Consider the following 230,686-nt stretch of genomic DNA (forward strand, 5'->3'; position numbering starts at 1 on the left):
ACTGATATCGCCCAAGCCAACGAGAATGCACCCGTTAACCCGTTAGGTGACATTTCGACTTTAATCGCTTTTGTCGCCAATCAGTATTTCGGGAATTTCGCCCTCATTTTCGGGATGATTTATGCTGTAATCATCGGGAACAAGCTAGTAGCCAGCCAGGTGGATAAAGGCAGCATGGCTTATCACCTTTCCACCCCGATCACGAGAACTCAATACACCTTTACGAGCTTTCTCTATATAGCCTCTTCCCTAACGGCAATGTTTGCACTGGTATTTCTCGTTGGGGTTGGAGTGGCAGAGCTCGTCCAGCCAGGTGAATTACCTGTTGGGACCTTTTTCGTCCTTAGCTTGGGATCGTTATTATTGAATCTCGCGATCAGCGGCATCACTTTCTTCGCCTCCTGTTTATTCAACCGCTCCAGCCAGTCCTTGGCCCTGGGCGGCGGGCTAACGATATTTTTCTTTGCAGCCAATATGCTCGCTGGGATGAACGATAGCTTAGAAATTCTCGAAAACGCAACCATCGTCACGCTCATCGACTCCGCTGCAATTATTTCAGGAGAAGGGTACGCTATTCAATTATTCATCCTGGCCGGACTCGCCCTGGTTATGTCTCTTCTTGGCATAACGGCTTTCAATAAAAAAGACCTGCCCCTATAAGATGGGCAGGTCAGGCTTACGGAGTGCCTATGACTGGATAGTTTGTAAGGACACCTTCCAATTCTTTCAGTAATGGCGGCACAAAGCTTTGATCCGAATCGAATTCGAAAGTGAGTACCGCTCCGGTTCCGACCGGATACTGCGTTTCCACTTTCCACACAATCCGGCCAAGCAGATTTATACGGCCTTGTACGTCAATGACGCCTTCCATTGAAGTTAATTCGACTTTCCTTTTTAACCGCTTGTTCATTTCCTTCAATTGTTTATGAAAATCCCTGAATTCATCTGCCCTCAATTGCGCATCAAAGTGAGCAGAATATCCAGGGATTTTTATTATTATCATTGTATCCAGCCAGTTAGCATCCCAAAAATCCACTGATTTTGGATAACTTCTTTTTAACACTTCTATTTGCGTCTCAGCTTGTTCCCCCAGTATGTGGACTTTCACTTCAAACAGCCTCTTTTCTATATAGCACGTTCAACTTCTCAAAAATCCACCTTCCGAATGAATCACTTGCCCAGTAATCCAGCCGCCTTCCTCGCTGGCAAGAAACGCGATCAAGTTTGCGGCATCTTCGGGTTTCCCGATGCGCCCCAAGCCGAATTTCGGCCGCAGGTACTCCCGGATGTCATCGTCCATCCAATTGGTGTCGGTCGGTCCTGGATTGACGGCGTTCACTGTGATGCCCAGTTCCGTGAGTTCTGCGGACAAAGATGAGGTGAATGCCGAAATCGCGCCTTTTGTTGCCGCATACGCCAAATTCCCTGGCATCGGCCCCTGCTCCTGCCCGGAGGTCAAATTGATAATGCGCCCATCATTTCGCCCCATTTGCTGAAATCCTTTCGCGAATTCTGTGGACAATAAAAGCGTCGCTCTCATATTCACCATATAATGATCGTCTAAGATCGTGCCGGTCAGATCCATATAGTTGGAATCAATTGAATGCGCCGCGTTATTGATGAGGATATTCGGGAATCCGATGGCACTTTTCACATGCGTCAGGATAGCTGCTTCGGCATCCCGTTGCGCTAAATCAACCTCCACAAACTCACAGCGTACACCCAGATCCTTGATTTCTGAACGGAAGCGCTCTGGAAAATCCGGCGTTGCTTGCCAGTGGGTAAAGAAAATATCTGTTTCTTGTTGAGCGAGTTTTCGGCACACAGCCGCGCCGATGCCGGTGTGGTTGCTGACGCCGGTGACCAATGCAATACTTTTGGGTTTTGCCATGCTGATAGCCTCCTTTTAATGTAGTTCATTAAAGCAGCTTTGCCATATAATATTCATCCACATAGCCATCATTGATGAACAGCGAATCCCGCTTCACACCTTCAATTTCGAATCCCATCTTCTGATATAAAGTAACTGCTGATGCGTTTTCTGCTATCACTGTCAGTTCCAAACGATGCAGATCGACGGACTTTGCCCAAGCGATGACATGGGAAAATAATGCCTTTCCAACGCCTTTGCCGCGGCTATTGCTATGGACACCCATAACAATATAAGCACGATGTGAAATTCGCTGGGGGTTCTCATTTTGCACAATCAAGTATCCTAGAGCTTGATGTTCTTCGCTCGCGATAAAAACGCCTGACTTTTCGTTGGCATTCAATACATCGATGAATTTTGCGAACGATTCGGCTGAAATTTGCCGCTCGCCCGGATTGAACATCATATATCCTGAATCCTCAGCGTTTTTGATGACTTGCACGATTTGTTCTGCGTCGCGACTTTCAGCTTTTCGAAATTTAATCACTACAAATACCCCCTGCAAATTCTTCAAGCCAAGATTGTATTCATATTGCAATTTTATTTCCCAGGAAATATTCTGTACGTAAAATTATTTACTCTCGGTGGAATTAACCTTTTTATGGTCTCTCTAAGGAAACTTCCTCTTTGGCATCATGTAAGGCGACACTCTATTAATTCTCTATAATAATTTCGAAACTCTCTTCTAGCACCTTTTCTCCCTCTGTATTTCCTTCGAAAGCATTTACAGTCGCTTGGTTATCACTTGTCCAGTTCACTTCAAAGTCTTCTGAAATGAACGATCCTCTAGGGTCATACTGTACGAAATCTTCCAAGATTCCGCCGTTTTCTCCATAATATATTCTAACTACGACATCGTGCTGTTCATCATCTAAACTATCTACACTCGGATCGAAATCTTCATCAGCTAAGACCACTTCTCTTAATTCGATCATATGAGCCTTTTCAGGAGATTCTCTCGAGGCAAAGATAAAGCTTCCAACTTCTTTGGTATTTTGATCAGAGGGTTCTTCACTTTCATCTTCCTGTTCATTCTCAATCTTCCCCAAATCCTGGATTTGCTTATGCAAAATCGTTGTGGTTATTGGGCGACTTGGACTGGAATTCGTTTCGGGCGGCGCCGTTAACTCGGAAAGCACGAGAGATTCCGCAAAAATCAATCCTATCACTAAAGCTCCCGTGCCCAAAAACAGCAGTGCAAGCGGACCTGTTGCAGAAGAGGCGGAAAGTTTATTCGACGAAGTCGGAATGTGGGAAGAAACAATTTCTTCGAACCTTTTCTCATCTTCCTTTGAAGAAAAATAGTTTTCATGGATAATTACTGCCTTATTTTTAGAGACATACAAGCGATAAATTTTCTTGTTCTTATGTGCAGAACGAATACTCTTCCATTCAAAAAGGACATTTGTATTTTTAGTGGTTTGTGAGATTCCATCTTCGGTTAGCTGGTATTGGATTTCTTGCTGAATAAGGCTGTCACTTATAAATTCTCGTTTTGAACGAAAACGAACCAGGAGAATCAGCAACCCCATCGCTAGAACAGACATAAATAGTGAGAGTAACACGTTTAAGAGCCACGTAGCGGGATCAAATAAGGTCATGCCAAACGAAGCTATAAATACCATAAACCAAAAGTAGAGAAGAAAAAATTTTCTTGTGTGATAGAACTGGTATTTCTGAAAATCTTTCAAATTTAACGTGCCACGAAAGAGAAGCTCGCTATTGGATTGCATGGATATCCCCCTTTAATTATCATCCAGTTATATTATCACACTTTACGACGAGCCCTCCATTTATATCCATTTTTGGTTACGATCGTTTACTAAATTTGATATAGTGCTCGAGAAGGCGTTCATTCTTGTCATAAACAAATTGAAATTCAGCTTGTTTATGGAGTTTCATAGAAAATGAGTGAAAAGCTTCGCCTAACCATATTTTTCTTTGCAAAGAAGGTGACAATGATGCAGCTCGATAAGTTGATGTATCTGACAGTGCATGTCATGACGCCCGGGATTTTATTGGCAGTCGGTTTGTTATGGGGACATTTTATCCGTGCCAAACCAGTCTCCACAAACTTGATGGATAACCTTTCAGTCATTGCCATTTACTATCTGATCTCCAGTGTCATTTGGCTATTCAATATGAAAACCATCCGCAATATTACGGAAAACGGAAAATAACGATAATTGCCTTAAAAACCTCAAGCCACATCAAGTTTATGCTTCCTTAATCGAAAACAAAAAGTCGGCCACTCTCTAAAAATTAGAGTGGCCGACTGTTTTGCTTAATGGGTACTAATGATTTTTTGTTAACAAACATTTTCTTATAGAGCCGCTTCTACAGTCTTTCTGTAATAACCAACTGCCAGTACGGCAAATACTAGATAAATCAATGCATAGACGCCCATCGCCACCGACGCCGGGAACAGGATATCGGTCCGGAACAGGAACGATGCTGCTTGAATCGCAAAGATGGAATGCGCCAAGCCGATCGCCAGCGGCAGCCCGAAAACAAAGGCTTGCTTGCGGACGATGCCGCGCATGATGTCTTTGACGGTAAAACCGAGTTGACGCAATGTCGCGTAGCTTTGTTTTTCCTGTTCGGCTTCGGTCATTTGCTTGAAGTATAGGATGCTGCCGGTCGAAATGAGGAACACCAGCCCTAAAAATCCGGCGATGAATATGAGCAAGCCGTTCGATTGGACAGATCCTTCATAAGACGAGTAATAGTCGACATGCGGTTCCGAAACTTTGTACTTGTCCTGCTGGTAAATGGCGGATGCTGCGGCCATGTCCTCTTCCGCGACATGGAATCCGTCCATTCGCTGAAGGGCCGTCTCGCCTGTCTCACCAACCAGCTGCTCTTTCATCGATTGGTAGGTTTCTTCGTTCACCACAATTTGGCTTGTGAAGAATGACCAATTGAGCACATTGTATTGGGCGATTTCCGTAACGGACAAAGTGGTTGGCACTTCGTCTTGGAAGGTGAGGTCGAACGGCAAATCCACCGAATTGAAAAGCGTCGAGACCGATACGTCATGGAAGCTCGCTTCGCCGTTTTCCGGCGCGCTGACATCGACCCCAGCCTGCTGCAACTGCTCGCTGCTGAGCAAAGCGATGTCTGTTGCCTGTTCCAAAAACGGGGCTGGCTTTTCTTCGAATTCAGCCGGTACGACAAAAGTTTCCACCGCCTCGCGTTGATAGGAAATTCCGTTGTCGTCCAATTCCTGGCTGATGTCATCCGCCAGCCCGGCTTCATTTTCAAACATGAAATCAAATGGCATGATGGCCTGTGTTTCCCGCTCTGTCGAATAATACATGGAATAGGCTGAGGCGATCATCGTCAAAGTCATCGCCGACAGCACGGTGATGATGGTCAGTGAATTGGCATTGCTTTTCATGCGGTGCATGAGCGGCGCCAACGACAAGCTGTTTTCCAGTCCGAGGTGGCCGTTTTTACTGCGGCGGATGCGGTACAGCAGCCAACTGATCGTCACTCGGAATATTAAATAAGTACCGAGGATGACAGTAGCCAATACCGCCAGCATATTAAAGAAAATCATCGCATTTAACATGCGTCCCGACAGCCAATAACCAAATCCGATGAGCCCTATGCCAAGCAATGCCAATACAGCGGAAACGGCGGTCTTCGGCTTTCGGGGGTGCTGACCTTGCTTTTCGGAATTGAATAAAGACAGCAAAGAATTGCGGTACACCGTAAACACCATCTGAATGGTCGTCAACACGAAAATAGCGAGGAAGACAAAGAAGGTTTGTGTGACCGCGGCTGTAGAAAACGACACTTCAATAAACGCTTCGTAGCCGATCAGCTTCATGAGCAGCAGTAAAAAGACTCGGGACACGAGCATGCCGACTGCAATCCCGACAATCAGCGCCATGATGCCAAGCAGCATATTCTCGAGGATCAATAGCCTGGCGACGGCACGCTTGGTCAGCCCGATCAATTGATACAAGCCGATTTCCCGGCTTCTTCTTTTCAGGAAAATGGCATTGGCATAGACGATGAAAATGCCGGCGATCACGATCAGCAAAATTCCCGCTACCTGGAATGCGGTGCCCATCGTTCCTGTGCCTTGTTCAGCAACTGCCGCATCATACTGCAAAGTCGCGAACACGAAATACAGCACGACACTGAGGATCAACGCGAAAAAGTACAGGTAATAATGCTTGATGTTTTTACGCATGCTGCGTTTGACGAGATCAAAGAGCGTCAACGCTGTCACCCCCGAGCACAGCCTGCACATTCAGGATTTCCTGGAAAAAGGCTTGTCTCGTTTTGTCTCCCTTGTACAGCTCCGAATAGACATCGCCGTCTTTGAGAAAAACGACGCGGCTGCAATAACTCGACGCGAGGGGGTCATGTGTCACCATCATGATGGTCACGCCTTGCTGCTTGTTGACGTCCGCCATCGTCCCGAGGAGTGACGAGGCGGATTTCGAATCGAGCGCGCCTGTCGGTTCGTCGGCAAATACGAGAGATGGCTGGTTGATGAGCGCGCGGGCTGCCGAGGTGCGCTGCTTTTGCCCGCCTGAAATTTCATGCGGGTATTTATCTGCGAGTGTTTCAATATCGAGGATTTTCGCAATCGACTGGAACTGTTCCTCTGCCGCTTGTTTTTTCATCTTTCCGAGCGATACCGGAAGCAAAATGTTTTCTTTTACCGTCAATGTATCGAGCAAATTATAATCCTGGAAAATGAAGCCCAGCTGGTTTCTGCGAAAAGCGGATAGTTCGGCATCTTTCATCTTAGAAATATCGGCGCCGTCGATCAAGATGGTGCCTTCAGTGGCCCGGTCGATGGTGGCGAGAACGTTGAGCAAGGTCGTCTTGCCTGCTCCCGAGGCGCCCATGATGCCGACGAATTCCCCTTCCGCCACGCGCAGATCGATCCCTTTCAGCACTTGCTGGACATTGCCGCGCGCACCGAAGGATTTCCGGACATTATGAGCTTGCAAAACGGTTTGCTTGCTTGTTTTTGGTGTGATTGTTTTATTTTCTGTCGTCATGTTATGGCCTCCCTGTAAACTTCTCCCCTTATCTTACTGCGCGACAATGGCCGGGTCGTTTGATTTGTGTGACAAACCGGGAGGCTAATGTGACGATGATGTCACTTACGGATATGGTCGAAATCGTTTTCCAGAGGGAAGGCTATTTCCATCGTGGTCCCGTGCCCCGTCCGAGAATCTGCTGAGAGCGTGATGCCGATTTTATCCGACACCGTTTTCGCCAAATACAACCCGAGCCCTGTCGCTGCATTATGAAGACGGCCTGTCCCGCCCGTAAAGCCTTTGTCGAAAATACGCGGCAAGTCGTGTTCCGGTATCCCCGCCCCCTCGTCTTGAACCGATAGGATATTATGGCCCGTGCTGTCTGTGCGCGCAGAAATATGGAGCGTGCCGCCTTCTGGGCTATACTTCACGGCGTTCGATAAAATTTGGCGCAGGATGAAGCGGCCCCATTTCTTATCGCTCATGACGGTGATGTCCAACCCGTCCAATTCAATTTCCAAATCTTTTTCCCTGCACCAAGCCATCAATTCACGGACCTCAGGAACTACTATGTCCTTGAGTGCCACATAATCCACTGCGTAATCGGCCTCTAGAGAAGACAGCCGCGATATGTATAATTGTTGGTCGACCAGCAAGAACAGCCGCAGCCACTCCGCTTCGATTCGCTGCATGCCGGGAGCTGAGCGGTTCGAGTCGATCAACAGGCGGATCGCCGTCAGCGGCGCTTTTGCTTCGTGGACCCACGCCGCTGTGTAATCTCCTTGAATGAGGTTCTGCTGGCGCAATTCATTTAATTGGGCGGCCATCGATGCGGCAGCTGCCTGCAGCACTTCGTTCATCTGTTCATCGCGTTTGAACTTCGCTTCCGGCAACAGTTCATGCCAATCGGCTGCCGCTTCGCCTTCCAGACGCACCAGTTGCCGGCTATAAGCCGTTTCTCCTCTGTAGCGCCAGATGATAAACACCGCCAGTGCAATGAGCAACAACGCATTCATATACAGCAGCGATGAAAGTTCCACGTCAAGGCCTGCATCGAGCCAAAGCAGTGCATCCGCTGCCCCCAAAGCCGCCAGAAAGAAGAAGATCCAGCTTTTCATATCGTTCACATAAGCCCAAAACATCGAATCCCTCTTTTCTATAAAGTGACCGCGACGTAGCCCAAGCCTTTTTTCGTCAAAATGGCATCGCCAAGCCCCAAATCCGCTAGTTTTTGGCGCAGCCGCGTGACGTTGACGGTCAAGGTGTTGTCGTTGACGAACCGCTCATCGTCCCATAGTTTACGGATGATCTCGTCGCGGGAGACGATTTCATCTTTCGCTTCGACGAGCACCGTCAAAATGAAAAACTCATTTTTCGTCAGCTCAGCTTCCTTGCCATCGAGCCGGATAATGCCGCGCTTCAGATCGATCATGGCCCCGTTCCATTCCAATACGTCTGAAGTTTCTTCGCCGTACGAATACACCCGTCTCAAGGTCGCTTGGATTTTTGCCAATAACACATCGGAGTGAAACGGCTTTTGGACATAATCATCTGCGCCCATCTGCATCGCCATGACCATGTCCATCGGGTGGTCGCGTGAAGACAAGAAAATGATCGGCACTTTCGAAATCGCCCGGATTTCACGGCACCAATGAAAGCCGTCATACACCGGCAGTTGGATGTCCATGATGACCAATTGCGGCTTCTCCGTCATAAAATTGCCCAGGACATCGTCGAAAGAATCAGGGCCGACCACCTGCATCCCCCATTTGCCTAAGCTTTCCTTCAAGGATTGAAAAATCGCCTGATCGTCTTCCACGATGAAAATCTTCATGTCCATTTCGCGCACTTCCTTTCGTTCCGACTGTTTCCTCCATTCTAATGGAAATTCGAATGGACAGGAAATGAGAACCCAAATACGGTCTGCTTACTATGGCGAAAAGGAGCATTATCTTATTTTCTGCTAAACCTCTTATTCTATTCATAAAAAAAGACCGGAAATGAACTTCATTCCCTGTCTTTTCTATGTGGCTCTATTGGAGAACTACTGGTCAAGAAGCTCTTACCCCAACACTCACCATACGTTATTTTTTAAATTCTGTATTCATGCATAAGCGAATCCGCTAGGCTATTTCACCGCCAGCCAAATTTGGTTGGATGAATCGTCTTTATACGAATCGGGATCTGTGTAAGCTTCAATAGCTGGGATATCAGCTACTTCATAGCCGTTGGAGGGGATCCATTCTGTGTATATTTGGTTCCACGCTTCGGGCATTGCGATCGGGGCGGACCCTCGCACTTCAAAAATAGCCCATTTGGATTTCGGCACCGTGAATTCACGGAAATCAGCCGGCACTTTACCGGCATGCTCTACTGCAATCCAATAATCGACCGTATTCTTCTCTTCGTTATAGTTATCGGTGATTCCGAGCAAACCTTTGATTTCACCGTTCATTAGCTCCGCCAATTCGCTAGATGTTCCATTAGCATTGACCTCCATCCAAAATTCGGCAACTCCGTTCACTTCACCGGTTTCGCCACACGGACATTCCCGTTTGATTCCAACGACTTGAAACGCATCTCTTTCAACGATTTGATAGTTCATTGGCTTGGCTCCTTTCAAATTCACTTGAATCATTAAACGGTTATGCGATTGCAATGCTCCCCTCCCTTTTCGCGCCTCACTCGGACTGAGCCCGTGCTGTTTACGGAATGCTTTTGTGAATGCTTCGGGTGATTCATAACCGTAGCGATATGCGATATCGATGATTTTATGATCGGTGTTGAGCAATTGTTGAGCGGCTAATGTCAGACGGCGGCGACGCAGATATTCCCCGACGGAGATATCGGTCATGATCAAGAACATGCGTTGAAAATGGAACGGAGAGACATTTGCCTGTTTTGCGATTGCTTCGATGGATAGCTCATTCAGCAAATTCGCCTCCATATAGTCGATCGCTTTTTGCAAAGACTGCGCCAAAGCCATGCTTTCAACTCCTTACTTGAATAATAACCGGGCTACGGTTCGGTTTCCTGTCATTTTGTGCGCTGTTTGGACAGCTTTTGTCTTCTAGCCTCCAATTACTTGATGCAAGGCTTTAAAAATTATTCAATCAGTCCCCTGCCTGTTTACTTTGTAATAAACCTCCATTTGCTCATCCGTCTCAATCGTCCGGATTTTTTCCAAGTGAATCTCCAGATCTTCCAGGTGTTCGAACATGCGGGTTCCTGTCCCGAGCAGCAGCGGGGCGATGGCAATTTGCAATTCGTCCACCAGCTCTGCACGCAATGCTTGCTGGCCGATATCGGCACCGAGTATGACGACATCCCGCTCCCCTGCGGCTGCTTTTGCTTTCTGGACTGCAGACTCGATGCCATCGGTCACGAACGTAATGGTCAAGTTGTCATTTTCTTTCGGGTGCTTGGCCGGTGGATGGTGCGTCAGGACAAAAATAGGCACTTGGAATTCATAATCGTCGGCATAGGCGTCCGGGTCGTCCGTCATGTCGTAAGTTCGCCGGCCCATCACGACCGCTCCTGTATTCGCCATCACTTCGTTGATTTCATCATTGGGCTTGAAACTTTTGTAAAGCTTGTCGAGTTTTCCATTCCGCTCGCTGATGAACCCATCGAGTGAAGTGATCATTCCAAAACAGACTTTTGCCATATTGCTTCCTCCTATTCTTTTAGGAATTCTTTGGCTATCGTTGTTACTAATTCCTCCTATCGCTGCATTCTCCTTCTTCACGAAAAAAAGAGAAAAACTTCAATTGAAGTCTTTCTCTTTCGAAATTGATATCATCCGATAATGACGCGTTCTTTTGGATAATGAAAAGCTTCCCGGATTACTTTGCCTCTGATGAGGAATAAAAAGGAGAAAATACCGATACGGCCGACGAACATCAAAAAGATAATGATGCCTTTACCCGCCGTGCTGAGATCGGCAGTGATCCCCATCGACAGCCCTGTCGTCCCAAATGCTGAGGATACTTCAAAAACAATGGGCAGAATGGGAAACGGTTCGATATAAGTCAACGCAATCACGGCAGCTGTACAAAGCATTGCTGCTGTAGTGATAACGATAAAGGAGCGAATGATATCATCGTTATCCAGTTCTCTGCCGAATACCTTCACTCCACTACGGCCTTTGGCAAAATTATAAATTGCCAATAGCATGATCGCAAAAGTAGTGGTCCGGATTCCCCCGCCCACACTGCTTGGTGAAGCCCCGATAAACATCAATGCGCAGAACAAGATTAATGTCGGGTCGGAAAGCTCGCTGACATCCATTGTTGCCAACCCGCCATTTCGAGTAGTTACCGATTGGAAAAGACTATAGAAGATTTGCTCATGCCAGGATTTATCTGCCAGGAAATTGCTTTGTTCCAACAACAGCATCGCTATAGCCCCTACTGCAATCAATGCAAAAAAGGTTGTTACAGTCAGCTTTGTAAAAAGCGAGAAGCTATTGCTGCGCTTGCCCCTTGTATGATCGCCTTTCAAAAAATCCTGTAATTCAATCAACACTGGAAACCCGATGGCACCTAGGATCAATAAAGACATATTTACGGTCTGGACAAAATAATCATTGGAAAACTGAACAAGCGAAGTGCCCGTGATGTCAAATCCTGCATTGGTCGTTGCACTAATTGCACCAAAATAGCCCTGCAACAACGCTTCTTGCCATGTATCAAAATAATTCAGGAAATAAATGCTCAGGATGATGGTCCCGATTAACTCAATAAAGAGGATAGTTCTAAGAATCTTAAGTAATAATTTCACCAGTCCCGACATGGACAATTGATTTTGATCGATTTGAATCAATTGCCGCTCACGCAAGCCAATGCGCTTTCGAAAAATGACCCAGATAAATGTTCCCAAGGTCATGATTCCAATTCCGCCGAATTGCAGGACAAATGTTAAAGCTATGATGCCTGCTGTATTGAACGTATCCGGAGTTGATACCACGCCTAGTCCTGTTACACTAATGGCACTGACTGTTGTGAACAATAAATCGATAAAGGTCAATTCCACTCCTTCATCATGAAAAAAAGGAAAACTCAATAACACTAATGAAAAGGCAACCGCTAGAGCATAATACAATACGATTAATTGAATAGCAGACAAATGTGTCCACTTTGAAAATAAATTTAAAAACTTCACTGTTGGTACTCCATTCTTCGATCATTCTGTACAGTGACCAAAAGCTCTGAACGGCTAAATTCCTTTTTCTTCAAATCGCTTCAGGTCTTCTCGATGTCCCATTACCACAAGAATGTCATTCAATTTTATTAAGTCATCCGGCATCGGCGCGACGTTCACTTCGTCCCCTCGCTTGATCGCGAGGATCGTGCATTGGTATCGCGCCCGGATATCCAGCTCCAGCAAACTTTGGTCCATCAGTTTCTCCGAAGCTACCAATTCCACGATGCTATAGTCTTCCGATAAATCGATATAATCCACAACTTTTTCCGAATCCATGTGATGGGCGATGCGGATGCCCATCTCTTTTTCCGGCTGGATGACGCGGTCCGCCCCCACCTTTTCAAGGATCATCTGGTGCTGCAGGTCTTTCGCTTTGACCCATACGAGCGGAACACCGATTTCCTTAAGCATCAAGGTGCACAACACGCTCGTCTGCATGTTCTCGCCGATTGCCACGACCGCATGTTCAAAGTTCCGCACCCCAAGTTCCCTCAAGCTTGCTTCATCTGTCGCATTTGCTACGGCCGCATGGGAAGAAAAATTTCTCATCAAGTCTACGCGTTCCGGCGATGAATCGATTGCCATGACATCATGGCCCAGCTTAAACAGCTCTTTGCAGATGCTGCTGCCAAACCTCCCAAGGCCGATTACAATAAATTGCTTTTTCAAGTTATGTCCTCATTTCTATAATCCATAAAAATTATGTTCAAGCTTGTTGTGCTGCTGATGATGCTGCTCACTATCGATTTCAGCTCTTTAAAGCCTCTTAATCGTTATGGTCAATTGACTAAAATCTACATCTGTTGAGTAGTATTGTCAATATTAACAATAGGAAGTTATCTCGTTCAGATCCACAATTAACCCGCAAGAAAAAGACACCATTTTCCCTACTCAAAATAATGGGAATGGTGTCTTCTATCGATGGTTAATATATTATCTACGCAAAAGTGTCAGGCAAACTAATCATGGTGCCTTTTTATGTAAATTCGATTTCAATCGCTATTCAGCTGCATGTCTTTTCGCTCTGCAACCGACATGGTTTCTTACACATTATTTTACTGTTTGTACATTCAATCAAATAAAACATCAATCGCTTATTTCCACTAAACTGCTGCGGACATTTCCACAACTGATGGAAAACTTCTGTTAGGACGCGCTCGCATTCCGCTTGGTCGTTGAATTTACGGTAACAGACTTTCCAAAGTAACAAATAGTATTCATCATATATCAATTCCAAGGCGGCTTTGTCTCTAAACTTCAGTCTTTCCAACAATTGTCCATCCGTAGTCATTTAGCACCTCTCTCTTCTTATTCAAAATACCCATAAAAAGAGAAATAAAACCCTATATTCATTATAATATTAGGATAATTAATTGCGCTTCCATAACAAAAAGGATCGGCACCATTCATCAGTGCCGATCCTTTGCTCTCCATTATTCGTTTATGGCTGGACAGGATTCTCCAAACCTTTGTGAATCGTGACTTGATGCGGAAACGGAATTTCGATATTGTGAGCATCCAGTGCTTCCTTGATGGATTTGCGCAACTCGCGTTCCACGCCCCATTGCTCTCCGCTTTTCGCCTTGGCAATGATGCGCAGGGTGACATCTGATGCGCCAAACGCCTGAACGCCGATGACATCCGGTCCTTCAACGATGGCAGCATTGTCTTTTCCAACTTCTTCGCATACTGTCTTCAGCACAGCCATTGCTTCGTCGATGTTTTCGTCATACGATACACCAATATCCACGAGGGCACGCATATTCCCGCGCGAATGATTGCTGACGGTTGTAATATCACGGTTTGGAATAAAATTCAAAGTCCCGTCAAAGCTGCGGATCTGGGTCGTCCGCAACCCGACTGATTCAACTACGCCATCAATGGCGCCAACCGTTACATAATCGTTAACGTCAATCTGCTTCTCCAACAATAGGAAGAAACCGGTGACCACGTCGCTGACAAGCCCCTGTGCGCCGAAACCGATTGCAAGGCCGACAATCCCCGCGCCGGCGATGAGGCTGGCGACAGAAAGCCCAAACAAGCCGAACAAAGTCGCGACCAAAATAAAAATCAAAACATACGAGAAGACATTTTCAGACAACGCGCGAAGCGTCAATGCGCGTCCATTGGTCACGTCGCCTTTTTTCGTCAAGCGGTCAAATGAACGGTTGATCAACTTTTTACCAATAGCCCGAACAATCAAAAATGCGATTAAAATCCCGATGACTTGAGCGGCAATAACCCCCGCTTTAACTAATAAATTTCCCCAGTCAATATCAATAAAATCAAACAAACAATCATTCCTTTCACGTTCTTCTTGCGCTGCATTGAATAAACTCCAAACGACGCAGCTTCTATGTTTTTACCTGTCTCTTTATAACATATATCAGGGTCTCATTTCATTTCTGGGCTATATTATTGTAGCTCAGAACCATCACCTCACGCCTTTTTCAAAAGTTTTTCACTAAAAAGCTTGCAGGTTACCTTGCGTCACCATCTATGTTTGAAATAGCTAATCAAACAGGAGTGATAAAAATGACGACAGCTTTCTTTGGAAGCAAGGGAATGTGGAGTTGGAAAGAACTAATATACTTATTGGCCATAGTATTGATAGCTGTTCCAATTTTTGTTGAATACAGCTTATACCATTACCTCGTGAACTTTTTCGGCAATGAATTGCATGCGGGTACACTGACCGGTTTGGTTATGTCCATTATTTTTATGGCCTCTCTTTATTTCATCGTACTCAAGCCAAATGGACAGTCTTGGAAAACGGTTGGTGTCCACACTTTCTCACCCGGGCACTGGAAGCCGATCATGATATGGTCAATTGTATTAATCGTTGTGAGCATCGTTTTGGTAATTATCATGGCAGAGTTTGGCGTTGGAACCGACAACAGCAAAACCGACAGCCTGCAATCACAATTGACACGCTTGAATTTCTTCATCGGACTTATCTCCGCCGCTGTCATTTCGCCCATTTACGAGGAAATTTTCTACCGCGGCTTTCTGTACCGCTTTTTCAGCAGCCGTTATGGCATAGGAGTAGGCATGCTGCTAAGTGCTTCCATATTTACTTTAGTGCATATTCCAACATTCAATACTCTTCCCGTGAACTTTGTTTCTGGCCTTATTTTTGCATGGATCTACCAAAAAACAGGTTCTGTCCTTCCATGTATCTTGATGCACGGACTTTTCAATGGCATTGCTGTAATCCTCACCGCTACCGCTTAGCCTTGGCCGCCCATTCGAGGAATTCAATTATGGCTGGATTAATGGCGTACAGCCCGAGATCTTCGGAAACTTGCGCCGATTTCCTGGCTTCCCAAAAAGCTTCTGCCAATTGGGGATCATTGCCGAAAGTTTCTGCCGATAAAATATCAACGTCAGCTAAAATCAATTGCCCCTCTTTTGAAGAGGGAGAAGTTCCTTTATCTAAGCATATTTCAATTCTTTTGATGATATTGATCCACTTTTTGGTCGCCAAGTCGCCGCTTTCAAGTTTGGGCAAACCCTTGTTCAAAACTTCTTGTTGTTGTGATGAAAAATAATGGCTCCATATTTTTTCATTCTGCGGCTTAGCAACCAGGGAAATAAGGTCTTCCCAATGAATTGTCTCTTCCAATTCCAACAGGTTGAGTAAAGACTGCGTGTGCTTTAAGGAATGTTGAAGCTGGTCGATTTCATTCATCAATAAAGATTTATGGACAGCTAAAATCGAATCGATCGATTGCTCTGCCAAAATACTGCGGCTGTCTTCCAGCGATAAATTCAGCGACTTGAGCAGCAGAATCTTTTGCAGCTTCAAAATATCTTCTACTGAATAGCAGCGCTTTCCACCCGCCTCTTTTCTCGAAGGCTCAACCAATCCAATTTGATCGTAATAGCGTATGGTCCGGACAGATACATTCAATCGCTTAGATAATTCTCCAGTCGTTAAGTATTCTTTCTCCATACGATATGCCAAATCGCCACTCCCTTTAATTTAGTTCCATGTTTCATCCAATTTATCCGCATAGAATCCAATTGCCTTCTTATAAGCTGAAATGTTTTTGTCAGCAGAAGTTTCCGCTAAACACTTGAGCAATATATCCATTGCTTGCTGATGTTCTGCTAAATTATACAAAGTCATTGCCAAAAAGACTTTCAATGCCTGATTGGATGGAAAAAGTTCTATTCCTTTTGCAAAAGTGCTTCTCGATTTTTCGTATTCGCCTAAGGTCCGGTAAGTGCTGCCTAGCCCCAGTAATGCGCCTTCTAAATCCTCTTTTTCAAGCCCGAGTTGGATAGCTTTTTCGTAATAGGGAACCGCCTTTTCTTCTTCTCCAAGCAAATCAAAGCTCCAAGCGCACTGGTAATTGATTTGTGGGTGTTCGGGGAATTGCTGTGCCAGTACAGTCAGCAATTGATTTGATTCCTCTTGTTTACCAGCCGCTCTTAGCTCGATAGCTTCCTTCAAGACTGTCTTCATGTTTCCATCCTCCTTAGATCCTCATATGTCCAGTTTACCATTTGGAAATAAGTTGAAAGTAACTTTTCGCCGCATGCTGGCATCAATCCGTTTTCAAAAACTTTTTGATGGAACGCTTACATTTTCCATAAAGGTTTCACTCTTGTTTCAGGTGGTAGATAAAGGGAGAAACCAACTATTACCAACCTGAGGAGAGATTGAAATGGCGAATATCCAAAATCCTAGAACACAATATACGACGGAAGATTTTCCGAAGCAATACCAGGAAGCACCTGGCGTACAAAACCAAATGACTCCTGTGCCGGACTGCGGCGAGAAGACGTATAAAGGCTCTGGCAAGCTCGAGGGCCGCAAAGCTTTAGTTACCGGCGGTGATTCCGGAATCGGGCGTGCTGCAGCTATCGCTTACGCAAGAGAAGGCGCAGACGTAGCGATCAACTACTTACCTGCGGAGCAATCAGATGCGGATGAAGTGAAACAATTGATCGAAGCAGAAGGCCGCAAAGCCGTCTTGATTCCCGGCGACTTGAGCAACGAAGCGTTCAACAAAGAAATGGTTGAAAAAGCGAACACTGAACTTGGCGGATTGGATATTTTGGCACTCGTCGCCGGCAAACAGCAAGCCGTCAAAGACATTGCCGACCTTCCGACAGAGCAGCTTGAAAAAACATTCCAAGTCAATGTCTATTCCATGTACTGGACAGTGAAAGCGGCGCTTCCATACCTTCCGGAAGGCGCGTCGATCATCACGACGAGCTCAGTTGAAGGCTTTGACCCAAGCCCGATGCTGCTGGATTATTCAGCAACGAAATTCGCGATCATCGGCTTCACGAAATCCTTATCCAAACAATTGGCGGACAAAGGCATTCGCGTCAACTCAGTCGCGCCAGGCCCAATCTGGACAGCGCTTCAAATTTCCGGTGGACAGCCGCAGGAAAACATTCCGGAATTCGGCAAAGGTACACCGGAAACGCCAATCGGCCGCGCAGGCCAACCGGCAGAACTCGCCTCTGTCTATGTCTTCCTGGCTTCCATCGAATCCAGCTATGTTACAGGACAGATCTACAGCATCACTGGCGGCATGACGACCGCATAAGTTGATATTCAAAAAGCGTGGGGCACCGATTGAATCGGTGCCCCACGCTTTTTTCATTAAATATTTTTCAACCATGTCATCAGGCGCAAAATCTCGAAGGGTTCTGCCCATGTGATGACAAAAAGGATGACGAAGAAAACTGAGAGCGACCAAACCTTCAATTGGCCCGGCTCTCTTTTCAATACAGCAATGAACACGGCGCCTGCCGCTGCAAACAGCAACAGAAAACCGATAAGTGCAAGCGGCTCGGAATACCCGGATATCAACCGATTAAGCATAAACAGCATGCTCCCCAATACGATAAGCCCAATTGAATATTTACTGAACATCTCGTCTCCTCCTTTTTCAAGAAAGCCCGCGGCCTGCCATCAAGGTGCAAATCCGTAGTAGAACAGGATATGTGCATAGAAACCGAAGAATGCGACTACCAAAGTCATCAGGACAAATAACACTAGCATGATGATTTTGGAAACTTTGCCGATGTCTAGCCGCCATACGCCTTTATAGACCTGCACCCATAGCGCAAAAACGAATGGAACGACCATCAACAGATAGAAAATGGCGAGGCCGTTCCCAAAGACGTCGAAATAATCCCGGTTTACACTGTCGCTGGTCCTGAAATAACGGCTCATTCCCAAAAAGAACGCAAGAAATGATAGTTGCACCAAAAGCCCGTAGATAAACAAAGGAATTCTGAATTTCCCTAAGTTTCGCAGCATCCACAAGACAAAGCAGTAAATGATGGCGACTATAATGGCTATGTAAAAACTGAATGGATAGAAAATATGAACACTTCCTTTTTCGGGTTTACTCTACCAAAGCGGCTCTTCTTCATCAGTCAATTCGACTAAAACTGGATAACTAGCAATAATCACAAAGAAACTGGCGGCCAATAGAATTAATATAGTAGCCAACGAAAGATCAAATAAAACCCCGAAGAGCATAACCAGTGGCGTTAGAAAATTTAAAAGGCCGGCTCTTTTTTTCGACGGCGTAGTAAGAAATTGCTTTTTTCCGCAGTACGGGCAAATCATTCCCGTATCCAATGTAAACATCTTTTTGACCGTCTGCTTCCAGCCCCATTGTTGATGGCAGTTTTGACAAATCGGCATGGACTCCCCCCCAATGAGTTTTTTATTTAATTCACACTCTTTAAGACCTTGTCCTTATTAGACTAACAGAGATAACCAAAAATTCCCACGACATAAATACCAATTAACTGGATTTCGCTCTTTAAGTTAAGAGCTCTCCCGAATCTATCTTCACTAAAAAAAGAGCAAGAACTGGATGCCAGTTCTTGCTCTCAGAGTGTTGAAGAAGTCTATTAATTCGTTACGAATTAGAATGGAATCATTTTTTCTACATTCAACAATCAACGATTTCTTTAAGTATTTGGAGAAGTGTTCGCTCGTAACCCCGTCTGCTCAATAATGCTGCGCATTACTTTCGCAAAGATAAGTTCTTCCGTAGGTCGACCTTATCTTTCCTGTGGAATAGCGAGACGACCGAGACCCCGCAAGGCGCAAAGCGGCTGAGGAGGCTTGGGCGCGAGCCCACGGAAAGCGAGCGATAAGCTTCGGAAAATACGATTTCTTACCTTTCTCGACAGCCTGAAAGCAAGAACTGGATGCCAGTTCTTACTCTCGAAGCTCTTAATTCATATAGCGATGCTTTCTCAAACTGTTCAAATTAGCGATTTCCTGCAGGAGATCTTCCCCAATATTCGTCTCCCGCACCTTTTTGCGCTCGAGTTCTTCGTCGACCAATCGTTTGATCGACAAGACGTCGGTCCCGTTTTGCAATACCTCTTCCTTGGAATTAAAGCGTTGGTGGGCGACAAGCTGCATGCCGTAGGAATTGTACAGCAGCGTATAACCGGCGATTCCGGTTGTCGATTGATAGGCTTTCGAAAACCCGCCATCGATGACGATCATTTTACCGTTCGCTTTGATCGGGTCTTCCCCGTCCCGTTCCTTGACCGGTGTATGCCCATTGATGATGCGGCCGTGGTCGGGATTCAAATCGAATTCCGCGAGCATTTTGCGGCACATGTCTTCGTCTTCACGCAAATGATAATACGGGTTTTTCCGTTCTTTATGCGTTTCTTTGTCTTTGATGAAATAGCGTTCGAACGTCGTCATTTCACGCTTTCCAAACAGCGAGGAATTCTCGCCTGTCCATTGGTACCACACCATGTCAGTCGCGAAATCATCGGTCTCTTCCGGATGCGCGAATGCGTAGCGGGTATATTCTTCGAACACATCGAGCAGTTCCCGTCCGGCGTAGCTTTCGCCTTCAATTTTCATTTGCTTCATATCGCCGTTCTCCTCGAGCGGGATGCAGCCATGGATCAGCAAATTGCCGTTGTATTGGAGATACAGCCGGCCTTTTTTCATGAGGAAATTCATGTGCCGCGATAGTTTTTCGGAATGCTGGATGGAGAACAGCAATTTGTCGATCACTTGCTGCTCTTCGTCGAGCAAGCGGTCGGGTTGTTCCGGGTCGATTGTGGCAAAGCATGTGTTCTCAAGCGGATAAGTTTTGCCGTGGATCGTCGCTTCGTTTTTATCGTAATCGACTTTCTCTAAGAGCAGGCGATCTTCCATGGCGAAGCAGGAACGCCGTTTGATGATTGGGCTTTCGAGCTTGAACTGGATGATCGAAATCGCCTGGTGGATTTTGGTGATCTGCAGCTGTTCCTGCTCTGTTAATTGTTCACCTGAGATGCGCTTCGGATGGAAGGCCGGATTGTCCTCATAATATTTCTCCGCCAAATTCAACAGGGGGCGTAAATTGATACCATACACATCCTCGATGATGTCCAGGTTGTTATAGCGTGCACAGATGCGGATAATATTCGCGAGGCAGACTTTGGAGCCGGAGTAGGCGCCGATCCACAGGACATCGTGGTTGCCCCATTGGATATCGACGGAATGGTAATCAATAAGCGTGTCCATAATCTTATGCGGATCCGGGCCCCGGTCGTAAATATCGCCGACAACGTGCAGATGGTCGACAGTCAGCCGCTGCATCGTATAGGCGAGACTGACAATCAGCTTATCCACTTGTCCGAGTGAAATAATCTGCTCGAGCATTTTCGCGTAATATTCTTTCTTGTTGGTGAACTCGTCCGTTTTGTATAGAAGCTCTTCAATAATGTAGACGAACTGCTTCGGCAAGGCTTTGCGTAATTTGGAGCGTGTGTATTTGGATGAAGCGTAAGCTACCAACTTGAGCAGCCGCTCAATCGTTTCGATATACCATTCCTTCAGCTCTTGCTTGCTGCTGAACTGGCTTTTGATCAGGCTCAATTTCTCTTCCGGGTAATAGACGAGCGTCGCGAATTCATTGAGCTCTTCTTCTCCCATCTCCCCCTCGAACAAATCCCTGATTTTCACTTTGACGTTGCCGGAGCCGTTGCGCAACACGTGCTGGAATGCCTGGTATTCGCCGTGGAGGTCGCTGACGAAATGCTCCGTCCCTTTCGGCAAATTCAAGATGGCTTCCAGGTTGATGATCTCTGTCGCCACTTTTTCTTCGCTATCGTATTTTTCTGCTAGTAGATCCAAGTATTTTGAACTGATCATACGGCACCCTCCTTCAAGTAATATGTCTTAATCGAATTCAATTGAAAGCAAATTCCTGAAAAGCGTAGTCATCAAACAGGCTTGCGGAAGGAATTTCTCTATATTTCCAGTCTATAGCAGTTTCCGCGAAGGCTCTAGTATTAATTGAAAGGTGAAAGAAAATGTAAAGGCCATTGATGTTCGATCCTCAAATTTTTGAACCATAAATTTTTCATTCCTGAGAGTCTAGCGTGATTGAGCCATTTACGGGTAAGGAGGAATAACAGGAATCAACATTTAATGGAAAGGACTTGTTATGACACAATCTCTTATCAGCTTGCTCATTCTCGGTTTTATCGTGATAACTCATATTCTAGTTTGGAAATGGGCCGCCTATATTCAAGAAAAATATGCCGACGATGCCAGGAAGAGGCGGATTGCTGGGGGCATCCTTTTTATGTCCCTTGCGGCATTGTTCGGTTTGTCCGCGCTCTTTCTCATACAATCTTCTTTTTAAAGATCGCGAAATCAAGAAAGGATAGGATAGGACGTGACACAGCTTTTTATTTCAGTGGGACTTTTAGGATTTATCATTATGACTCACCTGCTGGTCAGCAAATGGGCTCAATATTTTCACGAGCAACACGGCAACGATCCGCAGCAAACACGAAAAGGCATTTTGATGATTACGCTTCCCTTGCTAGCTGTTTTGGCGATTGCGGCTTTGTTTTTGTTTCAAACTTCTCAATAAGTGTTACGTAAAAGCTTTAATAGGTATATAGTTACTATTTTAATGCAACATACTGGAATTATAATAAGAAAAAAACTGAAAAAGGCAAACTTACCTGAAAAGGAAGGACGCAAAGCCATGAGCCTACCCACTGCTTACGCAGTGCACGGTCGTCAGGTTGCCAGGCACCCGTTTTGTGGGCCTCGGCTAACAGAATGGAGGAAAAGAATATGTTGAAGAAAGCGGCGATGTTGATGTTCGCAATGTCTCTCATGCTGACAGCGTTCAGCCATGCAGAAAATGTACAGGCAAGCGGCGATGCGCCTGATACCCGTGCCACTTGGCTATGGAACCCATGGATGTTCGTAGAAGATGAAGGGGCAGTACTCACTTTTCTCGAAAACAAAAACGTCAATAAAGTCTATGTTCAAATCGACCGTGACATTCCTAAAGATACGTACCGCAGCTTTGTCGCGCAAGCGCACGCACGCGGCATAGCTGTATTCGCACTCGACGGGGCGCCTTCTTGGGTTGCGCCAAAAGGTTATACAAACCAGAACATGTTGATGAACTGGCTGGGTAATTACCAAAGCGGGTCGACGGAGCAAGCGAGTTTTGATGGTATCCACTTGGATGTGGAGCCTTATTTGTACAGCGGCTGGAATTCGAATCGCGCTGCTACAGTGAAGTCCTATCAATCGCTTCTGCAAAGAGCCATTGTCAGCTCAGCTCACCTGAACTTGCCGCTTGAAGCCGACATGCCTTTTTGGTTCGACGAGATTCCTTACAAAAATACCTTCGGCAGCGGATTATTGGCTGAGTGGGTCATTGCAAATACGGACGGAGTCACACTGATGGCTTACCGGGATTCAGCCCCGATGATCATCGAAATCGTCAAAAATGAAATCGCCATGGCCGAAAAGTATGGCAAGAATGTAGTAGTGGGAGTGGAAACAGGGGTTACCGATGAAGGCAGCATCATCACCTTCGCCGAAGAAGGCGAAGCGTTCATGAATGTTCAGCTTGCTGAAGTGGCGGCTCATTACTCCGGACACTCTTCCTATGAAGGAAACGCCATCCACCATGTTGGCAGCTGGATGACGCTCAAGCCTTGAAAAGAACGGACACTTCTCCTGATCTTTGGAAGTGTCTTTTTATTTTTCATCGGCCTGCTGCAGAAACAGCGTGACTGAACAATGTCCTTGGATAGCCATGTTTCTGAGAGTAAATTACTTACCTGGAAGCTGATTGATGTTATTCTATAAGTGGAAAATATTATCTATTTAACTATTCTATTGGCATATTACGGAATATCATTTGCCAGTCTAAAACCTACATATCGTCCCACATCAATTTCGGGACATTCTTCGAAGGATGGTGAAAGAACTTGGCCCAAACAGATTATAAAGCTTTACTTGCCAGTCGAATGGAAAGGGATTTTTCGAAATGGGCTGCTCAAGGTGAAATCCAAGAGCGTGAAGTCTACCGATTTTTGCATACCATGAAAGGCACCGCTGGGACGATCGGCATGATGGAGCTGTCCGATTTTTGCGCAACCGAGCTGGATGCTTTCTCAGAACACAGCACCGAGTTGCTGACGGTCGATTCGCTGACGGGATTCATGTCTTCGTTCCGACATTATTTTTCAGCTGAAGAGGCCACAAGCCCAGAAGAGCCGGAGTTGGAGATGCCTGAAAGCAAAGCTTCGAATGAAGAAGCCCTCGTATTGGTCATCGATCCTGATGCTGACTTTGCCGCGAAGCTCAAGGAGACCCTAGAACCTAAAGGCATTCCTGTTGTCATCGCACTGGATGGCCAAAAAGGCACCGAATTATTTTACACATTGCATCCGCAGATGGTGTTATTGGATGCGAAGTTGCCGGACGCCGACGGGTTCAGCCTGGCCGAAAGAATCGCCGAAGCCGGCAGAAGCCGCCACCTGCCCGTCGCCCTCATGAGTGAAGATGACCAGATCGATAACCAAATCCGTGCAATGGAAATTGGCGCCACTGATTTTTTAGCCAAGCCCTTGAACATGGCGTATTTTCTTCCCTATTTAGCCAATCGCCTGCGCGGCCAGGAAATCGTCTTGCAAGGCACGCGAATTGATGAATTGACCGGAGCCGGCAATCGCCAAGCTTTTGATGAGGTTTTGCTGCAAATGACTAATCTCGCTGAAAGAACCGGCAAGCCATTTACACTTGCCTTGCTTGATTTGGATCATTTCAAAAAAATCAATGACGACTACGGACATTCAACCGGAGACGAAGTTTTGCGTTCATTCAGCCAATTTGTGCTGAACTTAAAGCGAGAGCCCGACTCGTTCTTCCGCTATGGCGGAGAGCAATTTGCTTTGATCTTACCGGAAACTAAGCCGGAGGAAGCTGCTGTATGGATTGACCGCCTACATGAGGCGCTGGCCACAACGGAATTTGCTGCCCATTCCAATACGCCAATTCGCTTGACCTTCTCAGCCGGAGTCAGCGAATACCGGCTCAAGCAGGAAACCATCGTCAATCAAGCTGACCAAGCGCTGTATCAAGCTAAACGAAACGGCCGCAACCAGACGATGGTGTATGAAGCCGAAGAACATGACTTGAGGCGCAAACTGAATATCGTCATTGTCGACGATGACTCACTCGTGCGAAAACTGGTCGCTAAGCAATTTTCCAATTGGAAGGCTGAGGATTTCGATATCCAAATCGAAGAATATCCAGACGGCCTTGCCCTCGTCGATTCCGATTGGTATCGTCCGGATGAAAATTACATGATCTTGCTGGACGGCGTCATGCCAAAAATGGACGGGCTGGAAGTGCTGAGCCATGTGCGCTCGCAATATCCTCATGACAATATCGTCGTGTCCATGCTCACTTCCCGGAACAACGAATCCGATATCGTCTTGGCCTTAAAGAGCGGAGCCGATGATTACATCGTCAAACCGTTTTACGCACAGGAAGTCGTGGCCCGCGTCCAGCGGCTGACGAAGAGGATGTTCCAGTGAACTTATCGCATTTCTGGATCCTCATCGCCTCCCTGTTCCTCGGCCAGTTGCTTCTCTTGTTGATCTTAGCTTGGCGCAAGCAGCAATCGAATAAACGGGAAGCTGCAATCAACAGCCAATACAATGCCTTAACTGATTCATTCAGCTCTCATATGATGGATCCCTCAGACGAACGGTTCATTGCGGAACTGAAAGCCTCCCCTTATCACTTGGTCGTGCTTGAACGCCTATTAAACCATTATGTATCCGTCACTAAAGCAGGAGCTGATTCGCCCGCTGTTTTACGCTTGTCGGAAGAATTCCTTTCCACGCGTTATATGAAGCTGCTCAAGCGAGGAAACTGGGCAATGCGAATGAACACTTTGTATTTCATCGAAGATTTCCGCATGGAATCGCTCGTTCCACAGCTAAAGGAAAAATTAGCGAAAAGTTCCCGGCTCGACCAAGAGACACAGCAATTGATCCGCACGCTCGCTTCTTTAAACGAGACGATGGCTATCGAGGCGCTGGCGAAATACCCTGACGCTCCGGCCCGTCTGTATATCGATGTTTTCAAACGATTGGATGAACTGACAAAACTGGATGCGCTGGATGCCGCGTTGAAAAACGAAACTGGCAACCAGACGCTTAAGCATTCCGCCGTTTCCTATATCGGCATGGCCGGCATGACGCTGTTTCTTCCCCGCGTTGAAGAAGAATTGCAGCACCCTGAAATGGAAATGCGCATTCAGGCATTGAAAGCGATCCTTCATCTGCAATACATGAATTCCCCAAGCGCCCTGGCGCCGTTTTTCGAGTCAACCGCTTGGCCTGAGCGTATGTTTGCCGCCCAGATTGCCGGAAAGCTGCAATTGTCGCGCTATAAAGAAGCGCTAGGCGAGTTGCTTGGGGATTCGGTGTGGTGGGTCCGCTACTCATCAGCCGAAGCCTTGACGCAGTTTTCGGAAGGGGATATCGTGCTGACCCATTTCGCAGAAAGCCATCCCGACCGCTATGCGCGTGACATGGCCAATCAATGGAAAACCTCCCTTTTAGGAAGTGAACAATAATGCAGGAAGTAGCGCTGATTTTATCTTATATCGTCATTGCCTATATGCTTTTTTCAAGCCTGAGCTATCTCGGGCTCTTTGCACTTGCATACGGGAAAGTCAAAAAAGAAAACAAGCTCGATAAGCGAGAGTCTACAGAAGATTTTTTAAGAAACCAATCGACTTATCCGGTGTCGATCCTCGTGCCTGCGTACAATGAAGAAGTCGGCGTTGTCAGCACGGTGCGCTCGCTGTTGGCGCTGGAATATCCTGAAAAAGAAATTATCGTCATCGATGACGGATCGAAAGACAGCACATCGCTGCGCATGATTGAAGAATTCAAGATGAAGAAAATCCCTTTCGCCGTCCGCACACACATCGAGACCGCGGAAATCGAGGCCATTTACCAATCCTCGATCTTCCCTTATATCCGCCTCATCAAAAAAGCGAACGGCGGCAAGGCAGATGCGCTAAATGCCGGGGTCAATCTCTCTTCTTTCCCGTACTTCTGTGCGATTGATGGAGATTCCATCTTAGAAAACGACGGCTTGTTAAAATGCATGAAACCGATTATCGAATCCGACGGCCAAATCATCGTCACCGGCGGATCTGTCCGAATCGCCAACGGCTCGACCATCTCCAGAAGCAAAGTAGAACTTGTCGGCTTGCCGAGAAACCCGATCGTCCTCATGCAGATCGTCGAGTATTTCCGCGCCTTCTTGATCGGCCGCCTGGCGTTGAGCCATTTGAATATTTTGCTGATCGTTTCCGGGGCATTTGGCGTCTTCAATAAAGAGCGCGTCATCCAAGCCGGGGGCTACAATAAGAACACCGTCGGCGAGGATATGGAATTGGTCGTGCGGCTGCACCGTTTGCTGCGAGAAGAAAAATCCAAGCAGCGCATCGAATACATCCCAGACCCCGTCTGCTGGACGGAAGCCCCTGAATCACTGGAAGTGCTCAGGTCTCAGCGGATCCGCTGGCAGCGCGGGCTGCTTGAAACTTTGTGGAATCACAGAAAAATGATGCTCAATCCGAAATATGGCTCGATCGGTTTGTTTTCCATGCCTTATTTCTTGTTTGTCGAATTGCTCGGTGCTGTATTTGAGTTTATCGGCTACTTCATCATTTTCGGCGGCTTTTTCTTCTCGCTGGTCGATCCGCAAGTCGCCGGTGTCATGTTCTTGGTGACGGTGTTCTACGGGTCGCTCATTTCGGCACTCGCCGTGTTGCTGGAAGAATTGACGCTCCACAAATATCCGAAAGTTTCCCATTTGATGCGCCTGTATTTTTGGGCATTGACTGAGGCCTTTTGGTACCGCCCGCTTATGGTATTGTGGCGGGTCAAAGGAATTTTCGCCACTTTCCAAAAGAAAGCACATTGGGGCGATATGAAACGCAAAGGAATTTCGACTTAATTGCAAGGAGGATACTTATGAAGAAAATATTAGTCGCAGATGATGAAGATATTTTGCGCATCCTGATCGCAGACACATTGGAAGATGACTTCCTGATTGAAGAAGCCGAAGACGGCAAAGAAGCCCTGGAAAAGATCCGGTCCAATGACTACGATTTGGTCGTACTGGATTATATGATGCCGTATTTGACCGGCATGGAAGTGCTCGAGGAAGTCAGAAAAGACCAAAACGACACGAAAGTGTTGATGCTGACAGCGAAAGCGCAAGACGCTGACCGCGAGAAAGCCATCTTGAACGGGGCGGATTATTTTATGTCCAAGCCGTTCAGCCCGATGGAATTATTGGCGCTTGTGGAAGATATTTTGGTGTCCTGATAAGCTGTGTTCTCCGAAGCTTGGATAGCCCACTGCTTCATTGAGATGAGAAGAGCTTTCGCATCCTATGTCTACGTAAAATTTCAAAATAGTTAACACTATAAAAAACGACCAGCCCCTATCTTAGGAGCTGGTCGTTTTTTCATTTCGTTTAACTATTTCTCAACTCTCCGGCTCGTCGTCTAATCCGTATGTGGCGTAGAAAATGACACCGTTTTGCTCTTGGCCGTTTTGCAGGTTCTTCATCACTTTCGACAAATTCACCGGCGCATACGGTTTGGTCAGGTAATGATTGATCTTGCTGATTTTACTGGCATCAGCCGATGGGTCAAGTGCGGAGGAAATGACGATCGGCGTGTTCCGTGTAACAGGGTCCTCTTTCATCATATCGACCAGGTCCCAACCGCTCAATTCCTCGCCGAGCATGATGTCTACGACAGCGCCGACCAAAGGCGTACGCTTCGCTTCTTTGAAAGCTTCCCTTGGCGAGGTGTGGTAAATCACCTTAAAGCCATTGAGCTTCAATTCTTCAGACAACAGCAGCGCAAGGCTCATATCGTCTTCTACGATCATCACAGGCGGATTTTCTTCTGCGCCTTCCTGCGCAGTATATTCCTGGATTCCGGATACGAGCGGCAATTCAAAGTGGATGGTCGTGCCTTGCCCTTCCTGTGATTCGATCCAAATTTTGCCGTCATGCTTGACGATGATTTCCTGGCAAATCGCGAGACCCAGTCCCGTCCCCCCAATTTTGCGGCGCGAACTATTATCGATGCGCTGGAATTTGGAGAACAGCTTAGGAATATCTTCAGCTGGAATTCCGATCCCTTCATCTTGGATAGAGACGCGGAGATTATTAAAATTATTCTTCATGCAGATGGTCACATTGCCGCCTTCAGGGGAAAACTTGATAGCATTACCGATTAAATTCATCAATACTTGCGCCAGGCGCTCACGGTCGCCTTCCACTTTAACGTCTGAAGCATCGTCGATTAATACAATGGAATGGGTCGACTGCGTCCTGAATTTCTCTGCTGCTTCGATGACCAGCTCATTCATCGACAGTTTATCCATCCGGTACACCTGGTCCCCAGACTCCATACGCTGCAAATCCAAGAAATCGTTGATCAAATTGGTCAAACGCATCGCTTCTTTATAGATGGTCTTCAAATAACGCACTTGCTTGTCCGGTTTCAATTCCTTATTGAGCAGCAATTCCGTAAAGCCAAGTACGCTCGACAGCGGGGTCCGCAGCTCGTGGCTGACGGTGCTGACCAATTCGGATTTCATCTTGTCGACCTCATGCTCTCTCGTAATGTCGCGATGCACAAAGATCGTGCCTGTGCGCTCCTCGTCGACGATGACCGGGGTGCTGTAGACATCAATGACCCGTTCATAAGGCGCTTTGACGGTATATTGGAAGGTCTTTGCTTCGCTCTCTTTATTGCGGATGCACATGTTGAGGAATTCAACCATCGCTTCTGGAGTGGTCGTTTGTTCGGCCATCTTATGGATCCATGCCTCTTGTGGAATAACCGCATCCAGCGGCGCATTGCCGCAACTGAGCATCGTGCACATCGTTTCATTGCGCTGCACCATGCTGCCATTTTTTCCAATGAACTGAATGCCTTCATTGATATTATTGACGATGCGTTCATTCAATGTCCGTTCATGGATTGCCGCATCGTATAATTGGATTCGGTCGATTGCCAAATGGATTCGTTTCAGCAATCCGTCGATATCGGCTTCTTCTTCTGTTGAAAAGGCTCTTCCGACACGCGACAAGCCGATTAGCGCGATGCCTTCGTTTTGTTCATTTTTCACAGAAGCATACAAGTCATGGGCATAGACGGGACCGTCCACAAAGCCTTTTTGCTCCAGCGCTTCCCTTCTGACTGTAAAGGATTCATCTTCTTTCAAGCGAGCCGTTAAATAAGGAATTTGTTGTTCTTGGAATTGCTCGAACATACCCTCCGTGAACCCTTTCAGCGCATATTCGCCAGACCCCGGCAACCATAAAACACCTGTGTCGATGTCATAAGTGTCAGTGAAGTACTTGAGCGTGGCATTGATCAATTTCTGTTTATCCAAAGTGAATGACAGGATATGGTTCAAGTCGTTGAAGCGGATTAACCGGTCCTTCGTTTGGCCGGTTTCTTCCAAGGCCACTTGCAGTTCTTCCTGCTTTTCCTGCAACTGATTCTTGTTCACAAGTAAGGCCTGGTTTTGGGAAGTCAGGTCTTCCTGGTTTTTACGGATGGTATTCATCATCCGGTAAAAAGTCATCGACAATAAGCCGATTTCATCTTTCCGTTCGATAGGAGTGTAAGACATTTGCTCGCCATTGCCGAACCCTTCGATGGATTCGCGCATTCCTTCCAAAGGCTTGACGATATCGTTCATGGCTCTATAAATAATCAAAGCTGTAATGATAAATAGCAGGATAAACAACAAAATCAATACGAACGAAAAGTTTTCGGACTGCCTGATCATGTCTTCGTTCAATTGCTCCAATTCTGCTTCGGATGTGGTTTTGTATTCATCGGCGAAAGCGACAAATTCGTTTACCGCAGCATTGGTGCCGGCATTCGAAAGATCCCTCAACGCTTGGTAATCGTTATTTTCCACTGCTTCAATGGCGTTTGGAAGTACTTGGCCTTCGAATGTCGCGATAAATGTGGTCAAATCTGAAATTTCTTTTTGTTCTTCATTATTAATCGATAAACTTTCCAATCTTTCCATTGCACTCTTCAAAATTTCTAGCTCTACATATGCCAGCCTCAGCTCTTCTTGGTTTTGAAAAGCATAGTACCCTCTCGTGCGGAAAAAAAGCTGGTTTAAGGCTTCCGAGAGCCCTTGCAGCGTTTCCTGCTTCTCGGCCAGCTGATCGTATTCTTCCAGTTTATCCTCTTGCAGCTTATTCATATAAAAATAAATGCCGGCAATCAATAAGGAACAAATCAGCAAAGAAGATAATGTTAAACGAAGATACTTATGTCTGATGCCTTTTTCCGATGATTTAAACATGATGCCCCGCCCCCAGCCCTTCGTTGTTTTATGCAGTAAAAAAATTTCAAAATTTAACCTTCATTGTAAAAATTCTTCTCTTGTCATAGTATACGATTTCTCTCATTTATAGAATCTTTTTTTATGCTTTTCTTCTTATATAATTGAGTCCTATACAATTGAAAAAGCTTGAGGCAATGGAAGCCTCAAGCTTTTGTGTCTTTTTGGGAAAATGACCACCGACTTTACAAGATCGGCGATACCAGTTTTGCAATATCCTGTTTGGCTTTTTCAATCCAGTGCTGCTCCTTAAAATCGGCTTCTACTAATTCGACAGAGAGCTTGCGGTCCTGTCGGAAGATATCCGCCATTTCCATTGCCGATTCAACGTCGTAGACGAAAGCATTCAATTCGAAATTCAAGGCAAAGCTGCGGACGTCCATGTTAGCCGAACCAACCGAATAAGCCTGCTCATCGATTACAAGTGTTTTGGCATGCAAGAAGCCGTTCTGATAGCTAAAGACTTTGACGCCGTCTTCGAGCAGCTCACGGGCAAAAGATAATGTCGCCGAATGGACGAAAAGGTGATCCGCCAAATGCGGAATCATTAGCTGTACGTCCACCCCGCCAAGCGCCGCAGCCCTAAGTGCATCCATAATGGATTTATCAGGAATGAAGTACGGCGTCTGCAAATAAATAGAGTCCCGTGCATGGTAAATCATCTTGAGATACCCGTTTTTAATATCCTCATGCGTCTCTAGCGGGCCACTCGCCACCATTTGCATCGGGGCGCCTGATGGATGATCCATTTTCGGAAAATAGGTTTCTGCATACTTCATCGGATATTTTTCAGCGGCCTGATTCCAGTCGATGAAGAACCGGTTCTGCAGGGAATGCACCGCTTCCCCTTCAATGCGCAGATGCGTATCTCGCCAATAGCCGAACTCTTTTTTCTGGCCGATGTATTCATCACCGACATTAAATCCCCCGGTATAGCCGACCTGCCCGTCGATGACGACCAATTTCCGGTGGTTTCGGTGATTGAGCCGCGGATTAATGCTCGTCAGCATGGCCGGCAAAAATGCAGCCGATTTGCCTCCTGCTTGATGAAAGGCATCGAAGAAATGCTTCGGCAGACTGCTCGATCCCAAATCATCATAAAGGAACAATACCTTGACGCCTTGCTGCGCTTTTTCAGTCAGCAGCGACAACAGGCTGCGTCCGAGATCGTCATTATTGAGGATGAAATACTGAAGGTGGATATGCTTCGATGCAGCGCGGATATCATCGAATAAGGCATCGAACTTCCGTTTGCCATCATTGAAGATTTGAATATCAGCGGCTGTCGATAAGGGCGCGTCGGTCCGCGCAGCGTTCATTTGGACAATGTCCATCCATTTCTCTTCAAGTGCAGCTGGCGGCTGGAAGCTTCTTGATTTCATTTCCGCAAGCTGGCGGTCTTGCAAATCTGTGAAGTCACGGTTCTCATAGGCAACTGGCCGATTCAGCCGATTGCGCCTCAAGGGTTTTCCGAACAGTAAATACAGCACAAAGCCGAGAATTGGGATAAAGAACAGGATTAAGATCCATGCCCATGCTGAAGAAGCCGTTTTACGTTCGAAAAATAAAATGAAAAACGCCAGCACAATATTTACAACTATAAAAAGGTTACTGATAGCACTGAACCATTCGAATGAAATCTTAATCCCTCCTTAAGCTACGGCTTTATTGCACAGTTAAGATTTAAATAACCACTAGTATTAATCCTCGCCTGGGAAACAGCTGATGATAAAGGCATCCTCAAACAGGCGAATTTATAAAAAGGCAAAAAGCCAATACGCTATGCGTTTGGCTTATTTCGTGCCCTTACTCTTCATCTTCTTCATCGGCTATCGGTTCTTCGGGAACCAGTTCTTCTTCGCCCTCTTCCGGTGTCACATCAATGTCTTCATCTACAGGCTGCTCGTCTTCAGCATCTCCGCAAGCCGCCAGCATGCCGATTGACAGAAAGGCTGCTGTCCCCAGTTTTACCCATTTGGATTGAACCATTCGAAAAACCTCCCTTCACTTATAAGCTTTGAACTCATTTTTCTTGTGCTAACACTTTACCCGTTATGCCATTGGTCAACACATCGAATTGGTTTTCAATTACCGGTTGATGGGTATCGTTTCTTTCTTTGGGCACTCGGATAAACCTACAAAAAGCCCCAGCTGAGGATGCTTAGAAGCACCTCCACGCCAGGGCCAGGATTCCCGTTAATTTATTTCCAACGGGAGTCAGCGAATTCATTTTTCTTCGTTAGTTCGAAACCAAGCTGTTCGATGGCGATTTTCAACGTCGCTTCCATTCTTTCGCCTTTTAAGGAGTGGGCAAAATGCGGGACTTTCATTGCCATCGTCGGCAGAATACCGGTGATGATCGGGATGATTCCCATGATTTTCAGTGCTTTGATCAAATCCAGCAAAGGCTCTTCGATGCGCGGGTCGATTTGCGTAATGCCCGAGAAATCCATGATCAGAAAATCGATGCCTTCACTTGCTTTCATCACCACGTCATCAATCAATTGATAAGCACGTTCAAGCGTAATGTGGCCGATGATCGGCAGGATTGAAATCTCATCCGACAAAGGCACGAGCGGCGACGACAAGGTCTGGATTTCCTTTTGGGCTTTGTCGAGCTCCAGGATATAGCTCAACAAAGAAGACATCATCTCGAACATCTCTTGCTGCTCTTCCGTAAACGAAACCGGGTGCTTATCCAAGCCGCAAATAGTGCCGTAGACTTCCCCGCTTTCGAAGTAAATCGGGATGCCGATGAATGCGCCGTTGCCGAACTGGGAGGCAATGGGCAAGGTGCCGGCGTTTTCATCTTTTGATATGTCTTCGATCAATAGCGGTTCTTTTCCATAATTGATCGCTAAGCTGCAGAAAGTCTGATCAAGCGGCGATCGGCTGTCTTCGATTACCAGCTCTTCATGTCTATTGAACGCTTTTTTGATGGTATTGGTTTTTCCGTCGTTTTCAGCAATGAAAAGCGTGTTGATATCCATTTGCTTGCTCAGCATATGTAAGATCTGATTGGCTGCATCATTGAAATTCTGAAATTTTCTGGAAGGGCTAATTGTCTCATGTTGCATATAATCCCTCCTCTTTGGGGAGTGTCCAAGGCAAAAAATTGGCGCACTTTTTCTAACGATACTATAAGCGGTTCTTCGATTGCAATATGCAGGCTTTCTAGCACCGATGAATTCAACGGAACCCGCGCTGGAAAGAGTTTTAGTATAAATGAAAAACCAGGCTTAGGCCTGCTTCGACATCGATTGATACTGCGGTGAAGCAATCAATTCGTCTTCCATCAAGACATATGGATGGGTTTTCATCAAGCTTTCCCTTAAATGAACAGGCATTTTCTTTTTTTCGTAAGCGCAAACCAGCGGGAAATCAAATTCGTTCACTGCGCGATCCGCAATCTTTTCGAAATCTTCTATAAGGAATAATGGTTCTTTCACACTTTCCCATTCCACATGCGCCCATGACCGGAAGCTCAATTTGTTTTCAATATAAGGCGCCACGGTTTTGGTGAAATACTCATGGATGGCGGGTGGATGGTAACTTCCACTCGACCAATAGAAATGAAGGCTATTGACGAAATGCACCATTTTCAGTTGTTTTTCAGTATATTGTTTTTCCATATGCCGCTTAAGTTCACGGGTCATCCGCTCATTTTCAACAATCAAAATATGATCACCGGCGTGAATTCCTTCGTCTATGTAGTTCAATAGCTGCTTCACATAATTTTCAGTTCCATCGAAAGCATATAGCACGTGAACACTGCACTGGCTTTCAAGCAATTGATCCATCTTACTTCTCAAGCGATCTACCTTCTTTCTCTACGCAATTTCAACCAAAAAAGAAGTTCAACACTCGACAAACTGGAGAATCGAGAAAAACAGCTTTCTTTCTATTAAATTATACCATTACCCTGTACTTTTCTGCTGTTATTCTTTTCTACCCCCATCCAGCTGGCTGATAAGCACTACTCATGCCGTTTCGAAGCTTATACAGAAAAGACAGAACAAGGATCCGGTCATAAAAAAAAGGAAAGGCCTGGGCCCTTCCTTTTCAATCTTTAATTACTGCTTTCTAGTTTGACGATACGTCAGTGTTCCAGCTGCCATGAAGATCAATGTGCTAAGTGCTACCCACAAGATCATTGTATTGGATTGGCCAGACATGCCGCCGAATCCAGTTGAAGGCATTTTGTCAGGAGCTGTGTTCTCGAAGTTCTCTGGGAATTGGTCGACGATGGCGCCGCTCAATCCTTTCCCGATATCGAACATGATCGCATAACCTGTGCGGTATGTGTCATATGACGCGGCATAGTCGCCGTTCACGTATTGTTGGAAAGTATCCACAACGGATTGTTCATGCGCTTCCACGCCTGCAATCGTTTCATCCAACGGCATACGGTCTTCAGTTGCTTTATTCAAAAACGTGCCAAGATCTGTTGCGAATGTGCTAGTCAAAGTGGAGACGGCTTGCTCTTTTGCTTGCTCATCTTCTGAAGCTGTCGCATTTGCCAAGTCACCTTGGACAGCGATGTGTTCGTTATTCCATAGTTCTACAAACTGGTTGCTCGCTTCTTCACCGTAGACTGAAGCTAGCGCTGAACGGAACTCTTCTGTGTTTTGGTCTTGTGCCCAGTTGACGAAATCGAAGTCAGCCGAACCATTGTAGCCTTTTGCCATGCTCAATTGCGCAAGGGCAAAATGTTCTGCTGCAATGCGGTTGACTGTCGAACGGAAGTCGCCGGCTGGTGTGTTCGGATCAGAGAACTGATCTGGGAATTGAGCCGAAATCGCTCCGCTGATTGCGCTGCCTGCACCGAAGATTTGCGTGAAGCCTTCGAGGTACATCGTGTAAGCAGCTTCGTAATCGCCTTCTACATAAAGATCAAACGTATTTTGTACGTAATCTTCGTGTTCACGAAGTGCGGCTGTCGCACCGTCTTCCGGAAGATTGCCTTCCGTTGCCGTGCCGAGGAATTCGCCCATTTCATCGACGAACGACTGGATTTGAGCCAATGCTTCTTCTTGCATCGCGGCGTCATCCGCTTTCACGGCCGCTGCGTATTCATCTGTTCCCATATTGTGCTTATCGAAGATTTCAACGAAAGCCGCTCCGCCATCTTCCCCGTAAACGGAAGCAATGACCGGTTCCATATCGGCTGCGTTTTCATCGAGTGCCGCCATAGCTTCTTCTGCCGCTTCGTCGCCATCATAAATTTTCATCATGGAATCCACTGCGAGCGCATAATGCTCGGACAATAGCGAATCCAACGTTGCGCGAAGTTCGACGCCTGTTGTTTCCGTCGGCGGTGCTTCTTCAGCTGCCAACACCGTAGAACCGATTCCCGGAACTAATAGTGATGCCCCGACTACTGGTAGTAAAAGCTTTTTCATTTTCATCTAACCACTCCTCTTTTTTGTTTTCTTATAAGCTCAACGGGGCGGGTTTCATTTTAGATCACAATTTCTAAAAAAAATTTTGATTTCCGCATCACCGATACTTTTGCACGGCACTGAATGAATTCTTGATTGCATCCTTTTTAAGCTCATTTTGAGTCCGATTAGGTATTTAAACCCAATAATTAATACTTTATTTTTTCAAATTAAAATATTTGACAATAAAATAAGCCTTTAAGTATAGTTGCGAAGTTGTATTTTCATTTTTGCTAGGAGGGAAACCTATGAATATTTTTCAATTATTTTCTGGCCCTTACGGCTGGGTGATGGCGTTTGTTTTTTGGTATCCGTTCGTCATGGCTCTTTTCTGGATGGCGGGTTCGCTTCTCTTTCTTAGAACCAAAGAATCCAAAGCCGATTCTTTAGTGCTGGAGGATTTCGACTGGCCGATGATCAGCATATTGGTTCCTTGTTACAACGAAGAGGAGACGCTCGAAGAAACAGTACGAAATCTTGCTGGACTTTCTTATCCCAAAAAAGAAATTATTTTGATCAACGACGGTTCTACGGATGGCACGGCACAGTTGGTTAAGACCTTGTCTGAAAAATACGAGCTTGTCCGAGCTATCCAATTGAATGAAAATCGGGGCAAGGCGAATGCCCTTCAGGTAGGCTTGTTCGCGTCCAGGTCAGAGTATCTCATCTGTGTGGATTCCGACGCATTACTTTCCGATACCGCTCCTTACTACTTGATACGCCATTTCTTTAATGGCGGGGAAAGACTTGGAGCTGTGACCGGCAATCCCGCAATCCGCAACCGCAATAATTTGCTCAGCCGCATGCAGTTGGTCGAATATGCATCCATCATCGGCGCAATCAAGAGAACCCAAAGACTGCTCGGAAAAGTCATGACTGTTTCGGGCGTCGTTGTCGCTTTTCGGAAAAAAGCGCTGGTCGATGTCGGGTTATGGGATCGTGACATGATTACCGAAGACATTGCAGTCAGCTGGAAACTTCAAAAACGTTTTTGGGATGTCCGCTACGAACCGCGGGCAATTTGCTGGATGCTCGTCCCTGAAACCTTAGCAGGCATTTGGAAACAGCGTGTCCGGTGGGCACAAGGCGGCCAGGAGGTCATTTTGCGGCATTGGAGAATTTTGTTCAGCTGGAAGCAACGCAGAATTTGGCTGATTTATCTTGAACAATGGACCAGTATCTTGTGGGCATTTTGTTGGCTCTTTGTCACTGTGCTGCTGTTGTTTACTGCTGATACCTTTCAGGAAATGCTCATTTGGTTTACCATCACTTCGTTTGCATTGGTATTTATCAGCTTGATTCAATTGCTTTTTGCCCTGCTGATTGCCTCCCGCTACAACGAAGTAATGAAGTATTATTTGTGGGCAGCTTGGTATCCCGCTATTTATTGGATGCTCAATACTGCGGTGGTGATGGCAGCCGTGCCTCGGTCCATTTCTTCACGCTTGAAAGGAGGTTACGCTATATGGCACAGTCCAGACCGCGGCATGAAGAAGAAATCTTCTTGATAGCCGGCAATCGCTCCTGGCTTCATGCTTGCATCGATTTTATTTTCACCTTGTTCTTCTGGTTATACAGTTCTTTAGTGGTTTTATATTTCTTGTCTGCCACATTCGGCTTCAATAATAGTTTGACAAAAACCTTGAATGCTTCGTTCAATACGATCAATCAGGACATACGTAATCTAGTCCTCACGGCGCTCGTGATTTTCTTCGTTTTCTATGCTTTGCTTTTCGTGAACCGCTTTTACAATATAAAGAGATTCGGTTCGTTGAAAAGACGCAGTTACCCTTTACCAGCCAACATCGATGAACTCGAAGCATTAAAATTGATGAAGCTTGAGCACATCGAAAAACTGCAAAGTGAAGACTATTGCGTCTTTGATACTAATCCAATCGCTCCGTTGGGAAATGAAAAGCTATGATGAAAAAGGTCTTTATTTGGCTTGCCGTCATCGTCTTGTTTAGCCTATTCTTTATATCCCGTAAAGAGTTGTTCGCAAATGCGCTAATAGTGGACACACCGGCTATGTCTTTTCCAGAGGAGTTATCGGAAGATGGATGTTTAGGGTTGAATTATCATCGTGTCAAAAATGATAGCTGGCTCACCAAATCTGCCCGCAGTTTGCTCCAGCCAAGAGAGCTTGTTCAATATAGCGTGCTGAAAAGTGAATTTAAAAATCAAATCGAGACATTGATCGAAGCCGACGCAGTTTTTTTAAGCCAAGAGCAGTTGCTAGAGGCAAAAGCTCGAGATGCCTTCCCCGAAAAATGTGTATGGATCTCATTTGATGACATTGACAGATCGGTTTACCGAAATGCTTTTCCCATTTTAAAAGAAGCGAAAATTCCATTCACCTTGTTTATTATTGCAGGACATGTTGGAGATAAAGACTTCAGCAACCTCGAAATGGCCACTTGGGGCCAACTTAGAGAAATGCAGAAAAGCGGCTTGGCTGACTTTGGTTCGCACACCTATGATATGCATCGATTTGAAAATGAAATTCCCGTTTTCCTATTGCCGGGAAAGTCGAGGGAATTTGAGCAGGACCTAGAAAAAAGTGTAAAAAAGATCGAGTTGGAACTGGGCGTTGCTGTCAAAAGTTTCGCTTACCCTTATGGAAACACCACTGAAGCTGTTGCTCAATCATTGAAAAAGAAAGGGTTTGAAGTCGGGTATATTTTGGCGCCACAAACGATACGCCCTGCTGACGACAATTTCCTAATCAATCGAATCATCGTCAATCAAACAACATTCGATGATGTGCTGCTTCCTTATTTAGAAACGTCTGGTACTCAAGATAAAAACAACCTCAAAAAATAACCTTTACTCCATACATTGAGAGAAGTCGCGCTAAATGCCGCTTCTCTTTTTTTCATGCAGCGATTCGCACGTCCTTCCCTTCTATTTCCTGGAAATTAAGTATTCGAAGCTAAGGTTCGTTTTGCCTTTACTGATAACTTCCTCCCCAGGGCTTTCTAATAGAAACTAAAAACCTTCCGTTGTTAAGCGGTTACATTGATAAAGCCGGTTTAGCGCCCATTTGAGGTGGTAGTTAAGATAAAGTAGCGTCAATTAAATACGAAGAACCCGGCACAAGATATGGCCGGTTAGATAATGGGATTTTCAAGAACTTACTATATAGAGGAGGAACAGAACATGGGTAAATTACAAGATAAAGTAACCGTCATTACAGGTGCAGCAACAGGCATCGGGAAAGCGACAGCAGAAGTATTTGCACAAGAAGGCGCCATCGTCCTGCTTGCGGATATTAAAGAAGAGGCATTGCAGGAAACGGTCGACAAAATCAATGAAAACGGCGGCACGGCAAAAAGCTTCCAGGTGAATATCGCCAAGGAAGAGGACGTCACTTCTTTCGCTAATCAAGTAAAAGAACAATACGGCACCGTCTATGCCTTGTTCAATAACGCCGGCATCGACCAAGAAGGCGGCAAAGTGCATGAGTACCCGGTCGATTTGTTCGACGACATCACCGCTACTGACTTGCGCGGCACTTTCTTGATGAGCAAATATTTCATCCCGCTCATGATGGACAATGGCGGGGCGATCGTCAACAACGCTTCCATGTCCGGCAGCTTTGCCGATTTGGACCGCTCGGGCTATAACGCAGCGAAAGGCGGCATCATTAACTTCACGAAATCCATCGCCATCGAATACGGAAGATCCGGCATTCGCGCCAACTCCGTATCCCCTGGCACAATCGAAACACCACTGATTGATGAACTTGCTGGCTCTAAAGAGGAAGAAGCAGGACGTGAGTTCAGAGAAAGCAATAGATGGCTCGCTCCTTTAGGGCGCCTTGGCTTACCGAAGGAAATCGCTACGACGGTGTTGTTCCTCGTCTCAAGCGACAGCTCTTACCTGACAGGCCAGGATATTGTTGTGGACGGCGGTCTCACCGCTTACACATGGCCGGGCAAAATGGTCATGGACGACAACTGGAAAAAAACAACGACAAAAGAACAATAAGACTACAAAAAGAACCCCGAACGGCAGCTGTTTTCAACAGTAGCCCGTTTGGGGTTCTTTTTTATTTATGTTTAGTTTTTTGTTTCGGTGTAGACTTTGCTTGGTTTGCCTTCACGTCCAATTGCTCAGGACGCTCAAGTTTCACTACCGCATATGCGAGCCTCATCAACACCATAACCATCACGCCGACACCAACAGCCAAATAAATCATCGTGAAAGCTTTGCTCAAATTACCTGTCGGCGCAAGACCGGTCTCAATACCGGTCGGAATCAAGCTGACGAAGGCGAAATAAAAAGCATCAAAAAAGGCCCAGCCTTCTATTTGATAATAGAACAAAGTCCCCGACAGCACGATGAACGCCAAAGTCAGCAGCAAGGTCCTGAACAACGGCTCTTTGCCAATGCGGTAAATGGCGGACAGCAAGCGTTTCAAGGTCAGTATAAGGGAAATCATGGGGTCATCACGCTCTTTTCTTTACGCATACTTGGTCAATAAAGCTGTTGGGATATGGCAATAATCATCCGGGCATCTATCCAAACGGTCCTGATGCTCAGCTGCGCTGGCTATATAATTCTCAAGCGGCAAAACTTCGACTGCAATGCGTGCCGCATCTGTTCGTTCATTCATGAAGGCTTTTGCTGTGGTTAAATGTTCCGGCTTTTTGCTGTAAACGCCGGTTCTGTATTTCTCTCCGACATCCTCGCCTTGTTTATTGACGCTATACGGATCGATGATTTCAAAGAAATACTCCATCAGTTGTTGGACCGACACGCGCGAAGGATCGAACGTAGTTTTGACGCATTCCGCGTAGCCGTCGTAATCGCCTTCTAGCGATTGCGTCTCGCCGTTTGCCCGTCCCGCTTCGGTCGACTCGACACCCGGCAAAGTTTTGATGAACGCCTGCACGCCCCATAAGCACCCACCTGCAAGATATATAGTTTCCATACCGACACTCCTCTTGTGCTACATTGGCTCTTGCCATGCGAGCCGAGCTGTTTCATTCAGTATAGCATCTCAAGGAATCCAGCATAATCCTGCGTTATTTCCTCGATGTCAGCTTTTGGCTAAGCCCGAATCCATTGTTTCAATAAACCGCTTTTTAAGAATTGTTGACCTCTAGGATCGTCAGCGCCTTTTTTACATAGAGAAATGGCTCCACTGTTGAATCCGATATACCTATTAAATATACAAAACAAATTTTTAGCGTTTTGCCAGAGGTGCAATCATCACTTTTGGGTGCTCATGAAAACACATACTCTACACTATATATTCAGAATAATTAAATAGTTATGATGTTTTTACCGAGTTGCAATACCGGTAAGACGAGAAGGAGTGACTTTTGATGAGCAAAAAGAAATTACTGACTTTAAGTTTGGCAGCTTCACTCGCATTATCCGCGACAGCGGTTTCCGCCGATACCCTATCTAAGCAGGAAACAGAAAAAGTCCATGTCAATAAAGATACCCAGACGCCCGATTTCATTTCCGGGACATTGACTGAACCATCCGATCAAGATGCAAAAGAAATTGTCTTTACATATTTGGAAGAAAACGAAGACACATATAAAATCGATAAAAAAGACCTTTCCAGCTTCAAAGTCATCAGCCAGGAAACAGACGATCTCGGCTTCACTAAAGTGAAGCTCCAGCAGAAATTTAAAGGCGTGCCTGTGTTCGGTTCCGTGATCAACGCTCACGTTGACCAAGACGGTGTGCTTACTTCCATCTCAGGGAATTTGGCGCCGGAATTATACGATAAGAAATCCTTGAAAAAAGGCGCAACCTTGAAAGCGGGGGCTGCAGTCGAAAAAGCAGCGGCTGACTTGAAAGAAAAGATCGGCAGTTCCCCGGAGCTTGAAGTTGAAGTGACACCGGAATTGGTCATCTATTCCAAAGACGGGCAAGCGCATTTTGCCTACAGCGCTGAATTCGAATTCCTTTATCCGGAACCGGGGAATTATCAATACTTTGTGGATGCGAAGACCGGCGATATCCTCGATTCCTATAACCAGATCCATGAAGCTAAGCCATCAGGCGGCGGCGCCAGCTTGGCAGGCAATGATTCGACAGCGACCGGCAAAGGTGTATTGGGAGATACGAAAACATTCAATACTTTGGTCAACAGCAATGGTTCTTACCTGGTCGACCGCACGCGCGGCAACGGAATTTTCACGTACGATGCCAAAAACCGCACACGTACGCCGGGCACGCTTTGGCTCGACAGCGATAATGTCTACAACGCCGCTTATGACGGCGCTGCAGTAGATGCCCATACTTACGCTGGCCAGACCTACGATTACTTCCAGGATATCCATAGCCGCAATAGTTACGACGGCAACGGAGCTGAGTTGGTTTCCACTGTCCATTATGGCCGCAGCTATAACAACGCGTTTTGGAGCGGTTCGCAAATGGTCTACGGTGACGGTGACGGCACTACCTTCGTGCCATTATCCGGTGCACTGGATGTCATCGCGCATGAATTGACGCACGCCGTGACGGATACTTCCGCTGACTTGATCTACCAGAACGAATCCGGCGCAATCAACGAATCGATGTCCGATATTTTCGGCACGCTTGTTGAATACCATTTCAATAACAAGCCCGACTGGCAAGTGGGCGAAGACATCTATACGCCAAACGTCTCGGGCGATGCACTACGCTCGATGGAAGACCCGACTTTGAGCGGAGACCCGGATCATTACTCAAAACGCTATACGGGCACGGGTGATTACGGCGGCGTCCATATCAACTCCGGCATCAGCAACAAAGCGGCGTTCCTGCTCGCCAATGGCGGCACGCATTACGGCGTGACAGTCGCTGGCATCGGCAACGATAAAGCGGGCGATATCTACTACCGCACACTCACGCAATACTTGACGCCGAACTCCAACTACAGCCACTTCCGCGTTTCCACCATCCAAGCGGCAACGGATCTGTACGGTGCATCGAGTGCTGAAGTCGCAAGTGTTAAAGCAGCGTTCTCGGCTGTCGGCGTCAACTGATCGATCGGCCAAAGCAACATAACGCAGCTATAAGCGCAGCTTTCATTTGCGTATCACTGCCTTATCAATAAATAAAGCACAGCTGATTCCATTCAGCTGTGCTTTATTGCGTTCATATTATTATCGGATTATGGAATAATCACCAACGAAACAGCGCGTTCGCTCCCTTGTTCCGGCTCTTGAGCATGATAGTATTTTTCCATTAATGAACTGAGCTCCGACTGAAAATTGGCAAAAGAATCGTCTGTTAAATTCAGCTTCACTAAAGAAAATGTCGATTGATCCTGGGACTGCTCTTCCACGCTGCGCTCATGGTAATTTTTATAGTTTTGCAGAATGTACATAAAATAGTACGTGATGAACCGGATTCTCTCGCTATAAGTAGCTGACTGCCAGTCTTCCTGGCTCACTTTATAAGCTTGCGTGTTCAGTGCATAGAGTTTTTCTTCCACTTTCCCGCTGCGGTTTATGCCCACCACTTTCAGCAAGTCATCCTCCACCATGGAATTCACGTGTCTGTACAAAGTCGCTTGCGACACTTCTTTCAATAGTTTATTCAGCTGCAGGATCGATAAGCCCTCATCAACATCGATCAATTCCAAAGCTATTTTAAACCTGACTTGGTTTTTAAATAAATCAAATTCCATGTGCAATGTCCCCTTTTTGAGTGCGCTTAATTAGCTATTATATATTCTTTCTGTTGATTTACCAACTCCACCTAAATGGCCGGCTGGCAGCGCGTAACCTGCTGAAAATAACGGGCATGCATAAAGTAGTTGACGTTTCTATTATCATTATTGATAATGATAATGGAAAGGGTGATAATTATGAATACTGATATTACTGCTTTACTGGAAATCGATTGGGCACAAATCCTGCCGTTCGCCTTGCCCATTATCTTCTTCAACTTATTGCTCATTGGCGTCGCACTGTACGACTGGTTTAAGCGGAAAGATCGGATTGCGGCACCGTATGCTTGGCTCGCCGCCATCTTATTATTCCAATCATTAGGGCCGATCTTGTATCTGGTCATCGGAAGGAAGGTCATTCGCCATGATTACAGTCGAGAAGCTTCATAAGACGATCAAAAAACGAAAAATCTTGAGCGATGTCTCTTTTACGGTTGCACAGGGTGAATGCATTGGTTTATTGGGGCCAAACGGTGCCGGCAAAACGACGCTTATTAAATGCATGACTGGCGTTTTGCACTACGAACAAGGGAACATCGCCTTCCATTCCAAGCCTATTGCCCAGCACAAGCAAGATATCGGCTATTTGTCCCAGCATACAGACTTCAAGCCGTGGATGAGCTGCGGGGAATCGCTTCGTTTCTTCGGAAAACTATCAGGCCTGGATGCGGCAGTTTTACAGAAGGCTATCCCCGCGGTGCTGGCGGAAGTTGGGCTGAAGGATAAAGAAAGCTATAAAGTGGAGCAATTATCCGGCGGCATGAAGCAGCGGCTCGGAATCGCACAAGCCATTTTGCACGAGCCGCAATTGTTGATTTTGGATGAACCGGTCTCAGCTCTCGATCCGATCGGCCGGAACGAAGTGAAAAAATTGATCGCACGCTTGAAGAAACGGACGACCATCATCATTTCCACACATATCCTGGATGATGCCAGTGAGTTTTGCGACCGCTACATCGTGATCAAAGATGGCGCGATTGCCGGAACCATCGACAGCCAACTTCAGCATGCAGACCGCACACAAGTTTTGGTGAAGACAGCGAAGATTCCCCCAGTAAGCGGCATTTGGGCCGGTGATGGCGTGGCGCATATTGAAAGCCTGTCACCTACCGCTTTCCTTTTGACAGGGACTGAACAACTTGATTTGAAAAAAGTCGTTCATGACTTGGATGTACAAGAGCTGGATGTCACGTCCATCGAGTTTTATGAAAAAGGAATCGAGGAAATTTTCCTGGAGATGGTGTCGGACACATGACCAACTTTTATACGCTAACCCAAACCGAGCTGGCGGAAGCCGCAAAAGAATACAAATTTATTTGGCTGACATTGTTTTTCGTCATTTTGGGCGTCACCCAGCCTTTGGTCAATAACTATATGGACGTGATCCTCGAAAACGTGGGTGGCGCAGACGGCATCACCATTGACCCGAACCGGCCGATGCCGAGTTCCGGAGAAGTTCTTCTATCGACTATTTCCGGCCAGTTCAACCAAATTGGACTTATCATTTTGATCATCAGCTTCATGGGGCTCATTGCGTCCGACCGCAATAGCGGCATGCAGGACTTTATCTTGACCCGTCCGGTTGCCATTCCGTCTTATTTATTGTCAAAGCTTGCAGGCCACTGGCTCATCAGCATGTTCGCCATTGCCATCGGAGCCGCCGTTTCCTACGGCTACACGGTTTTTTTATTCGGTTCGTTCTCTTTTTCCGATTTCTTGTTATTTCTTTTGATGTATAGTTTGTGGATTCTCTACGTCATCAGCCTAGCGATTCTAATCAGCACATTCATCAAGGGGCTCATTCTCATCGCAGTCACGACGATCGCCGTCTCCATTTTCTTGATCCTGATCAAAAGCTTCAACCATCTTGTGTTTCAGCTGTCCCCAGGCGGCGTCTTGAACGTCGCAGAAAACCAATTGCTGCCGGGTGGTGAGGTCAATCATTTCAGCATCCTGTCGTGTGGAGTGTTCATTGTGTTTAACATTTGGCTGGCCAAAATCAATCTGAACAAACAGTAAGCGGGTTCCCTTTGCGCACTACAGAAACTCAGTCCATCCATAACGGACTGGGCTTCTTTTTCGATCACCTAAAATCACCATCCTCCGGGATACTCATCAAAAAAACCACTTTCAAAATAGCGCAAAAATATTTTGCGCAAAAATTTTAGATATTTAAATTTTTGAAAAAATCATTTGCACCTCTTCCAAGCTCATGGCAAAATAGTTGAAAAGGCTCTCATTATCTTGCATTGAGGAGATGGATCATGAAAAATCAACAGAAAATAGAAATTCCTTTTGTTATGGCGTTAATTCCATTCATCGTCATGATCAGCATCATGGCAATTACCATCATCAAATTTGGCGGTAGCCCGCACATCCCGTTATTGATCGGTGCGGCTATTGCTGCCCTGATCGGCTGGCGCTACGGGTATAAATGGGAAATCATCGAAGAAGGCGCTTATAAAGGCATCCGCATGGCGCTTCCGGCGATTGTCATCATCCTTCTCGTCGGTTTGATCATCGGAGCTTGGATTGGCGGAGGGATTGTGGCAACAATGATCTATTACGGATTGAAAATCATCACCCCTTCCCTATTCCTCGTGACCATCTGCATCATTTGCGCGATTGTCACTTTGGCCATCGGCAGTTCGTGGTCGACGATGGGAACGATCGGCGTCGCAGGAATGGGCATCGGCGTGAGCATGGGGATCCCTGCTGCCATGGTAGCAGGCGCGGTCATTTCCGGCGCTTATTTCGGCGACAAAATGTCCCCGCTGTCTGACACGACCAATTTGGCAGCTGGAATTACCGAAACCCCTTTGTTCACGCATATCAAGCATATGGTGTATACGACGATTCCTGGCCTCATCATTGCATTAGTCGTTTACTTTATCCTTGGCAGGCAGTTTGCCGGCACTGCGGTGGATATCGGCAATATCAACAGCATCCTTTCCGCATTGGAAAGCAATTTCGTCATCTCTCCTTGGCTTCTGCTCGTACCGCTCGCGGTCATCGTCTTGGTAGCGAAAAAAGTTCCTGCACTCCCGGCTTTGACGATCGGCGTGTTATTGGGCTGGCTGTGCTATGTATTTATCCAAGGCGGCAGCGTGGCCGATGCCGTCAATACGCTTCACGACGGCTTCGTGATTTCGAGCGGCAATGAAATGGTCGATAATTTGTTCAACCGCGGCGGCATCGAGTCGATGATGTACACGGTGTCCTTGACGATTGTCGCGATGATCTTCGGCGGCATTATGGAACAAGTGGGGATGCTCCAAGCCATCGTCAACCAAATTCTCAAGGTCGCGAAATCAGCGGGCAGCCTCATTGCCGCGACAATCGTTTCGGCCTTTTTCACGAATGCGACCGCTTCTGAACAATACATATCGATTCTTCTCCCAGGTAGAATGTACGCCAAAGCGTATCGGGACAAAAAACTGCATTCGAAAAACTTATCACGGGCCTTGGAAGACGGCGGCACCGTCACTTCGCCTTTGATTCCTTGGAATACATGCGGCGTGTTTATCGTGGCGACTCTCGGCGTCAGCACTTTCGCCTATGCGCCTTACGCGATTCTGAACTATACCGTGCCGATTATCTCCATCTTCATGGCATTCTTTGGGCTAAAAGTTGAATTCTTGACCGAGCAGGAATTAAAAGCACTGGAGGAAAAAGAAGCACGGCAATCGTCAAAACCCGGCGACAGCGATGCTTCAGATTCTGTCCTGACCTAACTCAGGAAACATCAAGCTAATCAAAGCTTGATGTTTTTTGATTGTTGAAGAAGTCTATAATCCGCTATTAATTAAAACTGAGCTTCCCTTTTCTATATTCAAAATCAATGCTCTAGCTAAGTATTTGGAGAAGCGTTCGCTCGACTCCAGTGGTAAAGCGAGACGACCGAGACCCCGCAAGGCGCAAAGCGACTGAGGAGGCTTGGGCGCGAGCCCACGGAAAGCGAGCGATAAGCTTCGGAAAATACGACTTCTTCACTTTCTCGACAACCTGAAAAACCTCAAGCTAATCAAAGCTTGAGGTTTTTTTAGATCGCCGGGAATCCAGTCGCGATTCAAAAGAAAATTTTTTCAGATAAACATTTATTAACAAATAAAAGGATTGTAACTGTATGGATATAGTAATATTGTAGACAGATAAACAAAGTGATTCGAAAAGAAATTTTAAAGGTATTTGCAGATGGACACCAACGATCAGTTGACGAGAATGGAGATATGATATGGTGAATGATCAATCGCGGTATTCGAGGCTTGCGAACATCACACGCATTGTCAATACGAAGCTGGATTTGCATGAAGTGCTGCAGCAGGTCACGACGGCAATTTCCGAGGAAATTGTCCGATGCGACTCTGTCGGAATCTTTTTGCCAGAAGGCGATGGCACATACCGCGGGTTTGCGGGAAAGCCGGAAATGATGAGCGGCGTGACATTGCAATCGCAAATTATCGATCCGAAAACAGACAACCTGGCAGCGGAATTAATAGCGACACGGAAAACCATTTACATAGCGGATACCTCCACAGATAACCGGCCGGACTTGAAGCCAGTGGGAGCTTTTCAAATCAGCTCCCTATTGGCGCTGCCGATTTCCTACGAAACGGATTTTATGGGGATGGTGTTCCTGTTCGATTACGGCACGCCGATGAATTTGACGCAATCAGAAATTGAAAGCGTCGAAGCGTACGTAAATATGGCGGCAGTGGCGATACAAAACGCGAAGACCCTCAACCAAAAAGAGAAGTTGTTGACGGAAAAGCAATTGCTGCTCGACCTTAGCCGTGAACTGTCTTTCTGTTCGACGATCCAAGAAAGCCTGAATGTTTGCTTTGCCTATTTGAAACGGGCGTTTGGTGATGGGAATTTTGCGGCACACATCATAAAGCCGCCGAGTGGTAAAGGCGGCGCGCCGGTCCAATTTCACGCAGCTGATGGAAGGGCCGAACAGGACTGGCAAGAATCTCTCGCCACCATGGGGTTACCCACAAATTACCCGGAATTTGTGACACATGCTGTCTCACAAAAAGAGCCTATCCGGACGGACATGGGCGCTCATCACGAATTGCTGCTGCTTCCAATGATTGCTATGGGAAAAGTTGACGGCGTTGTCTCAGCCGTATGCAGCTGCGAAGCGTCAGAAAATGCCATTGATCTTCAGATTCCTTTCGCCCAAGCGATTATTGAGGCCACCGCGCCGGTTTTTTCGAATTTATTGTACATGGATCAATTGGAAGGAATGGTCGAAGAGCGGACAAGTGAACTGTATGCTGCGAACAAGCGGGTCACGAGTGTCATTGAAAGTATCACGGACGGATTTTTCGTGCTAAATAAAAACTGGGAATACACCTATATCAACCAGCATCATTTTTTGCCGAAAGGGAAAAAAGTGGATGAAGTGCTCGGCAAGAAGGTTTGGGATGTGTTTCCTGAAACTGTCAACACCCTCACTTACACCGAGTTCCATCGAGCCATGAACGACCGGGTGACGGTTCGCTTTGAGACACAATCGGATGTGGAAGATTTTTGGTTTGAAGTTACCGCCTATCCATTCGATGACGGCATCTGCTGCATGTTGAAAAACATCAAAGAAAAGAAAAAATACGAGAAAGAGCTGAAAAGGCTCGCCAATTTGGATTTGATCGGCCAGATGGCGGCAGGGATCAGCCACGAGATCCGCAATCCAATGACGACAGTGCGCGGTTTCCTGCAATTGATGTTGATGAACGAGCAATTGGAGCCGCATGCTGCGCATTTCAACCTGATGATCGCTGAATTGGACCGCGCAAATGCCATCATCACTGAATTTCTGTCCGTTGGCAATACGCGGACTTCGGATATGAAAATGATGAGCTTAAACGCCATCATCGAGGATATCTCACCGTTGATCAAAATCGATACAGCCAACCAGAACAAACAAATCCATATTTATACCCAGGAAGTGCCGGAACTACTACTGAACCATAATGAAATCCGGCAATTGATCATCAATCTATACCGCAATGGGCTGGAAGCAATGGAAGAAGGGCAGACACTGACCATCGGGACCTATCCGGAAAACGAAAATTGCGTGGTGCTGGCCGTACAGGATCAGGGCAGCGGCATCGATCCCGCCATCATCGATAAAATCGGCACGCCTTTCTATACGACAAAAGATGAAGGCACGGGCCTCGGCCTGGGTATCTGTTACGCCGTGGCGGCTCGCCATAATGCCACAATTACCATCGAAACAGGACCCGAAGGCACCATCTTCTTCACGAAGTTTCCAGTTGAGCCAAAACCAGACGAAGAGCAATGATAAATAAGCGTTCAGTTTCTCGGTAAACTGCAAAAAACCATCAAGCTAATCAAAGCTTGGTGGTTTTTGTTCTATTTACAGAGTTTTATCGGGAGAGCAGCTTATTATTAAAAATTCACTCTCTCTTCTTTCGTGCCTGACTTATTGCATGTCTTGAATCTCCACAAGTGTGCCTTGAATGATGTAACGTTCGGGGGCATAGCCAATATAATCAAATGGATAACAAGTGGTCAATGTTAAGGTCGCTTCATCTTTATCCACAATCACCGTTCGATCCTCGGCATCCGTTATCCAGATTTTCTCGACTGCGTACTCATAACGCTGCCCTTCGTACTCTAAAAATACAGAATCGCCTTTTTCCATCTCATCGAGTCCCGTGAAAACGGTATCGCGGTGGCCGCTCAAAACCGTATGCCGCTGTTGATCGGGCGTTGTGGTCCATTCGCTCACATACATGCCAACTCCTTGGTCGAGCGTTGCTTCATCCGCTCCCCAATAAGTGGAATAGCCCGTTTCAATAGCAGGAATCACTAACCGGCCGACTTCTTCGCCTTGCTCATAGTCATTCACGTCGTTGCTCATTATAGGCGGTGGTTCTTGAACTGTAGTAAGAGAACTTTCAGGGGCCGGCTCATTAGACGGCTCCATGCTGCTTGACGCTATATGATTCCATCCTTCGATTTCTTGCAGCGACACCGTTTCAGCGGCCTGCGAACTCTGCCACCACTGGAAGCCAAAATACCCTGACATCAATAGACCTGCGGCAATCATGATTGTATATACTTTGTTCATGGAGCCGGCTTGCACCTCCCTCTTTATTGAAATGAATTATTACAGGACAAAAAACCGTATACAGAGATACGGTTTTTTGTTTTTTTATTGAGTCGTTGTGCGTCTTCTGAACAACAGCAGTCCAGCACCTAGAGCTGCCAAGCCCATTCCTGTGAACGCATATAACGGGTTGTTGCTGGCAGTGTCCGGCAATTCGCCGCCTTCCATTGGAACCGCATTATCCAGAACATCTTGTGGAACTGTAATCGGCTCTACGCCGTTGAAGTTACTGATCGTCATGTCCGTGCTTTGAACTATGTTCAAGCTCTCACCGGCAGCTGAAATATCCATATCTACATGCATAGACATTTCCGTCAAATAGAACGTATCTTTTTCAATGGTCATTTCATAGCTGAGGTCATTGAAATTGATCTCTTCCATCATACCTTCCATGGACATCGCTGAATCTTCTTCACCCATCATGGATTCAAAAGCAGCCATAACTGCTTCCATCATTTCTTCTCCGTCGCCTTCATAGGTCAACTGGTAAGCGTCTCCTGTGTCTTCTACCGACATGTCTTCCCCTAGCGCTTCAGCCTGGGCCACTTGATCGCCGGCAGTCGACATCGCCATCAATTCATCCAAGCCTTCAGAAAGTTCGCTCGGCAATTTCACCCAACCTTGCATCGGGTCTTCCTGGTAAAAGCCCTCTTCTGTCCAGTAGGACTCCAAGGTCTCTTCTTGTCCATCAGGGCCGGAAGTCGTGACGGTCTGATGCATTGCAAACGGATTGAACGTCACATCTTCTTTCGTATGAATCGGAATCGTCGTCGTTTCTCCAGTGGTAATGTCAGGCATCGTGATTTCCATAGTGGTCTCGCTGGAGTAACTATCGAGCGATGACATCGCTTCGTTGGACTTTTGCAGTACGTCGACTGCACTCATTTCCTCAGCTAAAGCCGGTGTGGCACTCCCTACTGCAAGCACCGTCACAAAGGAGGCAGGTATCACTTTTTTCAACATGTAAACACGTCCTATTCCATAGTATTAAGAAGCCGGGATGAACTCTCATATATGTATGTACTTACCAATTAAGCCTCTTATAGTTCCTACTTCCCTATATCTTTTGGTTAAAACATTATGATAGTCACCTATTTGTGAAATTCAGTTTTGCTGAGTTTCGATTCTCTTTAATTCGTTAATCAAAAATGCGTTGAATGGTATAGTGAATGCCTGTTGCGTTTCATCTTGGTTTAAGATATTTTCCAATAATCCTGAATATAATACTTAGTGGCTAAACGATTACTAAAACAATCGGTATCCGTTGCCTTCCAATTTATAGCCACAACTTTTTTGGACTTGTTTTTTGAATCCATCATGTGTAGTATTACATTTGTTGATAAAACGTAATGATTACACTTTGTAGGGTTGTTAATGAAGAATACTGTATTTATTTTGATGCTGATGCTGCTATTGGCTGCTTGTAGTCAGCCCGATAGCTCTACTGAAGATACTTCGGCTGCCGATTCATCCGAATCAGCTGAACTCGATATATTTGCTACTGCCTATCCGCTTGCTTACTTTGCCGAAAGAATCGGCGCGGAGCGAGTCAAAGTCCAATCAATTTACCCGGCTGGTTCAAATTTACATACTTTTGAACCGACACAACAGGACATGGTGGAATTGGCTGAAGCTGACCTTCTTTTTTACATCGGCCTTGGACTGGAAGGGTTTATTGATAGTGCAGAAAACACCTTAAGTAACGAAGACGTGAAATTAATCGCTGTTTCAAATGCTATTTCTGATGAAGAATTGGAAAATGGCCAATTACATGAGCAGGAGGCCGACACTGCAGAAGCAAGTAAGGATCCTCATGCGGAAGATGGACATACTGATGAAGAAAGCCATAATCATGAGAACGGCTCAGAAGATAACCATGATGGACACGACCACGGTTCTACGGATCCACATTTGTGGATTTCACCGGTATTGAGCCAGAAGCTTGCCGAATCAATCAAAGATTCTCTTATAGAAGCGGATTCAGAGGGCGCTGAAATCTATGAACAAAATTACGCTGAACTTATTTCTGAGTTGCAACAGCTAGATGAATCATACAAAACATTAGCCAATACTACAGAAGAGAAAACTTTCTTCGTTTCCCATGCTGCTTTTGGCTATATTGCAAATACCTATGGTTTTGAACAGGTACCGGTTGCTGGACTAAATAGCGAGGATGAACCTACCCAACAAGAGCTGACCAACGTTGTTGATCTGGCTAAAGAAAAAAATATCGAATACATTGCTTTCGAACAGAATGTATCCTCCAAACTGACCGAAGTGATTCAGAGTGAAGTAGGGGCAGAGGCTGTCGAGTTGCATAATTTAAGTGTCCTCACTCCCGAAAACGAAGATAACAATGAAACCTATTTCACCTTAATGGAAAAGAATCTAGAAACTTTGAGAATAATGTTGAAATAATAAAAGCACCGCAATTTACCATTGCGGTGCTTTACATTTCTTATTCTTTTACATATCCACGCTTGGACTCACGGGCCAATTCATATCTGATCATCGGCCAGCCTGAAGCCGCCAAACTGCCAACGTTTATCCGGCGGAAAGAAATTGCGGTAAGTCGAACGAATATGGCTAGCGGGAGTGGCACAAGATCCGCCTCTTAAAATCATTTGATTGCTCATAAATTTCGCATTGTACTCTCCAAGCGCCCCTTCTAGCGGCTTGCTTCCGGGATAAGAAGCATAGGCACTCGATGTCCATTCCCATACGTCCCCAAACATTTTCGCTAGTGTTGCTTCGTTCATTTCGCCGCGGGCAGCTGACGGATGGTAAAGTTCCTGTTCCATCGTATTGCCTTCAATGGCGATTCCTTGAGATGCATGCTCCCATTCAGCCTCAGTCGGCAGTCTTTTGCCTTTCCATCTGCTAAAAGCGTCTGCTTCATAAAAACTCACATGGCTGACGGGTTCATGGGGATTCAAGTTCTTTACTCCGCCAAGCGTGAAGATGCTCCACGCACCTTGCTCGTTTTTCAACCAATACAACGGCGCTTTCCAATTGTTCTTCTTCACAACTCCCCAGCCATCCGAGAGCCAGTGTTCCGGCTGTTCATAGCCGCCTGCTTCGATAAACTCCAGATATTCTCCATTGGTTACAGGCTCTGTTGCCAATTGGAACGGTTCAAGCCAAACCTTATGGCGGGGGCTTTCGTTATCAAACGCAAATCCTTCCCCTTGGTGGCCAATCTCGACCAATCCGCCTTCAAACTCCACAAATGCCGCTGGTTTTCGTTCACTCGCCTGCGGTTCCGCTGATTTTAAATAGGTCGGAAACAACGGATTCACAAAAAAGTTGTACTTCACGTCCATCAGTATTAACTCTTGGTGCTGCTGTTCATGTTGCAGCCCCATATGAATCAATTGAGCCAGCTTTTTCTGAACATCTGAAGACTCGGTTTCGGAAAGCAATTCATGAATTTGCCCGTCTACATAATGGCGATAGGCGATGATTTCCCCAACAGTGGGCCTTGAGAGCACACCGCGTTCATGGCGAGGCTGGTATGGCCCGATGGTGTTGTAATACGAATTGAACAAAAAATCGAACTCGGCATTAAACTCTTCATACGCGGGTTTGAATTCCTTTAAAATCATGCGCTCAAAAAACCAAGTTGTATGGGCAATATGCCATTTGGGCGGACTGACATCCGCATTGGATTGAATAATGAAGTCTTCTGGTTCCAGTGGCTCGATGAGTTCCATGGTGACTTTCCTAATTTCGGTGTAGCGGTCCAGTAAAGTCGCTTTATCCAACGTTTCCATTAAAAAACTCCCTCGCACTTTTTAGTTGTTTTTCAAGCCCTTCTTGGTTACGCTTTCTGTCTCCTCATTCTTCGATCAATCCTTGTTCAACCAGGAACTCTACAGCTACATCTCTCGGTTGGGCATCGTCAGAATCCACACGGGCATTCATGGCCAGCATTTCTTCTTCGCTGATCTCCCCGGCGAGCCCGTTCAGCACTTCTTCCAACTCCGGATATTCTTCCAGCGTTTCCAATCTCACGACCGGTGCAGCGTCATATTTGGGAAAGAAGTTCATATCGTCTTCAGTCGTCGCCAAATCGAACAGCCCGATTCTGCTGTCTGTGGTAAATGCCGGGATAACGTCAATATCCCCGTTTCGTACAGCTTCATACATAATGGCTGGATCAAAGCTCTCTGTCGCAGAGAATTCAAATCCGTATGTTTCCTTCAAGTCTTCGTATCCGTCGCCTTCTCTCTCATAAATCGAATGAGGCCCGCCGAACGTGACATCTTGCGAACGGGAGATCTCTGCCAGTTTGGAATACGTTTCTGCGTCAAAACCGCTGTCTTTTGAATAGGCTAAGGTATAGCCGTTTTCAAACCCAAGCGGCTCCAGCCATGTTGCGCCCAATTCTTCTTCGTAGCCTTCGCGCACTTGCTGAAGAACCTCTTCAGAAGATTGGCCGGCTTCCGATTCACGTTTGAGGACATCTTTTAACCCTGTGCCCGTGTACTCGACGTACATATCGATATCTCCCTGTTCCAAGGCAGGCGTCAATATGGCTACTTCCCCTAAGCCGTCCTGATATTCAACGGTATATTCTGAATGTGCCTCTATGTACTCTCCCAGAATATAAGGCAAGATATACTGTTCCGTCCATGGTTTGCCTCCAATAATAATTGGGTCTGTTTCTTCTGCACCTGAACTGCAGCCATACAAAGCTGCCGATGCCAATATTGAAATACCGATCAATTTTTTGTTCATGGCGATCCCTCCTAATTTTCTTATAGCCTCATTTATGGAATAAAACATGACTCCCCTCTATATTATCAGAATTTTCTAGGATAAATGTGAGATAGATAACATTTTCTACTAGCTCTCACGGACAAAAAAGAAGAAAATCGACTGCTCGATTTTCTTCACCCTCTACTTTTTATCCCATTTGCAAGACTTATTGGCAATTGACGGAAATGGATTGCGCCATGCAGCTAAACGAGTCCATTATTGTACATCGACTTCGTTGTAATGGTTTTTTAAAATTCACCGTTCATCATCTCTGCATAAGTGTAGTAAACGTTCCGATTTTTCAAAAGTGGAAAACCTTGTCTTTTTTTCTCACTAGGTACATTCTGTAGTAAATTGCGATGTTCGAAAACATTATAGATTTGGTACGGGATGCCCATTTCATTCAACTTACTTTTCGCTTCTTCGCATTTGGTACATCCTGGGACGACAAACAAATTAAACTTATTTGACCTTCCGTAGAACGGAAAAGAAGGGATATGAATCATGGATAAACTGACACTCCTTTCGCACATCAATCTTTTCGACGAGCTGCCCATGGAAGACATGAAGTTAATCGACAAAAACAGCATCATGACGCCCGTGAAAAAAGGAACACAAATACTCATCCCCGAACAGCCCTTAGATGTTTTGTTTTTCCTAAAGAAGGGACAGGTCCGCTTATACCGGATGACGTCCCAAGGGAAGCAGTTCACGACTGATATCCTTGTGGACGGCAATGTCTTTGGCGAAACAGAATCATTCATGCTGACAGACAAACAAACTTACGCAGAAGCTATGACTGATTGCTATCTATGCACCATGGATAAAGGAAAATTCGAATCTTTCGTTCGATCTACCCCCGATGTCTCATTCAAACTCATCCAAATTTTGTCGAATCGCCTGAAAGAAACTTATGACTTGAGTGAAAAGATCGCACTCGGGGATGTCCGCTACCGAACGCTTTTCCTGTTGCTGAAAATGAGCGAAAAAAGTGGAACACGAGACAAAGAATGGCAATCCATCAACATGAAAATCACCCACGAGGATATCGCGACAATGGTCGGCTCCTCACGAGAAACAATTTCTCTTCTCATGAGCAAATTAAAAAAAGAGGGATTACTGAAGAAAACATTGTTTGGCTACTCTATCAAAGCCGATGAAATCAAGAGCATCCTTATAGAATAATGGTTGTTTTCATCTTCTCAAAAAAGATCCTGTGAAAAAGTAAGGAGACTTACTTTTCGGGAATTGATAATCTCTTATAAAAAAACCTTTCGCATTCTACCAAGGCCATCGACTGGCCGATAGTGTGCAAAAGGTTTTTTTCCATTCTTCTAGGCATGCTTATGCATAAGACGGCTGAACACGGCGGCCAAAATCAGTGAAAAGGCCAAGTGAGTAAGCAAACTCATTAGCTGCGCACTCGCGAACATTTCTCCAATCATTGGCCCCATTCCCATCATAACAGGCATTACCAGCAATGGTCCGATGAACCAAATAATCACGCCGTGAAGAACGCCCAGCACATAATAACGTGAAGACAACAAGGTCATCGCTCCATAGCCAAGCCCGAAAATCCAGCTGATCATCATATGCATCGTCCAACCAAGCACAACGCTTTCACTGCCAAGCATCGAAGCCAATACCGGCATCATCCCCATCACTTGCATATAAATCCCGAACGCTACGCCTGCGACTGTACTCCCAATCAATGAAGCTTTCACCAGCTTTGAGTAATTCGAAACAGTGGATGTTTGTCTCGAGACTACCATTGTTCTCACTCCTTTTTTCTTTAGTATAGAACTGGCTCGTAAAGAAAAAAGTAAGTTATCTAACAATTTCGATATTTTTTGTTGAATAGTGAATTAAAAAAAGAGGTCAGGTATTCTGTATTTTTTTTAAGATTGATTACACACCTAAAGTCTTCTCCTACCCAAAGCCACTAAGTTTAATCTGCCGATAGTTGGAAACAGTAAAACCCCAAATGGGAATCACTTTTTTAAAAGCGTCTCCCATTCGGGGTTTAGTTCAAAACTTTTTTCGCCCGTTTTATCTCAGGGTTTTATAAGAGAATCAACCCTTTTCTGCTTTTAAACACTATCACGGGCATTTAACAAGCTATTCAGCTTGCTCTATATCTTCCGCTGGGCCAACTGTAGTTTCAAGGTCTGCAAAATCGTCAAAATCAGCGACGCTCATTCCGTGTTCATCTTGCACATAAGAATCAAATTCTGCGAACGTCCAATCAAGTGGCGTGAGATAATTCATTTCCAGCTCTGCTAGTTCAATATTGCCTAAGTCCATCTCTTCAATTACTTCTTCAGCAGCTTCGTCTGTTTCTTCCTCAATTTCATCTGCCTGCTCTTCATCAACATCAGTCTCTTCTTCTAATTCATCTGCTTGCTCTTCGTCAACATCTGTTTCTTCTTCTAATTCATCCGCTTGTTCTTCTGCTTCAAGAACTTCTTCCGGTTCAGCATTTTCTAAAGTTTCGTCTTCACCACAGGCGGTCAAAATACTTATCGATAGCACCCCTAGAGCGCCTGTCTTGATCCATTTATTTTGAATCATAAGTCTCCACCTCTCTAAAAATTTGACTTACTATAAATAATACCCATTTGATTAAAATGATAAAATTTTGATTTTTCGGTAATCTTTTTGATGATTTTCAACTTCTTTTTCGTCAATCATCGGCGATAAAAAATGCACTTAATTATTTTCTATTGAAAAACAATCAATTTCCAGAGGCCTCATACTCTTTTTCGTTACCATTTGGATAGGTTACTTCAAGCTCAAGTGATTCGTAATCCTGATTTACGGAAAACACTTCTATAACTTGGCTGATGACTTCCTCATTTGCCATATCGACGTCTAATTGAAGTTCCATCAGCAAAGGCTTCATTTTGTCAAAAGCATCATTACCGGACAAGGATTCATTGGCCACTTTATTTTCATATCCTGCTTCCACCCGGTCACGATCTTCTAAATAGACGACTTGTAAAGCATTATCTTGATCGCTATAGTCAACTTCCAGTTCAAATTCCGTAAATCCGAAAACTTTCCCGCCGATATTCTCATCTTCGAGGCCTCCACCAGGGTTGGCATCCACTGGCCCTTGATAATCGACGGCTTCTCTTGTAACTGGCTGCGTAACTTCTTCCTCGATTCCACAGGCGCCTAGCAAAAGGGCAGAGGAAAATACAAATCCGATGGCAATGGGTTTTTTTATGATCATCATATCTTCCCGCCTTTCAATTTTGTCGTTTTTATTTAAATTCCCTATTTTTACGTTATTAATCATATAAAAACATCATTAAAAAATTATATTTATCACTAATTTATCATTTCAATCAAATAAACAACTTAATGCGTTTTTCTTCCACTTAGTCGGGTAACCATATAGAAAGTATAAAACATCATTTTATAGAAGGAGAGAGTTTATGATGAAAAAATTGAAGTGGCCACTAAAATTAGGATTGAGCTTAACTTTATCTGTTGCTTTTCTTGGAGCTTGTGGTTTGGAAGAAGAACTAAAAGAAGAAGAACTTGAACATGATATAGAAGAGGATGTAGTTGAACCCGTTGGAGAATTAGAAGAAGAAATTGAAGAAGAAGGCGTGGAAGATGCAGTAGAAGACGAAGTGGAAGAAAATGAAGAATAATTCGTGTTGTTTACGTGTAAGAACCTTAGACGAAGAATGGTTAGCGCCCCTTTAAAGTGAGAGTTCAATTGTGTAACTAACTTTGAGGGGCTCTATTTTTGCCTTCTATCAATCTATGTCGTCTCACTCTGAACTTCCGCAAATCTTGAATACATTTAACTCAAATAATCATTCTTTTACTTATCGCTTTTTCGGTTTCAACAAAAAGATGCTGAAACGGTGGGCCTGGATCTGCTGGCTACTTGATTAATAAATGTCCATTCGTTTTATTATTTTCTCAAATCTAGTATCGGTTGGTCTAATGTTGCTTGCTTGGGTTAGAATTTGTTTCATTTCACAAAGTACGCTTTTCTATACAAACAAAAAAGAAGCTCTTATTTGAGCCTCTTTTCTAATGTTAAAAATTATATTAATTTTGGCTGGCAACCCATGGAGCTTAATAAATTCCCGTCCTAACTACTCTTATTTTTCAGGCTCTTGAAACAGTGGCAATCGGCGTTACGTAGTAAAGTTCTTTCGGGCAAACTTGAGATGCTCTATACAATTCCAGAAAGACGTCTTTCGACACTTCATACCGGTAAATACAATTGGGCAACTCCTTCATTTTTTTCGTTGCATGCTCCATCTTCACTTCCTCTATATCTACCCACACCGATTCTACTTTTTCGGTATTTTTATGCCCGTTATCTGCCGTAAACTCGATGGTTAAACGAGTAAATAAAGTGATGAACAGTGTACCGTTTTCTTCGTGCACGTCCTTTGAGCGCGTAAAAAAATATGTAATGGATGCTAAACTTACAGATTGATTCTGTGCCGTTTTAATCTACCTCCTCTTCCCTTACCGTCCAATAAAGTGCCAATTCACCGCAGTCCATGCAGCTCCTTATCTCCCTTAAAAGAATCTGTTAGTTGTTTTACTTCTATTCACGCCCCAGCATTTTGGCCATATAAATTTCGTTGTGGAAATTATTTTGAATGAGGATGGATTCTTTCCGAACCCCTTCCGATACATACTTATTCTTCTCGAAAAACTCGCGAGTCTGGACATCCGCTTCTAACACAATCACTTCAAAACGTTTGATACCTTTTTCGCCGGCCCATTCCTCTGCCTTTTGAAGTAGAGCGGATTCGATTTCTTTGCCTTGTGCAACTGCTTGGATAGCCAGCTGGACTTTAGCACGGTGAGTCGCTCGCTTTGAATCATTTCCTTCGATCATCATATATCCGACCTGTTGCCCGTTCAAAATGGCCAACAAAATGACCGAATGACCGCTTTGGTTCCACTCAATGAGTTGCTTTCTCCATTGTTTGGTTGACGTTTTCTGTTCCTCTTGCCCAACCATTGAAAAATTCGATTCTTGTTTTAGCTTTTGCTGTAATTCTGCTAGAAACCGCGCGTCCCCATGCAAAGCTGGGCGTATGAGTAAAATATCTTCGTCGCTTTCAATTGCTTGCCTTTCCTGTAAAGAATCCCTTCTTTCAAAAACAACATACCGGTTCGGTTCAACATGCTGCACAAAATAGCCTGCATCCGCCCAAGCTTGGAAATGCTTTGCCGGCGCCTTCGTTTTTTTCCACCAGCTATAATTCAAATAAGCGGTATTCGGGAGACTGCGCCCTATTATCTTTTCAATTTCAGTAAACTCCAAAGTGATCGTCTGATTTTTCGATTCTGAAAAATAAGCCGCTAAGGGGATATATTTCTTTTCCAGTGTCATATTCATTAATTTATTTACTTCCTTTCAGTTACCGTTTATTTCAGTGCATTTCGGGGGAAATCCCCTCTTTATTAATCGCTTTCTATCGCTATTAAATTGCCCGTATTTACGCTGTCTTTCAGCAAGCGAGCTCATCGGCCACTGGGATAGAACACAAAAATCCTCGTTTCTCTTCGAAAAAGCAGTTAACTTGAGTTGTGGGACTGAATCACATAAAAAAAGCCGCAGAGATTCCGTTGGGGTTCTTTGCGGCTTTGCTAATAGCGCTATTGTCTAAAGCATTTAACCAGTTCATATTATGAAATTAAAGAAACGAATTCATAAATTACTATGAATAATAAATAATGACACAGATAATTAATACGAATATTTATAAACTATATTTTCAATCAACTAAAATATTTATCCGCATAAGTTTTATTGTGTATTTTGATCTAAAAATACCCTAATTACTTATTTTTAATCCTGATAAAACCAAAAAATAAAAAAATAAGATAAAATGACATGACTTTAGTAATGAATAAACTCATGCTATATGTCCCGATTCTCTGAACCTGAATTCAAGATAGCTGGAGTCAATCTTCAAGAATCAATTTCGCTATTGATTAGGTTGAAACTTGCTTATACCCAAAAAAAGTGTGCAGCATCGAATAAATTCGATGCTGCACACTTTTTTGTTTTTGCGACTATGCTATTTAATATCTTCCTGAAACTCCAATAAAGATATGACTTATATTATTTAAAGAGCGTACACAATTAGGAGACGGGAAAGAGAAGAGTCCCCCTTTAGCCAAGGGGATTGAGAAAAAAACAGTACCCAAAGCAGGTTTAGTTTCAACTTATCAGTGCGGGCAAGCAGCCTGAGAACGGCCTCAATGCGACCTTACACCATCTAGTTTCTATAGGGCACCTTCTAATAAGCTGTGATACATAAGCGTCTGTATTTTTTTAATTCATCTATGAAAAAACATTATATTTTCAATTTCATTCCTTCATGAGAGGCTACAAAGCCCAGACGTTCATAAAACCGCAAGGCATCTCCCCGTTTTTTATCTGTCGTCAATTGAACCAAATGACAGCCTCGTTCTTTCGAGCGATCAATCGCCCATTGAATAAGTTTTGTTCCTATTCCTTTACCGCGTACCGAAGGAGATGTTCTAACGCCTTCGATTGTAGCTCTCCATCCACCTTGGTAAGTCAGGTAGGGCGTGAATGTAATCTGCTGGATTCCAATAACTTCATTGCCGATGCAAGCTACTACTAATTCATTATTGGGATCTGAAGTAATAGCGTTAAAAGCTTCAAGATAACTATTCGGAAGCGGTTGTTCGTACACTTCTCTTTGGCTGCCCAAGGGATCATCAGCTAACATTTTTACTATGCTATCCAAATCATGAATTGTTGCCATTCTAAAATCAATTTTAGTCTCCACATGAATTCCTCCCTGCCGTTCTATTAAACTTACTGAAGCCGACATTACTATCTTTCCATTTCTTCTTATTCAAGCATATAACCTGGCATATCATTAGTAAAATTAATTAATTTAATGCTTAACCATAAGCTCTACTTATGTTCTACTGCATGAATTGCTATTCGAGATAAGGTCATAATATCTTGAAATTTCATTTGAAAAATCGTTCGTAAAAATATAATTTCACAAACGGCAAAAGAGAAGGACCTTCAAATGAAGTTCCTTCTGCCAATAGCAATATGTAAACTACAGAAAACTGTCGCAATGCATTTACTCATACCATGCAAGCTTAAACATAAGTTACATTCAAAACACGAATTTCCACCTCAGTATAACTGGTTTTAAAAGTATGATAAGGTAAAAATATGGAAATCAATCATTAAGAAGGGAGTCAAGATCTTGCTAAAGAACCTATATAGAACTTCTATGATTTCAATGATTATACTGTTTTTAGTTGTCATAGCAGCCTGCAGCTCCCAAACAGAAGAGACACAACAAGAAGATGTGGAGTCTAATAAAAAAGACGCTCAAGAAGAGTATCTAGGACGAAATCTTGAAATAGGGGTATTAGGCACACCGCCAGAAATAGACTCAGAGAAAATCACCTTCAGTACTGTGGAAATCGAAGAGTTGAGCATCGAAACAGTCGAACAATACGATAGTTTTTTCGTAATGGAAGAGTATTTAGAAAGGGCCGCTGATGGTCCCTACACTGAAGTATTTGCAAATTCAGATGTCCTCTTTTTCTTCATCAAAACAGAGGCCTATTACTTTCCCTTCGTGAATGATGAGATAAGTTACACAGATTATTCCAAGAGAGTCCATGATGAGGAAATCTTTTCTTTAGGTTATTACCCGGCAGCCGAAGAAGGTGCTTCAAGTTGGCAATTTAACATTTTAGCTAAAGATCTTGCTGAGGAAGAATATGAAGAAGTTGTAAGAGGGCTTTATTACGAAATGTTCAATGTCATTAGAGATTTAAATTAAGTTACACTCTATCTAAATGAACAATCCATGTGAGAAAGATTATATTTCTCCAAAATATTTGATCTTCTACGCTGGTGTGCAAGTGCATCCATATTAAGGAGTTAGGTAAAGATGAAAGATAAAATACTGTATTTACTAGATATAGGAATAATCGTTATCTCCGGTCTATCGCTACTGATTATTGCTATAAACACTTTTTACTTTGGAAAGGAATTCCCTCAATTTCCTGCTATGATTTTCGGGATATTAGCATTAGGAACAGTTATAAGAGTCATAACCAAATCAAAAAACGTTAGATATAACTAATAAGAGAAGAATCCACAAGATTTCACTTTCATATTTTCGGTCTTTTATTTAAGGTTTTTGAATGCAACTTACTTAGGATTACAAAGGAGGGATATATTATTAAACACTTTAAGAATAAGCGCTATTGGATACTATTGCCCCCTTTTTCAATAGTTTTTATATCACTATTTTTCATTCCTGATGAGTACTACAAATCTTATTTCCCTCCTACAGTAGTCCTTTTACTTTGGGGTACATACCATACTTGGAATTTTCTAGCTGATAAAAAGAATCACAAAAAAGATATGGATAATCACTCTTAAACTAGAGAAGTGCGCTAGTTCAAGAAGCTAGAAATTAATCATATAAAGGACACCAATATTATTGAGAATCTTTCCGGTATATTTAATGCCATCTTGCGAAGATGGTTAGGTATCCAGAAACCAAAAGTATTCTCTTATAACCATGTAAATGATCAACATAAGAAAGTCGACTGGAGCATCAGAATCTTTTTTATTGCATTGATGGTATTAGGGTATTTCATTAATATGGCAAGGCTTCCTCAAGAACGCTATTTGCTCTTCGAAACGTGGTTTTTATTATTTGGGCTTATGTTCACGATGGAGATCGCGAGGGTGATCATGGAACGGAAATATGCTAAGAATCCCAACGCCTATATTTATACACTTGGCCAGTTGGTTTTTATACTTATAATTATTGTTACACTCTTCTCGACTGACTTTTTCGGTATTTTCTAACCTGATTGTTCAAGAGTAACCGAATGAAACTTCATTTAGATCTAGTTCCATCTCCTTAAGAAATTCCTCTATTTCTTTCTTGGATTTTAACGAGTCTAATGAGCCAGTATAAAGCAATCCACGGCAGAATAAATTTAGTGGTCCAGGCAATTGCATTCGGGAAAAAAACGATCGAATTAATGCCGATTGCTGATGCTAGTACCCACAAAAAAGCCATTATTATTACTACTAGTATAAAGTACTTCAATTAGTTCACCCTCTCTAAGCAAGGTCTAGTATTTGAATGTAACTGAAGTCATATTATCTTACATTCACTTTCTCAAATTACCTTGTTATTTTCCTCTTCCAGATAAGCCCGGCTTAGTTCTATGCTCTCTTAAATTATATTTTTCTACTATATAATTTTGTATTAAAGTTGCTAAAATCGCAATTAAAAAAACGATGAAACTGTTTATTAAGAGATAGTAACCTACTTGTATGCCATAAAATATTGCAAAAGCATCACGAATAAGAAATAGCGCTAGTACACCGCCGACTGTCCCAAATAAAATCGCTAATAATAGTATTGTAAAAGCTACAGAATATAGATTTTTCTTTTTTTTTGTAGGCTATAAACCCAATAATATTTGCGACAATTATAAAAAAAAACCATAAGTATTAAGAAAAAGTAAGTCATTTAACCCTGCCTTACATAATTTTAGTTTCTTGAATTTCAAAGTCATTGCCATAAAGACTTTCTTTTAATCTTTCGTAGTTGAATGTAACTTAAGTACGGTTAGTTACATTCCACTTTTCAAACAACAACTCCCTTTAGACTAACACCATCTCCCATAATATGTATATGAAATAATTACCTTTACTTTCTTGAATAAAATCGTTCGTAAGAGTACAGATTCACAAAAAGGAGAGAAGATGTGCTTTGCACACCTTCTCTCCTTTGAAATACACATAACTTCCGGTAATCCGACATTATGTAAACGTATGGATATTAAAAATTTTTTTAACTTCCTATTTTTGGTGAAACGGATATTTTCAATCATTTTGTTTTATTATGGTTAGTAACAATATTAAACAAGACTATTCAATAGAATCTAAGGAGGTTACTTGATGCACATATGGGCTAAGGAAGTCGAGGATGATTATAAGTTACCAATAACTTCAGAAGTAGAGATTGAAAAAATAGAAAGACAACTAGATATGGAATTGCCAGCTTCTTATAAAGAGATTCTTTTAGAACAAAATGGCGGTGCTATACAGTACAATTCAGTGAAGAAGAAAAGTCATCTTGAAACCAATGCGTACATTGAGATTAATCACATTTATGGTTGTGGTCAAAGTGGTATTTTAGATTCAGATTATCTCATTGATGAATGGGATCTTCCGAAAAATATTCTTATTTTCAGCGGAGATGGGAATAGCTTTTTTGCTCTTGATTACAGAAAGGATTCAGTAAACCCTTCGGTGATTTATTTGGAACCAGAAACTGAAGAAATTATTGAAGTAGCCCATACATTTGATGATTTCTTAGATAACCTTTCGAAAGAAGAAGTGTTTTTCGAAAATAACGAAGACGACGAAGATTGGGGCACTTCTGAAGAAGCAGCTGAAACTATCTTTTCGGGGAATGATATTCTATTAATCGAAGAGACCTTATTAAATCTTCAATATCCAGAAAACCACAAATGGTATTTCGAACAACTCTTGAAATGCACTACTCATTCAGAGGTACTAATTAGGGAAACTATTACTAATATCTTAAATAACAATCTTGAAATTTACATTATTGAGTCGGATAAAAAGTTGCATTTTCTACTTAAAGAAATAATCGAGAAATTAAGCATAGACAAGCACCAAAGCATAAGCTCAGGAGCCCGAGAAATGAGAAAAAGAATAAAAGTATAAACACTTTTAAGGAAAAGGTATCTTATTTCCAATGTATGCTTCTTCTTTCAAGGATTCTCAGTGCTTGTAGGAGAATGTTCGGTAAATTTGCCAAATACCAGGAGATTGAATGAATATTACACTTAAAAGAGACTTCTTCTAAACAGAGGAAGTCTTTTTTAAGTATTCTTCAACACCGAAGACGGACAATCTCTAGTTTAGCTTTACCACTTCCGATAAGGGGTCATATGTAAACTAACTATAATATTTACTCATTAGTTCTGTGGCTATGTATCTGTTTCTAGATATTTGCCACTTCTCAATTTTGGTTCGTTGTATGAAAACTAGCTTCTCTGTGAATCGGCCAAGCTGTTTTAAGACAGGCAGTTTAGTAGCTGTTTCTAGCTCAGAAGTGTTGAAAGGTATTTTTAGAGAGCTTTTCAAATTGTCTATAAATATATTTTTTCGTGGAATAGATTTGAAAATCACGTCAGGCTTCTATTTTGCGTTTACGTCTAAAAAGTAGCAAGCCTATCAAAAATAAAAATGTGAAGAGAATAAAGTAACTTATTAATCCCGTTATCGTAGCTAGAGTAGAGTTATTATAGTATGATGTTTGGTCGACAAAATACATACATAAACGATATGCAAAAGCACCGGGAATAAAATAGCCTTGTGATGCTCCGATAAAGAAAACAGATACAAAACCATAAATCACACCAACCACGCTTGTTATAATAATGTTTCTTGACAGATTGATAACGATTGCTGCAACTGCAATTGTAATTGGCACCAGTAGTAAAACTTCAAGGAAAAATCCTATGGTAATATCCATAAAACTTGTAGAGCTCGTTGTAATTTTCCCCATCCCTATAAGAATGGGAAAGAAGGCTGCAAGAAACAGGTACATAATCCCGGCAAATGCAAAAGCAATGATTATACCAACAATAATTTTCGAAAAATATAGCTTTGTTTTTGAATAACCATAAGTGATCCAGGTGATATAAGTTTGGTTCTTATACTCTTGATAGAACAACGAACCTATCAATATAAATACCACCATAGGAAAGAACATTGAAAACTGATTATTGATGAAAAAAAATAATTCATCTAGAGGTTTCTCGCTACCATTTAGGAATAACCCTAAGCTTCCAGTCAATACCGGAATAAGTGTTAGCAGCAGTAACATAAGCAAAAACCATTCTCTTTTGAGTTTGCGAAATTCATTTGCAATCAAAATTTTCATGAAACACCCTCCTTTTGATGGGAGGTCATCATTTCTTCATACAGCTTTTCTAAATCCTGTTCATTTTCAAAAGTATTCGGTATGGTTTTGATGATTTTACCGTTTCTAATAAAAATAAATTCATCTGCAATCGCTGCTATTTCAGTAAGATTGTGACTTGATATCAAAATACAATGTTGCGGGGATTTCAGCTTATCTCTGAGCAAAACCCGTATCTCTTTAATCCCAATAGGATCAAGACCGTTTGTCGGTTCGTCAAGAAGCAGATATTTAGGCGTACCCAGAAAAGCGCGAGCAATTCCTAAGCGTTGCTTCATGCCTAGTGAGAGCTGAGAAAACTTCTTTTTTCTCACTTCCCATAAATCTACTTGTTCCAAGGCACTTTGAATATCTGGTTGTGTTAGTTTCAGATATTGTGAGTGGAGCGCTAAGTTCTCCCCAATAGTCAAGTTAGCATAAAAGGCTGGGTATTCAATCAGACTACCAAAATCACGGCTTGCTAATAGGCGATTATCCGAGCTGATTTTTCCTGAGTAAGCGGTCAAACCAAGTATAGACTTGAATAAAGTGGTTTTCCCTGACCCATTCGGACCCAGAAGTCCATATATTTTTCCATCCTTCAACTGTAAACTGATGCTATCCAATAATGTATTAGCGCCTATCGTCAAACTCACATTTTCAATGTTCAGCATAAAGCGACACCTCTTTTTCTCATTGTGTTATCAGAAAAATGACGTAGGCGACAATATAAAACATAAAGGAAATCCCTGCCCATTTCGCATTTTTTTCAATCCCTTTAACCCATCTTTTAACAGACCGCTAATAGCAGCCAACAGCATAGAACCTAAAGCTAGCATGGCAATTACCAAAAAAATATTACTCAACATATTTTTATCTCCTTTCCTCTTGTTTTTATCCTACCTAATAAGGTTAGGGATTCTTTAGGGAAAGTCTAAGGAAAGTGTAAGGTTCAAAAAAAAAGAGCTGACTTTTTCAGCTCTTAACAAAAATAATATTCGTGTCTTTACCATATAGAAGGGTCCTTTTCAAAAACGATTGTTATTGAAAAATTTTTGTTCTCTAATGAAGCAGTTATGTCGCCACCGGTCTTTTCAATCAGTCGTTTTGCAATTGCTAATCCTAATCCAGTTGTTTTTTTACTTCTGGATTTATCGGTCGTATAAAAACGGTCAAAAATATGGGTTATATCTTCCTCCAGTACGGTACTGGAATGATTGGAAAATGAAATGGTATATCTCCGATTTCCCTGTGTAGAATGAATGACATAATTTCCTTCGCCGTATAGGAGAGCATTGTATACGACATTAGAAAACACTCGTTTAATTGCTTCCTTGTCCCCAAAAATAATAAAAGGTTCATTAGGGATAGAAATGGTTGGAACAAATCCTTTCTTTTCAAAATCTATGTAATAAGTGGCAAGCGTATCACGTAGAACATTGTTTAAGTCGATTGGCTCATTGTTCAACTCCAACTCATCGGCTTCAACTCGTGCAAATTCGAAAAGCTGATCTAACAATTTTTTTACTGCAGTGATACGTTCTTCAATTATCAGAACATGTTCTAATTGTTCTCCAGACAAATCCTCTTCTGATAATAATTGAATATATCCATTGGCCGTAGTGAGTGGAGTGCGCAAATCGTGTGATAAACTGGTGATGGTTTCACGAAAGGCATTATTTTTACTTTCTATTTTGTGCCCCGTATTTCGATATTTACCCAACAATGTGTTAAGGCTTTCAATGAAAGCTATCATTTCTTTATTCGAAGTACCTAAAGTAATTTCCTTTTGAGTATCTCGTTGTTCCAAATAAATCAGTTTTTTTCTTACCTCTTTAATCTGCCTCTGATTTAACAACAGTGCAGAAAGGAAATAAATACTAGCAATAGTTGCAATAAATGAGTAGGTTATCAGGATCATAACTTGCCCTTTTCCAAATGTTTAATATCGAAATGGCTAAAAGTAATTCTGGTCACAACAATAGAAATTATAAAATATGAAGCAATTGTAATCACGATACGGTCAATATACTGTGGGATTTGTTCTATTTGAAGACCATGTGACAGCCCTACAATCCAATATTGATATAAAGGATATGACATATCTAAAGCAGTTCCAATCTTTGTCAAATGTAACCACAGTACTCCAAGCAGAAAGACATTCACAAAAAAACTTACTGTTCGATTTCGCAACAAATAGCAGATCATCAATACGAAAGTAGTATAGGCACCGAGCGATAAAAATTGTATGAACAGATAAGTTCCTATTTCAAAAATGGGAACTCCAATCTTGGAAATATTGGCCCATGTAGTAATAATCAGCGTATAGGCAAAGACAAGGCAAACTCCAAGATAAAGCACCATTGCACATAAACAAGATAAGAGTTTCCCCCATAATATATCCGTTCTTTTGACGCCCTTTGACAGCAATACAGGATATAACCCTTGCTTAAAATCACTTGTTATATGAATGATCAAAAATAATAATAAAGGAGATAATATACTGTAGTCTGAAAATAAGTACTCAGTAAATCCTGCAATGGAGGGTGTTCCAGAGATTTCTCCTTTTTCATGTGCTCGAACTTGTTCAAAATTATAAGATAGTACTAATGCTAAGACAAAGAGTAATGCGAGGGATAAACAAACAATGAATATTTTGCTTTTACGAACACGATATAACTCGCTTTGAAATACAGCAATCATCCCTTTTTCACTCCCATCAAATTTGTTATGTATATTTCCTCGTTCTCCCCAGTAATGGAGATTTCATCAACCGTTATCCCAGCAGATACCAAACTAGTATTTATAAAACCGGATTTCTCCAACACCTCAAAAACACGAATAGTATCATCTGAAAGAATTTCGTACTCAGGACAAATTTTTTCCAAAATAGAAGTTGCTTCTGTCGTCTGTTTAGTGCGGATTTTTATACATCGATTGCAGCGTTCTGAAAGTGTTGCCGCCGTGAATTCATCAACAATTCTTCCATTATTGATAATGCCATAACGAGTAGCTATTTTGGAAACTTCTTCATATCTTTGTCCCGTCAAAAATATTGTCAAGTTTTCTCTTTTGGACAGGCGAAGCAAGAAATTCGAAATAAACCTTTTTTCGATTGCATCAAGGCCATTGAACGGTTCATCCATCAGCAACAAATCTGGTTTTCCTAATAGGGCAACCGCAAGACTTAATTTGCGTTGGATCCCAAAGGGAAGCTTTCTCACTTTTTTCTTTTCAGTTATGTCTATATCTACTGATCTTGCCAGTGAAGTTAAAGAGGAGATAGATGCAATTCCAAACACTTTTGCATAGTACTCCAAATTCTCTGCAATAGTGAAACTCATATTTAGGGACGGCATTTTCGCAACATAACCTATTCGGGCGTACTCGCTTTGGACATCTGTACTCTCAAAGAATGTAAAGTTGCCAGAAGTCGCAGCGATGGAACCTGTCAGTATATTTAATAAAGTGGATTTCCCTGAACCACCGCGCCCCAACAAGGCGTATATCTCCCTAGCCTCTACTTTTACTGATACATCTCTAATGCCCTCAGAAGACGCGAAAATCTTCGATAAGGAATTTGTTCGTAATATTATAGTAGACATCGTTTCACCCCTTTCAATCTACTGCATCTTGAAACCCAATCCCCATACCGTTTGAATATAGGTTTCATTAGGAATGACTTTACTTATTTTTTTTCTTAAATTGCTGATATGGACATTGATGGCATTTTCTTCGCCATCGAAATTCTCATTCCATACGTTTTCATAAATAATATTTTTTGTGTATACTCTGCTAGGGTTTGTCATAAGCAGCCTTAGAATTAAAAATTCATAACGCGTGAGAAAAATTTGTTCATTTTTAATTTTCACTTCCAAGGTTGTACTGTTCAACGTTAAATCTTTAAAATACAAAACTTCTTCAGAGGCTGGTTTTCCTTTTTGGTATCTCCGCAGCACAGCTTCAATTCTTACAAGCATCTCTTTATTGTTAAAGGGTTTTGTTATATAGTCATCTGCCCCATGACGAATAAAATCGACTTTACTTTCAGTATCGACTTTTGCAGAAACACCAATAACCGGTGTATCCGCAGATTTTTTTATTTTTTCTAAAACAAGTTCTCCAGATAAGCCGGGAAGCATTAAGTCGAGCAAAATCAGATCAAAGCCCTGTTGCTTTAATAAGAGAACGGCTTCAGTTCCTGAATATGCAGTTGTGGTGCTGTAGCCATTTTGAATAAGTAACTTCCGTATCATATCGTTAATGAGCATATCGTCTTCTACAATTAAAATGTGTGTCATTCTTTCAACACCTATCTTTGCTATTTGTTTACGATTCGTTTTGGTCCATAAATAAAGAATATTCCCATTATACTTCAAAATAACTATACCATTATTTCCCTTAAAGGCTCGGTTAGTTATTGCTCTCGTATACTAAAAAGAACTGTTAGTAGAAGTACATTTTCATAAAAAAGAGAAGATGTGCTGTCCATAGCCTGAACCGCACCCCAAATGGTAGACACTTTAAAAAAAGTGACCCATTTGGGGATTTTTCTATTTTCTGACCCCGGTATACTAAATTTAGCTAACTTGGACGGGAGAAGATCAGATGAGTAAAATTACTTTCAATGAACACCAACAACGGGTCCTGGAGGCAAATCCGAATGTCGCTTCCGTATCCGATCGAGCGATTCAATATACGCCAGAATTCAAAATCCACGCGGTGAAAGAATACCAGACAGGCAAAGGCCCGGCCCAGATATTTAGTGAAAATGGATTTGATTTAACCGTTATTGGATCCAAAAAAGCGAGCTCATCCTTGAACCGGTGGCGGACGACGTTCAGGCTTTATGGAGAAGACGCTTTTTTCGAAGAGCGTCGTGGGAAGAACAGTACGGGCCGCCCTTCTGAGAAAGATCTTTCAGCTGAGAAAAAGCTGGAGAAAGCAGAAGCACGCATCAAATACTTAGAAGCCGAAAATGAGTTGCTAAAAAAGCTCGAGCAACTCGAGAGGCAGGCGAAGAAACGCAGCTGACCCCAGCGGAAAAATTTGAAGCCATCAATGCGGTGGTTCGGAAATTCCAACTGAAGAGGTTGGTAGAAACCCTTTGCCGTACAGCGGGAGTGAGCCGGAGTGGCTATTACGCTTGGCTAGAGAAAGTGGAACATCACGCTATTCGCGAAGAACAGGATTACCAGGATTACCTGTTGCTCAAAAGCATCTACGATGCGCATCGTGGGAAAATCGGGTATCGCACCTTTTACATGGTCCTCTCTGAACTCTTGGAAACGCCGATGAATCATAAGAAAATCTTACGCCTCATGCGCAAATTCAATCTCTTTGCCAAAATCCGGCGAGCGAATCCCTATAAGCAGATCGCCAAAGCCACACAGGAACACACCGTCTGCCCTAATCTGTTGGACCGTAAGTTTGAACAAGATGAACCCGGCAAGGTATTCGTCACCGATATCACGTATCTACCCAACCGTTCAGGGCAAATGGCGTATCTGTCCGCCGTAAAAGATGTCGCCACCCGTGAAATCGTCGCCTATGAAGTGACAACGACGCTTACGATGGAAATTGTGTATCGGACGTTACGAAAACTGAAGGAAGCATTGGATGGCAATGTTCATCCGGAAGCGATGATTCATTCCGATCAAGGCTTCCACTATACCCACCCTGAATACCAACAACGTGTGAAAGAGATGAAATTGACCCAATCAATGTCCCGCCGGGGCAACTGCCTCGACAACGTCCCCATCGAATCTTTTTTTGGCCACTTTAAAGATGATGTCGATGTGAAACAAGCAACCAGTCTGGATGAATTGAAAGAGCTGGTGGATGTATACATGGCGTATTACAACGGAACACGCAAGCAATGGAATCTAAAAAAGATGACTCCGGCACAATACCGGAGTCATCTAATCGCAGCCTAGCTGCAGGGTACCTTTCTTATAAACTGTCCACTAAATGGGACGCGGATCAGCCTCTCCTCCCCCTTTCTATTTATGCAGCTTCCGATAACATCGTGATATGTAAACTAAATGGCGAAAATACTAATCAAGAAAATTTATATACAATATCTGGGCTGTATCTTCTTCAAAATCAAGTTAGGTTAATTTTTTAAAAATCCTTACGAAGACCCCTCCTTTAAATTTATCTATCGTACACTTTCATCCAAATTTATATGAGTTACACAATCGTTTAATGTTTTCGCAACTACTCAAAACTTAGGGCTACTATTTCCTTATTTTTTCCTTTCTTTTTTCATCTGAATCTTTCGACCCCAAATTTAGCGAAGAATATAATTCCAAAAGGGACCCAAAAATAATTTCAATAAGTAGAAACATCAGTTACTACTGAAATCTAAATTGGTAGGCTGTGCCGGAAGATGTTCCTCTGAAAGCATGTTCGTTGTAGGGACTTTTTCCGTCACGACTTCAAAACGGAAGCCATCCGCCCATACTTTCCCCTTCCCGATCAGTAAAACACCGAAATGGATAGAACCACTATCTTCTGGTACATCTAAAACCAGTGAGTAATGGTTCCAGTCTGTCGTCCCTTGAATGGATCGATTATCCATATTATCGAACTGGACTGTGTCACCATTACCATTATCAATCCGAAGCCAAGCTCCGCATTTACTCGCATCTTCTGTTTTTAGGAAGCATGACAGCTTCAGTCGCTCCCCTTTATACTCATGAGCTCGGAATCCTTGCATCATTGTAGCGAATTGCTGTTCATTTGCATCTCCCTTTGCATATAGCAATCCTGAATGTGTTCCTGTGTGGCAGACAGTTGAATCTGTCGTCAGTCCATACATTTCTGGGTTAGATCCACTCAAACTCCACCCTTTAACCTGTTCACTAGTATTCATCTTTTTCTCCTCCTCCATCATTCTTACAATTTTCATCAGTTTTCGGTATTTTCCCGGCGGCACGGCGTACACTTCCTTAAAAGCTCTGGTAAATGCCTCCTGTGATTGAAAATGAAATAGAAAAGCAATCGTTAAGATCGTTTCATCGCTATGTAATAGAAGTATTGCAGCCATCGCCACTCGACGTAGACGGATGTATTCGCCAATCGACTTTCCCGTTTCTTCCTTAAAAATACGAAGTAAATGGAACTTTGAATAACCAATTACAGCCGGGAACACATCAAGTTGGATTTCTTCCGTCAAGTTTCCTTCGATATAAGAAATGGTTTTCTGTGTAACTTCACTGTACTGCATCCTGTTCACCTCAAAATCATCATATCGGAAATAATAGGTGGATTTTTGATTATTCTTGCTAAACTTATAGTCCGTCGGTTTAATTACATGTCTTTAATTTAATTTCAAACGACTTATTAATGTTCTGGAGGGTTTCTTCCTTATTTAACTAAGCATATCATTCAATGCCACGAAGCTGATTTTTTAATTCCAGTAAAACGTTACGATACACCCAAAAAAATAACCCTTCGTAAAAGTACACTTCATCAAATAAAAAAAGAAGAAGCTTGAGCTTCTTCAGACAAATTTATGATATGCGAGTGGATATAGCCCTTTCTATCTTGACTATTACTTAAAGAATTGACCAATTAGGCGAGGAATGAACAATAGTACATCCGACAAAGAAAACGCGATTTCAGCTTTCTCGACGTTATCAAGTGAAGGCTTGTTTGTATCGTTTTCCAACGGTCCTTGAGTAACCGTATCACCTTGAATTGGCTGGCTCCCATCTGTAAAACGGATACATAGCGATTTGCAGTTATGTAGATCCGGAGAATTCATCACCTGAAAGTGAATATGCGGCTCTGATGAATTACCGGAATTGCCGCATAATCCAATAATCTCTCCTTGTTGAACCGTTTCTCCTTCTTTGACCCGAATTGAATTTTGCTTAAAGTGCGCCACTAAACTGTATTCATTAACAGAATGTTTAATTACGATAAAGTTTCCCGCTGGCTCGGATTCATTCATATCGCCGGGCATGTTGTCCTTAATGCCGTCGACTACTTTAACGACTTGGCCATTAGCCGGCGCTGCAACCTCTTTGTTGAATGCATAATAGTTTTCGTTGCGCTTCCCATTTTCTCGAAATGTCCTTTCCTCCTTCATAACTACCAAATCATAAGCATACCGTTGGGATTCATATACATAGTGATAATTTAGAAACTCATTCTTGCCGCCCCAGAAAACGAACCACTCATCTGTAATCGGCATGATAAAACTGGTTTGTGTATAATTTCCATCACTTCGGGGATAGACCGTGTAAGGCTTCAAATAAATGCTGTGGATGATGTGGTCCTCGTCAAAAGAAACAAAAACTGTCTTTTTACCGCTGTTATCCAGCCAAATGCAATGCTTGAATTCAGCGATAGATGTTTTAGTAGTCATATGGTAATTATCTACACCTTGATTATAGGATTCCGCTAATTCACGGAAGTCTTCGAAGCTGATTAACTCCCTGAAATCACTTGAACATTGGTTGTAAATGATTTCAAAATCGCCGTGTAAAAATCGGTTACCAAATTCATTAGGCTCTATCACTTCATCTATTTGCAGCCTCATTAAAGTTTCCTCCTTATTCCAACTATTAGTATCAACATGATAGTTCAGGATATATAAGTATACGAGCAACGTTCGGCTAAAGTTTCTGTTTTGTCGTTTCTACTAAGTTTAGAATCCTGACTTTTAAAAATACTGACATTTAACAGTTGATCAGAGCTATCGAAATAACTCCTCTAATTTTCATTTGAATCTGTTCGTAAAAGTACACTACTACAATAAAAAAAGAGGAGAAATTTCAATTGAAGCTCCTTCTCTTGAGGTCTTGATATGTAAAATATACACTTCACAATTCAGTCTCTAAAACCTCATAGAATAATCTTTTGAATGTATCATTTGTTCTAGCAAGTTCAATTTCGCTCGGTCTTCTGATTAAGTCAATGAAATGAAGAATCTGAATGTAACTTACTTACACTTATGTTACATTCAAAAACCGTTTAGCATATTCGATATTTTATTACTTATATGTTATACTTGATGTATGGAAAAGTCGAAATGGACAGTCAATGCATATAAAAAAGACAATGGCGAAAAACCTGCTGCCGAGTTTCTAGATTCGCTTCCTGCAAAGGAAAAGGCAAAGGTGTTACGCACCATTCAATTACTGGGAGAGTTTGGTCCGATGCTGCGAATGCCACATCGAAGGCCAATCGATCAGGACATCTATGAACTTCGGACGATTTTAGGCAACAATATCTTTCGCGTGTTCCATTTCCATTACGAAAATGGCGAATTCATCTTGTTAAATGGTTTCCGAAAGAAAACTCAAAAAACACCGCAGAGTGAAATCGATCGTGCCAAACGCTATCGAGATGATTATTTACGACAAAAAGGGAGGGATTCGATATGAGTTTTTTGGAAAGCTACGTAGCAGAAAACTTAAAAGATCCGGAATTCGCCAAGGAGTGGGCGGACAGTGAACTGGAATACACACTCGCTCGTAACATCATTCGCCAACGAAATCGGCTAGGACTTACGCAAAGCGAAGTCGCTTTGCGTATGCACACCAAGCAAAACGTAGTATCTCGCATTGAAAATGGAAGTCAGAATGTGACCCTGAAAAGTTTGAAATCGCTAGCTGCAGCCCTTCAGACGGATGTTCCTTCCCTGATGCAAGAATATGACGAGAAGCAAGACGAGAAAAAAACCAGTTCTGATCTCGTGAAAAGTTAACAATAGTGCATGGAATAACCCCCGATTGGCCAGACGGCTGATCGGGGGTTATCTTTGATTTTGAATGTAACTTATTTGCTAATAAGTTACATTCATTTTAAGAATTAATTAATATTTAACAAAGGTAGTTACACCATGCTCGGTAATGAAATTTCGATGGCTCAGTTCCTCTACCCACTTCTTCGGGTTCAACTGATAAAATCCAGATGAATCCCGGTATGTATAAGTTCCTGTATTCACCTCGATTGGTTCCGGATTTGATTGCATCTTTTCCTTGTATCTGAGGAATGCATGCTGATTTGGCACATGATAAACCTCCAGTACATCTCCGATCTCCATATACTCTTCAATGTACTTTAGAAATAGCCGATTCCCTATCCCCTCCGCTTCGTAAATATATGGCAGAGAAAAAACGCCCTGAATTTCCTGCAGCCAACTGTCAACTGCTTCATGTACAGTAAAAAACATAAAATCTTCTTCTGTCGCAAATACTGTGCGCTGATTATATTCTTGAATCTCTGTTGGAATTTTGAATGGTTTTGAGGATGCTAGGAACGTAATTTCCGTCATTTTTCAACTCCCTTTGCTTAGAAGTTTTATAAGGTATTCAGTATTTTGAATGTAACTTAATTCATATTAAGTTACATTCGGTTTATCAGAATCGAGTGAAGTATGAATACTTGATATTGAACTTCCTCAACAAAATATCTTCTAGTTTAGTTAAATACTGGTCTACTGCTTTTAACAACACCTCAGAAACTATCGTGCTTTCGTGTTCAAATTCTTGCCAAATTGAAAAGAGCTGCCATTCATTTTCTCTTTTTCTAACAAAAGATAAAATAGGGCCTTCCCTTTCATCATGTTCCATCGTGAAGTAATAAAAATCATTTTCTCCTTCGGAATCTTTCACTCTCCACTCTTTTAAAGCAACACCCAGTTCAAGCAACGCTAAGGACGGTTCATGAAAGAAACACGAACGACCGATATGAATGGTTAATTCCCCTTGCACATCAATCAATAATTTTCCGTTTTTCTGTCGAATTAGCTTTTTATCCAAGTTCAATAACGGATCCAATTCAAAATCAATAGCCAGATTCTCCATGCAATCACTCCTTCAGTACGTTTCTACTGGAATTTTTCAGTGTGAATGTAACTTAACTGCACTTAAGTTACATTCACATCCTCAACTTTATTGTCTATTTTTCAACTAACTCCGCTGCCCATTCTTTGAACCAATCGGGTGGTAATTCCAATTTGGTGAGGTCCATTTTCATAAGCTGTTCATGTGAATAAAACTCGTACCAATATAAATCCCATTGTGCTTCAATATCCCGGGCAATACCAAAAGCTAATTGATCCTGGTCGTCTAAATCTTCTTCATCCCAAGCCATCGTTAAATTATCGCACCACATACAAAAATCAACTTGAGGAAATTTGTTTTCTTTCTTGCAAATCGTATCTAAAAGAGTCTTAAGATTTTCATATGAATAGGGAAGATTGATGCTGGTCTTATTCAAATTCCACTCCACAACAAAGTCCTCCTCTTTTAATACGGTTCATCAGCAGAAAATTTAATGATTTTCATTTTTTACTAATAATACCATGTTGGAAAGTTGAAAATTATAATCGAAGAAAATTTATCAGAAAATAACCGTTCGTAAAAGTACACTTTTACGAACACATAAGAAAATTAAAAGCTTTAATTAGACGCATGTGTAACGTTTTTTGAAATTAATTTTATAAATATGTTACAATGTAAGAAAGAGGTGAGCAACCATGGAACTCTACCAATATCTATTAGACGAATACGGATACGATGAACCCATTCTTACCGAGCAACTAAAAGAGGATCTCCAGCTGAATCCCAGTACACTCAGGCAGTATATCAAGCGCCTTTCTGACAAGGGGCTGCTTGCGAAAGTCCAGAATGGCATCTATTTCATTCCCAAAAAGAAACCGATGTTTGGCTCGGCTATGCTAGATACAGACCAGATTGTTCGAAAGAAATTCTTGGAGAACCGGGATCGTATCATCGGTTACAAGTCAGGCACCAATTTCGCCAATGCCTTGGGCCTGACTTCCCAAACAGCTGCGGTTGCGACTATCGTGACAAATAATGCTTCTGCTGCCAAGCGAGAAGTGAACATCTACAAAAAACGGTTTATCATTCGAAAACCGAGAGTGAACGTGAATAGATCCAACTATAAGCTTCTCCAAGTGCTCGATCTATTGAACAATTACGAGCAGTACAGCGAAAAACCGCTCGAAGCGGCGAAAGAGAAAGTCCTGACATATCTAGCGGACGTCTCAATGAATGAACGGGAAGTGAAGGGATATCTCAATGCATACCCGATAAAAACAAAACTGAGAGTATACGAATTGGGGTTATTTGATGCGATTGCACGAAGAGAACGAGCTGTTCAATGATTTGGTCCGGTCAGCAGCTGCAGCGTATGGACTGCAGAATTTCCAGATTGAAAAAGATTATTACGTATCCCTGCTTCTGAAGCAACTGGTCTACATCTTCCCTGGCGTTGTATTTAAGGGCGGAACGTCACTCTCGAAGTGCTACGATGTCATCAAGCGTTTTTCGGAGGACTTGGATCTGAGCGTTCCGCTTGGAGAGAGCAATAAGCTACCAAGAAGCGATAAAAGGAAATTGAAAATCGCGATTGAATCTGTAATTGAGGACCTCGGATTTATACTGTTAAATCCTGACGAAATCCGATCAGGTCGGGAATTCAATGAGTACGAAATTGCCTATCGTAAAGCATTTAAAGGCGACGACGAGATGTCCCCTCACATTCTTGTGGAAACGAATGTCGCCTATAAACCCTTTCCATTCGAACAGCTTGGGGTAAGCAATTACATCACGAAGTTCGTTATGGCTGCAGAAGGCGACGCAACGGAAAAAGAACGGTTTTTGGATGAATATGAGATGAGACCATTTGCGGTGAATGTGCAGACAATTGACCGGACGTTTCTTGATAAAATTTTTGCCATCTGCGATTATTACGAAAAAAAAGAAAGCACTCGCTATTCAAGGCACTTATACGATCTTCATATGATTTGGAGAAGTGGATTCGTCGATGCAGCAGGATTGAAACTGCTGATTTCTGAGGTGATCGAGATTCGAAGAGATGGTCGGGACACGGCTTCCTGTCAGCCTGGTTATGAATTAAAAAACACATTGAACGAAATCATTCGTACCGCTTTCTATAAGCAGGACTATAACCGCAATACGAAAACGTTCCTGGCAGAAGATGTGTCTTATGATGAAACCATCAATAGCCTGAAAAAAATTATCGATAGCGACTTTTTACCAACTGTCATCAAAATCTAAACGGGGCTGTCCCATAAGCCCCTAAAATAAAGCAGACGGAGAAAAAGAATTTCTTTTTCTCCGTCTGTTTTTCATTTATTGGTGAGGTCACTGAAAGTAGCCGGCGCATGCCGGCTACTTTCAGGAGGTTGTGGGCCAATGCCACAATCCCGAACTCTGTATGCACTTTCTCTAAGCCCCGGAGGAGAAATCGGCGGAACGACCGATTGCCCTTGATATGACCGAACACACTTTCTACGTCAATTTTGCGTTGGGCGTAGATTTGTGTCTTCGTTTCATCTTCAAGAGCTGCTTTGGCCTTCGCTTTCATTTCTTCATAAATGGGATTCCATTGGACTTGTCGGTTGCCTTTTGCTTTCGTGCAGAGGGCTTTTAACGGACAATCCGAACAGTCTTCGCATTCATAGATTTTTAAGTTTTGTTCGTAACCGGAGGCATTCTTTTTATTCAGGTATTTTTTAAATGCGACACGCCGACCATTCGGACAGATGAAACAATCTTCCTCCTCTAGGTATGTCCAATTTTTCGCGTGTTTGATATTCTTCTTGTAACTCGCTGATTTTTCCTTCAGATACATTCCATATGGAATGAGAAAGTCGAAATGCGGCTCTTTTTCATCGCCCAACGCATACAGGTAATTCTCTTCACTGCCATAGCCTGCATCGGCAATGACCGTCTTCGGCATGGGCAGGCTGGAAGCCGCTAGTTTCTCCAGATGCGGAAGAAAACAGCGCGTGTCCGTTGGTCGCTGATGTATCGAATAATAAAGAATGAACTGATTTTCTGTGGCCATTTGTACATTATAAGCTGCTTTCAATTGACCATTTTTCATGTGATCATCTTTCATTCGCATAAAGGTCGCATCCGGGTCTGTTTTCGAAAAGCTGTTTCGATCACCGAAGATCTCGTGGTACTGACTATATTTCTCCAGACGCGGAAGGAAATCTTCGCGAATCGCTTTGACCGGCTTTTTCCACTCACTGCGCTTGGACCGGAGTTGCTTTCGTTTTTCGGTATCGTCTTCCAGATCAAGGGCTTCCGTGAATGCGTCAATCTGTTCTTCCATGGCTTCCGCCATTTCTTCCAGCTGTTCAGGCGTTGCTTCTTCTACCTGTTCGTTGAGTGGAATCGCTTCAGCTGCGGCCAGTTCATGGATATGCTGAATCGTTTCGGCAATCTTTACCTTCAACTTGCCTTCGAAATTCTGTGTCGCTTTTTTCCAGACGAATGAATACTTATTGGCATCAGCTTCAATTTTGGTGCCATCCAAAAAATAATGCTCCATAGTGATGTAGTTCTGTTCGATCAGCTGGTGAATCATCTGTTCAAAAAGGGAGTCCATCATCGCTTTTAAGTGGTCCGAACGGAACCGGTTAATCGTTCGGTGATCTGGTTGTTGGCCAGCTGCGAGCCACATGGACGGAATGTGTTCAGTAAGTGTTTCTTCAATACCTCGAGAAGAATAGATTTTCTTCGAATAAGCGTAAAGGATAACTTTGGTCATCATCTTTGGATGGAAAGAGCTTCTTCCGCCGCCTTTATAGTGCGCGAAAAACAGCTCATCATCAATCAATTCCACCATTTCGTCGATGACCCGGGCGACATGGTTGGCTGGCACAAGATCTTGTATATCAAAGATGGCAAAGCCTTGTTGGTTGTTATAGGGAATGAACGTAGGACTCGCTTTTTTGGATAGCGGAACGCCAGTTCCTTCTCCCAGAGCGAGTGGAAATGCGGCTTGTTCAGTGTTATAATTTGAGGAAGTAATCTTCGGATTGCACATAAAAATCGTCCTTTCTCTAATGGTGGTGTGGTAACTCCCATTTTACAGAAATGGACGATTTTTTTGTATCCTTTTTTCTTTTTAAACCGGCTGATGGGAATGGAGACGGCGACTCCAGCGGGAACAGCGCGAGCCGAAGACCCTGGACTGAGCGAAGCGAGGGAAGAGGCTAAGGCCGTGCCCGCGGAAAGCGTCCGTCGAAATGGACATCAGCCTTTTCTTTAGAAGACGAAAATGGACTGCCCCTAAAAGTCACTTTTCATGACCTTTTGGGACAGCCCCGTTTATTGTCGAAAACCATGAAAGCTAAAATCTTTAAACAACTATCGAAAAGAGCGTAGTTCCTCCTCCTTCTTCTTGAGCTTCAGTGAGTCATCCGATTTCATTAGTAAGCGATTCTGCTTCCTATAAGCGATCTTATGTTACATTAGAACTCTTGAAATGCCTCTTCTCTCTTTATGTTCATGGAGCTTCAGTATTGTAATCTCTTAATTTTTCGCAGCTTTTTATTTTATGATTCTTCTTCAAGTAAATTTTCAAATATTAAATCTAAATCTGGTAACTCTTCTATTAGCTCCCTTTCCAACATCCAATCTGCAACGTTCTTCCAGTCTTCCTTACTTTGGCTGCCAAACCCTTCATCCGCTTTCATTCTTGGTAGCAAGATCGCCATACTTTCGTCTTCAACCTCTTTTGCTAAAGGGAAGTTAGCCTCATCTTGATTCTTCAGCAATAATTCCACTGCTTCCGTCGGATGTTCAGCCATCCATTCATACCCTTTCGATGCCGCTTTCCAAAAAGCGCGGATCTCTTCTTCTTTCCCTTCCCAGTTTTCATCGTTCGTCACGAGCACTAACTCATAATAAGGAGGAACACCATACTTCTCTGGATTCAATGTTTTTGTTTCAACTCCTTTACTGGCAAGTAAAGGTACCTCATGGTTTATATATGCACCTACAACTGCATCCACTTTTTCGCTCACCAAGGAAGATCCAAGCTCGAAACCAACATCAATCATTTCCACTTTTTCCGGATTCCCTCCATCCTCGCTTACCATTGTTTTAATCAACGCTTCATTAAGAGGGATTCCAGGGTAGCCTACCTTCATCCCTTCTAAATCTGCAGGGCTCTCCATTTCACTATTCTCCAACATCACCACGTGATTTAAAGGCGATCGAACGATGGCTGCTACTGATTTAATGTTTATGCCTTGATTTGCTCTCGCTGTGATTACGTCGGGCTGATAGGTGATTCCCAATGTCATCTGCCCAGATGCCACCATGTTAATCGGATCTGTTGGATTAGTTGGGAAATGAAGATTTACATCCAATCCCTGCTCTTCAAAGAAGCCTTTTTCCTCGGCTACATATAGGTAACTATGGACTGCGTTTGGATACCAGTCGAGCATCAGATCTATTTGTGCATTTTCTTCCTTTGCTTCCCCGCTTTCACTCCCGCATCCGCTCAGAATTATGCTAATTCCGAAAAGCGCACCTATAAATATACTGTTCAATCGTTTGTTCCTGTATATCATGTTGAGACCGTCAATAATTATGTGTAAATAAGTAAATCCTTTTCTTGTATGTATATCGATTAGGTTTGCTTGAACATCTCAGTCAGCTCTGCACGAGCTTGATCGAATCCGATATGGCAACGGGTGGAGAAGTTCTGGTTATAGATTTCGAACTGGGAAACCAGGAAGCGATCCAAGGAATCTTCGTTCGGAAATTGCTCCTTGCGCTTGCTGTATTTCTTTACGTTCTTGTTGAACGATTCGATCAGGTTCGTTGAATAGATGCTTCGCCAAATGGATTTTGGGAAGCTGTAGAAAGTGAAAATATAGGGATTCGCTTCCAACGATTTCGCCACTTTGGGATAGGCCGTTTTCCATTTGTCGACAAAGGCTTTCAACGCTTTTTCACCCAGTTCTTGGTTCTCTGCCCGGTAGACCGATTTGAAATCATCCAGAATCTCCTTGCGATCGGTAACGCGAACTTTGTGGCGGATCCCACGCGACAAGTGGACGCAGCACGCCTGATATTGAGCATCGGGAAAGACCGCGAAGATGCGATCAGTGATGCCTTTTAAGCCGTCGGAGATAAACAAAAGCACCTCTTCGACACCGCGCTCTTTCAAGTCCAACAGGACTTCTTCCCAAACAAATGCGGATTCCGTAGGTGCCACTGTATAGGCCAAGACTTCTTTTGAGCCGTCCTCTCGGATGCCAATCGTAATATAGACGGCTTCCTTCGAGACCGTGTCGCGCTTGAGGGCAATGTAAGTTGCATCCAGATAGACACACGCGTAACGCTGTTCTAACGGACGAGATTTAAACGCCTCGACCTGTTCGCTCATGACTTTCGTCATATTGGAAATGGTTTGTGGCGTGTAATGATGGCCGTACATTTTCTCGATCAGGTCCGAAATCTCGGACATGGTCACGCCTTTTTGAAACATGTGAATAACGAAGGCTTCCAGCGTATCGTTTGAGCGCTTGTACGGAGCGACCGTCTGTTGGTTGAATTCGCCGTTCCGGTCCCGTGGCATCGAAAGCTCTAAATCCCCATACTCCGTATGGAGTGTCCGCGTGTAGACACCATTGCGTGAGTTGCCGGAATTAAACCCGATGCGGTCGTATTTTTCGTAATCCAGGAACGCTGTTAGTTCCGTTTGAAGAAGTGTATTCACCGCCGTCTCCAAATGTTTGCGAAAAACTTCGGAGATGTCTTCTTTTTTTACTAGAGCTTGCATAATATCTGTTGTAAACTGAGTCATAGGGAAGGCCTCTTTTCTGTGAATTGGTTGTGGTGACTTAATTCTACAAGAAAAGGTCTTCCTTTTTCTATTTATTCATTTACACAAGATATTTTACGCTCTCATCATGTTTCATTCCCCCATTTTAATAGCCATTTTTCTAATACAACAACTAATACAAATAACAATATCCCTGTTAACGAGAGCAATACAATCGGGGCGAATACACCTGCGCCGTCAAACTGCGTCATCATTCTTCGACTGAAATAACCGAGCCCTTGCTGGGCGCCAAGCCACTCTCCTATTGCGGCTCCAATGACGCTAAGGGTTACTGCCACTCTTAACCCCGAAAAAAAAGAAGGCAGCGCAGATGGTATCGACAGCTTTAGAAAAATCTCTTTTTTCGTTGCGCCCATAGTCAACATTAATTCCCGAAGTTCTTTGCTTGCAGAGTTTAAACCATCAAATGTATTGACGGTGATGGGGAAAAAAGTTATTAATACCGTAACTGCCACTTTACTCCACATCGTATAGCCAAACCATAAAACAAAAATAGGGGCTAGAGCGATGATTGGAATTGTCTGAGATGCGATTAGCAAGGGATAAAAAGCGCGTTCAGCCGTTTTATTCCAAAACATCCAAGAAGCCAGTCCTACACCGAGCAATACTGAAAGAATAAGCCCCACTACAATAATTGAAACTGTCGCCGGCATATGCACGAGAAGCAGTGTTTCCCTTAGCTCCCAAAGCCGCACACCCACTTGTATAGGCGAAGGAAGAACAAAGGCGCGGTCTATGGTTTTTGCAATAAATTCCCAAGTCAATAGAAATAATAGAAAGACGCCCATAGACAGTAAGTAATATTGTTCAATGAACCGTTTCATAACATTTTAGCCCGCTCACTTGATTCTTTTATCAAAAATTTCACCTTCCTTGCGAAATTGCTGAATCAACTCCCTTTTGGCTGAAAGAAGAGATGAATCGTTCATGACATCCTCCATCGTTCTAGGTCTGCTAAGGGAGATCTGCACTTCTTTCAATTTTGTCATCGGCGGAAGGGTAGTAACAAAAATACGGTCTGACATAAGCAATGCTTCATCCAGATCGTGCGTAATCAAAATGATAGTCTTCTTCAATAATTTCCATTGTTCCAATAACCATTCTTGCATGGCTAATCTGGAAATCGCATCAAGTGCACTGAAGGGTTCATCAAGCAGCAAAATATCTGCTCCAGTTAAGTAGGCCCGCATAAAGGAGACCCTTTGCTTCATTCCGCCCGAAAGCATACTCGGAAATAACGTTTCTGTTCCGTCTAATCCAAATGAAACAAAAAGAGGTGCAGCTTTTTTATAAGCCTCTTTCTTATGAATCCCCTTTAGTTCTAGCGGCAGAATGACATTATCAATAATGGTGCGCCAAGGTATTAGAAGGTCTTTTTGCGGCACATAACCTATGTTTCCATCGCGTAATTTAATGGCCTGACCCCTGAGGAGCAAATCCCCCTTAGTTGGTTCTTCCAACCCCAACAGCAATCTGAATAATGTCGTTTTCCCTGACCCACTTGGACCGACCACACTTATAAACTCTTGGTTTTGAATCGAAAAAGACAAATCTTTAAAAATTTCTTCTTTCCCATAATGAAAATTTAAGTTATTGACTTCCAACAACGCCTTACTCACTTACAGGCCACATCGTTTTGTGATAAGCCATATCCCAAAATAAATATTCAAACCTCGTAGTAGTCAAAAAGATTTCTTCAAGCTTTACTAGTTCATTTTCTGGTTTGCCGGCCGTCAATTCGTCCAGCAAATCGATGCACCACTGCGCTGTTTGGCCAAACTCCTCTGAACTATACATTCGGATCCACTCACCATATAGTGGGTGATCGGCTGCACCTGGAATGGCCGCAAGCTCTCTGCCGATTTCACGGTAACTCCATGTACATGGAAGCAATGCTGCTACCAATTCACTTACACTGCCGCTCTGTCCCACGTGAAGCATATAATGGGTATAAGCAAGTGTCACAGGGGAGGGGGATGCTTCCTCCAGTTCCTTTGCGCTAATCCCAAAACGTTCCGCATACTGGCGGTGCAATGCCATCTCTTCGTTCATAGTGGCATCCAGTAACTTGGCAAATTGTCCCATTGTTTTAACATCCTGTGACTTGGTGGCACCAATCGCAAACAACTTTGCATACTCGATTAAGTAAAGATAATCTTGAACCATGAAGAACCGAAACTTTTCTTTATCAAGAGACCCCTTCCCCATTTCGACTACAAAAGGGTGATTATGGTTGTTTCTCCAAATGGGTTGAAGGGTTGTATGTAATTTTTCGCTAAATTTCACGTTGATCGCTCCTCACTCTGCCTGCTTTTTCGTATGGCACCAAGTAAAAATAAAATACGCCATAACTTTAGAGAAATTCACCAATTCTTGTATCTCAATGGACTCGTGAACGCTATGGGCTTCTATCAACTGCCCCGGTCCATATACGACTGTCGGGATGCCTGCTTCCGCAAGCCACCCGCCATCGGTAACAGTCGCGGACACACCAATAACAGCCTTTTCTGAAAATAAATGTTGGTGTGAAGCTGCTAAAGTCTTTACGCCTGTATGTTCCGGATTCACTTCAAAAGCTGGAAAGACCTCGCCTCTATCTTCTATCATTGAATGCCCACCCCATATAAAAGTGGGTGGATGTTCTTTTAGCCAAGAATCCGCTTTTGCAGCATTTAAAAGATGTTCTTCAATTTCTTTGCTTACAGTTTCATAGGACTCATTCGGATAAAAATGTACGGTGATCCAGAGCCGGCACTCGTCCGCGATAAAAGCGGCATGCCTTCCTCCTTCAATCACAGCCGGATTAATCGTATTTGTTCCTGGAGGATAACCCGGATAGCTTTTTGAAACCGCCCAATGACGCTCTAACTTCTGCAGACTTTCAATGATAATCATCATTTTTTCAATAGCGCTTGCTCCTTGCGAAAGACCGCCACCTGCGTGAATCATCTGCCTGCGCATGGCATCATGATAAACTTTCGGATCTTTAATGACCACCCAACCGGTGATCACCCCGCCCTGCCCTTGGATCTGCAGATCACTTGTATCAACTACAACCGCAAAATCCGCCTGGTAGCCCCTTTCGCAACACTGCAGGGTGCCAGCTTCACCAACCTCTTCTCCTATAACTGATTGAAAAATAAGGTCGCCCGGCAATTCGATGCCTTGTTCATGAAAAAGTTTAAGGACAAATAACGCAGCAGCCATCCCTCCCTTCATATCGGCAACACCTCGGCCTATAATTCGATCGTTTACAACTTCCGCCGTGAAGGGATCCGTTTTCCATACTTCTTCCGGCCTCACTTCGGCCACATCAATATGTCCATTGATGATCAAGCTTTGAAAAGACTTTCTTTCAGTCCCTTTTTTCACACCAACGATGTTTGGATCTCCCGGATACACATCCCATCGATCTGTTGCAAATGCTTGGCTTACTAAATACTGTTCAATCCACCCTTGTGCTTCAGCTGTGTTGCGAGCAGGCGGTGCCGGAGTTTGAAAAGAGATAAGTTGTTTAGTAAGATCAATCAATTCATCTTTTTTTAACTCGATTTCTTTGATTACTTGAAGCAACTGATTGTTTTGCAAGAAGTTTAATTCTCCTTTCGATATGATTTCCTCCACAAAAAAACACTTCTTTCCCATAGGAAAGAAGTGTAAATGACTATAAAAGGTTAAGCCTCATGTGGAGACAAAATTCTTCTGCCATCTCTTCCCTCCGCTAGTATTAACTAGATCAGGTGAATAAGGGTCAAGACGAATGTCTTTCTCAGCTTTAAACAGCTCCCCTAGAGCAATTGTGCAATGAAGTTTTATTGTTACTTTAGTTCTATCATAAGGATTAAATAATTACAACCGGTCACTTCACTCTACTGTCATTATTTATATGAGACAAGAAACTGTAACAATAAATCGAACCGAATCCGCTGCGCTTTCATTTTATAAAAGCTATCACTTTAAACTCGATGTATTGTAGTTTGTTTTTTCTTTTGCACATTTTGTATTTTATAATTGACTTATATACACAAAAGCACTTTCTAATTTAAAGTTCCATTTCGAACTTTCATTATTATTTCTCCTTAAATATATTGGCTAAAAGTGAAGATTGCTGACTAATTTTAAAAATAAAGGCGCTCGTAAAAGGAGATGGAAGCGTTTGAGCTTCGGTACCCCTCAAAAAGAGTAGCATCTGCTACTCTTTCTTTGTTGTATTCAACTACTTTGGAACGGATCAATTACAAATTTGATCTGTCGCAGCTGTACAGCCGACACTGCCTATCAAAGCACAGACAGCCGCTAAGCCTAAACCGCCAATCCCGGTAGTGATTCCCAGAGCACCCGCTGCAGCATAACACAACACGCCTCCACCGGTACCGCACAGAGCCCCAACTGCATATTCACAAAAAGAAGCATAAGCTCCAAATTCGTCTGCGTTCTTTCCAGCCTGCTGAATCTTATGTTCTGCAGAAGCGACAAAATCATCGTGGCTAAGCATCAAACCCTTTTCGTCAAAAATCGTCCCTGCTGTATCGACGGTAATGTCGTAAATTTCGGTTTGATTCCCGTCCAAGTTATAGAAGGCATTGATGCGTATTTTTCCTTGGTCTATATTTTCTGCATAGACCGCTTGATTCGTCAGTATATCCCCATTTTTTACATCATATGTGAATTGAACGTATGCGAGGTTATCACTTGTTTTCGCAAGTCCTCCAAACACGAATTCAATATATGCAATATCGCCTTTGGAACCATCTACTGTGTTGATAATTATGTCACCTTTTGAAATTGAGTTAATTTTGGTGTTCTCTTTGTATGCCTGATACTCTTCTGTATTTTTTAACGCATTTCTGATTTGATTAAACTCATTTTGCTCGACATTCGATGTTCCTTTTTCAAACATTGAAGTTTCAGCATTGACAGCACCTACGGAACTAAATGCAGAAGAGACAATGAGAATAGCTGCTATTGCTAGCATCAGAACTTTTTCAAAAGGTTTGATTGACATAATGAATATTCCTCTTAGTTTTTTCTTTTTTTTGAAATGAGCATGAAAGAAACAACCAAGGCATAAATAAACAGAAACAGTACAACCCCTAATTCAATCCCTGAATCAAACATCGTCCTCCCTCCTTTTTCTTCCGTCATTCCTTTGATTTCCAATTAGAGATTATATAAACAATTAAAATCAATAAATACCCAAATTTAATAGATAATTTACATAAAATTTACTTTTTCATTATTATTTCAATTTCTTAAGTTTGAGCTCTAGTTCTTTTAAAGTATTCATCTCTTTATAAAAAGAACCTGTCTAAATGGATTATTAATATCCTGGCTTCAAAAAGTTAGAGTAGTTCAGTCCAATCAGACGAAAATATTTTTAAAAAAACATTAGCTTAAATATCGGTGATATAAACTTTTAGCTTTGTCGATGCTCTTTGTGCCGTGGATTAAAACACGGCCGTCATTAAAAACAACTAGACGACAGTCGCTCGTTGTAAAAGAGAGCAAATAGGGATTACGAAAGACTTCCCTTCCAAGCTTCGATAAAACTGTGCTCAGCTTTCCTAAATCTCTATCCACTGGATGAGGAGGCCGGATTTGAACGGTGTCTCTTCCGCATAAAACAGCAGTTTTTAACTGGGACGAGTAAGAAAGATAAGGGTATGTCCGATTTTTTCCACAAGAAGGACAATCCTTGTCCCATAACTTCCCCACATCAATAGATGAGTAATGGTTTTTCCAGAGGTCGAATGAGATAAGCTTTTTCCTTAACTGAGTTGAATCTTCCACTAAAATTTTCAGTGCCTCTGCTATCTGGATTGAAAGAACCATTTGAACAGCGGGACTGATGATGCCAACAGTATCACAGGTCAATCCTTCCATGGGCACAGCCTCAAGCAGACAATTTAAACATGGTGTGCTATCTGGAACAATTGTATAAGAGAGTCCATAACTGCCTACACAGGCACTATAAATCCAAGGAATTCGTTCTTTTTGAGAGATGTCATTTATGATCATTCTGATATCGAAATTATCACTCGCATCTAAAATCAAATCGACCCCATTTACCAGCGTTGTCATTTCTTTCACTGAAACATCCATGGTATGACTAATAATCTCTACATCAGAATTGACCAGCATTAAACGGCTCTTAGCTGCTACCGCTTTTGGAATTCGTTGTTCTGCATCCTTTTCCGTATATAGCTGTTGTCGCTGAAGATTGCTCCATTCCACATAATCCCGGTCAACGATGGTGAGTTTTCCTATCCCTGCTCTAACCAGCATTTCTGCACTGCCGGCACCTAATGCTCCTGCACCGACAATTAAAACATGCTTCTTCTTTAATTTCTTTTGTCCCGCTATCCCAATCGGTTCGAAAAGTTCCTGTCGTGAGTATCTTTCGTTCACTTGTGGCTCATCTCTTCCACCGGACTACTCGGCGTAGCATATCGCCTTATCGGTATACGTCCAGCCTCATACCCGAGTCTTCCTGCTTGGATTGAAAGCTTCATTGCAAGAGCCATTTTTATGGGATCTTTCGCCCCGGATACTGCCGTGTTCAATAAGACTCCTGCTGCCCCCAATTCCATTGCAATGGCCGCATCAGAAGGTGTTCCAATCCCTGCATCGACAATGACAGGAACAGTTGTCTGTTCAATAATATATGATAAGTTTAAACGGTTGATGATTCCCTGACCCGAGCCAATGGGAGAGGCGCCAGGCATAATAGCATGACAACCTAATTCTTCAAGCCGTCTTGCGAGCAACACATCATCCGATGTATATGGTAAAACGGTAAATCCTTCTTTTAACAGTTCTTCAGATGCTTTCAGTGTTTCAATAGGATCGGGCAGCAAAGTTTTTTCACAGCCGATAACTTCCACTTTTATCATGTCACAAAGACCCGATGCTCGAGCTAATTTCGCAATTCGGACTGCTTCCTCAGCACTCTTTGCTCCCGCTGTGTTGGGCAGTAACGAGTATTTTGCCAAATCCAACTTTTCAAGGAGGTTGGGTTGGCTGGCTTCAAAAATATTCATTCTCCGAACGGAAAAAGTTAAAATCTCAGTACCCGAAACATCAATCGCTGCTTTTTGGGTATCAAAGTCAGGATACTTTCCCGTTCCCAGCAATAATCGGGAAGAATACTCAAAATTATTTATTCTCAACATGTTATCCGCCTCCTACAAAATGAACTAATTCGATTTTATCTCCTTGAGAAAGAAGAGTTTCATTATGTTTTGCTTTCTCCAGTATTTCATTGTTTCTTTCAACAATTATAACTTTCTGATTCAATTCAAAATACTGCAACAGATCCACTATAGTTGTTGTTCCATTTGGTACGTCCACTTGGGTTCCATTTACTGTTAACTTCATTTACTCCACCTCTTGACGTTTCTATTTAAGATTTTTCGATTTACATGAAATGGGGTTATATCAATGGAAGGGCGGGTTCCCACAATTAGCTCGGCCATCACCTTCCCAGTAATTGGAGATAGTAAAATCCCATTCCTGAAATGCCCAGTCGCGATGTACAGTCCTTGATAAGCTGGGTGTTCACCTAAATAAGGCAGCCCATCAGCAGTCTGTGGCCGAATCCCAGCCCACGCCCTTTCCCATTCGGCTGTAACTATAGAAGGGACGAGACTTTCAGCCTTCTTAACCAATGAGGAAAGCCCTTCTAAAGTGACTTGTTGGTTAAAGGTATAAGGTATGACTGTTGCTCCTACGACAATTCGTCCACCTTCTTTCGGGACAAGATAACAGCCTTCTGAAAAAACAGGTCCGGCCAATAGGGGTGTTTCCGACTTTACAGAAAAGCATTCTCCCTTTACCGGATAAGCTTCCAGGGACAACCCTGTAGCCTTCAATAATTTTTCGCTCCAAGCTCCTCCAGTCACCACCACTTTGTTGCTGAAAAAATCCCCCTCACTAGTGGCTACACCTGTCACTTTTCCTTCAGAGAAATAAAAAGAAGAAACTTCTACATGTTCTTTCAATACCGAGCCGAGTTCAGATGCAGATTTGATAAATCCCCATGTTAATCGAGATGCTGCTACTTGCCCGTCTCGTTCAAGATACATACCTCCCATGATTTCCTTTGTTAATGAAGGCTCTCTATTCCTTGTTTCCTCGACTGTGAGCAGTTGCGCGCCCTCCCCGTTCTTCTCATAGATTCGGGCATCCCTTACTTGGTTGGTTTGTTGCGTTTCAGTTAAAGCAACTTTTAAAATGCCCTGATTTTTTAATTCAATATCAATTCCACTGAGCATCTTCAATTCTTCAGCAATTCCACTAAACATCGCCCTGCTCTTCTTTGCCAACTGAAAAAGCGGACCTACACCATCAAATTCCACTTGTGCACCCAACATCCCAGCCGCAGCTCCAGACGCTTTACTCGCAAAACGATCTTTTTCCAAAAGCAAAACCTTTAATCCTTCTTTTGCCAAGTTATATGCGATGGCGCCACCATTCACTCCGCCACCCACTACAATGGCATCATATGTTTTGTTCACTAACCTTCCTCCAAACTGTTACGAATATCCTCATTCCTTTGTCAAAGACGTCCGATACGACTGTACGGTCTTTAAAGGATCTGCGTCTTCCAACACCCCCGACATCACAGCAATCCCCTTCGCTCCAGCTTTAACTACTTCGGGCGTAAGGTCCGGAGTAATTCCACCAATGGCAATCACTGGTATATCGACTGACTCAACTATGATTCTCAGGTGTTCAATTCCTCTAGGGGATAGACCTGGCTTCGATTGTGTCGGATAGATATGGCCAAAAAATAAGAAATCAGCTCCATTTTTTTCTGCTAGTCGTGCTTCCTCAGCGGAGTGGATAGAACACCCCGCTTTTACATGCGGAAACGTTTTTTTTACAAGTTCGACTGGCAATGAGTTTGAAGCCAGTTGAATGGAATTGATATTTGCAGCCATTGCCACATCGATACGGTCATTCATAACTATTTTTGAACGTGGTACTTTTTTATCGATCAATAGTTGGATCAATTGGTATATATCTTTAGCACTTCTCGCTTTTTCCCGCAGATGGATAAAATCTATATAAGGATGAATTTGACTAAGAATGTCTGCTAGTTCCTCGGCCCTTTGATTGCCCGTAGAGATTAGATGCAGTTCCCCTGTTTTCATCTTTGCCTCCTTTATAGGTGCCTTGAAATTCAACGCCTGATAACAACGCTACTAAATAAAAAGAACCACCCCGACGTCGGAGTGGTTTTATAGTATCCCTAATAGAAACAGCATACAGTAACCACTTCCCTACGCTAGTCTCAACTAGATCAGGTTCAAAGGGTCCGGATTGTATCCGTCTCAGTCTAATGGACTCCCCTAGTGCTTTAATTATTCAGTTTTTTAGTATATCTACAAACAGCCTAACACCTCTAGAAATATTTATCTAGTCATTATAAGAACTATGATACCATATAAGTTAACATTTATTGAAATAAGGTTAACACAATTGAGGGAGGATAAAATGACAGAATCTAATTTCAAATTGAGAATGATGATTATTACAGCTTTATTTGCAGCAATCATCGGAATACTGGCACAGGTGACAATCCCACTGCCTTTAGTCCCGATCACAGGACAAACACTTGCAATCGGTTTGGCTGCAACAATTTTAGGGGCCAAATGCGGAACTTTATCTGTTGTAGTTTATTTGGGGTTGGGTGCAATTGGCATCCCTGTTTTTGCTCAAATGTCAGGTGGGCTCGGTAGCTTATTCGGACCGACCGGCGGATATCTAGTCGGTTTTATTCCGACCGCTTTCAGTATTGGTTATTATCTCGAAAAAACGAGCTTTACGTTTATCAATGCCATAATTGCCAATGTCATCGGTATGTTTATGGTATTGACTGTGGGAACTGCCTGGTTGAAGATTTTCGCCAATCTTTCGTGGACCGGAGCATTAATGGGTGGATTTGTCCCTTTCATTTTAGTCGGTCTTATTAAAGCTGGGCTTGCCGCTTGGATTGCAATCTCAGTAAGAAATCGTTTGAAATCCGCTGGTCTTTTATATTTAGAAGACAAAAAAGCACTTTAGGTTAGCTATTGTAATCCTTAATAAGAATACAACATACATAAAAAGAGAAAGAAGAAGGGTTTTGTTCCGACTCTTCTTTCCCTTTCTGTTTATGCTACTACTGATAAGTGATGAAATGTAAATCAAAAATATTTATAAATAGAAGACTGGCTATTTTTTGAAAGCAACTTAATTTGTCATTAGGTTACTTCGAATCAAAAGAAAACAACAACTTGCTAAAATGAAGTATCATCAAGGAATTGCGAGAATTTGCTAACGAATGAATGCCAATTCTCTCTCAGCGAGGGCATCCTTTAACCATTGAGGGTGCATTCTCAGTAAGTCTTTCGGTAAGTTTTGTGGTTCAAAAAACTTTATTTCTAGTGACTCGGAAGAATTACAACGCAGGTCGCCGCCAGTGATTTCAGCAAGAAAACAAGTTGTGATAAAATGTACTACTCGGCCATTTGGATAAGCAAATACCTGCGAGTCAGGATCAGAGTACACCCCAATTAGCTTTATAATTTTTACATCTAAATTAGTTTCCTCCTTCACCTCTCTGATAGCTGCTTCAGAAACTGTTTCGCCTATTTCTATATGTCCTGAAGGAATACCCCATAACTTTACATCTGACCTTTTCTGCAACAAAACCTGTTTTTCCTCGTTTAAGATAATAACTGCAACGCCAGCTGTTAAATCATCAATTCTTCTCATCCTTTCAACCTCCTTAAAATAATAAAAAGGCCCGAAGAGAAAGAATTCAACGCATACCAAATACGTTGAACCTTTCCCCTCGGACCTTTTATGTCAATAGGTGCCTTTTACATATAGCAAAAGATGCAGCCCTCGGTCACTGACCTATCTACTTTAGATAGCGGAACCCTAGCTGCAATTTTCCAGTTCAGTTTTAGTATACAGCTTAGACTTTGAAGATAAAAGATATTATTTTCCTAAATATTCTTAATTTTAAGGGTTTCACTTCCCAAGTTCAGTGGGAGTGATCGAAATCGATCTTCGAGAGAAGCACTCCTTTTGATTCGTGGCCACCATCAACGTGACTTCATCTAAAATATACCTTGTATTAAGAACATGCTAACCGTTCGTAAAAGTACACTTCTACGAATAAAAAGAGGAGGAACTTTAAATGAAGTTCCTCCTTTCAATATATTTTGAAATACTATGCCCTTAATATGTCGGCTCTAAAGCCTTATCTTATAAGCTTTTGAATGTATCATTTTTTCTAGCAAGTTCAACTTTTCTTCTTCTTCATATTAAGTCAATGGAATCAGGGATTTGAATGTAACTTACTTAGACTTATGTTACATTCAGATTCACTAATTTTTCCTAGGGTTCTGAAATTCCATTAGCAACCATTAACAAGAATATGAAGCCCGACAATACTAAGAAGAAAACGCCGTTTGCAAGTACACTAAAGAGAATAATCGGTATCTTTTTTGTTCTGATCCCCAAAAACATAGCGACCAAAAAACCAATGTCGATTAATAAATACAACACAATACTGATCCATAAATTCGTATTGGGAAACTGTCTGAAAATCAGCAGAATCGCTAATGCAACAACAGGCAAAATCATGGTTAGAATAATTGGTTTTGCTTCGTTCTGACCTTCTTGAACTTGAGTTCTCATGCTTTCACCTCCGGTTCCTTTCCTTTTGTAGAAACCACTTTGAATGTAACTTAATTGCTAATAAGTTACATTCAGATTGCTATAACTTAATAAAATCTGAGTACTGGATATCGAACCTCTTGATTAGTGTTTCTTCTAACTCAGTCAAATATCGATCCACTGCTTTCAGTAAAATATCGGTGGTTATCGTCTCTTCATGTTTAAATTCTTGCCAAATCGAAAAGAGATGCCACTTATTTTCGCTTTCTTTAATAAATGCTAAGATTGGTCCTTCTCTTTCATCATGCTCCATTGTGAAGTAATAAAAGTTGGCGATTGCATTTGAATCTTTCACCCGCCATTCTTTCAAATGGACTCCTAATTCAAGTAGCGCAAGAGCAGGATCTCTAAAGAAGCAAGAATGATCAATTGAAATATTCAATTCTCCCTCTACATTGGGCGCACTTACACACCAATAAAATACGATCGTATTTTATTGGTGTCGTGCTCCACTTTTACAAGTGGTTTAAAATTCGCTGCACTCATGTATTAGTTAAGGTCAAAATCTATTAAAAGAGAGAAGTAGGAAGGAAGAAAAGAGCATAAGGAAAACATGATATCACTTGTCGTGATATATCAGGCAGAGCCTGATGTTTTAGTGATATCGTGTTTAATTAGTAATTGCACAGTTTATGCATATCTTTCAATTTGAAATTGTATAGTTTGTGCATACTGGGTCCAGTTATAAAAATGGTTACCTGATAATGTTTTTATTCTTAGCATACGCTATAAGTGTTTTGGTGGCGGTACCCGTATCAAAAAAAGCGCTCCTTGAATAAGAAGCGCTTTTCTAACTGATCAGTTTTTTGTAGACTTTGAAAAGTTTATTCTTGATCCAATCGCGATAACAATAATTGCTACTAATCCTATGATGTTAATAGTTGTTCTAGTGGTTTCACTATCAACAAATAGATTAATAAAAAATGAACCTGCTACTATCAATACAAGAAGAAAAAATAGACTTTTTTTCATAATGTCCTCCTATTAAATCCAAAATATGTTAACGTTATTTGTGAGGAAAATAGTTACATACAAGTACAGTGTAAAGGAGTACTCTAATGAAGAAAAGTCTAAAACAATTGGTTATTGCAATGTGTTTATCTTTAATTTTTACTACAGTCTTTGCTATACCAGTAGCTAGAGCAGAAAAAAACGCTGATGTTTCTGATGAACAAATTAATTCAGAAGTTGAACAAATGAAGGAAACATTAGATCCTTTATTAAAGTTAATTGACCAAATGCCGGAAGAAGTTGCTGAACAAGGCATTGACTCTGGTGTGAAATGGTTAAATCAAAATAAAGGTGATGAATTTAAAGAATATAAATTTGTGGCCGATGGCGAAAATTTAAAAACTATTGAAATAAAAGAACCTGGTCAAATATCTACAATGAGCGTTTGGTCATGTATTTCTAGTGCTGGTAAAGCTCTAGTGATCAATGCGTTACCATGGGCGAAAATTTTAAAAGTGAAGAAAGCTGCCAAATTAATGGGTGGTTTAAACTCTATGACAAAAACTATTATCACGGCATACAAACACCAAAGAAACTTAGGTCTTTCTAAAACAAGTTCAATTAAAAAAGCTGTAACTTTATCAACAAAAGCATTACCAAGTGAAACACAAAAAGCTGTTTTAGAGTTTTTTAGTTTAGGTGATGTAGTAGATAATTGTTTTTAAAGACAAACATCAACCGATTGCGATTGAACTGAACCCCAAATGGCAGACACTTTAAAAAGTGCCCCCCATTTGGGGTTCAGTTCAGTACCCTTTTGCGAGCGTTTTTTTATTACGGTATCGCGAAAGTGGTAGGTATATATTTGATGAATTTCAGGAAAGCATCCTTTTTTACATCACGTTTTGAATGTAACTTAATTCACAATAAGTTACATTCATCGCCGTTATTCTATGCCCTGATTTATTTTAGTAACTTTCAGATAAAGTTTAAATTGCTTATAAATCTGTTCAATATTTTCATTAGATCTGAGTTCAGCATCACGTTCAATGCCATGAACTAGGGCTTTTAGTAAATCGTTAAGCTGGCACTTATTTATAAAAATTCTTTCAGTTTTTAAATCATCACCTTTTACATAAATGGTTAGGGTCACATTTCTTTCATCGATTAATTCAAATTCCCATCTGTATTCAATCGGTTCATCCAACATAATAAAGTCGATTTTCTTCCTCGGAAATGGAGCCAGATTCGGGACTATCTGATAAACAGCATTCAGTAATTCTTCTAAAGGATTATTGAGGAGGTAGGAACAGAGAAACTCAAAATTGTGACTGCCAATACAAATGTGTCCTGATGCCCAGCCATTATCGAGGTGTTTATACTGGAACTTAACGTTATGTGACATTAACTTTTCCTCCTCCTTTGCTTTAAATTCTCTTAATTTAATAAAGCGAATGTAACTTAACTGCACATAAGTTACATTCAGTTCCTAGCGTTTCCTTGAAACCTTGCTCTTAGATGCCACAGTGACTTATGTACTTCAGTTAATCCCAGTGATTAAAGATGATTTGTCCTATCGTTTCAGGTTTCCAATAAGCGATTTGTTCCAATTCGGCACTGTTTAATTCCATCTTCAATAACGAACTTTGGTCAACTGAAGCGTTGAGTACCGCTGTACCGGTTACCTGATAGAAAGAATCAAAAAGGGCATGAAGGGCTGGCACATCGATGAACTTAATATCCCCAAGTTCAACGGAAGATGCAAAAGTCAGGTAAGGGTAATGCTCATTCAACAGGATATAAATTAACTCCTTGGATATCTCGACTTGAGCACAGTAAAAATTGGCGGGATATTGAGGTGGACTTATGCTTATAACTCTTCCTCTAATGCGAGATACAAAATCGAAGCACAATTGCTTGAATTGCTTCCCGTTTAGACTTCGTGGTTCACTATCCTCAGCCCGATAAAAACCTGTGACACCACTGGGGAGATTCATACTGTGTTCACCACCCATTTCGCATAAATTAGTGTATGGCAAATTAGCTTTACCGTTCGCCATTTCAAATCTTCTTATTGAACTGAAATACAAAAATTTAGGGCATCAGTCAAAGCTTTCTACTTACAAAAATTTCTAGCTTATATATTCTTAATATACATAGACACTATGGGAAAGGCTAGTTCAATTTGCAATTAAAGCGTTCGTAAAAGTACACTTTTACGAACAGTTTAATAATGGCTAAAAACAATCAAAAGAGCGTTCGTAAATGTACCAAACGACTTTGCGAACGTTCGCGAAGTTGCATAAACTTTTCCGAACGCTTTTCAGGTATAATAGGAGGAAAGAATCATTTATAGAGGTAAATTATGGAACATCGTATAATTGGTCCTGTGGCGCTTGTATTTACTGCTGCTGTAACTGCCGTAGTAGCCGCAGTTCAGGCATATGGTTCGAACGATATGACATTAAAAATAACTTGGATCTTATCGCCCACTGCTAATCCGAACATAACTTGTCAAATCGTAAGTAAATGCAGGATGTAGACGAATTAATACCTTTGAGGTGTATTACAATGGAAATGAACAAGAAACTTAATTTGAGTATTATAATAATGATAATTTGTGTTGGAGTAGCAAGTGCTATTAATATTTATTTTATTGACAACTTATTAATCGAAATTTTGGTTTGGATTATCATAGGTACGTGTCTACCAATGGCTATAGGTCTCAAACTACTTCGGAAGAAATAGTAGAGGGAGAAATACTTAACTTATCAAATGAAAAAGACTGTCGGATTTAACTAATCTGATAGTCTTTCCTTCATTCACTCCCTGTATCCTTAACGATTTCGATTATGCCTTCTTTACTGTTCCAGTCTTCTTCAATAAGGATCGCTTCGCTCGTTATCGTTCCGGTCAAACACAAGCATAACGCTGTTTATACTTAAGCTCTATGAAGTGTTTATTTAATATAATTGAAATTAACGTTTTCCAAAAACCAGAAAGGAAAATTATTTAAAATATCAATCAGTAGATTGTCTCTATCTTTCTACTTGATTTGATTAGGAATAATTCGGTAATGAGGATGAAAAAAATTCTAAACAAAAAAAACCTATTCATCTTGCTTTTCACACTGGCTTTACTCGTCATTCTGAGCTTCGCCATCTCTTTTATATGGTCTCAAAATACATTTGAAGCGGTAGATGCTGATCAAATCGAAATGGAGGAAGTTATCGAACCTGAGGACGGATGGTATATCTATAGAGCAGAAAATGCCGAAAAAGGTTTGATTCTCTATCCTGGTGCAAAAGTCGAGCCTGAAGCATATGCATATTTAGCACAAGAATTATCCAAACAAAATATCACAGTTGCTATTCCTTCAGTCAGATTAAATTTATCAATTTTAGATGTGTCAAAAGCGGATGAAATAATAGAAAGTGACGACAGCATCGAGTGGTATGTTTCGGGCCATTCCATGGGAGGCGCAGCGGCAGCTATGTATGCCGATCAGCATTTAGATCGCGTAAACGGACTCATATTACTTGGGGCATACGCAGCAAGCAATGACTATTTAAGTGAATCCAACTTACCCGTTTTATCCATAAGCGGTTCAGAGGATGGCTTAAGTACGCCTGAAAAAATTAAGGAAAACAGCTCGAACTTACCGCAAACAACAGATTTCATTGAAATTCCAGGCGGAAATCACGCTTATTTTGGCGTATATGGGAGTCAATCCGGCGACAATGAGGCGCAGATCACCGTTAGTGAACAACAAGAAATCATTGTCGATTTAATTGTTGATTGGTTAGAAAATGATCATTCTTTAAGCCAAAGTGGGTCATGAAAATTTATTAGTTCTATTCAATAGGGAATTGTATTTGATATAGGCAATCTTCTATTTTCGTAACTAAGGTCATATTATCTATATGGCTTTTTTTGATTTCTCTTGATTTTTTAAACCAAATCAAATAATATTACGTTATACGATATAACGTAAAACGTAATAAAAATTGAAAGGAGGAGAAAATATGGTTAAAAGTAAATTCTCAGAGCCTTCCCTGTTGATTTTGATCAGTCTGGCTGAACAAGATCGGCATGGCTACGCGATTATGGAAGATATTGAAAAGAACTACAATATCAAGTTAGGACCAGGCACATTGTATGGAGCGATTTCGCGTTTAGAAAAAGCCGGTCATATCAGTGCTGTTGAATCTCAGGAGCGCAAAAAACCTTATCGATTAACAGAGGAAGGGCACGCCTATTTAACCGAGCAAATTAGGGAAATTCAGAAGGTGACCAATATAGGAATGAAGAGACTAGGAATAACATGAGATGGCTTATTTATCTATATCCCAAGACTTGGCGGAAACGTTATGGTGACGAGTTAACCGACATATTAAAGCAAACAGATGCGTCGTTCAAAACCATCATGGATCTCTTCACAGGCATTATGGATGCCTGGCATATAGAGATAAATGAAAAGTACAATTATGGCTACCGCATCGTTCAATTGTTAGTGGCAGCCACCATAGTCAATGCTTTTCTTGTTTTGAATTTAAAACCATTAGGGGAGGCTACCGAAGTGAATATCTTTGCAACGATTGTCGTATTAATTGCTATGTTGTCCTTATTTTTGTCTGTTGTTACCCTTGGAGTGAGTATATATAAGTATGGTCGAGAAGGTTTTACCCTCAAACCCAAATTATCAAAAACAGCGGTTGGTTTAATGGGTGTTTATGGCGTGTTTATCACGACATTTCTAGTTCTCATTAATTAGAATGGTTACTTAATACGGCTAATATTGATAATTATGCGATATTTGGACTTTGTTTAATCGCTATTTACTTTTGGGTTTCCAATACGAACTCAAAGTTTTACTTGATTACGTTTCTTCCAATTATTTTTGATTGCCAAAAGACATCAAAAGATATATTGAATGGAAACAGAAAAAATCAGATTCTGCCTCCCAGCATTAAGTTGCTTGGGAGTTTTTTTAATGGCAAATACGTTTTCACTCATATAGTAATAGTTTACGACAATAAAATTTATAGGCAACTCACGATATATCAATTATAATTGGAAATAATATGTAACATTATGGAATTACGGGGGTATCTGATGGGTACATATAAAGAGTATGAAAACCTACTTAAGATGTCTTATAACGAAACCGTTGAATTTTTGCTCAAGAAGTACGGCCCGTCTAAATATGATTATTTCAGCGAAAAGTCGTATCGACGATTTATGAATGGCGAGATTAAAAACATCACATCGGGGAAATACAAACGAACTAGTGAGGGACTATATTGCCATCACATCGACGAGATCAAAGAATTAAAGATATCGGATCAGTGGTTCATTAAAGAAAACAAAATTCCATTCGAATACCAACGGAAAGAGAGGTTGGTTTATTGCGATTTGATTGAACACGCCATCCTGCACGTCTTAATAATTAAAGAGGCACCGCCTGAACTTGGAGCAATGGGATACGATGCTTATTTAAAACCAATGATTGAAGAATGGTATGTAGACAAATATATCCCCAAACCTGAGTGGATGAAGGCCTGTCGCCAAAGAGCCTTTCTAAGCGACGACGAAGCCATCCTTATTGTGAAAATGATGGAAAAATCATTAGGCAGAACTTATCACGATACACCGTTCGATTTTTACGAGGCGAGACGTAGAAGGAACGAGGAATTCAAAGAAGAGATGGCAGAACGTCGCAGAAAAGCAGATAAAGAGTGGGAAGAAATATCGAAGGTCTATAGAGAACGAGAAGAACAGGCTCAAAAGAAAAAAGTGGAAGAGTTTTATTACACTTATCCAAAATTTAAGGATATGGGCATACACCTTGAAACTCCACGAACGAAAGTGATTGGCTTACTATATGACTACAAATATAAGGATACTTATAAAACGAAAAAAGAACTTAGCTTAGCAATGAACCCTTTTATCAAAGACAAGCTTTTCGAAGAGTTATATTTGGCGCTTGAGAATAACTAAAAAAAGAAGCGTCTTGAGGCTTCCAGCGCGAACTGAATCCCAAATGCAGGGCACTTTTTAAAGTGTCTACCATTTGGGGTTCAGTTCATTAGCTGCCGGGTGTTTTTATTAAATTGTCCACTAAATGGGGCTCAGTTCAAATGCTGATCACGGTGGGTTTTTTATTAGTCCTGATTTAGCATAGTTTAGTTGATAACCCCTATTGAATAGGGTATATTTAAGAGAGTATATGTCACCCGTTAAGAGGTATGTATGAAAAGAACCTTTGTCTATGTAGAAAACTTTGATCAAAATTGGAAAAAGCAAGGACTAGGGGCTGCTGAACAGCGCGAACTCGAACTTCAACTGCTGACCGATCCTGGACAAGGGGACGTCATCACGGGGACCGGTGGCCTTCGGAAAATGCGTTTTTCACCGGAACGTGAACATCAAGGAAAAAGTGGTGCGTATCGTATCATTTACTTGGATATCCAGACGTCCTCCCATACGATTTTGCTGCTGATTTACGCGAAGAACCAACAAGGCAATTTGAAACCAGACCAAAAGAAAGCGCTCAAGCAATTGGTAGACCAATTAAAGAGCTTTTATAGTTCTGAAAGGATGGATGACCAATGAATGAAGACCAATTGTTTCACGAACTAAAAACGAGTCTAGGGCAAGCGATTGAATACGCAGAAGGCAATTCGACCAAAGCCCGCAAGAAAACGGTCGCGATCAAAGAACTCGCCACTTTTTCTGCGCAAGAAATCAAGGACTTGCGTCTACAGATGAACTTAACACAGAAGTCATTTGCGGCCTTGATGGGCGTTTCCACTAAAACAGTAGAAGCATGGGAACGAGGAACAAACCATCCGAGTGGTACGGCTCGCCGTTTGTTGGAAATTCTGAAAAACGAACCTCATGTTGCGGAAGACCAACAAATCGTCTCTGTCTAATCCAGTCCAACCAAAAAAGCGTACCCGGCTGTTCAATCATGGCCGGGTACGCTTCTATTCGTCACTCATGTATTTCACAATTTGCTTTAGGCCCTCTTTGCTGATCCAGGCTTCGCCAATCCGAATGGCTTCTTCCGTAACTTTCCCCGTCACGGCACAGACATAGCGTTGTCGATGAGGCTCGACGATAATTTGTCGATCGTTATGTGTGATATCGACCAAATCGCCTTCGTGCAGCTGAAATATCTCTAAAATCTCTTTTGGGATCACAATACGTCCTAAATTGTTAAGCCTTTTTGTATGCACACTCTTCCCCCTTACTCTTGCTTCGTAATGGCTTCTATCTCCTGATCGATTTCCTTCAATTTGATTGCTTTTTTCACAATGTCTATATTTTTCAAGTTGTTAGCTCCTTTCATTTGTTAGAGACTCTAACAAGTGAAAAAGTTTCAATGATACTTTTTATATTTATTTTTAAAACTTCCTAATTTCCGATATGATTTTCGAGCTCTTCAGAAATTTCATTTCTTCCCTACTTTCTTTTCAAAAGAAACATATAAGGCTATTTAAAGTTTGATAGGAGGAATAGTAACATTCCAAGCCAGTCAACATTGCTAGGATTTATCTTTTTTCTCAAGTGTACAACATGAAAATAGAATTTTTTGTAAAAAATAAATTTGAAGCGTTAGTAAATGCATGAACCGACTTTACACACGCTCTTCAATTAACCCCATCCCCCTGTTTCCGCAGCGAAGGATCCTCAAAAATTTTTAACCAAAGAAAAACTGCCGGGAAGCTTCCCGGCAGTTTTAGCTATCTTTAGATGGAGTTTTCTCCAGTATTCGTGCGTATCGCTTTATCTTTATCTTTTTCATTCAATTCGTGGAGCAATTTTTCGCCTTCAATGTCTAAATCCGGAAGAATCTTGTCGAGCCATTTCGGCAGCCACCAGATTTTGTCGCCGAACATCGACATGACGGCCGGCACGAAGATCATGCGGATGAGGAAGGCATCGACGAGGATGCCGAATGCTAAGGCAAATCCGATTTGCTTGATCATGATGTCATCCGTGAAGATAAAGCCGGAAAATACCGAGACCATGATCAATGCGGCGGCGACCACGACTTTACTCGCTGTCTTGTAGCCGCTGACGATGGCCCCATCGCCTTTTTCACCGTGAATATAGGCTTCGCGCATCGACGACACAAGGAATACTTGGTAATCCATGGCGAGCCCGTACAGGATGCCGGTGACCATGATCGGGATAAAGCTCAACAACGTTCCGCCGGTATCGATTCCGAAGAGCGATCCGAGCCAGCCCCATTGGAAGACTGCGGTTGTGGCGCCGAATGTTGCCATGATGCTCAACAGGAAACCGACCGTTGCCTTGATCGGGATCAAGATCGAACGGAAGACGACTAACAGGATAAGCAGTGACAGCACGACGATAATGGCGATATAGATCGGGAACACTTCAGCCAACTTCTCCGAAATGTCGATATTGACCGCCGTCAAACCAGTCACGCCGATTTCTGCATTGGTGTTTTCAGTAGCTGCGGCATCTGTCCGTAAACTTTCCACCAATTGTTTTGTCGCTTCATCTGTTGGTCCGTTTTCAGGAATGATGCTGATGATGGCGATTGTTCCATCTTCATTGAAGCCGCCTGGAGATACTTCCGCTACGCCGTCAAGCTGTGAGATATTGCTGAGCAGTTGGAAATATTCCTGCGGATCTACTGCAGCTGCATCCTGGTCTTTGGCCACGACAAGAAGCGGGCCGTTAAAGCCTTCGCCAAAGCTGTCGGAAATGACGTCATAGCTCTGCCTTACAGCGGTGTCTTGATTGGCGCTTTCGCCCGACGGCATACCGAGGTTCATCTGTGCGACTGGCACTGCGAGTGTACCGAGAACGATAATGACCAGTAAGACCGCGACCCATTTCGTTTTCAATAAGCCGGTGATCCATCCTTGAGCAAAGCTTGGTTTCGAGCTGTTGTTCGTTTGAGCTTTATTTCTCGTTTTGGCTGAGACGATCCGCTCCCCGATCAAGCCAAGCAACGCCGGAAGCAGTGTGAGCGCGACCAGCACATCAATCAGCACCGTCAGTGCGGCGACGATTGCCATGCTGCTGAGGAACGAGATGCCGATGACCAGCAAACCGCTGAGCGCGATGATGACGGTCAAGCCGGCAAAGAAGACCGCGCTGCCCGCTGTACCGACTGCACGGGCAGCCGCTTCTTTAGCGGGCAATTGTTGTTCGTTGATCAGTTTGCGCTGTCTGTTAACAATGAACAAGGCATAATCTATGCCGACAGCAAGGCCGATCATCAAAGCGAGAACCGGTGTCAGGCTGTTGATCTCGAACATGCTCGACAAGGCGAATGTTCCGCCAACGCCCACACCGACGCCGATCAATGCCACGACTAGCGGCAAGCCTGCGGCGATTAATGAGCCGAGCGTGACGACCAGGATGACTGCTGCGATAGCGAGCCCGATGATTTCATGCGTGCCGCCGATCGGGATATCGACGCCTTGCAGCGCGCCCGTCGGAATGACCGTGATGGAAGAATTGTCTTGAGCGATATTTGCGGCATCTGCAAGTTCTTCGCGTTCCGCTTCGCTCAAATCTTCCGCTGTTTTGGTCAGTTGGAACTGGAATAATGCAACCGTGCCGTCTTCTGAAATTTGGATTCCCGGGACCGGCATTTCTTGAACGATGAACGGCCGGTGGTTGACTTCAGACGCCGGGAGCTGGCTCATCATGTCTTGCAGTCCCTGCAGCTGGGCCATTGCTTCTTCGTCTTGCAGCATGTCCATTGGATTGACGACATGATCTAGTCCATAAATTTCATTTGCTGCCATGGCTAAAGCTTGGGCATTGGCCGGATCGTCAATGGCTTCCCCTTCCGGCACTTCGAACAGGTAACTTCCCTGCCCGCCGGATGCGGCTGGGTATTCTTCCGCCAATTCGTCCAGTACGTCCTGTGCGGCGGTGCCGTCAATTCTTGTTTCGCTGCTTGTATTCACGCCATTCGTTACGATGGCTGTGATGATGACGCCTAAAATGAGCAGCCAGCTGGCAATGAAAATCCAAGGCTTGCTATAGGCTGTTTTTCCGATGCTGTAAAAAAATCTCGACACATGTGCAACTCCGTTCTCTACTTTTGTTAGTTAAAGCCTTTTCGTAAATGGCCAAAAACGATATCGATGTATTGGTTAAACTCGTTATCGGTCTCGTCCTGCTCCCCGTCTTCCGGTAATTTGACGGCGATGCTTTCATCCAGCACCGGCAAAATCGCACCAAATACGGCGCCGATCAGAATAGGGTAATACTCTTCCGGATAATCGCTGCCGAACTCTTCACTGATGCCGCGTTTCGCAAAATTTTGCACTTCCATCAATGCGCCGGTTACATACAGCTTGAGCGAAGGATAGTTGCGCGACAGTGAAATGAGCTGGTTGAGCCGCCTCAATTTATTGATCGTGAAACTTCCCCGGATGTACAACTCGATGGTATCCAAAGGCGTATACTTTTCTGTGGAGAATGAGATTTGGCTGTCGCGCTCTAAATAATCATTCATCGTCAAGGAGTTGGCGATCGCTTCTTCTTTGCATGAAAAATAATTGGCAAATGTCCGGCGTGAATAGCCTGCCGTATTGACGATATCTTCCACTACAAAACCGTCCACGCCATGCTCCACTGCCAAGTTAAATGCAGCTTCGGCCAAGGCCTGGCGAGTCGCGATTTTTTTCTTATCCCGCAAACCGCTGTCAGTCATTCCATCACCTCATTTTTCAATTCTTACATGTTATACCACAAAAATTGCTCAATGTGCAATTTTTCCCTTTGGGCAATTATACAAAAAACGGATCGATTGGTTGTATAATGGCTATTATCACCTGTACGAAGGAGGCTCTTATGAAAACTCATTATTATTTAGGTTGGTTTAGTGAGTGTTTTCCGGAAAACCTAAGCAAAGCCTTAAGGGAAGACCTTCCAGAACGTAAATCGCTCGTGATGATCAGCTCAGATCCATCAGACGCTGAAGTCGACGGCGTTGTGGAACGTGCCTGGCTCCATCAGGCAGGTATTTCATTCGATGAATATCATCTAATCGATTCGCGTGTAGAGCAGGAAGTGGCCCATGCCTTAATCAGAAATGCCTCGGCCATTTTTCTATTGGGCGGAGATACGCTTAAGCAAAACCGGTTTTTGACGGAGTATGATTTGGCGGAGCCTATCAAAACGAGCGCCGCCTTGGTCATGGGGGCCAGCGCCGGGGCGATCAATATGTCCGCTAAATGGAAGTGCTCGGAACGCTTTGGATATGCTGTCGACATGGACACCGTTTGCGACGGCCTCGCGCTAGACCCTTTTTCCGTGCTGTCCCATTTCGACCTCGAAAACAATATGGCACTCCTACAAGAAGAGCTGTCTGCCCTGTCAGATGAAATGAACGTGTACGCGTCAAATAAAGACTGTGCCTTGCGCTCAAAAGGCGGCAGCATCGATATTTTGGGCGATGTCTATGTTATGTCGCGCTCAGACATCCGGAAACTGGAGGAGACTTTTTAGCTTCGTTAACTGTATCGATGGGCAAAATAAAAAACGTTCAGCAAGCACAGTTTCATGCTTGCCGAACGTTTTTTTGGTGGATTTAAGCATCTTGGCAATTAACGATGGTTCTCCCTAAATGCTTGCCGTTTTTGATCGCCTCGATTGTTTCAGGGACTTTTTCGAGCGAGACTTCATCCGTCAAAGTTGTTTGGGTGATGTTCCAGTCGGCCGCCATCTTGTCCCAAATCGCGCCGCGTTTTTCGATCGGCACGTTGACCGAATCGATGCCAAGCAAATTGACGCCTCTTAAGATGAACGGCAGCACCGTCGCCGTCAGTTGAAGGCCGGCTGCGTTGCCGCACATGCTCATGCTGCCGCCGTAGGAAATTTGCGGGATGATGACCGACGCCACATCGCCGCCGACCGTATCCAGGACATAGTCGAATTTCGGCTTGTTCAATGGTTTTTTCAGTTCGCCCAGATCATCCGGGAAAATGACTTCGCTTGCTCCCAGTGATTTCGCTACGTCCACTTGATGGTCTTTACGCACCAAGGCCGTGATATTGGTGTAGCCGATTTTGGAGAGAATCTGCAGCGCGACACTGCCGACGCCGCCAGTCGATCCTGTAACCAGTAGCTCCGGATTATTTTTCGGGTCCATGCCGTTTTGTTCAAGCGCTTGAATAGATAAGGCCGCCGTGAATCCAGCCGTCCCGAACACCATGGCGTCTTTCAAGCTCAAGCCGTTCGGCAAAGGCACGATCCACTGGGCCGGCACGCGGGCATATTCGGCGAAGCCGCCGGTATGGCTCATGCCCATCTCAAATCCTGTAACGACCACTTCCTGGCCTTCCTGGAATCGCCCGTCTGCTGTATGTACAATCGTTCCGCTGAAGTCGATTCCGGGAATCATCGGGTAATCGCGGATGACTCCGCCTTTTTTCTGTACCGCGAGCATGTCTTTGTAATTGATTGACGAATACGCCACTTTCACCAAAACGTCTCCTTGCGATAATTGTTCTTCGCCGATTTGTTCCACGCCGTAGGTCACTTCATCTTCTTGTTGTTTAATGACAATCGCTTTAAATGGATCCATGAAAATCCCTCCTTGCTCTTCTCTTCCCGAATCAGCGTTGTGGCATGCATTATCTGGAGAGATCCTCTTGCACTATTTTACTGCTGTGAGCAAACCCATTCTTTGACATTGATTTATCCAGCAATTATATTAGACTGGTCGGTTTAATTATTTAAAGAGGTGAATTATGTCTAAACCCAATACGAAAGTGGCGTTGATCGAGGCTGCTTCCAGATTGTTCCGCCTGCACGGCTACGAAGGGATCAGTCTTAATGATATTTTAAAAGAGATCAATATTCCTAAAGGTTCCCTGTACCATTATTTCCCTAATGGCAAAGAAGAGCTGGCTGTCGAAGCCATTCATCATACCAAAGATATTGTTTTGGCATGGATTGAAGAGTCGTTCGAACAAATTGGCGATCCTGTCAAAGCGGTGCAAGACCATATTCATCAGTTGGCCGCTCTATTGAAAGATGAGACAGAACCGGTCGGGTTTCCGATTGGGACGATTGCGGCTGAAAAATATTCGACCAATGAACCGATCAGGTCCGCGTGCCAAACAGCATTCGAAGAGTGGAGCGAACTATACTCCACTAAGTTTTTTGAAGCAGGATACAGTGAAAAGCTGGCTAAAGATTACGGGGTGTTCATTCTGGCCGCGATCGAGGGAGGCATTCTTCTTTCACTTACTACCAAAAGCGAGGAATCGCTTTTAATCATCGCCGATCAAATTCCTTTCATCTTGTCAAAAAGAGAGAATTAGAATCAGGCATTTCAGAGAGGAATGGATAAAATATGACAACTATAGCAGGACAGCAACAAGAAACCATCAAAACGACTCCTATTTTAATTTCATTCTTAATTGCAGGCTTCATTGGATTGTTCAGTGAGACTGCGCTCAATATGGCATTGGGTGATTTAATCCAACAATTCGGTGTGGGATCGTCCACCATCCAATGGCTCACGACCGGATACTTGCTGACACTCGGCATACTGGTCCCTGTCTCGGGCTTATTACTGCAATGGTTCAGCACAAGACAGCTATTCATTGCCGCTCTGGCCTTTTCAGTGACCGGCACCTTGATCGCTGCACTGGCGCCGAGTTTCAGCATTCTCATGGTGGCCCGGGTCATCCAAGCAATCGGTACCGGCTTGCTTTTGCCGCTCATGTTCAACACCATTCTATTGATCTTCCCCATTCATCGCAGAGGCGCGATTATGGGATTGATGGGCTTGGTCATCATGTTCGCTCCGGCGATCGGGCCGACGATTTCCGGATTTTTAATTGAAAACTTAAGCTGGCATTGGATTTTCTGGGTGTCTCTTCCGTTTCTCGTGTTTGCATTGATTTTCGGCATCATGTTCATGCAGAACGTTAGCGTGATCACAAAACCTAAGATCGACATTACTTCCATCGTGCTGTCTTCCCTCGGGTTTGGCGGCATTGTTTATGGATTCAGCACCGCTGGGGAAAGCGGCTGGGGCAGTTTCATCGTAATCGCATCCCTTGCGATTGGATTTGTCTCGCTGTTCTTGTTCTCCATCCGCCAATTCAAAATGGACCAGCCGATGATTAACCTCCGCGTCTTTAAATACCCGATGTTCACACTTGGGCTTGCGGCCGTTTTTATCGCGTTCATGGTCATCCTGTCATCAGCCATTCTGCTGCCGCTTTATTTGCAGACAGGACTTGGCTTGGCAGCTGTCACAGCCGGGCTCATCCTCCTGCCGGGCGGTGTGTTGAACGGATTGATGTCCCCGATTACCGGGCGGATTTACGATAAATACGGGCCGAGAGGATTGGTCATTCCCGGGTTTTCCATCATCATCATTACCTTGTGGAATTTGTCTGGCGTCACGACCGCCACTACAGCAGTCGCGATAGTCGTCTTGAATACTCTTTTGATGATCGGGGTTTCATTGGTGATGATGCCTGCCCAAACCAATGCATTGAACCAATTGCCAAAAGACTTGTATCCGGACGGCACCGCTTTGATGAACACACTTCAGCAAGTATCCGGCGCCATCGGGACAGCGGTCGCTATCACCATCATGTCTTCGACGCAATCGACCTATATGCAAAATGTATCCGATCCAAACAGCGCTTCCGCTATTCCCGAAGCACTGACGGCCGGCGTGCAAAATGCCTTTACATTCGGTTTGGTACTCGCTGTGGTCGGCTTGGTGATTTCTTTCTTCATCAAATCCGTCCATCTGGCGCCAGAAAAAGCGCCGCAAGGAGAAGTTGTCGAAAACACTTAAAAATGAATGAACGATCGATTGAGCCAGGTTCCATTCATTTCATGATTGACTTCTTTTTTAATCCAGTTATAATGAGAAACAATATCTGCATAACGAAGATTTGCCCGAGCATTTCGGAGTATAAGAACAAAAGCGATGATAAGAACGAGTACCTGTGACTGAAGCAGACAGAAAGTGGCCGGTTGATGAGAGGCGCATGCGGTGTCCGGGGAAATACCTCTTTGAGCTGTGTACCGAACCTTCAGTAGGCTACACCGGAGTTGCATCCGTAATCCATGCAGGAGTATCGCTTCGGCCGTACTTTCCAAGGGAAGCTGTGCGAGCAGTTTCCAAACTAAGGTGGTAACACGCATATCCGCGTCCTTTAGGGTTTTTCCCTAGAGGGCGCTTTTTTGTATTCTTATCGATTTTGCGATATGACTATTCCAAGACAAGGAGATGTTAGCATGCGACTCACACCCGTTGAACAAATGAAAATCATCGAAAAAGGAGCAGCCGAAATCATCGAGGAAGGCGAATTGCTCGAAAAGCTCGAGCGCTCATACAACGAACAGCGCCCGCTCACCATCAAACTCGGCCTCGACCCGTCCGCACCTGATATCCACCTTGGCCACGCAGTAGTTTTGCGCAAAATTAAGCAATTGCAGGACCTCGGCCACCAGGCGGTCATTTTGATCGGCGACTTCACCGGGCGCATCGGCGACCCTTCCGGCAAGGCGAAAGGACGGACCGCGCTCAGTGACGAAGAGGTCCGGCAGAATGCGGAGACTTACTATGAACAGATCTTCAAAGTGCTCGACAAAACGAAGACAACGGTGCGCTTCAATAGCGAATGGCTGTCGAAACTTAATTTCGAGGAGGTCTTGAAGCTTGCCGCCAGCACGTCGGTCGCGCGCATGCTCGAACGCGACGATTTCCAGAACCGCTACCAAAACCAGTCGCCCATCGGCATTCACGAGTTTTTCTACCCGCTCATGCAAGCCTACGATTCCGTTGAACTGAAAGCGGATATCGAAATCGGCGGCACGGACCAAACCTTCAATATTTTAATGGGCCGCACGCTGCAAAAGCATATGGGCCAGGAAAAACAAGTCGCCATCTTTATGCCGCTGATCGAAGGGCTCGACGGCGTGGAAAAGATGAGCAAAAGCCTGGGCAATTACATCGGCGTCAGCGAAGCGCCTGAAATCATGTTCAAGAAAGTAATGGAGATACCGGATCCTTTGGTCTTCAAATACTTTGAACTGACGACAGATGAGCATCCCTTGGCTATCGAATCCTTACTCGACCGGCTTGAAGACGGTGAAAACCCGCGCAATATCAAATTGGAACTGGCGGAAATCATCACGGCGCTCTACCACGGCGAAGACGCGATGAAAGAAGCGAAACGCTACTTCGAAACCGCCTTCCAAAAGCGTGAAATCCCGGAAAATGTCCCTTCGCTGCTGGTGGAAATCGGTAAAGAACGCATCGAAGAAATCATTCCGCAGTTGGTAGAGTCTGGATTTGTCCGCAGCAAAAGCGAATTTGTGCGGCTCATCGAACAAAACGGCGTATCGTTCAACGGCGACAAGCTGACACGCGAAGAACTCGACACCGTCGTCCATAACGGCGACGTCCTGCAGATCGGCAAAAAGCGCTTTGTGCGTTTTGAAAAATAGTCATAGGAAAAGGCGCAGAAACGGATATCCGTTTCTGCGCCTTTATTTAATTTATTTTTTATACTGCATATAAACAACTTGGGTCGCAAGGAAGTCTTCCATGCCGTGCTTGCCGTCCGCACCGCCGAGGCCGGATTGGCGCATGCCGGCGTGATAGCCTTGCACTGCTTCGAAGTTTTCGCGGTTGACGTAAGTCTCGCCGAATTTCATTTCATTGACGACGCGCATTGCTTCGTTCAGGTCGTCTGTATAGACAGAAGAAGACAAGCCGAAGACCGTGTCGTTGGCCATTTCAATTGCTTCTTCAATAGTGCTGAACGTCGTCATCGGAAGCACCGGTCCGAAAATCTCTTCACGCATGATATCGGAATCGTGCGTCACGTTCGTTAAAATAGTTGGCTTGTAGAAGAACCCGGCCAAATCCGCGCGTTCCCCGCCTGTCGCAACGGTCGCCCCTTGCGACACAGCGTCTTTAACCATGCCTTCGACAGTCTCCAAACGGTCTTGGCTGATCAGTGGCCCCATTGTGACGTCTTTGCTTTCTCTCGGGTCACCAAGTTTCGTCGCTTCGAATGCTTGGATAAGTTTTTGGCTGAGCTCTTCCGCTACGCTTTCATGAACATAAAGGCGCTCAGCATTCGTGCACGCTTGTCCACCGTTTGCGAGTCTTGACGTGGTGATGGCTTTTGCGGCTAGGTCCAGGTCGGCATTCTGCGTGACGATGGCCGGCGCCTTGCCACCAAGTTCGAGATTGACTTTGGTGATGTTTTGCGCTGCCGCTTCCATTACTTTCGTGCCGGCCGGCAAGCTGCCTGTCATGGTGATCATTTGGACTTTTTTATGCGAAGCCATCGCGTTGCCAATCTCAGAACCGGTGCCGGTTACGACATTGTAAACGCCTGCTGGGATTTCTTCCATCTCGTCGACAAGTTTCGTGAATTCCATTGCCGTATTCGGTGTCTGCTGGCTCGGCTTGATGACGATTGTGCAGCCTGTAACAAGTGCTGTCGCGACTTTTCTCGCTAAAATGAATATTGGGAAGTTCCATGGGATAATTCCAGCCACAACGCCGATCGGTTTTTTGTAGACCAGAATGTTCTCATTTGGCCGGTCGCTCGGCACGATTTCCCCTTCAATCCGTCTCGCCCATTCGGACATATAACGGAAATAATCGATCGCCAAATCTACCTCGCCGCTTGCCAGTTCATAGTCTTTCCCTTGTTCTTCCTGCAATAGGTCGATGAACTTGTCGCGGTTTTCCGCAATTTTATCGCCCAGCTTGCGGACGATTTTCCCGCGTTCGATATTCGGTGTCAGTTCCCATGCCTGTTGTGCCTGGTGCGCCGCTTCTACGGCTTTATCGACATCTTCTTCAGTGCCTTTCGGAATCTTGGAAATCACTTCTTCCGTCGCTGGGTTGATGATGTCGATCCATTCGTCTCCAGTGGACTTTATATATTCGCCGTTCACATACATTTGGTGAGTTTGCAAAAGATCTCCTCCTAATTTTTCTATTAGTAGGTTTTTCCCTTTCCAGTTACCGGTAAACTTGGCCTTCTGCACTAACCTGCTTAGACAGAACTTAACTGTTACCCAATGGCAGGCTTCCCCAAAAACCGTGTTTCCAGTTCATGTTCATATTCCAGACCTACACGGTAAGCCTTGGCCTCAGGACGTGAACTGACAACGCTGTGCAAGTCCTGCCCGATAAAATGAAGCGCCACGCCGTCATCTGCGGCGAGTCCCGGCTTGATCTGCCCTTGTTTGAACAATCGCTGATACGTCGGACGCCGGTGCGCTTCCCCGTCGTAATGGGGGCAGTTACTGCCGGGCAAAAAACCTAAGCAGTTCAGCGGATGCAGTTCTTCGCCGAAAGAATCGGTGACGCCTTGTTCAAACCAGCAAATCGACCCCGCACTGATGCCTGCCAAGACGATTCCTTGGCTCCAGGCTTTTTCGATAATAAGGTCCAAGCCCCATTCCTTCCATAGCGCAAGCAAATTTTTCGTATTGCCCCCGCCGACATACAAAATGTCCTGCGACAACACGAACTGTTCGAGCGCTTGCGCTGGCGGCTTGAATAACGACAGATGTGTAGGCTCGCAGTTTTGCTGTTCGAAGAAATCGTAGAACCGGGTGATATAGCTGTCGGCGTCCCCGCTCGCTGTTGGGATAAAGCAGATCTTCGGCGTTTCTTTCGCCGATTGTTCCAATATGTATAGATCGAGCAATGGATTTTCAGGCTCCATCGAGAAGCCGCCTCCACCCAGTGCGATAATCTGTTTCATAACCTTCTTCCTTCCGGTTTGGATTTATACTTGGCCGCTGCACTCGCTTTAAAGCGCCATCCCCTTCTCTTGCACTTTTATTGTTCTCTCTTTAAGGCGGAGATTCCTTCGCAACCGCAAATAAGCTATTTGCTTTAATGCCGTTTTCTTCTATATAATGTGACTGTTTCCGGAAATCGAACACCGGACGCCTTAAACCGCTTAAATGTCTACCATCTTTCAGCTAAGCTGGATGCTTGGCTTCTTTTTATTGCTATTATCTGCTATATTCAAAAAAATGAAACTTTCGCATACATCGTCCGTATGTTAAGAGAGGTGAAAAAATGGGATTTTTAAATCGTTTATTTGGCGGGACAAACAAAGAAACACCGAAAGCAGAAAAGCGGACTTTGCTGAACCTGCGCGTCGGGGATTTTGTGTCATACGATCTTGCGGATTATGAAGTCGCCGGAAAAATCCATTATAACGATAGCGGTTATACTTGGTCTGCCTATCAGTTGGTTTCTGCCGGCAAAACTTTGTGGCTCAGCGTGGAAATGGATGATGAATTGGAAGTTGGGATATATGAAACGGCCCACCTCCCAGGACTCGAACCCGGCGCCAAGCAAGTTTCATATGACGGCCGTTCTTATCACCTGGAAGAACGCGGCAAGGCTTTCGTGAAAGCGGAAGGCAGAAGCCAGAACGTTGACGGCAAAAGCATGGACTACTATGATTACTCAGACGAATCAGGAGAGTCATTTTTATCCGTCGAGGTATGGGGCGGCGATGTCGAAGCCAGCCACGGCTATGAAATCGAAGAATACGAAATCACTATTTTAGCAGGAAGCTAAAAGACTGGAGGAAACAATATGTTTCAATTTTTCAAGAGAGTAAAAACTTACGTAGGGTCGGAGTTAAACGCGGCGCTCGATAAAGCGGAAGATCCGGTGAAAATGCTTGAACAGTTTATGCGGGAAATGTCGATGGATATCCGCGATGCTGAAACAGCAGTGGCCAAACAGTTGGCAAATGAAAAAATGCTGAAGAAGAAATACGACGACGCCAATAGCATGGTGGAAAAACGCCAGCAGCAAGCAGTACAAGCGCTTGAAGCAGAAAATGAAGAATTGGCCCGCCGTGCACTTGAAGACAAGCAAAATCACGCAAAGCAAGCGGATTCCCTGAAACAGGCCCATGAGCAAGCGGCAGCTGATGCCACGGCTCTTCGTGGACAGTTAGCTGAAATGAAGCGCGAGTATGAAGAAATGGAACTCAAGCAGGATTCCTTAAAAGCACGTGCCGAATCTGCCAAAACACGGACCAAGATTAACCGCACAATGTCTTCTGTAGGGGGCGACGAGTCACGGCGCGGTTTTGACCGCATGGAAGAAAAAGTCATGCAGTTCGAAGCGGAAGCCGAAACTTCTGAAGATTTGCGCGCAGGCGGACGCAGCCTGGACGATGAATTTGCATCGCTCAATAAAGGCGATGCCGTGGATGATGAGCTGGCGGCCCTTAAGAAACAGTTCGGAAAAGAATAACGAACCGCGGCCCGCTTTTGCGGTGGGCCGTTTTTGTTCATTTGGAGTGTTTTAATTATGAGAAAAAAAGGATGGTTAACCGGCTTGATCGCTTTAGCCGTTTTTCTGGCAGCCTGTGGAATGGCATCGGCAGAAGACTATATCGATCAAAATTATACCTTTATAAATGCTGTACAGAACAACCAGAACACCAATGACCGTGCAATGCTCTACCGATCTGATAAAAGCATACCGGACACCGCAGCAGAATTAAGCGGGATCCAGGAACCTGAGAGAATCGGCGAAGAAGTGGATGGCCGACAGGTGCTGGTCTATGATGACGAATTGATCATTTTAACAGAAGATCCGGAAAATGCAGGAGCTACGCTCGTTGAAGTGGCAGAAGACGAGTTTGTCCGCTCGCATTACAATCCAGGCTTTTTCTCTGGCATGTTTGTCGGTTCTTTTTTAAGCAATCGATACGGGTCTGGCTGGACGCAGGCCAATAGATGTGCCGGAGGCGGCTGCTATTCAGGCGGCGGTTCTTATAACACCTTCCCTTCCGGTTCATTCGGGCGGGGATCAGAATTTCGCGGCGGAGGCCCGGGAGTCGGAAAATAAACTTTAGTAAAGGGGCTTAAAGCAGTGAATCCATTCTTATTGACATTTTTATATTTCCTCGCAGCTATTGCTGTTGTAATCGTAGGCTTAGTCGTATTTGAGCTTATGACCAGAAAATACAAAGATTGGGACGAAATGAAAAACGGAAATTCGGCAGTCGCTTTGTCGATAGCAGGAAAAATCATCGGCACGTGCGTCATCATTACCTTTTCCATTTTCCATAATGACACAATTACAGAAACGGCAATTTGGGGTCTGTACGGCTTAGGGCTTCAGTTGGTCGCTTATTTACTTTTTGAACTTCTCACCCGCTTTTCAGTGGAGGACGAGCTGAAAGCTAACAATACAGCGATTGGGATCATTTCATTTGCCGTTTCAGTCGGATTGGCGTTCGTGATTGGCGCTTCCATTACATAAGGCGGTGTTTGAATGATAGAAACAGAATCCGTCCGGCAAAGCCGGGCGATTTATTATGCATCGGGCATTGTGTCCATTTGCGGCATTATTTTCGAAGTGCTGTTCGGGGCGCTCGGTTCATACATTTTAGGAGATGGAGTGAAGCAGTATACACTTATCATCTCTCTTTTTTTAACCGGAATGGGAATCGGGGCTTACATTAGTGAAAAAGTGACCAAGCATTTGGTCGCTTCATTTATTTGGATTGAATACGGCATTGGGATTACGGGCGGATTCGCGGCCATGTTGCTGTTTGGTGTTACCGCTTATTTGCCGGACGGCACCGATTCGCTGTTTTTGTACAGCGTCACGCTGCTTGTCGGGACTTTAACCGGAGTCGAATTGCCGGTTTTGATCCGAAAAGCGAATGAGATCGGGGTTTCACTCCAGAAAAGCGCTGCGAAAGTGCTGTTTTTCGATTATGCTGGCGGCCTGATAGGCGGTCTGCTTTTCCTATTTCTGTTGCGCCCTTATTTCGGCCTCGTCAAAACCTCCTTTCTTGTCGGCATCATTAACGTAGCTGTTGCCTTGTGGATCGTTTTTCGCTTTAAAGGTGAATTAAAACGGTTCCGCATGCACGCTTCATTCGGCTTTTTATTTCTAGCCATTCTAATTGCCGGCGCATTGTTTGGAGAAGAAGCCGCTTTTCATTTTGAACAACGGCTGTACAAAGACCCCGTCGTATTTTCAGAGCAGACCTCCTATCAGCAAATCATTTTGACGAAAGAACAGGGAGACACGCGGCTCTATTTGGATGGCCAGCTTCAATTCAGTTCCTTCGATGAACACCGTTACCATGAGATCCTTGTCCATACGCCGATGGCAGCGGCTGCCCGCCATGACCGGGCGCTGGTCCTAGGGGGCGGCGATGGGCTGGCGGTCCGTGAATTGCTGAAATACGACGAGTTGAGAAAGATCGATTTGGTTGATCTTGACCCTAAAATGACAGCTCTCGCACAGCAAAATCATTTGCTGACCGAACTGAACGAAAATTCGCTGGATCATGAGAAAGTGAATGTTTTGAACGGCGATGCGTTTCGCTTTTTAGAGCAAGCGGAGGGGTTTTATGACGTCATCATTATTGACTTGCCGGATCCAAACAATGAATCCCTCAATAAGTTGTACACACAGGAATTTTATTCACTTGCCCGCAACCATTTGTCTCCAGATGGTGCCATGATGGTTCAGGCGACCAGCCCGGTATTTGCCCCGGAAGTCTACTGGACAATCGATAAAACTATTGATGCTACCGGTTTGCAGACCGAAAACCTGCACGCTGACATTCCAAGTTTCGGCGGCTGGGGCTATGTGCTTGCTTCCCGAAACGGCATCAATATCGAGGAACTTGAAATACTCGAAGATACCCAATACTTAACCGAAGATTTACTGCCGGCGTTGACTGTATTCGGCAAAGATGAAGATGCCGCTATCGAAGACAGCAATGGCCAGAACATCACACTCGAACCCAATACATTGATCCGGCCTGAGTTGATCGAGATCTACGAAAAGGCATGGAACAATTACGATTAGATCACCTTTAAGAAGGAGGGGAAAATAAGTGATTATTCTTCGCCGTCTTTACCTCCAGGCGACGAGCTTGTCCTGGCTTATACTCACGGTCAGCACCATCATCCTGATTGTTTTCAGCACATTCACATTGCCTGTGATCGAGCCGTCGACGTTCACCAGCTACGCTGATTCTTTATGGTTCACGATGACGACCATATTGACTGTCGGTTACGGTGATCTGTATCCTACAACTACCGATGGAAGAATATTTACAGTGGTCTTTCTTTACATCATCGGGATCGGGTTGTTTGCATCCTTTATTGGAAAAGCGATTGAAAGCTTGACCTTGCACAGAAAACGGAAAGAAAGAGGCGAGTTGATGTATAAAGGGCGGAATCACATTGTCATTATTGATTGGTCATATAAAGCTGAAAATGCTATTGCAGAAATCCTGAAACAAGATGAGCAAACTGAAGTGGTCGTCATTGATCGGATGGAGAAAGCAAAAGAGATCAATACACGAGTTCATTACGTCAGAGGAAACGCCACGCATGAAAACATACTGAGACAAGCAAATGTAGAACAAGCGAAAGCGGTCCTCATTTTTGCCGATGACCGCATCGAAGACCAAATGCTGACAGATGGCAAATCCCTTCTAGTAGCTACAGCTGTAGAAAGAATGTCACCCGGCGTCTATACGACTGTTGAAGTGGAACGGGAAGAACATCTCCCGAATTTCTCGCATATTAAGGTCGATAAATTCATCATGTCGAACGGCACAATCGCTAAAATGGCGATTAACTCCATTTTTTCTGAAGCCCAATAAGATGAAAGAAACCGGAAAGCAGGGACTCCCTGCTTTCCGGTTTTTTTGATTGTATATCCTGCCCCGCATGCAGTGCTCGCAATTTCCCTTTAGAAAGCTTCTTTTATTTTCACAGCCACTTCGCTCGGCTTTACATCAATCCTGTCTATTACATCCAGCCCGATCCACACCGCAAGATAGGTGCCACGGCCGCGGCTTGAATCGGTGTATTCATCGCCAAGGCCGGTGCCGAAAATTCCCCCGGTTCTCTTTGCCATAAAAAAATACTGATCGCCTTCATAGTCTGTTTTTGTAAAAAGCCCTTCGATTTCCACTTGCACGCCGAGTTCCTCGAATGCTTCCCTTTTCGCTGCCGCTTCCGGCGTTTCATGTTGCTGAATGTCGCCGCCCGGAAACACATAATACACAGAGCCGTCGCGTGTTCGTTCGATCAGTGCTACGCGACCTTCTTCAATGAGTACAACTGATCCTCTATTCGCCATACAGCTCTTTGTCTTTTCGGTTGCTTAGACGGATATAATACGGAAACAGTACGATGAGCAACAGGCCGATCGTTCCGCTCACATACCCGAGCCCCATCAAAAATCCGCCATTATTGAACGATACGTACTGCCTCGCGCCGCAAGATGGACAGTTCTTGCCGTCTTTTGCCATGCCCAGTTTCCAGATATCTTTCGCTTTCCATTTAACTCCGCAATTTGTGCAATGTGCCACGCTTATCACCCTTTTCCATCTTATTTTCTTCTATGTATACAAAATGTCAGCGTTTCTTCAATTGCGTTTCCTCATTTTCACTGCTTAGCTTCATAAACAGATGGTCTTTTATATCCCATACCAACTCCCACCAAGTTGCCCAAAACAACATGTCCCGAAATGTGTGATTTTCTACTTTCATGTACTGGATGATACCGCAGTTCGGGCATGGGCAACCATCCCCCAATTCATACAGCCAATGCTTTTCTTTAGACTTCCAGCGGTATTTGCAGCTCGCGCAACGCGTCATCGTTCTCGACTCCTTTTGTTATTTTACGCCTATTTCTCGCAAAGGTTTCATGTACAGCTGAAAACTTTCTTGCGCTATCCATACGCCTCCTTCAAGCTTTCACTCTTTACAACACTTAATGCATTCCTTTACACTTTTATCTATTCAAGTGATTAATTGAATAGATAAGGAGTGATCCGGATGGAAGCACGGGAATTCAAAAATTTCGCCTATGGGCATTTCACGAAAATCAGCAAAGCTTTATCGAGCCCAAGACGTTTCGAGCTGCTCGATTATTTGGCGCAGGGACCGAAGACGGTGGAACGCCTAGCGAAAGAGACACATATGTCGGTGGCGAATACGTCACAGCATCTACAGGCATTGCGCGAAGCGCGTTTGGTCGCTTCTTCGAAAGTGAAAAACCATCATTGTTATAAACTTGCCGACGCTGAAGTCGCCGAATTATTGCAGTTGACGAAACGGCTCGCTGAACGGCAATTTCCCGATATGGGCGAGGTCCGGACGATGGAAACGACAGCGGGTGGTGCGGTTCCGGTCATGTCCTCGGCTGTGGCATTGGAAGAAGTGGCTAGCGGACGCGCGGTGTTGATCGACGTTCGGGCTGAAGATGAGTACGCCAGCCGCCACTTGACGGATGCCGTGTCGATTCCGCTAGCGCAGCTCGAAGAGAAACTGGCACAGTTGCCGGTTGGCAAGAAAGTCATTGCATATTGCCGGGGCGCTTATTGCCTGTATGCGAGTGATGCTGTACGTTTTCTGCTTGAACGCGGGTTTGAAGCGTACCGCTTGGATGAAGGGCCAGCAGATTCGTCCATTTCCCAGGAAATCGATGCGGACGGTAGGGAGATTCGATGAGAAACATCCAATTCGGCATTAAAGAAAATATCGCCCAGTTTCTCCTGCTCGTGCTGACGAACTTTTTTGTCGGTTCGATGGTCGGGCTTGAACGGACTGTCCTGCCGATTATCGGCGAAGAAGAATTTGGGCTCGCTTCAGCGAGTGCGGCGCTATCGTTCATCATCAGCTTCGGTTTCTCGAAAGCGATCGTCAATTATTTTGCCGGCGCCATCGCCGACCGGCTGGGCCGCAAAAAAGTGCTGATCGTCGGCTGGAGTGCGGGGCTTTTTGTGCCGCTGCTCGTCATTTTCGCCGATGCCTGGTGGATGATCGTCGTCGCCAATATTTTTCTCGGCATTAACCAAGGCCTCGCCTGGTCGATGACGGTCAATATGAAGATCGACCTTGCGAAGCCGACAGAACGCGGTCTTGCGGTCGGGCTCAACGAATTTGCGGGCTATACCGGCGTTGCCGTCATGGCGGCTTTGTCCGGTTACGTCGCTGCGACTTTCTCGAACCGTCCCGAACCGTTCTATATTGGATTGGCAGTCGTAGCGATCGGCCTTATGCTATCGTTTCTCGTCCGGGATACCGGCGAACACTTGAAGCGTCAGGCCAAATCGTCGTCACAAGAGGCGGCCCTTTCCGCAGGGGAAGTGTTCAAGCGCACAGCGTTCAAAAATCCGACACTGTCGACCGCCACCTTCGCCGGGCTTTCCACGAATTTGAAAGATGGCATGGCGTGGGGCTTGTTTCCGCTATTTTTCGCCGGTGTCGGGCTAAGCGTTCCGGAAATCGGCTTGCTTGTCGCTTTGTATCCGGCCGCCTGGGGCTTTTTCCAATTGTTCACCGGATTCTTGAGTGACCGCTGGGGCCGGAAATGGCTGATCGCCGGCGGCATGTGGCTGCAGGCTGCTTCGCTATGGCTGTTGCTGATGGTCGATCAATACAGCTTATGGATTTTGGCATCCGTCCTGCTCGGCCTTGGGACCGCAATGGTCTATCCGACCTTGCAAGCGGCGATCAGCGACGTGGCCGCACCTTCTTGGCGTGCTTCTTCAATGGGCGTCTATCGTTCATTCCGCGACAGCGGCTATGCCTTCGGCGCACTGTTCGCCGGCATCTTGACCGACGTCATCAATGTCGAATGGGCGATTGGCCTGGTTGCCCTTCTGCCGATGATGGCCGGTGTGATGGCTGCGCTGCGCATGAAAGAAACGCTTCCGGAGAAAGCAAGCTAGTTAAAGAAATCGCTACACCGAATATCGCAACAATAAAAAAGCCGCCAGAGAAAACTCTCTGGCGGCTTTAGCGTATTCAGATGAAGTTCATTCACTGATGAACAGAAAAACCTGCTTGTCTTCCTGCCCTGCTTCACCGGCGAAACGGTCCGTGTAGTCGAGCCATTTGGCGCGTTCTTGGCGGGCTTCGATTTTATCGCCGAGTTCTGCTTCGATTTGTTGCATCATGGCGGAGATCTCCTTGAACGAGCGGTTGAAACGGTAAGCTGCCTGCTCGAACGGCGAATGAAGCACCAGCAAGTGGCGAAATTCCTCCACGGTATCCGCTTGTTCAGCCAGCGCATCTTCCAGCTCTATGATGAAGCGGTATAGTTGCCGCTGCTCCTCGCCCAGTTTCGCCACTTCGCTTTTCAGCAAATAGGCAATCATGCCATCGTTCATTGCCCACGCCTCCTTTATTGTCTTACCAGCTTGATTTTTTGACGCCGGGGATCTGCCCTTTATGTGCAAGGTCGCGGAATGCGATGCGGGACATGCCGAATTTGCGCATGAAGCCGCGCGGGCGTCCCGTCACTTCGCAACGGTTCTTCAAACGGGTCGGCGACGAGTCTTTTGGCAGTTTCGCCAATGCTTCGTGATCGCCTTGCGCTTTCAGTTCTTTGCGGAGTTCCGCATAGCGCGCCACCATTTCACGTTGTTTTTTATCGCGTGCTACTTTTGATTTCTTGGCCATCGATAGGCTCCTCTCTATTATGCAATAATTTTCGCTAGATTACTTTGTTTCGCGGTGCAAAGTCACTTTTTTCAAACGTGGGCAGTATTTTCTCAATTCGATGCGCTCCGGGTTGTTGCGCTTGTTTTTGGTCGTCGAGTAATTGCGGTCGCCCGTTTCTGTGCAGGCCAGTGTAATATTCACTCTCATATTCGTTCCTCCTTTTTAATGGGTCATGGCTGTTTGCGGCAGCGGATCATTGAACCCGCTCCAGTCTTCCGCCAGTTCTTGTTGTGTCAGCAAGCAGCTATCCAACGATTGGATGATCTCTTGTTGGTCCATCTTGATGCCGATCAGCACCAATTCGGTCATTTTCACGCCGTACGTTTCGTCCCACGCTCCGGCTGTCTCCAGGCTCGCAGCAGGCCCTGCCTGCGATAATAACGTGGCCGTCTCGTCACGTATGGCGATGCGCAAAAATCCTTTGGCACGGACCACTTCCACCGGCCAGTCCATGATCCAGTGGAACAAGCGCTCCGGATGAAATGGTGTTTGGCTACGGTAAACGAAGGAAGCGATGCCATATTCTTCGGTTTCCGGCACGTGTTCTTCGTTGAGTTCTTTGATCCAACCGGCGCCTTGGCTCGCTTTGTCCAAATCAAAACGTCCAGTGTTGAGCACTTCACCGAGTGGCACTTGCGAGCGTTCGGTGCGGAGAATATTCGCAGACGGATTTAAGGCCCGCAGAACGCCGTGCAGCTCGTCTGCTTTATCATTTGTGAGCTGGTCGGTTTTGTTCAACAGGATCACATCCGCAAACTCGATCTGATCGATGAGCAAATCGGAAATTTCCCGTTCATCGGATTCCGTCGCGCCTTCTTTTCGGTCGAGCAAAGTTTCGCCGGAAGCGAAATCACGCCAGAAACCGTGACCGTCGACGACCGTCACCATCGTATCGAGACGGCACATGGCGGATAGATCCACGCCGAGCGCGTCGTCCATATAACTGAAGGTCTGTGCGACTGGAACCGGCTCACTGATGCCGGACGATTCGATGACAATATAATCGATATCGCCCTCACTCGCCAACTTCTCGACTTCCACGATCAAGTCTTCGCGCAATGTGCAGCAAATACAGCCATTTTGCATTTCGACCAGTTTTTCTTCTGTGCGGGAAAAGCCGCCGTTTTGGACAAGTGCACTGTCGATATTCACTTCGCTCATGTCGTTGACGATGACTGCGACTTTTAAGCCTTCGCGGTTCGTTAAAATATGATTCAATAGCGTCGTCTTGCCCGCGCCCAGGTATCCGCTCAATACAGTAATGGGGATGCGCTCGTCCATATGATCTAACTCCTTTATTGTTTCAATCAATAAATCGTAACGGTTACGCTTTATATATTAAAGCGCTTTGATCATTTGTGCAAGTATTTTTTCAGCAGAATAAAAAGCCCTGCCGTATTGGCAAGGCTTGCTTTATATCAAACACTTCATTTTTTATGCCCGCCGATCAGCTTCGTGCGGTCAATCGCCGTGCCGGCGTCTGTACCGGAAACGCCACGGTAAATCGCGGTCGGCCCGTGCTTGCGCTTGATCGCATCCATCGCCGCGCCGAGGCGCCGCCTTTGCCATTTATCCGCTTCGAACAAGCTTAGCTGCATTGAAGTTTCGTCCTCCAGATTGGTGATGGACAGCGAAATTTGCCGGACGGGCTGGCCTGTGTAAAATTCCCGGAACAGTTCTTTGCACACGGCGTAGATTTTCAAGGTGTCGTTGGTCGCTTCGTCGATCGAACGTGAGCGGGAGAACCCACCGCCGAATGAAGTTTTGCTATAGCTCATGCCGAGATGGATCGTGCGCCCGGCCATGCGCGCTTCCCGCGTACGCATCGCCACGTCTTCGCACATTTCCAGCACAATCGTCAGGATATCTTCACGCGTTTCATAATCGCGGTAAAGAATTTGGCCTTTCCCGAAGCTTTTCTGCCCTTCGATAAGCAACGACCCGAGCTCCGAATAATCGATGCCGCGCGCGTGCTGGTGCAGCTGGTGGCCCATGATCCCGAAGCGGTCCTCTAGCCGTTTGACGTCCGCCCTCGCCAAGTCACCGACTGTGAATATCCCCATATTATTGAGGTTGCGCTCCATCCGGCTGCCGATGCCCCACATTTTGCTGAGCGGGGAAACTGGCCATAATTTTCTCGGCACGTCTTTCATCGTCCAATGCGCGAGCCCTTTTTTCTTGCCTTCGAGGTCGAGTGCAAGCTTGGCCAGCAGCATATTCGGCCCGATGCCGACTGCAGACGGCAAGCCGAACTGGCGCATGATCGAATCCTGCATATCGATCGCTGCTTTTTCAGGAGTTCCGTACAAATGGATGATGCCCGTCAAATCGATGAAACTCTCATCAACGCTGTAGACATGAATGTCTTCTTTCGGGACATACTGGGCGAATAGGTCCGTAATGGCCATCGAAATCTCTAAGTAAAACTGCATCCTCGGCTCAATGAGCAGGATATCCGGATGATCCGGAATTTCAAATAGCCGTGTGCCGGTTTTGACGCCGAAGCGTTTTTTCATTTCCGGCGAGGCTGCGAGCACGACGCTGCCTTTTCGCTCCTGGTTGCCGACGATGGCGATGCACGCTTCCATCGGATCAAGTCCGCGCTCGACCGCTGAACAGCTGGCGTAGAAACTGCGCATGTCGATACAGGCAATATAACGGGGCTTTCCTGTTTGTTTTCCCATGCTGCCACTCCTATATAGAACGTTTGTTCTTATTTTAATGGAAAAGCTGGAAAGCGGCAAGAGGCAAAAGAAAGGTATATCCGAAAAAGACAGAATGTTTTGAACTAATTCCAGATAATCGGTAATCTAAGAGAGAAAGCTCGGAAGATCAATTCAAAGGGGGCAAAACAGAATGGCAAGATTGCAAGGGAAAGTGGCCGTCATTACTGGAGGCGCTGGCGTTATCGGGAAAGTGACGGCGAAACGTTTTTTAGAAGAAGGGGCAAAAGTTGTGCTCGTCGATATTTCCGAACAGGCACTCCAAGAAACGAAGCAAGAACTCGGTGGCGAAGTGGAGATTGTCCAAGCGGATGTTTCCAAAGAAGCAGACGTCAAAAACTATGTCGATAAAGCGGTCGAAGCGTTCGGCAAGATCGACGTGTTCTTCAATAATGCAGGGATCGAAGGGAAAGTTGCTCCGCTCACCGAGCAAACGGTGGAAGATTTCGACCAAGTCATCGCGATCAATGTGCGCGGCGTCTTTCTCGGCACGAAGCATGTATTGCCGGTCATGTACAAGCAAGGCTCCGGGAGCGTCATCAATATGTCATCGGTGTCAGGCCATAGCGGTTCACCGAATGTCAGCCCCTATATCACATCAAAGCACGCAGTCGTCGGCTTGACGAAAGCCGCGGCTTACGAAAGTGCGCGACATCAAGTCCGCGTCAATTCGGTCCATCCATCGCCGGTCAATTCACGCATGATGCGCTCGCTCGAGGAAGGGCTCGGTACAACCGAAAAAACCTTGTCGAAAACCATTCCGCTCGGCCGCTACGCCGAATCCGAAGAAATCTCCAATCTGGTGCTGTTCCTCGCTTCCGATGAAAGCACGTTCATCTCAGGCGCCCAGTACCGCGTAGATGGCGGCATGGCCGCATTATAGAAAAAGACGGACACCTTCGATTCGGGGATGTCCGTCTTTTATTTATTCACGGCCCGTCAATTTCAAATCTTCAACCGCATTGTACAAAGTCTTAAATCCATCGATGCGGCATTCGACCACATCGCCGTCACGGATGACGACTGCACCCGGCGTTCCGGTTGAGATGATGTCTCCAGGCAATAGCGTCATTACTTCCGAATGAAACGCTATGAGCTCCCGCGGCCGGAACGTCATATTCGAGACGCTGTTTTTCCGGTGGACTTCCCCGTTCTTGACGGTCGCCACCGTCAGGTCAAGCACAGCCTCCACTTCGTCAGGCGTCACGAGTTCTGGGCCGAAACTGAAGAAGGTGTCAAAGCTCTTCGCGCGCGTCAAATAGCGCGGATTTTTCTCGAGAATGTCTTCAGCGGTCATATCGATAATCGTCGTGAAACCCGCCACCACATCGAATGCATCTTCTCTTGAGACGTCTTTGCATTCCGTTCCGATAATGATGCCGAGCTCCGCTTCCGCCGTCACCCGGTTTGACTGACTGGGCAGCTCGATTACATCGCCCGGCCCGATAATCGCCGTATCGGGTTTCATGAAACTCGCCGGTTCGGTGTCGGGCGATACTTGTTTCAAATCGGCCGCATGCTCGGCGTAATTTAGCCCGATGCCCCAGATTTTTCGCGGATGGCGATATAAAGGCGCGTAATCCGCTTCGGAAAACGGCATAAGTGATGCCTCGAGCGCCCCTTCAGGCATGCGTTCGAATTCTTCTCTCAGCCACCTCTTCAAGAGCTCGAGTTCTCCTGTTTCGATCAGCGTAAACAAATCGGTCGGCCAGTTTTCCGCCGTATGTTCGTTGAGCTTGCGCAATGGCAAAAAGCCATCCTTCATGACCAGTGCCGCTTCTTCCGTGCCGTTCCACTGGATTGTCGCGAGGCGCATCACACCTCCCCCTTTCCTTTCCCTTTATTTCGGTTTCTTCCGGCCAAAACCCTGCCGAAACACAGAAAAACAGGCTTTCCTTCTAGAGGAAAGCCTGCTGGTTTCAATCATTCTCTTTTAGTCCATCAATATATTGTTTCGCTTCTAGGAGCGAATAGCCGAAAGCGACACGTGCCGCTTTCACGGCCCGGACTTCCTGCCCTTCAGCGATCAAGCGCCGCAGCTCGCCATTGATCGCCGGTTCTTCCAAGGTTACTTCCGCTTCCAATTGCTCAATGCGTTTTGACATATGCTTCATGCGCACCTCCAATGCCTGGATTTGCTGGTTCAGCAATACATACACCGCACCAACAGCCCCTAATGACAAACCGATTAGCCACACCCAATCCATGCCCTGTGCCATTTAGCGTTCCAGCCGATCTAAAAATTTTTCGAGGCGGTCAACGGTCGTCAGTCGGGCGTTGCACGCCGCTCCATCTGCACAGATGTACTGGCCGTGCTTGACGTAGCTGTCGAGATTCGCCCCTTTGGTCTTGGCCATGAATAAGCCAACCGAACTGTGTTTATGGCAAATCATGCAGACACCTTGCTTGCGGCTCGCGCCGAATTGGCCGCTCACGGTTTGCAGGCGGCCGTTCCGTTCGGCCACCAAAAAGCGGTTGGTGTTTTCCTGCCAGGACAAATACGATAAGGCATGAAAATCCATTGCCGGGAGATTCGGCCCTTTCAGCCTTTTCGCTTTTGGAAACAAGCGCTTCAAATCGTCGAGCTTGACGCTTGGAAAAGGAATCAAGTAAGGGCGCAGCCCCGACAGAAACTCTTCCGCAGCGTTAGTGTCTTTCACCGCCGTCAGCGGGCGCAATACATTCTTCTGCTCTTCCGTTAACACCGGGAACATAGCGAATACTTTTTCATGGCTTAAATGGCGCAGCACGCTCAACACTTCTGCATCATTCGCCGTCGCATGTGCCGTCACGAGCGTTAAGGCCTGCTCTTTAATGAAATTATATTGATGGTTGCGGATAAACGCTTCGGGCTGCCCTGAAACATTCGTCCGGTCCGTCGATTCTTTGATGATAGCCATCGCTAGCCTCCTTGAAAGGTATGACTTTCCTGTGATTTTACCATATTTTGTCCGTCATCGCAGAAAAGGCACCCTGAAGTCAGGATGCCTTCCCTTAAGCTATGAAAATTCCCGTGACAGCGCCGTAAAGCAGCGCTAAACCGATGACCAAGGCGGGATGCAGTTTCCATTTCTCGAGCATCAGGTAGCTGGCCACCATCAGGATCGCGGTCTGGATACCGCCGAGTGACGCTTCTGAGGTCAGGATGAAGTCGAGTGTCATGACGCCGATCAACACGGCGATGACCGGCTTGACGACTTTCGAGATGTTTTTCACTTCGCGTGAATCTTTGTATTTAAAAAGAATCGCCATCAGCGCAATCATCAAAATCAACGAAGGGGCGACGGCGCCGAACAGGCCAACCACTGCCCCGAGCACGCCTCCTTCGGCATAGCCGACATAGCCCGCCATTTTTGTCGCGATCGGGCCGGGCAAAGAGTTGCCGAGCGCCAGCACTTCACTGAACTCCTGGGTATCCATCCAGCCATAGCGGTCCACGACCTCCTTCTCGACGAGCGGGATCGATGCCGGCCCGCCCCCGTAACCAAGGATGCCAGGAATGAAAAACGCCAGGAATATCTGCCAGTAGATCATGTTCTCTTCACCGTCCTTTTAATGAATGGCACGAGGACCAGAAGAATCAAGCCGGCGATAAGAAAGGCCGGGTGGATGCCGAGCACTTCGAGCAAAATGACGGAGACCACAATCAATAGAATGGCCTTGCTCCAGCCGAGCGCCTTCTCGGATTGCTGGATGAAATTCCAGGTCAGGACACCGAGCATGACGGCAACGACCGGAACGACCGCATTCGACATATTCGCAACCCACGGCACGTCTTTATAGTTTTGCAGGATGCCGAGCAGGAGAATCATCAAGACGACGGTCGGGATGATGGAGGCAGCGAGTGCGATCAAGCAGCCGCGAAGCCCCGCTACCCGGTAGCCGATATAGCCTGCGAGCTTGGTCGCGATCGGCCCCGGCATCGTGTTCGATAAGGCGATTGTGTCGCCGTATTCTTCGTCTGTCATCCAACCGTAGCGCTCCACGACATCACGCTGCATGATCGGGATGACTGCCGGGCCGCCGCCGAAGCCAAGCATGCCTGCCCGGAAGAAGGCCATGGTGAGATCAATCGATTTGACGCCTTGTTTTTTTACCAAACAGCAATCGCCCCGTCCGTACGGGATTCCGTGCCGCCTGCAAGCACGCCTGTTTCCGGATTGCGCCAGATGATCTGGCCGCGCCCGAAGCTTCCCGGATCTGCCATCACTTCCACTTGATGCCCTTTGCGCTGCAATTCCTGCGCCAAATAGTTCGGGAACTCCGCTTCCACGGTGACTTTCTTGCCGCCCATCCATTGCCAGCGCGGCATATCGAGTGCCGCTTGCGGATTAAGCAGATAATCAAGCGTATTCACGACCACTTGGAAATGGCCCTGTGGCTGCATATAGCCGCCCATGACGCCGAACGGCCCGACCGCTTCACCCGCTTTCGTCAAAAATCCGGGAATGATCGTATGGAAAGTGCGTTTGCCGGGTTTCAAAGCATTCGGGTGGCTTTCATCAAGCGAGAAATCCGCGCCGCGGTTCTGCAAGCCGATGCCTGTTCCCGGAATGACGATCCCTGAACCGAAGCCCATATAATTGCTTTGGATATATGAAATCATATTGCCTTCTTCATCGGCCGCTGCGAGATAGACCGTTCCGCCTTTTGGCAGTTCGTACGCGACCGGGTCGATCGCTTCCGTGCCGATTTCTTTTGCACGGCTCGCTGCATAATCGTCTGACAATAAATGTTCAGCCGTCACCGGCATGTCCGTTTGTTCAGTAATGAATGCCTGGCCGTCTGTATAAGCCAGTTTCATCGATTCAATTTGCTGATGCAGCGTATTGGCTTGTTGCCACACGGGTGCGTCCAGCTGCTTGAAGATATTGAGCGCCATTTGCGCGACCATGCCCTGGCCATTCGGCGGAATTTCCCATACTTCATGTCCTTTATAGCTGGTCGAGATCGGCTTGACCCATTCCGCTTTATACGCCGCCAAGTCTTGTTTTTTCAAAAAACCGCCGTGTTCAGCCATGAAGCTATCGATTTTCTCTGCCAGCTCGCCTTCATAAAAGGCTTTCGCATCGGTGTCGCCGATTTTGCGGAGCGTGTCGGCATGTCCTGGTGATTTCCACATTTCGCCGATTTCCGGCGCGCGGCCGTCCGGTGCGAAAGTTTCAAACCATGCTTCAAATTCCTTTGTGGTGAAATTCTTTTTGAAGGTCTCATACGCTTTTTTCCAGTACTTGCCGAGAATCGGCGTCAATGGATAGCCTTCTTCCGCGTAGCGGATCGCCGGCTCCAATGTTTCCGCAAGCGATAATTTGCCGAAACGCTTCGACAGCTCTGCCCAAGCAGAAGGGACGCCTGGCACCGTAATCGGCACCAACCCGTGTGTTGGCATCTTGTCATGCCCTTTCGCTTTCACCGCATCAATCGTAAGTTCTTGAGGGGAAGGCCCGGAAGCATTCAGCCCGTGCAGCTCGCCTTTGACCCATACTAGCGCGAACGCATCGCCACCGATACCATTTGAGGTCGGTTCAACGACGGTCAAGGTCGCAGCGGTCGCAATCGCGGCATCAATGGCGTTTCCGCCTTTTTTCAAGATTTCAAGACCCGTCTGTGCGGCAAGTGGCTGCGATGTCGCGACCATGCCTTTTTTGCCAAAGACCGTATGGCGTTTCCCAGGGAAAGGGTGATTCGTGTAATCCATTGTGATTCCTCCTATTATGTATTACTCAAGCTATAGAATGTTCTTGAGCGAAATGAACTTTTCATATTATTCAAATTTTACGGGAGTGATTCAAATAAGTAAAATTAAATATATTTAATAGTATAATGAAAAAAACTCATCGAGGTGGATGTATTGGATCACAAATTGGAGATTTTTGTCACAACCGCTGAACAAAAAAGCTTTACGCGCGCAGCCGAACTATTGCACATGACACCTTCCGCCATTTCCTTAAGCATCAAAGCCCTGGAAAATAAATTAGGCGTCCGGCTGTTCGAGCGCAGCAATAAATATGTCCAACTAACGGAAGCCGGGCAAGTGATGTATGCCCAGTCCAAAGAAATTCTCTTAAAGTATGATCAATTAAAGCTGGCACTCACGGAACTCGAACCATCCACAGCCATGCCCTTGTCGATCGGCGCTGCCTATACATTCGGTGAATACTTTTTGCCGGGCATCATCTACGCCTTCAGCAAGCGCCACCCGAACATCACGCCAAACATCACCATCCATAATTCGAAAACCATTATCGAGCAGATCCATAAGCAGGAACTGGATATCGGTTTTATTGTCGAAGGGGAAGCGAGCGGCAGTGATGCCGACACCAAATTGTTCACAGAAGAGGAAATGGTCATCATCGCACGTCCCAACCATCCGCTCATCCGCCATTCACAGGTCGACCGCCGTTTGCTTGAAGCGGAAACCTGGATTATCCGCGAACCCGGCTCCGGTACGCGCGACGTGACCGACAAGCTGTTCGCTCAGCTCGGCATTGCGCCGAAAAAAGTGATGAGCTTCGGCAGCTCACAAACGATCAAGGAATCGGTCGCGCTCGGCCTTGGCATTTCCTATCTATCGGAATCCACCGTCAAAAGCGAAACAAAAACCGGGTCAATCGGCGCCATTACACTGGCTGATTTCCCGAACAAGAGCCGTTTCCATTACATCACCCACCGCGCGAGCTTCCATACACAGGCCGCCCAGCTGTTCCTAGACTTTCTCGACTCTTATGTTCTCGATGAAAAAGTATCGGTGCATACGAAGAAGCGGTTAGCGGATCTGTGAGGAGCATTTTCGATTTATTTTCATTTAGCTGTACAGTAGCTCCTGGATTGCCGTTACATTTCAGAACCGGAAACCCCTCAAAAGCCAAGGGTTTCCGGTTTTCTTATATCCCAATAATTATATTGCCTGAAATAGCATTTTTCCTTCTGAAAGAGAGAAATTGATAACTGAAGCAGAATATTTTAGAATAATTTAAATTCTTTTTCTGACGAGCTTCAAAACCGCATGAACACTGGCTTTCAGACCCTCCCCCATCTTTCCTACGCATAGAATCTCTCCTCTAAACCAGAAAATTTCTCCCTCAGCGAAAAATGAGTATATACTCCCAATTCAATTTATGATTTTTTGAAAACGCTTACTTTAAATCACCCGTTTTGTTTCTTTTTCATTAAAAAAGAGCGTTTTTTGTCTCTTTGAACACACAAGTCGATGCTCTCCTTTAACAGTAATGTCATTTTCTTGTTAGATTAGTTTTTCTATTCTGAAAATTAGTTTGTCGAAATAGTGAAAAGCATGTATTCTCGAAACAACAGTTGCACTCACAAAGGAGGAATTTCACAATGAAGACTAATAAAAACAGATGGCTGATTGCTTTATCCGCCATCGCGATCCAATTGTCGATCGGAGCGGCTTATGCCTACAGCGTCTATACGAAACCCATCAGCGAAACGATGGGCTGGTCTCCAACGGAAATCACCTACGCCTTCACGATCATGATGGCGCTCGGCGGGATTTCCGCTGCGTTCTTCGGCGGCTTCGTCGAAAAGAACGGGCCGCGGAAATCCGCCATGGTAGCCGCTTTCTTATTCGGTCTCGGGCAAGCGGGCGCTGGGTTTGCCACGCAAATCGATTCACTCATGCTGTTCTTGCTTACATACGGATTCATGAGCGGGATGGGGCTCGGGGTCGGGTATATCGCACCGATTTCGACACTCGTCAAATGGTTTCCTGACCGCCGCGGCCTCGCGACTGGCATGGCCGTCATGGGCTTTGGCGCCGGTGCACTCATCACCGCTCCGGTTGCAGCGAGCTTGATTGCTTCTGTCGGCGTGACGACTACTTTCTATATTCTCGGCATCAGTTATTTCATCTTAATCTCACTCGGTGCTTCCTATATCGCACCGCCGCCTGAAGGGTTCATGCCTAAAGGAATGGAAGCGGATCTTGCTTCAGGCAAAAAGGTCATGAAGAAAGACTTGGCACAACTGACAGCCAGGCAGGCCGTGAAAACACGCCGCTTCTGGATGTTGTGGACGATGATGCTCATCAACGTCAGCGCCGGCATCATGATTATTTCGGTGGCGTCTCCTATGGCACAGGAATTGGTCGGCTTGACGGCAGCGGGTGCCGCGACACTTGTCGGTATCATGGGGATCTTCAACGGCGGCGGACGCCTCGGCTGGGCCGCGATTTCCGATTACATCGGGCGGCCGACCGTGTTCATGATGTTCTTCATCATTCAGATCGTCGCTTTCGTCATGCTTCCGGGCATCACCAACGTCATCATTTTCCAAGTGTTCATCTTGCTGATTGTTTCTTGCTATGGCGGCGGCTTCTCGAACTTGCCGGCCTTTATCGGCGACATGTTCGGCACGAGACAGCTTGGCGCCATCCACGGCTATTTGCTGACGACTTGGTCTCTCGGCGGCATCATCGGGCCGGCGATCGTGTCACAAGTCTATTCCGCAACCAACAGCTATGTACCGGTTTTCTATATCTTCATCGGATTGATCTCCGTTGCACTTGTCTTGTCCATCTTGATCCGTATGGATATCCGCCGTGTGGAACGCAATTACGAAAAAGACGACAAGGTCCAAGCGACTCAACAAGCCGTTTCTTCTTAAAACGCACGAAAGCCCAGGAAAAGGCATTCCTTTTCCTGGGCTTTTTCTATCTTCTTCTATCTAACATGATCCAAGTTAATTCATTGAAAGAACGGGTTTCCGCGCTGGCCGATCCACAAGTCACTTTGTTCGATCTGTCTCGCGAGCTGCAGCAAGCGATGCTCTTCGCCTTTTTGCGCCATCACTTGGACGCCGATCGGCAAGTTCGCCTCGGTCACGTGAAGCGGCAAGGACATCGCCGGCTGGCCGGTCAAGTTCGCCAGTTGCGTGAATGGCGTATAGCTGAGGCTCGGCAAGAACATTGCATAGATTAATTCTTGCTGATCCGTTGCATCACGAGCCATGTCGAGTGCTTGCAATAAGCGTGTACGCGATTCTTTAGAATGGCTCAATTCACCGATTTCCGGGGCAGGGTGTGCTGTCGCGGGAGTAATGTAGAAATCAAAACGCGCGTGCAATTCCGCCATTTTTGCAGCCGCTGCATCCCATGCGGCAAGGCTCGCCGAATAATCAGCGGCCGAAACCCGTTTGCCGGCCGTTGCCAAAAGCCAGGACTCAATTTCCATATCGTCTTCCGACAAGCGCCGGCCGAATGTTTTCTCCAGATTTTTCTGAAGCAATGCCATTTCCCCGCTGTTCATCAAATAATACTCGCGCATCAATTGGACGCCGTCGATGTCAGGGGCTTGTTCTTCGACTCGATGCCCCTGCTCTTCAAGCCAGCGCACCGTCTTCAGCACGGCTTGTTTCGCATCTTCTGACACCAGCGTCCCAACAGGCGATTCCAGCGAAAACGCGATTGTCAGCGGCCCGTTAAACTCCCGGTCCAGTTGTTGCGTATAGTTGCCCGGAAACAGCGGCGTTTGAAACGCGGCTTCTGGCTGAATGATCTGCAATGCATCGAGCAGTGCAGCGCTGTCCCGCACCGTCCGGCTAAGCGCAAAATCGATCGATGCCCCTTGCCATTGTCGTCCGGCTCCCGGCCCGACAGGCGTTCTGCCGCGTGTCGGCTTGAGGCCGAACAAACCCGTGAATGATGCAGGGATGCGGATCGATCCGCCCCCGTCGCTGGCACCGGCGACCGGCACGATGCCCGAGGCGACAGCGGCCGCTGCCCCGCCGCTTGAGCCGCCTGGGGAGTGATCCGTATTCCACGGATTATGCGTCGGGCCAAATAACTCCGGTTCTGAAATATTCTTCAAGCCGAATTCCGGCGTATTTGTGTGGCCGACCGGGATGAGACCGGCTGCTTTTAAGCGCGCGACGAAATGAGAATCGCGTTCCGGGCGGAAGTCTGCCAGTAATTTCGATCCTGCACTCAAGCGCTGGCCGGCGAGTGCTTGCGAGATGTTCTTCAAGGCAACCGGCACGCCGCCAAGAATGCCGCCTCTCGCATTCTCCGCCTCCAGCAATGCCTGTTCGTGGCGCTCCGCTGTGAAAGCATGAAGTTTCGGCTCCACTTCATCCAGACGCTGAAAGCTCAGTTCCACCAATTCCCTTGGGCTAACTTCCCCTTTTTTCACCAGTTCCGCAAGCGCTGTCGCATCGAGCGACAAGTATGTTTTCATATCCATTCCGTATGCCCCCGTTTCCCTTAGATCAGTCCAGTTGTTTCTCATTCTCAAGTGTAGCATTTCCTGAGACTGGCAAATAGCCAGGGGTTCGATGAGGTTTTGAGAAGCTTTCGAACTAAGTGCTTCCATTTGTTATCTAAAATATAACGAAAATGGACACATTTGAAACAACTTTTCCGCTAAAACCGTTGACTTTAGTGAATGGCTAGCTATACTAGTAAATGAGAATCGTTTTCATTTGAATAAGATTCATCAACCATTTCAAAGGAGAGACATCCATGAAGAAATTGTTTTCATTCTTATTAGTGCTTGGCACGCTTTTGATCCTTGCTGCATGCGGCAGCTCGAACAATTCAGAAGAACAACCGGCGGAAACGTCCGGCGACGAAACTGAAACAGCCAGCAACGAAGTGAATCTATATACAGCCCGCCACTATGATGTGGACGATGAGCTTTACAAAAAGTTTGAAGAAGAAACTGGCATCAAAGTCAACTTGATTAAAGGCGAAGCTGACGAGTTGCTTGAGCGTATCAAGCGTGAAGGCGACGCAACACAAGCCGATTTGTTTTTGACGGCTGATGCAGGCCGCCTGCACCGCGCGAAAGAAGACGGCATTTTGCAGTCAGTTTCAAGCGATGTGCTGGATGAGCAGATCCCTGCCAACTTCCAGGACGAAGACCAAATGTGGTATGGCCTGACAAAACGCGCACGCGTCATTATGTACGATAAAGAAAAAGTCGATCCGTCTGAACTATCCACGTACGAAGCATTAACGGAAGACGAATGGGTGGGACGCGTCTTGATCCGCAGCTCTGAGAACATCTACAACCAATCCTTGCTCGCTTCTTTCATTGAATTGAACGGTGAAGAAGAAGCAAAAGAATGGGCAGCCGGCATGGTTGACAACTTTGCGCGCGACCCTGAAGGCGGCGACCGCGACCAAGCCAAAGCAATCGCAGCGGGCGTCGGCGATGTAGCCATCATGAACACGTATTACTTCGGCCAAATGCTGAATTCTGAAGACCCTGAAGAAGTCAAAGTGGCTGAAGGCCTCGATGTATTCTTCCCGAACCAGGATACGACAGGCACGCACGTGAACGTCAGCGGCGCGGGTGTGGTAAAATCAGCTAAGAACCAAGAAAATGCGATTAAATTGCTGGAGTTTCTCTCCGCACCGGAAGCACAGGAAACATTCGCTTCCGTCAATTATGAATACCCAGTAAACGAAGCAGTGGAACCATCCGAATTGCTGCAATCATGGGGTGACTTCAAAGAGCAGGACATCTCGATGTCTGCACTCGGCGAAAACAATGCCCAAGCGATTCTATTGTTCAACGAAGTCGGCTGGAAATAAGCTGAGTGATTTCCCCTTGCCGCTGGTTTAGTGCGGCAAGGGATTTCTTGCGAGTTGGAAAGAGGTGCCTGGATTTTGCAACGCAGATTGGCCAATTTCAATATCTGGACTGTAGGGGCAGTCGTCATCATTCTGATGCTGTTCCTGCCGAACTTGACCATTGTCACCGGGCTGTTCACGCCGTCGAATGACAATTGGGAACATATGAAAGAATTCGTATTGCGTCAGTTTGTCATCAACTCATTGATCCTGACGCTCGCGACAGCGTTCTTCACGATTCTGATCGGGCTGAGCCTGGCCTGGCTGATCGCCCAATACGATTTTCCATTCCGGCGCTTTTTGAAGTGGGCGTTGATCCTCCCTCTTTCCATCCCGCCGTTTATCGGTGCTTATACGTACCACGGCATCTTGAATTTCACCGGCGCCATCCAGACGACGCTGCGCGAGGGATTCGGAATGGAGCTGAACCCGGCGTATTTCGATATCATGAACTTGCCTGGTGCGATTTTCATTTACACGATGTTTTTGTACCCTTATGTTTACACGATCACGCAAGTGTATTTGTCTGAACAATCGGCGTCATTGATCGAAAGCACACGGTTGCTCGGCAAAGGCCCTTGGCGCACGTTTTTCCAAGTGGTGCTGCCGATTTCACGGATTTCCATCATCGCCGGCGCGAGCCTCGTCGTGTTGGAAGTGCTGAATGATTACGGCGTCGTGAAATATTACGGCATCCAAACCTTTACGACCGCCATCTTCCAAAGCTGGTTCGGCCTTGGGGATTTGGATACGTCGATCAAACTGGCCGCGTCTCTCATGGGCTTTGTCATTATCATTCTACTCATCGAGAAGCTGCTCCGCGGCAGGCGGCAATACAGCTATTTCTCGACGAAAGTGCGCCCGCTCCAGCTCATCCCGCTTAGCGGCTGGAAAGGCTTTGCGGCGGCAGGCTATGGCATGGTGATCTTGAGCCTCGGCTTCTTCATCCCTGTCATTCAGCTGATTGACTGGACGATTTTGACCTTCGGGACGATTCCGATGGAAGAATTCATGCGCTATGTGCAAAACTCGGTGTTTGTTGCCGGGCTCAGCGCCACCTTGATCGTCATCCTTGCGCTCATCGTCGGGAATTTCGCCCGCATGGTGCAAGGCAAATATACGAAGCTCTTGCCGAAACTGACAGTGCTCGGCTATTCGATTCCTGGGGCGGTCATCGCCGTCGCCGTCGTCACAGCCTTTGTCGCACTCGATGGCTACCTCGCTCCCGTTTATGTGGCGATCGGCCTCGAGACGACGCTGGTGCTCAGCGTCAGCATTGTTCTGCTGCTTGCCGCTTACATCATCCGCTTCTTCGCCATCGGCTATAACTCGATTGAGACAGGCTATGACAAGATCGGCACGAACTTCCGGGATGCTTCAAGACTGCTCGGCGCCGGCCCGACGAAGACCTTTTTCAAAGTCGACGTACCGATGATGAAAGGCGCGATTATCAGCGGATTTATCCTGGTCTTCATCGATGTGCTCAAGGAGATTCCCTTGACATTGATCCTCAGACCGTTTAATTTTGATACATTGTCAACAAAAGCTTTCCAGTACGCAAGTGATGAAAAAATCATGGAGGCTTCCCAAGCTTCCCTTTTGATTGTCGGCATCAGCGCCTTGGCCATTGTGATTTTCTATAAGATACTCGAGAAGGAGATGGATTGATATGTTTGTCGCCATTGAAGATGTGAGTTTTTCCTATCCGAATACACAGGCCCCTGCACTTGATCGATTCACGCTGGACATTAAAAAAGGTGAGGTCATTTCGATCCTCGGCCGCAGCGGCAGCGGAAAAAGCACGATTTTGCGCTTGCTCGCTGGGCTTGAACGGCCGAAAAATGGACGCCTGGTCATCCAGGACGAAACCTTGTTCGACGACAAGACATTTTTGCAGCCTGAAAAACGCGGCATCGGCATGGTCTTCCAGGACTACGCTTTGTTCCCGCATATGACGGTTGCTGCGAATATCATGTTCGGCTTGTCAGGCATGAAAAAAGCCGATAAGAAGAGACGCATGCATGAAATGCTCGAGTTGGTCGAATTGCAGGAGTACGAAAAACGTTATCCGCATCAATTGAGCGGCGGCCAGCAGCAGCGTGTGGCAATTGCCCGCGCGATTGCGCCGAACCCTCATTTGATTCTGCTGGATGAACCGTTCAGTAATTTGGATGCCGAGCTGCAAGGAAAAATTCGCAAAGATCTTCGGGAGATTTTGAAAAAGGCGAACATCACCTCCATCTTCGTAACACACGATGAAAAAGACGCGCATATCCTTGCCGACCGCATTGTGAAATTGAAAGACGGCAAAATGGATTTTGTCGGGCGCCCGTGCGATATGCTCGATACGTTCCGCCAAGAAGCCATTGCCGAATCCGAAGAAGTATTGAAATCCCAACCCGTCGTCAATGTATAAGTAACTATGAAAAGCCGGCCTTTCCGTCATGGAAGGCCGGCTTTTTTTGATGATCCGCTAAACAAGGAGCTGCCTTAGCATTTTTGAAAAATCTTCCTTTTTGGCGTACATTAAATAATAAGAATAGACGGGGGGGGGATTGTATGGATGTATTGATGTATTTATTTCTTGCGGCATTGTTGGTCCCGGTAAATATATTTCTCATAAAATGGCACAGAAGCGGAAGATTTCCGCTCTGGGCTACGGGCATATTATTGGCCGTTTTCGGCATTGGACTTGGCTATGCCGCCCGTTTCCTGCTGGTTGATATCTGGGCTACCGGTCAAGGAGGCGCTATAATGGCTGCGTTCATAGGTCTCGTTGTACTGGCCAATGGCGTGATCCATTTCGTGATCGGGCTGATATTGGCTATCGTAAAACTAGTTGCCAACAAGCGTGCGCGAGCATAAGAAACCCCAAACTACGCAGATTCTGAGCGTGGCTTGGGGTTTTTGATTTAGATATCTCGCTGAATAAGCATGTCGCTTTAACGCTTCCCAATAGTTTAATGAATGTCTTCAAGTTCCACTTTCATCCATCCCCGGACGCTATTGATGAACCAGATGGCGTCGAATGTGTCGAGCTCGTCTTTCTTCAGCACTTTTGGTTCAATTCGCCCTTCTTCAATGAGCTGTTCGCGGTAGGTGCCGCCAAGCAGGCCGCTTGAGACGGGCGGCGTGTAGAAACGGCCGTCTTTTTCTGCGACCAGGTTGCCGATGGTGAACTCGGTCAATTCCTCACGGTCATTCCATAACAACACGGAAAAAGCGTCAGGTGCTTGCTGTTGGTGCTGTTCATAGATGCCGCGGTTGGTCGTTTTGTGATAGAGAAATGCATTTCGGTTGTCGACTGGCGATTTGGCGAGCGTACAGCGGATCGGCTGCTCGATTCGGGCTGCCGGCTGTGCAGTCAGCTCCATCTTGCCGCTGCGCTCAAGCGTCAGGCGGACTTTGAAAAGGCCTGTCGCATGCTGTGAAGCAAGCGATTCCAATTGTTTCGCCACAACTTCTTCATCCAATGCAAAACGGAAATATGCCGCGCTTTTTTTCAGCCGTGTGAGGTGAAGCGCGACCAGCGGATAGTTCCCGTCTTCTAGCTTAAGCGATTCGAGCAAGGCGAATTCCGGACGCTGGTCGGTCAGCACGCGGGCTTTCGTCAAAAGCTCCTCGTACTCGCCTTCGGATGTTGAATCCCAGGTGATGCCGCCGCCTACACCGTAGCGCGCAGCAGATTTATCCTGATCGATGACGACGGTGCGGATCGGCACATTGAAGATGGCGTTCTTTTCAGGCGTGATATAGCCGATTGCGCCGCAATAGACTTCCCGCGGCGTCTGTTCAAGTTCGGCGATATAGCGCATCGTGCTGACTTTCGGCGCGCCGGTGATCGAACCGCACGGAAACAATGCCTGGAACCAGTCGAATACGCTGAGTCCTTCCGGCAATTCAGCTTCCACCGTTGAGGTGAGCTGATGGACGGTCGGGTATTTCTCCGCTTCAAACAGCTTCGGCACTTGGACCGTCCCCCGCTTGGCAAGGCGGCTCATATCGTTTCGCAATAGATCGACAATCATCAAGTTCTCGGCGCGTTCTTTTTCCGAATCGAGCAGTACATCCAAAATAGCCTCATCTTCCCAGTTCGTCCTGCCGCGCGGAGCAGTGCCTTTCATCGGTTTCGTACGGATGTGTGAACCGTCGATGCGAAAGAACAGTTCCGGCGATGCCGATAAAATCTGATGGCGACCGATGTCTAAGTAAGCACTGTAATCCGCTTGCTGGTTGCGTGCAAGCTGCCGGTAAAATGCTTTTGCATCGCCTTTGAATCCTGCAGTGAGGCGTTCCGTGTAATTCACTTGATAGGTATCGCCTTCTTCGATGGCCTGGCGGATTTTCCGGATGCCGTTCTTGTACTCAGCAACGGAGCCTTCAAGGGTCCAGTCCGATACTTCATAATTCCCTTCGCTTGAAGGTTTTGGCGCTTGTGTTTTGCTATAGATGCCGAACCATACAAGCGGCATTTCAACACCGTCGCGAACGGCCATTTCCGGATGAAAAGCAGGCGCTGCTTCGTAGGATACATAACCCGCCGCGTAATAGCCCCGTGATGTGTAATGGTCGACTTGTTCAAAAACGCCTGCCACATCCTTCAGCGACTTCGCTTCAAGCACCGCGTGCGGCTCGGAAAAAGCGATCGTTTCCGGTGTTCCGTCGTCTTTCGCAAAATCAAACTGCAGATAAGGGGCCATCGTGTGCGCCTCCTTTCTTTTCACGATTCCATAATTGGGCGTTCTGATAAGCGGTCGCGAGCATCTGAAACCCATCCTTCGTCAAAATTGATTCAGGATGGAACTGGATGCCTTCAACCGGTAATTCCTTATGGCGCACGCCCATAATGCTGCCATCTTCTGCTGTTGCCGTCACTTCGAAAATTCCTGGCAGCGTATCGATTTCCGCTACGAGCGAATGATAACGTACGACCGGCGTCGGTGAAATCAATCCCGCAAAAACGCCCTGTCCGGAGTGCGCCACTTCCGATACCTTGCCGTGTACAGGCTGTGCGCCTTTACGGACTTTCCCGCCGTAAAACTCGACGATACTTTGGTGGCCCAAGCACACGCCGAGTATCGGCACGTTCCCGCTGAGCTGTTCGAGCACTTTGGTTCCGACGCCCGGCTGTAAAGGCTTGCCCGGCCCTGGCGACAGCACAATCAGTTCCGGCGATAAGGCTTCGATGTCCCGGAGCGCGGCCTGGTCATTCTGGAAAACTTCCACACGCGCACCGAGCCGCTCGAAATAATGGACCAGATTATATGTAAATGAATCATAATGATCGATGATGGCAATCACAGGAAAAACTCCTCTTCAAATGGAATGTTGCGTAAATTCATTATAAAGGGAGGATAGGGATTAAGCATCGTTTATCTAATGGCGAGGTTTGATCCTAAGGCAAAGTTGTTATATCTACAGCACCGATTAGAAAATATTTCCTTATATGTATTTTCAAGCTTTGTCTAAGTTATACTACGATTAGCTTGTAATGAAGGGAGATATCGTGATGGAAAAGAATTTACTCGTTTATATAGCAGTTGGAGCCCTTCTTGGACTGTTCTACGGCAGCATTTGGCAAGGAGTCGCCGCCATGTCATTGGTTTATATTGCATTGCGCCTCGACCATTTGATAAAGCTATTGGAATTTAAAAAGTAAGACGAGAAATTTACACCATCGCCAACCAGGAGATTATTCTTGTTTGGCCTCTTTCCGTTCTTGCGCTTCTTTTCTTTTCACCCTTTTCTCAAACCAAAATCCGCCGCGTATAAATAGCGTGATGAACAAAGCTTTAAGGATATTTTCTTGTAAATGCCATGTGCCTTGCTCTGTGTAATCCATCCAACTATTTAAAGCTGCAAGCACCAAAAATCCTATAAAATATACTATAAATTCACGCATGTCCAAGCCTCCATTTGCATGCCTTGTCTCAACATGCCCACCATAACATGCGGACTTTCATATTCCAAATAAAGGATGAACATTAAAACCCAGATCGCTAAGCGTCCGGGTTTTGTCTATTTAATCGATCTGGCGCAATGCAGCAGCGAGCCGTGCGGCGAAATTCTCCGGCGGTTCCTCTGCAATTAGGCGCAGGCACACAATATTCGGATTCGAGTCGATGCTTTGCTCAAATTCTGTCGGCAAGGCTATCGGGTATTGCTGCAAGGCTTGCGTAAATAACGGCACTTCTTCAGGGAGCAGGTAAATGTCTGCTTTGTTCTCGGCAGAGCCATCGGATTTCAGGTTTCGAAACGATATATCGTGTTCCAGTGTGCAATCAAAATTTTTATCATGCAATTGAATGGTTACGATCCGGTTTTTCTTGATCAGGCATTCCATGTCCGTGGTCTCGGTTTCAGCCTCAAGCAAGTTACCGACCTGTTGTGCCAGGTCCATGATAGTGTGTTCGATTTTCATATCGTTCCCCTTTCTTAAAGCCAAGTTACGCAAAAGAAAAAAACGCCGAAAAAAACCCAAGCAAGGGCTTTTTTCGGCGTTGGTTCCAGCGCTATAGTCTGTTCCATTTTACCAAAGTGGAATTATTTATTTTGAAGCAGTGATTATTGATTCTTGACCGGAAATACTATGGCTTCCCGTTCTTGAATAGTATAAGACAAATCATCCAAAAAGAGAAACTATAGGCCTACACCTACTTATACAAAATCAATCCTCTTCTTCTTCTTCTTCGTCATCTTCATTGTCATCAGAGTCGCCTTGTTCTTCACCTGGCATGACATCTGTTTCCTGTTCCATCTCCGGCTCGTCTTCCCCGCCGCCGCAACCAGCAAGCATTCCCGTAGACAGCATTGCCGCTGCGCCGACTTTCAGCCATTTCTGTTGTGCCATTGGCCTTCCTCCTCTGTTTTAGTTCCTTATTAGCTCTATACCCGCTTGCCAGAAGGAGAAACTAAAAGAGATTTCAAGAGTTAGCCGCCGACAGAAGGCCTGGGTGGTGACTGTATTTCATCAGCACGCTTTTCGCGAATGCGTCACAGCGCGGGCGGTCATCCGCTGATGGCATCTGTTCGACTTTGAGCGTTGCGGCTAAGATCGTTTTCGCATGAAGCATGTCCCGAAACAGATCCACCGCGCCGCAATACGTCGCAAAGCAGCGGTCGCCTGTGCCGAATACGCCTGTGATGGGCGTCTTGTCCTGCTGTTCCATCGCTTCGAACAAGCCGTGCAGCTGCTTCGGGATTTCCCCGTTCATCCACGTATACGTCCCGACCAAAACTATATCGTAACGAGATAGTTCAGCAAGATTGAATTCTTTCACTCGAAAAACATCCGGCTGCAGCCCCTGCCGCACGAATGCATCCAGTACCATACGGGCGAGGCATTCGGTATGCCCCGTCGCAGAAGCATAGACAATTGCGACGTTCGGTTTATAATTCGTCAAAGCCGTTCGACTCCGATACTTTCGTATAGGCGCGCGATTTCTGTTCGAAGAAATCCGACTTCGTGCTGTTCATCATATCATCGCCGAAGACACGGATCCATGGCATCGGGTTGTCGCGCGTTTCATAGAGGTTGCCGAGCCCGATTTGACGCAGCCGCTTGTTGGCCAAATACTCGACGTATTCGTTGAACTCATCGAGATCCAGGCCGTCGATTTCCCCGAGGATATGCTGGGCCCATTCTTTTTCGAGTTCCACTGCATGCGCCACTTCATCGCGGATCCAGTCGTTCATGTCATCTGTCGCGAGTTCCGGGTTTTCTGCAATCAGGATGCGGATAAACTGGGAAACGAAATAGGCGTGCTGCATTTCGTCGCGCTGGATATAACTGATCATCGTGCTGGTCTTGAGCATTTTCTGCTGGCGCGCAAGGTGGTAAAAAAACGCAAAACCCGCATAGAAATAAATGCCTTCCAAGTTGATCGAATTGACCGCAAGCTTCAATAAGTTTTTCAAATCAGGCTCGTTGCGGAACGCTTCGTACGCAGACAAGATCCGTGCGTTGCGCTTTCTGACGAGCGGGTCGTTCTTCGCTTCATCAAAGCGCCGGTTTTGTTCATCGAGCGGCACGAGTGAGCTGAGCACGTAAGAATATGATTCGGTATGGACTGCTTCCTGCTGGGCGATGACGGCAAAAATCGACTTGAAGCTTGAATCGCTGACATAGTCCATTACTTGGGTCATCGTCGGCGTCTGCAGGCTGTCAAGAGACGCGAGCTGCGTGTTGATGCGCAAAAAGACGCCTTTCTCGGTATCCGATAGTGAGTCCCAGTTTTTGATGTCATCCTGCATATTGATTTCCTGCGCTTTCCAGAAGTTCGCGAGTAGCGCTTGGTACAAGTCATACATATGCGGATGGGCGATGTCGTTCCAATTGAGCAAGCCGGAGCTCGCCCCGCCGACAATGGCGGTCGAGCGGTTCGGTGCATCCGGATCCATCAATGGTTGTTTCGTTAAAGTTTGCATACTCCTCATCCTTTCTTAGCTTTCACATGCCTCGCATGCTTCGATTTCTTCCTGCGACGTGCTGCGCACATAATAGCTCGTCTTCAATCCGCAATTCCACGCTTCGAGGTGCAACTCCAGCAATTCCTTGGCGCGGATCGTGTGCGGCACATACAAATTAAAACTGATTGACTGATCGATATGGCGCTGTCTCGCGGCGTTTTGGCGGATGCTCCATTTCTGGTCCAGCACGTGGCGCGCACGGCGGTAATAGTCATACGTCCGGTGGTTCAAATCCGGTGCTGTTACATTAAAACGGAAATTCTTTTTCTCTTCTGCGTATTCGACGGCATACAAAGGATCGATGCCGTCTGTCGAACCGCCGATTTTAGCGGTAGACGAGTTCGGCGCGACCGCCATCATCCAGCCATTGCGGACACCGGATGCTGCAACTTTACGGCGCAATGCGTCCCAGCGTTCGCTGTTGTAGCCGCGGCGTTCGAAAAAGCTGCCCGTATGCCATTCAGAATCCTTGAATTCGCTGAAGGCTCCTTTTTCTTCTGCCAATCCCGCAGATGCGCGGATTGTGTGCCAGGCGATTTCTTCGTACAAAGTATCGGCATACTCGACCGCTTCTTCTGTTTCCCAATGGATGCTGCGAAGCGCCAGCAAGTGGTGCCAACCGAATGTACCTAATCCAACGGCGCGATATTTTTGGTTCGTCACTTCTGCCTGGCCGACGGAAATGGTATTCAAATCGATGACATTATCAAGCATGCGCAATTGAATCGGAATGAGGCGGGACAAAACGTCCGCTTGCACCGCTCTTGGCAAATTGATGGATGATAAATTGCAGACGACGAAATCGCCCGGTTTTTTCACAGTGACCAAATTGCCTTCTTCGTCTTTGTATTCTTTGATGATTTCAGTCGGCGACATGTTCTGTGCGATTTCACTGCACAGATTGCTGCAGTAGATAGACGTTTTGCCGATGCCGCGCAAGTGCTTGTTCGGGTTTTGGCGGTTCACTTCGTCGCGGTAGAACATATACGGCGTGCCGGTCTCGAGTTGCGACACCATGATGCGCGCCATAACATCCATTGCACGGAACGATCTTCTTGCCAATAAAGGATGGTTGACCGCTTCCTCGTATTTTTCAGTAAAGTATTTATGATCCATTTCGTCATAGAAATCTTCCAAACCAAGCAGATTGCCCTGATCGTCTTTCCAGCCCATCACTTGCTTAACTTCGTGCGGGCAGAACGTATGCCATTCGCCGACGCTGCGGCCGTTTTCATCCGTTTCCTGCAATTTTTGCATAAACAAATCCGGAATCGAGACGCCAGTGAAAATATCGTGTGCTTTGCGGCGCTCATCGCCATTATTCGTTTTCAAATCCAAGAAGCCGTTCATGATGTCTTTATGGAATACATCCAAATAGACTGCCACTGCGCCTTGGCGCTGGCCAAGCTGGTCGACGCTGACGGCAGTGTCGTTGAGCAGGCGGATCCACGGGATAACGCCGGATGAGTTGCCTTTGAATTTGCGGATGTCTGAGCCGAGTGCGCGCACTTTTCCGTAATAAACGCCGAGGCCGCCGCCGTCTTTGCTCAGGCGCGCGACATCCCAGTTGTTCTGGTAGATGCCATCAAGCGAATCCGCTACGGTGTCGATAAAGCATGAGGACATTTGCCCGAAACTTTTCCCGGCATTCGATAAAGTCGGCGTTGCTACCGTCATATACAAATTGCTCATCGCCCAATACGCTTCCTTGACGAGTTCCAAGCGGCGCACTTTCGGTTCTTTTTGCATCAAGGTCATCGCGATCACAAGAAACCGCTCCTGCGGCAATTCCCACACACGCCCGTCATAGTCTTTTGCCAAATAACGATCCGCCAATAAAAACAGGCCTATGTAATTGAATAATTCATCGCGTTCTGGCGCAATTTCTTGGCCTAATACACGGATTTCGTCCTCGGAATAGGCTTCCAGCAAATCTTTCGAATAAATGCCGAGTCGGCTCAGCCCCTCGATCAACCCGTAAAAATCATCGTATTTGTTCGCTGCGCTATAGCCGCGCGTTTGTGCGGCTTGTTCGTATAATTTCTCCAAATACAATCCTGCCGCCTCAAATGTCCAATGCGGCTCGTCCATCGACACCCGGTCAAGTGCATCTTGAATTTTTCTATCGCGTTCTACTGCTCCTAAAGTCATTTCAACACAGCTCCTTTGCGTATTCATTTGCGATCATTCGGCGTTCTTTTCGCTCCTGTGCGTTCTCAAACAAACGTTTTTCGTTTTCCGTTTCCGGCACTACGCCTGCGACCAGCGTCGGCCTGCCTTCTGCATCCACGGCCACCATTGTTAAAATCGAAGTGGTCGTCAAACTGCGCGTGCCGCTTTCGATGTGCTGGCATTCTGCTTTGACGTACACTTCCATCGAGGTCCGGCCTGTTGAAATGACGACGCCTTCCAAAATCAAGATGTCGCCGACTTTCGCCGAGGACAGGAAATTGACGTTGTCGATCGATGCGGTCACGACTGCGCGCTGGCTATGCTTCATTGCCGCGATAGCCGCAATTTCATCAATATACGCGAGGACTGTGCCTCCGAAAATGGTGCCCATATGGTTGGTATCCGGCGGCAAGACGAGCCGGGACTGGATGGTCCTGGACACGCCGGCCGGAAGTTGTTGTCTATGCATGATGAATTCCTCCTTATAAAAACAAAAAAGCCCCCACTCTCCGGAGAGAATGGGGGACATGAAGGCAAGTCAATCATATGGGCATACTTGGGCCCCACAAACCAAACCTTTATCATCCTTCCCAATTCCCGGAGAAGTGCAAAACGACAACAAAGGCAGGTCTCCTGGCTCGCGCGTCACTCTCGCCATGCCCTTCCCGTCCATTGGACAGTGGGATTTCATGGTTCGTCTGCGCTTACAGTTGCGGGAACAGCTCCGGGGTTTCACCGGATTCCCTATTCAGCCCATATGGGGCACCTTTGTTGCGGTATCACTATATATGGTGTTGAATTTTTGCATCATCACCAAATCTTGTAGTTTCACTATAGACCAGTTCGAAATTTGCCGCAAGGATTTTCTTGGAGTTCCTGAAGAAAGCGAAAAAGGGTCTAGTCGCTGGCGTGTTTTTCGTAGAAACCTTTCCATTTGTAGTTATTTTTTGATACGAAGTTCCTCAATTTTTTTTGTTTAAATGAAGATAGCGTGCGCTTGCTTGTGGAACTGTTTCGGTCGTTGGTATGTGCTTCATCTTGGTAGTCGCCAGCCTGCTTTGGGTTGGCCTTTGGCAACAAGCCAATGAATTGGCGAGAAGGAGTTGAGCCGATTCATTTGCGACGCATCTGCGTAGCAGATGTGGGAGCAAGGTGTTTGACCTGATGCTTGAATAAATATTTATCTAAGGCGTCGGCTCACCCTTGTCGCTGGCTGGCTAAGATATTTCATAAATTCTTGTAGGTCTAATTAAATCTGCTCCTTTAGATAGTTGCCGGCTTGTGGGGGAATCGCTTCCCGGGATGGGCATGTCATTAGGTAGTGAGAGCTTGATTGAAAAATTGTATCGGTGTTCTTTTTGTGCTTCATTTTATTAATCGCCGCCCGGCTTTGGGTTGGCCTCTCGCAATAAGCCAATTCATTTGCGACGCATCTGCGTGGCAGATGTGGGAGCAAGGTGTTTGACCTGATGCTTGAATAAAACATTTATCTAAGGCTTCGGCTCACCCCTTTGCGCTTGGCGGCTAGGAGATTTCATTGTTCTGTGTGTGTTTAATTAGATCTGCTTCTTTAGTTAGTTGCCGGCTTGTGGGGGGAATCGCTTCCCGGGATGGGCATGTCATTAGGTAGTGAGAGCTTGATTGAAAAATTGTATCGGTGTTCTTTTTGTGCTTCATTTTATTAATCGCCGCCCGGCTTTGGGTTGGCCTCTCGCAATAAGCCAATTCATTTGCGACGCATCTGCGTGGCAGATGTGGGAGCAAGGTGTTTGACCTGATGCTTGAATAAAACATTTATCTAAGGCTTCGGCTCACCCCTTTGCGCTTGGCGGCTGGGAGATTTCGTTGTTCAATGTGCGTTTAATCGGATCTGCTTCTTTAGTTAGTTGCCGGCTGGTTGGGGAATCGCTTCCCGGGATGGGCATGTCATTAGGTAGTGAGAGCTTGATTGAAAAATTGTTTCGGCGTTCTTTTTGTGCTTCATTTTATTAATCGCCGCCTGGCTTTGGGTTGGCCTTTCGCAATAAGCCAGGAAGGAGGCTTGTCTTATTGCTTCGGCTCACCCTTGTCGCTGGCCGGCTAAGATATTTCATTGGTCTGTGCGTGTTTAATTAGTTGCCGGCTGGTTGGGGAATCCCTTCCTAAGGCTTGCATTGGTAAGATAGATGGTGTTTATTTCGGGAGCTCATTTGTGCTTCACCTTGGTTTTCAATACCTTGCTTTGACACTTCCTGCAACAAAATCCTCGCCGCTTCCCGCAACGTAATCTATTTCCCGGGAAATAAAAAGGCCGCGCAATTGTCTGCGCGGCTTTTGTTATCCATCGACCCATTCAGATTCAGCTTCTGGCTGTTTCCCTTTTTGGTTCGTGGCTTCTTTATTGTCTTTGCTTGTATACGGCTTAAAACTTTTGGCTTTGTTTTTGCCTTTTTCCCAACGGTTCCAGCCTTTTTTGCCGGTTCCTTGGCCTACGCCGCTTTTTGATTTTGCTTTCGCTTTGCCCATTTCTTTCACTCCCGTTCACTCATCGTGACGTTCAGCTTACCACATCCCGCCGCTTTCGTGAACAGTTCGTGTTTAGGCCTCGAGCACTTTCTGGATGTCTTTGTGCATCGAATCGGGCGTATCTTTCGGCGCGAACCTCGCCACGACTTTACCGTTTGAGTCGACAAGAAATTTCGTGAAATTCCATTTGATGCCGCTCGACAGGAAGCCTTTCGTGTTCGACGTCAAGTGATCGAACAGCGGATGGGCTTCTTTTCCGTTCACTTTGATGATGTCGTGCATCGGAAACGTGATGCCGTAAGTCATGCGGCACGACTTTTCGGCTTCTGCCGCTTCCCCGACTTCCTGGCCGAATTGATCGGACGGAAAGCCAAGCACGACAAGGCCTTCATCTTTGTAGCGCTGGTAAATTTTTTCGAGGCCGTCAAACTGGCCGCGCAGGCCGCATTTAGTCGCCGTGTTGACGATGACCATCGGCTGGCCTTTGTAGCGTTCGAGCTTATACTCTTCCCCGCTGGCATCGGTGACCTTAATATCGTAGATTCCCATCACTTATCACTCCTGTTTCCATGAATTTTCATAGATCCATCTCGCCGAAAAATGCATTCAAGGCTTTCAAGTTGTTCATCAGTTCGATGGCATTGACATCAAGATAATTGCAGCTGGTAATCTTGTCGTGAATGGCCTGCTCAATCGGTTTTTCATCTGCACGCGATTGCTCCGTCAAAGAAATACGGAAAGCGCGGCGGTCTTCAGCCGATTGTTCTTTCACGATGCGGCCATTTTGAATCATGCGGTTGATGATCGGATTGAGCGTGCCGGTGCCGAGCCCGAGTTGTCCGCCGATCTCTTTCATCGTCAAGCCGTCTTCTTCCCACAACACGAGCAAGACCAAATACTGCGTAAAGGTCAGGCCGAACGGTTCTAAGGTCTTGGCATAAAGTTTCGAGAAATTGCTCGATGCTTTATACACTTCAAAGCATAATTGCTGTTCCAGTTTGGTTGGTTTGTCCATGTCATCACCTGTTTTTCTGCTTATCGAACGACAATCTCCACGTCCACTGAATCTTTGATCGCTTTGGAATATGGGCAATACGCATGGGCTTTGTCGACATACTCCTGTTTCTTGCCCTCTTCCAAGCCGTCGATATCCACTTCAAGGCGTACTGCGAGTTTCACGCCGCCGTCTGCTTTATCGCCAAGCAAGGAAACCGTCGCTGTGACTTCGCTGTTCGTTACTTTCACTTTATCACGTTCCAACACGAAGTCCAATGCACTGTTGAAGCAAGAGCTATAGCCTGCCGCAAACAATTGCTCAGGGTTGGTTGCCGTATTCGGCTGGCCGCCAAGCGCGACTGGTTTTGCCACATCGAGGTTGAAAATATTATCCGGTGAATAAACTGTGCCTTCGCGTCCGCCGCTGTTGATCATTGTCGTTTCAAATATTGGTTTCATTTTTATATCCCTCCAAGAATTATATCTTACACGATCTATATTAATTTAAATCGCATACGATGTAAAATGAAATGCTTTGGTTTTTGTCCAAAAGAAAAATCCCGGATGCAAGATCCGGGATTTCCCAGTGTGTTGAAGAAGGCCATTAATCCATTACGAAGTAGAATGGATTTTTTTCTACATTCAAAAATCAATGATCTTTCTAAGTATTTGGAGAAGCGTTCGCTCGACTCCAGTGGATCAGCGAGACGACCGAGACCCCGCAAGGCGCGTAGCGACTGAGGAGGCTTGGGCGCGAGCCCACGGAAAGCGAGCGATAAGCTTCGGAAAATACGATTTCTTACCTTTCTCCACAAACTGAAAAATCCCGGATGCAAGATCCGGGATGTCCACTTCTTTATTCGCGATAGCTGAGCTTCAATAAATATAAGGAATCAAGCGCGCGCGGTGCCTCATCCATTCCTTGTATTCAGGGCCAAACTTTTCAACGAGCAAGGCTTCTTCGTGCTGCATGCGTTTATTGAGTGCAAAAGCGAGCAGCAAGCCGCCGGCAATCGCCGCAATAGGGCTCGTAAAGAATAGCGCCATGCCGATGCCGATCAAAAACAAGCCGGTATAAAGCGGGTGGCGCAGCTTACGGTAAGGGCCGCTGCTGACGATTGTATCACCTTCCCTAACCGTCACGTGGCGTGTAAATTGTGATTTCAAGTGAATGATCCCCCAAAATCGCAAAAAGACGCCGACAATAAGCAGCACGAGCCCAATCGGCCTGAGCACCGATGCCAGTTCAGTTTCTGCCAGTTCCTGGAGCCAAAAACCAACCGCGATGGTGGCAATCAGCGACAACAGAATCCCAAAGAACGTCCTTTTTTCGACCGGGTCGCCTTGCCCGGTCTCGCGATTTTTAAAAACGATGAATTCGACCAGCCAAATAACGCTCACGGCGGTGAAAACCCAGTCCATCCAGCCCATCACATCCACCTCTTTCTTCTCTTTAAAATACTATAGAAGTTGCCGCTCAAATACAATTTCCAACTTGTGGTGCATAGAAAAAAGCTGCCCCGGCGCATTGCCGGAACAGCTCTTCATTAGTCTTCGTCCGTCACCGACAACTCAACGAGCATCGCGGTAAAAACGATGAAAATGACCATTAATGCGATTACCATCGTGAACATTGTCCTCAACTCCTACCATGTAATAAATCCTTTCGAGCCAGGTGGTGCATGTTGGATCATGTGGGTCAGTGGAATAGCGTAAGCAATGATGATCAACGCGGCGGCAATGCCGATCCAAATCCACCAGTTCTCCAGCCATTTTGGCGTATTGGACATATCGCTTTCCGCCAGCGGAAATTCCACCATCTGTTCAGGCGTTTCCGCTTTTGGCGAAACGAACATGGTCATGATGACGATATACATCAAAATCATGGCGGACAGGAACAAAATCGTGCCGCCGATCGCCATCGTCACATGGTTCGAGATGATGCCGTCAAACCATTCCATCGCTGACGGATGGCCGTTATAGCCGCTGTAAGCTGTGCGGCGCGGTGCCCCCATCAGCCCCAATACATGCTGAGCAGTCGACATGAGCAGCATGCCGATCGACCAAGTGATAATCTGGACAAAGCCGAGGCGCTGCATGCGCTTCGTGAAACGGCGACCCGTCAAATACGGGATGAGCCAGAAGGTCAATCCCATAAACGTCATCGCAACAGGCGTCCCGACGGTAATATGGAAATGCCCGACAATCCATAAGGTATTGTGGACGACTTCATTCAATTGAAAACTGGCATTGATGATCCCGCCAGCACCCCCAGGAATGAAGAACGCCATGGCAATGAAAATCGACGTGAAACGGACATCTCGCCATGGCAGTTTCTTAAACCAGCCGAACAAACCAGTGCCCCCTTTTTTGCGTCCTGAAATTTCAAAGGTCGCAAACATCGAGAACGCCGTCATGAGTGACGGCACGATGACCATAAACGTTAAGACCACCTGCAGGAACTTCCAGAAGTTTGAGATGCCCGGCTCGGTCAATTGGTGGTGGAACCCGACCGGAATCGAGAACAGGATAAACAAGACAAACGCAAGACGCGCCAAGGAATCACTGAACACTTTCACGCCAAGCAGTTTCGGCACGATCGTGTACCAAGCGATGTACGCGGGAAGCAGCCAGAAATACACAAGCGGATGGCCGAAATACCAGAACAGCGAACGGCTCAATTCCACATTGATCGTATCCGTCCAACCGAATGCCCACGGAATGTATTGGAACAACACAGTCGCAACAACACCAAGACAGGCGATGATCCATAACACGATGGTCGTTACCGTCATGAAGGCAAACAAGGGACTCAATTGCCCTTTATTGTTGCGGCGCCAGACCATGTAATGGCCGACCAAGGCAAAACTCGAGATCCATGTGCCGACAATGACCAAAGCCAGGCCGACGTAATAAAAGCCGTTCGCTTTCAGCGGTGCATAAAAGGTATAAAGCACCGAAGCTTCCCCAGCGATGATCAGCACTGTTGCCATGACCGTTCCGAGAAGCGTCACCCACAGGCCGATCCATGAAAACAAGCGGACTTTCGGGCCGAAGCTTCCAAGGCTTTTGCTCATGCCGGTGATAAAGAAGGCAAAAATGAAAAAGGTCGTATAAATAAGTGCGAGTAAGACGCCGTGCGCAGTAAGGATTTGGTAATAATCTAACCAAGTCGGGAGCTGGAGGGCGTCGTTGCGGATAAAGACCTGCAAGACGCCCATGAGCGTGCCGATCAAAAATGCAGTATAAGCGACACCTAAGTGCCATAAAGCGATTTTACGTTCTGGTTGGGCAATCATGTCAGTACACCTCAATTTCCGTAGACATCATGTGATGCCCGGTGCCGCAGTATTCATTGCACAGAATCAAATACTTGCCCGGTTCTTCAAATGTGTAGGATTTGGTCGTGATCCGTCCGGGAACGACCATCATATTGACTTTCGTGTTGTCGATCGTAAAGCTGTGCACCACGTCTGTGCTGGTGACTTTGAAAATGATTTCTTTGCCGGCCGGCACCCGCAAGTCCGGTGCGTTGTAGCCAAAAGCCAGTGCGACGATCGCCACTTGGTACGTATCTTCGTCCAATTGCGTGACGCCTGGGTTATCGAATGGGGCGGTTTCGTTCACCATCTCCGGGTCAATGGTGTCCATCCCCCCGGACGGCGTGTGGTTTTGTGAAAACGCACTGACCCCGACGACGCTCAAAAAGACAATGAGCGAAACGATGCCGAAACTGAGCCAAATCTTCTCGTATTTATGGAAATGCATGATGAATCTCTCCTTTTTTTATCTCGCTACGTACATCAAATACACGGCAACCCACATGGCAACGATGAAGATGCCGACGAAGAATACACTGACGAGTGTGCCCTTCAAATTCACATCATGATCCGATTGCTTTTTATCCACTTTCTCCACCTCTTCGCTCTTTTGCTATTTCCTTTAGCATAGGACCTAAGTTTCGGTTTAGCTGTGACATAAATCACACCTGGCCGTATTTATTTTCAGCTGTCCATATTTTCGCCAAAAAAAGAAAGCCTGCGGATGGATAGGCTTTTGGAAGATACTATTTGTTGGAATGAATGGTGGAGATAGCCGGGGATAGCGTGTGGCGTTGTTCTCCTTTTCTATTTTTCTTCTTGGTAATATTCGCTGCCTTGCTTTGGGTTGGCCTTTGGCAATAAGCCAGGAAAATCACCTGTCTTACTGCGTCGGCTCACCCTAGGCGCCGGCAGCTGAGAGATTTTATTGTCTATAGATTGTTCAATCGTATCTACTTCTGTATTAGGTTGCCGGCTAGTGGGGGAATCGCTTCCCGGATCAGGGTGATTGAAGATAGTTAGGGTCTGCGAGTGGTGTTGTGGTCGTGTTCTATTGGTGCCTCGTGTTAGTATTCGCCGCCGGGCTTTGGGTTGGCCTCTTGCCATAAGCCAGGAAGAGCGCCTGTCTTACGGCATCGGCTCACCCCTTTACGCTCGGCGGCTTGGAGATCTCGTTGATTCGGGTGCGTTTAATCAGATCTACTTCAATATGCAGTTGCCGGCTAATGTGGGAATCGCTTCCTGAGATGGCGCATCTGAAAAGCCGCTGATTGAGCAAGTTAAGGTTATAGGTTTGTTTGGTGGATAGAGACATGTGGCCCTCCATTCTTCTACCTGTTTGAAGCAAGCTATAGAATAATATGAATTTCTACGTTCCATTTTAAAGGAACTGAAGAACCGATCTTCCACTCTAAAGCTAGAGACGGAGTGGAAGGGGCCGACGCCTGAGGGACCGCGCGGGCTGGCGAGACAAATGAGCTGCGATCTTTGCAGCTCATTGGCTCAACACCCGCCCCTCGGCAAGCGTGCCCCTGCAACGTAGTCGAAAAGCGGAAGCTTTTCTTTTCAAAGTTCTTTTGTTTCAGTTTCATAACTCATCTTCAACCCATCTCTACAACACACTCTTAAGAAGTGAAAAATGAAATTACTAGAACACACAAAAAGCCTACCGTAACGGCAGGCTTTAAGATTAGTCGATTTTGCAGAGGTAGATTGGGCATTCTTCGCAATTGATGTCGAATTTCAGTTTGGGGATATTGTATAGGACGATTTTGCCGTCTTTCATGCCGACGGTTCCTTGTTTGCGCAAGTCGCTGAGCATCCGGTTGACCATTTCACGGCTCATGCCGCAGAAATTCGCCAACTCTTGGTTCGTCAGCAAAATATCGATTAGTAAGCCGCCTTCAGCTTCTACGCCGTAGCTATTGCCAAGGCGAATCAACGTCGAATATAAAGCCCCTTTTTTCCCGTGGAGCATCAAGTCGCGGAAACGGGTTTGCGTTTTCTGCTGGTCGATGCCCATCCATTTCATAAACGCCATCGCAAGCGAAGGGTCTTTTTCAAGCGATTGTTCCAGCTCTTCGACGGGAATTTTCAAACATACGGTCTTGGTCAGCGCACGGGCATCCAGCAAATACGTGGCGCCTTGTGCGAACACGGTAATTTCGCCGACCATCTGTCCAGTGCCGCAAATTTTCAATGCCAGCTCACGGCCGTCCGGTGTTACTTTTCCGATCTGCACTTTTCCGGAACGGAGAATGTAAAGGCCTTTCACCGCCTCCCCTTCACGGAAAAGATAATCGCCTTTTTGATATTCTTTGACTTGGTGGCTGATTGTCAATAGCTTCTCAAGCTCGGGCGTCAAGGTGCCGATTTCTGATTCCAAAGGGTTCTCGCTCCTTTCTGGTGCTCCTGCTTTTTTTCAAGCGTATCATATCTACCGTAAAATTTGGATGCGTTTTCACAATTACGTGGAAGCTTCGGGGAAATTTTCTGAAAAAAGAAGGAAGTCCTCGATGATGTATCGAAAGGTAGCAGTATAGAAGGAGGAATGAACAATGACTTTGAAATATTCTCGAATTATGGTGGCAGTGGATGGTTCGAAAGAAGCGGAATGGGCATTTAAGAAAGCCGCCGCCGCAGCTTCCCGAAATCACGCTGACCTCTATCTCGTGCATGTCATCGATAATCGCTCATTCGGCTCCATTGAAGCATACGACCGTACGATTGCAGACCGCACACTGAAAAGCGGGGAAGAATTGCTTGCCCGCTACAAGGAAGAAGCAACTTCACACGGTGCCACAAATGTCCATACGATGATTGAATACGGTTCACCGAAAACAGTCATTCCGAAGAAACTGGCGGATGAACTGAAAGTGGACGTCATCGTTTGTGGTGCTACTGGTTTGAATGCTGCAGAACGCTTAATCATGGGAAGCGTCTCCGAACGCATCGTCCGCACAGCCAAATGTGATGTGCTCGTAGTCCGCCGAAACCAGGAAGACATCGACGCAGACGAATAACAGGAACTCAAATAAGAAAAGCCTTTCCCGGTTAAAGCGGGAAAGGCTTTTCTTCGTCTTATTCCGTTTCGCGGGTTTGTTGGAATGCCAGCGTATCCCAGAACGACGTGTCTTGTGTATCAATCGAACCGTCCGCAATGGCACGCACAGTCGATTCCAATGTCGTGATCGTTTGTTTGATCAAATAGCCGTTGCTCTTCTGGCCAAGGACATACGGCTCGTATTCGTGGTCGGACATACCGCGCATCTCAAAGAGCAATGTCGAAATGCCGTATTCAACTGCGATTCCATTGCGGCTGATTGTTTCAGCGTCGCCGCCGCGATATTTCCCGAGATGGCCCCATCCAGTGGAATCGACAGCATCAAACACGACAGCGCCGAGCTTTTTCGACCCTTCTACGACATCCGGGTCCGCATTTGGTGTAGTTGGATAAAGGATTGAGCCCGAAACCAATTCGCCGTCGCGTTCGCTATTGACCCCTTGATGGTGCAAGTCGATCATATAATCAATGTCATATTTGCGCATGACATTATCATGCAACGCTTTTGTTTCAGGCTGTATTTTATCGACATGATCTCGGTTCAAATCCACCCCGACTGCGTTGTAGCGCGTTAAGTTGCGGTCACCTGACGCTACGTAATCGTCCAATGAGAAATCAACGTCTCCCATGGCACCGTCTGCATTGAGCATGGGCACGACCAGGATATTGACGTTATCCGTAACGCCTTTCATTTTGCCGGTGCCCAGATGCTTGATGAATTCAAGCGCTCCTTCTGTCGTCAGCTGTTCGTTGCCGTGCTGTTGCGTCAAGAATAGAATGGTCGGGTTTTCCGGGTTGCTCATGTATTTTGCCACGTACAAATCGCGCCCTTTAACGCTTTGCCCGATGACTTCAAGTTCCATCTGTGGTTGTTTGGCATCCTGCTTTTTCAAAAAGTCAGCCATTTCCGAGTAGGTGGTCAAAATGGACGTGTTGATTGTTTCATTGCCGCCATATCCAGGCCCGTTGCCGACTGCTTGCACTACGGTAGAATTCATCGGTACGGCACTCAAAGCAAGAGCCCCCGCCAACGATAAAGTTAATACCCCTTTTTTCAACGATTTCATCGATCCATCACTCCTTTTTGTATGTTGCCATCCGACCCTTTCCTTTTTTCCGCCTTCTTCTCCTGCCGGAATTGTGAAAACGATTCCTTCGTAATGCGAAACAAACGCCTTCCGCTGCCCCCAGCCCTATCAGAAATAATAGAAAACATGAATTATTCTGCAAAAACATTACTTTCTCCTTATAAAAATTACATTTGTTCTGCTTATGTGTCGCTTATGACAGTATAGACCTAGATTTGATAAGAAACTGTAATAATAAATAGGTTTATGCGGTGTTACAATGGGTCTGCCGGAATTTTTGACGGCTTTTTTTCATGGCCTCAGCTATGCTTTATTACATCAAAAAAGAATTCTTAAATAGAAAAACAATAAATTAATTAAGGGAACGCGAAAGGAGCACAACACATTGAACACATGGTCCAAATGGTTCGTAGCAGCATTATCCGCTGTTCTGGCGCTATCCATTTTCTTGCCGACAGCGAGTGCTGATAAATTGTCCGACCTCGAAAAAGAAAAACAACAGGTCGAGCAAGAAAAGAACAACTTGAATTCCGAAATCCAGTCAAAGAACAACGCGATCGTCGAGAACCAGACAAAGCTTGAAAAAATCATGAACAAAATACAGGAATTGAACGGCGAAATTGAAGAAACGCAAGGCAAGATCGATGCCGTTCAAGCACAGATTGACCAAACGAAAGTCGAAATCGATGAGTTGAAAGAATCGATTGAAGAACTGGAACGCAAAATCGCAGAACGCGAAGAACTTTTGAAAGAACGGGCACGCGCTATCCAATTGAGCGGCGGTTCCGTTGACTATATCGATGTGTTGCTTGGAGCTAACAGCTTCGTCGACTTTATCGACCGCGCATCTGCCGTCAACACCTTGATCGAAGCAGACCGCGAAATCATGCGCGAACAAGCAGCAGATAAAGAGCTTTTAGCTGAACAAAAAGCGGAAGTTGAAGAAAAGCTCGCGAAACAAGAGAGCCAAAAGGCAGAACTTGTGGACTTGAAAGATTCATTGGACGCACAAAAGAAAAAGCAAGACGATTTGCAGGATGATTTGAAAGCAGAACAGAAACGCCTAGCAAAAGAAAAAGCAAAACTTGAAGAAGACCATGCAAAAGCCATGAACATCAGTTCTTCACTAGAAAAGAAAATCGGCAAAGAACAAAAACGTTTAGCGGAAATCGCGCGTAAAGCAGAAGAAGAACGCAAAGCGAAAGAAGCCGCAGCCCGCAAAGCTGCAGCTAAAAAAGCAGCACAATCCAGTGCTCCTGCAGCCACTGTCACACAAGCGGCAGCACCTAAATCAAGCGCTGGGTTCATCCGCCCGGCAGCAGGACGCCATACTTCTGGATTTGGCGGACGTGATATCGGGGCAGGGCATGAATCGCATCTAGGCTTTGACATCGCCAATAGCCCAGGAACGCCAATCCATGCAGCAGCAAGCGGTTATGTATCGCACGCTGGCGCTATGGGCGGTTACGGCAACGTCATCATCATTACCCATGTCATCAATGGACAAAGTTATGCAACGGCGTATGCACATTTGAATTCCATCAATGTTTCTGTCGGCCAAGCTGTCTCTCAAGGGCAGAATATTGGCGGCATGGGCAACACTGGACGTTCAACTGGCCCGCACTTGCACTTTGAAATCCACATCGGCAGCTGGAACGGCGCTCGCTCGAACGCAGTCAACCCAGCAGCATATATCGGTGGGTGACGATCCGCAATAGATAAAAGGCAGTATCCGAGAATCTCGGGTACTGCCTTTTTGTATCCATTGAATTTTGTCGAAGAGTTAAATTCTTCCTTTTATATGTTAGACTGAAAGAAATAAACAGATTTCTTTCTATATATTACTCATTCCATAAGATCCACTATCACTTAAGGAGGCGGTTCAGTATGTTGGGGAAAATCAATATGGGAATGGCGATTGCAGCATTGCTTTTACTAGCCCTTTTATTGACCGGGAATGAATTTAAGCCTTTCCCGAATTTCATCTTCGCTTTTTTAGCATTGATGTTCTTATCGCAAAGCATCGAAAGCTTTCGGGAGAAAAAAAGATGGGAAGGCGCGCTCCAAGGATTTGTTTCGGTGGTTTCTCTTTTGGTCGTTGCCACCAGCTTTTAAGCAATCGAACACACCCCCGTACGGAAAGGAGATAGCCACATGAAGACACTTCTCGAACTGATTCGTGTGTTTGCCATTTTAGGGATCCTGGGAATGGGCGGCGGATTGATTTTGACAGGTTTTTATTCAGGCAGCCCTAACACCGAACCGTATCGATGGCTCGGCGGCGTCGCGGTGCTATTGCTGATTTTTGTGCTGTATCGCAATAAGCTGCAATTTTCGGGCTGGTATCAAGGAACGAAGCGCGACAAACTGCGTCGGCCTATTACGATTTTATTGGTATCCGCTTCTGTTTTGCTGATGATTTCACCGTTTGTTTTAGGGGCCCTTTCGGCTTAAGCAGCTGATTTAAACAAATTTCAATAAAGAGGTGTATCGATGGATTCCGATTCCGGAAGGAAAGAAAAGAACATAAATAATCCCTACTTATCTTTAAGCATTGGTGCTATAGGGATGTTGCTTTTGACTTTTGGCATCTTTGAATTGGTTCTCAACAATATTGGCATGAATCCCGCTGAGTTTCTTCTGCCATGTGCTGGATTGATCATCTTGGTGCACTATATATATTACTTAGAAAGGAAAGCAGGCATCAGCAATAAGTTGATCTGGATCCGAGCATTGGCGCTTATGACAGTCCTGGCGGTGGGGGCATATATTGCTTATTGAGCTGTTTATCCTGATAAATAAGAGGTGCTATCTTGGAGACGAGGACGCAAGAAACTTTTACTGAAGCAAAACCGATTGTGCTGACTTTATCGCTGGTGCTCACAGCTATCATCGTGCTAGTGACTGGTTGGGCACTTCCCAATATAAATTTCTGGGTTTATTTCTTTGTTTATGGCTTCATCGACTTTGGATTCATACTGGCCATGATTTTAGGGATACGCACCAAAAATAAGCCGGTTATGATTTTCAGCGTCATTGCAAATGGTATCTTTATTGCAGTACTTTCCAGCTTTCTCTTCCTGTTGTTGCTGGGCCATGGCATATCCGAACCGTAAATTAGGAGGGCTTCAATGAAACAGCAATTGCTGTCCATCTTGTCGTTTCTGTTATTTCTCGCACTGCTTATCCCTTTCGCTTATTCTGGCAGTCGTTTGGGGACGCTGCTATTCGAGGGTCTATTTGCGCTCGGTTTCTATTCACCGCTCGTGCTGGCCGTTGTCGGATTCGCTGCAGCTTGGTTTGGGGTCCGGACTGTTTACCGAATGCTGCTCACCAGCGGACATGCTTTTCTTTTTGTGCTGTATGCAGTCTTACTTTTTGTTGCGGTATTCGGTTTTCAGGAACCGTAGTCGGAAGCTCCCTTCCCTCTTTTATCCAACTAAAGCCATTCAAGTAATTAAACAGAAGTGAGGATTATGCTCATGTTTATTCAAGAAGAAATCCTTTTTAAAAGCGAGAAACAGATTCTCGATGCGGACTGCAAGAGAAATTCCATTATCGTATTGTTGAAAGGTAAAGGTGAATCCATTGTTCAATTGGATGGAAAAACCATTCTATTGGCATCTCCCCACCAGTATAATATCCGGTTTACCGCTAGCCATTTTTGTCTGTTGAATCGTTTAGAAGCAAAATTGTCATTTTATACACTCACAGGAGATTTTGTTTCGGAACATGGTACCGGACATGACGTATATGAATTATTTCCCTATAAAGACGGGGTTCTGTGCAGTTATGGCGATGAGGGGGCGTTTGGGGAAGACTTGGGAAAGAATATGCTGAATTATTTTGCTCCCTTGCGAGAACCTGAATCCTTTATTGAAAGGGCAATCGAAAACAACTTGCTATACGATCCATTAATTGTTCGCCACAAACCATTCGCTTGCATCAGTTGGCAAAACAATGAATTGATTTTCTTGAACGGCGAGCTGGAACAGCAGAGGGCAATGGAACTTCCGATTTTACCGATGCATCTAATCGCTTTTGCTTTAACGTTTGAATACGCGGTTTTTATCGAAAACAATAAAATATGGCTGTGGAAATTTGAGGAGTCTACAGGTATAACTGAATATCCTGCTGAGTATTCCTATAAGACGAGGGCCATTTATCATCGGCACGAGTACTTATTCTTAACGGTTTCTCACCATGAAGTGCGGGCTTTCAAGCCGGTCATGAGCGAAATCAAATAACTGCAGCCATCAAAAAACAGAGAATCCCATAAGCAATGGATTCTCTGTTTTTGCGTGTATTTAATTATTTCGACCCGTATAGCTGCTCGAGTTCTTCTTCTTTCATCGTGAAGCGATGCTGTTCTTTCGGGAACGCGCCGCTCTTCACTTCTTCGACGTACTGGGCGAGCCCTTGTTGCATGGTCTCGCCTGCTTCTGCGTAGGACTGGACGAATTTCGGCAAATGGTGCGAGCCGTATTTTACGGTGTCGTGGTAGACAAGCACTTGCCCGTCGGTTTCGCTGCCGGCGCCGATGCCAATGACCGGAATGTTGAGTTCTTTTGTGACTTGGGCAGCCAATTGATGCGGGATGCATTCGAGTACGAGCATGCAGGCTCCTGCCGCTTCGCACGCTTTGGCGTCTTCGATCAATTGCTTGGCGGCGCTGGCGGTTTTGCCTTGCACTTTATAGCCGCCGAGCACAGCCGCTGACTGCGGCAATAAACCAAGATGGGCGACAATGGGAATGCCTGCCCCGACGAGTTTTCGCGTCACTTCGAGTACTTCTCCTGCACCTTCAAGTTTCAAAGCTTGCGCGCTCGTGTCCTGGAAGATGCGCATGGCGTTTTCCAGTGTGTGGTCCCAACTGCCGTGGAACGAGCCGAACGGCATATCAATGACAAGGAACGTATCCTGCGCCCCTCTTCGTGCCGCTTTTCCGTGATGGACCATATCCTCGACGGTCACCTTGACGGTCGAATCATAGCCGAGTACGACCATGCCAAGCGAATCGCCGACAAGCAGCACATCCATCCCCGCCGCTTCCGCGATTTTGGCGGAGGGGTAATCGTAGGCCGTCAGCATCGCGATTTTGTTTCCCTGTTGTTTCATCTTCATCAATGAAGCTGTATTTTCCATTGTTTTCTCCTTCCGGGAAGGAAACCTTTGAAAAAAGCCCGCCGCAAAAGAGCGGACGGACAGAATTTGATTGCGTCGGTTTCTCCGTCCCTGTCATTTTTCAGATCAAGGCAGATCTATTGAGTTGTTAAGCTTTTTACAGGTGCAGTTCCTCACAGATACCGCCCTGTTTTTACTATAGCAGATGCTTACGCTAGCTGAAAGTCACTCATCCTTCAGCATTACTTGAAACGCAGCGTAGTCGTTGTTGAACTCACCGGCCTTCACGAATCCAGCCCTTTCATACAAACGGATCGCGCGTGCATTGAACTGGGCGACCGTTAGGCGCAGTGCTTGTTCGGGATAGCGCTTGTTGATTTCACTGAGCAGAAAATCCACAAACGCAGCTCCTCGCCCCGCTCCGGTTTTTTCCGGTTTCATGCCGAGCCCGATATCGACGGGGCCGTCTGCATAAGCGTTTGATTCATGGCCCGCTGGCACTTGCGCTCCCTTGCCCGTGCAATAAAAACCGAACAACTCCCCGCGCTCTGTCACCACACGGTAGTTGCCGTCCATCAGCTCCTGCAAACTTTCAGCCGTCGCTTCCCCGTTATAGAAATCGTAAGGATACGGATAGCGCCAGGAAAGGATGGCCCTTGCGCGTTCTTCTGTCATTGCCTGTTCTTGAAATTTCACCGTTCATCCCTGCCTTGGCCAGGACGCCGGTTTTCAGGTTTTTTCAGCCAATGGCGCAAGCCTTTTCCGGCATACGGTTCGTCATTGAAACGCGGGATGACATGGAGATGGCTATGGCCGATCGATTGATTCGATGCTTCTCCGACATTCCAGCCGAGCGTATAGCCGTCCGGCGCTATCTTCTCGAGAAAAGGCTTCACGAGTCCGAGCAGCTCCTGTGTCTCCTGCCATTCTTGCGGCGTCAGTTCGAACGGCGACGAGCGATGCTGTTTCGGGACAATAACACCCGACCCTTCGAGCACGCCTTGCGCTTTCTCGTGCTGCAAGAACCAGCAATTAGCGGTTTCAAAAACGATCCGCTGCTCCAGGTCATAAACCGGATGGCAAAACGGGCATTCGGGATGCAATTGGATAACGGCGCCGCAATGGGAATGCGCTTTGAATTCGCATGTTGCGATATTGGACAAGGCCGCTTCGAGTTCATCAAAAACGGTATAAGCTTCGTCAGCGTCCCAGACATTTTCGTATTCATTCCGGCAAGCTTGACGGTCTTCCGTGGTCCGAAAAGCGATATCGCCGATCAATAACGTGCCTCCCGGCGCCAGCCTTTTCAGCAATTGCTTGAGGAAACTCCATTTATCCGCGTCTTCCAAGTGATGAAGTGCGTATGTACTGACGATGCAATCAAAAAACTGCCCGTCAAAAGCAGGCGGCAAACCATTCGCCATGTCCCATTCCACCAGCTGCGCTTCCGGCATCTTTTCTTGTGCACGTTCAATCATTTCAGAAGAAAAATCAATTCCGAAAATACGATGCCCTTTATCGTATAAAGCAGACGCCAATGCACCGGTCCCAAAGCCGACATCCAAAACCGACGCTTTCGGCTTCTCGTCAATTGCTTTGAAAATTTCTGTCAGCACCTCGCTATAGCCAGCAAACGGATACGTTCCTTGGCGCTCGCTTTCGCGCACCGTGTCGTCGTATTCCGCTGCCCATTCGTTGAATCCTTGTTTCCCTAACATTTTGCCGCTTCCCTTCTACTTATCAATTCTCTCACGCTGTAATTTCCATTCAGGAGCCAATAGCGAAAAAACCAGTGCGTCGTGTGACTCCCCGCGCTGAAACAAATAGCCGCGGAGCTGGCCTTCTTCCGTAAAGCCCATTTTCTTCAACAGCCGGTTCGATCCGGTATTGGCGGGATAAGTTGTAGCGCCTACACGGTAAAGCCCAAGCTCGTCGAACGCATAGTCCAGTACAGCCGAAAGCGCTTCTTCCATCAGTCCTTTGCGCCAATAATCCGGATGCAATTCATAGCCGACTTCCGTCTTTTTCGAGCGCAGCTGAAGCTGGTTGAACCCAATTGTCCCGATCAATTCTTGTTCCCCACGCAAGCGAATGCCCCAACGCATGCCGCGCATGAATTCGAACACGACGCGAAAAGCCCGGATCATCTCGAGCGCTTCTTCCTTCTCTAATAGGCGGTCCATGCCGTAATAATAAGTTACGTCTTCACGCTGCAAGAGCGCGAAAAAGCGATCTGTGTCTTGCTCCGTAATTTCCGTCAGCAATAACCGTTCCGTCTCAAGTGTGGGAAATTGCATGCCATCGCTCCTTTTGCACCCGGTAAACGAGTACGTATTGTCCGTTGCGCAAAACGGGTTCTCCGCATTCCATGCCAAGTGCTTCGGCTACTTTCTGCGAAGCTTGATTTTTTGGTTGAATGAGTGAAATAAGTGCGCTTTGCCCATGCTTTGTGAAGCCTCTTTGGCACAACAGCCCTGCAGCTTCACGGGCATAGCCAAAGCCCCAGAATTCTGGCGCGAGCCAATAACCAACTTCCAATTCCGTCTGCCCATCTACGGATTGCGGCACCAGCCCAGCATGGCCAATCCGCTTGCCATCTTCTTTTCGCACCAGTAAAAACAAACCGTGCTCCGGATGTTCCCTGTACATGCGGTAAATCCAGTACAGAAATTCCAAAGCTTGCTGGCGGCTCTTCACTTTGCCGTCTCCGATATGCTGCATGACTTCCGGCTGTTTCAACAAGGAATACAAGAATTCAAAGTCCTCATCGCGGTAACGGCGCAGCAGCAAGCGCCCACTTTCCAATTGCATCTACACTTGCCCCTTTCGCTGTTTCACGTGAAACATTTTTCAGAAATCTTCCACTAAGGAAGCCTCTTATTGCCAAGCTTTTCGAGGGTTTGATAATCTTTCGACTTTCGAAGCTCCACATCATTGCGTTTGGCAAATTGTGATAAATCTTCAAATAACCCGTCGCCGAATAAAGCGAAGCGCAAATCGATGCCCTTTCTCACACGGACCACCGCCACTTTCGAAGCCCAATTGCTGCGCTTGAACTCCATGCGACGGATTTCTCCCGTGTATACCGTTTTGTAATAAAGCGGCAAACTTCCCAATTCGATACGGTAAATGATATTACTGCCACGCACTTTGACAAGCACTTTGATGAACAAAGCCAGCACGAGCAATGCCGAAACGAATATTTGAAAATACAGGGCAAACCCAGCCGGCATTGAACTCAGGAGCAGCGGCGGCAAATTGACAGCCAATAACATGATGACCAGCAGCCAGCGCTGCACTTTTCCTTGATGGACCATACCGCTCTCCTCCTTGTCTTAAGCATCCCTCAATCAACTCCATAAAAAAACACGTCACCAAAATCCGGCAAAAAAATATAGGCACATATAAAAATGATGGTGAGTGCAATCGGCAATTGCATTAATGTGAATTTAAAATCATTCCGATTATCAGAATGGGTTTTCTCCATATAAGCGGTATATCCTTCTTGAAAAATTCCGATAACAACCAACACCGCAAACGGAATGAACGGGCCCTGTCCATACGTGAAAAAAAACACAAGAAGAAAGATCGCTGCACCGCCCCAGCGGAAATAGGCATCCACTTTTTGATGTTGACTGTTAACATAATTCGACGAAGGAGAAAAAAACCTCTTGCGTTTAACCCCTAAAGTCCTTCTCAAAAACCAATTAACTAGAAAAACTGCAATGCTGCCGACAACCAAAAAGCCAAAAACTTCCCACATGACATCCGTTTGCATTCCAGAATAGTCTGGGCCGTACATTCGGTTCACTCCGTCCATGTCTAACCCTCCAATCTGCTCAATTCAATTTGAAAATAGAAATGATAATTCATCCATAAATAGACTGAACATTTCAGGCGTGAATGCCACAGCGCAAGTAAAGAAAATGATCATGGAAACGGGATATTCCAGTAAAGTGAATTTATAGTCATTCGGGTTTTCAGCGTACTTTTTTTCCATAAAAGCTCTAAACAATTCTTGGGGCACACTCAGCAAAAATGTGAGCGCAACAAAATAAATAGAGCCTTTTTCAAAGCCGAAAAACAGTAAGAACAATATGTATAGCGCCGTATTTCCATATCGGAAATAGCGCTCTACTTTTTCGTGGAACTCATTGACAAAATACTCCGAAGAAGAAAACCATTTTTTCCGCTCCACGCCTAAGATCTTACGTAAGATCCAATTGATGCTGAAGATAGCAAGTCCAGAAACAACAAAAAATGCCGGCAGTCCCCATAACCAGTCGAACGACAACGTCTCAGAATAACCTGTACCTTCCATGTCATATCCTCCTACCTTTTGGCTCTTTTAAAAGTCAACTCAGTTCTTTTAGGAAGGCATCTACTATTTCGGGAAGAAAAGCCAGTGCACAAGTAGTAACAATGACCATGGAAGCCGGATAATGCAGCAGCGTATATTTATAATCATTTGGATTTTCGGCATACCTTTTTTCCATGTAGGCATTAAATAACTCCTGTACTCCGCCAATCAATATTGACAGTACAATAAAGTACAACGCTCCTTTTTGAAAACCAAAGATGATGAGCGTCATTATATAAATGGCGAGATTCCCCCACCTAAAATAATTGTTTATTTTTTCATGAGATTCGTTGACGAAATTTGAGGAAGGTGAAAACCATTTTTTGCGTTCGACTCCCAGGATTTTTCTCAGTAGCCAACCAAATCCCCCTATTGCCAAAGCCACTGCTCCAATAAAACCAGCAATTTCCCACATCCAGCTATAATCTGTTTCGTAGTACCGCATTTCATTCATTTCCCTTACCTCCGAGACTTCCACGCTGCTTATATTTCAGTTTCTTCTATAATCTATATCTATCGTATCACGAGCTTTTGGGAAATTATAGAATATTTTTAAGTTTTCTGATAACCGTCGATTCGTTCATCATTTTTTCGCCTTTTGCGCCTCGTTCTCCTGCCGAGTTCGCTTCTTTGACAAAACAAAGGGCATAGGCTATCGTAATTAAGTCAAATCCGACTAAGTTTATATGGTTTTAAAAAATAAAAGAAAAATAAAGGAGGCGCTTATGAAAGCTCTTTGGAAATCTTATGCAAATGTATCGCTTATCTTAAAAATCACTGTGGCGCTCATCCTCGGCGTCATCGTCGGCTTGATCTTCGGGCCAGATACGGCTGTCTTGGCACCATTTGGGGATCTGCTCTTGCGGCTCTTGACCTTCCTGATTGTGCCGCTCATCTTTTTCACCTTAATTGTCGGAATCAACCAATCGAAAATCGGCGACCTTGGTCGAATGGGCGGGAAAGTCTTCCTGTTCTATACACTCAGTTCGGCATTCGCTATCATTGTCGGCTTAACGGTTGCAAGCATCTTCCAACCGGGTTCGAGCATGCAGCTCGACGGGTCGGAAACCTTTGATGTTCCAGACAACCCTGGCTTTGCGAGTGTTCTGTTGAACATTGTGCCGTCCAATATCATCGCGGCATTCAGTGAGATGAACTTGCTCGGCATCATCTTCACGGCGTTCGCGTTCGGCATCGCCATTTCATATATGAGAAGCTCTTCGGAATTCGGCGAACTCGGCAATCACTTGATGAAAACGATCAACGCATTGAACGAAGCGACTCTGCTGGTCTTAAAAGCCATCCTTCAATACGTGCCGATCGGCATTTTCGCCATCATGGCGCAGACAGTCGGCTCGCAAGGACTGGAAACGCTGAGAGAGTTGCTCGGCATGGTCGGTGTCTTGTACATTGCCATCGCGGTCCAAATTGCGATTTACACCGCAGCGATGCTGTTGTTCAAAGTCAATCCGCTCCATTTCTTCAAACACGCCCGGACACCGATGTTGACGGCGTTTGTTACGCAAAGCAGCTCCGGCACCTTGCCATTAACGCTTGATGCAGCGCGCGGCCTTGGCATTCCGAAAAGCTTGTACGGCTTCAGCCTGCCGCTCGGCGCGACGATCAATATGGATGGTGCGGCTATCCGCATCGCCGTTTCGGCCATATTCGCCGCCAATATTATCGGCGATCCATTAAGCATGTCTGAAATGTTCATGGTCGTCTTGATCGGGACGCTTGCTACTATCGGAACCGCCGGCATTCCAGGCGCTGGCATCGTCATGATCGCTACCGTCTTCGTCCAGCTAGGTTTACCGATGGAAGCCGTCGCGCTCCTCACTGCCATCGATGCACTTGTCGGCATGGGCGCTACGATGCTCAATGTGACAGGCGATTTGGCTGGCTCGAAATTGATCGATAAAAGCGAGAAAAGACGTGGAACCGCCAAGGCTTAACACGACTCGCTGCGGACAAATCATGGGGCTCTGTGATACAGTGGGAGTATCTCGTATCCCATTGAAAAAGGAGACATGCAGTTATGTATATCGTGACCAACCGCATCAAAATGAAACCGGGATTTGCTGAAAAAATGGCACCCAACTTCACACGCCCAGGCGCATTGCAGGAAATGGAAGGCTTCCATAAAGTCGAAGTGACCGTTACCCAGGACCTGGAAGATTACGATGAACTGAACGTCAATATGTACTGGGAAACACTCGACAATTACGAAGCATGGAAATCCAGCGATGTTTTCAAGCAAGCCCATAAACGCCCTGAACCGGCGGAAGGCGAAGAGAAAAAAGAATCGCCAATGCTTGGGAGCCAACTCGTCATCACGAAAATTGCTTCGGTTATCGAAGCAGCTAAATAATGGAAACAGGCAGCTTTTGCTGCCTGTTTCTTTTTGCTTCCTTCCCTTTTTATGCAGGACTTTTGATATACTTAAGGTGTTCGTGAAAATTGCCTATTTTGGAAGGAATCCATATGAAATCATTATCACTGAGAAATTACTGGGGATTGATCTTCGCCGCTTTCATCCTGTTGTTTGCTGCCGTGCTCAGCATGCTGGTCTCTGAAGTAAGCACGAAGCGGCTGGAAGAGCAGCGTGGCAATGCCCTATCTAGCGCAGCATTTCAGATGAAAGACCGATTGGATCAATATATGTGGGGACGCTATAGCGAAATCAAGACTTTCGGGGAGATCGAAGAACTTGAACTGACTACCTCCATCGAAGAAAAGCGCGCTACCCTTGAAATGCTGCAAGATCAAGTGCCGGCTTTTTCCTGGATCGGCATGACCGATTCGGCTGGCATCGTGACTGCTTCCACCAACGAATTGCTAGAAGGCATGGATTTGTCCGAGCGCCCGGTTTATTCCGAAGCACGGCAGACGGATTATATTGGTGATGTCCACGAAGCGCTACTTTTGGCGGATCTTTTACCGAATCCAAGCGGTCATGAGCTCGAGTTTGTCGACATCAGTGTCCCAGTCTTCTACTCGGATGGCTCGTTCGGCGGCGTGCTGGCTGCCCATTTAAGCTGGGACTGGGCGCAAGAAGTGATGCGATTCGTGTTGCGCCCGCTCAACGGCAACGAAAATGGATTAGAGGTTTTCGTTTTAAGCCCAGGGGACAACCGTGTCATTCTCGGCCCTGAACAATTTCTAGGCAAGCCGCTTCCAATTGATTCCTATATCCTGTCGCAAGGAAAACGGGCAGGCTGGGTACTGGAACAATGGCCGGACGGCAACTCGTATTTAACCGGATTTACCAGAGGCCGCACCAACTGGGACTACCCAGGAATCGAATGGACCGTGCTTGTCCGCCAACCGGAAGAAATCGCCTTTGCCGCTGCGCGCGACTTGAGCCGCATCATCATGTTGAGCGGCCTGGCAAGCGCTGTTCTTTTTGCTTTTGCCGGCTGGCTCGTAGCGGGGCGCATCAGCCGCCCACTCAACGAAATCTCCAACAAAGCGAAAGCCTTCCGTAAAGGAGAACAATTGGCTTTGCCGAAAAATACCGGGGTCCGTGAAATTGAAGACTTATCCAATTCGCTTGAAAGCCTAGTCATGACACTGGGCACGACCGAATCCGATTTGGTGCGTATGCAGGATTTGGCGCAGCGCGACCCGCTGACCGGCCTGCCGAACCGCATCGCACTTGAAGAAGCCGCCGATCGTATGATGAAACGCGCGCGCACCGATGGAGAACAATTGGCCTTTTTCTATTTGGACCTGGACGGCTTTAAAAAAGCCAACGATACTTTAGGGCATTTAGCGGGCGACCAAGTGCTTCAGAAAGTGGCCGAACGGCTGATGGCGGAACTGCCTGATGATGCGTTCATTTCCCGCATTGGCGGAGATGAGTTTGTCTTATTGTTTCCTTGTGAAGGCATGGGCGAAATGCCCACAAGGCAGTTGGCGCAGCGGCTAATCGATCGGCTAAGCAAGCCGATCACCGTAGAGGCCGGCCGTGTTAAGCTCGGGTGCAGTATTGGTATCGCCATTTACCCGGACAATGCCGAGAATCTCTATACTTTATTATCGTATGCCGATGCGGCGCTGTATGTGTCAAAGGAAAACGGCAAAAGCCAGACGACGTTCTACCGGGATATCGCCTCGGAATGAACAAACCGAAATGCCTGTTTGCTTCATCCTTACCCGTAAAAATCTAAAAGCGCTGCCTCTCGAGGCGGTGCTTTTTCACAGTGTTGAAGAAGTCTATAATTTGCTATAGATCAAAAAGGAAATCACATTTTCTACAATTAAAAATCAATGTTCTCTCTAAGTATTTGGAGAAGCGTTCGCTCGACTCCGGTGGATCAGCGAGACGACCGAGACCCCGCAAGACGCGCAGCGGATGAGGAGGCTTGGGCGCGAGCCCACGGAAAGCGAGCGATAAGCTTCGGAAAATACGGCTTCATACTTTCTCAACAAGCTGTAAAAGCGCTGCCTCTTGAGGCAGTGCTTTTTCAAGTGCCGTATATTGGACGGCACGCCCGGGGTCTGCTACGGTTGATAGTGGCAAAAGCCGAAGATGTATTATATATAGCGCTGCTACTGTGCTTTCGAAGGAGTCTTTCATTTGAGTAACAACAAACCTAAATTATGGACACGGGACTTTATCGGCGTTTCCGTTGTCCATTTCCTGCTACTGCTCGTTTTTTATTTATTGATTGTCACGATCGCTTTATACGCCGTCGAAGAATACGGTGCTTCGACCAGTGAAGCCGGCCTCGTCACTGGGATTTTCATCTTGGGGGCATTAGCGGGGCGCTTAGTTATTGGCCGCACACTCGATATGATCGGCCGAAAACGCGCCTTGGTGCTCGGTTCTGCCTTGTTTGTCGGCATGACTGCGCTGTATTTCCTGCCGCTCGGTTTGCCCTTCCTGATGCTGAACCGCTTCTTGCATGGCGTGACGCTCGGAGTTGCGAGCACCGCTGCCGGCACGATCGCCGCACAAGTCATTCCCCACACGCGTAAAGGCGAAGGCATCGGCTATTTCAGCATGAGTGCTACGCTTGGGGCAGCTTTCGGGCCGTTTATCGGCTTGATGATGAGCCAATGGACTGGCTATAATGTGATTTTTGCTGCCTGTGTGGCGATTGCCTTGTCTGCCTTGGCGCTCAGCACTTTTGTGAAAGTGCCGCCGCTGGAGAAACCGCCTGCAGAAGAAGCGAAATCCGGCTTCCAGCTTTCTAATTATTTAGAAGCGAATGCTGTGCCGATCGCCATTGTCATGTTCCTGATAGCGCTCAGCTATTCGAGCGTTCTGTCGTTCATTAATTTTTACGCCAACGATAAAGGGCTAGTGGAAGCGGCGAGTTTCTTCTTCCTGGTATACGCTGTCGTAATCTTGCTGACACGCCCTTTCACCGGACGTATCATGGATTTGTATGGCGCCAATTACATTATGTATCCAGCGCTCGTGTCGCTCGCGACCGGCCTGTTGCTGCTGAGTGTCGCTGATTCGAGCCTGGGGCTGTTGTTTGCGGGCGCTTTGATCGGTCTTGGGTTCGGCAATATGCAATCGACGACGCAAGCGGTCGCCATCAAACTGACGCCTCCCCACCGCATGGGGCTTGCCACGTCGACGTTCTTTGTCGCGATGGACGGCGGGCTCGGCATGGGGCCGTATATCCTCGGCTTCATCATCCCGTTCACCGGCTACAGCGCGCTTTACGGCTTATTGGGAATCGCCGTATTCGCGTTGATCGTGCCGTACTATTTCTTACACGGAAAAAAAGAACGCAAGCTCGCTTCAGCGCATTGAACGGATTTAATAGAAAAGAACGGCCGACAAGTCATGTCGGCCGTTCTTTATTTTCACTTATTCTTCCTCTTCTGCTGCGTCCGCTTCCGCTTTTGTTTCATGCACAGTGCTGTGCGGATGTTCTGGCGGTGCGTAGATGGAATAGATTTTCAGCGGCTTATCGCCTGTATTGGTGACGTTGTGCCATTTGCCTGCGGGGATGAGGATGGCGTAATCGTCTTCCGCTTTTTCTTCAAAGCTTAAGTTGTCTTCGCTGTCGCCCATCTGTACAAGGCCTTCTCCTTCTTCAATGCGAAGGAATTGGTCGCCGTGTTCGTGGACTTCTAGCCCGATGTCATCGCCTGCTGCGATGCTCATCAATGTGACTTGCAAGTTTTTCCCGGTCCAAAGAGCGGTCCGGAACGTATCGTTTTGTTTTGTCGCATCTTCGATATTGACGACAAATGATTCAGCACCATAATCTTTTAATTCCATGTGTGGTTCCTCCTCCGGTTTATTGTTCTGTCCTGCTCTTCTCTACCCTGGGAAAAGCGGACATAAACAAACCACTCAGCGCAAGGCTTGTTTTTTCAGCGCCTGGTTGCGGGAGTTGAACACATCATTATGGGAAGACACCATGGCAATATTGGCAGCGTCCGGCTCGATGAACTTTTTCGCTTTATTAACGGCATTGGCGGCGTCAGTGAACGTGCCGGCGATCAAATTGAGCTTGCCGTCGTGCTGGAGAATGTCGCCTGCCGCAAACACTCCCGGTACGGAAGTTTCACTTGCCGGCGTGCCTTGCAAATAGAACTCGTCTTTTGTTTCCAGATCGAGTGGGCTGTTTTCAAGTAAGCTCGCATCGCGCTCATAGCCGTGGTTGATGACGAGCTGGTCGACCGGCAGCATGCACCGTTCGCCCGTCACTTGGTTCATCACTTCCACCAACTCGACACGGTCGCCTGCATCCGATGCCACGAGCCGCGTAATAGCGGAATCCAGTAAGCATTCGGCGCGGCTTTCAAGCAATTGGCGCACTTGCGCTTCGTGCCCGGCCATTTCGGATTTGCGGTGGACGACATAGACTTTTTCGGCAATCGGCTCGAGCTCGTTTGCCCAGTCGACTGCCGAATTGCCGCCTCCTGAAATGAGCACCGTACTGCCGCGGAAACGTTCAAGTGTTTTCACGGTATAATTGAGATTCGCTACTTCAAAGCGTTCGGCCCCTTCGATTTGCAGCTTCTGCGGCTTCAAGATGCCTCCGCCGACTGCGACGATGACCGATTTCGAGTAATGGATTTCACCCGACGCGCCTGCCAATACAAACAAGCCGTCTTCGTTCTTATTCATGCTTTCCACTTTCTCATCCAAGCATACTGTCGGATCGAAAGTGAGCCCTTGTTCGACCAATTGAGTGATCAGCTGTTCGCAGCGGATCGGCGTCTGTCCCCCGACGTCCCAGATCATTTTTTCCGGATAGACATGAAGCTTGCCGCCAAGGCGCGGCTGGAACTCGATAATTTTTGTTTTCATGCCCCGAAGCCCGCTGTAGAAAGCTGAATACAAGCCGGCGGGACCTCCCCCGATGATGGTTACGTCAAAGATGTCGTGATTGGCCATTTTTTCCATCCCCGTTCTATAGTAAATTCCGATTGACAACGATTCTCAATAACTTTATAGTATACATTGTAATGAAAGTGAGAATCATTATCAACATATATCCTATTTTTATTTTTTGGCATCAAAATTTCGATTTAAGGAAAAGGAGGGCTGTCGATGGGACGCCTTTTTACAGAAAACCTGGAAGTCAGCTATGGCGAAAGGAAAATCGTCAAAGGCTTGTCCCTGTCGATTCCAGATAAACAGATCACGGCGATCATCGGGCCGAACGGCTGCGGGAAATCGACTTTTTTGAAAGCGATGACACGCGTCATTCCGCACGAATCGGGCTCTGTCATTCTCGACGGCCAGCAAATCGCCGAAGAAAAAACAAAGCAATTGGCGAAAAAGCTCGCCATCTTGCCGCAGTCGCCGGAAAATGCCGCCGGTTTGACCGTCGGCGAGATTGTCTCTTACGGCCGTTTCCCCTATCAAAAGGGATTCGGCAAGCTCAGCAAACGGGATTATGAAATGATCGACTGGGCGCTCAATGTGACCGGTACGCAATTTTTCAAATACCATCCCGTTGATGCCTTATCGGGCGGCCAGCGCCAACGTGTCTGGATTGCCATGGCACTGGCGCAGGAGACGGAAATGATTTTCCTTGATGAACCGACCACATACCTCGATATGGCCCATCAATTGGAGATCCTGGAACTGCTCCGCGAACTCAACGCCGAGGAAGAACGCACCATCGTTATGGTGCTGCACGATTTGAACCACGCTGCCCGCTTCGCCGACCATATCGTCGCGATGAAAGACGGCCAGATCATCAAGGCCGGATCGCCTGAAGAAGTCATTGTTCCGGATGTCCTTCGCGAAGTTTTCCGCATCGATGCGGAAATTGGCCTTGACCCACGAACACAAAAACCGATTTGCCTAACATATAATTTAATTAAAGGAGCTTAACCAGATCATGAAAAAATTACTTATCTTATCCATCGCTTTACTCTTTATGCTGGCGCTTGCCGCTTGCGGTTCTACAGAAGAAACGACAGAGGAAACGAGTGGTTCGGAAGGCGAAGCAAGCGGATCCGATACCATCCAATACGAATCTGAAAATGGTACAGTGGAAGTTCCGGCTGACCCACAGCGCGTGGTAGCCTTGGCTTACGGCGGAAACGTCATGGCACTTGATGTACCGCTTGCCGGCATCGACGCTTGGGCGATCGACAATCCGAACTACGAACCATACTTGGACGGCGTAGAAGAAGTGTCGGAAGAGAACTTGGAGAAAATCATCGAATTGGATCCGGATTTGATTATCGGTTACTCGACTCTTCAAAACGTCGATAAACTGGAACAAATTGCACCAACTGTGACTTACACTTACGGCAAAGTCGACTATTTGACACAACACCTGGAAATTGGGAAACTATTGAATAAAGAAGACGAAGCACAAGCATTCGTTGACGACTTTAAAGAACGCGCACAAGCTGCGGGCGAAGAGATCAAAGCGGAGATTGGCGAAGATGCAACGGTATCCGTCATCGAGAACTTTGATAAGCAATTGTACGTATACGGCGACAACTGGGGCCGCGGCACCGAGATCCTCTATCAGGAGATGGGCTTGAACATGCCGGAAAAAGTTGAAGAAATGGCTCTTACTGATGGGTACTATGCCTTGTCACAAGAAGTCCTCCCTGAATATATGGGCGATTACGTAATCTTCAGCAAAGACTCCGAACAGGATAATTCATTCCAGGAAACGGACCTTTACCAAAACACGCCAGCTGTAAAGAACGACCAAGTATTTGAAGCGGATGCGAAGAAATTGTACTTCAACGATCCGATTTCACTCGATTACCAGCTTGAGTTGTTCCAGGAAAAATTCCTTGGCCAATAAACACAAAAGGGATTCTGCGCAGCGGAATCCCTTTATCCTTTCTATAGAAAAGATGATGATGCATGCGTTATAACGCCCGTTTTTCATACATATTTGGAATCAGCCTGCTGGCACTTGTGCTGGCTTTTGTTTTGTCGATGGTCTTTGGGGCTGCTGATGTCAGCCTGAAAAACCTATGGCTGGCGCTGTTTTCCGACAACACCGGACAACAGATTTCGGTCATCCAGGAAATTCGCCTGCCGCGTGAAGTCGCTGCGATTTTCGTCGGCGCGGCACTCGCCGTCTCAGGAGCGATCATGCAAGGCATGACCCGCAACCCGCTGGCAGACCCTGGTTTGCTCGGTTTGACTGCCGGAGCCAATGCGGCACTGGCCGCGACATTGGCATTTATTCCCGGAGCTAATTATTTCGGCATCATGATTGCCTGCTTTATCGGGGCGGCCATCGGGGCCGGGCTCGTCTTCGGCATCGGGGCTTCGCGTCGCGGCGGTTTTTCGCCATTTCGCATCGTCCTTGCCGGAGCGGCGGTATCGGCATTTTTGACCGCCATTGCAGAAGCGATCGGCTTGCTGTTTAAGATTTCCAAAGACGTCTCCATGTGGACCGCCGGCGGCTTGATCGGCACGTCTTGGGGACAGCTGCAGATTATCATTCCGTTTATCACCATCGCTTTGTTTGTCGCTTTATTGCTATCCCGCCAACTGGCAGTGTTGAGCTTAAGTGAAGAAGCGGCGATCGGGCTTGGCCAAAAGACCGGCCAGATCAAAGCAATGCTGTTTGTCGTCGTCACCTTGCTTGCCGGCGCTGCAGTAGCGTTAGCCGGCAACTTGGCGTTCATCGGCTTGATGATCCCACATATCGTCCGTGTGATCGTCGGCAGCGATTACCGCTTCATCATTCCGATGTCCGCCGTCACGGGCGCCATCTTCATGCTGCTCGCCGATTTGTTCGGACGCACGGTCAACGCACCATTTGAAACGCCGGTCGCAGCGGTGGTCGCCATGCTCGGCTTGCCATTCTTCCTGCTCATCGTCCGTAAAGGTGGAGGTGCGTTCACATGATCCAACAACATTTAATCCGTAAACAGCGCATCACTTTGCTCGTGCTCACCATCATCCTGTTGGTCACCGCCGTCTTGAGTTTAGGGCTCGGCTATTCGACGCTCGGTTTCGGCAGAATTGTGCCCGTTTTGATGGGGCAAGGCGATTTCAAAGAAGAGTTCGTACTGTATTCCATCCGGATGCCAAGACTGCTCATTACGTTTCTAGCGGGGATGGCACTCGCTTTATCGGGCGCAGTGCTACAGAGCATTACGCGCAATGATTTGGCCGACCCGGGCATCATCGGCATCAATTCCGGTGCCGGTGTCGCCATTGCCATTTTCTTTTTGTTCATCCCTGTAGAGCCGGGCTCTTTTGCTTTCTTGATGCCGTTCGTCGCGTTTCTCGGCGCGTTTATCACGGCGATCCTGATTTACTTGTTCTCCCGCGATCCGCGTACAGGCCTTCAACCGGTCCGCCTCGTACTCGTCGGCATTGGTTTTTCAATGGCTTTATCCGGCGTCATGATTGTGCTGATTTCATCGGCTGAACGGGAAAAAGTGGACTTCATTGCCCAGTGGCTCGCAGGTTCCATTTGGGGCACCGACTGGCCGTTCATCCTGGCACTGTTGCCTTGGCTTGTCGTGTTGATTCCATATGTTCTGTATAAAGCGAACCGGCTGAACATCCTCGGGCTTGGCGAATCCGCCGCAATCGGTCTCGGGCTTAATATCGGCAAAGAACGCGCCGTCCTTTTGCTTGCGGCCGTCGCGCTCGCTGCCGCTGCGGTTTCTGTCACCGGGAGCATCGCTTTTATCGGCTTGATGGCCCCGCACCTCGCGAAAGCGCTTGTCGGGCCGCGCCATCAATTGTTCCTGCCCGTCGCCATCCTGCTCGGCGGCTGGCTGCTGCTTGCAGCTGACACAATCGGCCGCAACCTGCTTGAACCGTCGGGCATTCCGGCTGGTGTCATGGCAGCATTGATCGGCGCACCGTATTTTGTTTATTTATTAATGAAGAAATAAAAAACGGCTCATGTCCCCGAAAAAGGGAGATGAGCCGTTTTGCTGTTGTTAAACCGGTTCTTCCTGCGCGTCCATTTCCATGCGCGCTTCGCGGTCTTTGAGCTTCTGCATTTCCTCATCGGTCATGAATTCGACTTTCCAACCGAGGAACGCCATAAGGATGGCGATGATCGGCACCGAGTAATTCAACACCGCGTATGGCGCATAGGCGAATGGATGGACCGCAAGCGTCGCCAGGATGAACACGCCGCATGTGTTCCACGGAACGAACGGCGACGTGATTGTCCCGCCGTCTTCCAGTGCACGCGACAAGTTTTTCGAATGCAAGCCCTGGTCCTGGTAAGCCCGCGCATACATCCTGCCCGGCAACAGAATCGAAATATACTGTTCAGAAGCCGTGACATTCGTCAAGAACGCGGACGCCACAGTCGCAGCAATCAAGCTGCCGGCTGTTTTTGCCAGCATCAAGATCTTGGTGACGATCGATTTCAACATGCCTGTATGTTCCAACACGCCGCCAAACGTCATGGCGAAAATCGTCAACGAAATCACGAACATCATCGAATCGATGCCGCCTCGATTGAACAAGGAATCGACGACTTCGTTGCCGGACGTGATGACATAGCCATCATGCAGCGCATTGACCGCTTCTGCCACCGATCCGCCCTGCACCAAGATGTGGCACAGCCAGCCGAGCACGATGCCGATGCCGAGAGCCGGCAATGCCGGCACTTTTTTCATCACCAAGACGATGACCGCCAAAGGCACGAGCAAGAGCCATGGCGAAATGACAAAATTCTCTTCAAGCGACGCCAGGATGGTATTGATATTGCCGCTGTCGACCGAGTTTCCGGCAAACTGGCGTCCCAAGAAAAAGTAAGCGCCGAGGGCAATGATCATGCCCGGGATGGTCGTGTAGATCATGTGGCGGATGTGGACGAACAAATTGGTGTTGGTAACCCCTGCTGCCAAGTTCGTCGTGTCCGACAGCGGTGACATCTTATCCCCGAAATAAGAACCCGAGATGACCGCTCCGGCGACCATTGCCGCCGGAATTCCCATACTTGCGCCAATGCCCATGCCGGCGATGCCCACGGTGCCCATCGTCGACCATGAACTGCCGATTGCACCGGCAACCAGTGCGCAGATCAAACAAATGGTGACGAGGAATAAAGACGGTGTAATGATTTTCAAGCCATAATAAATCATCGTCGCGACGATGCCTCCGCCGATCCATGAAGCGATGATCATGCCGACCATGATAATGATGACTAAAGCCGGAAGCGCGAGACGGATTCCTTTATAGGCCCCTTCTTCGATCATATGCCAGCGGTACCCCAACCGCCAGGCGATAATGACCGCGACGGTCGTGCCAAGAAGCAAGGGAATATGCGGGCTGCCTTCAAAAATGATGATTGTCACAGCCATGGCCGCCACCATAAAAATCAGCGGCAGCAAAGCCAGCCAAAAGGGCACTTCAATCTCCTGTTGCTTTGAATGTTTTTTCTCCTCTTTCATGTCCTCAAACCCCTTTGTGAAAATGGAATGAATGCTTGTATTTATTTTGCCACTATACTGATTTCAATGCCATATAAACTTTCAGATTAAACCGATTTTTCGGAATTCGGAATAGTTCAAAGCAGGATTCTCCTCAGCCCGCCCCGAAGTGTAACCTTATTGCCTAAGCTTCCGGCATCTTGTTGTGGAAAGGGGAAGATGAACGTGGGAAAACTGACTGTTTCGATGTATATCACACTCGATGGCGTCATGGAAGAACCGTCATGGACAGCAGCCTATTGGGATGATGAACTCGCCCAGTTTCAACTGGGCCAGCTTTACAATAACGATGCCTTGCTGCTCGGGCGCGTCACGTATGACGGGTTCGCTGCCACTTGGCCGACCGCTGAAGATGAACATGGCTTTGCGGACCGGATGAACGAAATCCCGAAATATGTCGTGTCGCACACGCTCAAGCGGACCGAGTGGAATGCGCGCCTGATCAATCACGATTTCGTCGATGAAATCAAACGGCTGAAGAAAACCGGCCAACGCTTGCTTGTCTACGGCAGCGCCGAGCTCATCGACACCTTGATCGAACATGATTTGGTCGACGAATTGCATTTGATGACCTTTCCGCTGCTATTGGGCGAAGGAAAAAAACTGTTTCGCGACGGCGTATCGCCCAAAGCATTCAAATTGCTGAAAAACTTTTCGACCGACCAAGGCGTTTTGATCGCCAATTACGCGCCTGAACGGTAATGAAGATGTTTTAAAAACAAATGAGCGTGACCGTCTCCCTTTTGGGGAAAGAAGAAATGAGGCCGCCTCGCACTTATGGCCATCCCGGAAGGAGCTGCCGTCTTGCGATGACAGAAAATGAAATTACTTTAGCGTTGATCCAATCATTGAAAGACGGTCGGACGCAAGACTTCCAGCACATACTCGATGAGCTGCAGCCTTATGATATCGCCGTCCAATACCGCCATTTGCCCGAAAAGCACCGTGAACGCTTCCTGCTTCATCTGACGGTCCGCCAACTGACCGAACTCATGCAGGAGCTTCACCGGAACGACCAGGTCCGTTTGCTTGAGCGAATGTCCGTCGACCAATCGACCAAAGTGCTCGACTTGATGGACAATGACGATCTCGTCTCCCTCTTGTCCGATCTGGAACCGACGATGATCGAAGAGCTCCTGTCGCGCATGAATCGCGAAGAATCTTCCTATATCCAAAAGACCATGAATTATCCGCCTGAAACAGCGGGACGCATCATGAACAATCGTTACGTCTGGATTCCGCGCCATTACACAATCCGTGAAGCGATCGATAAAATCCGCGATTTTGCGGAAATTGCCGAGTACTTGAACTACTTATATGTCGTCGACGAAAACAAGAAACTGCTTGGGGTCGTTTCCTATAAAGATTTGATTCTCGGCGAACTCGATGAACAAATTGACGATGTCATGTATACACGCGTCGTCAAAGTCGATGCCTTGACCGACCAGGAAATCGCCGCAGACATAATCGGCCGCTACGATTTCATTACTTTGCCGGTCGTCGATACAGAAAACCGGCTGCTCGGCATCATCACGGTTGATGATGTCATTGATGTCGTGTTGCAGGAAGCGAATGAAGACATCGAAAAGCTTTCCGCATCCGGTAAATCCATCGACTTCCAGACTCCCCCTTTTGTCGCGGCTTACCGCCGTTTGCCTTGGCTGATTTTGCTCTTATTTATCGGGCTCATTTCCGGCGGCATTATCAGCCGCTTTGAAGACACCTTGCAGACGGTTGTCGCCTTGGCGTTCTTCATGCCCATGATTGCCGGCATGACCGGTAATACAGGCACCCAGTCGCTCGCGGTCGTCGTACGCGGCCTGGTCGCCCAGCAGCCCGACAAAAAAGGCACATTCAAGCTCATCTTGCGTGAATTATGGGTCGGCATCATCATCGGCGTCACCTGTGCCGTGTTGATTTTGCTCATCGCCTATATCTGGCAAGGCAGCCTGGTGCTCGGGCTCGTTGTCGGAAGTTCATTGCTGTTGACCTTGATCATCGGGACGCTCGCCGGCACCATCATTCCGCTCATCTTGTACCGTTTGAAAATAGACCCTGCGGTCGCATCAGGGCCGCTGATCACGACCATCAATGATATATTCTCTTTGCTCATTTATTTCGGGCTTGCTTCGCTGTTCATCTCTCGTTTGATGTGAACAGTGTTTTTTTGAGCTGTTTTCTTTATTCCGAGTAATCAACTATGTATAATAAGGAGAAACTTTATGCAAGTATATTCTCCTGCCTAAACGGCTTGTTTCAGAGCCGCTCGGCCATAAAAAACTCGGAGGGATTCACTATGACCATTCCTAAACCGCTCGTCCAGCTCAATCAAGCCTTTCTTGTCGCCACGGTATTAGCAGGTCTCATCGTTCATCCGCTGATCCTGCTCGTGCCTTTCGCCATTGGAACCGTCACCTTGATCACCAAGAAAAACCCGCTGATCGCATTCGGCCGCCGCTTTTTGCCGAATCCCCCTAACAGTTATCTGCAGGAAGACCGCGACCAGCAATTGTTCAACCAATGGATCGCCACTGTCTGTCTCGGGCTTGCCCTCTTGTTTTTCGCAACAGGCCTGCCGATTGTTGCCACCGTCTTTGGCGCTATGGTCATTGTCGCAGCCGGCGTTGCGCTCATGGGCTATTGCATCGGCTGCACCGTCCGCTATCAGCTGATGATGTGGAAACACCGCCGGACAAAAACGGATTATTGATCGCTTTTTATAGAGTTTTGAAGAAGTCTAGTGACCACTAAAAATTAAAATGGAAATTACTTTTTCTACATTTAAAAATCAATGTTCTCTCTAAGTATTTGGAGAAGCGTTCGCTCGACTCCTGTGGGACTAGCGGGTTTGAGAGACCCCGCAGGGAGCATAGCGAACGAGGAGGCTCGATTCCCGCCCCACGGAAAGCGAGCGATAAGCTTCGGAAAATACGATTTTCTACTTTTCTCGACAAACTGTAAAAAAGCGGAGACCGCAGTCTCCGCTTTTTTTATTTTGTTTGGCCGTTGCCTTTAATGATGTATTTCGTTGAAGTCAGTGCCGGCAAGCCCATCGGCCCACGCGCGTGGAGCTTTTGCGTGCTGATGCCGATTTCGGCGCCGAAGCCGAATTCAAAGCCGTCCGTGAAGCGCGTCGATGCGTTATGATAAACCGCTGCTGCATCCACTTCCGTGAAGAATTGCTGGACGCTTTCCGCATGTTCCGAAATGATCGCCTCGGAATGCTTCGTGCCATACTGGTTGATATGCTTGACCACTTCATCCACGCTTCCTACCGTTTTCAGTGCGAGTTCATAAGCCAAGTATTCAGTGCCCCAATCGGCTTCTTCCGCCGGGATGATGCCGCTGCCTGATTGCTGCGCCTTTTCATCGCCGTGGATTTTCACCTCTTTTGCCTGAAGCGCTGAAATCAGTTCCGGCAGATGCTGCTCAGCCCATTTCTCGTGGACGAGGATGGTTTCGCAGGAGTTGCAGACCGATGGACGCTGTGTTTTCGCGTTCAACGCGATATCGATGGCCATGTCCTTGTCCGCCGTCTCGTCGATATAGACGTGGCAATTGCCTGCGCCGGTTTCAAGTACCGGCACTGTAGAATTCTGGACGACCGTCTTGATTAAGTTGGCGCCGCCACGCGGAATCAACACATCCAAATAATCGTTCAGCTTGAACATGGCAGATGCCGCTTCCCGGCTCGTATCTTCAAGTAATTGCACGGAATCCACCGGCAAATCGCTTTGTTCAAGTGCGCGGTGAATGACCGAAACGATGGCGGTGTTCGAGTAGATCGCTGTCGAACTGCCACGCAGGACAACGGCATTGCCGGTTTTCAAGCAAAGGCTCGACGCATCTACCGTGACGTTCGGGCGGGCTTCGTAAATCATGCCCACCACGCCAAGCGGTACGCGTACTTTCGTCATATCGAGGCCGTTCGGCTGCTGCCAATGCTCGAGCACTTCACCGACCGGATCGGTGAGTTTGGTCAATTGGATCAGCGCATCCGCCATATCCGCCAAGCGCCCTTCATCAAGCTTGAGACGGTCGACGAGCGATTCGCTCATGCCGTTTGCGCGCCCCGCTTCAATATCTTTCAGGTTTTCTTTTAGAATGAAAGCTTTTTCAGCCATTAGCTGCTGAGAGATGAGTTCTAATGCTTTATTTTTCAGGGTGGTGTCGGCTTTTGCGAGTTCTCCCGCTGCCGCTTTCGCTTTTTTCGCTTTCTGTACCAGTTCTGTCTCCAAAGTTGCTTCCTTTTGAAGAACTTCTGTCATCCAATCTTCTCCTTTCGAATTTCCGTACCTTACGCTAATTCTTTAACGGGTTTTGCAATATATGTCCCATCGCCGTTTCCGTTCATGATCTCAACCAATTTTCCACTGCCTTCTCCTGTGCCGATAAATACATCGACGCCGAAGTTATGGGCTGTTTTCGCGGCTTCCACTTTCGTCTTCATGCCGCCTGTCCCAACATCCGATCCAGCACCGGATGCGGCTTCCATCAACTCATCAGGAATATCCTTCAGATGGGTATATCGTTCAGCCGATGGATTGGTCTTCGGATTATCTGCGTAAATGCCGTTGATGTCCGTCAAAATGATCAATTGATCAGCACGGACAAGCCCGCTGACAAGGGCCGATAGCATATCGTTGTCGCCGAAAGTCAATTCCTCAACCGCTACCGAATCGTTTTCGTTGATGACCGGCATCATGCCGCGCTCCAATAATTTCGAAATGGTGTCGTCCGCTTTTTGGTACAAGTCTTTCGTTAACAATAATTGGGCGGAGACGATATCGAAGTTTTTGAATTCTGTCGCGTACGCTTGTGCGAGCAGGCTTTGCCCGACGGCTGCCGCCGATTGTTTGTCGACTACTGTATCCGGGCGCGATAAATACCCCATGCTTGTGCATCCGGCTGCAACTGCGCCAGATGAGATCAAGATGACGTCATGGCCTTCTTCTTTCAAACGGGCCAACGCCCCGACGTGTTCGCGCAACTTGGTGATGGACAATTTACCGTGGCTGTCCGTCAATGAGCTGCTTCCTATTTTCACTACTATTCTTTTCTTTTCCATTGTTACAGTCACCACCCGATTTTGATTATTTAATGAGCTCTCCCATTACGATCAAAAGCGGAAGAACCCGGTCTCCGTAAAACGCTTTACAATGGCTGACTTAGTGTCGTCTGATAATAAGAATTATTATGCAATTAAATGCATTTTAAGTCAACTATTAATTTCATAAATACTTATATAACGGTTATCGAAACAATAAAACTTGCATATTTATGAATATTTATTCAAAATGCATGTTTCATTATAAATCATTTCCAGTTCCGGAGATGGCGGATGCGTATTCTTCGCCGGCCGTGAATTCCAACCGGCAGCTGATCGCCTGCAACACGCCAGTCACAAGTGGCAAGTGTAACATAACCAGAGGGTATTTCAAGTTCAGGGAGGGGATTTCGCCTTATGTAAGGGCTTTCATTTTGTATATAAAGTAGGTATAAAGTATTATTTAGGAATCAACAAAAGCCCATACCACAAGGGATACGGGCAAAACGCGCACAAGTGTTGCTATTTCATTCTAAAGTACCACATTCAATGCGGCGGCGTTTCCACTGGCTGGCGCCGCTTGCCCGCTCGCCGATACCCTTGAATAACATCACTTAAAGTCCCGAAGATCATCATTACCAAGATAGCGCTAAAAATCCAGGTCAGGGCATTGGTTCCGCCGAATGTCTCGGTGAGGAATTGGCGAAATTCCGGATTGAGCAATTGAGAATTGGTGAAGATTAAGATGAATACGAGCACGGAAACCGTTTGCACCGCAGCGTTGAATGTGGCCAGTCGATAATTCCAATAGCCTGCGCGCCATTGCCAGATGGCAAGCGACAATTCCAGCACGATGACGAGTGCAATGAATGGCCAATAGGACACCAGCACATCTTGGTTGAATACCGCCATTTGAAAGCGCAAGCCTTCCCCATCGTCAGTGTAAATGCCGAGCACTTTATCGGCATTGAAATAGACCGTTGTCCAGATGACCATCCAAATCAAGCTGCCGAAGACCTGGCTTTTCGCCACTTTCGCTTCGACCGGCTCGAGCAGCGCCTCCTGCCCTCCCCATTCTTTCAAGTCATCAGGCGTCCATTCTTCCATTGTTAGCCCAAGCGGCGTCTCTACGCCCGATTTATCCGCCCAGTCCATCACGGCAACGACGAGTGTGACCCAGAACAAAGTCTGCATAATGGTATTGAAAATCGCGCCGATGATATTGCCAATCAATGAAACGAGCACCGAGACGAGTGTCTCGTCCTGACCGACTCCCGAAATAATTCCGACGATGGTCACGACGATGAGCGTAATCAGGACAGCCAGCGGAATAACCAGCCGCAGCAAGCGGACGTACAAGTCGAAATAGCGCGGGCCAATCAAGTAACGCCTCACTTTGCCGTAATGCTCCGCCATCAGTGCTGGATGGCCGAATTCCTGAAGGACGGCCCGTTCTTCGCTTTCGCTACTGTCTGCCGTGAGCCGTTCAGACAATTTGCTTCTCAGGTCCTTTTCCGCTTCCTGCCGTTTGTCTTGCGGCAGCCGTTCGAGCACTTGCCGGATGTACCGTTCACTTAGCTTCATGACCACATCTCCTTTTGGGTCAGCCTGTTATTAGCTCTATCATGAAGGATTTTTCTGGAAAACACAATATAATAATCTAATTATTCAGATAACTAGTTATTTTCGATTGTTGTGCCTATGGCAAAATCCGGCTGTCGAATCATCAACAGCCGGATCTCCATTTCTTCTATAGAAAACACTTTTCATCAATTGAGCTTGATGGTGATGGTTTGTGCGGGTGCAAGCAGCTCTCCGTCCGCAGCAAATAGCTTGCTGGTGGTCAATTTAATCTCCTGCGCCCCACCTTTCACAATAAAGCCGACATTCCCTGATTTTACTTCTCCAGGTTTCAGCCCTTCATTCAACGACTCCAAATACACATCGTCTTCCCAAGTCTTCACTTCGCCGCTTTCTGTCTCAATCAATGCGACCGGCGCAAAATTCACTTTTTCACTCGCGCCATTGTTGATTTCAACAAAGAACTTTGCCAGCTCGAACTCCTGGTCATGCGTGTAGGAATGGTAAAAATCGATTAGGCTATAATCCGGCGTGTAATGCAGCAGCTTCGTTTCGTGGATGGTCAGCTCGATATCGCCAATCTGCATCGTCTGAGGCTCCATATTGGCCGCCAATAGCTCCAATCCGCCTTTCACATCACGTACTTGCTGGCCAGGCTCCTGCAACCGGCGGTCATCGCTCACTTGCGGGCTGAGGACATATTGTTCCGTGTACGCGGGCGCTTCCGCTAAAGACGCCGCAGTTGCCGTGCCTTGCGCTGTCTCGTTCTGGCAGCCCCATAATAATGCCAAAGGGACGAGCAGCCACGCTAATCTCGCTTTCATCCAATCCGCTCCCTGCTATCGTTTATTGTTTATCATCGATCGTTACGTCCGCGCCCATCAAGTCGAAGATGATGCCGGCATGATCTGTATTGTCCAGTTGACCCGCAAATTTCTGGCTAGCTGGCCCATAAGCATAGACCGGCACGTCTTCTCCGGTATGGCCGCCAGTTGTCCAGCCGGTGTGCGAACGCTTATCGAAAATGCGCTCGATGGCGTTATCGATGTCCAAGTATTCGCCTTCGTCCGCTGCTTTTTTGACAGAAGCGATTTCTTCTTCAGTCAAGTCCAAGTCAATATAGCGTTCCAAGGTTTCCTCTACGCCAGCACCTTCCGTAATCTCAGAAGCCATGAAATCCGGTGTCCGCTGTGCAGCGAGAATTGGCTCGGCGAACCAATTATAGACGCCGTCTGCACCGATTGAGAAGCCGCCTGTCGAGTGGTCGGCTGTCGCCACGACCAATGTGTTTTCATCTTGCTTGGCGAATTCGATCGCTGCCTGGAATGCACGGTCGTAATCCTCCATTTCACTCATCGCTGCGACGATATCGTTGTCATGTCCTGCCCAGTCGACTTGGCTGCCTTCAACCATCAAGAAGAACCCGTCCTCGTCCTGCTTCAAGCGGTCGATCGCAGAGCGTGTCATGTCTTCAAGAGACGGCACGCTGTCCTCGCGGTCGATCATTTTCGGCAATCCGCCTTGTGCGAACAGGCCGAGCACTTGCCCGTTGTCATTTGCGAGCAGCTCTTCTTTCGATGTCACATAGCCGTAGCCTGACTCCTGGAATTCTTCCGTCAAATCGCGGTCCGTGCGGTCGAACAGTTTGGTGCCCCCGCCGAGCAAGACGTCGATTTTATGTTCGCCATCGATGCGCTCGTCGAAATAATCATCGGCGATGGCGTTCATATTGCGGCGGCTGATATCGTGCGCGCCGAATGATGCCGGTGTCGCGTGGGTGATTTCGGAACTCGCCACAAGCCCGGTCGCTTTGCCTTGTTCTTTCGCCGCTTCAAGTACGGTTTTCACTTCCGATTCGTCGTTGTCGACCGCGATGGCATTGTTATAGGTTTTGATGCCTGCTGCCATGGCAGTGGCGGCCGAGGCTGAATCGGTGACATTTTGATGCGCATCTTCCGGATAGGTCATTTGCTGTCCGACCAAATAAGAATCGAAAGACATTTCATCCGCGAAGCGCGCAGAAGAATCATCCTGCAAATAACGGTAAGCGGATGTATAGGATGTGCCTACGCCGTCGCCGATCAGGAAAATGATGTTTTTCGGGGCGTCTTTCTCTTTATCCTTATCTTTATCTTTGCCTTTTCCTTTTCCAGGGTTTTTGTGTTCTTTATGTACTTCGGCTTTGCCATTCCCGTGCGCTTCAGCTGGCGCGGACTGGGTAAAACTCGTCACAGCAACCGCTGCCACTACGGCGGCTGGAACAAGTTTCTTCATTGATTTTCGGATCATCTGGCATTCCTCCTCGTGTTTGTTAACCATCGCCAGTGTAGCGGAGGAATATTAAGGAATTGTTGAGTGCGTGTATGGAATTTGTTAAAGGAATCCTATTTCCCGGGAAATAGTTTCGGGGATATTTCCAAATTAAAAACCGGCCTCATTTAGGAGACCGGTTTTCAGGACGTTGAAGAAGTCTATTAATACACTATAAATAATAAAGAAATCATCTTTTTATAAAAAATCAATGACCTATCTAAGTATTTGTAGAAGCGTTTGCTCGACTCCAGTGGATCAGCGAGACGACCGAGACCCCGCAAGGCGCAAGGCGACTGAGGAGGCTTGGGCGCGAGCCCACGGAAAGCGAGACGACCGAGACCCCGCAAGGCGCAAGGCGACTGAGGAGGCTTGGGCGCGAGCCCACGGAAAGCGAGCAATAAGCTTCGGAAAATACGACTACTTTAATTTCTCTCCAATCTAAAAACCGGCCCCCATTAAGGAAGCCGGTTGTGTGCCGATCAATCTTCGCGATCGACGAGTGATTTATTTTTCTGGAATTTGCGCAATACTTCATAGACGACCGGCACAACAATAAGTGTCAGCAAGGTCGAGGACAACAAGCCGCCAATGACGGTGATCGCCAAGTCTTGGGAGACGAGGCCCCCGCCACCGCTTGAGAGTGCCATTGGAATCATGGCGCCGATTGTGGCAATGGCCGTCATGAGGATTGGGCGCAGACGCGTCGCTCCTGCTTCAAGCAAGGCGTCGCGCACCGTCATGCCTTCGCGTTCCATATGAATGACGCGGTCGACCAGGACGATGGCGTTCGTTACCACAATCCCGATGAGCATGAGCATCCCCATCATGACCGATACGGAAATCGTCTGGCCGGTTACGAATAGGCCAACAAATGCACCGATAACCGCAAACGGCAGCGAGAATAGGATGGCAAATGGCGCAAGCCCGCCGCCGAACGTTACCACTAGGATAAAGTAAACGATAGCGATTGCCGCGGCCATCGCAATGCCGAGCTGGGTGAAGGTTTCATTGATGTCTGCTGTCACGCCGCCTGTTTCTATCGTCACGCCTGAAGGCAGGTCCAGTTCGTCCACGTTTTCCTGAACAGCTGCGCTTGGCGCGGACACATCATTGCCGGTCACCGTGCCGGAAACAGTCGCATAATAAGCGCCTTCCGAACGGCTCAAGGTATTCAATGTGGTGCCTTCTTCGACTTCGACCAATTCCCCGACGGTCATCATGGTGCCTGCAGCTGTTGGCACCGGTGTATCCAAGAGCTCTTCAAAAGTCGCCGCATCTTGCTGGGCATCACGCTGGACGATAACTTCAAGTTCACCGCCATCCGTGTTGACGGTCGTCAGCACTTCATTTTGGCCATTACCGGACAAAGCCATCGCGACTTGTCCCGCCGTCAGGCCGTATTGGAGAATTTCCTGCTGTTCGATGCGCAAGGTATGCTCGACATAAGGATCTTCCGCATCGGATGTCACTTCTTCCAAGCCGTCGACATCGCTCATCGCGCCTTCGACTTGTTCGACGGTATCCAACAAGTCATCGAGGTCTTCGCTGTACAAGGTGTACGCGACTTCACTCGATGCCGCCATACCGCCACCCATCATATCCTGCTCGCCCCACTCGCCTGACTGGTCGAGTCCTGCAAGATAGTCAGTAACTTCGCTGCGGGCTTCTTCGAATTCATCGACTGAAATCGAATCATCAAAGATCAAATACAATAATGCACCGTCTCCGCCGCCCATCATCATCTGGGCCATATCGGCATTGGCTGAATCGTTGATGGATAATTGAAGGACGTCAATATCTTCGCGTTCAAGCAAGTCCTGCTCGACCGCTTCGATGTTCTCGACAGTCTCTTCCTGCAACTCCCCTGCTGAAGGGGAATACGTGATGTACATCATTTTCTCGGTTTGCGAGCCGAGGAACGAGAAGCCAATCAATGGGGTGAGCGCCAAAGACCCGACGAGCAGCACCACCGCAATAATCGACGTGATCCATTTATGGTTCAAGGCTTTTTCCAGGAATGAACGGAACCAAAGCGCCAGCTTCCCGGTTTCTTGATGCTTGGAAGCCGTTTTCTCGCCGTATAGCTTCTTCTTGAAGAAACTATGCGACATCGCCGGCACGATGCTGACCGCTACTGCAAGCGAAGCGAGCAATGCAAACGACATCGTCAGGGCGAACGGCAAAAACAATTCGCCGACCATTCCGCCGACAAAGACCAGCGGTGCAAAGACTGCGATCGTCACAAGCGTCGACGACAAGATTGGCTTGAACATTTCGATCGTCGCCGATTGGATCAATTTGCGGCCGGATAATTTCTCTTCTTTCAAATGCATGCGCCGGTAAATATTCTCGACGACGACAATCGAGTCATCGATGACACGGCCGATTGATACGGTAATGGCACCAAGCGTCATGATATTCAAAGTGATACCGAGCCAGTTCAACAATAACAGCGCCACAAAAATAGACACTGGGATCGAGACGATCGCAATGAGCGTCGAACGGAAATCACGCAAGAACACCAAAATGATGAGTACGGCAATCAAGCCGCCGAACAAGGCTTTTTCCACCATCGCGAAGACCGATTCCTCGATCGGTTCGCCTTGGTCAAGCGTGATGTCGACGATCAAGCCGTCTACTTCGCTTGCCAAATCCGCCATCAAATCTTTCACTTCATTGACCACGGTGACCGTATTGGCTTCCTGGCCTTTGACGATTTGAATCGCTATCGCATCTTCGCCGTTGGTGCGGGAAATCGACTGCACTTTCCCGACCAGTTCCACATCGGCAAGTTCAGACAAGGCGACAAATGGTTCCGGGTTGTCTTCTGAAGGCGTCACGGGAATCAATAATTCCTCAAACTCTTCAATAGAAGCAATCGAACCGTCGATATAGACCGCTTCTTCGCCTTCTTCAAATTCGCGAAGGCCGAGCGACAAGGCAATATTGCTCGCTTCGATCATCTGCTCGATGTCTTCTTCCGTCACTTCACGGGCAGCCATCGCCGCTTCATCGTATGTCAGGTGAATTTCTTCGACATGCTGTCCGGTGACGGTCGCAGACGCGACGCCATCGATTTTCTCGATCTCCGGCAAAATGGCCGTCTGGACACGGTCCGTCAATTCGACGATCGATTCCGTCTCACTGCTGACAGACAGTGCAACAACCGGGAACATATTGAGGCCGATCGACATGATCGATGGGGTCTCCACTTCCTCAGGCAAGTTTACGCCATCAACTGCGGATTCGAGTTCCCGCTTCTTCTCATCCATATCGACGCCGTAATCGTATTCGATCTGGATTTGGGAAACGTTTGAAGAGGAATTCGAATAAACTGCTTTGACATCTTCCAGGCTTTCGACTGCCTGTTCGACAGGTATCGATACCTCTTCCATTACCTGTTCAGGTGCAGCGCCCGAGTAGACCCCCGAGACAATCAAGTAGGGAATCGAAATATCAGGAATCGACTCCATCTTCATTTGGGTTGTTGAATAAATGCCGGCAAAGGTTACAATTAAAGTCAACAGCCACACGGCAAATTTGTTTTTCAGAACAAAACGCACGAATCCTTGCACACAAATTCTTCCTTTCTTTGACGAAATCCATTTACTACTCTATAGTAATGACCGATTGGTCAAGCATCAAATAAGTAAGGGGAAAAGAGGAATCAAATATGTCAAAAAAGCAACAGATTCTGGAATCAGCGCTTCAACTCTTTGCTGAAAATGGCATTGAAGCTACGTCTGTCCAACACATCACTCAAGAGGCAGGCATTTCTAAAGGTGCGTTCTACTTGTCTTTCCCTTCAAAAGAGTCATTGATCAAAGAAATCATTGATTCATTCATGAAAGGCTTCGTCGCTGATATTGACCGAGTAGTCAACACCTCGAAAAAACCTGACGAGAAATTGCGCCTCTATTTTCTCGCCCATCTGGCATTGCTCGAAAAGCATGCAGATTTTGCCAAGATCTATGCACAGGAGCCGATGCACGCCCTGAACGAGGAAATTTTGGAGAAACTCATCCATTACGATACGTGGATCGACCGTTCGCTGCTGTCGTTATTGGATGAGTTGTATGGCGAACAGCTTCAAGGCCGCCGCTACGACTTGCTCATTTCCATTAAAGGCTTCGTGCGCATCTACTCGCAGCTGGTGCTGTTCCATCCGTACCCGCACGATATCGAAAAAATTGCAGAGCTACTCGTCGAAAAGACCAATGTGCTGGCCGCCTACTCCACTACGGCTTACCTGACAGAAGAAATGGTCGAATTGCCGATGCCCGGCCCCGAAGAAGTGACCACCGCCGAAAAGTTGCTGTCGGTGATCACTGAATTACTGGAAGATGAACAGCACCCGCCGCTCATTGCCGAATCGTTCTCGCTGCTTGCCGAGGAGCTCCGGTTGGAAACGCCAAGACGCGCCATCCTCCTCGGCTTACAAGCCAATATCTACGACTACGCCCCCGCCAAATGGCTGTCGTACCTACTGAAGAAATACGAACAGAAAAAAAGCCCAGACAATTGATGTCCGGGCTTTTTACATGCGCTGATTTAATTGATTTCCACAGTCCAGTCCAATGTGTCTTCGACTTTGCCTGTCTGGATGCCAGTGATCGTGTCGTACAGCTTTTGCGACAACTCACCGATCTCATGATTATTGATGATCATTTTCTGTCCTTGCCAGTTAAGTTCGCCGACCGGGGAAATGACCGCAGCCGTTCCAGTCCCGAAGACTTCTTCGACTTTTCCGGCTTGGTACGCTTCGTAAAGTTCATCGATGGCCATGCGTTTTTCCGTCACCGCAATGCCCCAGGAGTTCAACAATTCGATGATCGACATGCGCGTGATGCCTTTCAGGATGCTGCCGTTGAGCTCAGGAGTGAACACTTCCCCGTCGATTTTAAAGAAAATGTTCATGCTGCCGACTTCTTCGATATAGCGCTTCTCGACACCATCCAGCCACAGCACGTCCGCGTTGCCTTCTTTCTTGGCATTCGCTTGTGCCTGGTAGCCGGAAGAATAGTTACCCGCCGTTTTTGCCATTCCCGTGCCGCCTTTGACTGCGCGCGTGAACTTGTCTTCGACATGGATGACAACCGGCTGCAGGCCCCCTGGGAAATAAGAGCCGACAGGCGACAGGATGACCATGTATTTATATGTAGATGATGGCCCTACTGCCAAGTTGGCATCCGTTGAGATGATGTACGGGCGGATATAAAGCGACGTGCCCGGCGTTTTCGGCACCCAGTCTTTTTCGAGCTTGATCAATTGCTTCAAGTGCTCAAGCGCCAAGTCTTCGTCGACCGGAGGGATGCTAAGGCGCTCACTCGATAGGTTGAGGCGCTCAAAGTTCTTCTCTGGACGGAACAGCAATACGCGCCCGTCTTCTGTGCGGTAGGCTTTCATGCCTTCAAATACTGTCTGCCCGTAATGGAAAATCATAGCTGCCGGATCCAAGGAGATCGGACCATATGGCACGATTTTCGGATCATGCCAACCTTTATCCGTTTGGTATTCCATGATGTACATATGATCAGTGAAAGTTTGGCCGAATGGAATCTGGTCTTGTGACGGCTTGTCTTTCTTCTCAGTATTTTCGATTACTTCCAATTGATAAGTCGTCATGGTCATATCCCCTTTTGCAGTATGTTTTTATTTTCACGATTTCGAATAATTATACACACTTTGCTAAGTACTGAAAAGGCTGTTCGCCAAATTCACCAAATATCGGACCATCGGCTCAGCGGATTAATTCCATGAAATGCATAAGAATTTTCGCTGTTAGTCCCCAAATGACGCGGTCTTCGTATAAATAGAAAAATTCATCCACTTGGCGTGCACGCCAGCTGTAGTTTTCGCCACCGGCAATCAAGTCATACGGAAAACTTTCCTCTGGCTGAATATCGAAATCGATGCGGTATACACGCGGCTCGTTTTCAAGGAAAAATTTCAGCGGCACCGTGAAGACACTATCGACTTCCGGTGGATTCGGCTTAAAATCCGTTTCAGGGTCGATAAAGCCCGCAAACGAATAGACGATCATGCCAAATGGCGAGACGATGTAATCGAGCGGAAACACATTGCTGATCGCCTCTTTTTGGATGCCGAGCTCTTCCATCGTCTCACGCAAAGCCGTCTCTTCTTCATCTTCATCCCCGCGGTCGATGCGCCCGCCTGGGAAGCATATTTCTCCCGGCTGGCGCCTCATTTCAAACGAACGCACTTCAAACAGGATATGGACGCCGTCTTCTTTTTCAATCAATGGGAGAAGAATCGCATATTTCGAGAAATCCCGGTTGCCGAGTACTTCAGGCACCCGCCCTTTGACTTTTTTCAAAATCTTTTCCGGTTCCATGCCATCACCTCGACTTTCTTTTTTCCTATCTTACCAAATAATCGAAGTGCCCGGCCTTTCAATCGCTCCGGAAAGACGAAAAATCCGAATTCCCTTGTCATCTATTGGCGAACGCGCTACGCCTTCGCTACAATGGGAGCGGAGGGGATAGACGTGAAACGTAAAACTTATATCGACAACGATTCCTATATCGCGGGCCTGACCGTAAAAGACCCGCAGACAAACGGCGGCAATAACTTGGCGCTCCACGCCGGGACCCAGCGTGAGCATTCACTTGAAAACCGTAAAGCCTTGCTTGCTTCACTTGGCTACACCATCGATGAACTCGTCTGCGCCAATCAAACCCACAGCAACCATTTCCGAAAAGTGTCACATGGGGACGCAGGCAAAGGCGCCCGGACAGTAGATAATGCGATTGCGGATACCGATGCGCTCTACACACGCGACACTGGGCTTGTTCTCTCAAGTTTCGCCGCCGATTGTGTGCCGGTGACCTTCTATCACGCAACGGAAGAGTTGATCGGCGCCGTTCATTCCGGATGGCAAGGCACCGTGAAGGAACTCATACCGCATTTGTTTGCCCATTTAATCGCCAATGAAAACTGCGCGCCGGAAGGGTTCCGCGTCCAGATCGGCATGGCGCTCAGCCAAGAGAAGTTTGAAGTGGATGAAGACGTCTATGTGAAATTCAAAGCACTCGGCTATGCCGATCCGTTCGTCGAATTCAATGAAGAAACCGGGAAATACCATATCGACAATCAGCTCACCGTCAAAACCCAGCTGGAACGCGCAGGTATTCCTCCTGAACATATTGACATCGACCGGAGCTGCACCTTCAAGAGTCCAGACGGCTTCTCCTACCGCGAAGACAAGCAATGCGGCCGCCACATGGCTTATATCGTTAAGAGATAGCAAAAAGCTCTTCCTCTTAGGGAGAGCTTTTCGTGTTTTTAGAGTATATGGGATAGCTAAACTTTTTTGTTTTTGTGAGCAATCACTGTTCATTCATCACATAAATAGTCGCAGCCTCGCTTGGGGTTGAGCTTTCGCAATGAGCCAGAAACCCGCTGTCTCATTACTTCGCTTCACCCGTATGCGCGAGGCTGCTTTTTGATTTCATTGAATTAAATATGCGCAAGGGTAGCCGTTGCTTTACTGTTCACATGCTGGAACTAAGCTTAGTAGGAAAAGTAAGAGGTAGTTATCTCTTTACTACTGTAAAAGCAGTTGTTGGATCTTCTGAAAATTCCTGAAGGCTAGGCACTTTTTCATTACCTATAAAATAAAGGATTGAGAAAACGGCATTTATGCGACAAGGAAATTCGATTTCCGCCCTAAGCTCAATCCCACCCCTATATGAAGATCTACAGTTCATTCAAATCATCAAAATCTCCCGGATGTCCTCTTCACTCATCGACTGCACGGCTTCTGAACCGGATTGGATCATCTCATCCACCAAATCCTGCTTGCGAAGCTGCAAGTCGTACATCTTTTCTTCGATCGTCCCCTTCGCCACCAAGCGCAGCACCTGCACTTCCCGCTTCTGTCCCATCCGGTGCGCGCGGTCCGCTGCCTGCTGCTCGACGGCCGGGTTCCACCACAAATCATACAAAATGACCGTATCGGCCCCCGTCAAATTGAGCCCGGTGCCGCCTGCTTTCAAGGAAATCAAAAACAGGTCCTCTTCGCCTTCGTTAAAGCGGTCGCATAATTCCACACGTTCTTTCGGCGGCGTCGAACCATCCAAATAGAAATACGACCTTCCTGAGCGCAACAGCGACTGCCCGATGATATTGAGCATGCCCGTGAACTGGGAGAACACCAGCACACGGCGGCCTGTCAAGCGCGCCTCTTCCAGGATCTCCAGCAATTGCTCGAACTTCGCCGAGCCGCCTGAGTAATCTTCCACAAACAATGACGGGTGGCAGCACAATTGCCGCAGACGCGTCAGTCCCGCAAGAATGCGGATGCGGTTTTTGCGCATGCTATTGTCGCGCAGATGCTTCAAGGCTTCGTGGCGCAGTTCCGCAAGATACGCCGTGTACAGTTTCTTCTGCTCTTCGCGGAGTTCGGAATGTTCGATACGCTCGATCTTTTGCGGCACTTCGCCGAGCACTTCTGCTTTCGTCCGGCGCAACAGGAACGGCCGCACGCGCTTCGCGATATCGGCGTTGCGCAGTTCCGCAAACTGGCTGCGATCCGGAAGCAGCGCCGGAAAAACGATGTGGAAGATCGACCACAATTCGTCGAGCGAGTTTTCGATCGGCGTCCCAGTGAGCGCAAAACGATGCCGGGCGTTTAGCTCTTTCACGGCTTTCGCGGTTTGGGTCGCCGGATTTTTAAAGGCTTGGGCTTCATCGAAAAAAATCGTATGGAAGGTCCAATCTTTATACGCCCCCCGGTCCATCCGCAACACCGGATAGGATGTGATATACACATCACCGGGCTTGTTCAAAGCTTGCGTCCGCTTCGCTTTCGAACCGTCGACGATGACCGTCTGGATCTCCGGTGCAAAACGCTCAAATTCGGCTTGCCAATTGTACATGAGCGAAGAAGGCGCAACGATCAGCGCCGGCTCGTCGCTCTTGCGGATGTCTTCCAGCACCGATTGCACGAAAGCGATGCTTTGAACGGTTTTTCCGAGTCCCATCTCATCTGCCAATATGCCGCCGAATCCGTATTTCGCCAGCAAACGAAACCAGCTGAATCCGCGCTTTTGGTAATCCCGCAAAATGCCTTCAAAACGCTCCGGCAATTGTTGTGATTGTGTCCACGGATGGTGCAGCTCTTTTAACAAGCGCGCAAATTCCGTCCCGGCCTCCGATAATTCATGCTGTTCGAGGCTCCCGGCAAGCCGCATTCCTTCCAGCAGCGGAATGCGCTGAACTCGTTCAAAATTATCTTCATCGATGTTCATGACAGCCAAATATTCCTCAAACGCTGCCATGCCCGGGGTTTCAAGCGACATTAACGTACCGTTAGGGATGCGGAAATAACGCTTTTTCTCCCGAATGGCTCGGATAATGCCTCGTAATTCTTCTTCCGGTATACCCCCGAGATCGAAGCGGAACTCCAGCCAATCGGTCCGGTCTTTCGGCAGATTGACACGGATTTTCGGCCCTGGCAAGGTTTTTTGGATACGCATTTTCACCGAAGTCGTCGCATAGACTTCGAGCCATTCTTCCAGCAGCGGCACCGTATCATAAAGGAAATCATATTCCGCTTCTTCGTCCTGGAGATAGAAACCGCCGTCCGTTTTCGTCAGCCGCCCCGACTCCATCAAGTCCATGATGGCCTGTTCTTTTTCGAGCTGGCGGAACACGCCAGGATACTGCCGGTATGTTCCGTCGGGCTCTTCGCATGGATTGATGATGAGCTGTCCGTAATGAAATTCAAGTCCTGCAAGCAATCGGCTGCGCACACGGTCGAGATACAATTTCGCGCGCAGCGGCGTTTCTCCGATTTTCTCAATCGCCTTTTCCATGACGATGACCGGCCCGAGTTTTTCCAGCCCCGGCAAGACCGCTTTCATCATATGGGCGACTTGGCTTTCCTCGACCGCCAGCTCCTCGCCCGCCCCTTGCATCAATTCCTGCAAGCCCGACAGACGCTTCATATCAGCTGCGGCCGGCTGGACAATCGATTCTTCCGTTAAGGCAACGCCGTATTTCAGAAAGATTTGAAGACGCTCCAAACCACGGACGATCAAGCGGTATCCGCTAGTGCCGTGGTCCAGCCGAAACGACACCGGCAGTGTATCCGTTACGTGAAACGGCAGCACTTCCCCGAGCGGATTTTCGAATTTGGCATGCGTGATTTCGCGAAGCACAGGCAACAGGCGCTCCCAATCGCTTGCGGAAACGAGCAATTTTCCGTTTTCATCCGGCTGGAGATTGCTTTTATCGAGCACTTGCAGCAGCTCCAGGACCGGTTGTTCAAGTGCATGGCGGCTTGGGTCGTATGGAATCGCTGCGGTCTCCTCGTATTGGCCGTTTGACAGGGCCGATACGAAACGCAGGGGATCCCGGACATTTTTCAAGATTGCCGTGCCGCTTCTCAACGTCAGCGCCAAATGTTCTTTGCCTCCGCTGCGTACAGTTGCTTCGACGTGATAAGGCACGCGCCGGTCGAAGCGATGCAAACGGGCAGAAGGCTTGTCGTCTTCTTCGAATAAGCCGAACATCTGCTCAGCGAGCGGGCGCTCCCGCTGGCCAAGTTCTTCTGCGGCTATCATCACCGCTGCAATGTGATGGCAATATGTATGGATGAAGCCGACAGGCGGACAGCTGCATTCCGCATGGATGGTCCCGGCTTGGGAGCGGGTTAACTCAACGTGGAATGAGCTGCGTCCTTCGACAGTAGCGGTTATGGACTGGTCATTGGCTTCTGTGATATTGACTTTTCCGGCCATTTGAAACGCTTGGCCTTTTTTATAGGCAGCCTGGCCGCATAATTTGCGGATATGTTTATCGCTGATCCAAAATTCCATAGCGGCCCCTTTCTTCTGCGTGATATTGTCTTACTTTCATTATCCGGCATGCCGCGTTCGTCTTCAAGCGGATGAGCTTTACACATACAGTGCTTTAGACTTATAATAGACTTAATTTTCAGATATTAATTGATAGCTTGATTCCAAGGGGGAGATCGCAATGGCCCGTGCCCATCAAAGCATATTCATCCAAGCGCCGATCGACGAAGTGTTCCAGTTCGCCAAGAAGCCCGGAAACTGGACGAGTTTCTACAATCATTTATCCAAACCGGAAAGGATCGAAGGCACCGGCGAAGCAGGCACTGAAGTCGAGACAGTGTTTTCCATTATCGGCTTGCGCTTCCCGGTGACGATCAATGTGGTCCGCTGTGAACGCAGCGGCGATGAAGGATTTTGGGAAGGCATCATCACCGGCAGCTTTATCGCCCATCAAAAGAGCCATTACCGCTCGATGGACGGTGGAACTGAAGCTGTTTTCGAATTGGAAATCGATTTGCCCCACAGCGCTTTCGACCGTTTCACCGAGCGGCTGGTCTATGACCGGCTGGAAAGAAATACTCTTCGCCATACACTTGAAAATCTCAAAGCCGCCTGCGAATTGGAGCGTTAAAATTTAGTCGACGAAAGGATGAATCAGATGAGATTGGAAGGAAAAGTAGCGATCGTCACAGGGGCCGCTTCCGGCATGGGAAAATCCATAGCCGTCTTGTATGCCAAAGAAGGTGCGAAAGTCGTGGTCTCTGATATTAACCAGCAAGGGGCCGATGCTGTCGTTGAAGAAATCAAATCCAGCGGCGGTGAAGCAATTGCTGTCGCTTGCAATGTCGCAAAAGAAGCAGATATCCAAGCGTTGGTCGATAGCACTGTCGCTGAATATGGCACGCTCGATATCCTCGTCAATAATGCCGGCATCATGGACAATTTCGAAGCTGCCGCAGACATCGAAGACGACAGCTGGGAGCGCATTTTTGCAATCAATACGACGGGCGTCATGCGCGCCACCCGAAAAGCGCTGAAAGTATTCCTTGAAAAAGGCTCCGGCAATATCATCAATATCGCATCCGCTGGCGGCTTGCAAGGAGCGCGTGCCGGCGCAACGTATACCGCATCGAAGCACGCGGTCATCGGCTTTACAAAAAATACCGGCTTTATGTATGCCAATAGCGGCATCCGTTGCAACGCGATCGCACCCGGCGGCGTCGAGACCAATATCGGCTCTACGATGACCCATATCAGCGAATTCGGCATGGGCCGCACGCAACCCGGCATGGCGGTCAACCCGCGCATCGGCAAACCGGATGAAATCGCCTATGTCGCTTTGTTCCTTGCTTCCGATGAATCGAGCTTCGTCAACGGCACCGTCATCACCGCGGATTCCGGCTGGCTCGCTTATTGAACTAATTGAAAACCCCGCATGCTGAATTCCGGCATGGTAGTGACCCCTTAAAGTTAGAGTTTAGTTCATGCAGCTAATTGGCTGGCATGAGCTCGGTATTTCACCGGGCTCATGCCGGCCAATTTTTGTTTAATGCGTTCATTGTTGTAGTAATCGATATAGTGTTCAATCCGCTGTTTTAACTCTTCATACGAAACCAACGTTTCTCCGTAATACATCTCTTGCTTTAGGAGACCAAAGAAATTTTCCATGGCCGCATTGTCGGCACAGGTCCCTTTTCGGGACATGCTCTGGAAGATGCGTTGTTTTTTCAACGCTTTCACCCAGGCAACGTGCTGGTAATGCCACCCTTGATCGGAATGGAGGGTGGTCCGGTAAACCGCTTGTTCCTGAATCACTGGCAGGGCTTGGTTAAGTGATTCCATCACGAATTCCAGCGTCGGTCGTTTGGCCATACTGAACCCAATGACTTCGCCGTTATAGAGATCCATCACTGGACTTAAATAAAGTTTTTGTTCGCCCGTACATTTGAACTCGGTGACATCTGTTGTCAGTTTTTGCAGGGCATACGGTGTGGAAAACCTGCGGTTCATCCGGTTTTTAGCGAGGGTTCCGACTTTCCCCTTATACGACTTGTAGCGGGATTTCCGGATGAACTTCACGCAGTTCAATCCCAAGTCTCGCATGAGACGCTGGACTTTCTTATGATTGATGTCGTATCCCTGTGCTCGCAATTCCAGATGAATCCGTCGGTATCCGTAACGGCCTTGGTGCTTCTCGAAGAGCATCCGGATCACTGTTTTCCACTCCCGGTCCGGGTCTTCGCAATCGAATCGCTGGCGATGGTAATGGTAGGTCGCATCTGGAAGATCGACGATGTTCAACACATCCGTTAATCGGAATCCTTCTTCGTGGAGTTCGAACGCCAGCGCTGCTTGTGCTTTTCGAGGAAGGCATCCGGATTCTCCTGGAAAGCTTTTAACTTTTTTAAATACGCCACTTCCAAACGAAGGAGCTCATTCTCCCGTTCCAATTGCGCTTCCCGAGACAGGGGCTTTTCGTTCTTGATCGGTTTTGGTCTTTTTGACATGGAGGGCCGTCCTTTCGCTCGTGCTTCCAGGCCTTTTACCCCTTTCTCCAGAACTCGACGGTTCCAATTCACAATGAGTGAAGGATTGTTCATCTTGAAATGGATCGCTGCGTCTTGGTAAGAAGCACCTGTGTGTTCCATAAAGTGTAATACATCCACTTTGAATTGAACAGAATACACTTGTTTTGTCTGCTTTCTCCGCAAGGCTTTAAGGCCAAACTCCTGATACGCCCGAACCCAGCGCCTAATCGGAGAGGGATCTGGCAAGCCGTATTTGTGGGCTAAGCGTCTATACCCCAACTTTCCTTCTGCGTATTCCTTCACTAGCTTCAACTTAAATTCTTCGCTATATTTCGCCATATAAAAACACCCCAAAAGTTAGATTTGAACTCTAACTTTTGGGGTGCACTACCCATACGGGGTTTTTTGGGCATTAAAAAACACCCCGCATAAATGCGGGATGTATCGATAGCTGCGGCGTATCAGGCCACGCTCCACAACGTGTTCCATAAAGGAATGCCTGTCCGTCTTATGCAGCTTAGCTCATCGCGTAGTTAACAATAGCCTATACACCGTGCCCTGTCAACTGCAAAAATCCGAAGCCTCTACTTCCCCCTTTACAACTGACCTCTAAAAATTATTCGGAATTGATACTTTTAACTAGGTCAATTACTTGCTACAGTAGTTCAAAACTACACGGCATTGCTGGAAGGCCTTGCGCCTGGCGGATGTCCAAGAAAGAAGGAATCGTTTCATGCAAAAAACTACGACTTATTCCAGTTCCAAAACTTATGATTTGATCATCACTTCGATGCTCATCGCACTTGTTTTTGTGGCGACACTGCTGCTCAATATCCGCCTGCCGATTGCTGCAAACGGCGGGCTGGTCCACCTTGGCACGACGATGCTGTTCACGGCTGCCCTGTTGTTCGGCCCGAAAAAGGGAGCCATCGCCGGGTCAGCCGGAATGGGGCTGTTCGACTTGGTTTCCGGTTGGACGCTATGGGCACCGATCACCATCATCGCACGCGGTCTTCAAGGCTATCTGGTCGGGAAAATTGCCTGGTCGGGCGGGCGCAGCGGCGAAAATATGGGCATTAACATTCTTGCCTGTGCCTTGTCAATTCCGGTGATGGTCGCCATTTACTATCTCGGCGAAGCGATCATCTTCAGCAGCTGGATCATTCCGGCAGCCTCCATTCCAGGAAATCTGGTGCAAAACGCAGTCGGCTTGGCACTCGCCATCCCTGTCGTAGCCGCGTTGAAGAAAACACCTTACTTCAGAAATTAAGCACCCACTACCCCCTCCGAAAAATCGGCAGGGGGTTTCTATCGGCTCTTTTAGAACTGGCCACCCAACCAATATAAAAAACCGCTGAGAATTTCTCAGCGGTTTTTAATCGATTAAATTTGCGGTGTCAAATCTTCCGGCGCGTGGTCGGCCGGTTTTACTTCATTCAAGTCCAGCGTTTCGGCTGTATATTTATGAACATGTTTTAATAGTTCATCATTGTCCATCAAAGATTTGCCGTAGGACGGGATCATTTCCTTGATTTGCGGTTCCCATTTTTCCAATTCCTGAGGGAAGCAGCTTGCGAGCAGCTTCAGCATGACGTGAACCGCTGTCGAAGCTCCAGGCGATGCCCCAAGCAACGCAGAGATGCTACCGTCAGATGAAGTGACAAGCTCGGTACCGAATTGCAGCGTGCCTTTGCCGCCTGCATCGGTATCTTTAATGACCTGGACACGTTGCCCTGCAACGACGAGCTCCCAGTCATCACTTTTCGCATTCGGGACAAATTCGCGCAACTCTTCCATGCGCTGTTCTTTCGACTGGATGACTTGCTGAATCAAGTATTGCGTCAACGACAAGTTTTTCGCTCCGCCCGACAGCATCGTCAATACGTTATTCGGCTTGACGGATGCCACCAAATCCATGTAAGAACCGGTTTTCAGGAACTTCGGCGTAAAGCCTGCGAATGGCCCGAACAACAAGGATTTCTTGTCATCGATAAAGCGTGTATCCAAGTGAGGCACGGACATCGGCGGTGCGCCGACTTTCGCTTTCCCGTAAACTTTCGCGTGATGCTGCTCGATGACTTCCGGGTTTTTGCAGACCATAAATAGTCCACTGACCGGGAATCCGCCGATATGCTTCGATTCCGGGATGCCTGATTTTTGGAGCAAATGGATGCTTGCCCCGCCGCCGCCGATAAAGACGAACTTCGCTGTGTGTACGTCGAGTTTGCCGGTCTCCAAGTTTTTAACTTTCAGCAACCAACGGCCATCTTTCATTTGTTTCAAATCCTGCACCGCATGGCGGTAGTGGACGTTAACATCTTCTTTTACGAGACGGTCAAACAGCATGCGCGTTAAAGCGCCGAAGTTGACGTCCGTGCCCGTATCGATTTTCGTCGCCGCAATCGGCTCGTTGTCTTGGCGGTTCGCCATGATCAACGGCATCCATTCTTTCAGCACTTCCGGGTCGTCGGAAAATTCCATGCCTGTAAAGAGCGGGTTTTTAATCATTGCGTCAAAACGTTTTTTCAAGAAACGGATATTGTCTTCGCCTTGCACCATGCTAATGTGCGGAAGTGGGCGAATGAAGTCTTCCGGGTTTTTCAATAATCCCGTTTTCACGAGATGGGACCAGAACTGGGCTGACACCTGGAATTGCTCGTTGACGTCGATGGCTTTGCTGATATCCATCGTGCCATCCGGTTTTTCTTTCGTATAGTTCAATTCACAAAGGGCTGCGTGGCCAGTACCGGCGTTGTTCCATTCGTTTGAACTTTCTTCGCCTGGGCTCGACAGTTTCTCGAACACATTGATTTTCATGTCTGGAGACAATTCCTTTAGAAGAATCCCCAAAGTCGCACTCATAATACCGGCACCGATTAAGATTACATCTGTATCAGTTTCTCTATTGCTCATGTATACCTTCCTTTTCTACGCAAGTATTAGCGGCTTTTCGAGTCCACCGCTTCCGTGTTAAATCCACCATCTATTGTATGCCTGTGTGACACAAAATTTCTACTACTAACGGACAATTATAAACCATTTTGCGTAAGGATTAAAGAAAATAAGCCTTTTGCGCAAAGCCATGAGATGAAAAAGCGGATTCCTGCACTGAAGGCGCGGAATCCCCCTTCGAACGAGCAGCTTAGCTGTTCCGCAATCTTCACCCATGCAAAAAGAGACCATCATTTCGACGGTCTCTACAGAATCTTCATTGCAATTAAACTTTACCAACTTGGCTTGGAAGCGAATTTCTTGTAAAGGGCAAGGAGGCACCAGAACAGCATGGCCGTAGCGAGAAAACTGGCCACATATCCGATCGGCGAAACCGTATAGCCGAATGACACTTCCGACTGCAACACGTACTCATTCGCCCATAACGCTTCGATATTCGGCTGATACAGCATCGTTTTTGCATATCCGACCATAAATGTGACAATCCAATACAAAAGATGGACCATAATGGCACCAGCTGCTGCCTGGCATATCAGCTTCATCTCGCTCACCCCTTTTCCATATTTTAGCATAAAAATGGAAAAGCGCCTATATAGAATTCCAACTGTTCCCAATTTTTTAATTTATTTTCGGTTCGCGCTGCGGAATGGGCAGCTGATTATATGATCGTCGACGATTCCTACTGCCTGAAGAAACGAATAGGTCGTGACCGGGCCGACAAATTTAAAGCCGCGTTTTTTCAAATCCTTGCTGAGCTTTACCGACAATTCCGATTGTGCGGGGATCTGCCCGTCCGATTGCCATTTGTTGATCACCGCTTGGCCGTCCGTGAAGCTCCATAAATACTCGGCAAAACTGGTGAATTCCGATTGGACCTCCTTCACCGCCCGTGCATTCGTCCGGACAGATGCAAGCTTGGCGCCGTGTTTGATCACGCCGTATTGTTCTTTGATCTCGGCAAGCGCTTCGTCCGTCAATGCGGCGCAATAGTCTATATCGAAATTTTGAAAAGCCTCCTTGTAGCTATCGCGTTTTGACAGCACGATCTGCCAGGACAAGCCTGCCTGGGCGCCTTCCAAGCTCAGCATTTCAAATAAATAGCGTTCATCGCGGCTTGGCCGGCACCATTCCTCGTCATGGTAAGCCTGCATTCGTTCGTCGCCTTTCGGCCATTCACATTGCATTGGAGCACCTCTTCCTGTTTTTTTATGATGAAAAAAAGAAGCGGCAATCTTTCCCGCTCCTTACCGTTGATCGTCTTCCGGCGTTTCCTGTTCCTCTACTTTGACGCTTTTTACAGGTGTTTGTTGATTCGGCACATCGTCCACTTTATTGGACTTGCTCTTTTTCAGCATCATGAGGATACTGCCGACCAAAAGCCCGGTAATGAGCAGAAACAAACCAAAGATGATAAGCGCCACCGTGATTCCACCAGGCATCTCCACTTCCGTTTCCCCCTTTCGCTATCGATCCTTATATTCTTCTCATTGTTCATTCTCCAGCTTTTCCACACGCGTTTCCAGTGCCTTGATGCGTTTTTGCCAATCCGGTTCATCCGGCTGCAGCTTTTTGTTCTTGTTGGCCGCTGCCTTTACGGCAACTACCACCAGCACAATCGCCAAAATGAAAAAGCCGAGAAGGAAGAACGTTGCAATGATATCGCCAATATTGAACCTCATCATATTATCCACAATTCATATCCCCTTCCAGCCATGGTGTAAACTTCTACAAACTCCTTGGAAAACCCTTTATCAGCACATGCAGCCGATAACTTTCAAAGCCTTTCTTGAAGACAAAGCGCACCTTAAATTCCGGGCTTTATCCAGTCGATGGAAAATTTCATTCACTCCGCCAAAAAGCCGAAACCCTCCTTTAGGGCTTCGGCTTTTTACTGTTCAAACAATGCATTTAACGCATCATTTCATTCACAAAATACAGCTGATAGACAGCCGGAAGCAATAATGCAACGGCCAAACAAATCACGGCCGCGATTTTCGATTGTTTGCGAACACGCCCGTCATGCGATTTCAAGTGCTCAAAAAATGTCAACGTAAAGTAGAAACTAGCTACAACTAGCAGCGCCGAGACGATCCCCATCCAACTGCCCATCCCAAACATCCCCATATTCGACATTTCGCTTCCCCATTCCATATCCGATTAGGCGCCCGTTAAGCCGCCAAGAAGTAGTTTTGCCATGACACTGTCAGTAAAAACAGCGAAATGACCACAAAAGCATAACCCCAAAATTCTTTTTGGTTTTTCTCGATCCGTTCGAACCCTGCAACCAGCATAAACAATCCTGCGAGCAGCATGACGAGCGGCGTCAAAACCAATTTTTCGGTAAATAACGTATAGCTTCCCATTCCGATGACGCTTAATTGCAGAATGACACGAATTATTTTCAGCATCGCAATTGCTCCGTTTCCATGGAACTGCTCCAATGCCTCATAGCACATTTAGACAGTACACAAATTCCCATTTTTTCCATCCTATCATTTTTGAAAAATAAAAGGAATATGAAGATGGGAATTTATTGAAAAAATAACTCAAGCAGAAAAATACCGGTTCAACTTTGGCACATACAAGGAAAGGAAAATTGAACGGCCCGCACTAAACGCAATGAATGAAAGCCATAATCCGTGGTTGCCGAACAGGGGAACAGCGAGGAAATAGACGGCCAAAAACAGCAGCAATGCCATCATCATCGACTTCCGGACAGGCGCTGTTTCGGTAGCTCCCGTGAAAATGCCGTAGAAAATGATGCCGATGCTTGTGGAAATCGGAAACAGCAATAGCCACATGCTGTAATCAGACGCAATAGTAATGACTTCCGGGATTCCGGTAAACAAACGGATGACCGGGCCGCTGAACAGCCAATACACAGCCGTCAAAAACAACGCCGTGATCAGCGCCCATTGACTGGCCAAAGCAAGCGTTCGTTTATACAAGCCCTCGTCCCTCGCCCCGACTGCCTTGCCGGATAAAATGCTCGAAGCGTTCGAGAAGCCGTCGAAAAAATACGCCATCAAATAATGGATTTGGATCAGCACGGCATTGGCAGCCAATGTCTCGGTTCCAAACGACGCACTTTTGTATGTAAAGATATTGAAAACGGCGAGCAGGCAGACCGTCCGGATAAACAAATCCTGATTAACAGCGATCATCTTTTTCAAGGCCGCGCCTTCGAAAATCTGCTGGAGCGGCAATAGCTTCAGCGTGAATTGCGTCCGTTTCACGAGGAAGTAAATGCCCAAAACCATGGCACTCACTTCGGCGATCAAGGTGGCCGATGCGACTCCAGTGACGCCCCAAGCGAACCCTGTGACAAACAGCAAATCGAGCGCGATGTTCAATAAGTTCATGGCGATTTGGATCGTCACCGCAAGGCGGATGCGCGACATGCCCATCAGCCAGCCTAGAATAACGTAATTGATGAACGTCACCGGCACGCCCCACACGCGGATATGGAAATAATCCAGCGCCAAGGCTTTTACATCCTGTGCTGGATTGAGCAGGGCCATCGCAGCTGTCGCGATCGGATTTTGGAGGATCAGGAAAACGAGCCCGATTAACAGCGCGATGAAAAACGGCCGGATAAACGACAGCGTCTCCTGCAGCTCATCCCGCGCGCCGAGTGCTTGTGCGGCAAAGCCTGACGTGCTGACGCGCAAAAAGCCGAACAGCCAGTACATCGTATTGAAGATTACGGTGCCGATCGCGACGCCCCCGAGATAAGCGGGGTCCGGCAACTGTCCGACGACCGCCGTATCCACGGCCCCGAGCAAAGGCGTCGTCACGGTTGAAAAGGTTAAAGGCAAGGCAAGCGCCAAATATTTTTTATGATTCATGGTGCACTCCTGTTCAGTCGAATAAAGAAACCAATTGTTTTGTATAAGGATGGCGTTCATCTGTAAACAAATCGCCTTTTTCGAAACGGTCGACGATCTGCCCTTCTTTCATGACCAGTATTTTTTGGCTCAATGCCTGAATGGCCAGCAGATCATGGGAAATGAATAAATAAGATAAGTCCAATGCATCGCGGAGGTGATTCAGCAGCTTCAAGATCGACATTTGCGTCAGGACATCCAAGCTCGAAGTCGGTTCATCTAGCACTATAAGCGCCGGCTCCAGGCTGATGGCGCGTGCAATCGAAATGCGCTGCTTCTGGCCGCCGCTCAGTTCATGGGGATAGCGCGATAACAAATCCGGCGAGAGTTCTACCGCTTCCATCAATTGGCGTGCCATCTGTTCTTCACTGCCATGCTGGAAGTGGGTCAAAGACACCTGCGCGCCGTACTGGCGAAACGGCTCCATCAATGAATGGCGGATCTTCAACTTCGGGTTCAGCGAAGAAGCCGGATTTTGCATGACGGTCTGCAATTGACGCCGGTACGGTCGGATTTCCCGTTCGGTTTTATTGTGTAAGGGCGTGCCTTCAAACAAAATCTCCCCTTGATCAAGCCCCTCCAACTGTAAAATGCAGCGGGCGAGGGTGCTTTTGCCGCATCCGCTTTCGCCGACAATCCCGACACATTCTTTTCGGTCGAGCGAGAAGTTGATGTCTTTTAGTACCGGAATGCCCGGCTGGTAAGACTTTTGAACATCGTTCAATTGCAGTAAACGCATGATGTGTCGTCCCCCTTCAACAGCTGGAATGCCGCGGATAAGCTGGGCGAAGCCGCCATCAGCGACCGGGTGTAAGCATGCTGCGGCTGGTCCAGAACGCTTTGCTTATCGCCTTTCTCGACGACTGCCCCTTCTTTCATCACGACGATTTGGTCGGCGTGTTTTCGCACATGCCGCAGATCGTGGGTGATGAACAGCATCGCACAGCCGGTTTCCTGCTGCAAATCCGCAAGCAAACGAAGCACTTTAAAAGCCGAAATGCTATCGAGTGCCGCTGTCGGTTCGTCTGCAATGACGAGGTCCGGCTTTGTCAAAAGCGCCAAGCCGATCGAGCTGCGCTGAAGCTGCCCGCCGCTCAATTGAAACGGGTAGCGCGTATACATTTCCGGCTGCAAGCCGACCGACTCGAGCGCTTGTTCCGCCATTTCCCGGCGCTGCGTTTTCGACAGCTTGAAATGAGCTTTTAAAAATTCCTCAAAATGGCGGCCGATTGTATGAAACGGCGTAAATGAACCTTGATAGTCCTGAAAGATATAGGAAATGGAAGTGCCCCGCAAGCGGCGCATTTCTTTTGCACCGAACTGCAGGATATCTTTTCCATTATAAAGCGCTTTGCCCTGGGCTTTCAAATTCGGTGCGAGCAAACGGCCGATTGCGGAGGCGGTGACGCTTTTGCCGCTACCGCTTTGCCCGATGATGGCGAGCCATTCGCCTTTTTGGATCTCGAAAGAAACATCCTTTACAAGCGTTGCGTCGCCAACTTGGACCGTTAAATTTTGTACAGAGAGCAACGTCATTGTGCCACTTCCTTTTTCACGTCAAATTTATCGCGTAAATAATCGCCAAGCAAATTGGAGAACAAGACGACCGTCACAATGGCGAGTCCCGGATAAATCATCAAGGCCGGCACCGTCTGGAAATACGGGCGGGCTTCATTGAGCATCGCGCCCCATTCCGGCGCCGGCGGCTGGGCACCGAGTCCAATATAAGACAAGGAAGAAATCAATAAAATGATTTTTCCTAAATCCAGGCTGGCGAGCACCAAAATATGGCCAATCAAATGGGGAAACAAATGTTTCCACATGATGCGCCATTCGCTCAAGCCGTTGATCTTGGCCATGGTGATGTAATCTTTCTGCCGTTCCGTAACGACTGTGCTGCGGGCAAGGCGCGCGTAATTCACCCATTTGACCAAAATGATCGCCAGCAGCAAGTTCTCGATGCCTGCACCAAGCAAACCGCTCAGCACGATCGCGACGACTGTGTCCGGAAACGCCAAAAACGCATCCGCCATCCTCATCAGCAGGCGATCGACAAGGCCACCCTTGAATCCAGCAATGACGCCAATCGGCACTCCGATGGCGACCGCCAACAACAGCGCCAAAAAGCCATAGCCCACCGTCAATTGAAAGCCGAGCAGGATGCGCGTCAGCATATCACGCCCCAAATGATCGGTGCCAAAAGGATGCTGCCAGCTCATCGGGAGCAAGCGCTCATTCAAATCGACGAATGCCGGATCATGCTTCAATATGAGGAATGCGTACACCGCAATCGCAGCAATGAGGATTAGGAAAGCCGATAAAAACACCTTGGTGGCACGCGTTCTATTTATAGTAAGCCGGCTTGTCATCACACTCTCCCCTTTCCTTTTAAGCGCAGTTCCGGATTCAAATAACGATATGATAGATCGACGATGCTGTTGATCACAAATACCAGGATCGCCATGACAAAAATATAGCCCTGGATCATCGGATAATCCCTGCCGCGAATCGCATCAACGACCATCTTGCCGATTCCGGGATAGGCGAAAATCACTTCAATGACAACGACTCCACCGATCAAGCTGCCTAGGCTGACGCCAAATACCGTGATGACCGGCGGCAAACTCGCACGCAGCACATGGCTGAAGAAAATCCGCGGCTCTGAAATTCCACGGGCGCGCGCGGCTCGGATATTTTCCTGATTCAAGGAATCAATCAAGCTCGAGCGCAATAGCCGGACATAGACGCTTGAAATCGCGAGACCTAACGTAATAGAAGGAAGGACGGCAGAATGCAAGCCGTCCCTCCCCATTGTCGGCAGCCACCCTAGGCGGACACCGAGCAGATCGATCAATATAAGACCCAGCCAGAAACTTGGAACGGCGGCACCGAGCAATGACAAGCCGCGGCTCACTTGGTCGATCCAGCTGCCTCTGTAAAGCGCAGCAAGTGACCCGAGCGGCAAGGCGACCAGCACCATGACGAACAGACCGCCAAGCGTCAATTCCAAAGTTGCCGGAACGCCACTCCACAACATGTCCATGACAGGCTGGTTGGAAATATAGGAATTCCCGAAATCCAAGCGGGCAAAATCCACCAGCCACTCGCCGTACTGGACGAGCAACGGCTCGTTAAACCCCATGTCCTCTCGCAATTGCTCCACTTGTTCAGCCGATACCGATAAATCATCAACGCGCAGGATCGACAGCACCGGGTCTCCCGGAGCCATGCGCGCGAACAGGAAACTGACAAACGTGATCAATAATAGAAAGACCGCAACTTCGGCTAAGCGGCGCGTAATGATGCGAATCACTTACTCCACATCCAATTCGTTTGTCAGCATATAGTACTCGCTTCTTGTCGTCGTCCAATTTTTTACCTTGTCGGAATTATAGGCAACGAGCGTGTTCGGATGCAGTACAAATGAGTTGTACATTTGCTCGTCCACGTAGCTGGCGATTTCTTCTGCGATATCCGAACGCTGTTCCTGGCCGACGACCTGGTTCAATTCATCGATCATCGCCGTTAGCTTGTCATCGTCTGCACCGCTGAAATTGAGTGCGCCGTCGGGATGATAAGTCGCGTTCAAATAATAACCCGCATCCCCGCGCGGCGCCGTTAAGTTACTGTAAGTCGTCAAATCCCAGTCACGGTTAGCGGCCATATGCTCTTCCGGGATTTCGATTTGTTCGATCTCCACTTCAATGCCCAGCTGGCCGGCATCTGATTGGAACACTTGGGCAATCAACGGCAAATCGGCGCGTGCGCTATACGTCAATAGCGTCCAGGTCAACGGCTCCCCATTTTTTTGCATCACACCGTCCTGCTCCTTATAGCCTGCCTGTCCCAAAAGCTTGCGCGCTTCATCGATCCCACGCTTTTTTTCAGGATAATCCGGCGAAAAGGAGAAGGAGGACGGAAACGGCCCTGTCGCCACTTCCGCATGGCCGCTCAAAATCGTCTCAGCGATCATGTCACGGTCGATCAATGCATCGATCGCCTGGCGGACATGTACATCTTTCAGGGACTCACGCTGTAAGTTCATGGTCATCTGATGGACGCGGAAAGTCGAAGTCGACTCGACCGTCACCCCGTCGATCGCTTCAAGCTGTTCGACCGTTTCCACTTCAGGGCGGAACACGATGTCCGCGCCTTGTGATTCGAGCGCAAGCGAACGGGCATTGGCGTCTTCGTTAAATGAAAATCTCGCTTTCTCCAGTTTCGCAGCACCGTCCCAATAATCTTCGAAACGCACCAAGTCTACAGCCGTACCAGGCGTAAACGATGCCACGGCAAACGGGCCGGTGCCGATTGGTTTATTGATAAAATCGGTTTCACTGACGTCGATAATCGAGGTATTCGGATGCACCAGTTCAGAAGGGAATTCCGGAAACGGCATCGTCGTCTTGATGGTCAATTCCGTCCCTTCGACTGCAATCGATTCGATGCGCAACGCATTCTTAATGGCGATATTATCGGCCATGGCGCGTTCCAAGGAAGCTTTCACCGCTTCACCGTCCATCGGCTTGCCGTTTTGAAACTTCACGTCTTCGCGCAAGGTGAACGTCCAAGTCTGGCCATCCTCACTCGACCAGCTTTCCGCCAGCCAAGGTTCGATCTCCAGAGTTTCGTCGTTCAAATAAACCAAAGTCTCGGCAATTCCAGCACGCACTGGTACATAGCTTGTGTCGACGTGCGGGTCGAGTGAATTGGTCGCAAAATTGAACAATAGATTCACTTCTTTAACGGCGTCTTCCCCGCCCTCCGCCGATGAATCGGAACATGCGGACAATAAAAGCACCATAGCGGCTAATGCAATGAGTAAAACTAACAGTTTCTTCATAAAATCTTCTCCTTTTTGAATAATTTTGGCAAAATTAGCCGGTCATACAAGCTTTTCTTTCGCTAATTGACTGTAAGGAATCTTTAAAAAGTAATTATTACGATTTATAAAACCGAAAATTTTTTAGCCTCGTGTGGCAGCAGGCTAAAGGTATGCTATGTATTGAAAAACTCTCGATCAAGCGGTTCGGTTGTATGAATCAATGCAAAGAGTAAATGTTACGATTTACATCATATACCTTAGTTTTTCATTGCGCAAGCACAATTTGGGCTGGATGTTATTTTTCGTAAAAAAAGAGCCTGGCTTCTATTTCAGCCCGCTCTGATCTCTATTACTTCATCTGGTTTCGGATATGGGGAGGAATCATGACCGCTTCGACCGATAAATCGACGGCTTCAAAATCAGGATCGATGCATTCCTGCCAGTACGCCATATGCTTTTCATCGATCCAATGCGTTGAAGTTTCCACCGCCTGCCCGCCTTTTCCCTGTATCGAATACCAATACAGGTACTCGTTCCCGTCCAGCGTCTCCCGGAAAACGGTCTCGATGTACATGTTCTCGCCTTCCAAGGTCACCAGAACTTCTTCCATGTGATCGTTCAAGAACTTCAGCCATTCGTCCACTGCTTCCGATTTTCCTTGTTTCACCCGAAACCGAGTTAACTCAACATTCACCCCGACCACTTCCTTTGAAATTTTTTATAATCGCCCGCCTTGCCCGACACTGGCAAACTTATCGAAATTATCTTCCATAAGTTTGTTGACAATATATATATGGAGAAGTAGGATTAACTAAGAATCTAATTGAAAATGATTATCATTATTGATAGACCATTTTCTACTAAAGGAGAAGAAGAACTTGAAAAAATCAGGATTATTGTTCGTGCTTTTACTGCTATTGACTGTACTCGCTGCTTGCGGTTCTGCCGAATCGTCTGAAGATACGGGCGCTGCAGAACCGGAACAAGACGCAGCAGCGGAAACATTTACATACGAATCGGAAACGGGACCCGTTGAAGTGCCGACAGACCCACAGCGCATCATCGCCTTGACGAACGGGCCGAATGTCTTGGCGCTTGAAGGCAATATCGTCGGCATCGACGAATGGACCAATGCCAACCCGCTTTTTGAAGATATGCTGTCCGATGTGGAAATCGTCACGGAAGACAATTTGGAGAAAATCATCGAATTGGATCCGGACCTTATCATCGCTGGCACACATATGAAACATCTCGACAAGATGAGCGAAATCGCACCGACCGTTGCCTTTACATGGGGCAAACTCGATTATTTGGATCAGCAAGTGGAAATCGGTAAATTGCTCAATAAAGAACAGGAAGCGAAAGATTGGGTCGCTGATTTCCAAAGCCGCGCACAAGCTGCCGGTGAAGAAATCCGCGCCAAAATCGGTGAAGACGCCACTGTTTCGGTCATCGAAAGCGGCAATAAGGAATTCTATGTATTCGGTGATAATTACGCACGCGGCACTGAAATCCTCTATCAGGAAATGGGCTTGAACATGCCTGAAAAAGTCGAGGAACTGGCTCTTGAAGCGGGCGTCCACACGTTCTCGCTCGAAGTATTGCCTGACTTTGCAGGGGATTATGTCGTGCTCAGCAAAAACCCGGATGTCGACAACTCATTCATGGAAACCGATGTCTGGAACAATATCCCTGCAGTAAGCGAAGAGCGCGTCATTGAAATCAATACGAAAGCTTCGACTTATAGCGACCCGATCACACTTGACCATTTGCTTGGCATCTTTGAAGAAGGATTCCTTGCCGAAAGTTAAGCCATTTGAAAGCCCCCGTCCGAACGGCCTTCCACACCCCCCGGAAGCCGTTCGGACGGGGGCTTTCGTTATTTTTTGCTTTTCGAGCACGCATCGCAGGTAAACTTGGCCTCTAGTTTTAAGTACGCTTTGACCTCCGCGAACCCTTTGCGCTTCGGGTAACGCATCTGGAGCTCCACTAATTCACCGCCCTCGATTTCCCTGCCGCACACTTGGCATTTCGGTGATTCATTGAACATCGTCATCCCTCCCACTCGATCGTTATTGTTTTAAGCGTTCCGATAAGCCTTGATCGTCCGTATAAGTGAACTTGCCGATCTTGCCTTCTTGGACGGTCGAGAATAACACGACGCCTCCCACTTCAGCGTGCTGCTCTTTTCCGCCTTTTTTCTGAAACGCCACTTCTGCCGTGAACAGGTAGCGGTTCGCCACCGTATCGCTCAACTCGATGTCCACGTCTTCCAAGCGCAGCTCATAGCCATAAATATCAGCCAATCCCGGAAAATAGGTGCCGAATACCCGCATGAATTGATCCAATTCACTGTCGGTGAAATAGGCTCCATATTTGTCGTCCACTTGCTGTTCAAATGCCTCATTCACTTCGACGCCGTCCACGATTTGTTTGTTGGCAGGATTCCACATCTCCTCCAAAAACTCCTCGTCCGGCCCGTTGAATTGCAGCTCCAATACCCGCTCAATCGTTTCCATCTTCGGGTCGTCCGCTTTCGCCGCCATACACCCGCCTATAGTGAACACTGCCGCGAGCGCAGCCAATACCGCCAGCGCCAACTTCAATTTGCTTGCTCCTTTCTGCATCCCGACCATCTCCTTTGTTTATAATACGAAATAACTAAGCTTAAGTTTCAATTTTCTGGAATTTGAAGAGGGTTGCTTAGAAACCGTAAATTTCACAAAAGAAAAAACGCCTTTCCACTCGTTCCCCCGAAGGTTCACAAGTTAAAAGGCGTTTTGGAAATGCTATTAGGTATCCAAGAAGTTTTTTCCGTTTAAGTCATTCGACGATAGAATAAAGTGTTTTACCAAATCCACGGTGTGATCCAAATCTTCCAGATCCACGATTTCAATCGGTGTATGTGTATAACGGGAAGGAATTGAAACCACACCGGACGAGACACCTTTATGTGTCATATGAATCGCCCCGGCATCTGTGCCGATGCCCATGAAAATTTCCTGCTGATACGGAATCGCTTGCTCGGTGGCCACTTTCTCCAGCAACCCCGTCACCAAAGGATGCGAAATCAAAGACTTATCCGTAATCTTGATGCACGGTCCAGCGCCCAGTTTTCGGGTGCCAGTCACGAGCACATCATGGGTGTCACTCGTCGGCGTCGTATCGATCGCCAAAGCGAAATCCGGCTGCAGATTCGCGCTCAAGACGGAAGCGCCGCGCAGCCCGACCTCTTCCTGTACAGTGAAGGCGAAGTGGATATCGCCATGCGCCAAATCGGCTTGTTGATGGAATTGGTTGATCAACTCGATCAATACGGCACAACCCGCCCGGTCATCCAAAGCTTTTCCGACGACGCGATTTTGCTTGGCATCGCCAATCAGCTTCAATTCGCTGCCGTAACTCACCGGCTGGCCGACTCTGACACCCATTTGCGCCACCTCTTCAGGCGAAGCCGCCCCGATATCGATATACAGTTCCCGGTGTGAAGCGATGCGCTTCGGGTCGTCCCATTTCACGTAATGGACGGCGAGCGTGCCGATCACGCCTTGAATATAGCCGTCATCGCCTTTGATTGTCACCGGCTGGGCCAACAAAGTGCGGTTGTCGAATCCACCCAGCTGTTCGAAGCGCAGCGTGCCATTCGCTTCGACTTTTTTCACAATAAAGCCGATTTCATCCGCATGCGCGGCGAGCAAGATCGACGGCAAAGAAGCATCCGTCGCCGGAACCGTCGCGATAATATTGCCAAGCGGGTCCACTTCGCAAGACGCCACTTTTTCTTCTATTTCGCCTTTGATATAACGTTGGACGTCTTGCTCGAAGCCGCTTGGCCCCACCAATCCACATAAATCCTTCAATACTTTATACAAAATTGCTCAACTCCAGGCTTAGTTTGATAGGTACACATCGGTCATTAAATCATTGCTCATCGGATGCGGATTGTAATCTTCCACATAATCGCTTTGTGCCAAAGGCGGCGTTGTATAGGCGAGCATCACCCAAGGCGCGTCTTCCTGGAACAATTGCTGGGCTTCCTGGTACAGCTCTGTCCGCTTGTCCTGGTCGATTGTTTCACGCGCTTCCGTAATCAACGACGTGAATTCGTCGCTCTTATAAAACGCGATGTTTTGTGCAGGCACTTCGGCGTTCGTTTTGCTGAGGTTTGGATACAGGAAATTGTCCGGGTCCGCCATAACCCCAGTCCAGCCGTACATGGCCATGCTGTGCTTGCCGTTCTTCGTATCTTCCAAATAAGTCGCCCATTCAGACGACACGATTTCTGCCTTGATGCCGATTTCAGCCAAGTCTGATTGGATCGCTTCCGCAATTTTCATCGGTTCCGGCAAATAAGGGCGCGGATTGCTCATCGTATGCAGTTCCGTGGTAAAGCCGTCCTCGAAGCCTGCTTCCGCCAATAGTTTTTTCGCTTCTTCTACGTTGTAATCGTATTTCTCCAGTGACTCGTCATGGCTCCAAAGAGACGGCGGCAAAGGACTTGTCGCCGGATCTGCCAACCCGTTATAGAACGCATCGACGATTTCTTCTTTATCGATCGCCATATTGATGGCCTTGCGCACTAAGGGATCGTCGAATGGCTCTTTTTCCATATTGAACGCCATATAGCCGATATTGAAACTTGGGCGTTTGAGCAGCTCAATGCCGTCGGTGTCTTCCACAATCGTCGTATCGCTTGCATTCATGCCGTCCACAATATCGATTTCCCCAGTCTGCAAAGCATTCAAGCGGGCAGAGTTCTCGGGAATGACTTGGTAGATGACTTGATCGAGGTAAGGCTTCCCTTCCATCCAATAGTCTTCATTCTTAGATAGCGTGATCGTATTGTTGCGGTTCCATTCCTCGAACTTGAATGGCCCTGTGCCGACCGGATTCTCACCGATGCCTGCCCCGTATTGTTCGATTGCTGCAGGGCTAGCGATCCCGAACATCGAAATCGCTAAATAGCTGAGGAACGGAGCGGTTTTTCGCTTCAACACGATTTCAAGTTCGTGCTCATCAGTCGCTGTCACCGATTCAATCAGGTGGTTTTCGTCTCCTTTAAACCCGCCATAGAGGAATGGATAATAAGGAAAATCCCCTTCGTGGTACGGGTTTTCCGGATCCATCCAACGTTCGAAGTTAAAGACGACAGCTTCTGCGTTAAAATCGGTGCCGTCATGGAACTTCACGCCTTCGCGCAGCTGGAATGTCCAAGTCAAGCCGTCTTCGCTCGAAGTGTATTCAGTAGCCAGTTTTGGCTGAAGCTCCAAATTATGGTCATATTCCAGTAGAGTTTCGTATATATTATGCGTAACCCGGATCGATTCGCCGTCTGTCACATTGATTGGATCTAGACTGACCGAATCTGCGCCGCGCCCATAAACCAAAGTGCCGCCGCTCTTGTCGTCTTCAGATGAAGCGCCGCCCTCACTTTCCGTGTTGTCGCTGGAACATCCAGCCAACAATACAATTCCGAATGCGATGAAAAAATAAAATAAGTTGCGAACTTTCTTCTCCAACCGGCTTCCGCCTCCTTTTTCGCTCTCTTTCTCTAACACAGTGAAGTTTTAGTGAAAGGAAGATATGTTCAAGTATAAAGTCAGTTGAATTAATTATCAAATCAATTTTTTCAGAAAATTTATTTTTCTATAAAAAAACACTCACTTGTAAAGTGAATGTCTTTTATTATTATTCATCTGTAAAGGGTTAACGCGTCTTTATTATCCTCCTGCAGAAGCAGCTGACGCTTGGTCCGCTTTTACGCAATCGATCGCTACGACGAGTGAAATGATCAAATGCTCCATCGTTTCATCCAGGATGTCTACTTGATACGTGTCTCCCCAACTGAGCCATTGCTTGCTCACCGAGCCGATGACTTGTCCGTGCCGAAGAATGTCAAAGCTCATTTCCCACCAGTTGCCCTGCACATCGATGCCTTCCGCTTCAATGGCGTAGCGCGGTTTCAAAAAAGTGAATTCTTTCTTGATCATTACTGCTTCCTGCCCATCCACTTCCACAAAGAAAGTCGGCAAGAAACTGAAGGTCTTTTTGGTGATAACCCCGATTTCCTGGTTTTTAGCATCCAAGATTGAAAAGGTCTTCGGGATTTTCAAAAAACTTCCTTCTACGAAATACCGATCCTGTTCTTGCTCGTCTTTGACTGTAAACTTCTCGCTCAAGCTGAACACTTTTTGTTTGATATAAAGTTGCTTCATACTAACTTCCTTTCTGGTTTCTGCTGTCGGGTCTACCCTTGCTGCCAAGTCCATCCGTGTGGTTCCACGTGAAACATCTTCACACGTTTATACTTTCAAAATTCCCCTGAATCCTCTTGCGGCGTAATAGGAGTCCGCCCCGTTGTGGTAAACAAAAACCTGCCCGTATCTGCAATCGCCAAAAATCGCTCCGCCACGTTCCCGTATTTCCTGAGGCGTCTCGAGCCAACTCGAAGTTTTCAAATCAAACTCTCCTAAGGTTTGAAGCAACCTGTACTGATCTTCTGTCAATAATTCAATGCCCATTTCGTTAGCCCTGTCGACTGCTGAACTCTCGGGTTTGTTCTTTTTGCGTGATTCAAGCGCCGTGCGGTCGTAGCAAAGGCTTCTGCGTCCTGCAGGGCTTTCTTTTGAGCAATCGCAAAACAAGAACATCCCGCTCTCCGCTTCATAGCCGATGACATCCGGTTCACCGCCCGTTTCTTCCATTTGATGCAAGACGGAAAGTTTCTCCGGGTTTTCGTTCAGTTTCAGCAAGATGTTGTCCCAGCCCATCTTTTCGTGGCGTTCTTCATGTTGTTCAAAACGCTGTTTCAAAGTATCGAGTAAATTATGGCTTTGTTGTTTGGTTAACTGCTTGTTACGGGCACACATTGAATAACCTCCTATTCCAACATATGGTTTTTAAAAATCCGTGCTGCTGCCTTCTTCCTTACTTTTGACATACTGCACGGTTTCTCCTGCTAACGGGCTTTTTTAATAGACGCAAAGTTTGAGGGAAACTAAAAGGCATCTCTTATGAATTGATTTCATAAAAGATGCCTTTTTCTTATTTCACTTAATGGATTCCATTATTTTCGTGTATACAGACACTTGATCTCGCCCATTCTGTTTCGCTGCATAAAGGGCGATATCTGCTTTCTTTAAGAGCTGCTGCAAGCTTCCGTCCGTGCTTTGAGCGACGCCCATGCTGACCGTGGCTGAGATCTTTCCGTGGCCTGTGGCGAGTGGATGCAACTGCAAATGGCTCCTGAGTTCATTGCCTACTTGCTCCGCTTTCTCCACTGTACATCCTTTTAACGCCAGGACAAACTCCTCCCCACCGTAACGGGCGAAAATCTGCCCTTCTTGCAATTTGTTTCGGCAAATTTGGGCAATATGGACAAGAACTTGGTCGCCTATATCGTGTCCATATGTATCATTAATTGCTTTAAAGTGATCAATATCCATAAGAATGACCGAAAAAGGAGCGGAACTCTCCATAGCTTCTGCAAAATCCTCTTCACATTGCCGCAAGAAAGCGCGCCTGTTGTAAACTTGGGTCAGTTCGTCGTAAAAAGCTTGGCGTTCCAATTGCTGCTGCAGTTTTTTCAGCTCGGTCACGTCTGTAAAAATAAGCAGCAAACCTTCACTGCTGCCGCCATGTTTCATGGTCGATGCGCTGATTTGGTAGATGCGCTCTGAATGGCCTATAACGGCTTGAATTTCATGAAGGCCCATGCTCGCCAGTTCGACAGGAAACCGTTCCCCTGCCAGTCGCAGCCATATACTTTGAAACTCCATGCCATACATGGACTTATCCAAAAGCGGAAAACTATTCTTCGCAGCCCGGTTAAACTCTATCAACCGGTGTGACTTATCGAGCACAATGACGCCATCTTTAATATTATTGAAAATGATATCTTTCGCCACTGGCATAATAGCAAACAAAGTCGATGAGCTAATCGCCCAAAAATATAAAACAGACGATAGCCATAGCACCATCGGCACCGGATCTAACCCGCTCGGCGTCACGCCAATCAAATACAAAAAGGCCGTCAGCATCGGGAGTAATTGCCCGAACAGTAAAGCCACTAGCTGTGGGCGATAAGCACGGGCAGTTTCTTTCCACTTGGACAACAAAAGTACGAAAGCCACGAACATGCAGGAAAAGATGTAAAGGCCGTGGACAGCATACCAGGTCCCGATTTCCTGATAGATGAACGGCATGCCCATCACGGGATCAGCTTCGAATACCCGGTAGTGCAGCCCGTGCCAATCATTGGTGATGACCATGAACAAGGTAATGAACGGCACAATCATTAGGGACCAAAACCCAGCCCTTGTTACATTAACGCCCAAATAGCGCATGATGAACAGTAAACCGAGAGGCGCAGAGAACGGCATGCCGACATATTGGATAATGGTCCAAAATTTCATCTGCCCAAGTGTATTTGCCGTCAACGCCATTCCCGCGCCGAAGCAATAAATACCGATTGCCGCGGTATAGAGCAAGAAATAATGCGCAATTTCCGAGTAATTATGGCGCTTCCGAAAAACGTATATAAGTAAGAACAAGATAAATACAGTCGACATACAAATTAAGGTAAGGTATACCATCAGTGGGGAATGCACGGAAGACACCCCTCTTTCACTCTTTTTACTCATAATGTAGCATAATCTAATTGAAAAATATTGAAAAATTTCATCAAATAAAAAGAAATTTTTTACTATAAATAGAAGATTACCATCGCATATGCCAACTTCTCCATTTTTTATTTCATTTAATTGAAACGATCATTTCGGAATAGCTTTTGGTAAATTTTTCACAAAAAAATGACTTCGGCGGAAGCAAACGTCATTTTGAGCCCATAAAAAAAACCGGCCAGCAAAATGCCGGCCAGCCAGTGTCTCATTTAGTTCTGCAAATCGTAGCGATCGGCATTCATCACTTTGTTCCATGCTTTGATGAAGTCGCGTACGAATTTTTCTTTATGGTCGTCTTGTGCGTATACTTCAGCAACCGCACGCAGGATGGAGTTCGAGCCGAATACGAGGTCAATGCGCGTTGCAGTGCCAGCGGATTCGCCGGTTACAAGGTTCTTGCCTTCATATTTGTTGAATTCGACAGGTGCCCATTCGATGTCCATATCCAATAGCTTCGTGAAGAAGTCGTTGGTCAAGACGCCGACGTTGTCAGTCAAGACGCCTGCTGTAGAGCCTTCATGGTTTGCGCCAAGTGCGCGCATGCCGCCGACCAATACAGTCATTTCCGGAGCTGTCAGGCCAAGCAATTGTGCTTTATCCAACAACATTTCTTCCGGGCTTGTAGCATATTCTTTCTTCTGGTAGTTTCTGAAACCGTCTGAAATCGGCTCCAACACTTCAAAGCTTTCCGCATCGGTTTGTTCTTCGAGTGCATCTCCGCGGCCTTGAGTGAATGGAACTTCGACATCGAAACCAGCTGCTTTGGCTGCTTGTTCAATCGCAGCGTTACCGCCAAGTACGATCAAGTCCGCAATGCTCACTTTATCGCCTGTTTCAGCTTTCAAATGCTCATAGAAGTAAAGCACTTTTTCCAGTTCTTCCGGCTCGTTTGCATCCCAGCTGCGCTGTGGAGCGAAACGGATGCGAGCACCGTTTGCGCCGCCGCGTTTGTCGGAACCGCGGAATGTGCTGGCAGAAGCCCAAGCTGCTTTCACTAGCTCTTGTGGGTTTAATCCGCTTTCGAGGATTTTCGCTTTCAGCTCATCCAATTCTTTATCTTTCAATTTGCCTGGTGCTGCTGGTACTGGGTCTTGCCAGATCAATTCTTCTTCAGGAACTTCCGGACCCCAATAACGGGCTTTTGGCCCCATGTCACGGTGAAGAAGCTTGAACCATGCACGAGCAAACGCATCTTGGAACTCTTCCATGTTTTCGTAATAACGGCGGGAAATTTTTTCGTACTCCGGATCCACACGAAGCGCCATATCGGCAGTCGTCATCATCGTTTTCACTTTGATGGAAGAATCTTCTGCGTCAGGTGCCATCTGCTCCTCTGATAGATCTTTTGCAGTCCATTGATACGCACCGGCAGGAGATTTCGTCAACTCCCACTCGTATCCGAGCAATTGCTCGTAATAGCCATTATCCCACTGAATCGGGTTGGCAGTCCATGCGCCTTCGATACCGCTTGAAATGGTATCGCGGCCTTTACCTGAACCATGCGAGCTCTTCCAGCCAAGACCCTGGTTTTCCATAACGGCTGCTTCCGGATCGTCACCTACGTTGGAAGGATCTCCAGCTCCGTGAGCTTTACCGAATGTATGTCCACCTGCGATCAACGCAACGGTCTCTTCATCGTTCATTCCCATGCGAGCAAATGTCTCACGGATATCGAACGCACTTGCAAGCGGATCCGGTTTGCCGTTAGGCCCTTCCGGATTCACATAGATCAAGCCCATTTCAACGGCAGCAAGAGGGTTTTCCAATTCGCGATCCCCTGAATAACGGTTATCCGACAACCACTCTTTTTCATTGCCCCAATAAACGTCTTCTTCCGGTGCCCAAATATCTTCACGGCCTGCACCGAATCCGAAGGTTTTGAAGCCCATCGATTCAAGTGCCACGTTTCCTGTCAAGACGAGCAAGTCAGCCCATGAGATTTTGTTTCCGTATTTTTTCTTGATCGGCCAAAGCAAACGGCGCGCTTTGTCCAAGTTGACGTTATCCGGCCAGCTGTTAAGCGGCGCGAAACGCTGGTTGCCGGTAGAACCGCCTCCACGGCCGTCCATCGTACGGTAAGTACCTGCCGCGTGCCACGACATGCGGATGAACAATCCGCCGTAATGGCCATAATCCGCCGGCCACCATTCCTGGCTATTGGTCATCAAGTCGCGAAGATCTTGTTTCAATGCATCGTAATCCAATTTCTCGAATTCCGCTTGGTAATCAAATTCTTCCCCTAGAGGGTTCGATTTCGTGTCATGCTGGTGCAGAATATTGACATTCAACATATTCGGCCACCAGTCTTTATTTTGCGTTTTGCCTGGCTTGTTCGAAGTGGTGATGGCGCTGTCCTGGTGTCCGCCCGTTTGGCTCGTCGGCTGTTGCCCGCCGGCGCCCGTAAATGGGCATTGTGCATCTGATGCAGCTGTGTGGCGCTTTTGTTCGTTGTTATCCATCTTGTAAAAACCTCCTAATTGATAATGAAAAGGTAACTTCTATCCAGCACTCGTATTGCTGGGTACTGCCAATTGCATATAATAATTCTTACATTAGAATTATACTAAACTAGAGATCACCTGAACAGCAAAATGAATTAAAATACACACAATTTTTTTGTGCGCTGCCCCAGCGCCAAAAGAGCTGAGCAAATTTTCTCACGACTCTCGCATTCCAATCTAAAAATTGATGTTTCATTCATATCTTTTATTCTGCAACTCTAATAAACAAATATACCTCTCAGCTGCTCTTTCGAGAACTTCACATCGAATGTTTATTAGACAACTTTATCCTTCAATTGATCGCTGCCAATCCCGCCAACGACCATCAATACCAGTGGCAGGAAATTCGACAGCATTCTAGAGATGCCCTCCAGAACGAGAAAATTCGTGCCGAAGAAATAATTCGAGGCGATGAGGACAATCTTCACCAGCAGCAATAAGACACCCAACATGAAAATACTGTCGAAAAAGACTTTCCACTTCGGATGGGCCAATTTTTTGCTGTCTTGAATCACTTTGTCCTTCAATTCATCATCACTCCTTAATAGTTCATCGATCGTCACCCCGAATAAATCACTCAAATCGATGATGACTTCAATGCTCGGATAATTTTTGCCGGTCTCCCATTTGGAAACCGATTGGCGGCTTACGTGAAGTTTCTCCGCGAGCTCTGCCTGCGACCACCCCTTTTTCTCCCGTTCGTTTTTTAGCCTTTCGCTGAACATCATGAGCTTCATCGCCTTTCCTTATAATTTCAGTATCAAGCCTGTCGCCGGGAAAAGTAAAGCTAGTTCTAGGCGCACTAAGGCGCAACCTAAGCGGGCAGCCCTTAAATATCAACTGTTTTCTTATATTAATGTGCATGATTTATCTACTATATTAACTCACGACAAAAAGAGAGACTGAGCTTTCCTCAATCTCTTGTAGATCTCCTATTCTATTTTTACAAAATAGAAATTAACTGCGTCTGTTATCTGCCACTATATGAATGTCGATATTTGATGTTTTTCTCATGATGGCATTAACTATAGACCCTTTTTTGACTTCCTCCCACCTGGTCCTAGCCGACTGCCCCAACAATATTTGAGTGATGAAATATTTATTTGCTATGTCGATAATAATCGCTTCAGGTTTTTTATTGTTTCTTTTCTCCAAAATGAATGTTGCGTTAAATTGTTCCGCCAGTTCCATCCATTGTTTTATCTTCTCACTTTTGGCGTTGGAAAGGGGTTCGTGATCATCTGCTACAGTTAAGATATACAAGTCCGCATTTAAACGGTTCGCCATTCTATATCCGCGTCTAATCAATTTCTCAGAGGTGGTTCCATAATGAACACAAACAAGAATTTTCTCATGTATTCCTACAGGCCCCTCGAAGAGTTTGCCACTTGTTTTCTCAATTCGCTCGTCCACATCATCC

The 230,686-nt window shown here is 46.4% G+C and carries 240 protein-coding genes, 2 pseudogenes, 4 riboswitches and 1 other annotated feature (2 of these 247 only partly in view); of the genes and pseudogenes, 84 read left to right on the top strand and 158 right to left on the bottom strand.

The window, feature by feature from the left end; all coding sequences use genetic code 11:
- Positions 1-660, top strand: the 3' portion of a protein-coding gene (locus G3255_RS16330) for an ABC transporter permease subunit (protein ID WP_211655441.1). It extends 123 nt beyond the left edge of the window; only the last 660 of its 783 coding nucleotides appear in the window; its start codon lies beyond the left edge, outside the window; it ends in the stop codon at positions 658-660.
- A 16-nt stretch (positions 661-676) separates the two neighbouring features.
- On the opposite strand, the gene G3255_RS16335 is transcribed toward G3255_RS16330, so the two are convergent.
- From G3255_RS16335 to G3255_RS16350, 4 genes are all read right to left on the bottom strand, one after another.
- A complete protein-coding gene (locus G3255_RS16335) occupies positions 677-1,108 on the bottom strand; it encodes a WapI family immunity protein (protein ID WP_211655442.1) in 432 nt (143 codons plus the stop codon).
- Positions 1,109-1,138: 30 nt separating this feature from the next.
- Entirely contained in the window at positions 1,139-1,891 is a 753-nt protein-coding gene (locus G3255_RS16340; protein ID WP_211655443.1) for an SDR family oxidoreductase, read from the bottom strand.
- Positions 1,892-1,919: 28 nt separating this feature from the next.
- Positions 1,920-2,417, bottom strand: coding sequence for a GNAT family N-acetyltransferase (locus tag G3255_RS16345; protein WP_349291453.1), 498 nt, complete (start codon positions 2,415-2,417; stop codon positions 1,920-1,922).
- Between the two features lie 166 nt (positions 2,418-2,583).
- Positions 2,584-3,663, bottom strand: coding sequence for a YcxB family protein (locus G3255_RS16350; protein ID WP_211655444.1), 1,080 nt, complete (start codon positions 3,661-3,663; stop codon positions 2,584-2,586).
- Between the two features lie 228 nt (positions 3,664-3,891).
- Between G3255_RS16350 and G3255_RS16355 the strand changes: the two genes are divergently transcribed.
- Positions 3,892-4,110, top strand: coding sequence for a hypothetical protein (locus G3255_RS16355; protein WP_211655445.1), 219 nt, complete (start codon positions 3,892-3,894; stop codon positions 4,108-4,110).
- Positions 4,111-4,253: 143 nt separating this feature from the next.
- Here G3255_RS16355 and G3255_RS16360 read toward each other — a convergent pair whose 3' ends face one another.
- The 9 genes from G3255_RS16360 to G3255_RS16405 all read right to left on the bottom strand — a co-directional run bounded on the left by G3255_RS16360 (position 4,254) and on the right by G3255_RS16405 (position 14,437).
- Positions 4,254-6,173, bottom strand: a complete 1,920-nt coding sequence (locus G3255_RS16360) for an FtsX-like permease family protein (RefSeq protein ID WP_349291468.1) — start codon at positions 6,171-6,173, stop codon at positions 4,254-4,256.
- Complete coding sequence (locus tag G3255_RS16365) at positions 6,151-6,957, bottom strand: ABC transporter ATP-binding protein (RefSeq protein ID WP_211655447.1); 807 nt, start codon at positions 6,955-6,957, stop codon at positions 6,151-6,153. The genes G3255_RS16360 and G3255_RS16365 overlap by 23 nt, the downstream gene beginning before the upstream one ends.
- A 101-nt stretch (positions 6,958-7,058) precedes the next feature.
- Entirely contained in the window at positions 7,059-8,081 is a 1,023-nt protein-coding gene (locus G3255_RS16370) for a sensor histidine kinase (RefSeq protein ID WP_249222147.1), read from the bottom strand.
- A 14-nt stretch (positions 8,082-8,095) separates the two neighbouring features.
- A complete protein-coding gene (locus G3255_RS16375; RefSeq protein WP_283092926.1) occupies positions 8,096-8,779 on the bottom strand; it encodes a response regulator transcription factor in 684 nt (227 codons plus the stop codon).
- Between the two features lie 288 nt (positions 8,780-9,067).
- Positions 9,068-9,925: an AraC family transcriptional regulator gene (locus tag G3255_RS16380; RefSeq protein WP_211655448.1), complete on the bottom strand. Its 858-nt coding sequence runs from the start codon at positions 9,923-9,925 to the stop codon at positions 9,068-9,070.
- A 123-nt stretch (positions 9,926-10,048) separates the two neighbouring features.
- The gene (locus G3255_RS16385) at positions 10,049-10,606 is read right to left on the bottom strand and encodes a dihydrofolate reductase family protein (RefSeq protein ID WP_211655449.1); all 558 of its coding nucleotides are present in this window, start codon (positions 10,604-10,606) and stop codon (positions 10,049-10,051) included.
- A gap of 131 nt (positions 10,607-10,737) precedes the next feature.
- Positions 10,738-12,102: a TrkH family potassium uptake protein gene (locus tag G3255_RS16390; protein WP_211655450.1), complete on the bottom strand. Its 1,365-nt coding sequence runs from the start codon at positions 12,100-12,102 to the stop codon at positions 10,738-10,740.
- A 54-nt stretch (positions 12,103-12,156) separates the two neighbouring features.
- Entirely contained in the window at positions 12,157-12,813 is a 657-nt protein-coding gene (locus G3255_RS16395) for a potassium channel family protein (RefSeq protein ID WP_211655451.1), read from the bottom strand.
- Positions 12,814-13,585: 772 nt separating this feature from the next.
- A complete protein-coding gene (locus tag G3255_RS16405; RefSeq protein ID WP_211655453.1) occupies positions 13,586-14,437 on the bottom strand; it encodes a mechanosensitive ion channel family protein in 852 nt (283 codons plus the stop codon).
- Between the two features lie 242 nt (positions 14,438-14,679).
- On the opposite strand from G3255_RS16405, the gene G3255_RS16410 reads away from it, so the two are divergent.
- Positions 14,680-15,378 carry a CPBP family intramembrane glutamic endopeptidase gene (locus G3255_RS16410; RefSeq protein ID WP_211655454.1) on the top strand — a complete coding sequence of 233 codons (699 nt, stop codon included), beginning with the start codon at positions 14,680-14,682 and terminating at the stop codon, positions 15,376-15,378.
- On the opposite strand, the gene G3255_RS16415 is transcribed toward G3255_RS16410, so the two are convergent.
- Together G3255_RS16415 and G3255_RS16420 are read right to left on the bottom strand one after the other, a co-directional pair.
- Positions 15,368-16,111, bottom strand: a complete 744-nt coding sequence (locus tag G3255_RS16415) for a MerR family transcriptional regulator (RefSeq protein WP_249222148.1) — start codon at positions 16,109-16,111, stop codon at positions 15,368-15,370. The two genes, G3255_RS16410 and G3255_RS16415, sit on opposite strands and share 11 nt — an antisense overlap.
- Positions 16,112-16,129: 18 nt before the next feature.
- Positions 16,130-16,615 (bottom strand): tetratricopeptide repeat protein, encoded by a 486-nt coding sequence (locus G3255_RS16420; RefSeq protein ID WP_211655455.1) that lies wholly within the window; start codon positions 16,613-16,615, stop codon positions 16,130-16,132.
- 202 nt (positions 16,616-16,817) lie between these two features.
- On the opposite strand from G3255_RS16420, the gene G3255_RS16425 reads away from it, so the two are divergent.
- A complete protein-coding gene (locus G3255_RS16425; RefSeq protein ID WP_121299053.1) occupies positions 16,818-17,711 on the top strand; it encodes an SDR family oxidoreductase in 894 nt (297 codons plus the stop codon).
- Positions 17,712-17,767: 56 nt separating this feature from the next.
- On the opposite strand, the gene G3255_RS16430 is transcribed toward G3255_RS16425, so the two are convergent.
- From G3255_RS16430 to G3255_RS16445, 4 genes are all read right to left on the bottom strand, one after another.
- Positions 17,768-18,040 carry a hypothetical protein gene (locus G3255_RS16430; RefSeq protein ID WP_211655456.1) on the bottom strand — a complete coding sequence of 91 codons (273 nt, stop codon included), beginning with the start codon at positions 18,038-18,040 and terminating at the stop codon, positions 17,768-17,770.
- A gap of 39 nt (positions 18,041-18,079) precedes the next feature.
- Positions 18,080-18,376 (bottom strand): hypothetical protein, encoded by a 297-nt coding sequence (locus G3255_RS16435; RefSeq protein ID WP_211655457.1) that lies wholly within the window; start codon positions 18,374-18,376, stop codon positions 18,080-18,082.
- 147 nt (positions 18,377-18,523) lie between these two features.
- A complete protein-coding gene (locus G3255_RS16440) occupies positions 18,524-18,823 on the bottom strand; it encodes a TIGR04104 family putative zinc finger protein (protein WP_211655458.1) in 300 nt (99 codons plus the stop codon).
- Between the two features lie 540 nt (positions 18,824-19,363).
- Positions 19,364-21,295: a fructose-1,6-bisphosphatase gene (locus G3255_RS16445; RefSeq protein ID WP_211655987.1), complete on the bottom strand. Its 1,932-nt coding sequence runs from the start codon at positions 21,293-21,295 to the stop codon at positions 19,364-19,366.
- 532 nt (positions 21,296-21,827) lie between these two features.
- On the opposite strand from G3255_RS16445, the gene G3255_RS16450 reads away from it, so the two are divergent.
- The 6 genes from G3255_RS16450 to G3255_RS16475 all read left to right on the top strand — a co-directional run bounded on the left by G3255_RS16450 (position 21,828) and on the right by G3255_RS16475 (position 27,828).
- Complete coding sequence (locus G3255_RS16450; RefSeq protein WP_211655459.1) at positions 21,828-22,028, top strand: hypothetical protein; 201 nt, start codon at positions 21,828-21,830, stop codon at positions 22,026-22,028.
- A gap of 73 nt (positions 22,029-22,101) precedes the next feature.
- Positions 22,102-22,193: riboswitch (cyclic di-GMP riboswitch) on the top strand.
- Positions 22,194-22,237: 44 nt separating this feature from the next.
- A complete protein-coding gene (locus G3255_RS16455) occupies positions 22,238-23,122 on the top strand; it encodes an amidase (RefSeq protein ID WP_249222150.1) in 885 nt (294 codons plus the stop codon).
- A gap of 272 nt (positions 23,123-23,394) precedes the next feature.
- Entirely contained in the window at positions 23,395-25,008 is a 1,614-nt protein-coding gene (locus G3255_RS16460) for a GGDEF domain-containing response regulator (RefSeq protein ID WP_211655460.1), read from the top strand.
- A complete protein-coding gene (locus G3255_RS16465; RefSeq protein ID WP_211655461.1) occupies positions 25,005-26,057 on the top strand; it encodes a HEAT repeat domain-containing protein in 1,053 nt (350 codons plus the stop codon). Before G3255_RS16460 ends, G3255_RS16465 begins: the two co-directional genes overlap by 4 nt.
- Positions 26,057-27,454, top strand: coding sequence for a glycosyltransferase family 2 protein (locus tag G3255_RS16470; RefSeq protein WP_211655462.1), 1,398 nt, complete (start codon positions 26,057-26,059; stop codon positions 27,452-27,454). Before G3255_RS16465 ends, G3255_RS16470 begins: the two co-directional genes overlap by 1 nt.
- A gap of 17 nt (positions 27,455-27,471) precedes the next feature.
- Positions 27,472-27,828 (top strand): response regulator transcription factor, encoded by a 357-nt coding sequence (locus G3255_RS16475; RefSeq protein ID WP_211655463.1) that lies wholly within the window; start codon positions 27,472-27,474, stop codon positions 27,826-27,828.
- Between the two features lie 162 nt (positions 27,829-27,990).
- On the opposite strand, the gene G3255_RS16480 is transcribed toward G3255_RS16475, so the two are convergent.
- The 6 genes from G3255_RS16480 to G3255_RS16505 all read right to left on the bottom strand — a co-directional run bounded on the left by G3255_RS16480 (position 27,991) and on the right by G3255_RS16505 (position 36,302).
- On the bottom strand, positions 27,991-30,855 hold the full coding sequence (locus tag G3255_RS16480; RefSeq protein ID WP_211655464.1) for an ATP-binding protein: 2,865 nt from the start codon (positions 30,853-30,855) through the stop codon (positions 27,991-27,993).
- Positions 30,856-31,079: 224 nt separating this feature from the next.
- The gene (cls, locus tag G3255_RS16485; RefSeq protein WP_349291469.1) at positions 31,080-32,540 is read right to left on the bottom strand and encodes a cardiolipin synthase; all 1,461 of its coding nucleotides are present in this window, start codon (positions 32,538-32,540) and stop codon (positions 31,080-31,082) included.
- Positions 32,541-32,700: 160 nt separating this feature from the next.
- Entirely contained in the window at positions 32,701-32,883 is a 183-nt protein-coding gene (locus G3255_RS16490; RefSeq protein ID WP_211655465.1) for a hypothetical protein, read from the bottom strand.
- A 212-nt stretch (positions 32,884-33,095) separates the two neighbouring features.
- Positions 33,096-33,971: a GAF domain-containing protein gene (locus tag G3255_RS16495; RefSeq protein ID WP_211655466.1), complete on the bottom strand. Its 876-nt coding sequence runs from the start codon at positions 33,969-33,971 to the stop codon at positions 33,096-33,098.
- 162 nt (positions 33,972-34,133) lie between these two features.
- Positions 34,134-34,706, bottom strand: a complete 573-nt coding sequence (locus G3255_RS16500) for an MEDS domain-containing protein (protein ID WP_211655467.1) — start codon at positions 34,704-34,706, stop codon at positions 34,134-34,136.
- Between the two features lie 261 nt (positions 34,707-34,967).
- On the bottom strand, positions 34,968-36,302 hold the full coding sequence (locus G3255_RS16505) for a hypothetical protein (protein ID WP_211655468.1): 1,335 nt from the start codon (positions 36,300-36,302) through the stop codon (positions 34,968-34,970).
- A 281-nt stretch (positions 36,303-36,583) separates the two neighbouring features.
- Here G3255_RS16505 and pgaC point away from each other — a divergent pair, with 281 nt between their 5' ends.
- The 4 genes from pgaC (at position 36,584) to G3255_RS16525 (ending at position 40,325) form a co-directional block, all read left to right on the top strand.
- Entirely contained in the window at positions 36,584-37,843 is a 1,260-nt protein-coding gene (gene pgaC, locus G3255_RS16510; protein ID WP_211655469.1) for a poly-beta-1,6-N-acetyl-D-glucosamine synthase, read from the top strand.
- Positions 37,801-38,259, top strand: a complete 459-nt coding sequence (locus G3255_RS16515; RefSeq protein WP_211655470.1) for a poly-beta-1,6-N-acetyl-D-glucosamine biosynthesis protein PgaD — start codon at positions 37,801-37,803, stop codon at positions 38,257-38,259. Before pgaC ends, G3255_RS16515 begins: the two co-directional genes overlap by 43 nt.
- Positions 38,256-39,158, top strand: a complete 903-nt coding sequence (locus G3255_RS16520; RefSeq protein ID WP_211655471.1) for a polysaccharide deacetylase family protein — start codon at positions 38,256-38,258, stop codon at positions 39,156-39,158. The genes G3255_RS16515 and G3255_RS16520 overlap by 4 nt, the downstream gene beginning before the upstream one ends.
- 336 nt (positions 39,159-39,494) lie before the next feature.
- A complete protein-coding gene (locus tag G3255_RS16525) occupies positions 39,495-40,325 on the top strand; it encodes an SDR family oxidoreductase (protein ID WP_211655472.1) in 831 nt (276 codons plus the stop codon).
- A 61-nt stretch (positions 40,326-40,386) separates the two neighbouring features.
- Here G3255_RS16525 and G3255_RS16530 read toward each other — a convergent pair whose 3' ends face one another.
- Positions 40,387-40,779, bottom strand: coding sequence for an ion channel (locus tag G3255_RS16530; protein WP_211655473.1), 393 nt, complete (start codon positions 40,777-40,779; stop codon positions 40,387-40,389).
- 21 nt (positions 40,780-40,800) lie between these two features.
- Complete coding sequence (locus tag G3255_RS16535; RefSeq protein WP_211655474.1) at positions 40,801-41,271, bottom strand: peptide-methionine (S)-S-oxide reductase; 471 nt, start codon at positions 41,269-41,271, stop codon at positions 40,801-40,803.
- 397 nt (positions 41,272-41,668) lie between these two features.
- Here G3255_RS16535 and G3255_RS16540 point away from each other — a divergent pair, with 397 nt between their 5' ends.
- Complete coding sequence (locus G3255_RS16540; RefSeq protein WP_211655475.1) at positions 41,669-43,327, top strand: M4 family metallopeptidase; 1,659 nt, start codon at positions 41,669-41,671, stop codon at positions 43,325-43,327.
- A 128-nt stretch (positions 43,328-43,455) separates the two neighbouring features.
- Here the strand turns inward: G3255_RS16540 and G3255_RS16545 are convergent, their stop codons facing one another.
- Complete coding sequence (locus G3255_RS16545; protein ID WP_211655476.1) at positions 43,456-43,974, bottom strand: helix-turn-helix domain-containing protein; 519 nt, start codon at positions 43,972-43,974, stop codon at positions 43,456-43,458.
- Between the two features lie 180 nt (positions 43,975-44,154).
- Between G3255_RS16545 and G3255_RS16550 the strand changes: the two genes are divergently transcribed.
- The 5 genes from G3255_RS16550 to G3255_RS16570 all read left to right on the top strand — a co-directional run bounded on the left by G3255_RS16550 (position 44,155) and on the right by G3255_RS16570 (position 50,323).
- Complete coding sequence (locus tag G3255_RS16550) at positions 44,155-44,406, top strand: PLDc N-terminal domain-containing protein (RefSeq protein WP_211655477.1); 252 nt, start codon at positions 44,155-44,157, stop codon at positions 44,404-44,406.
- Positions 44,381-45,271 (top strand): ABC transporter ATP-binding protein, encoded by an 891-nt coding sequence (locus G3255_RS16555; RefSeq protein ID WP_211655478.1) that lies wholly within the window; start codon positions 44,381-44,383, stop codon positions 45,269-45,271. The genes G3255_RS16550 and G3255_RS16555 overlap by 26 nt, the downstream gene beginning before the upstream one ends.
- Positions 45,268-46,035 (top strand): ABC transporter permease, encoded by a 768-nt coding sequence (locus G3255_RS16560; protein ID WP_211655479.1) that lies wholly within the window; start codon positions 45,268-45,270, stop codon positions 46,033-46,035. The genes G3255_RS16555 and G3255_RS16560 overlap by 4 nt, the downstream gene beginning before the upstream one ends.
- Positions 46,036-46,280: 245 nt before the next feature.
- Positions 46,281-47,750, top strand: coding sequence for a Na+/H+ antiporter NhaC (nhaC, locus tag G3255_RS16565; protein WP_211655480.1), 1,470 nt, complete (start codon positions 46,281-46,283; stop codon positions 47,748-47,750).
- Positions 47,751-48,250: 500 nt separating this feature from the next.
- A complete protein-coding gene (locus G3255_RS16570; protein ID WP_211655481.1) occupies positions 48,251-50,323 on the top strand; it encodes a GAF domain-containing sensor histidine kinase in 2,073 nt (690 codons plus the stop codon).
- A gap of 141 nt (positions 50,324-50,464) precedes the next feature.
- Here G3255_RS16570 and srtD read toward each other — a convergent pair whose 3' ends face one another.
- Together srtD and G3255_RS20125 are read right to left on the bottom strand one after the other, a co-directional pair.
- Positions 50,465-51,115: a class D sortase, LPxTATN-specific gene (srtD, locus tag G3255_RS16575; protein ID WP_211655482.1), complete on the bottom strand. Its 651-nt coding sequence runs from the start codon at positions 51,113-51,115 to the stop codon at positions 50,465-50,467.
- 84 nt (positions 51,116-51,199) lie between these two features.
- Positions 51,200-52,117, bottom strand: coding sequence for a DUF6612 family protein (locus G3255_RS20125; protein ID WP_249222151.1), 918 nt, complete (start codon positions 52,115-52,117; stop codon positions 51,200-51,202).
- 411 nt (positions 52,118-52,528) lie between these two features.
- Here G3255_RS20125 and G3255_RS16585 point away from each other — a divergent pair, with 411 nt between their 5' ends.
- The gene (locus G3255_RS16585) at positions 52,529-53,572 is read left to right on the top strand and encodes a metal ABC transporter solute-binding protein, Zn/Mn family (RefSeq protein ID WP_211655483.1); all 1,044 of its coding nucleotides are present in this window, start codon (positions 52,529-52,531) and stop codon (positions 53,570-53,572) included.
- A gap of 80 nt (positions 53,573-53,652) precedes the next feature.
- Here the strand turns inward: G3255_RS16585 and egtB are convergent, their stop codons facing one another.
- From egtB to G3255_RS20255, 3 genes are all read right to left on the bottom strand, one after another.
- A complete protein-coding gene (egtB, locus tag G3255_RS16590; protein ID WP_211655484.1) occupies positions 53,653-54,927 on the bottom strand; it encodes an ergothioneine biosynthesis protein EgtB in 1,275 nt (424 codons plus the stop codon).
- Between the two features lie 64 nt (positions 54,928-54,991).
- The gene (locus G3255_RS16595; RefSeq protein WP_211655485.1) at positions 54,992-55,894 is read right to left on the bottom strand and encodes a glycine betaine ABC transporter substrate-binding protein; all 903 of its coding nucleotides are present in this window, start codon (positions 55,892-55,894) and stop codon (positions 54,992-54,994) included.
- Positions 55,895-56,163: 269 nt separating this feature from the next.
- Positions 56,164-56,508, bottom strand: a complete 345-nt coding sequence (locus tag G3255_RS20255; RefSeq protein ID WP_349291454.1) for a glutaredoxin domain-containing protein — start codon at positions 56,506-56,508, stop codon at positions 56,164-56,166.
- Here G3255_RS20255 and G3255_RS16605 point away from each other — a divergent pair.
- Entirely contained in the window at positions 56,420-57,100 is a 681-nt protein-coding gene (locus G3255_RS16605; RefSeq protein WP_211655487.1) for a Crp/Fnr family transcriptional regulator, read from the top strand. The two genes, G3255_RS20255 and G3255_RS16605, sit on opposite strands and share 89 nt — an antisense overlap.
- Before the next feature lie 149 nt (positions 57,101-57,249).
- Here G3255_RS16605 and G3255_RS16610 read toward each other — a convergent pair whose 3' ends face one another.
- From G3255_RS16610 to G3255_RS16620, 3 genes are all read right to left on the bottom strand, one after another.
- Positions 57,250-57,687, bottom strand: a complete 438-nt coding sequence (locus G3255_RS16610) for a hypothetical protein (RefSeq protein ID WP_211655488.1) — start codon at positions 57,685-57,687, stop codon at positions 57,250-57,252.
- Between the two features lie 346 nt (positions 57,688-58,033).
- Positions 58,034-58,486, bottom strand: a complete 453-nt coding sequence (locus G3255_RS16615; protein WP_211655489.1) for a hypothetical protein — start codon at positions 58,484-58,486, stop codon at positions 58,034-58,036.
- Between the two features lie 163 nt (positions 58,487-58,649).
- Positions 58,650-59,216 carry a YusW family protein gene (locus G3255_RS16620; RefSeq protein ID WP_249222152.1) on the bottom strand — a complete coding sequence of 189 codons (567 nt, stop codon included), beginning with the start codon at positions 59,214-59,216 and terminating at the stop codon, positions 58,650-58,652.
- Positions 59,217-59,355: 139 nt separating this feature from the next.
- Here G3255_RS16620 and G3255_RS16625 point away from each other — a divergent pair, with 139 nt between their 5' ends.
- On the top strand, positions 59,356-59,577 hold the full coding sequence (locus tag G3255_RS16625) for a hypothetical protein (RefSeq protein ID WP_211655490.1): 222 nt from the start codon (positions 59,356-59,358) through the stop codon (positions 59,575-59,577).
- Positions 59,578-60,046: 469 nt separating this feature from the next.
- On the opposite strand, the gene G3255_RS16630 is transcribed toward G3255_RS16625, so the two are convergent.
- From G3255_RS16630 to G3255_RS16640, 3 genes are all read right to left on the bottom strand, one after another.
- Positions 60,047-60,331, bottom strand: coding sequence for a hypothetical protein (locus G3255_RS16630; RefSeq protein WP_349291455.1), 285 nt, complete (start codon positions 60,329-60,331; stop codon positions 60,047-60,049).
- A 166-nt stretch (positions 60,332-60,497) separates the two neighbouring features.
- Positions 60,498-61,301, bottom strand: a complete 804-nt coding sequence (locus G3255_RS16635) for a GNAT family N-acetyltransferase (protein ID WP_211655491.1) — start codon at positions 61,299-61,301, stop codon at positions 60,498-60,500.
- A gap of 964 nt (positions 61,302-62,265) precedes the next feature.
- Positions 62,266-62,727: a GNAT family N-acetyltransferase gene (locus G3255_RS16640; RefSeq protein ID WP_211655492.1), complete on the bottom strand. Its 462-nt coding sequence runs from the start codon at positions 62,725-62,727 to the stop codon at positions 62,266-62,268.
- Positions 62,728-63,165: 438 nt separating this feature from the next.
- Between G3255_RS16640 and G3255_RS16645 the strand changes: the two genes are divergently transcribed.
- From G3255_RS16645 to G3255_RS16655, 3 genes are all read left to right on the top strand, one after another.
- Entirely contained in the window at positions 63,166-63,753 is a 588-nt protein-coding gene (locus tag G3255_RS16645) for a hypothetical protein (protein WP_211655493.1), read from the top strand.
- Between the two features lie 698 nt (positions 63,754-64,451).
- Complete coding sequence (locus tag G3255_RS16650; RefSeq protein ID WP_349291470.1) at positions 64,452-64,796, top strand: DUF4181 domain-containing protein; 345 nt, start codon at positions 64,452-64,454, stop codon at positions 64,794-64,796.
- Between the two features lie 1,107 nt (positions 64,797-65,903).
- Positions 65,904-66,698, top strand: coding sequence for an SMI1/KNR4 family protein (locus G3255_RS16655; RefSeq protein WP_211655494.1), 795 nt, complete (start codon positions 65,904-65,906; stop codon positions 66,696-66,698).
- Between the two features lie 469 nt (positions 66,699-67,167).
- Here the strand turns inward: G3255_RS16655 and G3255_RS16660 are convergent, their stop codons facing one another.
- The 7 genes from G3255_RS16660 to G3255_RS16690 all read right to left on the bottom strand — a co-directional run bounded on the left by G3255_RS16660 (position 67,168) and on the right by G3255_RS16690 (position 72,242).
- Complete coding sequence (locus G3255_RS16660; RefSeq protein WP_211655495.1) at positions 67,168-67,923, bottom strand: ABC transporter permease; 756 nt, start codon at positions 67,921-67,923, stop codon at positions 67,168-67,170.
- Complete coding sequence (locus G3255_RS16665; RefSeq protein ID WP_211655496.1) at positions 67,920-68,615, bottom strand: ABC transporter ATP-binding protein; 696 nt, start codon at positions 68,613-68,615, stop codon at positions 67,920-67,922. Before G3255_RS16665 ends, G3255_RS16660 begins: the two co-directional genes overlap by 4 nt.
- A gap of 30 nt (positions 68,616-68,645) precedes the next feature.
- On the bottom strand, positions 68,646-68,810 hold the full coding sequence (locus G3255_RS16670) for a hypothetical protein (RefSeq protein WP_211655497.1): 165 nt from the start codon (positions 68,808-68,810) through the stop codon (positions 68,646-68,648).
- A gap of 137 nt (positions 68,811-68,947) precedes the next feature.
- On the bottom strand, positions 68,948-69,862 hold the full coding sequence (locus G3255_RS16675) for a sensor histidine kinase (protein ID WP_211655498.1): 915 nt from the start codon (positions 69,860-69,862) through the stop codon (positions 68,948-68,950).
- The gene (locus G3255_RS16680) at positions 69,859-70,644 is read right to left on the bottom strand and encodes an ABC transporter permease (RefSeq protein WP_211655499.1); all 786 of its coding nucleotides are present in this window, start codon (positions 70,642-70,644) and stop codon (positions 69,859-69,861) included. Before G3255_RS16680 ends, G3255_RS16675 begins: the two co-directional genes overlap by 4 nt.
- On the bottom strand, positions 70,641-71,546 hold the full coding sequence (locus G3255_RS16685) for an ABC transporter ATP-binding protein (protein WP_211655500.1): 906 nt from the start codon (positions 71,544-71,546) through the stop codon (positions 70,641-70,643). Before G3255_RS16685 ends, G3255_RS16680 begins: the two co-directional genes overlap by 4 nt.
- A gap of 18 nt (positions 71,547-71,564) precedes the next feature.
- Positions 71,565-72,242 carry a response regulator transcription factor gene (locus G3255_RS16690; RefSeq protein WP_211655501.1) on the bottom strand — a complete coding sequence of 226 codons (678 nt, stop codon included), beginning with the start codon at positions 72,240-72,242 and terminating at the stop codon, positions 71,565-71,567.
- Positions 72,243-72,549: 307 nt separating this feature from the next.
- Between G3255_RS16690 and G3255_RS16695 the strand changes: the two genes are divergently transcribed.
- Positions 72,550-73,877, top strand: a protein-coding gene (locus G3255_RS16695; RefSeq protein ID WP_211655502.1) for an IS3 family transposase whose coding sequence is annotated in 2 segments (ribosomal slippage) — positions 72,550-72,928 and positions 72,928-73,877 — 1,329 coding nt in all. Because the reading frame shifts where the segments join, the coding sequence is not laid out codon by codon here.
- Positions 73,878-74,290: 413 nt separating this feature from the next.
- Here the strand turns inward: G3255_RS16695 and G3255_RS16700 are convergent.
- Entirely contained in the window at positions 74,291-75,172 is an 882-nt protein-coding gene (locus G3255_RS16700; RefSeq protein ID WP_211655503.1) for a helix-turn-helix domain-containing protein, read from the bottom strand.
- Positions 75,173-75,499: 327 nt separating this feature from the next.
- Entirely contained in the window at positions 75,500-76,492 is a 993-nt protein-coding gene (locus G3255_RS16705; RefSeq protein ID WP_211655504.1) for a M23 family metallopeptidase, read from the bottom strand.
- Positions 76,493-76,970: 478 nt separating this feature from the next.
- Here G3255_RS16705 and G3255_RS16710 point away from each other — a divergent pair, with 478 nt between their 5' ends.
- On the top strand, positions 76,971-77,339 hold the full coding sequence (locus G3255_RS16710) for a type II toxin-antitoxin system RelE/ParE family toxin (RefSeq protein ID WP_211655505.1): 369 nt from the start codon (positions 76,971-76,973) through the stop codon (positions 77,337-77,339).
- Positions 77,336-77,662, top strand: coding sequence for a helix-turn-helix domain-containing protein (locus tag G3255_RS16715; protein WP_211655506.1), 327 nt, complete (start codon positions 77,336-77,338; stop codon positions 77,660-77,662). The genes G3255_RS16710 and G3255_RS16715 overlap by 4 nt, the downstream gene beginning before the upstream one ends.
- Before the next feature lie 108 nt (positions 77,663-77,770).
- On the opposite strand, the gene G3255_RS16720 is transcribed toward G3255_RS16715, so the two are convergent.
- The 3 genes from G3255_RS16720 to G3255_RS16730 all read right to left on the bottom strand — a co-directional run bounded on the left by G3255_RS16720 (position 77,771) and on the right by G3255_RS16730 (position 79,191).
- On the bottom strand, positions 77,771-78,232 hold the full coding sequence (locus G3255_RS16720; protein WP_144841660.1) for a hypothetical protein: 462 nt from the start codon (positions 78,230-78,232) through the stop codon (positions 77,771-77,773).
- An 85-nt stretch (positions 78,233-78,317) separates the two neighbouring features.
- The gene (locus G3255_RS16725) at positions 78,318-78,764 is read right to left on the bottom strand and encodes a DUF7878 domain-containing protein (RefSeq protein ID WP_211655507.1); all 447 of its coding nucleotides are present in this window, start codon (positions 78,762-78,764) and stop codon (positions 78,318-78,320) included.
- Positions 78,765-78,858: 94 nt separating this feature from the next.
- The gene (locus G3255_RS16730) at positions 78,859-79,191 is read right to left on the bottom strand and encodes a hypothetical protein (protein ID WP_211655508.1); all 333 of its coding nucleotides are present in this window, start codon (positions 79,189-79,191) and stop codon (positions 78,859-78,861) included.
- A gap of 247 nt (positions 79,192-79,438) precedes the next feature.
- On the opposite strand from G3255_RS16730, the gene G3255_RS16735 reads away from it, so the two are divergent.
- Both G3255_RS16735 and G3255_RS16740 read left to right on the top strand, forming a co-directional pair.
- Positions 79,439-80,089 carry a DUF6088 family protein gene (locus G3255_RS16735; protein WP_211655509.1) on the top strand — a complete coding sequence of 217 codons (651 nt, stop codon included), beginning with the start codon at positions 79,439-79,441 and terminating at the stop codon, positions 80,087-80,089.
- On the top strand, positions 80,055-81,005 hold the full coding sequence (locus tag G3255_RS16740; protein ID WP_211655510.1) for a nucleotidyl transferase AbiEii/AbiGii toxin family protein: 951 nt from the start codon (positions 80,055-80,057) through the stop codon (positions 81,003-81,005). The genes G3255_RS16735 and G3255_RS16740 overlap by 35 nt, the downstream gene beginning before the upstream one ends.
- Here the strand turns inward: G3255_RS16740 and G3255_RS16745 are convergent.
- The 13 genes from G3255_RS16745 to tenI form a co-directional block, all read right to left on the bottom strand.
- On the bottom strand, positions 80,995-82,788 hold the full coding sequence (locus tag G3255_RS16745) for an IS1182 family transposase (protein WP_249222154.1): 1,794 nt from the start codon (positions 82,786-82,788) through the stop codon (positions 80,995-80,997). The genes G3255_RS16740 and G3255_RS16745 overlap by 11 nt on opposite strands.
- A 511-nt stretch (positions 82,789-83,299) precedes the next feature.
- Positions 83,300-84,322, bottom strand: coding sequence for an ABC transporter substrate-binding protein (locus tag G3255_RS16750; RefSeq protein ID WP_211655511.1), 1,023 nt, complete (start codon positions 84,320-84,322; stop codon positions 83,300-83,302).
- Between the two features lie 59 nt (positions 84,323-84,381).
- On the bottom strand, positions 84,382-85,563 hold the full coding sequence (locus G3255_RS16755) for an IS256 family transposase (RefSeq protein WP_211652904.1): 1,182 nt from the start codon (positions 85,561-85,563) through the stop codon (positions 84,382-84,384).
- A gap of 104 nt (positions 85,564-85,667) precedes the next feature.
- The gene (locus tag G3255_RS16760) at positions 85,668-86,426 is read right to left on the bottom strand and encodes an ABC transporter permease (RefSeq protein WP_211655512.1); all 759 of its coding nucleotides are present in this window, start codon (positions 86,424-86,426) and stop codon (positions 85,668-85,670) included.
- A gap of 15 nt (positions 86,427-86,441) precedes the next feature.
- Entirely contained in the window at positions 86,442-87,221 is a 780-nt protein-coding gene (locus G3255_RS16765; protein ID WP_211655513.1) for an ABC transporter ATP-binding protein, read from the bottom strand.
- Positions 87,214-87,888, bottom strand: a complete 675-nt coding sequence (gene tenA, locus G3255_RS16770) for a thiaminase II (protein WP_211655514.1) — start codon at positions 87,886-87,888, stop codon at positions 87,214-87,216. Before tenA ends, G3255_RS16765 begins: the two co-directional genes overlap by 8 nt.
- A 12-nt stretch (positions 87,889-87,900) precedes the next feature.
- Positions 87,901-89,226 carry an acetylornithine deacetylase gene (locus G3255_RS16775; protein WP_349291456.1) on the bottom strand — a complete coding sequence of 442 codons (1,326 nt, stop codon included), beginning with the start codon at positions 89,224-89,226 and terminating at the stop codon, positions 87,901-87,903.
- 72 nt (positions 89,227-89,298) lie between these two features.
- Positions 89,299-89,402, bottom strand: a riboswitch (TPP riboswitch).
- A 431-nt stretch (positions 89,403-89,833) separates the two neighbouring features.
- Complete coding sequence (locus tag G3255_RS16780) at positions 89,834-90,607, bottom strand: halocin C8 precursor-like protein (RefSeq protein WP_211655516.1); 774 nt, start codon at positions 90,605-90,607, stop codon at positions 89,834-89,836.
- Positions 90,608-90,990: 383 nt separating this feature from the next.
- A complete protein-coding gene (locus G3255_RS16785) occupies positions 90,991-92,010 on the bottom strand; it encodes a MoeB/ThiF family adenylyltransferase (protein WP_211655517.1) in 1,020 nt (339 codons plus the stop codon).
- The gene (locus G3255_RS16790; protein ID WP_211655518.1) at positions 92,007-92,774 is read right to left on the bottom strand and encodes a thiazole synthase; all 768 of its coding nucleotides are present in this window, start codon (positions 92,772-92,774) and stop codon (positions 92,007-92,009) included. Before G3255_RS16790 ends, G3255_RS16785 begins: the two co-directional genes overlap by 4 nt.
- A gap of 1 nt (position 92,775) precedes the next feature.
- Positions 92,776-92,979 (bottom strand): sulfur carrier protein ThiS, encoded by a 204-nt coding sequence (gene thiS / locus G3255_RS16795; RefSeq protein WP_144838628.1) that lies wholly within the window; start codon positions 92,977-92,979, stop codon positions 92,776-92,778.
- Positions 92,976-94,118, bottom strand: a complete 1,143-nt coding sequence (thiO, locus tag G3255_RS16800; RefSeq protein WP_211655519.1) for a glycine oxidase ThiO — start codon at positions 94,116-94,118, stop codon at positions 92,976-92,978. The genes thiS and thiO overlap by 4 nt, the downstream gene beginning before the upstream one ends.
- A 30-nt stretch (positions 94,119-94,148) precedes the next feature.
- Positions 94,149-94,757, bottom strand: coding sequence for a thiazole tautomerase TenI (gene tenI / locus G3255_RS16805; protein ID WP_211655520.1), 609 nt, complete (start codon positions 94,755-94,757; stop codon positions 94,149-94,151).
- Between the two features lie 109 nt (positions 94,758-94,866).
- Positions 94,867-94,967: riboswitch (TPP riboswitch) on the bottom strand.
- Positions 94,968-95,100: 133 nt separating this feature from the next.
- Here tenI and G3255_RS16810 point away from each other — a divergent pair.
- Positions 95,101-95,670 carry a biotin transporter BioY gene (locus G3255_RS16810; RefSeq protein WP_211655521.1) on the top strand — a complete coding sequence of 190 codons (570 nt, stop codon included), beginning with the start codon at positions 95,101-95,103 and terminating at the stop codon, positions 95,668-95,670.
- A 252-nt stretch (positions 95,671-95,922) separates the two neighbouring features.
- Here G3255_RS16810 and G3255_RS16815 read toward each other — a convergent pair whose 3' ends face one another.
- From G3255_RS16815 to G3255_RS16830, 4 genes are all read right to left on the bottom strand, one after another.
- Positions 95,923-96,363, bottom strand: a complete 441-nt coding sequence (locus G3255_RS16815; RefSeq protein ID WP_144838640.1) for an NUDIX domain-containing protein — start codon at positions 96,361-96,363, stop codon at positions 95,923-95,925.
- Positions 96,364-96,993: 630 nt separating this feature from the next.
- Positions 96,994-97,296, bottom strand: a complete 303-nt coding sequence (locus G3255_RS16820) for a hypothetical protein (RefSeq protein WP_211655522.1) — start codon at positions 97,294-97,296, stop codon at positions 96,994-96,996.
- 79 nt (positions 97,297-97,375) lie between these two features.
- Complete coding sequence (locus tag G3255_RS16825; RefSeq protein ID WP_442757094.1) at positions 97,376-97,762, bottom strand: DUF7878 domain-containing protein; 387 nt, start codon at positions 97,760-97,762, stop codon at positions 97,376-97,378.
- Between the two features lie 371 nt (positions 97,763-98,133).
- Positions 98,134-98,307 (bottom strand): hypothetical protein, encoded by a 174-nt coding sequence (locus G3255_RS16830; protein ID WP_211655524.1) that lies wholly within the window; start codon positions 98,305-98,307, stop codon positions 98,134-98,136.
- An 86-nt stretch (positions 98,308-98,393) separates the two neighbouring features.
- Between G3255_RS16830 and G3255_RS16835 the strand changes: the two genes are divergently transcribed.
- Positions 98,394-99,011, top strand: coding sequence for a hypothetical protein (locus G3255_RS16835; RefSeq protein ID WP_211655525.1), 618 nt, complete (start codon positions 98,394-98,396; stop codon positions 99,009-99,011).
- 221 nt (positions 99,012-99,232) lie between these two features.
- Here G3255_RS16835 and G3255_RS16840 read toward each other — a convergent pair whose 3' ends face one another.
- Both G3255_RS16840 and G3255_RS16845 read right to left on the bottom strand, forming a co-directional pair.
- On the bottom strand, positions 99,233-99,691 hold the full coding sequence (locus tag G3255_RS16840) for a hypothetical protein (RefSeq protein WP_211655526.1): 459 nt from the start codon (positions 99,689-99,691) through the stop codon (positions 99,233-99,235).
- A 139-nt stretch (positions 99,692-99,830) separates the two neighbouring features.
- Positions 99,831-100,346: a hypothetical protein gene (locus tag G3255_RS16845; protein WP_249222156.1), complete on the bottom strand. Its 516-nt coding sequence runs from the start codon at positions 100,344-100,346 to the stop codon at positions 99,831-99,833.
- A gap of 1,022 nt (positions 100,347-101,368) precedes the next feature.
- Here G3255_RS16845 and G3255_RS16850 point away from each other — a divergent pair.
- The 6 genes from G3255_RS16850 to G3255_RS16875 all read left to right on the top strand — a co-directional run bounded on the left by G3255_RS16850 (position 101,369) and on the right by G3255_RS16875 (position 105,221).
- Entirely contained in the window at positions 101,369-102,127 is a 759-nt protein-coding gene (locus tag G3255_RS16850) for an alpha/beta fold hydrolase (protein ID WP_211655527.1), read from the top strand.
- Between the two features lie 184 nt (positions 102,128-102,311).
- Positions 102,312-102,614 carry a PadR family transcriptional regulator gene (locus G3255_RS16855; protein ID WP_211655528.1) on the top strand — a complete coding sequence of 101 codons (303 nt, stop codon included), beginning with the start codon at positions 102,312-102,314 and terminating at the stop codon, positions 102,612-102,614.
- A complete protein-coding gene (locus G3255_RS16860; RefSeq protein WP_211655529.1) occupies positions 102,611-103,060 on the top strand; it encodes a hypothetical protein in 450 nt (149 codons plus the stop codon). Before G3255_RS16855 ends, G3255_RS16860 begins: the two co-directional genes overlap by 4 nt.
- Before the next feature lie 341 nt (positions 103,061-103,401).
- A complete protein-coding gene (locus G3255_RS20135; protein WP_249222157.1) occupies positions 103,402-104,286 on the top strand; it encodes an SAV1803-related protein in 885 nt (294 codons plus the stop codon).
- Positions 104,287-104,538: 252 nt separating this feature from the next.
- Complete coding sequence (locus G3255_RS16870) at positions 104,539-104,901, top strand: type II toxin-antitoxin system RelE/ParE family toxin (RefSeq protein ID WP_211655530.1); 363 nt, start codon at positions 104,539-104,541, stop codon at positions 104,899-104,901.
- Positions 104,898-105,221: a helix-turn-helix domain-containing protein gene (locus G3255_RS16875; RefSeq protein WP_211655531.1), complete on the top strand. Its 324-nt coding sequence runs from the start codon at positions 104,898-104,900 to the stop codon at positions 105,219-105,221. The genes G3255_RS16870 and G3255_RS16875 overlap by 4 nt, the downstream gene beginning before the upstream one ends.
- Positions 105,222-105,275: 54 nt before the next feature.
- Here G3255_RS16875 and G3255_RS16880 read toward each other — a convergent pair whose 3' ends face one another.
- The 3 genes from G3255_RS16880 to G3255_RS16890 all read right to left on the bottom strand — a co-directional run bounded on the left by G3255_RS16880 (position 105,276) and on the right by G3255_RS16890 (position 109,000).
- The gene (locus G3255_RS16880) at positions 105,276-105,527 is read right to left on the bottom strand and encodes an AbrB/MazE/SpoVT family DNA-binding domain-containing protein (protein WP_211655532.1); all 252 of its coding nucleotides are present in this window, start codon (positions 105,525-105,527) and stop codon (positions 105,276-105,278) included.
- 513 nt (positions 105,528-106,040) lie between these two features.
- Positions 106,041-108,362: an MMPL family transporter gene (locus tag G3255_RS16885; protein ID WP_211655533.1), complete on the bottom strand. Its 2,322-nt coding sequence runs from the start codon at positions 108,360-108,362 to the stop codon at positions 106,041-106,043.
- A 26-nt stretch (positions 108,363-108,388) separates the two neighbouring features.
- Entirely contained in the window at positions 108,389-109,000 is a 612-nt protein-coding gene (locus tag G3255_RS16890) for a TetR/AcrR family transcriptional regulator (RefSeq protein WP_211655534.1), read from the bottom strand.
- Positions 109,001-109,140: 140 nt separating this feature from the next.
- Here G3255_RS16890 and G3255_RS16895 point away from each other — a divergent pair, with 140 nt between their 5' ends.
- On the top strand, positions 109,141-109,797 hold the full coding sequence (locus tag G3255_RS16895; RefSeq protein WP_211655535.1) for a Type 1 glutamine amidotransferase-like domain-containing protein: 657 nt from the start codon (positions 109,141-109,143) through the stop codon (positions 109,795-109,797).
- An 82-nt stretch (positions 109,798-109,879) separates the two neighbouring features.
- Here G3255_RS16895 and G3255_RS16900 read toward each other — a convergent pair whose 3' ends face one another.
- Positions 109,880-110,875 carry a YhdH/YhfP family quinone oxidoreductase gene (locus G3255_RS16900; RefSeq protein ID WP_211655536.1) on the bottom strand — a complete coding sequence of 332 codons (996 nt, stop codon included), beginning with the start codon at positions 110,873-110,875 and terminating at the stop codon, positions 109,880-109,882.
- Positions 110,876-111,041: 166 nt separating this feature from the next.
- Here G3255_RS16900 and G3255_RS16905 point away from each other — a divergent pair, with 166 nt between their 5' ends.
- The 3 genes from G3255_RS16905 (at position 111,042) to tyrS (ending at position 114,777) form a co-directional block, all read left to right on the top strand.
- Complete coding sequence (locus tag G3255_RS16905; RefSeq protein ID WP_211655537.1) at positions 111,042-111,617, top strand: TetR/AcrR family transcriptional regulator; 576 nt, start codon at positions 111,042-111,044, stop codon at positions 111,615-111,617.
- 32 nt (positions 111,618-111,649) lie between these two features.
- Positions 111,650-113,116, top strand: a complete 1,467-nt coding sequence (locus tag G3255_RS16910; protein WP_211655538.1) for a DHA2 family efflux MFS transporter permease subunit — start codon at positions 111,650-111,652, stop codon at positions 113,114-113,116.
- A gap of 126 nt (positions 113,117-113,242) precedes the next feature.
- Positions 113,243-113,484: a binding site (T-box leader), on the top strand.
- A gap of 78 nt (positions 113,485-113,562) precedes the next feature.
- On the top strand, positions 113,563-114,777 hold the full coding sequence (gene tyrS, locus G3255_RS16915) for a tyrosine--tRNA ligase (protein ID WP_211655539.1): 1,215 nt from the start codon (positions 113,563-113,565) through the stop codon (positions 114,775-114,777).
- Positions 114,778-114,828: 51 nt separating this feature from the next.
- Here tyrS and aldA read toward each other — a convergent pair whose 3' ends face one another.
- A complete protein-coding gene (gene aldA, locus G3255_RS16920) occupies positions 114,829-116,268 on the bottom strand; it encodes an aldehyde dehydrogenase (RefSeq protein ID WP_211655540.1) in 1,440 nt (479 codons plus the stop codon).
- 98 nt (positions 116,269-116,366) lie between these two features.
- On the bottom strand, positions 116,367-117,065 hold the full coding sequence (locus tag G3255_RS16925; protein ID WP_211655541.1) for a Type 1 glutamine amidotransferase-like domain-containing protein: 699 nt from the start codon (positions 117,063-117,065) through the stop codon (positions 116,367-116,369).
- 323 nt (positions 117,066-117,388) lie between these two features.
- Here G3255_RS16925 and G3255_RS16930 point away from each other — a divergent pair, with 323 nt between their 5' ends.
- The 6 genes from G3255_RS16930 to G3255_RS16955 are packed head-to-tail and all read left to right on the top strand — an operon-like array spanning position 117,389 to position 121,979.
- On the top strand, positions 117,389-117,898 hold the full coding sequence (locus G3255_RS16930; protein ID WP_211655542.1) for a DUF4178 domain-containing protein: 510 nt from the start codon (positions 117,389-117,391) through the stop codon (positions 117,896-117,898).
- An 18-nt stretch (positions 117,899-117,916) separates the two neighbouring features.
- Positions 117,917-118,588, top strand: coding sequence for a PspA/IM30 family protein (locus G3255_RS16935; protein ID WP_211655543.1), 672 nt, complete (start codon positions 117,917-117,919; stop codon positions 118,586-118,588).
- 57 nt (positions 118,589-118,645) lie between these two features.
- On the top strand, positions 118,646-119,188 hold the full coding sequence (locus tag G3255_RS16940; RefSeq protein ID WP_211655544.1) for a DUF4247 domain-containing protein: 543 nt from the start codon (positions 118,646-118,648) through the stop codon (positions 119,186-119,188).
- Between the two features lie 24 nt (positions 119,189-119,212).
- A complete protein-coding gene (locus G3255_RS16945) occupies positions 119,213-119,605 on the top strand; it encodes a DUF350 domain-containing protein (protein ID WP_211655545.1) in 393 nt (130 codons plus the stop codon).
- A gap of 12 nt (positions 119,606-119,617) precedes the next feature.
- Positions 119,618-121,174, top strand: a complete 1,557-nt coding sequence (locus G3255_RS16950; RefSeq protein ID WP_211655546.1) for a polyamine aminopropyltransferase — start codon at positions 119,618-119,620, stop codon at positions 121,172-121,174.
- A gap of 28 nt (positions 121,175-121,202) precedes the next feature.
- Positions 121,203-121,979, top strand: a complete 777-nt coding sequence (locus G3255_RS16955) for a potassium channel family protein (RefSeq protein WP_211655547.1) — start codon at positions 121,203-121,205, stop codon at positions 121,977-121,979.
- An 89-nt stretch (positions 121,980-122,068) separates the two neighbouring features.
- Here G3255_RS16955 and G3255_RS16960 read toward each other — a convergent pair whose 3' ends face one another.
- Genes G3255_RS16960 through G3255_RS16970 form a run of 3 tightly spaced genes read right to left on the bottom strand, consistent with a single transcriptional unit; the run spans position 122,069 to position 122,982 of the window.
- Positions 122,069-122,461, bottom strand: a complete 393-nt coding sequence (locus G3255_RS16960; RefSeq protein WP_211655548.1) for an NUDIX hydrolase — start codon at positions 122,459-122,461, stop codon at positions 122,069-122,071.
- Complete coding sequence (locus tag G3255_RS16965; RefSeq protein ID WP_211655549.1) at positions 122,451-122,693, bottom strand: hypothetical protein; 243 nt, start codon at positions 122,691-122,693, stop codon at positions 122,451-122,453. The genes G3255_RS16960 and G3255_RS16965 overlap by 11 nt, the downstream gene beginning before the upstream one ends.
- 46 nt (positions 122,694-122,739) lie before the next feature.
- Positions 122,740-122,982, bottom strand: a complete 243-nt coding sequence (locus G3255_RS16970; RefSeq protein ID WP_211655550.1) for a hypothetical protein — start codon at positions 122,980-122,982, stop codon at positions 122,740-122,742.
- Between the two features lie 180 nt (positions 122,983-123,162).
- On the opposite strand from G3255_RS16970, the gene G3255_RS16975 reads away from it, so the two are divergent.
- Complete coding sequence (locus G3255_RS16975) at positions 123,163-123,837, top strand: ArsR/SmtB family transcription factor (RefSeq protein ID WP_211655551.1); 675 nt, start codon at positions 123,163-123,165, stop codon at positions 123,835-123,837.
- Positions 123,834-125,060, top strand: coding sequence for an MFS transporter (locus tag G3255_RS16980; protein ID WP_211655552.1), 1,227 nt, complete (start codon positions 123,834-123,836; stop codon positions 125,058-125,060). Before G3255_RS16975 ends, G3255_RS16980 begins: the two co-directional genes overlap by 4 nt.
- Positions 125,061-125,147: 87 nt before the next feature.
- Here the strand turns inward: G3255_RS16980 and G3255_RS16985 are convergent, their stop codons facing one another.
- The 5 genes from G3255_RS16985 to G3255_RS17005 form a co-directional block, all read right to left on the bottom strand.
- Positions 125,148-125,501, bottom strand: coding sequence for a hypothetical protein (locus tag G3255_RS16985; protein ID WP_211655553.1), 354 nt, complete (start codon positions 125,499-125,501; stop codon positions 125,148-125,150).
- 22 nt (positions 125,502-125,523) lie between these two features.
- Positions 125,524-125,793: a 30S ribosomal protein S14 gene (gene rpsN / locus G3255_RS16990; RefSeq protein WP_068487709.1), complete on the bottom strand. Its 270-nt coding sequence runs from the start codon at positions 125,791-125,793 to the stop codon at positions 125,524-125,526.
- Between the two features lie 39 nt (positions 125,794-125,832).
- Positions 125,833-125,982: a 50S ribosomal protein L33 gene (gene rpmG / locus G3255_RS16995; RefSeq protein WP_211655554.1), complete on the bottom strand. Its 150-nt coding sequence runs from the start codon at positions 125,980-125,982 to the stop codon at positions 125,833-125,835.
- A 15-nt stretch (positions 125,983-125,997) separates the two neighbouring features.
- Positions 125,998-127,116, bottom strand: a complete 1,119-nt coding sequence (locus tag G3255_RS17000; RefSeq protein WP_211655555.1) for a GTP-binding protein — start codon at positions 127,114-127,116, stop codon at positions 125,998-126,000.
- Positions 127,117-127,262: 146 nt separating this feature from the next.
- Entirely contained in the window at positions 127,263-128,519 is a 1,257-nt protein-coding gene (locus G3255_RS17005; RefSeq protein ID WP_211655556.1) for a Y-family DNA polymerase, read from the bottom strand.
- Between the two features lie 172 nt (positions 128,520-128,691).
- Between G3255_RS17005 and G3255_RS17010 the strand changes: the two genes are divergently transcribed.
- Positions 128,692-129,441 carry an SDR family NAD(P)-dependent oxidoreductase gene (locus G3255_RS17010; RefSeq protein ID WP_211655557.1) on the top strand — a complete coding sequence of 250 codons (750 nt, stop codon included), beginning with the start codon at positions 128,692-128,694 and terminating at the stop codon, positions 129,439-129,441.
- A gap of 42 nt (positions 129,442-129,483) precedes the next feature.
- Here G3255_RS17010 and G3255_RS17015 read toward each other — a convergent pair whose 3' ends face one another.
- The 6 genes from G3255_RS17015 to G3255_RS17040 form a co-directional block, all read right to left on the bottom strand.
- Complete coding sequence (locus tag G3255_RS17015) at positions 129,484-130,374, bottom strand: fumarylacetoacetate hydrolase family protein (RefSeq protein WP_211655558.1); 891 nt, start codon at positions 130,372-130,374, stop codon at positions 129,484-129,486.
- A gap of 103 nt (positions 130,375-130,477) precedes the next feature.
- Positions 130,478-130,777, bottom strand: coding sequence for a hypothetical protein (locus G3255_RS17020; RefSeq protein WP_211655559.1), 300 nt, complete (start codon positions 130,775-130,777; stop codon positions 130,478-130,480).
- Entirely contained in the window at positions 130,778-131,458 is a 681-nt protein-coding gene (locus G3255_RS17025) for a FusB/FusC family EF-G-binding protein (protein WP_211655560.1), read from the bottom strand.
- A gap of 94 nt (positions 131,459-131,552) precedes the next feature.
- On the bottom strand, positions 131,553-132,092 hold the full coding sequence (locus tag G3255_RS17030; protein ID WP_121299160.1) for a chromate transporter: 540 nt from the start codon (positions 132,090-132,092) through the stop codon (positions 131,553-131,555).
- Complete coding sequence (locus G3255_RS17035; RefSeq protein ID WP_442757083.1) at positions 132,089-132,658, bottom strand: chromate transporter; 570 nt, start codon at positions 132,656-132,658, stop codon at positions 132,089-132,091. Before G3255_RS17035 ends, G3255_RS17030 begins: the two co-directional genes overlap by 4 nt.
- Positions 132,652-134,256 (bottom strand): gamma-glutamyltransferase family protein, encoded by a 1,605-nt coding sequence (locus G3255_RS17040; protein WP_211655561.1) that lies wholly within the window; start codon positions 134,254-134,256, stop codon positions 132,652-132,654. Before G3255_RS17040 ends, G3255_RS17035 begins: the two co-directional genes overlap by 7 nt.
- 153 nt (positions 134,257-134,409) lie before the next feature.
- On the opposite strand from G3255_RS17040, the gene G3255_RS17045 reads away from it, so the two are divergent.
- Both G3255_RS17045 and G3255_RS17050 read left to right on the top strand, forming a co-directional pair.
- Positions 134,410-135,339: a LysR family transcriptional regulator gene (locus G3255_RS17045; protein ID WP_211655562.1), complete on the top strand. Its 930-nt coding sequence runs from the start codon at positions 134,410-134,412 to the stop codon at positions 135,337-135,339.
- A 560-nt stretch (positions 135,340-135,899) separates the two neighbouring features.
- The gene (locus G3255_RS17050; protein WP_211655563.1) at positions 135,900-137,183 is read left to right on the top strand and encodes an L-lactate MFS transporter; all 1,284 of its coding nucleotides are present in this window, start codon (positions 135,900-135,902) and stop codon (positions 137,181-137,183) included.
- Positions 137,184-137,263: 80 nt separating this feature from the next.
- Here G3255_RS17050 and G3255_RS17055 read toward each other — a convergent pair whose 3' ends face one another.
- The gene (locus G3255_RS17055; RefSeq protein WP_211655564.1) at positions 137,264-138,757 is read right to left on the bottom strand and encodes an amidase; all 1,494 of its coding nucleotides are present in this window, start codon (positions 138,755-138,757) and stop codon (positions 137,264-137,266) included.
- Between the two features lie 278 nt (positions 138,758-139,035).
- On the opposite strand from G3255_RS17055, the gene G3255_RS17060 reads away from it, so the two are divergent.
- The 4 genes from G3255_RS17060 (at position 139,036) to G3255_RS17075 (ending at position 143,016) form a co-directional block, all read left to right on the top strand.
- On the top strand, positions 139,036-140,112 hold the full coding sequence (locus G3255_RS17060; protein WP_211655565.1) for a Fe(3+) ABC transporter substrate-binding protein: 1,077 nt from the start codon (positions 139,036-139,038) through the stop codon (positions 140,110-140,112).
- Between the two features lie 75 nt (positions 140,113-140,187).
- Positions 140,188-141,819: an ABC transporter permease gene (locus G3255_RS17065; protein ID WP_211655566.1), complete on the top strand. Its 1,632-nt coding sequence runs from the start codon at positions 140,188-140,190 to the stop codon at positions 141,817-141,819.
- Position 141,820: 1 nt separating this feature from the next.
- Positions 141,821-142,567 (top strand): ABC transporter ATP-binding protein, encoded by a 747-nt coding sequence (locus G3255_RS17070; RefSeq protein WP_211655567.1) that lies wholly within the window; start codon positions 141,821-141,823, stop codon positions 142,565-142,567.
- 143 nt (positions 142,568-142,710) lie between these two features.
- A complete protein-coding gene (locus tag G3255_RS17075) occupies positions 142,711-143,016 on the top strand; it encodes an inner-membrane translocator (RefSeq protein WP_211655568.1) in 306 nt (101 codons plus the stop codon).
- Positions 143,017-143,111: 95 nt separating this feature from the next.
- Here G3255_RS17075 and pabB read toward each other — a convergent pair whose 3' ends face one another.
- Together pabB and G3255_RS17085 are read right to left on the bottom strand one after the other, a co-directional pair.
- Complete coding sequence (gene pabB / locus G3255_RS17080) at positions 143,112-144,851, bottom strand: aminodeoxychorismate synthase component I (RefSeq protein ID WP_211655569.1); 1,740 nt, start codon at positions 144,849-144,851, stop codon at positions 143,112-143,114.
- A complete protein-coding gene (locus G3255_RS17085; RefSeq protein ID WP_211655570.1) occupies positions 144,829-145,452 on the bottom strand; it encodes an anthranilate synthase component II in 624 nt (207 codons plus the stop codon). The genes pabB and G3255_RS17085 overlap by 23 nt, the downstream gene beginning before the upstream one ends.
- A gap of 208 nt (positions 145,453-145,660) precedes the next feature.
- On the opposite strand from G3255_RS17085, the gene G3255_RS17090 reads away from it, so the two are divergent.
- Complete coding sequence (locus G3255_RS17090; protein ID WP_211655571.1) at positions 145,661-145,810, top strand: hypothetical protein; 150 nt, start codon at positions 145,661-145,663, stop codon at positions 145,808-145,810.
- Between the two features lie 33 nt (positions 145,811-145,843).
- On the opposite strand, the gene G3255_RS17095 is transcribed toward G3255_RS17090, so the two are convergent.
- The 16 genes from G3255_RS17095 to G3255_RS17170 all read right to left on the bottom strand — a co-directional run bounded on the left by G3255_RS17095 (position 145,844) and on the right by G3255_RS17170 (position 159,999).
- Entirely contained in the window at positions 145,844-146,053 is a 210-nt protein-coding gene (locus tag G3255_RS17095; RefSeq protein WP_211655572.1) for a hypothetical protein, read from the bottom strand.
- Positions 146,054-146,173: 120 nt separating this feature from the next.
- Complete coding sequence (locus tag G3255_RS17100; protein ID WP_211655573.1) at positions 146,174-146,572, bottom strand: DUF1259 domain-containing protein; 399 nt, start codon at positions 146,570-146,572, stop codon at positions 146,174-146,176.
- A gap of 246 nt (positions 146,573-146,818) precedes the next feature.
- Positions 146,819-147,001 carry a hypothetical protein gene (locus tag G3255_RS17105; RefSeq protein WP_211655574.1) on the bottom strand — a complete coding sequence of 61 codons (183 nt, stop codon included), beginning with the start codon at positions 146,999-147,001 and terminating at the stop codon, positions 146,819-146,821.
- Between the two features lie 73 nt (positions 147,002-147,074).
- Entirely contained in the window at positions 147,075-147,554 is a 480-nt protein-coding gene (locus tag G3255_RS17110) for a flavodoxin domain-containing protein (protein ID WP_249222158.1), read from the bottom strand.
- Positions 147,541-148,587, bottom strand: a complete 1,047-nt coding sequence (locus G3255_RS17115; protein WP_211655575.1) for a ribonucleotide-diphosphate reductase subunit beta — start codon at positions 148,585-148,587, stop codon at positions 147,541-147,543. The genes G3255_RS17110 and G3255_RS17115 overlap by 14 nt, the downstream gene beginning before the upstream one ends.
- A gap of 6 nt (positions 148,588-148,593) precedes the next feature.
- Positions 148,594-150,771: a ribonucleoside-diphosphate reductase subunit alpha gene (locus G3255_RS17120; protein ID WP_249222159.1), complete on the bottom strand. Its 2,178-nt coding sequence runs from the start codon at positions 150,769-150,771 to the stop codon at positions 148,594-148,596.
- A 1-nt stretch (position 150,772) separates the two neighbouring features.
- A complete protein-coding gene (locus tag G3255_RS17125) occupies positions 150,773-151,261 on the bottom strand; it encodes an acyl-CoA thioesterase (protein ID WP_211655577.1) in 489 nt (162 codons plus the stop codon).
- Positions 151,262-151,398: 137 nt separating this feature from the next.
- Positions 151,399-151,577, bottom strand: a riboswitch (cobalamin riboswitch).
- Between the two features lie 1,531 nt (positions 151,578-153,108).
- The gene (locus tag G3255_RS17130; RefSeq protein ID WP_058382400.1) at positions 153,109-153,297 is read right to left on the bottom strand and encodes a DUF3934 domain-containing protein; all 189 of its coding nucleotides are present in this window, start codon (positions 153,295-153,297) and stop codon (positions 153,109-153,111) included.
- A 72-nt stretch (positions 153,298-153,369) separates the two neighbouring features.
- Entirely contained in the window at positions 153,370-153,846 is a 477-nt protein-coding gene (locus G3255_RS17135; RefSeq protein ID WP_211655578.1) for a glutathione peroxidase, read from the bottom strand.
- Positions 153,847-153,874: 28 nt separating this feature from the next.
- Positions 153,875-154,312, bottom strand: coding sequence for a transcriptional regulator, SarA/Rot family (locus G3255_RS17140; RefSeq protein ID WP_211655579.1), 438 nt, complete (start codon positions 154,310-154,312; stop codon positions 153,875-153,877).
- Between the two features lie 20 nt (positions 154,313-154,332).
- A complete protein-coding gene (locus tag G3255_RS17145; protein ID WP_211655580.1) occupies positions 154,333-154,752 on the bottom strand; it encodes an organic hydroperoxide resistance protein in 420 nt (139 codons plus the stop codon).
- Positions 154,753-155,169: 417 nt separating this feature from the next.
- Positions 155,170-155,724, bottom strand: a complete 555-nt coding sequence (locus tag G3255_RS17150; protein ID WP_211655581.1) for a methyltransferase family protein — start codon at positions 155,722-155,724, stop codon at positions 155,170-155,172.
- Between the two features lie 215 nt (positions 155,725-155,939).
- A complete protein-coding gene (locus G3255_RS17155; protein WP_211655582.1) occupies positions 155,940-157,592 on the bottom strand; it encodes a b(o/a)3-type cytochrome-c oxidase subunit 1 in 1,653 nt (550 codons plus the stop codon).
- A 1-nt stretch (position 157,593) separates the two neighbouring features.
- The gene (locus G3255_RS17160) at positions 157,594-158,061 is read right to left on the bottom strand and encodes a cytochrome c oxidase subunit II (protein WP_211655583.1); all 468 of its coding nucleotides are present in this window, start codon (positions 158,059-158,061) and stop codon (positions 157,594-157,596) included.
- An 18-nt stretch (positions 158,062-158,079) separates the two neighbouring features.
- Positions 158,080-158,202 carry a cytochrome C oxidase subunit II gene (locus G3255_RS17165; RefSeq protein WP_211655584.1) on the bottom strand — a complete coding sequence of 41 codons (123 nt, stop codon included), beginning with the start codon at positions 158,200-158,202 and terminating at the stop codon, positions 158,080-158,082.
- A gap of 1,101 nt (positions 158,203-159,303) precedes the next feature.
- Entirely contained in the window at positions 159,304-159,999 is a 696-nt protein-coding gene (locus G3255_RS17170; protein ID WP_249222160.1) for a Crp/Fnr family transcriptional regulator, read from the bottom strand.
- 172 nt (positions 160,000-160,171) lie between these two features.
- Here G3255_RS17170 and G3255_RS17175 point away from each other — a divergent pair, with 172 nt between their 5' ends.
- Complete coding sequence (locus G3255_RS17175; protein ID WP_211655585.1) at positions 160,172-160,636, top strand: universal stress protein; 465 nt, start codon at positions 160,172-160,174, stop codon at positions 160,634-160,636.
- 58 nt (positions 160,637-160,694) lie between these two features.
- Here G3255_RS17175 and G3255_RS17180 read toward each other — a convergent pair whose 3' ends face one another.
- Complete coding sequence (locus tag G3255_RS17180; protein WP_442757084.1) at positions 160,695-161,744, bottom strand: M14 family zinc carboxypeptidase; 1,050 nt, start codon at positions 161,742-161,744, stop codon at positions 160,695-160,697.
- 406 nt (positions 161,745-162,150) lie between these two features.
- On the opposite strand from G3255_RS17180, the gene G3255_RS17190 reads away from it, so the two are divergent.
- The 7 genes from G3255_RS17190 (at position 162,151) to G3255_RS17220 (ending at position 166,012) form a co-directional block, all read left to right on the top strand.
- Entirely contained in the window at positions 162,151-163,470 is a 1,320-nt protein-coding gene (locus G3255_RS17190; RefSeq protein ID WP_211655586.1) for a murein hydrolase activator EnvC family protein, read from the top strand.
- Between the two features lie 182 nt (positions 163,471-163,652).
- A complete protein-coding gene (locus G3255_RS17195; protein WP_211655587.1) occupies positions 163,653-163,880 on the top strand; it encodes a hypothetical protein in 228 nt (75 codons plus the stop codon).
- 39 nt (positions 163,881-163,919) lie between these two features.
- Positions 163,920-164,219, top strand: a complete 300-nt coding sequence (locus tag G3255_RS17200) for a hypothetical protein (RefSeq protein WP_211655588.1) — start codon at positions 163,920-163,922, stop codon at positions 164,217-164,219.
- A gap of 39 nt (positions 164,220-164,258) precedes the next feature.
- Positions 164,259-164,546 (top strand): hypothetical protein, encoded by a 288-nt coding sequence (locus tag G3255_RS17205; protein ID WP_211655589.1) that lies wholly within the window; start codon positions 164,259-164,261, stop codon positions 164,544-164,546.
- A gap of 32 nt (positions 164,547-164,578) precedes the next feature.
- A complete protein-coding gene (locus G3255_RS17210; protein WP_211655590.1) occupies positions 164,579-164,881 on the top strand; it encodes a hypothetical protein in 303 nt (100 codons plus the stop codon).
- 15 nt (positions 164,882-164,896) lie between these two features.
- On the top strand, positions 164,897-165,175 hold the full coding sequence (locus G3255_RS17215; protein ID WP_211655591.1) for a hypothetical protein: 279 nt from the start codon (positions 164,897-164,899) through the stop codon (positions 165,173-165,175).
- Positions 165,176-165,247: 72 nt separating this feature from the next.
- Positions 165,248-166,012 carry a hypothetical protein gene (locus tag G3255_RS17220; RefSeq protein WP_211655592.1) on the top strand — a complete coding sequence of 255 codons (765 nt, stop codon included), beginning with the start codon at positions 165,248-165,250 and terminating at the stop codon, positions 166,010-166,012.
- 64 nt (positions 166,013-166,076) lie between these two features.
- Here G3255_RS17220 and panB read toward each other — a convergent pair whose 3' ends face one another.
- The 10 genes and pseudogenes from panB to G3255_RS17270 all read right to left on the bottom strand — a co-directional run bounded on the left by panB (position 166,077) and on the right by G3255_RS17270 (position 171,703).
- Positions 166,077-166,910: a 3-methyl-2-oxobutanoate hydroxymethyltransferase gene (gene panB, locus G3255_RS17225; RefSeq protein ID WP_211655593.1), complete on the bottom strand. Its 834-nt coding sequence runs from the start codon at positions 166,908-166,910 to the stop codon at positions 166,077-166,079.
- A 204-nt stretch (positions 166,911-167,114) separates the two neighbouring features.
- Positions 167,115-167,585 (bottom strand): GNAT family N-acetyltransferase, encoded by a 471-nt coding sequence (locus G3255_RS17230; RefSeq protein ID WP_349291457.1) that lies wholly within the window; start codon positions 167,583-167,585, stop codon positions 167,115-167,117.
- Positions 167,582-167,998: an HIT family protein gene (locus G3255_RS17235; protein WP_211656023.1), complete on the bottom strand. Its 417-nt coding sequence runs from the start codon at positions 167,996-167,998 to the stop codon at positions 167,582-167,584. The genes G3255_RS17230 and G3255_RS17235 overlap by 4 nt, the downstream gene beginning before the upstream one ends.
- An 87-nt stretch (positions 167,999-168,085) precedes the next feature.
- Positions 168,086-168,607 (bottom strand): annotated as a pseudogene (locus G3255_RS17240) (class I SAM-dependent methyltransferase); the annotation flags it as partial.
- A 15-nt stretch (positions 168,608-168,622) separates the two neighbouring features.
- Positions 168,623-169,186: a GNAT family N-acetyltransferase gene (locus tag G3255_RS17245; protein WP_211655594.1), complete on the bottom strand. Its 564-nt coding sequence runs from the start codon at positions 169,184-169,186 to the stop codon at positions 168,623-168,625.
- The gene (locus tag G3255_RS17250; protein WP_211655595.1) at positions 169,167-169,700 is read right to left on the bottom strand and encodes a GNAT family N-acetyltransferase; all 534 of its coding nucleotides are present in this window, start codon (positions 169,698-169,700) and stop codon (positions 169,167-169,169) included. Before G3255_RS17250 ends, G3255_RS17245 begins: the two co-directional genes overlap by 20 nt.
- 53 nt (positions 169,701-169,753) lie before the next feature.
- Positions 169,754-170,206, bottom strand: coding sequence for a hypothetical protein (locus tag G3255_RS17255; RefSeq protein WP_211655596.1), 453 nt, complete (start codon positions 170,204-170,206; stop codon positions 169,754-169,756).
- Between the two features lie 29 nt (positions 170,207-170,235).
- Positions 170,236-170,709, bottom strand: a complete 474-nt coding sequence (locus G3255_RS17260; protein ID WP_211655597.1) for a DUF4181 domain-containing protein — start codon at positions 170,707-170,709, stop codon at positions 170,236-170,238.
- Between the two features lie 24 nt (positions 170,710-170,733).
- Complete coding sequence (locus G3255_RS17265) at positions 170,734-171,210, bottom strand: DUF4181 domain-containing protein (RefSeq protein WP_211655598.1); 477 nt, start codon at positions 171,208-171,210, stop codon at positions 170,734-170,736.
- A 34-nt stretch (positions 171,211-171,244) separates the two neighbouring features.
- On the bottom strand, positions 171,245-171,703 hold the full coding sequence (locus tag G3255_RS17270) for a DUF4181 domain-containing protein (protein ID WP_211655599.1): 459 nt from the start codon (positions 171,701-171,703) through the stop codon (positions 171,245-171,247).
- Positions 171,704-171,974: 271 nt separating this feature from the next.
- Here G3255_RS17270 and G3255_RS17275 point away from each other — a divergent pair, with 271 nt between their 5' ends.
- The 4 genes from G3255_RS17275 (at position 171,975) to G3255_RS17290 (ending at position 177,022) form a co-directional block, all read left to right on the top strand.
- On the top strand, positions 171,975-173,204 hold the full coding sequence (locus tag G3255_RS17275) for a dicarboxylate/amino acid:cation symporter (RefSeq protein ID WP_211655600.1): 1,230 nt from the start codon (positions 171,975-171,977) through the stop codon (positions 173,202-173,204).
- 83 nt (positions 173,205-173,287) lie between these two features.
- The gene (locus G3255_RS17280; protein WP_211655601.1) at positions 173,288-173,620 is read left to right on the top strand and encodes a heme oxygenase; all 333 of its coding nucleotides are present in this window, start codon (positions 173,288-173,290) and stop codon (positions 173,618-173,620) included.
- A gap of 113 nt (positions 173,621-173,733) precedes the next feature.
- The gene (locus tag G3255_RS17285; protein ID WP_211655602.1) at positions 173,734-175,374 is read left to right on the top strand and encodes a diguanylate cyclase domain-containing protein; all 1,641 of its coding nucleotides are present in this window, start codon (positions 173,734-173,736) and stop codon (positions 175,372-175,374) included.
- Positions 175,375-175,831: 457 nt separating this feature from the next.
- A complete protein-coding gene (locus G3255_RS17290; RefSeq protein WP_211655603.1) occupies positions 175,832-177,022 on the top strand; it encodes an MFS transporter in 1,191 nt (396 codons plus the stop codon).
- 57 nt (positions 177,023-177,079) lie between these two features.
- Here G3255_RS17290 and G3255_RS17295 read toward each other — a convergent pair whose 3' ends face one another.
- Both G3255_RS17295 and G3255_RS17300 read right to left on the bottom strand, forming a co-directional pair.
- Entirely contained in the window at positions 177,080-177,496 is a 417-nt protein-coding gene (locus tag G3255_RS17295; RefSeq protein WP_101192008.1) for a cupin domain-containing protein, read from the bottom strand.
- A gap of 75 nt (positions 177,497-177,571) precedes the next feature.
- Entirely contained in the window at positions 177,572-178,621 is a 1,050-nt protein-coding gene (locus tag G3255_RS17300; protein WP_211655604.1) for an NAD(P)/FAD-dependent oxidoreductase, read from the bottom strand.
- Between the two features lie 156 nt (positions 178,622-178,777).
- On the opposite strand from G3255_RS17300, the gene G3255_RS17305 reads away from it, so the two are divergent.
- The 4 genes from G3255_RS17305 (at position 178,778) to G3255_RS17320 (ending at position 182,571) form a co-directional block, all read left to right on the top strand.
- Positions 178,778-179,569: an ABC transporter ATP-binding protein gene (locus G3255_RS17305; RefSeq protein ID WP_211655605.1), complete on the top strand. Its 792-nt coding sequence runs from the start codon at positions 178,778-178,780 to the stop codon at positions 179,567-179,569.
- Positions 179,570-179,576: 7 nt separating this feature from the next.
- On the top strand, positions 179,577-180,506 hold the full coding sequence (locus G3255_RS17310; protein WP_211655606.1) for an iron-hydroxamate ABC transporter substrate-binding protein: 930 nt from the start codon (positions 179,577-179,579) through the stop codon (positions 180,504-180,506).
- A 62-nt stretch (positions 180,507-180,568) separates the two neighbouring features.
- Positions 180,569-181,567 carry a FecCD family ABC transporter permease gene (locus G3255_RS17315; RefSeq protein WP_211655607.1) on the top strand — a complete coding sequence of 333 codons (999 nt, stop codon included), beginning with the start codon at positions 180,569-180,571 and terminating at the stop codon, positions 181,565-181,567.
- On the top strand, positions 181,564-182,571 hold the full coding sequence (locus tag G3255_RS17320; RefSeq protein ID WP_211655608.1) for a FecCD family ABC transporter permease: 1,008 nt from the start codon (positions 181,564-181,566) through the stop codon (positions 182,569-182,571). The genes G3255_RS17315 and G3255_RS17320 overlap by 4 nt, the downstream gene beginning before the upstream one ends.
- 48 nt (positions 182,572-182,619) lie before the next feature.
- Here G3255_RS17320 and nhaC (G3255_RS17325) read toward each other — a convergent pair whose 3' ends face one another.
- Positions 182,620-184,089 carry a Na+/H+ antiporter NhaC gene (nhaC, locus tag G3255_RS17325; RefSeq protein ID WP_211655609.1) on the bottom strand — a complete coding sequence of 490 codons (1,470 nt, stop codon included), beginning with the start codon at positions 184,087-184,089 and terminating at the stop codon, positions 182,620-182,622.
- A 204-nt stretch (positions 184,090-184,293) separates the two neighbouring features.
- Between nhaC (G3255_RS17325) and G3255_RS17330 the strand changes: the two genes are divergently transcribed.
- The 3 genes from G3255_RS17330 (at position 184,294) to G3255_RS17340 (ending at position 186,838) form a co-directional block, all read left to right on the top strand.
- Entirely contained in the window at positions 184,294-184,830 is a 537-nt protein-coding gene (locus tag G3255_RS17330; RefSeq protein ID WP_211655610.1) for a dihydrofolate reductase family protein, read from the top strand.
- A 107-nt stretch (positions 184,831-184,937) separates the two neighbouring features.
- On the top strand, positions 184,938-186,284 hold the full coding sequence (mgtE, locus tag G3255_RS17335; protein ID WP_249222162.1) for a magnesium transporter: 1,347 nt from the start codon (positions 184,938-184,940) through the stop codon (positions 186,282-186,284).
- A 140-nt stretch (positions 186,285-186,424) separates the two neighbouring features.
- On the top strand, positions 186,425-186,838 hold the full coding sequence (locus G3255_RS17340; RefSeq protein WP_211655612.1) for a DUF4395 domain-containing protein: 414 nt from the start codon (positions 186,425-186,427) through the stop codon (positions 186,836-186,838).
- A gap of 280 nt (positions 186,839-187,118) precedes the next feature.
- Here the strand turns inward: G3255_RS17340 and G3255_RS17345 are convergent, their stop codons facing one another.
- The 6 genes and pseudogenes from G3255_RS17345 to G3255_RS17370 form a co-directional block, all read right to left on the bottom strand.
- A complete protein-coding gene (locus G3255_RS17345) occupies positions 187,119-188,396 on the bottom strand; it encodes a glutamate-5-semialdehyde dehydrogenase (protein ID WP_211655613.1) in 1,278 nt (425 codons plus the stop codon).
- 35 nt (positions 188,397-188,431) lie between these two features.
- Positions 188,432-189,196 (bottom strand): annotated as a pseudogene (proB, locus tag G3255_RS17350) (glutamate 5-kinase); the annotation flags it as partial.
- A 525-nt stretch (positions 189,197-189,721) separates the two neighbouring features.
- Positions 189,722-190,759, bottom strand: coding sequence for a hypothetical protein (locus tag G3255_RS17355; RefSeq protein ID WP_211655615.1), 1,038 nt, complete (start codon positions 190,757-190,759; stop codon positions 189,722-189,724).
- 185 nt (positions 190,760-190,944) lie between these two features.
- Entirely contained in the window at positions 190,945-191,580 is a 636-nt protein-coding gene (locus tag G3255_RS17360) for a DUF4352 domain-containing protein (RefSeq protein WP_211655616.1), read from the bottom strand.
- Between the two features lie 22 nt (positions 191,581-191,602).
- Positions 191,603-193,045 carry an alkaline phosphatase gene (locus tag G3255_RS17365; RefSeq protein ID WP_249222163.1) on the bottom strand — a complete coding sequence of 481 codons (1,443 nt, stop codon included), beginning with the start codon at positions 193,043-193,045 and terminating at the stop codon, positions 191,603-191,605.
- Positions 193,046-193,548: 503 nt separating this feature from the next.
- Positions 193,549-196,644 (bottom strand): efflux RND transporter permease subunit, encoded by a 3,096-nt coding sequence (locus tag G3255_RS17370; protein ID WP_211655617.1) that lies wholly within the window; start codon positions 196,642-196,644, stop codon positions 193,549-193,551.
- Positions 196,645-196,742: 98 nt separating this feature from the next.
- Between G3255_RS17370 and G3255_RS17375 the strand changes: the two genes are divergently transcribed.
- The gene (locus G3255_RS17375; protein WP_211655618.1) at positions 196,743-197,594 is read left to right on the top strand and encodes a TetR/AcrR family transcriptional regulator; all 852 of its coding nucleotides are present in this window, start codon (positions 196,743-196,745) and stop codon (positions 197,592-197,594) included.
- Between the two features lie 26 nt (positions 197,595-197,620).
- Here G3255_RS17375 and G3255_RS17380 read toward each other — a convergent pair whose 3' ends face one another.
- Positions 197,621-198,694 (bottom strand): branched-chain amino acid aminotransferase, encoded by a 1,074-nt coding sequence (locus G3255_RS17380; protein WP_211655619.1) that lies wholly within the window; start codon positions 198,692-198,694, stop codon positions 197,621-197,623.
- 115 nt (positions 198,695-198,809) lie between these two features.
- Positions 198,810-199,424: an NUDIX hydrolase gene (locus G3255_RS17385; RefSeq protein ID WP_211655620.1), complete on the bottom strand. Its 615-nt coding sequence runs from the start codon at positions 199,422-199,424 to the stop codon at positions 198,810-198,812.
- Positions 199,425-199,577: 153 nt separating this feature from the next.
- Here G3255_RS17385 and G3255_RS17390 point away from each other — a divergent pair, with 153 nt between their 5' ends.
- On the top strand, positions 199,578-200,336 hold the full coding sequence (locus tag G3255_RS17390; RefSeq protein WP_211655621.1) for a purine nucleoside phosphorylase YfiH/LACC1 family protein: 759 nt from the start codon (positions 199,578-199,580) through the stop codon (positions 200,334-200,336).
- 463 nt (positions 200,337-200,799) lie between these two features.
- Here the strand turns inward: G3255_RS17390 and G3255_RS17395 are convergent, their stop codons facing one another.
- A complete protein-coding gene (locus G3255_RS17395; protein WP_211655622.1) occupies positions 200,800-203,913 on the bottom strand; it encodes a DEAD/DEAH box helicase in 3,114 nt (1,037 codons plus the stop codon).
- A 160-nt stretch (positions 203,914-204,073) separates the two neighbouring features.
- Between G3255_RS17395 and G3255_RS17400 the strand changes: the two genes are divergently transcribed.
- Both G3255_RS17400 and G3255_RS17405 read left to right on the top strand, forming a co-directional pair.
- Positions 204,074-204,523 carry an SRPBCC family protein gene (locus G3255_RS17400; RefSeq protein WP_211655623.1) on the top strand — a complete coding sequence of 150 codons (450 nt, stop codon included), beginning with the start codon at positions 204,074-204,076 and terminating at the stop codon, positions 204,521-204,523.
- 27 nt (positions 204,524-204,550) lie between these two features.
- Positions 204,551-205,309, top strand: coding sequence for an SDR family oxidoreductase (locus tag G3255_RS17405; protein WP_211655624.1), 759 nt, complete (start codon positions 204,551-204,553; stop codon positions 205,307-205,309).
- A 65-nt stretch (positions 205,310-205,374) separates the two neighbouring features.
- Here G3255_RS17405 and G3255_RS17410 read toward each other — a convergent pair whose 3' ends face one another.
- Positions 205,375-206,238: an IS3 family transposase gene (locus G3255_RS17410; protein WP_211655846.1), complete on the bottom strand. Its 864-nt coding sequence runs from the start codon at positions 206,236-206,238 to the stop codon at positions 205,375-205,377.
- Positions 206,202-206,759, bottom strand: coding sequence for a helix-turn-helix domain-containing protein (locus G3255_RS17415; protein WP_211655625.1), 558 nt, complete (start codon positions 206,757-206,759; stop codon positions 206,202-206,204). The genes G3255_RS17410 and G3255_RS17415 overlap by 37 nt, the downstream gene beginning before the upstream one ends.
- A 394-nt stretch (positions 206,760-207,153) precedes the next feature.
- Between G3255_RS17415 and G3255_RS17420 the strand changes: the two genes are divergently transcribed.
- Positions 207,154-207,690 (top strand): ECF transporter S component, encoded by a 537-nt coding sequence (locus G3255_RS17420; protein WP_211655626.1) that lies wholly within the window; start codon positions 207,154-207,156, stop codon positions 207,688-207,690.
- Between the two features lie 113 nt (positions 207,691-207,803).
- Here the strand turns inward: G3255_RS17420 and mqo are convergent, their stop codons facing one another.
- The 14 genes from mqo to G3255_RS17490 form a co-directional block, all read right to left on the bottom strand.
- A complete protein-coding gene (gene mqo / locus G3255_RS17425) occupies positions 207,804-209,333 on the bottom strand; it encodes a malate dehydrogenase (quinone) (protein ID WP_211655627.1) in 1,530 nt (509 codons plus the stop codon).
- A 311-nt stretch (positions 209,334-209,644) separates the two neighbouring features.
- Complete coding sequence (locus G3255_RS17430) at positions 209,645-209,914, bottom strand: hypothetical protein (RefSeq protein ID WP_211655628.1); 270 nt, start codon at positions 209,912-209,914, stop codon at positions 209,645-209,647.
- An 81-nt stretch (positions 209,915-209,995) separates the two neighbouring features.
- On the bottom strand, positions 209,996-210,556 hold the full coding sequence (locus G3255_RS17435; RefSeq protein ID WP_211655629.1) for a DNA-3-methyladenine glycosylase I: 561 nt from the start codon (positions 210,554-210,556) through the stop codon (positions 209,996-209,998).
- A 60-nt stretch (positions 210,557-210,616) separates the two neighbouring features.
- Positions 210,617-210,817 carry a hypothetical protein gene (locus G3255_RS17440; RefSeq protein WP_211655630.1) on the bottom strand — a complete coding sequence of 67 codons (201 nt, stop codon included), beginning with the start codon at positions 210,815-210,817 and terminating at the stop codon, positions 210,617-210,619.
- A 39-nt stretch (positions 210,818-210,856) separates the two neighbouring features.
- Entirely contained in the window at positions 210,857-211,063 is a 207-nt protein-coding gene (locus G3255_RS17445; RefSeq protein ID WP_211655631.1) for a hypothetical protein, read from the bottom strand.
- Positions 211,064-211,280: 217 nt separating this feature from the next.
- Complete coding sequence (locus tag G3255_RS17450) at positions 211,281-211,505, bottom strand: hypothetical protein (protein ID WP_211655632.1); 225 nt, start codon at positions 211,503-211,505, stop codon at positions 211,281-211,283.
- 35 nt (positions 211,506-211,540) lie between these two features.
- Positions 211,541-211,780 (bottom strand): hypothetical protein, encoded by a 240-nt coding sequence (locus tag G3255_RS17455; protein ID WP_211655633.1) that lies wholly within the window; start codon positions 211,778-211,780, stop codon positions 211,541-211,543.
- A 138-nt stretch (positions 211,781-211,918) separates the two neighbouring features.
- On the bottom strand, positions 211,919-213,220 hold the full coding sequence (locus G3255_RS17460; RefSeq protein WP_211655634.1) for an MATE family efflux transporter: 1,302 nt from the start codon (positions 213,218-213,220) through the stop codon (positions 211,919-211,921).
- A 13-nt stretch (positions 213,221-213,233) separates the two neighbouring features.
- Positions 213,234-213,998, bottom strand: a complete 765-nt coding sequence (locus tag G3255_RS17465; RefSeq protein ID WP_211655635.1) for an ABC transporter ATP-binding protein — start codon at positions 213,996-213,998, stop codon at positions 213,234-213,236.
- Positions 213,980-214,795, bottom strand: a complete 816-nt coding sequence (locus G3255_RS17470) for an ABC transporter ATP-binding protein (protein WP_211655636.1) — start codon at positions 214,793-214,795, stop codon at positions 213,980-213,982. Before G3255_RS17470 ends, G3255_RS17465 begins: the two co-directional genes overlap by 19 nt.
- Complete coding sequence (gene nikC, locus G3255_RS17475; protein ID WP_211655637.1) at positions 214,792-215,628, bottom strand: nickel transporter permease; 837 nt, start codon at positions 215,626-215,628, stop codon at positions 214,792-214,794. The genes G3255_RS17470 and nikC overlap by 4 nt, the downstream gene beginning before the upstream one ends.
- On the bottom strand, positions 215,628-216,572 hold the full coding sequence (nikB, locus tag G3255_RS17480) for a nickel ABC transporter permease (RefSeq protein WP_308461993.1): 945 nt from the start codon (positions 216,570-216,572) through the stop codon (positions 215,628-215,630). Before nikB ends, nikC begins: the two co-directional genes overlap by 1 nt.
- On the bottom strand, positions 216,573-218,102 hold the full coding sequence (nikA, locus tag G3255_RS17485; RefSeq protein WP_211655638.1) for a nickel ABC transporter substrate-binding protein: 1,530 nt from the start codon (positions 218,100-218,102) through the stop codon (positions 216,573-216,575). It abuts the gene before it with no gap.
- A 331-nt stretch (positions 218,103-218,433) separates the two neighbouring features.
- Positions 218,434-218,778 carry a DUF6176 family protein gene (locus G3255_RS17490; RefSeq protein WP_211655639.1) on the bottom strand — a complete coding sequence of 115 codons (345 nt, stop codon included), beginning with the start codon at positions 218,776-218,778 and terminating at the stop codon, positions 218,434-218,436.
- 184 nt (positions 218,779-218,962) lie between these two features.
- Here G3255_RS17490 and G3255_RS17495 point away from each other — a divergent pair, with 184 nt between their 5' ends.
- The gene (locus G3255_RS17495; protein ID WP_211655640.1) at positions 218,963-219,895 is read left to right on the top strand and encodes an iron-hydroxamate ABC transporter substrate-binding protein; all 933 of its coding nucleotides are present in this window, start codon (positions 218,963-218,965) and stop codon (positions 219,893-219,895) included.
- A 68-nt stretch (positions 219,896-219,963) separates the two neighbouring features.
- On the opposite strand, the gene G3255_RS17500 is transcribed toward G3255_RS17495, so the two are convergent.
- The 10 genes from G3255_RS17500 to kdpDN form a co-directional block, all read right to left on the bottom strand.
- Positions 219,964-220,134 carry a Fe3+ hydroxamate ABC transporter substrate-binding protein gene (locus G3255_RS17500; RefSeq protein WP_211655641.1) on the bottom strand — a complete coding sequence of 57 codons (171 nt, stop codon included), beginning with the start codon at positions 220,132-220,134 and terminating at the stop codon, positions 219,964-219,966.
- A gap of 22 nt (positions 220,135-220,156) precedes the next feature.
- Complete coding sequence (locus G3255_RS17505; RefSeq protein ID WP_211655642.1) at positions 220,157-220,711, bottom strand: hypothetical protein; 555 nt, start codon at positions 220,709-220,711, stop codon at positions 220,157-220,159.
- A 165-nt stretch (positions 220,712-220,876) separates the two neighbouring features.
- Positions 220,877-221,956, bottom strand: a complete 1,080-nt coding sequence (locus G3255_RS17510) for a M42 family metallopeptidase (protein WP_211655643.1) — start codon at positions 221,954-221,956, stop codon at positions 220,877-220,879.
- Between the two features lie 18 nt (positions 221,957-221,974).
- Positions 221,975-223,603, bottom strand: coding sequence for an ABC transporter substrate-binding protein (locus tag G3255_RS17515; RefSeq protein WP_249222164.1), 1,629 nt, complete (start codon positions 223,601-223,603; stop codon positions 221,975-221,977).
- 201 nt (positions 223,604-223,804) lie between these two features.
- Entirely contained in the window at positions 223,805-224,299 is a 495-nt protein-coding gene (locus tag G3255_RS17520; RefSeq protein WP_211655645.1) for an LURP-one-related/scramblase family protein, read from the bottom strand.
- 87 nt (positions 224,300-224,386) lie between these two features.
- A complete protein-coding gene (locus tag G3255_RS17525) occupies positions 224,387-224,953 on the bottom strand; it encodes a DUF4256 domain-containing protein (protein WP_211655646.1) in 567 nt (188 codons plus the stop codon).
- A 180-nt stretch (positions 224,954-225,133) separates the two neighbouring features.
- Complete coding sequence (locus G3255_RS17530) at positions 225,134-226,693, bottom strand: histidine kinase N-terminal 7TM domain-containing diguanylate cyclase (RefSeq protein WP_211655647.1); 1,560 nt, start codon at positions 226,691-226,693, stop codon at positions 225,134-225,136.
- Positions 226,694-226,974: 281 nt separating this feature from the next.
- A complete protein-coding gene (katG, locus tag G3255_RS17535) occupies positions 226,975-229,224 on the bottom strand; it encodes a catalase/peroxidase HPI (protein ID WP_211655648.1) in 2,250 nt (749 codons plus the stop codon).
- 317 nt (positions 229,225-229,541) lie between these two features.
- Complete coding sequence (locus tag G3255_RS17540; RefSeq protein ID WP_211656026.1) at positions 229,542-229,994, bottom strand: helix-turn-helix domain-containing protein; 453 nt, start codon at positions 229,992-229,994, stop codon at positions 229,542-229,544.
- Positions 229,995-230,223: 229 nt separating this feature from the next.
- Positions 230,224-230,686, bottom strand: partial view of a KdpD-like non-kinase potassium sensor gene (gene kdpDN / locus G3255_RS17545; protein ID WP_211655649.1) — the 3' end only. Its footprint extends 692 nt past the window's final position; only the last 463 of its 1,155 coding nucleotides appear in the window; its start codon lies off the right edge, out of view — the gene reads right to left on this strand; its stop codon occupies positions 230,224-230,226.

Source organism: Planococcus sp. MSAK28401 (assembly GCF_018283455.1).
Lineage (GTDB): Bacteria > Bacillota > Bacilli > Bacillales_A > Planococcaceae > Planococcus > Planococcus alpniumensis.

Coding starts and splice junctions, on each gene's coding strand:
- G3255_RS16340 (WP_211655443.1), bottom strand. CDS start 1,891: ATGGCAAAACCCAAAAGTATTGCATTGGTCACCGGCGTCAGCAACCAC.
- G3255_RS16350 (WP_211655444.1), bottom strand. CDS start 3,663: ATGCAATCCAATAGCGAGCTTCTCTTTCGTGGCACGTTAAATTTGAAA.
- G3255_RS16355 (WP_211655445.1), top strand. CDS start 3,892: ATGCAGCTCGATAAGTTGATGTATCTGACAGTGCATGTCATGACGCCC.
- G3255_RS16365 (WP_211655447.1), bottom strand. CDS start 6,957: ATGACGACAGAAAATAAAACAATCACACCAAAAACAAGCAAGCAAACC.
- G3255_RS16370 (WP_249222147.1), bottom strand. CDS start 8,081: ATGTTTTGGGCTTATGTGAACGATATGAAAAGCTGGATCTTCTTCTTT.
- G3255_RS16375 (WP_283092926.1), bottom strand. CDS start 8,779: ATGGACATGAAGATTTTCATCGTGGAAGACGATCAGGCGATTTTTCAA.
- G3255_RS16380 (WP_211655448.1), bottom strand. CDS start 9,925: ATGGCTTTGGCGCAGTCTTTGCAAAAAGCGATCGACTATATGGAGGCG.
- G3255_RS16385 (WP_211655449.1), bottom strand. CDS start 10,606: ATGGCAAAAGTCTGTTTTGGAATGATCACTTCACTCGATGGGTTCATC.
- G3255_RS16410 (WP_211655454.1), top strand. CDS start 14,680: ATGACGACAGCTTTCTTTGGAAGCAAGGGAATGTGGAGTTGGAAAGAA.
- G3255_RS16420 (WP_211655455.1), bottom strand. CDS start 16,615: ATGAAGACAGTCTTGAAGGAAGCTATCGAGCTAAGAGCGGCTGGTAAA.
- G3255_RS16425 (WP_121299053.1), top strand. CDS start 16,818: ATGGCGAATATCCAAAATCCTAGAACACAATATACGACGGAAGATTTT.
- G3255_RS16430 (WP_211655456.1), bottom strand. CDS start 18,040: ATGTTCAGTAAATATTCAATTGGGCTTATCGTATTGGGGAGCATGCTG.
- G3255_RS16440 (WP_211655458.1), bottom strand. CDS start 18,823: ATGCCGATTTGTCAAAACTGCCATCAACAATGGGGCTGGAAGCAGACG.
- G3255_RS16455 (WP_249222150.1), top strand. CDS start 22,238: ATGTTGAAGAAAGCGGCGATGTTGATGTTCGCAATGTCTCTCATGCTG.
- G3255_RS16470 (WP_211655462.1), top strand. CDS start 26,057: ATGCAGGAAGTAGCGCTGATTTTATCTTATATCGTCATTGCCTATATG.
- G3255_RS16475 (WP_211655463.1), top strand. CDS start 27,472: ATGAAGAAAATATTAGTCGCAGATGATGAAGATATTTTGCGCATCCTG.
- G3255_RS16480 (WP_211655464.1), bottom strand. CDS start 30,855: ATGTTTAAATCATCGGAAAAAGGCATCAGACATAAGTATCTTCGTTTA.
- G3255_RS16490 (WP_211655465.1), bottom strand. CDS start 32,883: ATGGTTCAATCCAAATGGGTAAAACTGGGGACAGCAGCCTTTCTGTCA.
- G3255_RS16495 (WP_211655466.1), bottom strand. CDS start 33,971: ATGCAACATGAGACAATTAGCCCTTCCAGAAAATTTCAGAATTTCAAT.
- G3255_RS16505 (WP_211655468.1), bottom strand. CDS start 36,302: ATGAAAATGAAAAAGCTTTTACTACCAGTAGTCGGGGCATCACTATTA.
- pgaC (WP_211655469.1), top strand. CDS start 36,584: ATGAATATTTTTCAATTATTTTCTGGCCCTTACGGCTGGGTGATGGCG.
- G3255_RS16515 (WP_211655470.1), top strand. CDS start 37,801: ATGGCACAGTCCAGACCGCGGCATGAAGAAGAAATCTTCTTGATAGCC.
- G3255_RS16520 (WP_211655471.1), top strand. CDS start 38,256: ATGATGAAAAAGGTCTTTATTTGGCTTGCCGTCATCGTCTTGTTTAGC.
- G3255_RS16525 (WP_211655472.1), top strand. CDS start 39,495: ATGGGTAAATTACAAGATAAAGTAACCGTCATTACAGGTGCAGCAACA.
- G3255_RS16530 (WP_211655473.1), bottom strand. CDS start 40,779: ATGATTTCCCTTATACTGACCTTGAAACGCTTGCTGTCCGCCATTTAC.
- G3255_RS16535 (WP_211655474.1), bottom strand. CDS start 41,271: ATGGAAACTATATATCTTGCAGGTGGGTGCTTATGGGGCGTGCAGGCG.
- G3255_RS16540 (WP_211655475.1), top strand. CDS start 41,669: ATGAGCAAAAAGAAATTACTGACTTTAAGTTTGGCAGCTTCACTCGCA.
- G3255_RS16545 (WP_211655476.1), bottom strand. CDS start 43,974: ATGGAATTTGATTTATTTAAAAACCAAGTCAGGTTTAAAATAGCTTTG.
- G3255_RS16550 (WP_211655477.1), top strand. CDS start 44,155: ATGAATACTGATATTACTGCTTTACTGGAAATCGATTGGGCACAAATC.
- G3255_RS16555 (WP_211655478.1), top strand. CDS start 44,381: ATGATTACAGTCGAGAAGCTTCATAAGACGATCAAAAAACGAAAAATC.
- G3255_RS16560 (WP_211655479.1), top strand. CDS start 45,268: ATGACCAACTTTTATACGCTAACCCAAACCGAGCTGGCGGAAGCCGCA.
- nhaC (WP_211655480.1), top strand. CDS start 46,281: ATGAAAAATCAACAGAAAATAGAAATTCCTTTTGTTATGGCGTTAATT.
- G3255_RS16570 (WP_211655481.1), top strand. CDS start 48,251: ATGGTGAATGATCAATCGCGGTATTCGAGGCTTGCGAACATCACACGC.
- srtD (WP_211655482.1), bottom strand. CDS start 51,115: ATGAACAAAGTATATACAATCATGATTGCCGCAGGTCTATTGATGTCA.
- G3255_RS20125 (WP_249222151.1), bottom strand. CDS start 52,117: ATGTTGAAAAAAGTGATACCTGCCTCCTTTGTGACGGTGCTTGCAGTA.
- G3255_RS16585 (WP_211655483.1), top strand. CDS start 52,529: ATGAAGAATACTGTATTTATTTTGATGCTGATGCTGCTATTGGCTGCT.
- egtB (WP_211655484.1), bottom strand. CDS start 54,927: ATGGAAACGTTGGATAAAGCGACTTTACTGGACCGCTACACCGAAATT.
- G3255_RS16595 (WP_211655485.1), bottom strand. CDS start 55,894: ATGAACAAAAAATTGATCGGTATTTCAATATTGGCATCGGCAGCTTTG.
- G3255_RS16605 (WP_211655487.1), top strand. CDS start 56,420: ATGGATAAACTGACACTCCTTTCGCACATCAATCTTTTCGACGAGCTG.
- G3255_RS20255 (WP_349291454.1), bottom strand. CDS start 56,508: ATGATGCTGTTTTTGTCGATTAACTTCATGTCTTCCATGGGCAGCTCG.
- G3255_RS16610 (WP_211655488.1), bottom strand. CDS start 57,687: ATGGTAGTCTCGAGACAAACATCCACTGTTTCGAATTACTCAAAGCTG.
- G3255_RS16615 (WP_211655489.1), bottom strand. CDS start 58,486: ATGATTCAAAATAAATGGATCAAGACAGGCGCTCTAGGGGTGCTATCG.
- G3255_RS16620 (WP_249222152.1), bottom strand. CDS start 59,216: ATGATTAATAACGTAAAAATAGGGAATTTAAATAAAAACGACAAAATT.
- G3255_RS16625 (WP_211655490.1), top strand. CDS start 59,356: ATGATGAAAAAATTGAAGTGGCCACTAAAATTAGGATTGAGCTTAACT.
- G3255_RS16635 (WP_211655491.1), bottom strand. CDS start 61,301: ATGAATATGACACTGGAAAAGAAATATATCCCCTTAGCGGCTTATTTT.
- G3255_RS16655 (WP_211655494.1), top strand. CDS start 65,904: ATGCACATATGGGCTAAGGAAGTCGAGGATGATTATAAGTTACCAATA.
- G3255_RS16660 (WP_211655495.1), bottom strand. CDS start 67,923: ATGAAAATTTTGATTGCAAATGAATTTCGCAAACTCAAAAGAGAATGG.
- G3255_RS16665 (WP_211655496.1), bottom strand. CDS start 68,615: ATGCTGAACATTGAAAATGTGAGTTTGACGATAGGCGCTAATACATTA.
- G3255_RS16670 (WP_211655497.1), bottom strand. CDS start 68,810: ATGTTGAGTAATATTTTTTTGGTAATTGCCATGCTAGCTTTAGGTTCT.
- G3255_RS16675 (WP_211655498.1), bottom strand. CDS start 69,862: ATGATCCTGATAACCTACTCATTTATTGCAACTATTGCTAGTATTTAT.
- G3255_RS16680 (WP_211655499.1), bottom strand. CDS start 70,644: ATGATTGCTGTATTTCAAAGCGAGTTATATCGTGTTCGTAAAAGCAAA.
- G3255_RS16685 (WP_211655500.1), bottom strand. CDS start 71,546: ATGTCTACTATAATATTACGAACAAATTCCTTATCGAAGATTTTCGCG.
- G3255_RS16690 (WP_211655501.1), bottom strand. CDS start 72,242: ATGACACACATTTTAATTGTAGAAGACGATATGCTCATTAACGATATG.
- G3255_RS16700 (WP_211655503.1), bottom strand. CDS start 75,172: ATGCAGTACAGTGAAGTTACACAGAAAACCATTTCTTATATCGAAGGA.
- G3255_RS16705 (WP_211655504.1), bottom strand. CDS start 76,492: ATGAGGCTGCAAATAGATGAAGTGATAGAGCCTAATGAATTTGGTAAC.
- G3255_RS16710 (WP_211655505.1), top strand. CDS start 76,971: ATGGAAAAGTCGAAATGGACAGTCAATGCATATAAAAAAGACAATGGC.
- G3255_RS16715 (WP_211655506.1), top strand. CDS start 77,336: ATGAGTTTTTTGGAAAGCTACGTAGCAGAAAACTTAAAAGATCCGGAA.
- G3255_RS16720 (WP_144841660.1), bottom strand. CDS start 78,232: ATGACGGAAATTACGTTCCTAGCATCCTCAAAACCATTCAAAATTCCA.
- G3255_RS16725 (WP_211655507.1), bottom strand. CDS start 78,764: ATGGAGAATCTGGCTATTGATTTTGAATTGGATCCGTTATTGAACTTG.
- G3255_RS16735 (WP_211655509.1), top strand. CDS start 79,439: ATGGAACTCTACCAATATCTATTAGACGAATACGGATACGATGAACCC.
- G3255_RS16740 (WP_211655510.1), top strand. CDS start 80,055: ATGCGATTGCACGAAGAGAACGAGCTGTTCAATGATTTGGTCCGGTCA.
- G3255_RS16745 (WP_249222154.1), bottom strand. CDS start 82,788: ATGTGCAATCCGAAGATTACTTCCTCAAATTATAACACTGAACAAGCC.
- G3255_RS16750 (WP_211655511.1), bottom strand. CDS start 84,322: ATGATATACAGGAACAAACGATTGAACAGTATATTTATAGGTGCGCTT.
- G3255_RS16755 (WP_211652904.1), bottom strand. CDS start 85,563: ATGACTCAGTTTACAACAGATATTATGCAAGCTCTAGTAAAAAAAGAA.
- G3255_RS16760 (WP_211655512.1), bottom strand. CDS start 86,426: ATGAAACGGTTCATTGAACAATATTACTTACTGTCTATGGGCGTCTTT.
- G3255_RS16780 (WP_211655516.1), bottom strand. CDS start 90,607: ATGTCAATCAAACCTTTTGAAAAAGTTCTGATGCTAGCAATAGCAGCT.
- G3255_RS16790 (WP_211655518.1), bottom strand. CDS start 92,774: ATGTTGAGAATAAATAATTTTGAGTATTCTTCCCGATTATTGCTGGGA.
- thiS (WP_144838628.1), bottom strand. CDS start 92,979: ATGAAGTTAACAGTAAATGGAACCCAAGTGGACGTACCAAATGGAACA.
- tenI (WP_211655520.1), bottom strand. CDS start 94,757: ATGAAAACAGGGGAACTGCATCTAATCTCTACGGGCAATCAAAGGGCC.
- G3255_RS16810 (WP_211655521.1), top strand. CDS start 95,101: ATGACAGAATCTAATTTCAAATTGAGAATGATGATTATTACAGCTTTA.
- G3255_RS16815 (WP_144838640.1), bottom strand. CDS start 96,363: ATGAGAAGAATTGATGATTTAACAGCTGGCGTTGCAGTTATTATCTTA.
- G3255_RS16820 (WP_211655522.1), bottom strand. CDS start 97,296: ATGAGAACTCAAGTTCAAGAAGGTCAGAACGAAGCAAAACCAATTATT.
- G3255_RS16830 (WP_211655524.1), bottom strand. CDS start 98,307: ATGAAAAAAAGTCTATTTTTTCTTCTTGTATTGATAGTAGCAGGTTCA.
- G3255_RS16835 (WP_211655525.1), top strand. CDS start 98,394: ATGAAGAAAAGTCTAAAACAATTGGTTATTGCAATGTGTTTATCTTTA.
- G3255_RS16840 (WP_211655526.1), bottom strand. CDS start 99,691: ATGTCACATAACGTTAAGTTCCAGTATAAACACCTCGATAATGGCTGG.
- G3255_RS16845 (WP_249222156.1), bottom strand. CDS start 100,346: ATGGCGAACGGTAAAGCTAATTTGCCATACACTAATTTATGCGAAATG.
- G3255_RS16850 (WP_211655527.1), top strand. CDS start 101,369: ATGAAAAAAATTCTAAACAAAAAAAACCTATTCATCTTGCTTTTCACA.
- G3255_RS16855 (WP_211655528.1), top strand. CDS start 102,312: ATGGTTAAAAGTAAATTCTCAGAGCCTTCCCTGTTGATTTTGATCAGT.
- G3255_RS16860 (WP_211655529.1), top strand. CDS start 102,611: ATGAGATGGCTTATTTATCTATATCCCAAGACTTGGCGGAAACGTTAT.
- G3255_RS20135 (WP_249222157.1), top strand. CDS start 103,402: ATGGGTACATATAAAGAGTATGAAAACCTACTTAAGATGTCTTATAAC.
- G3255_RS16870 (WP_211655530.1), top strand. CDS start 104,539: ATGAAAAGAACCTTTGTCTATGTAGAAAACTTTGATCAAAATTGGAAA.
- G3255_RS16875 (WP_211655531.1), top strand. CDS start 104,898: ATGAATGAAGACCAATTGTTTCACGAACTAAAAACGAGTCTAGGGCAA.
- G3255_RS16890 (WP_211655534.1), bottom strand. CDS start 109,000: ATGACTGACAGCGGTTTGCGGGATAAGAAAAAAATCGCGACTCGCCAG.
- G3255_RS16895 (WP_211655535.1), top strand. CDS start 109,141: ATGAAAACTCATTATTATTTAGGTTGGTTTAGTGAGTGTTTTCCGGAA.
- G3255_RS16900 (WP_211655536.1), bottom strand. CDS start 110,875: ATGGATCCATTTAAAGCGATTGTCATTAAACAACAAGAAGATGAAGTG.
- G3255_RS16905 (WP_211655537.1), top strand. CDS start 111,042: ATGTCTAAACCCAATACGAAAGTGGCGTTGATCGAGGCTGCTTCCAGA.
- G3255_RS16910 (WP_211655538.1), top strand. CDS start 111,650: ATGACAACTATAGCAGGACAGCAACAAGAAACCATCAAAACGACTCCT.
- tyrS (WP_211655539.1), top strand. CDS start 113,563: ATGCGACTCACACCCGTTGAACAAATGAAAATCATCGAAAAAGGAGCA.
- G3255_RS16925 (WP_211655541.1), bottom strand. CDS start 117,065: ATGAAACAGATTATCGCACTGGGTGGAGGCGGCTTCTCGATGGAGCCT.
- G3255_RS16930 (WP_211655542.1), top strand. CDS start 117,389: ATGGGATTTTTAAATCGTTTATTTGGCGGGACAAACAAAGAAACACCG.
- G3255_RS16935 (WP_211655543.1), top strand. CDS start 117,917: ATGTTTCAATTTTTCAAGAGAGTAAAAACTTACGTAGGGTCGGAGTTA.
- G3255_RS16940 (WP_211655544.1), top strand. CDS start 118,646: ATGAGAAAAAAAGGATGGTTAACCGGCTTGATCGCTTTAGCCGTTTTT.
- G3255_RS16950 (WP_211655546.1), top strand. CDS start 119,618: ATGATAGAAACAGAATCCGTCCGGCAAAGCCGGGCGATTTATTATGCA.
- G3255_RS16960 (WP_211655548.1), bottom strand. CDS start 122,461: ATGGCGAATAGAGGATCAGTTGTACTCATTGAAGAAGGTCGCGTAGCA.
- G3255_RS16970 (WP_211655550.1), bottom strand. CDS start 122,982: ATGACGCGTTGCGCGAGCTGCAAATACCGCTGGAAGTCTAAAGAAAAG.
- G3255_RS16975 (WP_211655551.1), top strand. CDS start 123,163: ATGGAAGCACGGGAATTCAAAAATTTCGCCTATGGGCATTTCACGAAA.
- G3255_RS16980 (WP_211655552.1), top strand. CDS start 123,834: ATGAGAAACATCCAATTCGGCATTAAAGAAAATATCGCCCAGTTTCTC.
- G3255_RS16985 (WP_211655553.1), bottom strand. CDS start 125,501: ATGAACGATGGCATGATTGCCTATTTGCTGAAAAGCGAAGTGGCGAAA.
- rpsN (WP_068487709.1), bottom strand. CDS start 125,793: ATGGCCAAGAAATCAAAAGTAGCACGCGATAAAAAACAACGTGAAATG.
- rpmG (WP_211655554.1), bottom strand. CDS start 125,982: ATGAGAGTGAATATTACACTGGCCTGCACAGAAACGGGCGACCGCAAT.
- G3255_RS17000 (WP_211655555.1), bottom strand. CDS start 127,116: ATGGACGAGCGCATCCCCATTACTGTATTGAGCGGATACCTGGGCGCG.
- G3255_RS17005 (WP_211655556.1), bottom strand. CDS start 128,519: ATGGGAAAACAAACAGGAAAGCCCCGTTATATTGCCTGTATCGACATG.
- G3255_RS17010 (WP_211655557.1), top strand. CDS start 128,692: ATGGCAAGATTGCAAGGGAAAGTGGCCGTCATTACTGGAGGCGCTGGC.
- G3255_RS17015 (WP_211655558.1), bottom strand. CDS start 130,374: ATGCGCCTCGCGACAATCCAGTGGAACGGCACGGAAGAAGCGGCACTG.
- G3255_RS17020 (WP_211655559.1), bottom strand. CDS start 130,777: ATGGCACAGGGCATGGATTGGGTGTGGCTAATCGGTTTGTCATTAGGG.
- G3255_RS17025 (WP_211655560.1), bottom strand. CDS start 131,458: ATGGCTATCATCAAAGAATCGACGGACCGGACGAATGTTTCAGGGCAG.
- G3255_RS17030 (WP_121299160.1), bottom strand. CDS start 132,092: ATGATCTACTGGCAGATATTCCTGGCGTTTTTCATTCCTGGCATCCTT.
- G3255_RS17040 (WP_211655561.1), bottom strand. CDS start 134,256: ATGGATTACACGAATCACCCTTTCCCTGGGAAACGCCATACGGTCTTT.
- G3255_RS17050 (WP_211655563.1), top strand. CDS start 135,900: ATGAAGACTAATAAAAACAGATGGCTGATTGCTTTATCCGCCATCGCG.
- G3255_RS17055 (WP_211655564.1), bottom strand. CDS start 138,757: ATGGATATGAAAACATACTTGTCGCTCGATGCGACAGCGCTTGCGGAA.
- G3255_RS17060 (WP_211655565.1), top strand. CDS start 139,036: ATGAAGAAATTGTTTTCATTCTTATTAGTGCTTGGCACGCTTTTGATC.
- G3255_RS17070 (WP_211655567.1), top strand. CDS start 141,821: ATGTTTGTCGCCATTGAAGATGTGAGTTTTTCCTATCCGAATACACAG.
- G3255_RS17075 (WP_211655568.1), top strand. CDS start 142,711: ATGGATGTATTGATGTATTTATTTCTTGCGGCATTGTTGGTCCCGGTA.
- pabB (WP_211655569.1), bottom strand. CDS start 144,851: ATGGCCCCTTATCTGCAGTTTGATTTTGCGAAAGACGACGGAACACCG.
- G3255_RS17090 (WP_211655571.1), top strand. CDS start 145,661: ATGGAAAAGAATTTACTCGTTTATATAGCAGTTGGAGCCCTTCTTGGA.
- G3255_RS17095 (WP_211655572.1), bottom strand. CDS start 146,053: ATGCGTGAATTTATAGTATATTTTATAGGATTTTTGGTGCTTGCAGCT.
- G3255_RS17100 (WP_211655573.1), bottom strand. CDS start 146,572: ATGAAAATCGAACACACTATCATGGACCTGGCACAACAGGTCGGTAAC.
- G3255_RS17105 (WP_211655574.1), bottom strand. CDS start 147,001: ATGGCACAACAGAAATGGCTGAAAGTCGGCGCAGCGGCAATGCTGTCT.
- G3255_RS17115 (WP_211655575.1), bottom strand. CDS start 148,587: ATGAGGAGTATGCAAACTTTAACGAAACAACCATTGATGGATCCGGAT.
- G3255_RS17120 (WP_249222159.1), bottom strand. CDS start 150,771: ATGACTTTAGGAGCAGTAGAACGCGATAGAAAAATTCAAGATGCACTT.
- G3255_RS17125 (WP_211655577.1), bottom strand. CDS start 151,261: ATGCATAGACAACAACTTCCGGCCGGCGTGTCCAGGACCATCCAGTCC.
- G3255_RS17130 (WP_058382400.1), bottom strand. CDS start 153,297: ATGGGCAAAGCGAAAGCAAAATCAAAAAGCGGCGTAGGCCAAGGAACC.
- G3255_RS17135 (WP_211655578.1), bottom strand. CDS start 153,846: ATGGGAATCTACGATATTAAGGTCACCGATGCCAGCGGGGAAGAGTAT.
- G3255_RS17140 (WP_211655579.1), bottom strand. CDS start 154,312: ATGGACAAACCAACCAAACTGGAACAGCAATTATGCTTTGAAGTGTAT.
- G3255_RS17145 (WP_211655580.1), bottom strand. CDS start 154,752: ATGAAACCAATATTTGAAACGACAATGATCAACAGCGGCGGACGCGAA.
- G3255_RS17150 (WP_211655581.1), bottom strand. CDS start 155,724: ATGGGCTGGATGGACTGGGTTTTCACCGCCGTGAGCGTTATTTGGCTG.
- G3255_RS17155 (WP_211655582.1), bottom strand. CDS start 157,592: ATGATTGCCCAACCAGAACGTAAAATCGCTTTATGGCACTTAGGTGTC.
- G3255_RS17160 (WP_211655583.1), bottom strand. CDS start 158,061: ATGCATTTCCATAAATACGAGAAGATTTGGCTCAGTTTCGGCATCGTT.
- G3255_RS17175 (WP_211655585.1), top strand. CDS start 160,172: ATGACTTTGAAATATTCTCGAATTATGGTGGCAGTGGATGGTTCGAAA.
- G3255_RS17180 (WP_442757084.1), bottom strand. CDS start 161,744: ATGAAATCGTTGAAAAAAGGGGTATTAACTTTATCGTTGGCGGGGGCT.
- G3255_RS17195 (WP_211655587.1), top strand. CDS start 163,653: ATGTTGGGGAAAATCAATATGGGAATGGCGATTGCAGCATTGCTTTTA.
- G3255_RS17200 (WP_211655588.1), top strand. CDS start 163,920: ATGAAGACACTTCTCGAACTGATTCGTGTGTTTGCCATTTTAGGGATC.
- G3255_RS17205 (WP_211655589.1), top strand. CDS start 164,259: ATGGATTCCGATTCCGGAAGGAAAGAAAAGAACATAAATAATCCCTAC.
- G3255_RS17215 (WP_211655591.1), top strand. CDS start 164,897: ATGAAACAGCAATTGCTGTCCATCTTGTCGTTTCTGTTATTTCTCGCA.
- G3255_RS17220 (WP_211655592.1), top strand. CDS start 165,248: ATGTTTATTCAAGAAGAAATCCTTTTTAAAAGCGAGAAACAGATTCTC.
- panB (WP_211655593.1), bottom strand. CDS start 166,910: ATGGAAAATACAGCTTCATTGATGAAGATGAAACAACAGGGAAACAAA.
- G3255_RS17245 (WP_211655594.1), bottom strand. CDS start 169,186: ATGCAATTTCCCACACTTGAGACGGAACGGTTATTGCTGACGGAAATT.
- G3255_RS17250 (WP_211655595.1), bottom strand. CDS start 169,700: ATGCAATTGGAAAGTGGGCGCTTGCTGCTGCGCCGTTACCGCGATGAG.
- G3255_RS17255 (WP_211655596.1), bottom strand. CDS start 170,206: ATGGTCCATCAAGGAAAAGTGCAGCGCTGGCTGCTGGTCATCATGTTA.
- G3255_RS17260 (WP_211655597.1), bottom strand. CDS start 170,709: ATGGACGGAGTGAACCGAATGTACGGCCCAGACTATTCTGGAATGCAA.
- G3255_RS17265 (WP_211655598.1), bottom strand. CDS start 171,210: ATGGAAGGTACAGGTTATTCTGAGACGTTGTCGTTCGACTGGTTATGG.
- G3255_RS17270 (WP_211655599.1), bottom strand. CDS start 171,703: ATGAATGAAATGCGGTACTACGAAACAGATTATAGCTGGATGTGGGAA.
- G3255_RS17275 (WP_211655600.1), top strand. CDS start 171,975: ATGAAAGCTCTTTGGAAATCTTATGCAAATGTATCGCTTATCTTAAAA.
- G3255_RS17280 (WP_211655601.1), top strand. CDS start 173,288: ATGTATATCGTGACCAACCGCATCAAAATGAAACCGGGATTTGCTGAA.
- G3255_RS17285 (WP_211655602.1), top strand. CDS start 173,734: ATGAAATCATTATCACTGAGAAATTACTGGGGATTGATCTTCGCCGCT.
- G3255_RS17295 (WP_101192008.1), bottom strand. CDS start 177,496: ATGGAATTAAAAGATTATGGTGCTGAATCATTTGTCGTCAATATCGAA.
- G3255_RS17300 (WP_211655604.1), bottom strand. CDS start 178,621: ATGGCCAATCACGACATCTTTGACGTAACCATCATCGGGGGAGGTCCC.
- G3255_RS17305 (WP_211655605.1), top strand. CDS start 178,778: ATGGGACGCCTTTTTACAGAAAACCTGGAAGTCAGCTATGGCGAAAGG.
- G3255_RS17310 (WP_211655606.1), top strand. CDS start 179,577: ATGAAAAAATTACTTATCTTATCCATCGCTTTACTCTTTATGCTGGCG.
- G3255_RS17315 (WP_211655607.1), top strand. CDS start 180,569: ATGCGTTATAACGCCCGTTTTTCATACATATTTGGAATCAGCCTGCTG.
- G3255_RS17320 (WP_211655608.1), top strand. CDS start 181,564: ATGATCCAACAACATTTAATCCGTAAACAGCGCATCACTTTGCTCGTG.
- nhaC (WP_211655609.1), bottom strand. CDS start 184,089: ATGAAAGAGGAGAAAAAACATTCAAAGCAACAGGAGATTGAAGTGCCC.
- mgtE (WP_249222162.1), top strand. CDS start 184,938: ATGACAGAAAATGAAATTACTTTAGCGTTGATCCAATCATTGAAAGAC.
- G3255_RS17340 (WP_211655612.1), top strand. CDS start 186,425: ATGACCATTCCTAAACCGCTCGTCCAGCTCAATCAAGCCTTTCTTGTC.
- G3255_RS17345 (WP_211655613.1), bottom strand. CDS start 188,396: ATGACAGAAGTTCTTCAAAAGGAAGCAACTTTGGAGACAGAACTGGTA.
- G3255_RS17355 (WP_211655615.1), bottom strand. CDS start 190,759: ATGAAGCTAAGTGAACGGTACATCCGGCAAGTGCTCGAACGGCTGCCG.
- G3255_RS17360 (WP_211655616.1), bottom strand. CDS start 191,580: ATGAAAGCGAGATTAGCGTGGCTGCTCGTCCCTTTGGCATTATTATGG.
- G3255_RS17365 (WP_249222163.1), bottom strand. CDS start 193,045: ATGATCCGAAAATCAATGAAGAAACTTGTTCCAGCCGCCGTAGTGGCA.
- G3255_RS17375 (WP_211655618.1), top strand. CDS start 196,743: ATGTCAAAAAAGCAACAGATTCTGGAATCAGCGCTTCAACTCTTTGCT.
- G3255_RS17380 (WP_211655619.1), bottom strand. CDS start 198,694: ATGACGACTTATCAATTGGAAGTAATCGAAAATACTGAGAAGAAAGAC.
- G3255_RS17385 (WP_211655620.1), bottom strand. CDS start 199,424: ATGGAACCGGAAAAGATTTTGAAAAAAGTCAAAGGGCGGGTGCCTGAA.
- G3255_RS17395 (WP_211655622.1), bottom strand. CDS start 203,913: ATGGAATTTTGGATCAGCGATAAACATATCCGCAAATTATGCGGCCAG.
- G3255_RS17400 (WP_211655623.1), top strand. CDS start 204,074: ATGGCCCGTGCCCATCAAAGCATATTCATCCAAGCGCCGATCGACGAA.
- G3255_RS17405 (WP_211655624.1), top strand. CDS start 204,551: ATGAGATTGGAAGGAAAAGTAGCGATCGTCACAGGGGCCGCTTCCGGC.
- G3255_RS17415 (WP_211655625.1), bottom strand. CDS start 206,759: ATGGCGAAATATAGCGAAGAATTTAAGTTGAAGCTAGTGAAGGAATAC.
- G3255_RS17420 (WP_211655626.1), top strand. CDS start 207,154: ATGCAAAAAACTACGACTTATTCCAGTTCCAAAACTTATGATTTGATC.
- mqo (WP_211655627.1), bottom strand. CDS start 209,333: ATGAGCAATAGAGAAACTGATACAGATGTAATCTTAATCGGTGCCGGT.
- G3255_RS17430 (WP_211655628.1), bottom strand. CDS start 209,914: ATGAAGCTGATATGCCAGGCAGCAGCTGGTGCCATTATGGTCCATCTT.
- G3255_RS17435 (WP_211655629.1), bottom strand. CDS start 210,556: ATGCAATGTGAATGGCCGAAAGGCGACGAACGAATGCAGGCTTACCAT.
- G3255_RS17450 (WP_211655632.1), bottom strand. CDS start 211,505: ATGTCGAATATGGGGATGTTTGGGATGGGCAGTTGGATGGGGATCGTC.
- G3255_RS17455 (WP_211655633.1), bottom strand. CDS start 211,780: ATGCTGAAAATAATTCGTGTCATTCTGCAATTAAGCGTCATCGGAATG.
- G3255_RS17460 (WP_211655634.1), bottom strand. CDS start 213,220: ATGAATCATAAAAAATATTTGGCGCTTGCCTTGCCTTTAACCTTTTCA.
- G3255_RS17465 (WP_211655635.1), bottom strand. CDS start 213,998: ATGCGTTTACTGCAATTGAACGATGTTCAAAAGTCTTACCAGCCGGGC.
- G3255_RS17470 (WP_211655636.1), bottom strand. CDS start 214,795: ATGACGTTGCTCTCTGTACAAAATTTAACGGTCCAAGTTGGCGACGCA.
- nikC (WP_211655637.1), bottom strand. CDS start 215,628: ATGACAAGCCGGCTTACTATAAATAGAACGCGTGCCACCAAGGTGTTT.
- nikA (WP_211655638.1), bottom strand. CDS start 218,102: ATGAAGAAACTGTTAGTTTTACTCATTGCATTAGCCGCTATGGTGCTT.
- G3255_RS17500 (WP_211655641.1), bottom strand. CDS start 220,134: ATGTTCAATGAATCACCGAAATGCCAAGTGTGCGGCAGGGAAATCGAG.
- G3255_RS17505 (WP_211655642.1), bottom strand. CDS start 220,711: ATGCAGAAAGGAGCAAGCAAATTGAAGTTGGCGCTGGCGGTATTGGCT.
- G3255_RS17520 (WP_211655645.1), bottom strand. CDS start 224,299: ATGAAGCAACTTTATATCAAACAAAAAGTGTTCAGCTTGAGCGAGAAG.
- G3255_RS17525 (WP_211655646.1), bottom strand. CDS start 224,953: ATGTGTGCCCGTAACAAGCAGTTAACCAAACAACAAAGCCATAATTTA.
- katG (WP_211655648.1), bottom strand. CDS start 229,224: ATGGATAACAACGAACAAAAGCGCCACACAGCTGCATCAGATGCACAA.
- G3255_RS17540 (WP_211656026.1), bottom strand. CDS start 229,994: ATGATGTTCAGCGAAAGGCTAAAAAACGAACGGGAGAAAAAGGGGTGG.